The organism is Gemmobacter fulvus, assembly GCF_018798885.1.
GTDB classification, from domain to species: Bacteria; Pseudomonadota; Alphaproteobacteria; order Rhodobacterales; family Rhodobacteraceae; genus Gemmobacter; species Gemmobacter fulvus.
On the sequence record NZ_CP076361.1, the window covers coordinates 2,955,924 to 3,181,079 of the forward strand.

The 225,156-nt window shown below is 64.3% G+C and carries 217 protein-coding genes, 5 tRNA genes, 1 other RNA gene, 1 CRISPR repeat array and 1 other annotated feature (2 of these 225 running past the window's edge); of the genes, 115 read left to right on the top strand and 108 right to left on the bottom strand.

Annotation, left to right across the window (positions count from 1 at the left end):
- From KM031_RS14335 to KM031_RS14355, 5 genes are all read right to left on the bottom strand, one after another.
- Positions 1-297: the 5' portion of a tRNA-binding protein gene (locus KM031_RS14335; RefSeq protein WP_215506756.1), read on the bottom strand. The gene continues 39 nt to the left of window position 1, outside the view; 297 of the gene's 336 nt are visible here — the first part of the coding sequence; the start codon lies at positions 295-297; its stop codon lies off the left edge, out of view.
- Positions 294-1,106, bottom strand: a complete 813-nt coding sequence (gene proC, locus KM031_RS14340; RefSeq protein ID WP_215506754.1) for a pyrroline-5-carboxylate reductase — start codon at positions 1,104-1,106, stop codon at positions 294-296. The genes KM031_RS14335 and proC overlap by 4 nt, the downstream gene beginning before the upstream one ends.
- A 28-nt stretch (positions 1,107-1,134) precedes the next feature.
- A complete protein-coding gene (locus KM031_RS14345; protein ID WP_215506752.1) occupies positions 1,135-1,638 on the bottom strand; it encodes a type III secretion system chaperone family protein in 504 nt (167 codons plus the stop codon).
- A 611-nt stretch (positions 1,639-2,249) separates the two neighbouring features.
- The gene (locus KM031_RS14350) at positions 2,250-2,777 is read right to left on the bottom strand and encodes a hypothetical protein (RefSeq protein WP_215506750.1); all 528 of its coding nucleotides are present in this window, start codon (positions 2,775-2,777) and stop codon (positions 2,250-2,252) included.
- Positions 2,778-2,872: 95 nt separating this feature from the next.
- Entirely contained in the window at positions 2,873-3,298 is a 426-nt protein-coding gene (locus tag KM031_RS14355; protein ID WP_215506748.1) for a GFA family protein, read from the bottom strand.
- 140 nt (positions 3,299-3,438) lie between these two features.
- Here KM031_RS14355 and KM031_RS14360 point away from each other — a divergent pair.
- A protein-coding gene (locus KM031_RS14360; protein ID WP_260691981.1) for an IS3 family transposase occupies positions 3,439-4,628 on the top strand; the annotation gives its coding sequence in 2 pieces (ribosomal slippage) (positions 3,439-3,697 and positions 3,697-4,628; 1,191 coding nt in all).
- A 130-nt stretch (positions 4,629-4,758) separates the two neighbouring features.
- Here the strand turns inward: KM031_RS14360 and KM031_RS14365 are convergent.
- The 3 genes from KM031_RS14365 to KM031_RS14375 all read right to left on the bottom strand — a co-directional run bounded on the left by KM031_RS14365 (position 4,759) and on the right by KM031_RS14375 (position 7,842).
- Entirely contained in the window at positions 4,759-5,157 is a 399-nt protein-coding gene (locus tag KM031_RS14365; RefSeq protein ID WP_215507365.1) for a response regulator, read from the bottom strand.
- A 64-nt stretch (positions 5,158-5,221) separates the two neighbouring features.
- Positions 5,222-6,268: a sensor histidine kinase gene (locus KM031_RS14370; RefSeq protein ID WP_215507363.1), complete on the bottom strand. Its 1,047-nt coding sequence runs from the start codon at positions 6,266-6,268 to the stop codon at positions 5,222-5,224.
- Positions 6,269-6,486: 218 nt separating this feature from the next.
- A complete protein-coding gene (locus KM031_RS14375; RefSeq protein ID WP_215507361.1) occupies positions 6,487-7,842 on the bottom strand; it encodes a dicarboxylate/amino acid:cation symporter in 1,356 nt (451 codons plus the stop codon).
- Between the two features lie 354 nt (positions 7,843-8,196).
- On the opposite strand from KM031_RS14375, the gene KM031_RS14380 reads away from it, so the two are divergent.
- A complete protein-coding gene (locus tag KM031_RS14380) occupies positions 8,197-8,577 on the top strand; it encodes a DUF4177 domain-containing protein (RefSeq protein WP_215507358.1) in 381 nt (126 codons plus the stop codon).
- Between the two features lie 14 nt (positions 8,578-8,591).
- On the opposite strand, the gene KM031_RS14385 is transcribed toward KM031_RS14380, so the two are convergent.
- The 4 genes from KM031_RS14385 to KM031_RS14400 all read right to left on the bottom strand — a co-directional run bounded on the left by KM031_RS14385 (position 8,592) and on the right by KM031_RS14400 (position 14,128).
- The gene (locus KM031_RS14385; RefSeq protein ID WP_215507356.1) at positions 8,592-9,701 is read right to left on the bottom strand and encodes a pyridoxal phosphate-dependent aminotransferase; all 1,110 of its coding nucleotides are present in this window, start codon (positions 9,699-9,701) and stop codon (positions 8,592-8,594) included.
- 132 nt (positions 9,702-9,833) lie between these two features.
- The gene (locus tag KM031_RS14390) at positions 9,834-12,911 is read right to left on the bottom strand and encodes a valine--tRNA ligase (RefSeq protein ID WP_215507375.1); all 3,078 of its coding nucleotides are present in this window, start codon (positions 12,909-12,911) and stop codon (positions 9,834-9,836) included.
- An 87-nt stretch (positions 12,912-12,998) separates the two neighbouring features.
- The gene (locus KM031_RS14395) at positions 12,999-13,754 is read right to left on the bottom strand and encodes a VOC family protein (RefSeq protein WP_215507354.1); all 756 of its coding nucleotides are present in this window, start codon (positions 13,752-13,754) and stop codon (positions 12,999-13,001) included.
- Positions 13,754-14,128, bottom strand: a complete 375-nt coding sequence (locus KM031_RS14400; RefSeq protein ID WP_215507352.1) for a DUF1428 domain-containing protein — start codon at positions 14,126-14,128, stop codon at positions 13,754-13,756. Before KM031_RS14400 ends, KM031_RS14395 begins: the two co-directional genes overlap by 1 nt.
- A 47-nt stretch (positions 14,129-14,175) precedes the next feature.
- On the opposite strand from KM031_RS14400, the gene KM031_RS14405 reads away from it, so the two are divergent.
- Positions 14,176-14,847: a winged helix-turn-helix transcriptional regulator gene (locus KM031_RS14405; RefSeq protein ID WP_215507350.1), complete on the top strand. Its 672-nt coding sequence runs from the start codon at positions 14,176-14,178 to the stop codon at positions 14,845-14,847.
- Between the two features lie 13 nt (positions 14,848-14,860).
- Here KM031_RS14405 and KM031_RS14410 read toward each other — a convergent pair whose 3' ends face one another.
- The gene (locus KM031_RS14410) at positions 14,861-15,292 is read right to left on the bottom strand and encodes an Lrp/AsnC family transcriptional regulator (RefSeq protein WP_215507348.1); all 432 of its coding nucleotides are present in this window, start codon (positions 15,290-15,292) and stop codon (positions 14,861-14,863) included.
- Positions 15,293-15,506: 214 nt separating this feature from the next.
- Here KM031_RS14410 and KM031_RS14415 point away from each other — a divergent pair, with 214 nt between their 5' ends.
- Positions 15,507-16,652: a type III PLP-dependent enzyme gene (locus KM031_RS14415; protein ID WP_215507346.1), complete on the top strand. Its 1,146-nt coding sequence runs from the start codon at positions 15,507-15,509 to the stop codon at positions 16,650-16,652.
- Positions 16,653-16,798: 146 nt separating this feature from the next.
- Positions 16,799-17,872, top strand: coding sequence for a T6SS phospholipase effector Tle1-like catalytic domain-containing protein (locus tag KM031_RS14420; RefSeq protein ID WP_371879017.1), 1,074 nt, complete (start codon positions 16,799-16,801; stop codon positions 17,870-17,872).
- Between the two features lie 3 nt (positions 17,873-17,875).
- Here KM031_RS14420 and KM031_RS14425 read toward each other — a convergent pair whose 3' ends face one another.
- From KM031_RS14425 to gltX, 4 genes are all read right to left on the bottom strand, one after another.
- A complete protein-coding gene (locus tag KM031_RS14425) occupies positions 17,876-18,367 on the bottom strand; it encodes a PaaI family thioesterase (protein WP_215507344.1) in 492 nt (163 codons plus the stop codon).
- A gap of 57 nt (positions 18,368-18,424) precedes the next feature.
- Positions 18,425-19,153 (bottom strand): heparan-alpha-glucosaminide N-acetyltransferase, encoded by a 729-nt coding sequence (locus tag KM031_RS14430; RefSeq protein WP_215507342.1) that lies wholly within the window; start codon positions 19,151-19,153, stop codon positions 18,425-18,427.
- 106 nt (positions 19,154-19,259) lie between these two features.
- Complete coding sequence (gltA, locus tag KM031_RS14435) at positions 19,260-20,555, bottom strand: citrate synthase (protein WP_215507341.1); 1,296 nt, start codon at positions 20,553-20,555, stop codon at positions 19,260-19,262.
- A gap of 77 nt (positions 20,556-20,632) precedes the next feature.
- The gene (gltX, locus tag KM031_RS14440; RefSeq protein ID WP_215507339.1) at positions 20,633-22,036 is read right to left on the bottom strand and encodes a glutamate--tRNA ligase; all 1,404 of its coding nucleotides are present in this window, start codon (positions 22,034-22,036) and stop codon (positions 20,633-20,635) included.
- Positions 22,037-22,125: 89 nt separating this feature from the next.
- On the opposite strand from gltX, the gene KM031_RS14445 reads away from it, so the two are divergent.
- Entirely contained in the window at positions 22,126-24,243 is a 2,118-nt protein-coding gene (locus KM031_RS14445; protein ID WP_371879018.1) for a ComEC/Rec2 family competence protein, read from the top strand.
- Here the strand turns inward: KM031_RS14445 and lexA are convergent.
- The 7 genes from lexA to KM031_RS14480 form a co-directional block, all read right to left on the bottom strand.
- Positions 24,237-24,929: a transcriptional repressor LexA gene (gene lexA / locus KM031_RS14450; protein WP_215507337.1), complete on the bottom strand. Its 693-nt coding sequence runs from the start codon at positions 24,927-24,929 to the stop codon at positions 24,237-24,239. The genes KM031_RS14445 and lexA overlap by 7 nt on opposite strands.
- Before the next feature lie 80 nt (positions 24,930-25,009).
- Positions 25,010-26,182, bottom strand: coding sequence for a molybdopterin molybdotransferase MoeA (locus KM031_RS14455; protein ID WP_215507335.1), 1,173 nt, complete (start codon positions 26,180-26,182; stop codon positions 25,010-25,012).
- Complete coding sequence (gene moaC / locus KM031_RS14460; protein WP_215507333.1) at positions 26,179-26,658, bottom strand: cyclic pyranopterin monophosphate synthase MoaC; 480 nt, start codon at positions 26,656-26,658, stop codon at positions 26,179-26,181. Before moaC ends, KM031_RS14455 begins: the two co-directional genes overlap by 4 nt.
- Positions 26,658-27,473: an indole-3-glycerol phosphate synthase TrpC gene (trpC, locus tag KM031_RS14465; protein WP_215507330.1), complete on the bottom strand. Its 816-nt coding sequence runs from the start codon at positions 27,471-27,473 to the stop codon at positions 26,658-26,660. Before trpC ends, moaC begins: the two co-directional genes overlap by 1 nt.
- A gap of 73 nt (positions 27,474-27,546) precedes the next feature.
- Positions 27,547-28,191 carry a uracil-DNA glycosylase gene (locus KM031_RS14470; RefSeq protein ID WP_215507328.1) on the bottom strand — a complete coding sequence of 215 codons (645 nt, stop codon included), beginning with the start codon at positions 28,189-28,191 and terminating at the stop codon, positions 27,547-27,549.
- Positions 28,192-28,195: 4 nt separating this feature from the next.
- Entirely contained in the window at positions 28,196-29,209 is a 1,014-nt protein-coding gene (trpD, locus tag KM031_RS14475; protein WP_215507326.1) for an anthranilate phosphoribosyltransferase, read from the bottom strand.
- Entirely contained in the window at positions 29,206-29,787 is a 582-nt protein-coding gene (locus KM031_RS14480) for an anthranilate synthase component II (RefSeq protein WP_215507324.1), read from the bottom strand. The genes trpD and KM031_RS14480 overlap by 4 nt, the downstream gene beginning before the upstream one ends.
- A gap of 161 nt (positions 29,788-29,948) precedes the next feature.
- Here KM031_RS14480 and KM031_RS14485 point away from each other — a divergent pair, with 161 nt between their 5' ends.
- Positions 29,949-31,352, top strand: coding sequence for a divergent polysaccharide deacetylase family protein (locus tag KM031_RS14485; protein ID WP_215507322.1), 1,404 nt, complete (start codon positions 29,949-29,951; stop codon positions 31,350-31,352).
- Positions 31,353-31,370: 18 nt separating this feature from the next.
- On the opposite strand, the gene KM031_RS14490 is transcribed toward KM031_RS14485, so the two are convergent.
- The 8 genes from KM031_RS14490 to KM031_RS14525 all read right to left on the bottom strand — a co-directional run bounded on the left by KM031_RS14490 (position 31,371) and on the right by KM031_RS14525 (position 39,129).
- Positions 31,371-31,772: a Na+/H+ antiporter subunit G gene (locus KM031_RS14490; RefSeq protein ID WP_215507320.1), complete on the bottom strand. Its 402-nt coding sequence runs from the start codon at positions 31,770-31,772 to the stop codon at positions 31,371-31,373.
- A gap of 9 nt (positions 31,773-31,781) precedes the next feature.
- On the bottom strand, positions 31,782-32,051 hold the full coding sequence (locus KM031_RS14495) for a K+/H+ antiporter subunit F (protein ID WP_215507318.1): 270 nt from the start codon (positions 32,049-32,051) through the stop codon (positions 31,782-31,784).
- Positions 32,048-32,539 carry a Na+/H+ antiporter subunit E gene (locus tag KM031_RS14500; RefSeq protein WP_215507316.1) on the bottom strand — a complete coding sequence of 164 codons (492 nt, stop codon included), beginning with the start codon at positions 32,537-32,539 and terminating at the stop codon, positions 32,048-32,050. The genes KM031_RS14495 and KM031_RS14500 overlap by 4 nt, the downstream gene beginning before the upstream one ends.
- Positions 32,540-34,045 (bottom strand): monovalent cation/H+ antiporter subunit D, encoded by a 1,506-nt coding sequence (locus tag KM031_RS14505; protein WP_215507369.1) that lies wholly within the window; start codon positions 34,043-34,045, stop codon positions 32,540-32,542.
- Complete coding sequence (locus KM031_RS14510; protein WP_215507314.1) at positions 34,045-34,377, bottom strand: Na+/H+ antiporter subunit C; 333 nt, start codon at positions 34,375-34,377, stop codon at positions 34,045-34,047. Before KM031_RS14510 ends, KM031_RS14505 begins: the two co-directional genes overlap by 1 nt.
- 1 nt (position 34,378) lies before the next feature.
- Entirely contained in the window at positions 34,379-37,225 is a 2,847-nt protein-coding gene (locus KM031_RS14515) for a monovalent cation/H+ antiporter subunit A (protein ID WP_215507312.1), read from the bottom strand.
- Between the two features lie 144 nt (positions 37,226-37,369).
- Positions 37,370-38,593 (bottom strand): ROK family transcriptional regulator, encoded by a 1,224-nt coding sequence (locus tag KM031_RS14520; protein WP_246567321.1) that lies wholly within the window; start codon positions 38,591-38,593, stop codon positions 37,370-37,372.
- 83 nt (positions 38,594-38,676) lie between these two features.
- The gene (locus KM031_RS14525; RefSeq protein WP_215507310.1) at positions 38,677-39,129 is read right to left on the bottom strand and encodes an RbsD/FucU family protein; all 453 of its coding nucleotides are present in this window, start codon (positions 39,127-39,129) and stop codon (positions 38,677-38,679) included.
- Between the two features lie 234 nt (positions 39,130-39,363).
- Between KM031_RS14525 and KM031_RS14530 the strand changes: the two genes are divergently transcribed.
- The 14 genes from KM031_RS14530 to KM031_RS14595 all read left to right on the top strand — a co-directional run bounded on the left by KM031_RS14530 (position 39,364) and on the right by KM031_RS14595 (position 53,150).
- Positions 39,364-40,386: a sugar ABC transporter substrate-binding protein gene (locus tag KM031_RS14530; RefSeq protein WP_215507308.1), complete on the top strand. Its 1,023-nt coding sequence runs from the start codon at positions 39,364-39,366 to the stop codon at positions 40,384-40,386.
- A gap of 131 nt (positions 40,387-40,517) precedes the next feature.
- The gene (locus KM031_RS14535) at positions 40,518-41,591 is read left to right on the top strand and encodes an ABC transporter permease (RefSeq protein WP_215507306.1); all 1,074 of its coding nucleotides are present in this window, start codon (positions 40,518-40,520) and stop codon (positions 41,589-41,591) included.
- Entirely contained in the window at positions 41,588-42,370 is a 783-nt protein-coding gene (locus tag KM031_RS14540; protein WP_215507304.1) for an ATP-binding cassette domain-containing protein, read from the top strand. Before KM031_RS14535 ends, KM031_RS14540 begins: the two co-directional genes overlap by 4 nt.
- On the top strand, positions 42,367-42,984 hold the full coding sequence (locus KM031_RS14545; protein WP_215507302.1) for a nucleoside/nucleotide kinase family protein: 618 nt from the start codon (positions 42,367-42,369) through the stop codon (positions 42,982-42,984). Before KM031_RS14540 ends, KM031_RS14545 begins: the two co-directional genes overlap by 4 nt.
- A gap of 130 nt (positions 42,985-43,114) precedes the next feature.
- A complete protein-coding gene (gene dut, locus KM031_RS14550) occupies positions 43,115-43,582 on the top strand; it encodes a dUTP diphosphatase (protein WP_215507300.1) in 468 nt (155 codons plus the stop codon).
- On the top strand, positions 43,582-44,619 hold the full coding sequence (locus KM031_RS14555) for a HesA/MoeB/ThiF family protein (RefSeq protein WP_215507298.1): 1,038 nt from the start codon (positions 43,582-43,584) through the stop codon (positions 44,617-44,619). The genes dut and KM031_RS14555 overlap by 1 nt, the downstream gene beginning before the upstream one ends.
- A gap of 275 nt (positions 44,620-44,894) precedes the next feature.
- Positions 44,895-46,151 (top strand): site-specific integrase, encoded by a 1,257-nt coding sequence (locus KM031_RS14560; protein WP_215507296.1) that lies wholly within the window; start codon positions 44,895-44,897, stop codon positions 46,149-46,151.
- 63 nt (positions 46,152-46,214) lie between these two features.
- Complete coding sequence (locus tag KM031_RS14565) at positions 46,215-46,529, top strand: H-NS histone family protein (protein WP_215507294.1); 315 nt, start codon at positions 46,215-46,217, stop codon at positions 46,527-46,529.
- A 256-nt stretch (positions 46,530-46,785) separates the two neighbouring features.
- The gene (locus KM031_RS14570; protein WP_215507292.1) at positions 46,786-46,995 is read left to right on the top strand and encodes a hypothetical protein; all 210 of its coding nucleotides are present in this window, start codon (positions 46,786-46,788) and stop codon (positions 46,993-46,995) included.
- A gap of 285 nt (positions 46,996-47,280) precedes the next feature.
- A protein-coding gene (locus tag KM031_RS14575; protein ID WP_260691898.1) for an IS5 family transposase occupies positions 47,281-48,068 on the top strand; the annotation gives its coding sequence in 2 pieces (ribosomal slippage) (positions 47,281-47,620 and positions 47,620-48,068; 789 coding nt in all).
- Positions 48,069-48,749: 681 nt separating this feature from the next.
- Entirely contained in the window at positions 48,750-49,010 is a 261-nt protein-coding gene (locus KM031_RS14580) for a hypothetical protein (RefSeq protein WP_215506730.1), read from the top strand.
- Between the two features lie 416 nt (positions 49,011-49,426).
- Complete coding sequence (locus tag KM031_RS14585) at positions 49,427-50,212, top strand: transporter substrate-binding domain-containing protein (RefSeq protein WP_215506728.1); 786 nt, start codon at positions 49,427-49,429, stop codon at positions 50,210-50,212.
- A gap of 48 nt (positions 50,213-50,260) precedes the next feature.
- Positions 50,261-51,061 (top strand): amino acid ABC transporter permease, encoded by an 801-nt coding sequence (locus KM031_RS14590; protein WP_215506726.1) that lies wholly within the window; start codon positions 50,261-50,263, stop codon positions 51,059-51,061.
- Between the two features lie 70 nt (positions 51,062-51,131).
- Positions 51,132-53,150: a M3 family metallopeptidase gene (locus KM031_RS14595; RefSeq protein WP_215506724.1), complete on the top strand. Its 2,019-nt coding sequence runs from the start codon at positions 51,132-51,134 to the stop codon at positions 53,148-53,150.
- Positions 53,151-53,302: 152 nt separating this feature from the next.
- Here the strand turns inward: KM031_RS14595 and KM031_RS14600 are convergent.
- Positions 53,303-53,392 (bottom strand) — tRNA-Ser (locus tag KM031_RS14600).
- Positions 53,393-53,674: 282 nt separating this feature from the next.
- Between KM031_RS14600 and KM031_RS14605 the strand changes: the two genes are divergently transcribed.
- The 8 genes from KM031_RS14605 (at position 53,675) to KM031_RS14640 (ending at position 60,819) form a co-directional block, all read left to right on the top strand.
- Entirely contained in the window at positions 53,675-54,571 is an 897-nt protein-coding gene (locus tag KM031_RS14605; protein ID WP_215506722.1) for a DUF2059 domain-containing protein, read from the top strand.
- A gap of 207 nt (positions 54,572-54,778) precedes the next feature.
- Positions 54,779-55,234 carry a 50S ribosomal protein L21 gene (gene rplU / locus KM031_RS14610; RefSeq protein ID WP_215506720.1) on the top strand — a complete coding sequence of 152 codons (456 nt, stop codon included), beginning with the start codon at positions 54,779-54,781 and terminating at the stop codon, positions 55,232-55,234.
- Positions 55,235-55,247: 13 nt separating this feature from the next.
- Positions 55,248-55,517, top strand: a complete 270-nt coding sequence (rpmA, locus tag KM031_RS14615; RefSeq protein WP_215506718.1) for a 50S ribosomal protein L27 — start codon at positions 55,248-55,250, stop codon at positions 55,515-55,517.
- Positions 55,518-56,082: 565 nt separating this feature from the next.
- The gene (locus KM031_RS14620) at positions 56,083-56,685 is read left to right on the top strand and encodes a GNAT family N-acetyltransferase (protein ID WP_370879046.1); all 603 of its coding nucleotides are present in this window, start codon (positions 56,083-56,085) and stop codon (positions 56,683-56,685) included.
- A gap of 60 nt (positions 56,686-56,745) precedes the next feature.
- Positions 56,746-57,252, top strand: coding sequence for a GNAT family N-acetyltransferase (locus KM031_RS14625; RefSeq protein ID WP_215506716.1), 507 nt, complete (start codon positions 56,746-56,748; stop codon positions 57,250-57,252).
- 100 nt (positions 57,253-57,352) lie between these two features.
- Positions 57,353-58,384 carry a GTPase ObgE gene (gene obgE / locus KM031_RS14630; protein WP_215506714.1) on the top strand — a complete coding sequence of 344 codons (1,032 nt, stop codon included), beginning with the start codon at positions 57,353-57,355 and terminating at the stop codon, positions 58,382-58,384.
- Positions 58,384-59,499, top strand: a complete 1,116-nt coding sequence (gene proB / locus KM031_RS14635) for a glutamate 5-kinase (RefSeq protein WP_215506743.1) — start codon at positions 58,384-58,386, stop codon at positions 59,497-59,499. The genes obgE and proB overlap by 1 nt, the downstream gene beginning before the upstream one ends.
- Before the next feature lie 63 nt (positions 59,500-59,562).
- Entirely contained in the window at positions 59,563-60,819 is a 1,257-nt protein-coding gene (locus KM031_RS14640; protein WP_371878995.1) for a glutamate-5-semialdehyde dehydrogenase, read from the top strand.
- 61 nt (positions 60,820-60,880) lie between these two features.
- Here the strand turns inward: KM031_RS14640 and KM031_RS14645 are convergent, their stop codons facing one another.
- Positions 60,881-61,477, bottom strand: a complete 597-nt coding sequence (locus KM031_RS14645; RefSeq protein ID WP_215506709.1) for a histidine phosphotransferase family protein — start codon at positions 61,475-61,477, stop codon at positions 60,881-60,883.
- 45 nt (positions 61,478-61,522) lie between these two features.
- Between KM031_RS14645 and KM031_RS14650 the strand changes: the two genes are divergently transcribed.
- From KM031_RS14650 to mog, 12 genes are all read left to right on the top strand, one after another.
- On the top strand, positions 61,523-61,708 hold the full coding sequence (locus tag KM031_RS14650; RefSeq protein WP_215506707.1) for a DUF3553 domain-containing protein: 186 nt from the start codon (positions 61,523-61,525) through the stop codon (positions 61,706-61,708).
- Between the two features lie 148 nt (positions 61,709-61,856).
- Positions 61,857-62,642, top strand: a complete 786-nt coding sequence (gene olsB / locus KM031_RS14655; RefSeq protein WP_215506705.1) for an L-ornithine N(alpha)-acyltransferase — start codon at positions 61,857-61,859, stop codon at positions 62,640-62,642.
- The gene (olsA, locus tag KM031_RS14660; RefSeq protein ID WP_215506703.1) at positions 62,639-63,466 is read left to right on the top strand and encodes a lyso-ornithine lipid O-acyltransferase; all 828 of its coding nucleotides are present in this window, start codon (positions 62,639-62,641) and stop codon (positions 63,464-63,466) included. Before olsB ends, olsA begins: the two co-directional genes overlap by 4 nt.
- 126 nt (positions 63,467-63,592) lie before the next feature.
- Positions 63,593-64,273 carry a GntR family transcriptional regulator gene (locus KM031_RS14665; protein WP_215506701.1) on the top strand — a complete coding sequence of 227 codons (681 nt, stop codon included), beginning with the start codon at positions 63,593-63,595 and terminating at the stop codon, positions 64,271-64,273.
- Complete coding sequence (locus tag KM031_RS14670; protein ID WP_215506699.1) at positions 64,270-64,842, top strand: hypothetical protein; 573 nt, start codon at positions 64,270-64,272, stop codon at positions 64,840-64,842. The genes KM031_RS14665 and KM031_RS14670 overlap by 4 nt, the downstream gene beginning before the upstream one ends.
- Before the next feature lie 136 nt (positions 64,843-64,978).
- The gene (locus KM031_RS14675; protein WP_215506697.1) at positions 64,979-66,376 is read left to right on the top strand and encodes an aspartate aminotransferase family protein; all 1,398 of its coding nucleotides are present in this window, start codon (positions 64,979-64,981) and stop codon (positions 66,374-66,376) included.
- Positions 66,377-66,671: 295 nt separating this feature from the next.
- Positions 66,672-67,775 (top strand): ABC transporter substrate-binding protein, encoded by a 1,104-nt coding sequence (locus KM031_RS14680; RefSeq protein ID WP_215506695.1) that lies wholly within the window; start codon positions 66,672-66,674, stop codon positions 67,773-67,775.
- 91 nt (positions 67,776-67,866) lie between these two features.
- Entirely contained in the window at positions 67,867-68,757 is an 891-nt protein-coding gene (locus KM031_RS14685) for an ABC transporter permease (RefSeq protein ID WP_215506693.1), read from the top strand.
- Positions 68,754-69,545, top strand: a complete 792-nt coding sequence (locus tag KM031_RS14690; protein ID WP_215506691.1) for an ABC transporter permease — start codon at positions 68,754-68,756, stop codon at positions 69,543-69,545. The genes KM031_RS14685 and KM031_RS14690 overlap by 4 nt, the downstream gene beginning before the upstream one ends.
- Entirely contained in the window at positions 69,545-70,594 is a 1,050-nt protein-coding gene (locus tag KM031_RS14695) for an ABC transporter ATP-binding protein (protein ID WP_215506689.1), read from the top strand. Before KM031_RS14690 ends, KM031_RS14695 begins: the two co-directional genes overlap by 1 nt.
- Before the next feature lie 64 nt (positions 70,595-70,658).
- On the top strand, positions 70,659-71,162 hold the full coding sequence (locus KM031_RS14700; RefSeq protein WP_215506687.1) for a DUF2478 domain-containing protein: 504 nt from the start codon (positions 70,659-70,661) through the stop codon (positions 71,160-71,162).
- Complete coding sequence (mog, locus tag KM031_RS14705; protein WP_215506686.1) at positions 71,159-71,686, top strand: molybdopterin adenylyltransferase; 528 nt, start codon at positions 71,159-71,161, stop codon at positions 71,684-71,686. The genes KM031_RS14700 and mog overlap by 4 nt, the downstream gene beginning before the upstream one ends.
- A 21-nt stretch (positions 71,687-71,707) precedes the next feature.
- Here mog and KM031_RS14710 read toward each other — a convergent pair whose 3' ends face one another.
- Positions 71,708-72,403, bottom strand: coding sequence for a CbiX/SirB N-terminal domain-containing protein (locus tag KM031_RS14710; protein WP_215506684.1), 696 nt, complete (start codon positions 72,401-72,403; stop codon positions 71,708-71,710).
- 211 nt (positions 72,404-72,614) lie between these two features.
- On the opposite strand from KM031_RS14710, the gene KM031_RS14715 reads away from it, so the two are divergent.
- The 8 genes from KM031_RS14715 (at position 72,615) to tdh (ending at position 80,277) form a co-directional block, all read left to right on the top strand.
- Positions 72,615-73,385 (top strand): SDR family NAD(P)-dependent oxidoreductase, encoded by a 771-nt coding sequence (locus tag KM031_RS14715; RefSeq protein ID WP_215506682.1) that lies wholly within the window; start codon positions 72,615-72,617, stop codon positions 73,383-73,385.
- Entirely contained in the window at positions 73,382-74,308 is a 927-nt protein-coding gene (locus tag KM031_RS14720) for a 2-dehydro-3-deoxygalactonokinase (RefSeq protein WP_215506680.1), read from the top strand. Before KM031_RS14715 ends, KM031_RS14720 begins: the two co-directional genes overlap by 4 nt.
- Positions 74,305-74,910, top strand: coding sequence for a 2-dehydro-3-deoxy-6-phosphogalactonate aldolase (locus KM031_RS14725; protein ID WP_215506678.1), 606 nt, complete (start codon positions 74,305-74,307; stop codon positions 74,908-74,910). The genes KM031_RS14720 and KM031_RS14725 overlap by 4 nt, the downstream gene beginning before the upstream one ends.
- On the top strand, positions 74,907-75,758 hold the full coding sequence (locus tag KM031_RS14730; RefSeq protein WP_215506676.1) for an SMP-30/gluconolactonase/LRE family protein: 852 nt from the start codon (positions 74,907-74,909) through the stop codon (positions 75,756-75,758). The genes KM031_RS14725 and KM031_RS14730 overlap by 4 nt, the downstream gene beginning before the upstream one ends.
- A gap of 82 nt (positions 75,759-75,840) precedes the next feature.
- A complete protein-coding gene (locus tag KM031_RS14735) occupies positions 75,841-77,289 on the top strand; it encodes a protein adenylyltransferase SelO (protein WP_215506674.1) in 1,449 nt (482 codons plus the stop codon).
- A gap of 44 nt (positions 77,290-77,333) precedes the next feature.
- Complete coding sequence (locus KM031_RS14740) at positions 77,334-77,891, top strand: helix-turn-helix domain-containing protein (protein ID WP_215506672.1); 558 nt, start codon at positions 77,334-77,336, stop codon at positions 77,889-77,891.
- Positions 77,892-78,052: 161 nt separating this feature from the next.
- Entirely contained in the window at positions 78,053-79,240 is a 1,188-nt protein-coding gene (locus KM031_RS14745) for a glycine C-acetyltransferase (protein WP_246567267.1), read from the top strand.
- Positions 79,241-79,251: 11 nt separating this feature from the next.
- The gene (gene tdh / locus KM031_RS14750) at positions 79,252-80,277 is read left to right on the top strand and encodes an L-threonine 3-dehydrogenase (RefSeq protein ID WP_215506741.1); all 1,026 of its coding nucleotides are present in this window, start codon (positions 79,252-79,254) and stop codon (positions 80,275-80,277) included.
- Positions 80,278-80,283: 6 nt separating this feature from the next.
- On the opposite strand, the gene modC is transcribed toward tdh, so the two are convergent.
- The 4 genes from modC to KM031_RS14770 form a co-directional block, all read right to left on the bottom strand.
- Entirely contained in the window at positions 80,284-81,372 is a 1,089-nt protein-coding gene (modC, locus tag KM031_RS14755) for a molybdenum ABC transporter ATP-binding protein (RefSeq protein WP_215506668.1), read from the bottom strand.
- On the bottom strand, positions 81,369-82,067 hold the full coding sequence (gene modB, locus KM031_RS14760) for a molybdate ABC transporter permease subunit (RefSeq protein WP_215506666.1): 699 nt from the start codon (positions 82,065-82,067) through the stop codon (positions 81,369-81,371). The genes modC and modB overlap by 4 nt, the downstream gene beginning before the upstream one ends.
- A gap of 7 nt (positions 82,068-82,074) precedes the next feature.
- Positions 82,075-82,845 (bottom strand): molybdate ABC transporter substrate-binding protein, encoded by a 771-nt coding sequence (gene modA / locus KM031_RS14765; RefSeq protein WP_215506664.1) that lies wholly within the window; start codon positions 82,843-82,845, stop codon positions 82,075-82,077.
- Positions 82,846-82,906: 61 nt separating this feature from the next.
- On the bottom strand, positions 82,907-83,317 hold the full coding sequence (locus tag KM031_RS14770; RefSeq protein WP_215506662.1) for a winged helix-turn-helix domain-containing protein: 411 nt from the start codon (positions 83,315-83,317) through the stop codon (positions 82,907-82,909).
- 126 nt (positions 83,318-83,443) lie between these two features.
- On the opposite strand from KM031_RS14770, the gene KM031_RS14775 reads away from it, so the two are divergent.
- Both KM031_RS14775 and adh read left to right on the top strand, forming a co-directional pair.
- Positions 83,444-84,394 (top strand): GAF domain-containing protein, encoded by a 951-nt coding sequence (locus KM031_RS14775; protein WP_246567250.1) that lies wholly within the window; start codon positions 83,444-83,446, stop codon positions 84,392-84,394.
- Positions 84,395-84,533: 139 nt separating this feature from the next.
- Positions 84,534-86,051 carry an aldehyde dehydrogenase gene (gene adh, locus KM031_RS14780; protein ID WP_215506660.1) on the top strand — a complete coding sequence of 506 codons (1,518 nt, stop codon included), beginning with the start codon at positions 84,534-84,536 and terminating at the stop codon, positions 86,049-86,051.
- A 149-nt stretch (positions 86,052-86,200) separates the two neighbouring features.
- On the opposite strand, the gene KM031_RS14785 is transcribed toward adh, so the two are convergent.
- Entirely contained in the window at positions 86,201-86,989 is a 789-nt protein-coding gene (locus KM031_RS14785; protein ID WP_215506658.1) for an inositol monophosphatase family protein, read from the bottom strand.
- 165 nt (positions 86,990-87,154) lie between these two features.
- On the opposite strand from KM031_RS14785, the gene ppk2 (KM031_RS14790) reads away from it, so the two are divergent.
- Positions 87,155-88,072, top strand: a complete 918-nt coding sequence (gene ppk2, locus KM031_RS14790) for a polyphosphate kinase 2 (RefSeq protein WP_215506656.1) — start codon at positions 87,155-87,157, stop codon at positions 88,070-88,072.
- A 54-nt stretch (positions 88,073-88,126) separates the two neighbouring features.
- On the opposite strand, the gene KM031_RS14795 is transcribed toward ppk2 (KM031_RS14790), so the two are convergent.
- Together KM031_RS14795 and KM031_RS14800 are read right to left on the bottom strand one after the other, a co-directional pair.
- Entirely contained in the window at positions 88,127-89,068 is a 942-nt protein-coding gene (locus KM031_RS14795) for a calcium-binding protein (RefSeq protein ID WP_215506654.1), read from the bottom strand.
- Between the two features lie 76 nt (positions 89,069-89,144).
- Positions 89,145-90,050, bottom strand: a complete 906-nt coding sequence (locus KM031_RS14800; RefSeq protein WP_215506652.1) for a LysR family transcriptional regulator — start codon at positions 90,048-90,050, stop codon at positions 89,145-89,147.
- 88 nt (positions 90,051-90,138) lie between these two features.
- Between KM031_RS14800 and metF the strand changes: the two genes are divergently transcribed.
- Positions 90,139-91,005 (top strand): methylenetetrahydrofolate reductase [NAD(P)H], encoded by an 867-nt coding sequence (gene metF / locus KM031_RS14805; protein WP_215506650.1) that lies wholly within the window; start codon positions 90,139-90,141, stop codon positions 91,003-91,005.
- A 66-nt stretch (positions 91,006-91,071) separates the two neighbouring features.
- Here metF and KM031_RS14810 read toward each other — a convergent pair whose 3' ends face one another.
- On the bottom strand, positions 91,072-92,550 hold the full coding sequence (locus KM031_RS14810; protein WP_215506648.1) for a SulP family inorganic anion transporter: 1,479 nt from the start codon (positions 92,548-92,550) through the stop codon (positions 91,072-91,074).
- Positions 92,551-92,595: 45 nt separating this feature from the next.
- Positions 92,596-92,651: a sequence feature (sul1 is cis-regulatory element that is thought to sense ions involved in sulfur or methionine metabolism; They are found in Alphaproteobacteria), on the bottom strand.
- Between the two features lie 174 nt (positions 92,652-92,825).
- Here KM031_RS14810 and aroQ point away from each other — a divergent pair.
- From aroQ to KM031_RS14830, 4 genes are read left to right on the top strand one after another with little or no spacing between them, the layout of a single operon-like run.
- Positions 92,826-93,269, top strand: a complete 444-nt coding sequence (gene aroQ, locus KM031_RS14815; protein ID WP_215506646.1) for a type II 3-dehydroquinate dehydratase — start codon at positions 92,826-92,828, stop codon at positions 93,267-93,269.
- On the top strand, positions 93,266-94,030 hold the full coding sequence (locus KM031_RS14820; RefSeq protein ID WP_215506644.1) for an HpcH/HpaI aldolase family protein: 765 nt from the start codon (positions 93,266-93,268) through the stop codon (positions 94,028-94,030). Before aroQ ends, KM031_RS14820 begins: the two co-directional genes overlap by 4 nt.
- 8 nt (positions 94,031-94,038) lie before the next feature.
- Complete coding sequence (locus tag KM031_RS14825) at positions 94,039-95,208, top strand: AMP-binding protein (RefSeq protein ID WP_215506642.1); 1,170 nt, start codon at positions 94,039-94,041, stop codon at positions 95,206-95,208.
- A complete protein-coding gene (locus tag KM031_RS14830; RefSeq protein WP_215506640.1) occupies positions 95,205-96,287 on the top strand; it encodes a thiolase family protein in 1,083 nt (360 codons plus the stop codon). Before KM031_RS14825 ends, KM031_RS14830 begins: the two co-directional genes overlap by 4 nt.
- 49 nt (positions 96,288-96,336) lie before the next feature.
- On the opposite strand, the gene KM031_RS14835 is transcribed toward KM031_RS14830, so the two are convergent.
- The 6 genes from KM031_RS14835 to KM031_RS14860 form a co-directional block, all read right to left on the bottom strand.
- Positions 96,337-96,879, bottom strand: coding sequence for a biotin transporter BioY (locus tag KM031_RS14835; RefSeq protein ID WP_215506638.1), 543 nt, complete (start codon positions 96,877-96,879; stop codon positions 96,337-96,339).
- A gap of 9 nt (positions 96,880-96,888) precedes the next feature.
- Positions 96,889-97,485 carry an energy-coupling factor transporter transmembrane component T family protein gene (locus KM031_RS14840; protein ID WP_215506636.1) on the bottom strand — a complete coding sequence of 199 codons (597 nt, stop codon included), beginning with the start codon at positions 97,483-97,485 and terminating at the stop codon, positions 96,889-96,891.
- Positions 97,460-98,179, bottom strand: a complete 720-nt coding sequence (locus KM031_RS14845) for an energy-coupling factor ABC transporter ATP-binding protein (RefSeq protein WP_215506635.1) — start codon at positions 98,177-98,179, stop codon at positions 97,460-97,462. Before KM031_RS14845 ends, KM031_RS14840 begins: the two co-directional genes overlap by 26 nt.
- Positions 98,180-98,263: 84 nt before the next feature.
- A complete protein-coding gene (locus KM031_RS14850) occupies positions 98,264-99,460 on the bottom strand; it encodes a UbiH/UbiF family hydroxylase (RefSeq protein WP_215506633.1) in 1,197 nt (398 codons plus the stop codon).
- 77 nt (positions 99,461-99,537) lie between these two features.
- Positions 99,538-99,759 carry a hypothetical protein gene (locus KM031_RS14855; RefSeq protein WP_215506632.1) on the bottom strand — a complete coding sequence of 74 codons (222 nt, stop codon included), beginning with the start codon at positions 99,757-99,759 and terminating at the stop codon, positions 99,538-99,540.
- A 74-nt stretch (positions 99,760-99,833) separates the two neighbouring features.
- Positions 99,834-100,481 (bottom strand): pyrimidine 5'-nucleotidase, encoded by a 648-nt coding sequence (locus KM031_RS14860; protein ID WP_215506630.1) that lies wholly within the window; start codon positions 100,479-100,481, stop codon positions 99,834-99,836.
- Positions 100,482-100,591: 110 nt separating this feature from the next.
- Between KM031_RS14860 and KM031_RS14865 the strand changes: the two genes are divergently transcribed.
- Complete coding sequence (locus KM031_RS14865) at positions 100,592-101,227, top strand: GntR family transcriptional regulator (RefSeq protein WP_215506628.1); 636 nt, start codon at positions 100,592-100,594, stop codon at positions 101,225-101,227.
- Here the strand turns inward: KM031_RS14865 and KM031_RS14870 are convergent.
- Positions 101,193-103,124: a glycosyltransferase gene (locus tag KM031_RS14870; protein ID WP_215506626.1), complete on the bottom strand. Its 1,932-nt coding sequence runs from the start codon at positions 103,122-103,124 to the stop codon at positions 101,193-101,195. The two genes, KM031_RS14865 and KM031_RS14870, sit on opposite strands and share 35 nt — an antisense overlap.
- A 98-nt stretch (positions 103,125-103,222) precedes the next feature.
- On the bottom strand, positions 103,223-104,377 hold the full coding sequence (gene carA, locus KM031_RS14875; RefSeq protein WP_215506624.1) for a glutamine-hydrolyzing carbamoyl-phosphate synthase small subunit: 1,155 nt from the start codon (positions 104,375-104,377) through the stop codon (positions 103,223-103,225).
- 190 nt (positions 104,378-104,567) lie between these two features.
- Here carA and KM031_RS14880 point away from each other — a divergent pair, with 190 nt between their 5' ends.
- Positions 104,568-105,026, top strand: a complete 459-nt coding sequence (locus KM031_RS14880) for a GatB/YqeY domain-containing protein (protein WP_215506622.1) — start codon at positions 104,568-104,570, stop codon at positions 105,024-105,026.
- Positions 105,027-105,100: 74 nt separating this feature from the next.
- Here KM031_RS14880 and KM031_RS14885 read toward each other — a convergent pair whose 3' ends face one another.
- The 4 genes from KM031_RS14885 to lipB form a co-directional block, all read right to left on the bottom strand.
- Positions 105,101-105,586: a DUF2244 domain-containing protein gene (locus tag KM031_RS14885; protein WP_215506620.1), complete on the bottom strand. Its 486-nt coding sequence runs from the start codon at positions 105,584-105,586 to the stop codon at positions 105,101-105,103.
- A 114-nt stretch (positions 105,587-105,700) separates the two neighbouring features.
- Positions 105,701-107,371 carry a cytochrome c oxidase subunit I gene (ctaD, locus tag KM031_RS14890; protein WP_215506618.1) on the bottom strand — a complete coding sequence of 557 codons (1,671 nt, stop codon included), beginning with the start codon at positions 107,369-107,371 and terminating at the stop codon, positions 105,701-105,703.
- A gap of 149 nt (positions 107,372-107,520) precedes the next feature.
- Positions 107,521-107,958 carry a c-type cytochrome gene (locus KM031_RS14895; protein ID WP_215506617.1) on the bottom strand — a complete coding sequence of 146 codons (438 nt, stop codon included), beginning with the start codon at positions 107,956-107,958 and terminating at the stop codon, positions 107,521-107,523.
- Positions 107,959-108,086: 128 nt separating this feature from the next.
- Positions 108,087-108,839 (bottom strand): lipoyl(octanoyl) transferase LipB, encoded by a 753-nt coding sequence (gene lipB, locus KM031_RS14900; protein WP_260691989.1) that lies wholly within the window; start codon positions 108,837-108,839, stop codon positions 108,087-108,089.
- Positions 108,840-108,860: 21 nt separating this feature from the next.
- Here lipB and KM031_RS14905 point away from each other — a divergent pair, with 21 nt between their 5' ends.
- Both KM031_RS14905 and KM031_RS14910 read left to right on the top strand, forming a co-directional pair.
- The gene (locus tag KM031_RS14905; RefSeq protein WP_215506613.1) at positions 108,861-110,315 is read left to right on the top strand and encodes a peptidoglycan-binding domain-containing protein; all 1,455 of its coding nucleotides are present in this window, start codon (positions 108,861-108,863) and stop codon (positions 110,313-110,315) included.
- 146 nt (positions 110,316-110,461) lie between these two features.
- A tRNA-Leu gene (locus tag KM031_RS14910) sits at positions 110,462-110,548 on the top strand.
- A gap of 181 nt (positions 110,549-110,729) precedes the next feature.
- Here the strand turns inward: KM031_RS14910 and KM031_RS14915 are convergent.
- Both KM031_RS14915 and KM031_RS14920 read right to left on the bottom strand, forming a co-directional pair.
- Entirely contained in the window at positions 110,730-112,007 is a 1,278-nt protein-coding gene (locus KM031_RS14915) for a 4-aminobutyrate--2-oxoglutarate transaminase (protein ID WP_215506611.1), read from the bottom strand.
- Between the two features lie 130 nt (positions 112,008-112,137).
- The gene (locus KM031_RS14920) at positions 112,138-113,160 is read right to left on the bottom strand and encodes a GlxA family transcriptional regulator (RefSeq protein ID WP_215506609.1); all 1,023 of its coding nucleotides are present in this window, start codon (positions 113,158-113,160) and stop codon (positions 112,138-112,140) included.
- 127 nt (positions 113,161-113,287) lie between these two features.
- Here KM031_RS14920 and dprA point away from each other — a divergent pair, with 127 nt between their 5' ends.
- Positions 113,288-114,433: a DNA-processing protein DprA gene (gene dprA, locus KM031_RS14925; protein ID WP_215506607.1), complete on the top strand. Its 1,146-nt coding sequence runs from the start codon at positions 113,288-113,290 to the stop codon at positions 114,431-114,433.
- Here the strand turns inward: dprA and KM031_RS14930 are convergent.
- Positions 114,430-114,858, bottom strand: a complete 429-nt coding sequence (locus KM031_RS14930; protein WP_215506605.1) for a hypothetical protein — start codon at positions 114,856-114,858, stop codon at positions 114,430-114,432. The two genes, dprA and KM031_RS14930, sit on opposite strands and share 4 nt — an antisense overlap.
- Positions 114,859-115,021: 163 nt before the next feature.
- On the opposite strand from KM031_RS14930, the gene topA reads away from it, so the two are divergent.
- Positions 115,022-117,700: a type I DNA topoisomerase gene (gene topA / locus KM031_RS14935; RefSeq protein WP_215506603.1), complete on the top strand. Its 2,679-nt coding sequence runs from the start codon at positions 115,022-115,024 to the stop codon at positions 117,698-117,700.
- Positions 117,701-117,743: 43 nt separating this feature from the next.
- On the opposite strand, the gene choV is transcribed toward topA, so the two are convergent.
- The 3 genes from choV to KM031_RS14950 all read right to left on the bottom strand — a co-directional run bounded on the left by choV (position 117,744) and on the right by KM031_RS14950 (position 120,613).
- Positions 117,744-118,766, bottom strand: a complete 1,023-nt coding sequence (gene choV, locus KM031_RS14940) for a choline ABC transporter ATP-binding protein (RefSeq protein WP_215506601.1) — start codon at positions 118,764-118,766, stop codon at positions 117,744-117,746.
- Positions 118,763-119,599, bottom strand: a complete 837-nt coding sequence (gene choW / locus KM031_RS14945; protein WP_215506599.1) for a choline ABC transporter permease subunit — start codon at positions 119,597-119,599, stop codon at positions 118,763-118,765. The genes choV and choW overlap by 4 nt, the downstream gene beginning before the upstream one ends.
- A gap of 78 nt (positions 119,600-119,677) precedes the next feature.
- Positions 119,678-120,613, bottom strand: coding sequence for a choline ABC transporter substrate-binding protein (locus tag KM031_RS14950; protein WP_215506597.1), 936 nt, complete (start codon positions 120,611-120,613; stop codon positions 119,678-119,680).
- Between the two features lie 102 nt (positions 120,614-120,715).
- Here KM031_RS14950 and betI point away from each other — a divergent pair, with 102 nt between their 5' ends.
- The 4 genes from betI to KM031_RS14970 all read left to right on the top strand — a co-directional run bounded on the left by betI (position 120,716) and on the right by KM031_RS14970 (position 124,768).
- Positions 120,716-121,297 (top strand): choline-binding transcriptional repressor BetI, encoded by a 582-nt coding sequence (gene betI / locus KM031_RS14955; RefSeq protein WP_371878996.1) that lies wholly within the window; start codon positions 120,716-120,718, stop codon positions 121,295-121,297.
- A complete protein-coding gene (gene betB / locus KM031_RS14960; RefSeq protein ID WP_215506595.1) occupies positions 121,297-122,751 on the top strand; it encodes a betaine-aldehyde dehydrogenase in 1,455 nt (484 codons plus the stop codon). Before betI ends, betB begins: the two co-directional genes overlap by 1 nt.
- Before the next feature lie 12 nt (positions 122,752-122,763).
- Positions 122,764-124,416 carry a choline dehydrogenase gene (gene betA / locus KM031_RS14965; protein ID WP_215506593.1) on the top strand — a complete coding sequence of 551 codons (1,653 nt, stop codon included), beginning with the start codon at positions 122,764-122,766 and terminating at the stop codon, positions 124,414-124,416.
- Between the two features lie 115 nt (positions 124,417-124,531).
- Positions 124,532-124,768 carry an HP1242/YdcH family protein gene (locus KM031_RS14970; RefSeq protein ID WP_215506591.1) on the top strand — a complete coding sequence of 79 codons (237 nt, stop codon included), beginning with the start codon at positions 124,532-124,534 and terminating at the stop codon, positions 124,766-124,768.
- A gap of 12 nt (positions 124,769-124,780) precedes the next feature.
- Here KM031_RS14970 and KM031_RS14975 read toward each other — a convergent pair whose 3' ends face one another.
- The 3 genes from KM031_RS14975 to KM031_RS14985 form a co-directional block, all read right to left on the bottom strand.
- Complete coding sequence (locus KM031_RS14975) at positions 124,781-126,178, bottom strand: helix-turn-helix domain-containing protein (RefSeq protein ID WP_215506590.1); 1,398 nt, start codon at positions 126,176-126,178, stop codon at positions 124,781-124,783.
- A 64-nt stretch (positions 126,179-126,242) separates the two neighbouring features.
- Positions 126,243-127,460, bottom strand: coding sequence for a multidrug effflux MFS transporter (locus tag KM031_RS14980; protein ID WP_215506588.1), 1,218 nt, complete (start codon positions 127,458-127,460; stop codon positions 126,243-126,245).
- A 62-nt stretch (positions 127,461-127,522) separates the two neighbouring features.
- Positions 127,523-127,873: a DMT family protein gene (locus tag KM031_RS14985; RefSeq protein WP_215506586.1), complete on the bottom strand. Its 351-nt coding sequence runs from the start codon at positions 127,871-127,873 to the stop codon at positions 127,523-127,525.
- A gap of 176 nt (positions 127,874-128,049) precedes the next feature.
- Between KM031_RS14985 and KM031_RS14990 the strand changes: the two genes are divergently transcribed.
- The 8 genes from KM031_RS14990 (at position 128,050) to KM031_RS15025 (ending at position 135,695) form a co-directional block, all read left to right on the top strand.
- A complete protein-coding gene (locus KM031_RS14990; RefSeq protein ID WP_215506584.1) occupies positions 128,050-129,582 on the top strand; it encodes an acyl-CoA carboxylase subunit beta in 1,533 nt (510 codons plus the stop codon).
- Between the two features lie 32 nt (positions 129,583-129,614).
- Positions 129,615-130,373: a class I SAM-dependent methyltransferase gene (locus tag KM031_RS14995; RefSeq protein ID WP_215506582.1), complete on the top strand. Its 759-nt coding sequence runs from the start codon at positions 129,615-129,617 to the stop codon at positions 130,371-130,373.
- A complete protein-coding gene (locus KM031_RS15000; protein WP_246567246.1) occupies positions 130,370-130,777 on the top strand; it encodes a DUF6497 family protein in 408 nt (135 codons plus the stop codon). Before KM031_RS14995 ends, KM031_RS15000 begins: the two co-directional genes overlap by 4 nt.
- Before the next feature lie 226 nt (positions 130,778-131,003).
- Positions 131,004-131,132, top strand: coding sequence for a hypothetical protein (locus KM031_RS15005; protein ID WP_260692151.1), 129 nt, complete (start codon positions 131,004-131,006; stop codon positions 131,130-131,132).
- 75 nt (positions 131,133-131,207) lie between these two features.
- Positions 131,208-131,606: a hypothetical protein gene (locus tag KM031_RS15010; RefSeq protein WP_215506580.1), complete on the top strand. Its 399-nt coding sequence runs from the start codon at positions 131,208-131,210 to the stop codon at positions 131,604-131,606.
- 343 nt (positions 131,607-131,949) lie between these two features.
- Positions 131,950-132,198, top strand: a complete 249-nt coding sequence (locus KM031_RS15015; protein ID WP_215506578.1) for a hypothetical protein — start codon at positions 131,950-131,952, stop codon at positions 132,196-132,198.
- A gap of 159 nt (positions 132,199-132,357) precedes the next feature.
- Positions 132,358-134,361 carry an acetyl-CoA carboxylase biotin carboxylase subunit gene (locus KM031_RS15020; RefSeq protein WP_215506576.1) on the top strand — a complete coding sequence of 668 codons (2,004 nt, stop codon included), beginning with the start codon at positions 132,358-132,360 and terminating at the stop codon, positions 134,359-134,361.
- Positions 134,362-134,462: 101 nt separating this feature from the next.
- Positions 134,463-135,695, top strand: a complete 1,233-nt coding sequence (locus KM031_RS15025; protein ID WP_215506574.1) for a Y-family DNA polymerase — start codon at positions 134,463-134,465, stop codon at positions 135,693-135,695.
- 5 nt (positions 135,696-135,700) lie between these two features.
- Here KM031_RS15025 and KM031_RS15030 read toward each other — a convergent pair whose 3' ends face one another.
- A complete protein-coding gene (locus KM031_RS15030; protein ID WP_215506572.1) occupies positions 135,701-136,129 on the bottom strand; it encodes a DUF4174 domain-containing protein in 429 nt (142 codons plus the stop codon).
- Positions 136,130-136,219: 90 nt separating this feature from the next.
- Here KM031_RS15030 and scpA point away from each other — a divergent pair, with 90 nt between their 5' ends.
- Positions 136,220-138,349, top strand: coding sequence for a methylmalonyl-CoA mutase (gene scpA / locus KM031_RS15035; RefSeq protein ID WP_215506570.1), 2,130 nt, complete (start codon positions 136,220-136,222; stop codon positions 138,347-138,349).
- Positions 138,350-138,386: 37 nt separating this feature from the next.
- Here scpA and KM031_RS15040 read toward each other — a convergent pair whose 3' ends face one another.
- The 9 genes from KM031_RS15040 to KM031_RS15080 form a co-directional block, all read right to left on the bottom strand.
- Positions 138,387-138,764 (bottom strand): AAA+ family ATPase, encoded by a 378-nt coding sequence (locus KM031_RS15040; RefSeq protein ID WP_215506568.1) that lies wholly within the window; start codon positions 138,762-138,764, stop codon positions 138,387-138,389.
- A 30-nt stretch (positions 138,765-138,794) separates the two neighbouring features.
- Entirely contained in the window at positions 138,795-139,814 is a 1,020-nt protein-coding gene (locus KM031_RS15045) for an endonuclease/exonuclease/phosphatase family protein (protein ID WP_215506566.1), read from the bottom strand.
- On the bottom strand, positions 139,814-140,509 hold the full coding sequence (locus tag KM031_RS15050) for a molecular chaperone DjiA (RefSeq protein WP_215506564.1): 696 nt from the start codon (positions 140,507-140,509) through the stop codon (positions 139,814-139,816). The genes KM031_RS15045 and KM031_RS15050 overlap by 1 nt, the downstream gene beginning before the upstream one ends.
- A 31-nt stretch (positions 140,510-140,540) precedes the next feature.
- Positions 140,541-141,029, bottom strand: coding sequence for a GNAT family N-acetyltransferase (locus tag KM031_RS15055; protein WP_215506562.1), 489 nt, complete (start codon positions 141,027-141,029; stop codon positions 140,541-140,543).
- Positions 141,026-141,640 (bottom strand): VOC family protein, encoded by a 615-nt coding sequence (locus KM031_RS15060; RefSeq protein ID WP_215506560.1) that lies wholly within the window; start codon positions 141,638-141,640, stop codon positions 141,026-141,028. Before KM031_RS15060 ends, KM031_RS15055 begins: the two co-directional genes overlap by 4 nt.
- Positions 141,627-143,192: a Ppx/GppA family phosphatase gene (locus KM031_RS15065; protein WP_215506558.1), complete on the bottom strand. Its 1,566-nt coding sequence runs from the start codon at positions 143,190-143,192 to the stop codon at positions 141,627-141,629. Before KM031_RS15065 ends, KM031_RS15060 begins: the two co-directional genes overlap by 14 nt.
- A gap of 72 nt (positions 143,193-143,264) precedes the next feature.
- A complete protein-coding gene (locus tag KM031_RS15070; RefSeq protein ID WP_215506556.1) occupies positions 143,265-145,451 on the bottom strand; it encodes an RNA degradosome polyphosphate kinase in 2,187 nt (728 codons plus the stop codon).
- Positions 145,452-145,505: 54 nt separating this feature from the next.
- On the bottom strand, positions 145,506-146,171 hold the full coding sequence (locus KM031_RS15075; RefSeq protein ID WP_215506555.1) for a P-loop NTPase family protein: 666 nt from the start codon (positions 146,169-146,171) through the stop codon (positions 145,506-145,508).
- Positions 146,168-147,250, bottom strand: coding sequence for an AI-2E family transporter (locus KM031_RS15080; protein ID WP_215506553.1), 1,083 nt, complete (start codon positions 147,248-147,250; stop codon positions 146,168-146,170). The genes KM031_RS15075 and KM031_RS15080 overlap by 4 nt, the downstream gene beginning before the upstream one ends.
- A 196-nt stretch (positions 147,251-147,446) precedes the next feature.
- Between KM031_RS15080 and proS the strand changes: the two genes are divergently transcribed.
- From proS to KM031_RS15105, 5 genes are all read left to right on the top strand, one after another.
- Positions 147,447-148,784, top strand: a complete 1,338-nt coding sequence (gene proS, locus KM031_RS15085; protein WP_215506551.1) for a proline--tRNA ligase — start codon at positions 147,447-147,449, stop codon at positions 148,782-148,784.
- 232 nt (positions 148,785-149,016) lie between these two features.
- A complete protein-coding gene (locus tag KM031_RS15090) occupies positions 149,017-150,303 on the top strand; it encodes a lipoprotein-releasing ABC transporter permease subunit (RefSeq protein WP_215506549.1) in 1,287 nt (428 codons plus the stop codon).
- Complete coding sequence (locus tag KM031_RS15095; RefSeq protein WP_215506547.1) at positions 150,296-150,973, top strand: ABC transporter ATP-binding protein; 678 nt, start codon at positions 150,296-150,298, stop codon at positions 150,971-150,973. The genes KM031_RS15090 and KM031_RS15095 overlap by 8 nt, the downstream gene beginning before the upstream one ends.
- Before the next feature lie 123 nt (positions 150,974-151,096).
- On the top strand, positions 151,097-151,501 hold the full coding sequence (locus KM031_RS15100; protein WP_215506545.1) for a c-type cytochrome: 405 nt from the start codon (positions 151,097-151,099) through the stop codon (positions 151,499-151,501).
- 3 nt (positions 151,502-151,504) lie between these two features.
- Positions 151,505-152,128 (top strand): DUF1345 domain-containing protein, encoded by a 624-nt coding sequence (locus KM031_RS15105; protein ID WP_215506543.1) that lies wholly within the window; start codon positions 151,505-151,507, stop codon positions 152,126-152,128.
- Positions 152,129-152,131: 3 nt separating this feature from the next.
- Here KM031_RS15105 and KM031_RS15110 read toward each other — a convergent pair whose 3' ends face one another.
- From KM031_RS15110 to KM031_RS15120, 3 genes are all read right to left on the bottom strand, one after another.
- Positions 152,132-152,581 carry a DMT family transporter gene (locus tag KM031_RS15110; protein ID WP_215506541.1) on the bottom strand — a complete coding sequence of 150 codons (450 nt, stop codon included), beginning with the start codon at positions 152,579-152,581 and terminating at the stop codon, positions 152,132-152,134.
- 26 nt (positions 152,582-152,607) lie between these two features.
- Positions 152,608-154,566 carry a DNA topoisomerase IV subunit B gene (gene parE / locus KM031_RS15115; protein WP_215506539.1) on the bottom strand — a complete coding sequence of 653 codons (1,959 nt, stop codon included), beginning with the start codon at positions 154,564-154,566 and terminating at the stop codon, positions 152,608-152,610.
- Positions 154,567-154,740: 174 nt separating this feature from the next.
- A complete protein-coding gene (locus tag KM031_RS15120) occupies positions 154,741-155,385 on the bottom strand; it encodes a glutathione S-transferase family protein (protein ID WP_215506537.1) in 645 nt (214 codons plus the stop codon).
- Positions 155,386-155,508: 123 nt separating this feature from the next.
- Between KM031_RS15120 and KM031_RS15125 the strand changes: the two genes are divergently transcribed.
- The 5 genes from KM031_RS15125 (at position 155,509) to KM031_RS15145 (ending at position 161,545) form a co-directional block, all read left to right on the top strand.
- Positions 155,509-157,263 (top strand): bifunctional helix-turn-helix transcriptional regulator/alpha/beta hydrolase, encoded by a 1,755-nt coding sequence (locus KM031_RS15125; protein ID WP_215506535.1) that lies wholly within the window; start codon positions 155,509-155,511, stop codon positions 157,261-157,263.
- A 266-nt stretch (positions 157,264-157,529) separates the two neighbouring features.
- Positions 157,530-158,507 carry a polyphosphate kinase 2 gene (ppk2, locus tag KM031_RS15130; protein ID WP_215506533.1) on the top strand — a complete coding sequence of 326 codons (978 nt, stop codon included), beginning with the start codon at positions 157,530-157,532 and terminating at the stop codon, positions 158,505-158,507.
- Positions 158,508-158,580: 73 nt separating this feature from the next.
- Complete coding sequence (locus KM031_RS15135; protein WP_215506531.1) at positions 158,581-159,228, top strand: DUF1007 family protein; 648 nt, start codon at positions 158,581-158,583, stop codon at positions 159,226-159,228.
- Positions 159,216-160,148 (top strand): nickel/cobalt transporter, encoded by a 933-nt coding sequence (locus KM031_RS15140; RefSeq protein ID WP_215506529.1) that lies wholly within the window; start codon positions 159,216-159,218, stop codon positions 160,146-160,148. The genes KM031_RS15135 and KM031_RS15140 overlap by 13 nt, the downstream gene beginning before the upstream one ends.
- Before the next feature lie 44 nt (positions 160,149-160,192).
- Positions 160,193-161,545, top strand: a complete 1,353-nt coding sequence (locus tag KM031_RS15145) for an MATE family efflux transporter (RefSeq protein ID WP_215506527.1) — start codon at positions 160,193-160,195, stop codon at positions 161,543-161,545.
- Here the strand turns inward: KM031_RS15145 and KM031_RS15150 are convergent, their stop codons facing one another.
- Both KM031_RS15150 and KM031_RS15155 read right to left on the bottom strand, forming a co-directional pair.
- Complete coding sequence (locus KM031_RS15150) at positions 161,546-161,962, bottom strand: hypothetical protein (protein WP_215506525.1); 417 nt, start codon at positions 161,960-161,962, stop codon at positions 161,546-161,548.
- Between the two features lie 9 nt (positions 161,963-161,971).
- On the bottom strand, positions 161,972-163,174 hold the full coding sequence (locus KM031_RS15155; protein WP_215506523.1) for a pyridoxal phosphate-dependent aminotransferase: 1,203 nt from the start codon (positions 163,172-163,174) through the stop codon (positions 161,972-161,974).
- Between the two features lie 88 nt (positions 163,175-163,262).
- Between KM031_RS15155 and KM031_RS15160 the strand changes: the two genes are divergently transcribed.
- Together KM031_RS15160 and KM031_RS15165 are read left to right on the top strand one after the other, a co-directional pair.
- On the top strand, positions 163,263-163,538 hold the full coding sequence (locus KM031_RS15160) for an FAD assembly factor SdhE (RefSeq protein ID WP_215506521.1): 276 nt from the start codon (positions 163,263-163,265) through the stop codon (positions 163,536-163,538).
- Between the two features lie 119 nt (positions 163,539-163,657).
- Complete coding sequence (locus KM031_RS15165) at positions 163,658-164,155, top strand: MarR family winged helix-turn-helix transcriptional regulator (protein ID WP_215506519.1); 498 nt, start codon at positions 163,658-163,660, stop codon at positions 164,153-164,155.
- Here the strand turns inward: KM031_RS15165 and KM031_RS15170 are convergent.
- From KM031_RS15170 to KM031_RS15180, 3 genes are all read right to left on the bottom strand, one after another.
- Positions 164,149-166,206 carry a capsule polysaccharide biogenesis protein gene (locus KM031_RS15170; protein WP_215506518.1) on the bottom strand — a complete coding sequence of 686 codons (2,058 nt, stop codon included), beginning with the start codon at positions 166,204-166,206 and terminating at the stop codon, positions 164,149-164,151. The genes KM031_RS15165 and KM031_RS15170 overlap by 7 nt on opposite strands.
- Positions 166,207-166,213: 7 nt before the next feature.
- On the bottom strand, positions 166,214-167,356 hold the full coding sequence (locus KM031_RS15175) for a polysaccharide biosynthesis/export family protein (RefSeq protein WP_215506516.1): 1,143 nt from the start codon (positions 167,354-167,356) through the stop codon (positions 166,214-166,216).
- An 89-nt stretch (positions 167,357-167,445) separates the two neighbouring features.
- The gene (locus tag KM031_RS15180) at positions 167,446-168,762 is read right to left on the bottom strand and encodes a capsule polysaccharide biogenesis protein (protein WP_215506514.1); all 1,317 of its coding nucleotides are present in this window, start codon (positions 168,760-168,762) and stop codon (positions 167,446-167,448) included.
- Positions 168,763-168,987: 225 nt separating this feature from the next.
- On the opposite strand from KM031_RS15180, the gene KM031_RS15185 reads away from it, so the two are divergent.
- Both KM031_RS15185 and KM031_RS15190 read left to right on the top strand, forming a co-directional pair.
- Positions 168,988-169,584, top strand: coding sequence for a riboflavin synthase (locus KM031_RS15185; RefSeq protein WP_215506512.1), 597 nt, complete (start codon positions 168,988-168,990; stop codon positions 169,582-169,584).
- A gap of 3 nt (positions 169,585-169,587) precedes the next feature.
- Complete coding sequence (locus tag KM031_RS15190; protein WP_215506510.1) at positions 169,588-170,124, top strand: hypothetical protein; 537 nt, start codon at positions 169,588-169,590, stop codon at positions 170,122-170,124.
- Here the strand turns inward: KM031_RS15190 and KM031_RS15195 are convergent.
- Complete coding sequence (locus tag KM031_RS15195; protein ID WP_215506507.1) at positions 170,114-171,280, bottom strand: BCCT family transporter; 1,167 nt, start codon at positions 171,278-171,280, stop codon at positions 170,114-170,116. The two genes, KM031_RS15190 and KM031_RS15195, sit on opposite strands and share 11 nt — an antisense overlap.
- A gap of 254 nt (positions 171,281-171,534) precedes the next feature.
- Here KM031_RS15195 and ribB point away from each other — a divergent pair, with 254 nt between their 5' ends.
- The 6 genes from ribB to KM031_RS15225 all read left to right on the top strand — a co-directional run bounded on the left by ribB (position 171,535) and on the right by KM031_RS15225 (position 175,633).
- Entirely contained in the window at positions 171,535-172,638 is a 1,104-nt protein-coding gene (ribB, locus tag KM031_RS15200; RefSeq protein WP_215506505.1) for a 3,4-dihydroxy-2-butanone-4-phosphate synthase, read from the top strand.
- 3 nt (positions 172,639-172,641) lie between these two features.
- Positions 172,642-173,160, top strand: coding sequence for a 6,7-dimethyl-8-ribityllumazine synthase (locus KM031_RS15205; RefSeq protein WP_215506503.1), 519 nt, complete (start codon positions 172,642-172,644; stop codon positions 173,158-173,160).
- Positions 173,157-173,627, top strand: a complete 471-nt coding sequence (gene nusB, locus KM031_RS15210) for a transcription antitermination factor NusB (RefSeq protein ID WP_246567244.1) — start codon at positions 173,157-173,159, stop codon at positions 173,625-173,627. Before KM031_RS15205 ends, nusB begins: the two co-directional genes overlap by 4 nt.
- Positions 173,628-173,699: 72 nt before the next feature.
- Positions 173,700-174,095: an META domain-containing protein gene (locus KM031_RS15215; protein ID WP_215506501.1), complete on the top strand. Its 396-nt coding sequence runs from the start codon at positions 173,700-173,702 to the stop codon at positions 174,093-174,095.
- Between the two features lie 87 nt (positions 174,096-174,182).
- Positions 174,183-174,509, top strand: coding sequence for a hypothetical protein (locus tag KM031_RS15220; RefSeq protein WP_215506499.1), 327 nt, complete (start codon positions 174,183-174,185; stop codon positions 174,507-174,509).
- A gap of 290 nt (positions 174,510-174,799) precedes the next feature.
- Positions 174,800-175,633 (top strand): DUF481 domain-containing protein, encoded by an 834-nt coding sequence (locus KM031_RS15225; protein WP_215506497.1) that lies wholly within the window; start codon positions 174,800-174,802, stop codon positions 175,631-175,633.
- Positions 175,634-175,717: 84 nt separating this feature from the next.
- Here KM031_RS15225 and ssrS read toward each other — a convergent pair.
- Positions 175,718-175,875, bottom strand: a non-coding RNA gene (gene ssrS / locus KM031_RS22745) — 6S RNA.
- Between the two features lie 111 nt (positions 175,876-175,986).
- On the opposite strand from ssrS, the gene KM031_RS15230 reads away from it, so the two are divergent.
- Positions 175,987-176,448 carry an MmcB family DNA repair protein gene (locus tag KM031_RS15230; RefSeq protein ID WP_215506495.1) on the top strand — a complete coding sequence of 154 codons (462 nt, stop codon included), beginning with the start codon at positions 175,987-175,989 and terminating at the stop codon, positions 176,446-176,448.
- On the opposite strand, the gene KM031_RS15235 is transcribed toward KM031_RS15230, so the two are convergent.
- On the bottom strand, positions 176,432-176,644 hold the full coding sequence (locus tag KM031_RS15235) for a DUF6324 family protein (protein ID WP_215506492.1): 213 nt from the start codon (positions 176,642-176,644) through the stop codon (positions 176,432-176,434). The genes KM031_RS15230 and KM031_RS15235 overlap by 17 nt on opposite strands.
- A gap of 107 nt (positions 176,645-176,751) precedes the next feature.
- On the opposite strand from KM031_RS15235, the gene KM031_RS15240 reads away from it, so the two are divergent.
- Both KM031_RS15240 and KM031_RS15245 read left to right on the top strand, forming a co-directional pair.
- Positions 176,752-176,828 (top strand) — tRNA-His (locus tag KM031_RS15240).
- Positions 176,829-176,943: 115 nt separating this feature from the next.
- On the top strand, positions 176,944-179,271 hold the full coding sequence (locus KM031_RS15245) for a Tex family protein (protein ID WP_215506490.1): 2,328 nt from the start codon (positions 176,944-176,946) through the stop codon (positions 179,269-179,271).
- Positions 179,272-179,302: 31 nt separating this feature from the next.
- On the opposite strand, the gene KM031_RS15250 is transcribed toward KM031_RS15245, so the two are convergent.
- The 6 genes from KM031_RS15250 to dddP form a co-directional block, all read right to left on the bottom strand.
- Complete coding sequence (locus tag KM031_RS15250; RefSeq protein ID WP_215506489.1) at positions 179,303-180,373, bottom strand: flagellar motor switch protein FliG; 1,071 nt, start codon at positions 180,371-180,373, stop codon at positions 179,303-179,305.
- Positions 180,374-180,429: 56 nt separating this feature from the next.
- Positions 180,430-180,579 (bottom strand): hypothetical protein, encoded by a 150-nt coding sequence (locus KM031_RS15255; RefSeq protein ID WP_215506487.1) that lies wholly within the window; start codon positions 180,577-180,579, stop codon positions 180,430-180,432.
- A gap of 18 nt (positions 180,580-180,597) precedes the next feature.
- A complete protein-coding gene (locus KM031_RS15260; protein ID WP_215506485.1) occupies positions 180,598-181,131 on the bottom strand; it encodes a tetratricopeptide repeat protein in 534 nt (177 codons plus the stop codon).
- A gap of 166 nt (positions 181,132-181,297) precedes the next feature.
- The gene (gene purB, locus KM031_RS15265; RefSeq protein WP_215506484.1) at positions 181,298-182,602 is read right to left on the bottom strand and encodes an adenylosuccinate lyase; all 1,305 of its coding nucleotides are present in this window, start codon (positions 182,600-182,602) and stop codon (positions 181,298-181,300) included.
- A gap of 220 nt (positions 182,603-182,822) precedes the next feature.
- Positions 182,823-183,077, bottom strand: coding sequence for a putative hemolysin (locus KM031_RS15270; protein ID WP_215506482.1), 255 nt, complete (start codon positions 183,075-183,077; stop codon positions 182,823-182,825).
- A 14-nt stretch (positions 183,078-183,091) separates the two neighbouring features.
- Positions 183,092-184,444: a dimethylsulfonioproprionate lyase DddP gene (gene dddP / locus KM031_RS15275; RefSeq protein ID WP_215506480.1), complete on the bottom strand. Its 1,353-nt coding sequence runs from the start codon at positions 184,442-184,444 to the stop codon at positions 183,092-183,094.
- A 118-nt stretch (positions 184,445-184,562) separates the two neighbouring features.
- Between dddP and KM031_RS15280 the strand changes: the two genes are divergently transcribed.
- The 3 genes from KM031_RS15280 to KM031_RS15290 all read left to right on the top strand — a co-directional run bounded on the left by KM031_RS15280 (position 184,563) and on the right by KM031_RS15290 (position 187,270).
- Positions 184,563-185,345 carry a heme-dependent oxidative N-demethylase family protein gene (locus KM031_RS15280; protein ID WP_246567234.1) on the top strand — a complete coding sequence of 261 codons (783 nt, stop codon included), beginning with the start codon at positions 184,563-184,565 and terminating at the stop codon, positions 185,343-185,345.
- A 3-nt stretch (positions 185,346-185,348) separates the two neighbouring features.
- Entirely contained in the window at positions 185,349-185,963 is a 615-nt protein-coding gene (locus KM031_RS15285) for an NAD(P)H-dependent oxidoreductase (RefSeq protein WP_215506478.1), read from the top strand.
- Positions 185,964-186,046: 83 nt separating this feature from the next.
- Positions 186,047-187,270, top strand: coding sequence for a calcium-binding protein (locus KM031_RS15290; RefSeq protein ID WP_215506476.1), 1,224 nt, complete (start codon positions 186,047-186,049; stop codon positions 187,268-187,270).
- Positions 187,271-187,326: 56 nt separating this feature from the next.
- Here the strand turns inward: KM031_RS15290 and KM031_RS15295 are convergent, their stop codons facing one another.
- From KM031_RS15295 to KM031_RS15315, 5 genes are all read right to left on the bottom strand, one after another.
- On the bottom strand, positions 187,327-187,752 hold the full coding sequence (locus tag KM031_RS15295) for a glyoxalase superfamily protein (protein ID WP_215506474.1): 426 nt from the start codon (positions 187,750-187,752) through the stop codon (positions 187,327-187,329).
- A gap of 210 nt (positions 187,753-187,962) precedes the next feature.
- Entirely contained in the window at positions 187,963-189,597 is a 1,635-nt protein-coding gene (locus KM031_RS15300) for a phosphoethanolamine transferase (RefSeq protein WP_215506472.1), read from the bottom strand.
- 146 nt (positions 189,598-189,743) lie between these two features.
- Complete coding sequence (locus KM031_RS15305) at positions 189,744-190,565, bottom strand: hypothetical protein (protein WP_215506470.1); 822 nt, start codon at positions 190,563-190,565, stop codon at positions 189,744-189,746.
- A 235-nt stretch (positions 190,566-190,800) separates the two neighbouring features.
- Positions 190,801-192,210, bottom strand: coding sequence for a type I glutamate--ammonia ligase (gene glnA / locus KM031_RS15310; protein WP_281417312.1), 1,410 nt, complete (start codon positions 192,208-192,210; stop codon positions 190,801-190,803).
- A 72-nt stretch (positions 192,211-192,282) separates the two neighbouring features.
- A complete protein-coding gene (locus KM031_RS15315) occupies positions 192,283-192,621 on the bottom strand; it encodes a P-II family nitrogen regulator (protein WP_215506466.1) in 339 nt (112 codons plus the stop codon).
- Positions 192,622-192,796: 175 nt separating this feature from the next.
- Here KM031_RS15315 and KM031_RS15320 point away from each other — a divergent pair, with 175 nt between their 5' ends.
- Positions 192,797-194,329 carry an NAD(P)H-hydrate dehydratase gene (locus KM031_RS15320; protein ID WP_215506464.1) on the top strand — a complete coding sequence of 511 codons (1,533 nt, stop codon included), beginning with the start codon at positions 192,797-192,799 and terminating at the stop codon, positions 194,327-194,329.
- An 85-nt stretch (positions 194,330-194,414) separates the two neighbouring features.
- Here KM031_RS15320 and KM031_RS15325 read toward each other — a convergent pair whose 3' ends face one another.
- Positions 194,415-194,900, bottom strand: coding sequence for a Hint domain-containing protein (locus KM031_RS15325; RefSeq protein WP_215506462.1), 486 nt, complete (start codon positions 194,898-194,900; stop codon positions 194,415-194,417).
- Between the two features lie 245 nt (positions 194,901-195,145).
- On the opposite strand from KM031_RS15325, the gene KM031_RS15330 reads away from it, so the two are divergent.
- Together KM031_RS15330 and tig are read left to right on the top strand one after the other, a co-directional pair.
- A tRNA-Leu gene (locus KM031_RS15330) sits at positions 195,146-195,230 on the top strand.
- A 26-nt stretch (positions 195,231-195,256) separates the two neighbouring features.
- A complete protein-coding gene (tig, locus tag KM031_RS15335) occupies positions 195,257-196,591 on the top strand; it encodes a trigger factor (protein WP_215506460.1) in 1,335 nt (444 codons plus the stop codon).
- 68 nt (positions 196,592-196,659) lie between these two features.
- On the opposite strand, the gene KM031_RS15340 is transcribed toward tig, so the two are convergent.
- The 5 genes from KM031_RS15340 to KM031_RS15360 form a co-directional block, all read right to left on the bottom strand.
- The gene (locus tag KM031_RS15340; protein ID WP_215506457.1) at positions 196,660-197,607 is read right to left on the bottom strand and encodes a DMT family transporter; all 948 of its coding nucleotides are present in this window, start codon (positions 197,605-197,607) and stop codon (positions 196,660-196,662) included.
- Between the two features lie 87 nt (positions 197,608-197,694).
- Positions 197,695-198,066 carry a glyoxalase superfamily protein gene (locus KM031_RS15345; RefSeq protein WP_215506455.1) on the bottom strand — a complete coding sequence of 124 codons (372 nt, stop codon included), beginning with the start codon at positions 198,064-198,066 and terminating at the stop codon, positions 197,695-197,697.
- Between the two features lie 130 nt (positions 198,067-198,196).
- Positions 198,197-199,522, bottom strand: a complete 1,326-nt coding sequence (locus KM031_RS15350) for a TRAP transporter large permease (RefSeq protein ID WP_215506453.1) — start codon at positions 199,520-199,522, stop codon at positions 198,197-198,199.
- The gene (locus KM031_RS15355) at positions 199,519-200,151 is read right to left on the bottom strand and encodes a TRAP transporter small permease (protein ID WP_215506451.1); all 633 of its coding nucleotides are present in this window, start codon (positions 200,149-200,151) and stop codon (positions 199,519-199,521) included. The genes KM031_RS15350 and KM031_RS15355 overlap by 4 nt, the downstream gene beginning before the upstream one ends.
- Positions 200,152-200,223: 72 nt before the next feature.
- On the bottom strand, positions 200,224-201,231 hold the full coding sequence (locus KM031_RS15360; protein WP_215506449.1) for a TRAP transporter substrate-binding protein: 1,008 nt from the start codon (positions 201,229-201,231) through the stop codon (positions 200,224-200,226).
- A gap of 219 nt (positions 201,232-201,450) precedes the next feature.
- Between KM031_RS15360 and KM031_RS15365 the strand changes: the two genes are divergently transcribed.
- The gene (locus tag KM031_RS15365) at positions 201,451-203,427 is read left to right on the top strand and encodes a two-component system sensor histidine kinase NtrB (RefSeq protein WP_215506447.1); all 1,977 of its coding nucleotides are present in this window, start codon (positions 201,451-201,453) and stop codon (positions 203,425-203,427) included.
- Entirely contained in the window at positions 203,424-204,044 is a 621-nt protein-coding gene (locus tag KM031_RS15370; RefSeq protein ID WP_215506445.1) for a response regulator transcription factor, read from the top strand. Before KM031_RS15365 ends, KM031_RS15370 begins: the two co-directional genes overlap by 4 nt.
- A gap of 51 nt (positions 204,045-204,095) precedes the next feature.
- On the opposite strand, the gene efp is transcribed toward KM031_RS15370, so the two are convergent.
- Positions 204,096-204,662: an elongation factor P gene (gene efp / locus KM031_RS15375; protein ID WP_215506442.1), complete on the bottom strand. Its 567-nt coding sequence runs from the start codon at positions 204,660-204,662 to the stop codon at positions 204,096-204,098.
- Positions 204,663-204,779: 117 nt separating this feature from the next.
- Here efp and epmA point away from each other — a divergent pair, with 117 nt between their 5' ends.
- From epmA to KM031_RS15390, 3 genes are all read left to right on the top strand, one after another.
- Entirely contained in the window at positions 204,780-205,826 is a 1,047-nt protein-coding gene (gene epmA / locus KM031_RS15380; RefSeq protein WP_215506440.1) for an EF-P lysine aminoacylase EpmA, read from the top strand.
- A gap of 110 nt (positions 205,827-205,936) precedes the next feature.
- Positions 205,937-207,214 (top strand): hemolysin family protein, encoded by a 1,278-nt coding sequence (locus tag KM031_RS15385; protein ID WP_215506438.1) that lies wholly within the window; start codon positions 205,937-205,939, stop codon positions 207,212-207,214.
- Positions 207,215-207,471: 257 nt separating this feature from the next.
- Positions 207,472-208,578 (top strand): TRAP transporter substrate-binding protein, encoded by a 1,107-nt coding sequence (locus KM031_RS15390; RefSeq protein ID WP_215506436.1) that lies wholly within the window; start codon positions 207,472-207,474, stop codon positions 208,576-208,578.
- 133 nt (positions 208,579-208,711) lie between these two features.
- Here the strand turns inward: KM031_RS15390 and KM031_RS15395 are convergent, their stop codons facing one another.
- Positions 208,712-210,490: a TRAP transporter large permease gene (locus KM031_RS15395; RefSeq protein WP_215506434.1), complete on the bottom strand. Its 1,779-nt coding sequence runs from the start codon at positions 210,488-210,490 to the stop codon at positions 208,712-208,714.
- Positions 210,487-211,071 (bottom strand): TRAP transporter small permease subunit, encoded by a 585-nt coding sequence (locus tag KM031_RS15400; RefSeq protein WP_215506432.1) that lies wholly within the window; start codon positions 211,069-211,071, stop codon positions 210,487-210,489. Before KM031_RS15400 ends, KM031_RS15395 begins: the two co-directional genes overlap by 4 nt.
- A gap of 255 nt (positions 211,072-211,326) precedes the next feature.
- Between KM031_RS15400 and KM031_RS15405 the strand changes: the two genes are divergently transcribed.
- Genes KM031_RS15405 through KM031_RS15415 form a run of 3 tightly spaced genes read left to right on the top strand, consistent with a single transcriptional unit; the run spans position 211,327 to position 215,830 of the window.
- Positions 211,327-212,361: a cysteine synthase A gene (locus KM031_RS15405; RefSeq protein WP_215506430.1), complete on the top strand. Its 1,035-nt coding sequence runs from the start codon at positions 211,327-211,329 to the stop codon at positions 212,359-212,361.
- Positions 212,361-215,102: a DUF3772 domain-containing protein gene (locus tag KM031_RS15410; protein ID WP_215506428.1), complete on the top strand. Its 2,742-nt coding sequence runs from the start codon at positions 212,361-212,363 to the stop codon at positions 215,100-215,102. Before KM031_RS15405 ends, KM031_RS15410 begins: the two co-directional genes overlap by 1 nt.
- Positions 215,099-215,830 (top strand): alanyl-tRNA editing protein, encoded by a 732-nt coding sequence (locus KM031_RS15415; RefSeq protein ID WP_215506426.1) that lies wholly within the window; start codon positions 215,099-215,101, stop codon positions 215,828-215,830. The genes KM031_RS15410 and KM031_RS15415 overlap by 4 nt, the downstream gene beginning before the upstream one ends.
- Before the next feature lie 12 nt (positions 215,831-215,842).
- Here KM031_RS15415 and KM031_RS15420 read toward each other — a convergent pair whose 3' ends face one another.
- Positions 215,843-216,643, bottom strand: a complete 801-nt coding sequence (locus tag KM031_RS15420) for a helix-turn-helix domain-containing protein (RefSeq protein WP_215506425.1) — start codon at positions 216,641-216,643, stop codon at positions 215,843-215,845.
- Between the two features lie 194 nt (positions 216,644-216,837).
- On the opposite strand from KM031_RS15420, the gene KM031_RS15425 reads away from it, so the two are divergent.
- Together KM031_RS15425 and KM031_RS15430 are read left to right on the top strand one after the other, a co-directional pair.
- The gene (locus tag KM031_RS15425) at positions 216,838-217,101 is read left to right on the top strand and encodes a hypothetical protein (protein ID WP_215506424.1); all 264 of its coding nucleotides are present in this window, start codon (positions 216,838-216,840) and stop codon (positions 217,099-217,101) included.
- Between the two features lie 92 nt (positions 217,102-217,193).
- Positions 217,194-217,283 (top strand) — tRNA-Ser (locus tag KM031_RS15430).
- A gap of 225 nt (positions 217,284-217,508) precedes the next feature.
- On the opposite strand, the gene KM031_RS15435 is transcribed toward KM031_RS15430, so the two are convergent.
- Positions 217,509-217,739 carry a hypothetical protein gene (locus KM031_RS15435; protein ID WP_215506423.1) on the bottom strand — a complete coding sequence of 77 codons (231 nt, stop codon included), beginning with the start codon at positions 217,737-217,739 and terminating at the stop codon, positions 217,509-217,511.
- 342 nt (positions 217,740-218,081) lie between these two features.
- A protein-coding gene (locus tag KM031_RS15440) for an IS3 family transposase (RefSeq protein ID WP_260691981.1) occupies positions 218,082-219,271 on the bottom strand; the annotation gives its coding sequence in 2 pieces (ribosomal slippage) (positions 218,082-219,013 and positions 219,013-219,271; 1,191 coding nt in all).
- 142 nt (positions 219,272-219,413) lie between these two features.
- Positions 219,414-225,156: direct repeats of the CRISPR family, unit length 31 nt; unit sequence GTTTCGATCCACGCCCCCGGGTGGGGGCGAC; it runs 2,447 nt beyond the window's last position.

The following is a 225,156-nucleotide window of genomic DNA, read 5'->3' on the forward strand; positions in this document are numbered from 1 at the left end:
CCCGATCAGCACGACCTCGCCCGCCGCATCCGGCACGCCCAGCACCAGTACTTCGGACAAGACCTTGCCAATCTGGCGCGGCGGGAAGTTGACCACGGCCAGCACCTGCCGACCGATCAGGCCCTCGGGGGTGTAATGGGCGGTGATCTGCGCCGAGGAGCGTTTTTCGCCAAGCTCGCCGCCGAAATCAACCCAGAGCTTGTAGGCCGGTTTGCGCGCCTCGGGGAAGGGTTCGGCCCGGGTGATGCGGCCGACGCGGATATCGACCTTGGCGAAATCATCGTAAGAGATGCTCACTTGCCCAGCTCCCGTCCGCGATCCGCCGCCGCCTTGACCGCACGGCGCAGCAGCGGGGGAAAGCCGGTTTCGGCATCCATCAGCACGGCCAGCGCCGCGGCCGTCGTGCCGCCGGGGGAGGTGACGTTGATGCGCAGTTGCGCCGCCGCCTCGGGCGCCCTATGCGCCAGTTCCCCGGCGCCGGTGACGGTGGCGCGGGCGAGTTGCATCGCCAGCGGCGCAGGCAGGCCTTCCGCCTCGCCCGCCGCTGCCAGCGCCTCGATCAGGTGGAACACATAGGCCGGGCCCGAGCCGGACACTGCCGTGACCGCATCCATCTGATGTTCACCCTCCAGCCGCACCACCTGACCCACAGCACGCAGCAGCGCCTCGGCCAGACGCAGATCCGACTCGCTGGCCTTGGCATTGCCGCAAATGGCGCTGATGCCACGCCCGACCGCTGCCGGGGTGTTGGGCATCGCCCGGATGATCGGTGTGGCCGCGCCGAACGTCGCCTCGAAACTGGCGATCGTGGTGCCTGCGGCGATCGACAGGAACAGTGTCTTGCCGCCGCCCAGCGCCACCACCTGTGGCAGTGCCGCCCCCATCATCTGCGGCTTGACTGCCAGCAGCACGATGGCCGGCGCGGTGGGCAGATCCACATTCAGATGCACGCCGGTGCCGCGTAGCCAGTCTGAGGGAGAGGGTTCGATCACCCAGACAGCACCAGGCTTCACCCCTTGGGCCAGCCAGCCTTCCAGCATCGCCGAGCCCATCTTGCCACAGCCCAGCAGCACCAGCCCGCGGTCGTTCACCGTATCCAATGTCATGCCTATCCCCTGTTGGTCCGCAGGGAGGTTAGGCGCGCCCGTAGGCCTCTGCAATGGCAACCTTCATCGAGTCGGCCGGAGAGTGTTCGCCCCAGCTGACCAGCTGAAATGCCGGGTAATAGCGTTCGCAGGAGGTGATGGCCGATGAGATCATGTGGTTCAGCTGCTCGGCCCCGGCATATTGCCCGCCCGCCAGCGACAGGCCATATCGCCAGACCATCAGCTTCTGCTCGGCCCAATAGGTGAAGCCGCCGGTCCAGACCTGATCATTGCAGCGGTTCAGCACATCGAAAAGCTCGGGCAGGCGATGTTCGGGCGGCTCCATCTCGAAGGTGCAGATCAGGCGCAGGGTTTCATCCTGCGGCGACCACGCCAGCGTGACCGAATAGGTGCGCCACAGCCCCTCGACCGCCATGGCGATCTGATTTTCCGTGACCCGGTCAAACTCCCACTGATGATCCGCGGCCAGCGTTTCCACGAGGTCGATAGGGTGCAGATCGTCTCCGATCAGGAAATCTTCAGCAAGCGACATGGCCCGGCCTCTTCATAAGGCCTCTGAGGGAAAGTTACCCACAAGAGGCTGGGGTTCGGGCAACCTACAGCGGAAGCCCGTTCGCCCCCTTACTAGATATGGTGTGGCCAAAGCGGAAGCCTGTAAAGGAAATTCTGCGCAAATCTTCTGTGCATAAGTGTGTGGGTGTAGCTGTTGTAGCGTGACATCAAAACCTGCAGAGTTTGACAGCAGAACCTGCAGCAGAACGATTTTCCGAAAACAGTGATCCTCAGAGGGCTTAGGGCAGGGTGCTACCCTTCGCACGGCCCGCGCCTGGCGGCCAGCAGCTCGCCGTGGTTACCCACAGGAATCTGCGCGGGAGGGGCGGAAGGCGTTTAAATCGGATGTATCGGGTGCGCGTTAAACGCGTCTTGAAGGGGTGGTGAAGGCGTTCTTGGCATGTTCGGCCCTCTTCTGCCATTCAGCTCCTTCAAGGTGCTAATCCGTAGCGGTCATTCATCCTTGCCGCAGCGAATGCGGCGGGGCAGTGTCGGCGATGCGGACAAAGTGAGCTATCGCTGCAGGCACTCGAACAGCCGCTTTTCGAAACTGTTGTCCTAATCCAGAGCAATCGTCGGATTTGTTTTGGGCTATTCGCAATTTGCTTTGAGAGAGCGTTGCATTGTCCGAAGTTGTTTGCGGACGCGATTTTGCTGGGGCAATCGTTCGATTGCCTGCATGTTGTTCGTCCCATTGTACCAAGAATCGAACAACAAAGATTTCACGTCCTCATCCAGGACAGCATCCGCAACGCGGTAAGTGCAAAGACAATCGCTCTGCGACAACCCACCACCACGCGCCTCGGAGATCATCTTCTTGCATATTTGGTTCCCGGATGGGGCGGCCACAGCCGGAACTCCCGTCATTGAGAAGAGAGCGCACACTGGTATGATAAGTGCGAAGATGGATTTCATGGATTGGCCTTCAACGAAGTCTGATTGATGGATTTTTTCCATTGCAATTGGAACGATTGCAAGCGGAAAGCCGCTATTGGCGCATTGCGCGGCATCTGACAGTATGGGCTCGGAGCGGTCATGCGGCGTCGCGGCAAGCTCTTCTTGAGGCCCGCGCCACCGTATTGACCCGGTCGGCCCTCTTCTGCCATTCAGCTCCTTCAAGGTGCTACTCCGTAGCGGTCATTCATCCTTGCCGCAGCGAATGCGGCAGGGCAGTGTCGGCTATGCGGGACGAAGCTGCCGGTCGCCGCTTGCAACTATTCAGCAGGACTGAACCGCAGAAACTCTGCAACTTTAGGGCCACCAGTGGCATCAGAAGGATGAGAAATACCGTCCATCACCAGCACTTCATGGAAATCGAATGGGCTAACGCCATCAATACACGCGACGTTGACACCAAACTGGCTTGGGTTGGAGCGGCGTTGGTGATGCGTGTAGATCCCGCAGTTCTTGCAAAAATAATGCTTCGCCGTTCCAGTATTAAATTGATAAAGCGTTAAATTATCTTCACCTTCAACGAACGCTATATCTGAGAGTTGTGCAGAAACGGCGATGGCTCCCCGCATCCGGCAGTAAGAACATGAACACCTCCGAACTGTATTGAACTCGTCCGTTAGGCGAACCTTGAATCGCACGGAACCGCAATGGCACGCCGCGCGGTGCTCTTGTCGTAGATTGTTCATCGACGGTCTCCTCCTTGCATAGCGGCAAGACTAAATGCCGCCCCCGACAACCTCAATGACCGTAAAGGGCTCCGAGTGACGTTTCCCCCTCCGCCTAATCCAGTTTGAGGTAGACTCTGGCCCAACTGAAAGGACCAGAGATGAAGCGCAGCAGGTTCACCGAAGATCAGATCATCGGCATTCTGAAGGAGCACGAGGCCGTGATTTCCGTCGCCGATCTGTGCCGCAAGCATGGCGTCAGTGATGCGACGGTCTACAAGTGGAAAGCCAAGTATGGCGGTATGGATGTGATCGAGGCCAAGCGGCTGAAGGGTCTCGAGGACGAAAACGCCCGGCTGAAGCGGTTGCTGGCGGATGCGATGCTCGACAATGCCGCGCTGAAGGATCTCCTGGGAAAAAAGTGGTGACGCCCGCCGCAAAGCGACAAGCGGTCGCGCATCTGGTGGCAGATCACGGGATGAGCGAGCGGCGGGCGTGTCGGGTGATCGGTTGTTGCCGGATGACCATGCGCTACGAGGCGATCCGTCAGGATGACCCGGTGCTGCGTGAGCGGCTGAAAGAACTGGCGCGGGTGCGCCGCCGGTTCGGCTATCGGCGGCTGCATGTGTTCTTGCGGCGCGAGGGGCATGAGGTGAACCACAAGCGTCTGTTCCGCATCTACCGCGAGGAGCGGCTGCACGTGCGTCGCCGCGGTGGGCGCAAGCGGGCGATAGGGACGCGAGCCCCAATGACGCTGCCGCTGATGCCGAACCAGCGCTGGTCGCTCGACCTCGTCTCCGACCAACTGACCGACGGCCGCCGCTTCCGCGTGCTGACCGTTGTGGATGACTGCACGCGGGAGTGCCTTGCCCTGATCGCCGACACGTCTTTATCTGGCGCAAGGGTAGCGCGGGAGTTGGCGACCCTGTTCGAGGCCCGCGGCAAGCCGATCACGGTGGTCAGCGACAACGGGACCGAGTTTACGTCGAACGCCATCCTGACCTTCGCTGACAACCGCAAGATCGACTGGCACTACATCGCGCCCGGCAAGCCGACCCAGAACGCCTTCATCGAGAGCTTCAACGGTCGCCTGAGAGACGAGCTTTTGAACGAGACCCTGTTCCCGTCCCTGAACCACGCCCGCGCCATGCTCGCCGTCTGGCGCAAGGACTACAACACCGAACGCCCGCATTCACGCCTTGGCTGGCAGACGCCTGCCGAGTTCGCCCAAACCTTCACCCCGCAACGGGGCCAGACGCTGCGCAACCCGCAAAGCTCCGCGCCAGCCCCCGTTGCCCAACCCGACCAAAACAGCCAAACTCAAACTCGGAGTCTCGCTCACGCTGGATAAAAGTCGGGGGCAACGTCAGTGTCCACCGCCGTCAGGGTGATCGCGCCGCCGTGCGGGATAACTCTATGCTTGCTCAGATCCGCAAACTGGGCGGTGGTCCAGATCCAAAGGCGCGGCTTGTGCGGATGGGTCAGCCGGGCTGACTTGGAGGTTGCGGCGTGGTTTCTGACAGCATCTGGGCCATCATGTCTGCGATCGCATGATCGCTATAGGGTTTTGCGAAGAAGCGGCTTCCCTCGGGCAGGCTGCTTTCTTCGAGAATGTTCATACCCGACGCCAGCATGATCCGCACCGGGGGCCAGCGGTCACGGATGTAATGCGACAGTCTGATCCCGTCCATGTTGCCCGGCATCTGGACATCGGTAAACACCAGATCAATGTCAGCGCGCGACTCCAGAAGCCGGATCGCTTCGTCGGCGTTCCGTGCCTCAAGCGCCTCATATCCGGCTGAACGCACCAGTTCGATGGCGCCCAGACGGATGATCGGGCTGTCTTCGATGATCAGGACGACTGTCTTGCCGTTGTTCATATCTCACGCGTATCCGGGGTCAGAGGTATCCGCCCCGCATCGGAACGGCAGGGAGGTGGCCAGGTCAGGCGGCCGGGGCCAGATCGGCGTCGCGCCCGGTGTCGGCCCTGTGGCGGATGGTGACGGATGTGCCGGGCGCGGCATCGCTCACCTCGATTTCGGCCAGAAGGTTTTTGGCGAGCGCCTCCACAATGCCGGTGCCCAGCCCGGCCTTGGGCGCATCGCGCCCGGTGGGTAGGCCAATGCCGTCATCACGCACAGACAGGGTCCAGTCGCTGCCATCCGAATGATAGTCGATCGTGATCGTGCCGCTGGGCTGATCCGGGAAGGCATGTTTGAGGGCGTTGATCACCAGTTCCGTGACGATGAGCCCGAGGCTCACCGAGACATCGGCCTCCACCACGCTGTCATCGACCGCCACCGTGATGCAGAGCCGGTCCTTGTCTGCGATCATCGAGGCGCCAAGGCTGTCGCAGAGTTGCTGCAGATAGGCGCGCAGTGCCACCGTGCCCCCTTCCGAAGCCGCCAGCTGCTTTTGCACGGCGGCGATGGACATGACCCGGTGATGGGCGTTGTGCAGATGACCGCGCGCTTCATCCGATTGCACCCGGCGCGCGCTCTGCATCAGCACGCTCGCAATGATCTGCAAGCTGTTGGCGACGCGGTGCTGAACCTCTTGCAGCAGAATGGCTTTTTCGCGCACCAGATCGTCCTTGTGCCGCGCCTCGGCCCGCGCCTCGGTGACATCGGTGATCGCCAGCAGAAGCCGGATGTTGTCGATCTGACCATCGGCCAGGATCTGCGCATTCACGACGAGTAGCCGGGTTTTCTGATTGGGGCGCTTGAGGTCGATTTCATAGGCCTCGACCAAGGCGCTGCCCGAGGCGGTGGCGTTGAGCAGCGAGGCAAGTCTGGGCATCGCCCATTCGCCGCCGCCAAGCGCGCCAAGATGTTTTCCGGCAATTGTCAGCGGGTCGATGTCAAAGGCGCGGCAGAATGACGTGCTGGCAGCAATGATCTTCAGATCTGCCGACAGGAACAGAAGCGGTTCGTTGGACAAGGCGACCACGGCAAGCGTGCTTGCGGCCTCGGCAATAGCGGGTTTTGGCATGAAATGGCCCTCAGGGGCCGAAAACTTGCGAAGCAAGCCATCACTCGGCAGGAGCGCAGTCGGGCGGGAGCCTTCATACGGGCGCTCTGAGGTATCCTACCACGCCCACGCGCTGTTGACCCCATACTTAATGTCGCAGGCTTTGACGGTGTGCCGCGCAGGGGCAGAGTGGAGGCCGACGCCCCCTCGGAGGAAGGGGCGTCGGATCTGTGGTGTGGTCAGTCGGCGGCCAGCACATCATCCTTGAAGGCGGGCGGCAGATCGGGCTGCGTGCTGGGGTGGGCCAGATCGCGCGGGTGGCCGTTCAGCGCGGCCTGCAGCGCCTCCATGTCCAGCTCGTTTTCCCAGCGGGCCACCACCAGCGTCGCCACGGCATTGCCGATGAAATTGGTCAGCGCGCGCACCTCGGACATGAAGCGATCCACGCCAAGGATCAGCGCCATGCCCGCCACCGGCACCGTCGGCACCACCGACAGCGTGGCGGCCAGCGTGATGAACCCGGCTCCGGTGATGCCCGCCGCCCCTTTGGAAGACAGCATCGCCACGGCGAGCAGCAGGATTTCCTGCCCCAGCGTCAGCTCGGTATTGGTGGCCTGTGCGATGAACAGTGCCGCCATGGTCATGTAGATATTGGTGCCATCCAGATTGAAGCTGTAGCCCGTCGGCACCACCAGTCCCACGACCGAGCGGGAGGCCCCGGCGCGTTCCATCTTTTGCAAGAGCGATGGCAGAGCCGCTTCGGAGGACGAGGTGCCCAGCACCAGCAGCAGTTCCTCTTTCAGATAGCGGATCAGCTTGAACACCGAAAAGCCGTTATACCGCGCCACCGCACCAAGGATCACCGCCACGAACAGAAAGGCGGTCAGATAAAAACACAACACAAGGAAGGCGAGGTTGACGACCGATTCAATGCCGTATTTGCCGATGGTGAAGGCCATTGCGCCAAAGGCACCGACCGGGGCAGCCTTCATCAGAATCGCCACCAGTTTGAAGATCGGATAGGTCAGCCCCTGCATGAAGTCGAGGATCGGCTGGCCGCGCTCGCCCGTGGTGGCCAGCGCTATGCCGAACAGCACCGAGATGAACAGCACCTGCAGGATGTCGCCTTCGGCAAAGGCCCCGACCAGCGTTTTCGGGATGATGTTGATCAGGAAGCCGACAATCGTGCTGTCATGCGCCTTGGCCGCGTAATCGGCCACTGCCGCGCTGTCCAGCGTCGCCGGGTCGATGTTCATGCCGGAGCCGGGCTGCACCACATTGGCGACGACCAGACCCACCACCAGCGCAAGCGTGGAGAAGGTGAGGAAATAGAGCATGGCCTTGCCCGCCACACGGCCGACCTTCTTCATGTCGCTCATCCCGGCGATGCCGGTGGCCACGGTCAGAAAGATCACCGGGGCGATGATCATCTTCACCAGCCGCACGAAAGCATCGCCCAGCGGTTTCAGCGAGGCGCCGAGATCGGGATAAAAATGGCCCAGCGCGATGCCGAGGATGATGGCGGTCAGCACCTGCACGTAAAGATGCGCGTAAAACGGCTTTGGCCCGCTGGGGGCTGGCGTGTCGATAATCATTGGGGCTCCTCCCTCGAAGATACCCACAGTTGGCGCGGGTTTCTGTGGGCTACAGCGATGCGTCTTCACGCAACAGTTGTGGCTTTCCGCATGGGGGTGGGGTGGAAAGCGCCTGAAAATTTGTGAAAATGCCAAGGGTCCGGCAGGCTTCTGCCGATTGCGGGCGCTGCGGCAGGGCACGCGGAAACGTGCGTTGCGCTTTGGCGGGGGGGCTTTTATCACGCGTGAAAGCGCCCGAAAGCCTGTGCCCGAAATGCCGCGCGTCTTGCGCACCTGCGCAAACTGGCGGTTCCATTTCGTGAAGTGCCGCTAGACTGCGCCTGAAACAGATGGCCGATTCGCCCGGAGATCCCGATGCTGCACTATGAATACAAGGTTGTTCCCGCCCCCAAACGTGGCGAGAAGCAGCGCGGGCTGAAAACGACAGAGGATCGTTTTGCCCACACGCTCACCCAGCTGATGAACACGCTGGGCAGCGAGGGCTGGGAATATCTGCGGGCCGAGGCGCTGCCCTGTGAAGAGCGGGTGGGGTTCACCGGCAAATCGACCAGCTATCAGAACCTGCTGATCTTCCGCCGCGCGCTGATCGCGGCACCGGCTGAGGTGGCACCTCAGGCCGCCGCCCCGGTGGCAGCAGCCGCAGACCCCGCAGCGCCCCGCCTTGGCGCGGCGCAGACCGAGCCGGGGGCGGCCCCCGCCGTTGGCCCGGTGCGCCCGGAACTGGCGGCCGAGTGATCGCGGGCCGCTGATCAGCCGCGCGCGGCTGCCAGCGCCTCTGGCAGGGCTGCGGCAAAGGCCGCGCAGGCTGCCGCATCGCCACAGCTGACCCGGATGCAGCGGTCATGCGGCGCCACGAAGGGCATCCGCACAAAGATGCCACGCGCCACCAGCCCGGTCAGCACGGCCCGTGCAAAGGCACCATCGCCGCCACAATCCACGGTCAGGAAATTGGTGGCCGAGGGCAGGGGGCGCAGACCGTTTGCCGTGGCAATCGCGGCCAGACTGGCCCGCGCCTCGGCCACGCGGGCGCGCACCTGTGCAAGCCACGCCTGATCCTGCAAGGCCGCCAAGGCCCCGGCCTGCGCAATCCGCCCCATGCCGAAATGATTGCGCACCTTGTTGAAGGCCGAAATCAGGCCGGGAGCGGCAATGGCATAGCCGACGCGCAGCCCGGCCATGCCATAGCCCTTTGAAAAGGTGCGAAAGCGGATCACGCGCGGATCATCGGCGTCGATCTGCACCGCCGTGCCCTCGGGTGCCAGGTCGATATAGGCCTCGTCCAGCACCAGCAGCGTGCCTTGCGGCAGGCGGTCGATCATCGCGGCGAGAGTGGTCGCCGGGTGATGCGAGCCCATCGGATTGTCGGGATTGGCAAGATAGACCAGCTTGGCCTGCACCTCGGCGGCGCGGGCCAGCAGCGCATCAGGCGATTCAAGATCACCGGCATAGGGCACCTTGTGCAAGGCGCCACCAAAGCCCGTCACGTGAAAGTTGAAGGTCGGATAAGCGCCGTCCGAGGTGACCACCGGATCCCCCGGCCCGATCAGCAGGCGCACCAGATAACCCAGCAACCCGTCAATGCCTTCGCCCACCACGATATTGTCGGGGCGCACGCCATGATGCGCGGCCAGCGCCTGCCGCAGATCGTGGTTTTCGGGGTCGCCATACATCCAGACTTCGCGCGCGGCCCGTTCCATCGCCGTGATGGCCTGCGGCGAGGGGCCGAACAGGCTTTCATTCGCGCCGAGCCGCGCGGTGAAGGGACGGCCAAGGCTGCGTTCCTGCGTTTCCGGCCCGACGAAGGGCACAGAGGCGGGCAGCGCGGCGGCGAGCGGGGTATAGCGGGGTGCGTCGGTCATGGCCGCATATCAGCGCGAAGTGCAGCAAAAGAAAAGGGGGCAGTCTGCCCCCTCTTGGCCTTTGGCCAATTCACCCCCGAGGATAGTTTTGCCAAGATGAAAGCGGCAAAGCGGGGGCCTGGTCTTGGTGCGTCAGCCGATTTCAGCGAGGCGGGTCAGGGCGGCGGTGAGTTTGCCGGCCTCGTCCTGTCGCGCCTCCAGATTGGCGCGGGCCTCGTCGACCACACCTTCCTTGGCGCTTTCGATGAATTTCGGATTGTCGAGGCGGCTTTGCAGTCCCGCGATTTCCTTGCCGAGTTTCTCCAGCGCTTTGGCGAGGCGGGACTTTTCGGCCGCGATGTCGATGATGCCCTCCAGCGGGATGGCATAGCTTGCGCCCTCTGCCGCGATGGTGATCGCGCCTTTCGGGGCGCTGGCGGCATCGGTCAGGCTTTCAATCCTGGCCAGGCGTTTGATCAGCGTCTCGTTCCGGCTCCAGGCGGTGCGGGCAGCCGGGTCGGCGGCGGTGCAGAGCATGTCGAGCTTGAGCCCGACCGGCACATGCATCTGGGCGCGGGCCGAGCGGATGTCGTCGATCAGGGTGGTGACCCAGGTCATCTCGCGGTCGGCGGCCGGGTCGATCAGCGATGTGCCGTATTCGGGCCAATCGGTATGCACCAGCAGTTTGGCGCGGCTGCCGGTGGTGGACCACAGCTCTTCGGTGACGAAGGGCATGATCGGATGCAGCAGGATCATGCTCTGATCCAGCACCCAGGCCATGGTCTTGCGCGTCTCGTCGGCCTGATCGCCATCGAACAGCGGTTTGGCAAATTCGACATACCAGTCGCAGACCTTGCCCCAGACAAAGACATAAAGCGCATTCGCGGCCTGATCGAAGCGGTAATCGGCCAGCGCGGCATTCACATCGGCCAGCGCCTTGGCGGTTTCGCCGATGATCCAGCGGTTGGCGGTTGCGGTGGCCTGCGGCGCTTCGGTCTGGGTGGCATGGCCGTCCCAGACGCCGTTCATTTCGGCAAAGCGGCAGGCGTTCCACAGCTTGGTGCCGAAGTTGCGGTAACCGGCGATGCGTTGCGTGTCGAGTTTCAGCACGCCGCCCAGCGAGGCCATGGCCGCATTGGCAAAGCGCAGCGCATCGGCGCCATATTCGTCGATCAGTTCCAGCGGATCGACGACATTGCCCAGCGATTTGGACATTTTCTTGCCTTTGGCGTCGCGCACGAGGCCATGCAGATAGACGGTGTGGAAGGGGATATCCTCCACCACGGCCAACTGCATCATCATCATGCGCGCGACCCAGAAGAACAGGATGTCCTGGCCGGTGACCAGCACCGAGGTCGGGAAATAGCGTTGCAGTTCCGCGGTCTGTTCCGGCCAGCCCAGCGTGCCGATCGGCCAGAGACCGGAGGAGAACCAGGTGTCGAGCACATCTTCGTCGCGCCAGATCGGATAGACCAGATGGGTGGGATCCTGGGTCAGGTTGTAATCGGCGAGCGATTTCGCCAGCATCTCTACCGCGTCGGCGCGGGTCTCCACGCTGACAATCCGGGCATGGTTCAGCGGTGCGGGCAGGGCGGCCAGCGCATCCTTGAAGCGTTCGCTCACGGCTTCGACATCGGCGGCACAGTGATAGATCGGGTCGGCAAGGCCAAAGGTGCCCTCGGCCAGCAGGCGGAACAGCTCTGTTTCGTCCAGCGCATTGTCGCCTTCGTCATCGGTGAAGCCGGTCGGCCAGATGTTCAGCCCATACCACACCGGGATCTGGTGTCCCCACCAGAGCTGGCGCGAGATGCACCAGGGTTCGATGTTTTCCAGCCAGTGATAATAGGTTTTCTCGCCCGATTCCGGCATGATCCTGACGGTGCCGCTGCGCACGGCCTCCAGTGCCGGGCCGACGATCTTGGCGGTATCGACGAACCACTGATCGGTCAGCATCGGTTCGATCACGACCTTGGAGCGGTCTCCGAACGGCTGCATGATCGGTTTGGAGTCGACTACCGGCACCTTGCGCAGATGTTCGGAGCCGGTTTCCGGGTCGATGGATTTCTCCAGCGTGGTCACCGCAAGGCCGATGGCATTGATGTCGGCGATGACCTGTTTGCGGGCCTCGAACCGGTCCAGCCCGCGATATTTTTCGGGCACCAGATTGAGGCTGTCCACCTCGGCCTCGGTGGTGGGCGAGCCGGCGGCGATTTCGCGGGCGCGGGCCACGGCCTCGGCATAGGGCGCTCCATCGGCCCGCATCTGGGCGCGGGTGTCCATGAGGCGGTAGCAGGGCAGGCCTGCGCGTTTGGCCACCTGGTAGTCGTTGAAATCATGCGCCCCGGTGATCTTGACCGCGCCCGAGCCGAAAGTGGGGTCTGGGTACTCATCGGTAATGATCGGGATCAGGCGGTCACAGAGCGGCAGATGCACCATCTTGCCGACAATCGGCGCATAACGCGCATCTGAAGGATGCACGGCAACCGCGCCGTCGCCCAGCATGGTTTCCGGCCGCGTGGTGGCGATGGAGATGTAATCGCGCATCTCGCGCAGCGTCACCGCGCCATCGGCATCCTTTTCGACATATTCATAGGTTTCGCCCCCGGCGAGGCGATATTTGAAATGCCACATATGGCCCGCGACTTCGAGGTTTTCGACCTCGAGATCGGAGATGGCGGTTTCAAAATGCGGATCCCAGTTGACCAGCCGCTTGCCGCGATAGATCAGCCCCTTGGCATACATGTCGACAAAGACCTTGAGCACCGCTTCGGGGAAATTGCCCGACATGGTAAAGGCTTCGCGGTCCCAGTCGCAGGTGGCGCCAAGACGTTTGAGCTGGTTGATGATGGTGCCGCCGGATTTGTCTTTCCATTCCCAGACCTTGTCCAGAAATGCCTCGCGGCCCATGTCGCGGCGCGAGGGCTGTTGCGTCCGGGCCAGTTCGCGTTCCACCACCATCTGCGTGGCGATGCCTGCGTGATCGGTGCCGGGCTGCCACAGCGTGTCAAAGCCGCGCATCCGGTGCCAGCGTATCAGGATGTCCTGCAGGGTGTTGTTGAAGGCATGGCCCATATGCAGGCTGCCCGTCACATTCGGCGGCGGGATCATGATGGAAAACGCCTCGGCGCCCGGTCGGGCATTTGCCCCGGCACGCCCGACCTTCTGGTCCAGCCATTGCGCGGTAATGCGGGCCTCGGCCTCGGCGGCGTTGAAGGTCTTTTCCATCGGCATCATGCTTCCCCGTCTTGAACGGCCGATGTGTAGCCAAAGCACGCGGCAAGGGGAAGGCTTTCGCGTGCTTTGGCGGGGGTTTTGGGCTTAGGCCGGGCCGACCACGGCAAAATGCGCGCCTTGCGGGTCACGGGCCATGGCAATGAAGGCCCCGCCCGGCACCTCTTGCGGGCCATGCAGCACCGTGCCGCCCTTTTCGGTGATGGTGGCAATGGCGCGGGCAATGCTGTCTGTGCCGAAATAGGGCAGCCAATAGGGGGGCATGTCGGGCATCGGCGATTTCATCATGCCGCCAATATCGGCCCCGGCCTGCCGGAACAGCTGATAGATGCCGATCTCGGGCATGGGCATGGCGGTCGAGGCCTGCCAGCCGAACAGACCGGCATAGAAGGCAAGCCCTGCCTCGGGATCGGTTGTCGCCAGTTCGTGCCAATTGCCATGGCCGGTTTTCTGCTGGTCAAACGCGCTGCCCATATCGCCGTTCAGCGGTTGCAGGATGCCGAAGGCCGCCCCCTGCGGATCCGCCAGAATCGCGAAACGCCCGGTATCGGGAATATCTCCGGCCGGTTGCAGCACCGCACCGCCCGCCGCTTCGGTGGCGGCAACGGTGGCATCGGCATTGGTGGAGGCGAAATAGATCAGCCAGTTCGGCGGCACGCCTGCAAACGGCTCCATCATCCCCGCCACCATGGCCTCACCTTGCGAGGCCAGATGGTAGGTGAACCCCTCCATGCCCGCATCGCGCATCGTCCAGCCCAGCAGCGCGCCATAGAACTCTGCCGCGCCGACCAGATCCGGCGTGGACAGCTCATACCAGACCGGGTTGCCGTGTTCTGTGGCCATCATGCGGCTCCTTCGGTGGTGTCGACGCTGAAGATCGGGGTGAAGCCGCCATAGATCATGCGTTTGCCGTCAAAGGGCATGGCGCCCATGCTTTCGGCAAAATCGGGATCATTCATCATCGCGGCCATGGCGGCATCGCGCGTGGCCTTGTCGGGCCAGATGATCCAGCTGAACACCACCGTTTCGCCCGGCTGCGCATCCACTGCACGGCGGAAATCGGTCAGCTTGCCATCGGGCACATCATCGCCCCAGGCCTCCATGGTCGACAGCGCGCCATAAGACTGAAATTTCGGCCACCAGCTTTTGGCATAGGCGGCATATCCGTCGCGGGTGTCGCTGGGAACGGGAACAACAAATCCGTCAATATAGGGCATTTTGGGCCTCCGCACTGGTTGATGCGGCAAGGGTGCCCGTGTAGGTTATGAAAAGCAACCATAAGTTAGGAATAATAACCATATTGGCGCGCACCGGCTATCAGGAAGGCTGCATCGCGGCCCATGCGCTGGATCTGATCGGGGATCGCTGGGCGCTTCTGGTGGTGCGTGAGCTGATGCTCGGGCCGCGCCGGTTCGGGGCCCTGCGCGCCGGGTTGCCGGGGCTCAGCGCCAATGTGCTGACCCAAAGGCTGGGTGATCTGGAGGCGGCGGCGCTGCTGACGCGCAGGCTCTTGCCCGATCCGGCGCGGGTGCAGGTCTATGCGCTGACCGAGGCCGGGTTGGCGCTGTGGCCAGTGCTGCGCGCGCTGTGCCTGTGGGGGGCGCGGCAGCCGGGCCATGATCCGACGCTGTTTATCAGCTCGACCGCGCTCATGCTGTCGATGCGGGCGATGTGCGCGCGCGACCGGGCCGCAGCGCATCTGGTCGAGATGCGGCTGGGCGACGATCTGTTCACCATCCGCACCGCGCCGGGGCAGTTTGTGGTGGTCCGGGGCGCGGCAGAGGCCGGGGCGCTGCGGTTTTCCGGCGGCACCAATGCCATGGCGGCGGCGGTCTATGGCCCGTCACCCCTGCGCGACACGGCGCGCGGGTTGATCGGGTTCGAGGGCGATCTGGCAGAGGGGCAGGCCTTCATCGACCTGTTCGCCCTGCGCTGATCGCCGCGCCCGATCAGACCGCCCGGTCGAACTTGGTGCTGAGATGGATCAGGCTTTCCGAGCTGACGACCCCGGTTAGCGCGCCGATCTGATCCAGCACCTGATCCAGCACCTGCGTGTTCGGTGCTGCAATCTGCAACAGCAGATCATAGCGGCCCGAGGTGGTGAACACCTTCTCGATCTCGGCGATCGACTTCAGCCGGGTCAGAATCGCTGCCTGCGCGCGCGGTTCGATCGTCAGCAGCACCGAGGCGCGCAATCGTCCTTGACGCGCCCCTTCGCCCAGCTTCAGGGTGTATCCGGCTATCACGCCGGTGGTCTCCAGCCGCTCCAGCCGCGCCTGCACGGTGGAGCGCGCGACCTTCATCCGCCGCGCCAGAGTGGCCACCGACATGCGCGCATCGGCCCCCAGCAGCCCCAATATGTTGCGATCCAGTTCATCCATACAATTTGCCTGCCTTTTTCGTCATTCTGTCATCTCTACACTATATTTTTGTAGTTTTCATCGGTGAAGATGTGCCCCATATGCGCATTCCACGTTTTCAGGAAAAGGGCGGCTCATACGCACCTGGCCTGGTTGTAATGACCGCGCAGGTGCCGAACCCCCGTTTTGCGGGCAGGGGTCGCTTGCGTCTTGTTGGCAGAGAAGGAACACGCCGATGGGACTTTCCAAAACGATCTGGACCAATCCGTCCGAATTCATCCGCACCGTGCGCCCGGAAAATCCGGTACTGTTCTTTTCGCCTGCGGTGTTGCAGGCGGCGGCGCGGCGGTTCATCGACGGTTTCCCCGGCATGGTCACCTATGCGGTGAAAACCAACCCCTCCGACGTGGTGATCGAAAACCTGTCGGCGGCGGGGGTGCGCGGCTTTGACGTGGCCAGCCCGAACGAGATGCGCCTGATCCGCCGCATCGCGCCGGATGCTGCCATGCACTACAACAACCCGGTCCGTGCACGCGCCGAGATTGCCGTGGCGGTGGAACTGGGTGTGAAATCCTATTCCGTCGATTCGGCCTCGGAACTTGCCAAGCTGATCGAAATGGTGCCCGCCGAGAATTGCGAAATCTCGGTGCGTTTCAAGCTGCCGGTGGCCGGTGCGGCCTATAACTTTGGCGCGAAATTCGGCGCGACGGTCGAACTGTCGGCCGAGCTGCTGAAAACCGTGGCCGAGGCCGGGTTCATCCCCTCGCTCACCTTCCACCCCGGCACGCAATGCACCGATCCGGCCGCCTGGGATGCCTATATCCGCGCGGCTGCCGAAATCACCCAATTGGCAGGCGTGACGATTGCCCGGCTGAACGTCGGCGGCGGCTTCCCGAACCACCGCCTGCATGGCGTGGTGCCGCAGATCGAAGAAACCTTCGCGCTGATCGACCGCGTGGCGACCGAAGCCTTTGGCGACCAGCGCCCGCTGCTGGTCTGCGAGCCGGGCCGGGCGCTGTGTGGGGATGCCTTCACGCATATCGCCAAGGTCAAGGCGGTGCGCGACGATCTGCACATCTTCCTGAATGACGGCGTGTATGGCGCGCTGGCCGAATTGCCGCTGGTCGGCGTGATCGACCGGATCGAGGTGGTCGATGGTCTGGGCACAAAGCGCAATGGCGAGCTGTCCTCGCGCATCGTGTTCGGCCCGACCTGTGATTCGGTGGACCGTCTGCCGGGGGAACTGATGCTGGCCGAGGATATTGCCGAAGGCGATTATCTGGTGATCCATGGCATGGGCGCCTATTCGGTGGCCACCAACACCCGGTTCAACGGCTTTGGCGAACTGACCATTGCCACGGTGCTCTCGCTGAAAGTCTGAGCACGCCTTTGTGCGGATCGAACGCCCGGCTGGACTTGTTCCGCCGGGCGTTTACCATTCATGCCCAAGGATCAAGGGCATGGGGGTGCAGATGGCAGGGCAGGCGGTGACTGGGGCTGTGCCGCCCCCACGGCAGGAGCGTTACCCTGCGCCTGTTTGATCGCCTCAGCCAGTGGTTGCGCCGCCGCCCGGTGGTCAAGACCGACCCCGCCGATGCCCCGCCGCCCGGGCGGGTACGGGGCGCGGTGGATCATATCGTGGTGCTGGATGGCACGCTGGCCTCCTTGCAGCCGGGGCATGAAAGCAATGCGGGGCGCGCGTTCCAATTGCTGCGCGAAACCCATCCGGGCAGCCCGCGCCGCAGCCTCTATTACGAGCCGGGCCTGCAATGGGAGGGCTGGCACAATACGATGGATGTGATGCAGGGGCGCGGCATCAACCGCCAGATCCGCCGCGCCTATGGCTATCTCGCCAGCCACTACCGCGCGGGCGACCGCATCTATCTGCTAGGCTATTCGCGCGGGGCCTATGCGGTGCGCAGTCTGGCGGGGGTGATCGACCGGGTGGGCCTGCTGCGCCATGATGCGGCGACCGAACGCAATGTGCGTCTGGCCTACCGCCATTACGAGCGTGATCCTGACAGCCGGGTGGCCCGGGTGTTCGCGCGGGAATTCTGCCATCTGGAAGCGCCGATCCAGATGATCGGCGTCTGGGATACCGTCAAGGCGCTGGGCCTGCGCCTGCCGCTGTTGTGGATGCTGACCGAAGGCCGACACGCCTTTCACAACCATCATCTCGGCAGTTCGATCCGGCACGGTTTTCAGGCGCTGGCCCTGCATGAAACGCGCGAGGTGTTCGACCCGGTGCTGTGGGATTGCCCGCCGGGATGGGAGGGCAATGTGGAGCAGGTCTGGTTCCGGGGCGCGCATGGCGATGTGGGTGGCCAGTTGGGCGCGTTCGAGGCCGCGCGCCCGCTGGCAAATATTCCGCTGGTCTGGATGCTGGAGCGGGCAGAGGCCTGTGGCCTTGCGCTGCCCCCGGGCTGGCGGACGCGCTTTCCCTGCGATGCGCAGGCGCCGATGGTCGGCACATGGCGCGGCTGGGGGGCGGCGTTCCTGCTGCGCAAGGCGCGCATCATCGGGCGTGACCGCTCCGAACGGCTGCACCCGACCGCCCTGGCCTCGGCGCCGAGGCGGGGTAGTTTCTGGCCCGGAGGCTGAGGTTCAGCCCTCACCCATGATGATGCAGGTGGTGCTGCCGGTGGCATAGACACGGCCATCCGCGCGGCCCCGTATCGTGGCATGGGCCACGGCGGTAGAGCGTCCGGCATGATCGAGCAGCCCCTCTGCCTCGATCTCCATGCCAAGGGGCAGGGCGCGGGTGATGTTCACCTTGTATTCCAGCGTGGTATACCAGCGGCCCTGCGGCACGGCGGTCATTACCGTGCAGCCAAGCGCGGTATCCAGAACCGTGCCATACCATCCGCCGTGCACCGCCCCGAACGGGTTGGTATGGCCGAAATCCGCCGCGCCGGTCAGCGTTACGCGCCCCGGCGCCACGTGGGTCAGACGATAGCCCATCAGCCCGGCAATGGTGGGATGTGGGATCTGCCCGGCCAGCATGGCCTGCATGAATTCAAGACCTGACATTGCCAGCAGCTGCGTACGGCTTGGCAGGTCGGCGGGGGATCGGGCAATCAGCACAGGGTCGCTCATGCCTCTTTGTGGCAAGGGCGTCGCCGACTGTCGAGAGGGGATCTGGTCAACGCCACGTCACAGGCCCCGCAGGCTGACCCAGAGCCAGACCAGCCCCATCAGCACCGGCTGGTGCAGCAGATAGATCGCCAGACTGTGCCGCCCCGGCCAGCACAGCGTCCGCAGCAGCCGGTTGCGCGGGGCCGGGCGGGCGGCCAGACGCGGCCAGACCGGGTGCAGCGCCTTGGCCACGCCAAGGCCCAGCAGGAACGGCCCGAACCACGGCACCAGCGGTTCAAAATCCACCGAAGGTGTCGGCACCGTGTGCAGGCCCAGCCAGCGCAGAGCGGGGGTATTGAGCTGCACCAACTCTGGCAGCCAATAAGACGCAGCCATCACCGCCGCCCCCGACGCACAGATCACCAGCCACGGCAGGCGCAGAAACAGCAGGCCCAGCAGGCTGGCCGCCGCGATGCAATGCAGGATACCGAAAAATACGAACCAGTCGGGCATGGCGATATAGGTGGCAACCGTTACCAGAGCCGCCGCCCCCAGGATCCGCGCCAGCCGCGCCGCAAAGGCGTGCCAGCGGATGCCCTGCCCATGGCCCAGCCACAGCGCCAGCCCGGCCAGAAATAGAAAACTGCCCGCCACGATCCGCGCATGCCAGTAGAACACGCCGCTGGTCGAGGTGCCGGGCGGCACCAGCCCGAAAAATTGCAGATCAAACACCAGATGAAAGGCGGCCATGCCCAACAGCGCGAGGCTGCGGGCCATGTCGATCTGCCAGATGCGTCCGTGTGTCATGTTGCCGCCCTTGCCGTTTTGGCCCTTTGTCGCCGCTGTGGGGGAGGGGCGCAAGGCAAAGGGCGGCCCACCTGCGCGGGCCGCCCTTTGCTGGTCTGTCTGCCGCTCAGCGGTGGCGCACATCCACATAGTCGCGGAAAGTCTCGCCGGTATAAAGCTGGCGCGGGCGGCCGATTTTCTGGGTCGGGTCGCCGATCATCTCTTTCCACTGCGCGATCCAGCCGACGGTGCGCGACAGCGCAAAGATCGGCGTGAACATCGAGGTGGGGAAGCCCATCGCATCCAGAATGATGCCCGAATAGAAATCGACATTCGGGTAGAGCTTCTTGGAGACGAAATAATCGTCCTCCAGCGCGATCCGCTCCAGTTCCTTGGCGACTTGCAGCGTCGGGTTGTTTTCCACACCCAGCAGCGCCAGCACCTCGTCTGCGGATTCCTTCATCACCTTGGCGCGCGGGTCGAAGTTCTTGTAGACCCGGTGCCCGAAGCCCATCAGGCGGAACGGATCGTCCTTGTCCTTGGCCTTCTTGATGTATTCCGGGATGCGGTCGACGCTGCCGATCTCGCGCAGCATCTCGAGGCAGGCCTGGTTCGCACCGCCATGGGCAGGCCCCCAGAGGCAGGCGATACCCGCCGCGATACAGGCAAACGGGTTGGCCCCCGACGAACCCGCCAGACGCACGGTCGAGGTGGAGGCATTCTGTTCGTGATCGGCGTGCAGCATCATGATGCGGTCCATGGCCTTGGCCAGAACCGGGTTCACCACATAGTCCTCGCATGGCACGGCAAAGCACATATGCAGGAAATTGGCTGCATAATCATGGCTGTTCTTCGGATAGACGAAGGGCTGGCCAATCGAATACTTGTAGGCCATCGCGGCAATCGTCGGCAGTTTCGCAATCAGCCGGATCGCCGCCACTTCGCGCTGCCACGGGTCATTGATATCGGTGCTGTCGTGATAGAAGGCCGACATCGCGCCGACCACACCCACCATGGTCGCCATCGGGTGGCTGTCGCGGCGGAACCCGCGGAAGAAGTTGTGCATCTGTTCATGCACCATGGTGTGACGGGTCACACGCTGTTCAAAATCCTTCATCTGCGCCGTGTTCGGCAGCTCACCATAGAGCAGCAGATAGCAGACTTCGAGGTAATGCGATTGTTCGGCCAGCTGGTCGATCGGATAGCCGCGATGCAGCAGTTCGCCCTTGTCGCCGTCGATGAAGGTGATCGCGCTGTCACAGGCGGCGGTCGAGGTGAAGCCGGGGTCGTAGGTGAACACGTCGCCTTGCGCATAAAGCTTGCGGATATCCAGGACATCGGGACCAAGCGTGCCCGAATGGATCGGCAATTCGATCACCTTGTCATCGAAACTCAGCGTCGCGGTCTTGGTCGGTTCTGCCATCTTCAATCCCTCTGCATTGGCGTGCAGCGCCGGGTGGCGGCGCTGCGGCGGTCATGGGGCCGGCAGGCTTGCGGCGCTCAGGCCGCAGCTTCCTCCAGCCGCGCAATCGTTTCATCCTGACCGATGACAAGCATCATGTCATAGACGCTGGGGCTTACCGTGCGCCCGGCCAAAGCTGCGCGCAAGGGGGCGGCCAGTTTGCCGAAGCCGATGCCCGCATCTGCGGCAGCCCCGGTGAGAATGGCCTCAAGATCTTCCTTCGTCCAGCTAGCATTTCGCAGCTGCGGCGTCAATGATTGCAGTATACCACGGGATACCGCATCCAGCGCCTTCTCGGCGGCTTCGTCGCGCAGAATGGGCCGGGACGTCAGAATATAACGTGCCTTTTCAATCAGTTCCGGAAATGTCTTTGCACGATCCTTCAGGCTGGGCATCCCGGCCAGCATCAGCCCGCGCTGCGCCTCTGTCAGGGCTGGCGCGCCAGTGACGGCCAGAAACGCCTCCAATTCATGCAGCAGCGCAGCATCATCCCCCGCCGCAATGTGCTGACCGCAGAGATTCTCTAGCTTCTTGAAGTCGAGCCGCGCCGGAGCCCGCCCGATTCCCTTCAGGTCGAACCAGTCCTTGGCCTGTGCGCTGGTAAAGAACTCGGCGTCGCCATGTGCCCAGCCCAGTCGCGTCAGGTAGTTGCGCATCCCGGCGGCGGGATAGCCCATGGCCTGATATTCCTCGACCCCCAGCGCGCCATGCCGCTTTGACAGCTTCTTGCCATCCGGCCCGTGAATCAGCGGGATATGCGCCCAGACCGGGATCTTCCAGCCCATGGCGTCATAGATCATCTGCTGGCGGGCGGCGTTGTTCAGATGGTCATCCCCCCGGATCACATGGGTCACGCCCATGTCATGGTCATCGACCACCACGGCGAGCATATAGGTGGGCGTAGCATCCGAGCGTAAACAGATCATGTCATCCAGCGTGGCATTCTGGATCACCACACGGCCCTGCACCTGATCCTCGATCACGGTTTCACCGCTGCGCGGCGCGCGCATGCGGATCACATAGGGCGCATCCGGATGGGTGGCAGGATCGGCGTCGCGCCAGGGGCTTTGAAACACCGCATAGCTGCCGCGCGCTTCGGCCTCGGCCCGGAAGGCCGCGATTTCTTCCTGCGTGGAAAAGCACTTGTAGGCGGTTCCGCGCGCCAGCATTTCATGCGCCACTTCGGCGTGGCGGTCCTTGCGTTCGAACTGGCTGACCACATCGCCGTCCCAGTCCAGCCCCAGCCAGGTCAGGCCCCGCAGGATCGCCGCCGTCGCCTCGGGGGTAGAGCGTTCGCGGTCGGTATCCTCGATCCGCAGCAGAAACTTGCCGCCGCGCCCCCGGGCATACAGCCAGTTGAACAGGGCCGTCCGCCCGCCGCCGATATGCAGATAGCCGGTGGGCGAGGGGGCAAAACGGGTGACGACGGGCGTGTCGGACATGGCGGTATTAACCTTTCGGAAACCGGACGGATGTTAACTTTGGCGCTGTGATAGGCGAGCGGAGGGCTGGAAACAAGGTGCGGGGCGTGGTGGCGGGTCTGCGGCACGGGTTGCTCTGGCCACTCGGCGCATTGGCAGAGGCACGGGGGATCCTGTTCCCCTGGGTGCCGGTCTGCATGGGGCTTGGCATTGGCGGCTGGTTCAGCCTGGCGAACGAACCGGGGGCCACGGTCTATCTTGCGGCGGCAGCGGTGCTCCTCTGCGCCGCGCTGCTGTGGTGGCTGGGGCCGGAGGTGGCGCATCCGCTCTGGGTGGCCACGGGCTGCGTGGCGCTGGGGCTGCTACTGGCCGGCGCGCGCGCGCATAGCGTGGCGGCCCCGGTGCTGTCATTCCGCTATTACGGCCCGGTTCAGGGCCGGGTGATCGACATTGACCGTTCGCAATCCGATGCGCTGCGGCTGACACTGGATCAGGTGGTGCTGGAGGCGGTGCCGCCCGACCGGACGCCGCAGAAGGTGCGGGTGGCGCTGCACGCGCCGCAACCGCATCTGCGCCCCGAACCGGGGCAGGTGGTACAACTGACCGGGCATCTGGCGGCCCCGGAAGGTCCGCCCGAACCCGGCGGCTTCGATTTTCAGCGCATGGCGTGGTTTCAGCGGCTGGGGGCCGTCGGTTATAGCCGCACCCCTGTGCTGCTGCTGGACGAGCCGCTGCCGAATGCGCAGCGGGTGAACCGCCTGCGCGCGCGCCTGTCGGCCGGCGTTCAGGCGGCGATCCCGGGCGATGCAGGGGCCTTTGCCTCGGGCGTGATGACCGGCGACCGCTCGGGGCTGAGCTTGCAGGCGGTGCAGGATCTGCGGGCCTCCAGTCTCGCGCATCTGCTGGCGATTTCGGGCATGAACATGGCCTTTCTGGTCGGCTTCGTCTTTGCGCTGTGCCGCACCGGCCTGGCGCTGGTGCCGCCGCTGGCGCTGCGGGTGAATGCCAAAAAGATCGCGGCGGTGATCTCGTTTGGCGTGGCGTGGTTTTATCTGCTGCTCTCGGGCGCGAATGTGGCCACGGAACGCGCCTTCATCATGGTGGCGGTCATGCTCGGCGCGGTGCTGCTGGACCGGCGGGCCTTGTCACTGCGGTCGGTGGCGATTTCGGCGGTGATCCTGCTGGCGCTGCGGCCCGAATCCCTGCTGGATCCGGGGTTCCAGATGTCTTTCGCGGCTACCACGGCGCTCATTGCGGGGTTCGGCGCGCTGGAGGGCGGCGTGATGCGTGGGCGGGTGCCGCGCTGGGCTCTGCCGGTGTTTACCCTAATCCTGTCCTCGGCGCTTGCCGGGGTGGCGACGGCGCCCTATGGGGCTGCGCATTTCAACCGGATCGCGGATTTCGGCTTTGTCGCCAATCTGTTGACGGTGCCGGTGATGGGGGCGGTGGTGATGCCTGCGGGCGCGCTGGCCGCCTTGCTGGCCCCGTTCGGGTTGGCAGCCCTGCCGCTCTGGCTCATGGGGCTGGGCTGCGACTGGATCCTGTTCGTGGCGCATGTTGTGGCCGGGTGGGAAGGGGCGGTGACCGCGGTGCCGACACCGGGGCCATGGGTGCTGCCGCTGGTCACGCTCGGCGGCATTTGGCTTGCGGTCTGGCGCGGCTATGGGCGGCTTGTGGGCGTGGCACCGATTCTGATTGCGCTCGGCCTCTGGACGCAGGCAACACGCCCCGACCTGCTGGTGGCCCCCGACGCGGCGCTGATCGGGCTGGCGACGGAGGCGGGCCGGGTGCTTTCGGCCCCGAAGGGCGCGGGGTTCGCGGCACAAAGCTGGCTGGAGAATGATGGTGATCTGGCGGATCAGCCCACGGCTGCCGCGCGCAGCGGCATGGCAGGCACCGTCGGCAACCAGACTTTCCGTATCGGGGCCTGGCAGGTGGTCTATCTGAAAGGCAAGGCAGCAACCGAGCGGCTACCCGCAGCCTGCGCCAACGCCGATCTGGTGATCATCGCCGCTGACGGCGAAGCAGCCCCCAAGGGCTGCCAAGTGATCGACCCGGCCTTCCTGAAACAGACCGGCGGGCTGGCGCTGTGGCAGATCAAGGGCAGCACAGCCTTGCGGCTGGATCCGGTGCGCCAGGGCCATCGGCTTTGGCAGGGCAGGGCCCGGCCCATCCTGCAATCTGTGCAGTTGGACAAGACGCCGCGGGTGCTGGCCGCCGCTCAGTAGCTGCGGATCAGCCCGACCAGCCGCCCCTGCACCTTGACCAGATGATCGGGCAGAACGCGGGTTTCATAGGCCGGGTTGGCCGCCTCAAGCGCGATCATGTTGCCTTTGCGCCGGAACCGCTTCAGCGTGGCTTCGCTGTCTTCCACCAGCGCCACCACGATATCGCCATTCTCGGCCGTGCTCTGTTCACGGATGACAACGATGTCGCCATCATTGATCCCGGCCTCGATCATGGAATCGCCCTTCACCTCCAGCGCGTAATGCTGCCCCGATCCCGACAGCATGGAGCCGGGCACCGCGATGTGATGCGAGATTTCAGAAATCGCCTCGATCGGCACCCCCGCCGCGATGCGGCCCATCACCGGCAATTCCAGCGCATAAATGCCTTCCAGCGCCATGGCGCCGCGCGGTGGCGGCGCGGCAGGTTTGTCGCCCTCGATCACCCGCGGCGAAAAGCCGGGCCGCTCCATCGCTTCGGGCAGTTTGACGATTTCGATGGCGCGGGCGCGATGCGCCAGCCGCCGGATGAAACCGCGCTCTTCCAGCGCGGTGATCAGCCGGTGAATCCCGGATTTGGACCGCAGATCCAACGCTTCTTTCATTTCGTCGAACGAAGGCGGAACGCCGTCCCTGTCCATGCGGGTGCGGATGAAATCCAGCAATTCCAGTTGCTTACGCGTCAGCATCAGGCAGACCTCTTGGACAAAACGGCGGATGTTGACTTAATGTTCTGCCCGTGTTCCCGGTTTGTGTCAAGACCTCAGGCTCAGATCGGCAAGAATTCCGCCGCCTCGCCTGCCCGGCGCGGGCCATCGCCCAGCGGGCGGATCAACAGGGCATTGGCGGCGCACAGCACCGTCAGCAAGGCCGAATCCTGCTGATCGAACGGGGTGATGACGGGGTGGTCAGCACCGCTGACCTGCGCGCGCATGTAATGGGTGCGCGGGCCGGTTGCCGCCACATCCACGCCCAAGGTGGCGCGCAGGGTCGCAGGGGCCGGGGCAGGATCGCCCAGCATGGCGCGGATCAGCGGCAGCAGGAACAGATGCGCGCAGACGATGGCCGACACCGGATTACCCGGCAGGCCCAGCATCGGCACACCGCGCAGCCGTCCGGCCATCAGCGGTTTGCCCGGGCGCATGGCGATCTTGTAGAACGCCCGCTCCATGCCCAGCGTTTCGGCCACCCGCGCCACCAGATCGTGATCACCCACCGATGCGCCGCCGATGGTCACCACCAGATCGGCCCCTTGGGCCAGATCGAACACGGCGCGCAGGGCGGGTTCGGTATCGCGGGCAATTGGCAACAGGCGCGCCTCTGCCCCGGAAGCCTCGGCCAAGGCCTTGATCGCAAAGGAGTTCGACGCGATGATCTGATCCGGTCCCGGTGTGTCGCCCAGCATCATCAGCTCATCCCCCGTGGCGATGATCGCCAGCACGGGCCGCCGCCGGACCGCCAACTGCGGCACATTCATCGCGGCCAGCAGCGCCAGATCATTGGGCGACAGCCGCTTGGGGTCGACGCGCTGGCCGATATGGAAATCGCTGCCCTGCGGGCGGATATTGGCATTGTGCGAGGTGGCCTGCACGGTGATGCGGTCGCCTGCGCGGGCCACATCTTCCTGCAGCACGATCTGCGTTGCCCCGGCGGGCACCGGCGCGCCGGTAAAGATGCGCAGCGCCTGACCGGCACCGATGGTCCCGGCATAGCCGTGGCCTGCACCGGCCTCGCCGATCACGGTGAATTCGGCACCCTGTGCAGCGGGGCCGACAACCGCATAGCCATCCATGGCGGAGGCCGCGAAGGGCGGCTGATCGCGCCGCGCCACGGCCGGTTCGGCCAGCCAGCGCCCTGCCGCCTGCGCCAGCGGCACGGTTTCCACCGGCATGGCGCGGGCCAGTGCCAGCACGCGCGACAGTGCTTCTTCGACCGGGATCATGTCTCGGCCTCATAACGGCCGGATTTGCCGCCGTCTTTCAGCACCAGTCGGATCCCCTCGATCTGCATGGATTTTTCCACCGCTTTCACCATGTCATAAATGGTCAGGCAGGCGACGGAGACAGCAGTCAGCGCCTCCATCTCCACCCCGGTCTGCCCGCCGGTTTTCACCGTCGCCTCGACCACCACGCCCGGCAGCGTCGGGTCTGCCATCAGATCCAGCGCGACCTTGGTGATCGGCAGCGGATGGCACAGCGGGATCAGATCGGCGGTTTTCTTGGCCGCCATGATGCCTGCCAGCCGCGCCACGGCCAGCACATCGCCCTTTTTCGCCCGGCCTTCGGTGATCATCGCCAGGGTCTCGGCGCTCATGCGCACGGCACCACGCGCCACGGCGATGCGCGCCGTCACCGGCTTGTCTGACACATCGACCATATGGGCATGGCCGCCCTCATCGAAATGGGTCAGACCTGCCATCACGCACCGCCCTGCGCGGTCAGCGGCTGCGCGAGGATGGCGCGCGTAGCCGCCGTCACATCCTCTTGCCGCATCAGGCTTTCGCCGATCAGGAAGCAGCGCGCGCCATATTGCGCGACATCGGCCAGATCTGCCGGGGTAAACAGCCCGCTTTCCGAGATGATCAGCCGATCCTCCGGCACCCGCCGCGCCAGATCGCGGGTGACATCAAGCGACACCTCGAACGTATGCAGATTGCGGTTGTTGATGCCGATCAGCGGCGATTTCAACGCGGCGGCCCGTTCCAGTTCGGTGCGGTCATGCACTTCGATCAGCACATCCATGCCCAGATCGAAGGCGGCCTGTTCCAGATCGACGGCCTGCGCATCGTCGAGCGAGGCCATAATCAGCAGGATGCAATCGGCATGCAGCGCGCGGGCCTCGGTGATCTGGTAGGCATCATAGATGAAATCCTTGCGCAGGCAGGGCAGGGTGGTCGCCTCATGCGCCTGTGTCAGATAGGCGTCGTCGCCCTGAAACGACGGGCCGTCGGTCAAAACGGACAGGCAGGTCGCGCCCCCGGCCTCATAGGCCTTGGCCAGCGCGGGCGGATCGAAATCGGCGCGGATCAGGCCTTTGGACGGGCTGGCCTTCTTGATTTCGGCAATCAGCCCATAGCCCGAGGCGGCGGCGGTGCGCAGCGCCTTGGCAAAGCCGCGTGGGGCAGGGGCGGCGGATGCGGCGGCGTCCACTTCGGCCTGCGGGCGCGCGGCCTTGCGGGCAGCCACCTCTTCGAGCTTGTAGGCCTTGATACGGTCGAGAATGGTGCTGCTCATATCGGTCTCCTTGGGTCTTTGGTAACGCGGCAGGAACCGGAAGGAAACCCGGCCCGTGCCCCGCAAGGCGGGCTCAGGCGCGCCAGTCGATCGGGGGCTGGCCCTGTGTGCAAAGCCAGTCATTCACCTGCGAAAAGGGTTTCGAGCCGAAGAAGCCGCGATAGGCCGACAGGGGCGACGGATGGGCGCTTTGCACGAACAGGTGGCGCTCGCGCGGCAGGGTGGCACAGAGCTTCTGCGCCGGCCCCCCCCAGAGCAGGAAGGCGCGCGGGCCATCGGCGGCCACGGCCTGCAACACCTGCGCCACCAGTCGCTCCCACCCCCAGCCTTTGTGGCCATGGGCTGCACCCAGCGGCACGGTCAGCACGGTATTGAGCAGCAGCACCCCTTGCCGCGCCCAGCCATCCAGACAGCCATCGCGGCGCGCGACGCCCAGATCGGCCTCAAGTTCGGTCAGGATATTGTGCAGCGAATGTTTCGGGGCCGCGCCGGGCGGAAAGGAAAAGGCCAGTCCCGTCGCCCGCCCCGGCGTGTGATAGGGATCCTGCCCCAGAACCACCACGCGCACCTGATCGCGCGGGGTCAGCTCCAGCGCACGGAACATGGCCTGCGGCTGCCACGGGTCTTGGGCCGCTTGCAGACGGGCCGACAGCGCAGGCCAGTCGTCGTGAAAGAAGGGCAGGTCGCGCCAGCTGGCAGGGGGCGGCGGGATCGGCATCGGCTCAGGCGTTGGTCAGCGCGACCAGCGCCTCGACCTTGGCCAGCGCCCGGCCCGCATCAATCGACTCGCGCGCCATTTCCACGCCTTCGGGCAGGCTGGCCGCCTTGTCGGCCACCACAAGGGCGGCGGCAGAGTTGAGCAGAACCGCGTCGCGATAGGCCCCCGCCTCGCCTTCCAGCAGGCGGCGGAAGGCCGCGCCGTTTTCGGCAGGCGAGCCGCCCAGAATCGCCTCGAACGGATGGACCGGCAGGCCCGCATCCTCGGGATGCACGCTGAATTCGCGGATGGTGCCGCCCTCCAGGGCCGCAACCTTGCTGGGGGCGGCAATCGACAGCTCGTCCGTGCCATCGCCGCCATGCACCAGCCAGGCCTTCTCGGCCCCGAGCGCGAGCAGCGTTTCGGCCATCGGCCGGATCAGCGCATCGGAAAACGTGCCGGTCAATTGCCGCGTCACCCCTGCCGGATTGGTCAGCGGGCCAAGGATGTTGAAGATCGTGCGGGTGCCCAGCTCGGCCCGCACCGGGCCGACATGGCGCATCGCCGGATGGTGCATCGGCGCCATCATGAAGCCGATCCCGGCCTCGGCCAGACAGCGCTCCACCACTTCGGGGCCGATCATCACGTTCAGCCCCATTTCGGTCAGCGCATCCGCCGCCCCGGATTTGGAGCTGAGGTTGCGGTTGCCGTGTTTTGCGACCACCGCACCCGCGCCCGCCGTCACAAAGGCCGTCGCGGTCGAGATGTTCAGCGTGCCCTTGCCATCACCGCCGGTGCCCACAATGTCGATGGCCCCGGCAGGCGCGCGCACCTTGTGGCATTTTGCCCGCATCACCGTGGCAGCGGCGGCATATTCATCCACCGTTTCGCCGCGCGTGCGCAGCGCCATCAGAAACCCGCCCATCTGTGCGGGCGTCGCCTCGCCGTCAAACAGCACGGTGAAGGCCTGTTCAGCCTCGGCGCGGCTCAGCGGGCGGGTGGCGGCGATGCCGATCAGCGGCTTCAGCCCGTCACTCATGCCGACACCCGTGCCATATCGAGGAAATTGCGCAGGATCTGATGACCATGTTCCGACGCGATGCTTTCGGGATGGAACTGCACCCCTTCAATCGGCAGCGTCTTGTGGCGCAGCCCCATGATGGTGCCATCCTCCAGCCATGCCGTCACCTCAAGGCAATCGGGCAGGCTGTCGCGTTCGACAACGAGGCTGTGATAGCGGGTGGCGAGGAAGGGCGAGGGCAGGCCGCTGAACACGCCCTGGCCGGAATGGTGCATCGTGCCCATCTTGCCATGCACGATCTCATGGCAGCGCACGACACGGCCGCCAAAGGCCTCGCCAATCGTCTGATGTCCAAGGCAGACGCCCAGCAGCGGAATTTTTGCCTCGGCGGCGGCCATGGTCAGCGGCAGGCAGATGCCCGCCTGCGCCGGATCACAGGGGCCGGGCGACAGCACAATGGCCTCGGGGCGCAGCGCCATCACGGCCTGCACGTCCAGCGCATCATTGCGCCTGACCACGACATCGGCCCCCAGCTCGCCCAGATAATGAACGAGATTATAGGTGAAACTGTCATAATTGTCGATCAGCAGCAGCATCGGGCAGGCCTTGCGAGAGAAGTGATGGTTTGGGGGTGAACCCCGTGCATCGTCGCGCTATACATGGTCAGAGCCGCCGGGGGAGGTCAAGTCAAACCCTCCCGCGAGATGTGGCCAAAAGGCAAGGGCGGGCGAACCGTTCGGGTGTGTTGGAGGCAGCAATGCGTGGATTTCTGTCGGGTGTGATCTGGGGCGGCGTTGTCGCGACGCTGGGTCTTGGGGTCTTGTCGCAACTGGCCCCGGCGCCGCAATCTGCGGTGCGCAGCGCCAATGTGGATGCGCCCCCCGTGGTGACGCCAGAGCCTGCGCCGATGCCCGAAGCGGCCCCTGACGTCGCCGCCGCCCCGGTGGAAGCCGAGCCTGCCGCGCCGGAGGCGGTGGCACCGGCGCCCGCACCGACCGCGCCCGAGGCGGCGGTACCGCCTGTGGCCGCTGTCACCCCACCCGCGCTTGGGGTGGTGCCGTCGCCTGCCGCGCCCCCGGCCATGATGCCCGCCGAAACCGCCGCTGCCCCCGCCACCAGTGAGCCGGGCCGCCCCGAGGCCGGGGCCGATGCGGATGACGCGCCGCGGCTGGTCGAGCCGCCGCCGGTGCCGCCGCTGACCGCAGAAGAGCAGGCCCTGCTGGAGCAGCCCTTGCCTGCGGAAATCCCGGCAGATTCGCCGCTGGCCCCCGACACTACGGTTGAAGCGCCCGCCGCAGAACCCGCACCGCCCCCGCCCGAAGCCCCGGCAGAGCCGTTGCTGGATCGCCCGGAACCCGGCCTTGGTGGCGCTGTGGAGGGCGTGACGACGGGCCGCCTGCCGGTGATTGACGCGGCACCAGAGGCGCTTCCCGAGGCCAGCACCCCGGAGGCTTCGGCTGTTCCTGAGCTGGTGCTGGAGGATGATCCGCGCCCGCTGGTCCGCTTTGCCGCAAGCTTTGACAATCCGCAGAACAAACCGCTCTATACCATCGTGCTGATTGATACCGGCAGCCCCGATCTGGATCGCACGGCGCTGGCCAATCTGCCCTTGCCCGTCACCATCGCGCTGGATCCGACGGTTGCAGGCGTGGCCGCGCAGGCGGCCGCCTATCGCGCAGCAGGCAAAGAGGTAGCGATGCTGGCGGCGGCGATCCCCAAGGGCGCAACCCCTGCCGATCTGCAAGTGACATTCGAGGCCCATGCCAAGGCGCTGCCCGAAGCGGTGGCCGTGGTCGATCTGCCGCAAGGCGGGTTTCAGAATGACCGCCCGCTCGCCTCGGATCTGGTGCCGGTGATCAAGGATCAGGGGCGCGGGCTTGTCACCTTCGACCGTGGCCTGAATGCCGGCGATCAGGTGGCGCGGCGCGAGGCGGTGCCCTCGGCGCTGATCTTCCGCCAGATTGATGCCGAAGGCGAAAGCATTCCGGTGATGCGGCGCTATCTGGACCGCGCGGCCTTCAAGGCGGCGCAGGATGGCCAGGTTGCGGTGCTGGGCACCGCCACACCCGACACCCTCGCCGCCCTGCTGGAATGGGCCGCCGAGGGTCGGGCCGGATCGGTGGCGCTGGCCCCGCTGTCGGCGATCCTCAGCGCCCCGTGACCGGGATCAGGACGGGGATCAGGAGGGGCGACCGGGCTTGCCCGGCGGCGTAAGCTCGGGCTGCACCGGCTCTTCCGACAGATCCAGCGTCGCCCAAGTCCGCCCCGTGCCGGTGGCGGGCAGATCCAGCTTGGGCATGCTGCGCGCGATATGTGCCTTGGCGATGAAATTCGCGGTGATCGGCGCGGTCAGGAACAGGAACAGCGTGATCAGCAATTCGTGCCAGCTCAGGCTGCCGCTGGTCAGCGCCGCATAACCCATCGACGCGATCAGCACCCCACCCACACCCAGCGTGCTGGCCTTGGTGGGCGCGTGCAGCCGCGTCATCAGATCGGGCAGTTTCAGCAGGCCAAAGCTGCCGATCAGCGCAAACAGGCCCGCGATGACCAGCAGGGCCGAGATCAGGAGTTCTGCAATCATAACTGCCCCTTATTCAATGATATCGCCACGCAGGATGAATTTCGCATAGGCGACCGAGGACACAAACCCGGTCATTGCGAACAGCATCGCTGCCTCGAAATACAGACCGCTGCGGGTGGCCATGCCATAAAGCACGATCAGCGCGATCATGTTCACCACCATCGTATCCAGCGCCAGAACCCGGTCGGGAATACTGGGGCTGATCACGACGCGCCACAGGTTCATCAGCAGCGCCAGACCAAAACAGCCAAAGGCAAAGGTGAGGGCCATGTCGATCATGCGAAGATCCTTTGCAGCCGGGTTTCGTAGCGGGCCTTGATGTCATCGCGCACGCCGTCCGGGTCGGGGGCGTGCAGGCAATGCACCAGCAGCGCCCGGCCATCCGCCGACATGTCGGCGGTGACGGTGCCCGGTGTCATGGTGATGGTGCCCGCCAGCACGGTGATCGCCTCGGGGCTGCGCAGGTCCAGCGGCACCGAGATCCAGGCCGGTTGCAGTGCCGCGCGTGATTTGAACAGCACGATCAGCGCCACGGTGACATTGGATTTCACGATGTCCCACAGCACGATGGCGATGAATTCCGCCACGGCGTGCCAGTTGCGGATCTTCGGGCGGTCCGGCCAATAGGGGGCTGTCAGCAGCGGGATCAGCACGCCCAGCATCGCGGCAAAGACGAGGCTGCCCCATTTGAACTCGTTCACCAGCATCAGCCAGGTCACGATCAACAGCAGGGTTAGCCCCGGATGCGGAAACAGTTTGCGCAGCATTTACAGGCCCTCCAGCCGGTTGGCGGCAATATAGGCCTGCGGATCATGCAACTCGGCCGCCGTCAGCGTCAGCCACTCCATCACCGGCCCCGCTGCCACCGTCAGCCCGGCCAAGGCGATCAGCAGCGCAAACACCGCCACAAAGGCCAGCGGCTGTGCGGCATGGGGCGGGCAGGTGCCGGGCGTGGCATGGGTTTTCCAGAACAGGGTCGAGCCTGCACGCGCAAGCCCGAGGATCATCACCAGCGAGCTGCCGAGGATCGCACTCCAGATCAGTGCCATTTGCGCGCCGCGTGTGGCATCAAGGATCATCAGCTTGCCCAGAAACCCCGACAGCGGCGGCATCCCGGCCATGGCGATGGCCGCCACCATGAACAGCGCGGCAATCAGCCCATGCTGGGGCAGGGGCGGGCGGATCTGATCCAGGCTGCCGGTGGCACGGCGCGACAGCACCAGATCGGCAATCAGGAACATCGCGCCCGCCGCCAGCGTGGAATGCAGCATGTAATAGAGCGCGGCCCCGGTGGCCTGCGGCGTGAACTGCGCAATCGCCACGAACAGCGTGCCCATCGAGGTGATGGCCCCGAAGGCCACCAGCCGTTGCAGGCTGCTGGCCCCGAGCATCCCCAAGGCACCGACCGCCAGCGTGACAATCGCGGCGGGCAGCAACAGATCGGCAAACAGCGCGCCGGTCGCGGGCAGGGTATCGGGGAAGATCAGGGTGTAACAGCGGATCACCGCATAGGCACCGACCTTGGTCATCACCGCAAACAGCGCCGAAACCGGCCCCGGCGCCTGCGCATAGGTGGCAGGCAGCCAGAAATGCAGCGGCACCAGCGCGCCCTTGATGGCGAAGACCATCAGCAGCATCACCCCCGCCGTGCGGATCAGCGCGAAATCTCCCGCCGGCAGATCGGGAAGCTTTACCGCCAGATCGGCCATGTTCAGCGTGCCGGTCACGGAATAGATCGTGGCCAGCGCAAACAGGAACAGGGTGGAGCCGACAAGATTGAAGGCCACATATTGCACGCCCGCCTTCAGCCGGTCACGCCCGCCCGCATGGATCATCAGCCCGTATGAGGCGATCAGCAGCACTTCAAAGAACACGAACAGGTTGAAGGCGTCGCCGGTCAGAAACGCACCGCAGACGCCCATCAGCTGAAACTGCCAGAGCGCGTGGAAATGTTTGCCGCGCGCATCCCAGCCGCTGCCGATGGCATAAAGCTGCACCACAAGCGCCAGCAGCGCCGTCAGCATCAGCATCAGCGCCGACAGGCGGTCCAGCACCAGCACGATGCCAAAGGGCGCAGGCCAGTTGCCGAGGAAATAGACCTCAGGCCCGTTGACCGAGGCCGCATGCAGCAGCAGCCCCGTGATCGCCAGCAGCAGGGCGGTGGCGGCGGTCGAGAAGATCCGGCTGAGGCCAAGGTCATTGCGCAGCAGCAGAACGCTAAAGGCGCCCATCACGGCAGGCAGCACCACCGGGGTGATGATCCAATGGCCCATCATTCGGCGTCTCCTTCCAGGTCGATGCGGTCATCGCCCGCTTCCAGAAACGCGCCAAGCGCCATCATCACGATCACCGCCGTCATGCCGAACGAGATCACGATGGCCGTCAGCACCAGCGCCTGTGGCAGCGGATCGGTGTAGCCCGCCGCGTCGGGCGACAGGATCGGCGGCAGGCCTGCCACGATCCGGCCCGAGGCAAAGATGAACACGTTGCAGGCATAAGACAGCATCGCCAGCCCCACGATCACCGGGAAGGTGCGCAGGCGCAGGATCAGGTAAATCCCCACCGCCGTCATCAGGCCGACGGCCATTGCCACGAGGAGTTCCATGTTATTTCTCCTCCATGAGATCGGGGGTCAGATCGGGGCGCACGTCATAGGCCTCGGTGTTCACGGTCTGCCCGGCGCGGTTGGCCAGCCGCGACAGCGACGACAGCGCCAGCATCACCGCGCCCAGCACCGTCAGGAACACGCCCAGATCGAACAGGGCGGCGGTGGCCAGCTCAAACTTCTCCAGCGGCCAGATCTCGAAATAGCCGTAGTTGGAGGTCATGAAGGGGCGGCCCGCGAACCAGGATCCGATGCCGGTGGCGGCGGCAATCAGCACGCCTGCGCCGATCAGCCCGTGATAGTCGATCTTCTGCCGTGCCGCCGTCCAGCCAAAGCCGGAGGCCATGTATTGCATGACCAGCGCGATAGAGACGACCAGCCCGGACACAAAGCCGCCGCCGGGCACGTTATGGCCGCGCAGGAAGATATAGATCCCCACCATCAGCGCGATGGGCAGCATCATCCGGGTGGCCACCACCATCATCAGCGGGTGGCGGTCGCCTGCGTCGGGCGTATCGCTGACCCAGTTGCGCAGCCGGTCATTCGCCGGGCCGGGCCGCAGGATGGATTCGGCCAGCGCATAGATCAGAATGGCCGCGATCCCCAGAACGGTGATCTCGCCGAAAGTATCATAGCCGCGGAAGTCGACGAGGATCACGTTCACCACATTGGTGCCGCCGCCCAGAGTTTTGGAATTGGCCAGATGGTAGTCGGCAATCGTCGGAAAGGCGAAATCGCGGGTCAGCAGCGCATAGATCAGCCCGCCGACCGCCAGCCCGCCAAAGCCCGCCAGTGCTGCATCGCGCAGCTTGCGGGCGGGGCGGCTTTCGACGGGCGTGGTTTTCGGCAGGAAGTTCAGCGCCAGCAGCAGCAGGATCACCGTCGCCACCTCGACCGAGATCTGTGTGAGCGCCAGATCCGGGGCCGACAGATAGGCAAAACCGACACTGACGATCAGCCCGATCACCCCGACCAGCACCAGCACCAGCAGGCGCTGGCGATGCAGCACGGCGACCGCCAGCGAGGCCACGACCAGCAGCAGCCAGCCGATGGCGGCCACCGGCTCGATCTCGGTCAGGGCGCGGCTGCCCGCCGCATGGCTGCCGGTGCGGAAGGCGAAGTAGCCAGCGGCGACGATGGCCGCCGTGCTGATCCACAGATAGCGCCCCATGGATCCGGTATGCAGTGCCTCGGTGATGCCGCGCGCAAGGCGGGCGAAAGGTTCCATAACGCCATCGAAGATCTGCTTTGCCTCGGGGCGCGGCGCGGCCAGCCACAGCGCCTCCAGCCGCCGGTGCAGACCCAGCACGGCCAGACCCCCGCCAATGGCCGCCAGCGACATCCACAGCGCCGGGCTGTGCAGCCCGTGCCAATGCGCGATCTTTGCCTGCACCGCCGCGCCGGTCACGGCACTTGCCGCCGCATCGACCAGCCAGCCCGCAAAGGTCATCGGCATCAGCCCGATCAGAACGACCAGCGCCGCCAGCAGGGCAGGGGCCACCCAGAGGCCAAAGCCCGGATCATGCGGCTTGTGCGGGTAATCGTCGCGCTGCGGTCCCAGAAAGGCGTGGTCGACCAGACGGAAGCTGTAGGCCACCGAAAACAGCGCGCCGATGGTGGCCAGCACGCCAATCACCCAAGGCGCGGTATGGGCGGCCTCTTCCAGCATCATTTCCTTGGACAGGAAGCCGTTGAACGGCGGCAGGCCCGCCATCGACAGCGCGGCAATCGTGACGATGGCAAAGGTGATCGGCATCAGGTGGCGCAGGCCGCCCAGCCGCTTGATGTCGCGGGTATGGGTCTCGTGATCCACGATGCCTGCCGCCATGAACAATGCGGCCTTGAAGGTGGCGTGATTGACAATGTGAAACACCGCCACCGTCGCCGCCGCCTTGGTGCCAAAGCCCAGCAGCATGGTGATCAGCCCCAGATGCGACACGGTGGAAAACGCCAGAAGCGCCTTGAGGTCATCCTTGAACAGCGCGATCTTGGCGGCCATCACCATGGTGATCAGCCCGGCGGAGGTGACGATCCAGAACCACTCCGGGGTGCCTGCCAGCACCGGCCACAGCCGCGCCATCAGGAAAATGCCCGCCTTCACCATGGTCGCCGAATGCAGATAGGCCGAAACCGGGGTGGGGGCGGCCATCGCATGCGGCAGCCAGAAATGGAACGGGAACTGCGCCGATTTGGTAAAGGCCCCCAGCAGGATCAGGATCAGTGCGGGCAGATACCAGTCGCTGGCCTGAATCGCGGCCTTGTTCGTCAGGATCACGCTCAGATCATAGCTGCCGCTGATCTGGCCCAGGATCAACATGCCCGCGATCATCGCAAGCCCGCCCGCCCCGGTGACCGCCAGCGCCATCCGGGCCCCCTGCCGCCCTTCGGGCAGGTGTTTCCAATAGCCGATCAGCAGGAAGGAGGACAGCGAGGTCAGCTCCCAGAACACCAGCAGAAGCAGGATGTTGTCGGACAGGACAATCCCGACCATCGCGCCCTGGAACAGCATCAGATAGGTGTAGAATTGCCCCATCGGGTCGCGGTCGCTCAGATAAAAGCGCGCATAGAGGATGATGAGCAAGCCGATCCCGAGGATCAGCCCGGCAAACAGCAGGCCCAGCCCGTCCAGAAAGAAATTCGCGTTCAGCCCCAGCGCGGGCAACCACTCGATCCGGGTCTGGATCACATCGCCGCGCAGCACAGCCGGGATATGCAGACCCAGCCCGATCAGGGCAAGCAGGGTGACGGACCCTGTGACAAGGGCACAGGCGTTGCGTCCGGCGCGGATCATAAGGCCGGGCAGTAGCGCACCCAGAAAGGGCAGCGCAGCAATCAGGGCAAGGGACATACCGGGGGCGTTTCCGTTTTTTGGGCCGTTCTCGGGCGTGTCGGGGTGTGTCGTGTCTGTTGGATGGGTCCTATATGGGCCTTCCCCTTAGTCCGACAAGACTTTACCCCCTGTCAACCCGACCGGCGCAAAACTTGGGCCTCCTCAGCCTTCCGTCAGCACAGACCCCTGTTCGAGCAGGTAGCGCTGCGACAGCGGAATGGCGGCGGCCCCCATCGACCTTGCGCTGGATCCCACCGTGCCTTCGCGGATCAGCGGCGGGTCCACCCCAGCCAGATCCAGCCGGTGAAAGGCGTCATGGGTGCGGCGTGTCAGTTCGGCGCGGTATTCCACCGGCATCCAGCCGTCGATCAGCACCGCCCCCAGTTCCAGCAATGAGGTGGCACCGAGGATTGCGGCGGCCAGCCCTTCGGCGGCCTCATCCATCCAGCGGCTGACGACGCGCGGGCTCACGGTCCATGGCTCGGGCGATTCCCACAGCCCATCGGACGGCTCGCCCGCCGCATCCATCGCCTGTGCCAGCACCGACAGAGAGGCCACGGTCAGCAAACGCCGCATCCGCCCATCCGGGCCGGGCACCAGCATCGGCCCGACCCCTGCGGCATTGCCGCTGCGCCCGGTGAACAGCTGGCCATTCAGCACCAGCCCGCCACCGATGAAATATCCGAAGTAGAAATACAGGAAATCCTTGGGTTTTTCGCCGCTGCCAAACACCAGCTCGGCACCGCAGGCGGCGGTTGCGTCATTCTGCACGGTGACGGGCATCCCCGCCACGGCGCTGAGTTCGGCCTGAATGTCGCGCACGCGCCAGGCATCCATCTCGGCCTGCGGGGCGCCGATATATTGCACCCAGCTCCACAGTTGGAACGGCATGGCGACGCCCATGCCGCCGATGCGCTCTTGCAGGGCCTCGGGCAGGGTGGCGGTCATCGCGGGCAGGGCTTCGGCCACGAAAGACAGCACGGCATCGGGCGTGGGATAGCGATACACGCGGCGGCGGGTGGCGCGCACCGTGCCGGTAAAATCCACCAGCGTCAGATCGGTGGAGCGCCGCCCGATCTTCAGGCCGAAGAAAAACGCCCCATCCGCCGCCAGTGACATCGGCACCGAAGGCTGGCCGATCCGACCGCGCACTGGCTTGCCACGCAGCAGCAGCCCATCCTGTTCCAGCGCGCGCATGATCACCGAGACGGTCTGCGCCGACAGGCCGGTCATCCGGGCAATATCCGATTTGGCCAAGGCTTCGTGCTGGCGCACCAGACTGAGAACAAGCCGTTCATTATGGGCACGCATCCCGGATTGGTTGGAGCCGCGCAGACCACCGCCCTGCGCCCCCGCCGGGTCGCCGCTGCTTCGGTCCAAGGCCATGTCCCCTCCGTTGCGCACTGGTCCACTCTCCTCCGTCAATGCCCCGCCGCTGCTTTGGCCCCATGTCCGGCGGGGTTCAATAGTCATTCCCGCTGCACGTCTCCGTCCTGAGGCCGGATCACGCCTTTGCGCAGGATCACATTGCCGAACAGCGCAGGCTCGCTGGTGGCGATGATCGTATGGGCGGCGCGGATGCGCGGATAGAGCGCCTCGCCCGACAGCGGCTGCACCCGGTAGCCGGGCACACGCGCCGCACAAAGCGCATCGATTCGCACATGAATCGGCCCCGATTGCGCCGGATCATTGTTCAGCGCGGCCCGGAAGATCGCGGCGGGCGTGTCGGTGTCCAAGGGCATTACCTGCAGTATGGCCTCCAGCAGGGCGGGCACGCCATGTCCATCCGCCCGCACAAGGCGCTGGGCATGGGCCTGCGCCGGGTAGTTGCCATCCACGAGCGCAATTTCGTCGCCATGGCCCATCGCCCGCAAAGTAAACAACATTTCGGGTCCAAGGATGGCGGGCAAACCGATCAGCATGATCTTTGACTTTCCAAAAGCGTCCTTGCCTGCATTTCGGGCGAAATGTGAAGGCGGTTGCAGGCAGAGTGCGGCGGGGCGGGGAGTCTGTCAATATTAAATCAGACTGATTTATTTATCTTGACGGAACGTCGGGAATCAGGCTTCTTATCGTCATCGCAGCGAGAGAGGGCGCTGTGGTGTCTCGGAACAGATAACGGGCCTAGGCCCTTGATTTCCTTGGGAGGAAACAAGATGAAATTCAAAGCGAAAGCCCTTGTGGGCGTGGCGGCGCTTGCACTCATGTCAGCTGCCCCTGCACTGGCTGAGGGCGTGAGCGCCTGCCTGATCACCAAGACCGACACCAACCCCTTCTTCGTGAAGATGAAAGAAGGGGCCGAGGCCAAGGCGACCGAACTCGGCATGACGCTGAAAGCCTATGCCGGCAAGATCGACGGCGACCATGAAAGCCAGGTCGCGGCCATCGAGGCTTGCGTGGCCGATGGCGCCAAGGGCATCCTGCTGACCGCCTCGGACACCAAGGCCATCGTGGATGCGGTGAAATCGGCCCGTGACGCCGGTGTTCTGGTGATTGCGCTCGACACCCCGCTGGACCCGATCGACGCGGCTGACGCCACCTTTGCCACCGACAACTTCCAGGCCGGTCTGCTGATCGGGCAATGGGCGAAATCGGCCATGGGCGATGCGGCGGCCACCGCCAAGATTGCCCTGCTTGACCTGTCGATTGCACAGCCGTCGGTGGATGTGATGCGCGATCAGGGCTTCCTGCAAGGCTTTGGCGTGGATCTGGCCGATGCCAACAAATGGGGCGACGAAACCGATCCGCGCATCGTGGGCAACGAAGTCACCTCGGGCAACGAAGAGGGCGGGCTGAAGGCGATGGAAGCGCTGCTGGCGAAAGACCCGGAAATCAACGTGGTCTATACCATCAACGAACCTTCGGCTGCCGGGGCCTATGAGGCGCTGAAAGCCATCGGTCGCGAAAAAGACGTGCTGATCGTGTCGGTTGACGGCGGCTGCCCCGGCGTGGCGGACGTGAAAGACGGCGTGATCGGGGCCACCTCGCAGCAATACCCGCTGCAAATGGCGGCTCTGGGTGTAGAGGCGATTGCGAAATTCGCCGCCGACGGCACCAAACCGGCCCCGACCGAAGGCAAGGACTTCTTTGACACCGGCGTGGCCCTGATCACCGACAAGCCGGTGGACGGTGTGGAGTCGATCGACACCACCAAGGGCGCCGAACTCTGCTGGGGCTGAGCCCCGGCTTTCAAGCCCATTGATCCGAAGCAAAGCTTCATAAAGACTGAACCCAAGGGCGGCCATCGCGCCGCCCTTGTCACAAGCTGCGCACCCATTTTGGGCGAAGCGAGCATAGGGGGAATGTGACTATGGCATCTGATGCAAAAGGGGCGACGAGTTTTGAGGAAGGCCTGAAGGGCGCTTCGGAAAAAGTTGCCGAATTCCACGAAGACAAGAGCGCATTGAAGCGCCTGCAAAGCTGGCTTCACCAGACACCCTCGGCCGTGCCGATGATCGTTCTGGTGGTGGCCATCGTGATTTTCGGGCTGCTGTCCGAAAACTTCTTCAAGGCAACAACGCTGTCGACCATCCTGCAACAGATCGCGATTGTCGGTATTCTGGGCTGTGCGCAATCCGTCGTGGTGCTGACGGCGGGGATTGACCTGTCGGTCGGGGCCATCGCGGTGTTCTCGTCGGTGCTGATGGGGCAGATGAGCTTTCGTTATGGCATCCCGGCCCCCGCGGCCATTGGCATCGGACTTGTGCTGGGCACGGCGATGGGCGCGATCAACGGTTATCTTGTGGCCAAGATCAAACTGCCGCCCTTCATCGTGACGCTGGGCACCTGGCAGATTCTGCTCGCCTCGAACTTCATCTATTCGGCCAATGAAACCATCCGTTCGTCCGATATCCAGGAGCAGGCGCCTGCCTTGCAGTTCTGGGGCGGCTCGATCCAGCCGGGCGGGGTGAAGATCCTCTATGCCGTGTTCCTGATGATCGCGCTGGTCGCCATCATGTCCTATGTGCTGCGCCAGACGGCCTGGGGGCGGCATGTCTATGCGGTGGGTGACGATGCGGAATCCGCCGAGCTGGCCGGGGTGCAGACCAAGAAGATCCTCATCCAGGTCTATGCGCTGGCCGGGTTTTTCTGCGCCATCGCCGGCTGGGTGATGATCGGGCGGTTCGGATCGGTTTCGCCCACCGCCTCCACCGGGCAATTGGGCAACATCCAGTCCATCACGGCTGTGGTGATCGGGGGGATCTCGCTCTTTGGCGGCCGTGGCTCCATTGTCGGGATGTTCTTCGGGGCGCTGATCGTGGGCGTGTTTGAAATGGGCCTGCGCCTTGTTGGCACCGACCCGCAATGGACCTTCTTCCTCATCGGCGTGCTGATCATCTTTGCCGTCGCCGTGGACCAGTGGATCAGAAAGGCAGCAGCATGACACAAGAACCCATCCTGAAAGGCCGTGGTCTGGTAAAGCGCTATGGCAAGGTCACTGCGCTCGACCATTGCGACTTCGATCTCTATCCGGGCGAGATTCTGGCGGTGATCGGCGATAACGGGGCCGGAAAATCCTCGTTGATCAAGGCTTTGTCTGGCGCCGTTGTGCCAGACGAGGGCGAGATCACGCTGGAAGGCCAGAAGATCAACTTCACCTCGCCCATCGACGCCCGGGCGGCTGGTATCGAATGTGTCTATCAGACGCTTGCCATGTCGCCTGCGCTGTCGATTGCCGACAACATGTTCATGGGGCGCGAATTGCGCAAACCGGGGATCATGGGCAGCCTGTTCCGCAAGCTGGACAAACCCGCGATGGAGAAATTCGCGCGGGCCAAGCTGAACGAACTGGGGTTGATGACGATCCAGAACATCAATCAGGCGGTGGAAACCCTGTCGGGCGGCCAGCGGCAGGGGGTGGCTGTGGCACGGGCGGCGGCCTTCGGATCGAAGGTCGTGATCCTCGATGAACCGACGGCAGCGCTGGGCGTGAAGGAAAGCCGCCGGGTGCTGGAGCTGATCCGCGATGTGCGCTCGCGCGGGATTCCGATCATCCTGATCAGCCACAACATGCCGCATGTGTTTGAAGTGGCAGACAGAATCCACATTCACCGTCTTGGCAAGCGGCTGTGTGTGATCAAACCGTCGGACTACACCATGTCGGATGCCGTGGCCTTCATGACCGGGGCGAAACTGCCCGAAGGCGTGACGGAAGCGGCATGACACCCGCCGCGATTGCCGCCCTGATCCGTCAGAGGGCTGCCGAAGCGATCACAGGGCAGGGGCGGTTCATCACCGCCCTTGCCGGCCCGCCCGGCGCGGGCAAATCGACCCTGGCAGAAAGCCTGCGGGCCGAGTTGGGTGCTGGTGCGCGCGTGGTGCCGATGGACGGCTTTCACCTCGACAATCCGGTGCTGGCGGCGCGCGGGCTTCTGGCCCGCAAGGGCAGCCCGGAAAGCTTTGATGCGCAAGGATTCGTGCATCTGGTGCAGCGGCTGACGGTGGAGCCCGAAGTGGCGATCCCGGTCTTCGACCGCAAGCTGGATCTGGCACGGGCGGGCGGTGATCTGGTGCGGGCCGAAGACCGGCTTCTGATCATCGAGGGCAATTACCTGTTGCTGGAGGCGGAGCCCTGGTCGGCGGCCCGGCCTTTCTATGGGCTGACGCTGATGCTCGAGGTGCCCGAGGCCGAGTTGGAGCGCCGTCTGATCCAGCGCTGGATCGACCACGACCACACGCCCGAGGCGGCGCGGGCGCGGGCCCTGTCGAATGACATCCCCAATGCGCGGCGGGTGCAGCGCGAGAGTGCCGCCGCCGATTTGATGATCCGGCAGTAGGGGGCGCTCGCGCCCCCTCTTGGCCTCTGGCCAATTCACCCCCTGAGGATATTTTTGCCAAGATGAAAGGCGCAGGCCGCTCTTGTATCAGGGGGCGGAGCGCCGCATGAAGGGGCAAACGGGGGATGGAATGACACCGGACGTGCGGATTCTGTGGGAAGACTGGGCCGATCGCAGCCTGCCTATGCCGGGCTATGAGACACCGGGGGCGGCGGGGGCGGATCTGCGGGCCAATCTGCCGCCCGAGCAGCGGGCGGCGGGCATCACCCTGGCGCCGATGCAGCGGGTGATCGTGGCCACCGGGATCCGGGTGGAAATTCCCGTGGGATATGAGATGCAGATCCGGCCCCGCTCGGGCCTGGCGACGAAACATGGTCTGACGCTGCCCAATACGCCCGGCACCATTGACAGTGATTATCGCGGGCCTTTGGGCGTGGCTTTGATCAATCTGGGCGGTGAGGCCTACACGGTGCAGCATGGCGACCGGATCGCGCAGATCGTGGTGGCCCCGGTCGTGCAGGTGCGTTTTTCGGTGGTTGCGGAGCTGAGCGAGACCGAGCGTGGCGCGGGTGGCTTCGGGTCGACGGGGCGGCGCTGATGCTGCTGGTGGCAAGTCTGTTGGTGGTGATCTGGGGCGGCGGTGCGTTGCTGCGTCTGTCGGCACAGCGGCGGGTCGCGGCGATGGCGGCGGTCTGGGCGCTGGTGGTGCTGACCCATCTGATCCTGCCGCCAGAGGCCGGGCTGCGGCTGGCGACCGGCGGCGATGCCCGGGGCTGGCTGGTACTGGGCGGCGTGGTTGCTGTGGTGGGGCTGTACCGGCTGGTGATCCGCGCGCTGAAGGCGCGGGTGCCGCCACCTGCGCCGGTGGCCGATCCCGCCAGCTTTGGCGCGGTGGAGCTGGACCGCTATGCTCGCCACATCATCCTGCGCGAAATTGGCGGGCCGGGGCAGAAGCGGCTGAAGGCGGCGAAGGTTCTGGTGGTGGGTGCGGGGGGATTGGGCAGCCCGGCGCTGCTGTATCTGGCGGCAAGCGGCGTGGGCACAATCGGGGTGATCGACGCCGATCTGGTCGACAATTCCAATCTGCAACGCCAGATCATCCATGCCGATGCGCGGATCGGCATGGCCAAGGTGCAATCGGCACTGGTGGCGATGCGGGCGCTCAATCCCTTTGTCAGCCTGCGCCCCTATCAGCGCCGCCTGACGGAGGACATCGCGGCGGATCTGCTGGCCGACTATGATCTGATCCTGGATGGCACCGACAATTTTGACACCCGCTATCTGGTGAACCGCAGTGCGGTGGCGGCGGGCAAGCCGTTGATTTCGGGAGCGATTACGCAATGGGAGGGGCAGCTGTCGCTGTTTGATCCGGGGCAGGGCGGGCCGTGTTATGCCTGTGTGTTCCCGACGCGGCCCGCCCCCGGCATGGTGCCCTCCTGTGCCGAGGCGGGGGTGGCCGCCCCCCTGCCGGGCATCATCGGTTCGATGATGGCGATGGAGGCGGTGAAACATCTGACCGGGGCGGGAGAGACGCTGCGTGGTCGGCTGATGATCCATGATGCGCTTTATGCCGAAACGCGGGTGATTGCCGTCAAGCGGCGGTCGGACTGCCCGGTCTGTGGCGGCACCGCGTAAACCGCGCAGTGGCTAGCTTTTGCCCGGGTTTCAGCGCATCCCTTGCATGGGGCGGTGCGGGGCGTCATAGTCCGGCCATCACTCTGTGACAGGGAGGCGTCGGTGATATTTTGGCAACACTTAAGGCCATGATAACACTGCAAATGATACCTGTAAGTAATTGAAAATAAGCAAATAAATGATCCGATGCCGGATTTTTCGCTGGCAGTGTATGGACTTGCGGCTATTAAGACACAGATATAAAAGTGGGCCAAATTATGGGCCAAGGGTGAGCCATGAAGCGACAACTAAGCAAACTGTCAGCCAAGGACGTAGCAGACGCGATGTCAGGCAAGCTGGAAACAGGCAGACTGTCAGACGGCGGTGGGTTGTATCTGCGAGTTAGAACAGGCGGATCGTGCCAGTGGGCTTTCGTGTCAGGCAAGGGTTCGGAAAAGCGATCTGAGGTCAGCCTAGGAGCGGTGGCGACACTGGCAGACCTGTCAGGGTCACTTGACCCACAGAAGCGCGCTAGGAGGTCACTGGAAGAGGCCAGACAGAAGGCAGCGGGTCTGAGACAGAAACTTGCGCAAGGACAGCTTCCTGCGGCTCTGGTGAAGCGTGGCAGGGCTGAGGCCAAAGTGCCAAACCTGCGGGATGTTATGGACAAATATATAACACTGAATGGCTTGGAAGAAGGCAGTAAGGCCAAAATTGAGGCCGAAAGGGTCTATAAATCCTTTTATAACAACGTGTTAGAGTGGACAAAATCAGATAAACTGAACAAAATCAGCAGACACAACGCAGACGCTTGGGCAACTGAGAGGCTTGAGCAAGTATCGCGGGCCAGTGTTATGAGAGAAATCACAGTCTGGAAGGCAGCATTCAACAAGTGGATCAAAGCGAAAGATTCAAATATGAAAAATCCTTTTGACAATCTGGAATTACCAAAAAAAAAATCATTTGAAAGTGAGATCGACAAAAGAAGTCCGATGGAAAAGGACATGATTAATAAATTGATTGATAACATGAGCGATAATGAACGCCTGCGGGAACTGAAAGATTTGTTTGTGGTGTTGACCTATACAGGCGCAAGGGTAAGTGAGATCACTGGATTGAGAGTGGTTGACGTTAACCTGAATGACGACGTTTCGTTCATTTCGATCATCCCACATGCAGGCAGAAGACTCAAAACAGAGGAAAGCAAAAGAAGCATTCCAATTTTTGAACCTATCAGGGATATATTTGAAAGAAGAACTAAAACTAATAATGAATACATATTTGAAAGCTACGCTCGTTCAGAAGTGAAGGCTTCACAGGCTATCATGCGTCAAATTAGGAAGGTGACAAAAGATAAAAAGATAGTCGCTCATAGCCTGAGACATGCCATGTCAGATTATTTGAGAATTAATGGAGTAACGAAGGACGCTGAGGATTTGATGCTTGGTCACAAAGTAGACAGTATTGCCATGCGCTCCTATGGATCGGCAAAGGGCAGAGTCGAATTCTTGAATAAATCTTTGTCAGGGGTGATTGATCATTATTTGAAATGATTTGACATTTTGGTCAATGTGGTAAAGCGTAGCAAGCAGAATCGTATCTAAGGGAATGCAGAAATGGAAAAAAAATCTAAGATTGAAAGCTTTGCGAAATCAATAGAGGATAGGATTGAGCGCATAAGGGCGGAAGTGTTGGAGATATCGAAATTAATCGGAATTTCCGTTTTCGAAGCGGCTGGTTTGGAGAAGGAGCTTGAAGCTGAACTAATGGAGGGTAAAAATACCAAAAATAAAACGGGCAAAGGTATTCCGAAATACGAGAACCCAGATAATAAAGGTGAAACTTGGTCGGGGAAAGGCAGGCAGCCAAATTGGATAAAAAATAAGCGGAAAGACGGGGTTGAACTGGGGGATATGTTGATTAAGCAATGACATTTAAATGCAATACCAGCAAAGGGCGCTTTAACTGGTGCCCTTTTTTTTATTTGCGTTGATGTTGAGCCGATTTTGAAGTAGAATGATGCTATTAGCGTTGCGAAGTATTATAAATAAAGATAGCAGAAATGCTAATAAGAAATAAGATTTGAACATAGGAGAATTGTATGAAGAAAATCAATGGCAGGTTGCCACATGAGAAAATCGAAACATTGAATAAGATCAATGCATTGGCAGGCGAAGGATACCCGTTATGGTATATCGCAAACGAATTAGGGGTTCACAGATCAACCCTTTACAGGTTTCAGAAAAATATGAAGAAAAAGGAGTTTTGAAAATGTTGTATTCATCGGATTTTGACAAAGCAGACTACGAATTTGAAGTAATGCAAAAACTTAAAGAGCAAGAGGCCAGAGCGCAAGGCGAACTGAAATACACAGCAATAGCTATAGAGTGGCGGTAAGATCGAGGAAGCGGAAAAATATCTTAGGGCTAAAATGGAGTTCGAGATCAAAAAAATGAAAGAGGAATGGTTGCTGTCTGATAAAGATTTGTATCAAGCAAAGCTGAACTTCGGTCGATCAATAAACGAATTTTAATGAAGAGAGGGTAAGCCAAAAGGCTTACCCCTAACTTAAATTATAATCTATTAGCGCAAAGGTATTTATAAAGATGAAAGAGGCATTAGGCCGTGTTGACAAAAGGGATTCACGGGGCGCTCTGAACGTGATTCAAGCTGGTATCTGCGATGGAGACCAGCTTGGCACGAGACCTGATGTCGGACGATGAATGGGCGTTTCACGAACGCTTCATCCTGGCCGTCCGCGCACCGAACGGGCGCAAACCTATGAACCATCGTCTTGTTCTGGATGGGATTTTCTGGATAGCGCGCACAGGTTCTCCGTGGCGTGACCTGCCGGAGGAGTTCGGCAAGTGGTCGTCTGTCTACCGCCAGTTCCGGCGCTGGACCCTGGCTGGGCTGTGGGAAGGGATACTGGAGGCCTTGAACGAGAGCGGGGTGGTTCCTGCGGCCTTGCAGATGATCGACAGCACCGTGGTCCGCGCCCATCATCAGGCAGCGGGCGCTAAAGGGGGACTCCGCGACAAGGTTTTGGCCGTTCGCGAGGTGGCTTCACGACCAAGATCCACCTCCGCGTCAATGGCGCAGGCCTGCCCATGAGGTCGGACATCACGCCGGGCCAGACATCGGACTATCTGGGCTTCAACCTCATCATGGACGACAACCTGCCCGAGCCGAGCGTCCTGCTGGCAGATCGCGGCTATGACTCTGACAAGCTTCGAGAAACCATGGAGGGACGCAACGTCGTGCCAGTGATCCCCATGCGCAAGTCCCGCAAGCTGCGCGTGGCCGTGGACCGCACCCTCTATCGGCTGCGCAACCTCGTCGAGCGCTGTTTCAACAAGCTGAAGAACGCCCGCCGCGTCGCCACCCGCTACGACAAAACCGCAGAGAGCTTCTTGGGCTTCATCGACATCACCTCGATCCGCCTCTGGCTCCGCCATTTGTCAACATGACCTAGATGTTAAGGTGGTAAGTGATCTGGATAATAAGAGGGTCATTTATCAAGGGGAGCTAAATAAAAAAATTAAACATGAGGTCAAAGAGGTAAATTTAAATACGAAGGATATAGTATTTGGTTGTGAATTTGAGGATTTGTTGATTAGACCATCAAATGGAAAGCATGTGCACGATCTGGCGACTAGTCTAAAAAACGACAACATAAATGACAAATTCAAAATGCTAGACGTGTGGAGTAAGGATGGGCAATACATTTGTTTAGATCGGAAATCATAGGCTGCAAGTGTATATTGATAAAGAAGAAGTATCAGTTCCGTGCAGAGTTCATACTTGCAATACAAAGATAGCAATAACGATTGCACATCGTGAAAACGCTGCGCCTCAAGCAAGTTTGACTGCAAAAGAGAAGAGTCAAATTGCTTGGAAACTAATTCTCAAAGATTACAATTCAGCGTCTAATTCATTTGTCGGTTCAAAGGAATATTCGTGGAAAACAAAGGACTTGTCAAACGCTACAAGAGTTAGTGATAGGCAGATTGAATTTATGAGGCGGAGTAATCAGAAAACTAATCAATGCAAATGAAACGGTGCCTGATACTTGGAGTGAAGCGATAAGGTGGCACACAACAGGTAACATGACATTAGACGAATTAAATGATATAGAGGAAAGAAGGAACATGAATTATCAAAAGTATATTGAATGGAAAAAGTTAAGTAATGATCCAATGGCAAGCGATGATTTTGGATTGATCGAGCGAATATTGAAAAACAAGGATGAAAAGGATGTAACTAATTTCTTCAATAAGTTCTTTTCGATCAAGGATGGCGATTTAGTTCAAAAAAAGGACTTTGCAGAAGGGGCGCGAACCCACATTTGCGGATCGGAAGCAGGATCAATCGACAATAAAGATGACGATGACAAGTTTGATTTTATTTAATTGGAAATGGGAATTGGGATATGAGGTCAACCCGCATATGCGGGTTGATTGCTGCGCAAATGACTGATTTTGAACCCACATAGTAGGGGGAGGGGATGCGGATCACCCTTAATAAGGCCTCTCTCGGGTGAGGGTTCAACACAACCGAACAGCTTTTCTGACAGCTTTAGTTCAAGCTATTAGTTGACTGTTTTTGTATGTTATTTGGGGTTTTGTGTGGCTGTGTAGAAAGGAATGATCATACATCGGTTTTCTTTCGCCGCGTTGACTGATCGTGCTCCCCCCCCTATCAAATGGGATCGGTCTATGTATGAAAGTGGGCCAAGAAGTTGACCAAGGCCAAGTCAGACATGAAATATTGTTGTTATATCAATGTCTTGGATGATTTGTGCTACTCTGTGACAGGGAGTTCACATATGAAATTTGCCGCCCTTGCCGGATTTGCGCTGGCGTTTTCTTCCACCTTTGCCATGGCGCAGGCCTTGCCTGATCTGGGCGGGCGCGCCGTGGTTGTGGTGACGGAAAACGCCTATCCGCCGCTGCAATTCCTGGATGCCGCGGGCGCGGCTGTCGGCTGGGAATATGATGCGGTGGCCGAGATTGCCAAGCGGCTGAACCTCACCGTCACCTATGAGAATACCAGCTGGGATGCGATGATCCCTGCTGTCTCGGGCGGGCAGTATGACATGGGCATGACCGGCATCACCATCCGTGACGACCGCAAGGAGCAGGTGGATTTTTCCGATCCCTATATGCGGTCGGAAATGGTCATGCTGGTGCGGGGCGACGAGGCGCGCTTCACCGATGCCAAGAGCTTTGGGGCCAATGCCGATCTGCTGATGGCGGCGCAGCCGGGTACCACGCCTTTCTACGTCGGGGTCTATGAGGTGCTGGATGGCAATGAGGCCAATCCGCGCATCAAGATGTTTGAAACCTTCGGGGCCGGGGTCGAGGCGCTGCGCAGCGGTGATGTCGATCTGGTGCTGACCGATGGCACGGCGGCGAATGGCTATGTGGCGGCCTCGGAAGGGGCGCTGAAGATCGTGGGCGAAAAGCTTGGGGCCGAGGATTTCGGCTTCATCTTCCCGAAAGGCTCGGATCTGGTGGCGCCGGTCAATGCGGCGATTGCGGCGATGACGGCGGATGGCACCATGACGGCGCTGAACACCAAATGGTTCCTCGAATACAAGATGGGTCAGTAAGCGCTGAACAGGAGGCGCGGGGCTGCGGCCCCGCCCTTGCACCCCGACATGCCCCCTCCCGCCTCTTCCCCCGACAAGGATTTCCCCTGGTGGCTGGTCGTGCTGGCCGCGATCGGGCTCTGGCTGTTTTACGAGGTCTGGGCCAGCCCGATCTATGCCAAGGTGATGGCCACGCTGGCCAAGGGCATCTGGATCACGCTGCTGGTGACCTTTGTCGCGTTTTTTGCGGCGGCGGTCATGGGCCTGGGGCTGGCGGTGGCCGGGCAGTCGCGCTTCCTTGTGCTGCGGCAGGCGGCGCGCTTTTACATTGAGGTGGTGCGCGGTGTGCCGATCATCGTGCTGCTGCTGTATGTCGCCTTTGCGGCGGTGCCTGCGGCGGTGATCGGCTGGAACTGGCTGGCCGAGCCGCTGGGGTTGACGCTGGCCAAGGCGCGCGATGTGCCGCTGCTGTGGCGGGCGGTGATTGCGCTGACCATCGCCTATTCCGCCTTTCTGGCCGAGGTGTTCCGGGCCGGGCTGGCGTCGGTGCATCACGGGCAGATCGAGGCGGCGCAGGCGCTGGGTCTCACGGGCTGGCACCGCTTTCGCTTCATCGTGTTCCCGCAGGCCTTCCGCACCATTCTGCCGCCTTTGGGCAATGACTTCGTGGCGATGGTGAAAGACAGCTCGCTGGTGTCCGTTCTGGGCGTTGCCGATGTCACGCAGCTTGGCAAAGTTACGGCGGCGGGAAATTTTCGGTATTTCGAGACTTATAATACTGTTGCACTGATCTATCTGACCATGACCGTGACCTTGTCCCTGCTGCTGCGGCGGTTAGAGGCGCGGTTGCGGGCCAAGGATGCGCGATAACCGGCGTCCGGGGAAGGTGTTGGGTTTTTGTGGGGCCGCGCGCGGGCGTGTGCCTGAAGGAGTTGTATTGATGACGAATCCGCTGCTGACTGCATGGGTCACGCCCTTTGGTTTGCCACCGTTTCAGGCCATCCGCGATGCGGATTTTGCTCCGGCCTTCGAGGCGGGTCTGGCCGAAGCGCGGGCGGCCATCGCCGCCATCGCCGACAGCAGTGCGCCGCCCAGTTTTGCCAATACGATTGATGCGCTGGAACTGGCGGAAGCCACGCTCGACCGGGTGTCGGGGGTGTTCTACAATCTGGCGGGGGCCGACAGCACCGAGGCGCGCGAGGCGCTGATGCGCGATCTGGCCCCGAAGCTGAGCGCGTTTTCGTCCGAGGTGACGAACAACAAGGCCCTGTTTGCGCGGATCGACGCGCTCTGGCAGGGGCGCAAGGCGCTGCGGCTGACGCCGGAACAGGCGCGGGTGCTCGATCTCTATCGCCAGATGTTCGTGCGCGCGGGTGCGCAACTGGAGGGCGATGCAGCGGCGCGGCTGACCGAGGTCAAATCGCGTCTGGCGGTTCTGGGCACCACTTTCAGCCAGAATATTCTGGCCGAAGAGCGTGATTGGTTCATGGAACTGAGCGAGGCTGATCTGGCGGGCCTGCCGGAGTTTGTGGTGGATACGGCGCGGGCGGCGGGGGCAGAAAAGGGGGCGGCGGGTCCGGTGGTCACGCTGAATCGCTCGCTGATCGTGCCCTTCCTGCAATTCTCACCCAACCGCGAGTTGCGCCGCCGCGCCTATGAGGCCTGGGTGGCGCGCGGGGCCAATGGCAATGCGCAGGACAATCGCGGTGTGGCGGCAGAAATCCTGGCGCTGCGGGCCGAACGCGCGACGCTGCTGGGCTATGGCAGCTTTGCCGATTACAAGCTGGAGCCGGAGATGGCGAAAACGCCAGCCGCCGTGCGCAACCTGCTGATGCGGGTCTGGCAGCCCGCGCGCGCCAAGGCGATGGCCGATGCGGGCGTGCTGGAGCGGATGATGGAGGCCGAGGGCATCGCCGGGCCGCTGGAGCCCTGGGACTGGCGCTATTACTCCGAAAAGCGCCGTCATGCCGAACATGATCTGGATGAGGCGGCGCTGAAACCCTATCTGAGCCTCGACGCGATGATCGCGGCGCAATTCGACTGTGCTGCCCGGCTGTTCCATCTGCAATTCACCCCGCTGGATGCACCGATGTATCACCCGGATGTGCGCGCCTGGGAGGTCAGCCGCGACGGCGAACATATTGCGGTGTTCATCGGCGATTACTTTGCGCGCGGCTCCAAACGCTCGGGCGCGTGGTGTTCTGCGATGCGGTCGCAGCGCAAGCTGGGTGGGGTGGTGACCCCGGTTGTGGTCAATGTCTGCAATTTCGCCAAAGGCACGCCCGCGCTGTTGTCTTATGACGATGCGCGCACGCTGTTTCACGAATTCGGCCATGCCCTGCATCAGATGCTGTCGGATGTGACCTATGGTTTCATCAGCGGCACATCGGTTGCGCGCGATTTCGTGGAACTGCCCAGCCAGCTTTATGAACACTGGCTGGAAGTGCCCGAGGTGTTGCAGACCCATGCGCGCCACTGGAAAAGCGCCGAGCCGATGCCCGCCGAAATGCTTCAGCGGCTGTTGGCGGCAGGCACCTATGATCAGGGCTTTGCCACGGTGGAATTCATTGCCTCGGCCATGGTGGATCTGGCCTTCCACGAAGGGCCGCCCCCCGCCGATCCGATGCAGAAACAGGCCGAGGTGCTGGAGGCGCTGGGGATGCCTCATGCCATCCGCATGCGCCACGCGACACCGCATTTTGCCCATGTGTTTTCGGGCGATGGCTATAGCTCGGGCTATTACAGCTATATGTGGTCCGAGGTCATGGATGCCGATGCTTTTGCAGCCTTCGAAGAGGCAGGCGATGCTTTCGATCCGGTCACGGCGGTCAAGCTGGAGCGGTTCATCCTCTCGGCAGGCGGCAGCCAGCCTGCGGAAGACCTCTATGTGCAATTCCGCGGCAAGATGCCGGGCGTGGACGCGCTTCTGAAAGGGCGCGGCCTGCTGGACCCGGTATAAGCGCCACGCCAAAGACATGAGCCTGCCCCGGCACGTCTGGGGCGGGCTGGTACCGGTCGTCGTGTGACGGATAGGGCCTATTTTAGGCCAGCAGAGTGAATAGGTCAGCTCATCGCTTCAGCATGGGTCTTGCTGTCATCACTGGGGGATAATGGCGGAGAGACAGGGATTCGAACCCTGGGTCGGCGCAAACCGACAACGGTTTTCGAGACCGCCGCATTCGACCACTCTGCCACCTCTCCGCGTCAGGGGTCTTCGTGAGGCGGGGATTTAGCGAAGCTTCGCGGGGCTTGCAAGCCCATTCGGCGGTTTCTTTTTACAGATCTGATAGAAAGGCGAATATCAGGGTGACGGGCTGTGGCGTGGGGGGACGGAGCGGGCGACGACATGCCGGTTTTGTGTCCCTCTGACAGCGTCAACGCAGCGTGGCACACGAAAAATTTTACCGGCCAAAGCTGGCGCGGCCTGACGCGAGGGGTTAGCTCTGGGCAAACCGCTGCGGGCGGGTGTTGCCGGAGGATATCATGGGTCACGGGTCTTTTCTGCGTCTGTCTGTGCTGGCAGCGATGCTGGCGGCCTCTGCCCTGACCCCGGTGGCGGGGGCGCGTGCTGAAGGGGTGGTGCCGCCCGCGTCGCAATCCGCCCCGGCGGATGCCCGTGCCGCGATTCTGCATCTGTCAGAGGTGATGCAGATGGGCGGTGTGGTCGAGGTGATGCGCGCCGAAGGCATGGATTATGGCACGCTGCTGCGGGACGAGATGTTTCCGGGCAAGGGCGGTTCGGAATGGGCGGCGACGGTGGCGTTGACCTATGATCCCGCGCGGATGCGGGCGGAGTTCGAGGACAAGCTGGTGGCCGAATTGCTGGCCTCGCCCGAAACGGTGCAGGTGGGGCTGGCGTTCTTTGGCGATGCGCGCGGCCAGAAGATCCTGTCGCTGGAGCTGGAGGCGCGCCGCGCGCTGATGGATGACGCGGCGGAGGCGGCGGCCAAGGCGGCTGTGGCCGATATGGAGGCCGAAGGCTCGCCACGGCTCGACGCGCTGCGCCGCTTTGCTGCGGCGAATGATCTGGTGGAAATGAATGTGATGGGGGCGCTGAACGCCAATCTGGCGTTCTACAAGGGTCTGTCGGCGGGTGGCGCCTTCGGGTCGGCGATGACCGAAGAGGATATGCTGGCCGATGTCTGGGGCCAGGAGGCCGATGTCCGGGCCGAAACGGAAGAATGGCTGTGGTCCTATCTGTCGCTGGCCTATCAGCCGCTGTCGGACGAGGAATTGCAGGCCTATCACGATTTTTCCGAAACGCCGGAAGGGCAGAAGCTGAATGCGGCGGTGTTCGCAGCCTTTGATGTCAGCTTTGTGCGGATCAGCGAAGATCTGGGCCGGGCGGCGGCGCGGGCGATGCAGGGCGAGGATATCTGAGGGCCGGGCGCCGCGCGCCAGAACTGTTCTTGACAGCGCGGCCCCGATCCCTGATAAGCCCGCATCCCGGAGAGGCGCGAGTCTGTCTGGGGTATTTCTTTTGTAACGTCCCGATGCGGGGCGCGCTGTCCGAGGCGGGGAAACCCACAAACTTGATCCGGCAACGGGGCAGGCCACAGGATGCGGAAACCTTGGAAGGAAAGACCCATGTTCGCGGTCCTCAAGACAGGCGGCAAGCAATACAAAGTGCAGGCTGGTGACATCCTGCGCGTTGAAAAGCTCGCTGCAAATGCTGGCGACAAAGTCCAGTTCAATGAAATTCTGATGGTTGGCGGCGAAACCGTCACGCTCGGCGTGCCGACCGTGGCCGGTGCTGCGGTGCAGGCCGAAGTGATCGCCCAGATCAAGGGCGAGAAGGTCATCCATTTCGTCAAGCGTCGCCGCAAGCACAGCTCGCAGCGCACCAAAGGCCACCGTCAGCAGCTGACCCTGCTGCGCGTGACCGACGTCCTGGCCACCGGCGCAGATGCCACCGGCGTTCTGGCTGCCACCGGCACCGCCGATGCACGCCGCGCCGCCCACAACGCTTCGGCTGCTCCGGCGGCAGAGGCACCCGCAAAGCCGAAGCGCGCCCGCAAGGCCGCTGACGCCGCAGCCGAATAAGGAGGAGCACCCCATGGCACATAAAAAGGCAGGCGGTTCGTCCCGCAACGGTCGTGACTCGGCTGGTCGTCGTCTTGGCGTGAAGCTCTATGGCGGCCAGGCTGCCATTCCGGGCAACATCATCGTGCGTCAGCGCGGCACCACCTTCTTCCCGGGCAACGGCGTCGGCATGGGTGTGGATCACACCATTTTCGCCACCGTCGAAGGCAAGGTGAACTTCAAGAAGGGCCTCAAGGGCCGCACCTTCATTTCGGTTCTCCCAGTTGCGGAGGCGGCCGAATAAGCCGAACCTTTACAGGTTGACTTGTAAACGGGGGATCGGCTGCAAAGCCGGTCCCTTTTCCATTTCCGGGGTCTTTGTCCGGGGCGGGGGATCGGCGCAGGCGGTGGGGCAAACCCGCCGCATCACGCGGATGTCAGGATCAGACCCATGTTTTTTGCGATCACTGTCGGCACGGATTTTCCGGCACCTGGCCTAGCGCCGGGGGCAGTTTTGCACGGTTTCGGGATGGCGTATTCCGCCCCATCCCCCTTGCCGCTGTCGGCTGGGCATCCCACCTCTGACCTGATGCTGCCGGATGCGGCGGTGGTTGTGCGGGCGAAGGTGGCGGGCTATGCACGCGCAAAAGTTGTGATGCGCCGATGCGCCCGTGACTCCATTCATGCGACAAAGGCGGTGACATGACGGCCCGCGCCATGCTTTCGCCAGACGCGAAAGGAAATCGTCATTGTTCTGCCTCAGGACTATGGCAGGACGGAAGTGAATTCCCATTTAACAAGATGGGATTGAAAGGTGACAGGGGGCGGGCCGCAGGCACGCTCTCCATGCGCTTCGAAGGAGGGAAGCCATGACGTTGGACGTGACAGGTATGGATCGGATTGCAGCAGAGGCCGGGGTCATCGGCTTTGGCCAGACCCATGAGGGGCAGATCGGGGCGGGCCGTTTCGTGCTGCGCCCGGTGCGCAAATCCGATGCCGGTCTGTTTGCCATGTATGCGGGCGACCGCCGCGTGGCCGAGGCGACCCGCTCCATCCCGCATCCGCTGCCGCCCGGTGCGGCAGAAGCGTTTGTGACACGGGCCACCTCGGGCAAGGGGGCCGAGGATGTCTGGGTTCTGGACGGGTCTGCCACCGGGCTTGCCGAAGTGCTGGGCGTCATCAGCCTCAAGCGGATGGACGAGACGAAATATGATCGCGGCCAGAGCGAGATCGGCTATTGGGTCGCCCCGGCGTTCTGGAACACTGGCTTTGCCTCCGAGGCGGTGCGGGCGCTGGTGATGGCCAATCCGCAGGGCAACCGCACGATCTTTGCCGAGGTGTTTCAGGACAACCCGGGCTCGGCGCGGGTGCTGACCAATGCGGGCTTCCAGTATCTGGGCGATGCCGAGACCTTCAGCGTGGCGCGCAACAACCGCGTGCCCACTTGGACCTATCTGCGCAAGCTGGATTGACCGTGACCGAAGGGGCAGGCTCTGCCTGCCCCCGCGATGCCGCAACAGGCAGGAGAGACCATGCAGATCCGTGAGGCCTGCGCCGAAGATGCCGGGGGACTGGCCGCGATTTACAATGACGCCGTGCGCCACACCACTGCCATCCTGATGGAGGGCGAGGTGGATGCGGCGAACCGCATCGCCTGGATGCAGGCGCGGCAGGCCATGGGCTATCCTGTGCTGGTGGCGGCAGAGGCCGGGCAGGTGCTGGGCTATGCCAGCTTTGGCGACTGGCGGCCCTTTGACGGCTTTCGGGGCACGGTGGAAAACTCGGTCTATGTGCATCCCGAGGCGCGGGGCCGGGGGGTGGCGGCGGCGCTGATGCCCGCGCTGATCGCGGCGGCGCGGGGCTGCGGCAAACACATGATCGTGGCCGCGATCACCTCGGAAAACGCGGCCTCGCTGGCGCTGCACCACCGGCACGGCTTTGTGCAATCGGCGCATATGCGGCAGGTCGGGCAGAAGTTCGGGCGCTGGCTGGACCTGATCTTCATGGAATTGCGGCTGGACGACCGACCACAGCCCTGAGAAAAGGCCTGTTTCCTCAGGCCGCAGCCATCGCTGCGCTTGAACCCGGCGCTTTCCGGGGCTATCGCCATTGCCAATCGTTTTCCAAAGGGCTGATGCCATGAAATTCCTCGACCTCTGCAAAGTCTATATCCGCTCGGGCGGCGGCGGTGGCGGGTGCGTGTCGTTCCGGCGCGAGAAATTCATCGAATTCGGCGGGCCGGATGGCGGCGATGGTGGCAATGGCGGCTCGGTCTGGGCCGAGGCGGTCGACGGGCTGAACACGCTGATCGACTTCCGCTATCAGCAGCATTTCTTTGCCAAATCGGGCCAGCCCGGCATGGGCAGCCAGCGCACCGGCAAGACCGGCGATGACATCGTGCTGCGGGTGCCGGTGGGCACCGAAATCATCGACGAGGACGAAGAAACCGTCCTCGCCGATCTGACCGTGGTGGGGCAGCGGGTGCTGCTGGCCAAGGGCGGCAATGGTGGCTGGGGCAACCTTGCGTTCAAATCCTCGACCAACCGCAGCCCGAGCCGCGCCAATCCGGGGCAGGAGGGGGTGGAGCGCACCATCTGGCTGCGGCTGAAGCTGATCGCGGATGCCGGGCTGCTGGGCCTGCCCAATGCCGGCAAATCCACCTTCCTCGCCTCGGTCTCCAATGCCCGGCCGAAGATTGCCGATTACCCCTTTACCACCCTCGTGCCCAATCTGGGCGTGGTGGGCGTGGATGGCCATGAATTCGTGATGGCCGATATTCCGGGGCTGATCGAGGGCGCTTCCGAAGGGCGGGGCCTTGGCACGCAGTTTCTGGCGCATGTGGAGCGCTGTTCGGTGCTGCTGCATCTGGTCGATGGCACCTCCAGCACCATCACCAAGGATTACCGGACCATCGTGCAGGAGCTTGAGAATTACGCCGAGGAGCTGGCCGACAAGCCGCGCGTTCTGGCGATGAACAAGATCGACGCGCTGGACAAGAAGACGATTTCCACCCGCAAGAAGGCGCTGGAAAAGGCCTCGGGCGGGCCGGTGCATCTGATTTCCGGCGTGTCGCGCGAAGGGCTGATGGATGTGCTGCGGGTACTGCACGCCGAAATTCTGGCAGATCGCAAGGCACAACAACCCCAGGAGACGACGCCTTGGCAACCCTGATGACGCATCCCGCGCCCGATGTGCGCATGGCGCGGCGTCTGGTGATCAAGATCGGCTCGGCCCTGCTGGTGGACCGCAAAACGGGCCTGCGGCAGGGCTGGTTGTCGGCGCTGGCCATGGATGTGGCCGAAGCGAAGGTGCGCGGCGCCGATGTGGTGCTGGTCTCGTCCGGCTCCATCGCGCTGGGGCGGATCGTGCTGGGCCTGCCTGCCGGGCCGCTGACTCTGGAACAAAGCCAGGCGGCGGCGGCGGTCGGGCAGATCCGGCTGGCCCGCGCCTATGAAGAGGTTCTGGCGCCGCATGGCATCACCACCGGGCAGGTGCTGGTGACGCTGGAAGATACCGAGGACCGGCGGCGGTATCTGAACAGCCGCGCCACGATGGAAACCCTGCTGGGTCTGGGCGTGGTGCCGATCGTCAACGAGAATGACACCGTGGCCACCGATGAGATCCGCTTTGGCGACAATGACCGTCTGGCGGCGCAGATCGCAGTGACCGCGGGGGCGGATCAGCTGATCCTGCTGTCGGATGTGGATGGCTTCTATTCGGCCAATCCGAAGGAGGATCCGACCGCGGTGCGCTTTGATCTGGTCGAGGCCATCACCCCCGAGATCGAGGCAATGGCGGGCGATCCGATTTCCGGCCTGTCGAAGGGCGGCATGAAGACCAAGCTGATGGCGGCCAAGACCGCCGTGGCCGGCGGCTGTGCCATGGCGATCATGGAAGGCTCGGTGCTGCGGCCATTGAAGGCGCTGGCCGAGGGCGCGAACCGCACCTGGTTCGTGGCGCAGGCCGACCCGCAGCTGGCGCGCAAGCGCTGGATCAATGCGATGAAGGAAAAGGGCCGGATCCGGGTGGATGCCGGGGCCGTTGCCGCGTTGCGGTCGGGCAAGAGCCTGCTGCCGGCGGGCGTGGTCGAGGTGCAGGGCAGCTTTGGCCGGGGCGAGCCGGTGGGCATCCTTGGCCCCTCGGGCGAGGCTTTGGGCAAGGGGCTGATCCGCTATACGTCCGATGAGGCGCGGGCGATTGCCGGGCATCGGTCGGGCGATATTGCCGGGATCCTCGGCTATCAGGGGCGGGCCGCGCTGATCCACCGGGATGACATGGTGTTCTAGCGCGACCGGGGGTTTCACACCGGACCCCCGTGGGATATTTTTGCCAAGATGAAAGGGCAGGCGATGGAAGACGTAGGCAAGCTGATGCGCGAGATCGGGGTCAAGGCCCGCGAGGCGGCGGCGGAGCTTGCGTTTGCGCCAGCCGAGGCCAAGGCGGCGGCGCTGGAGGCGGCAGCCGAGGCCGTCTGGGCGGGGCGCGCCACGATCATCGCGGCCAATGAGCGGGATCTGCAGTTCGGGCGCGACAAGGGCCTGTCGGCGGCGATGATGGACCGACTGATGCTGGACGAGGCGCGGATCGGCGGCATTGTGGCGGCGCTGCGCGCGGTGGCAGCCCAGCCGGATCCGGTTGGCCGGGTGCTGGCCGAATGGGACCGCCCGACCGGCCTGCATATTCAGCGCGTGGCGACACCTTTGGGGGTGGTCGGCGTCATCTATGAAAGCCGTCCGAATGTGACGGCGGATGCGGGGGCGCTCTGCCTCAAGGCCGGCAATGCGGTGATCCTGCGCGGTGGCAGCGAAAGTTTCCATTCTTCGGCGGCGATCCATGCGTGCATGGTGGCTGGGTTGCGCGCGGCGGGCCTGCCTGAGGCGGCGGTGCAGCTGGTGCCCACGCGCGACCGCGCCGCCGTGACTGCGATGTTGCAGGCGGTGGAATTCATTGACGTGATCGTGCCGCGTGGCGGCAAGGGGCTGGTTGGTCTGGTCCAGCGCGAGGCGCGGGTGCCGGTCTTTGCGCATCTGGAGGGCATCTGTCATGTCTATGCCGATGGCGGTGCCGATCTGGAAAAGGCGCGCCGTGTGGTGCTGAATGCCAAGACCCGCCGCACCGGGATTTGCGGATCGGCGGAATGTCTGCTGATCGACCGCGCGTTTTATGCGCAACACGGGGCCGTGCTGATCGAGGATCTGCTGGTGGCGGGGGTCGAGGTGCGGGCCGAGGGCGAGCTGGCGGCGCTGCCGGGGGTCACCGCAGCGCAGCCGGGCGATTTCGGCTGTGAGTTCCTTGACATGATCATCGCGGTCAAGCTGGTGGATGGGGTGGATGGCGCGATTGCGCATATCCGCCACTATGGATCGAACCATACCGAAAGCATCCTGACCGAGGATGATGCGGTGGCGGCGCGGTTTTTCCAGCGTCTCGATTCCGCGATCCTGATGCGTAATGCCTCCACCCAGTTTGCTGATGGCGGCGAGTTTGGCATGGGCGGCGAGATCGGCATTGCTACCGGCAAGATGCACGCGCGCGGGCCGGTCGGGGCGGAGCAACTGACCTCGTTCAAATATCTTGTAACCGGCGATGGCACGGTGCGCGCCTGAGGCACCGCGCCCCCCGCAGGCAGCTGCGGGGGGGGCCTGTTCCGTCAGGGGTTGGCGGCGATCAGAAGCTCAGCCGGATTTCACCGTCGCGAATTTCGACCAGCAGGCTGCGGCCAAGGCGGCTAAGCTCTTCTGGCAGCAGGGCAAAATGAACCTGGGCCGCACTGACCTCGAACCGGGCGGCGGGGTTGGACAGCACCTCCCACAGATCGGGGTCGATTTTCATGCGGGGCGCGGTGCCGGTCAGCACGCAGCGGGTTTCGCTGCGTTCGATGCTGATGCGCCCGCCATAGGCCATCGCGGTTTCAAGGCACATGAACAGCAGGAAGGCGATCTTGACTTCGTGTCGGGGCAGGTCTGTCGGGCCGGACCAATCGACCGACAGCCGCCCGCCGCGGGTCAGATCTGCCAGAATGGCCTGCACCTCGGGGCGGCCGATCCGCTGATCGGCGGAGGAAGCGCCAAAGCCGATGCGGAAGAAGCGGATGCGCGCGCTGGCATTGGCCACGCTTTCGGCAATCAGTGCAATTTCGGGGCCTTTGGTCGCGCCATCCATGATCAGCAACTCCACCCCATTGCCGATGGCCCCGATGGGGCTGATAAGATCATGGCAGATTCGGGAGCCGAGAAGGGCGTTCAGGTCGGTGCGGTCTGACATTCTGGCTCCGGTAGCGCGGCGCGCGGGCACGAGGGATGAAAACGGATGGATCAGGGACTCAACGCATTACTGGAGCCGGGCATGATGGTCCGTCATCCGATCGAGGCGGATTGGGGACTGGGCCAGGTGCAATCGAACATAGGCACGCGGATCACTGTCAATTTTGAACATCGCGGCAAGGTCGTAATTGACGGTCGGCAGGTGGCCTTGGTCCGCGTGTTCGATTACTGACCGCAGCATAGGACAGGGGGCGGGGCGTTTTCAACCCCGGATTGCATGACCTGATCCGGGCAGGCGCGTTCGGGGGAGTGCCTTGCATTGGCGCGGGCCTGCCCCTAAGACCGGACCGGAACCAAAACAGCGCGGAGGCACGGCAGGCATGACGGAGGAGACACCATCCTTCGCGCTGCGATTGGCGGCCGATGCCCGCGATCTGCGCGCGGCGCAACGCCTGCGCTATGAGGTGTTCGTGGGCGAGATGGGCAGTGACGGCCCGATGGTGGATCATGCGGCGCGGCTGGAATGTGATGAGTTCGATGCGCTGTGTGACCATCTGTTGCTGATCGACCCGCGGCGCGATGCGCAGGCCTTGCAGGATGTGGTTGGTGTCTACCGGCTGTTGCCGGGCGACCGTCTGGTGCCGGGGCAGGAATTCTATTCGGAACAGGAATATGACCTGACGGCGCTGCGCGGCAGCGGGCGGCGTCTGCTGGAACTGGGCCGGTCCTGCGTGCATCCAGATTATCGCGGCGGGGCGGCGATGATGCTGATGTGGAACCATCTGGCCGAATATGTGCTGGAGCGCGGGGTGGAGCTGATGTTCGGCACGGCGTCGTTTCCGGGCACGGATGTGGCGGCGCTGGCGCAGCCGCTGGGCTATCTGTGGCACAACCATCTGGCTCCCGAAAGCCTGCGCGCCGAGGCCCGTGCGCCGCATCGCGTGGCGATGGGCGATCTGCCGCCCGAGGCGATTGACCGCCGTGCTGCCATGCAGGCCACCCCGGCGCTGATCAAGGCCTATCTGCGGTTGGGCGGTTTTGTCGGGGATGGGGCCTGGGTCGACCATGCCTTCAACACCACGGATGTTCTGCTGGTGATGGATACGGCGCGCATGTCCCTGAAACACCGCGACTATTACACCCGCCGGCAAGGAGAGGGCGCATGAGCGACTGGACCCAATCGCGCATGGAGGTGCCGCGCGTCGGCCCCTTGGGCTGGCTGCTGGTGGCGCTGCGTGGCACGGCGCTTGCGCTTGTCACCTATGGCTGCCTGCTGCTGTTCCTGCTGGTGCGGCTGCTGGAGCGCCCCTTGTTCGGGCTGGCGCGCCCCTGGACCCCCTATATCACCCAAGGCGTCTGCCGCAGCGCGCTGTTCATCATGGGCTTTGGTTACAGCGTGCGGGGGCGGCCGATGGCCGAGCGCGGCGCGATTGTCGCCAATCATGTGGGCTGGATGGATATCTTCACGCTCAACGCCGCCGACCGGGTGTATTTCGTGTCGAAGGATGATGTGGCGGATTGGCCGGGTATCGGCATTCTGGCGCGCGTCACCGGCACCATGTTCATCGCCCGCAAAAGCACCGAGGCGAAGGTGCAGCAGCAGATGATGGAGGACCGGCTGCGCGCCGGGCATCGGTTGCTGTTTTTCCCCGAGGGCACCTCGACCGATTCCATCCGGGTTCTGCCGTTCAAGACGCCGTTGTTTCAGGCGTTTTTCACCCATGGGCTGGACCGGGTGATGTATATTCAGCCGGTGACCGTGGTTTATCACGCGCCGCTGGGCCGCGATCCGCGTTATTACGGCTGGTGGTCGGACATGAGCTTTGCTGCGCATCTGCTGATGGTGCTGGCCACGCCACGACAGGGCCGGGTGGAGGTGCTGTTTCACCCGCCGGTGCCGGTGGACGGGTTCGAGAACCGCAAGCAGCTGGCGGCCTATTGCGAAACGGTGATCCGCACTGCGCATCCGCTGGCAGGCCCGCGTGGGTAGGCGGGCGCAGTCGGCCTCTGGCGCAATATGCGACGAAATTGCGACGCGGGCGGCAGCGCCGCTGCGGATGACTTGATCAAATCCATGCTCGCCCCATATGGTGCGGCCAGATGCGGAGGGGTGTTCATGGATGATGTGACGGCAGGGCAGGCAGAGGCGGCGCGCAAGGTGCCGACCCATGAGGTGACCTATGGCCGTCTGCGCGACATGGTGCTGTTCGGTGCTTTGGCACCGGGGCAGGCCGTGACCATTCAGGGCCTGATCCGCGATCTGGACGCCGGCATGACCCCGGTGCGCGAGGCGATCCGGCGCCTCACCGCCGAAGGGGCGCTGGTGTTGCAGGGCAACCGCCGGGTCAGCGTGCCAAAAATGACCCTGGCCTTGCTGGACCAGTTAGGCTATGCGCGCCTTGCCATCGAGCCGAAACTGGCCGAACTGGCCTGTGCGCGGCTGACGCCCGAACGTATCGCGCGGCTGGTGGCGATTGATGCGCTGATCGAACCGGCCATTCATGCGGGTGATGTGCAGGCCTATCTGGCCCAGAACCACGCCTTCCACTTCACACTGTATGAAGCAGCCGAGGCGGCGGCGCTGGAAGATATTGCGCGCTCGCTGTGGCTGCGCTTCGGCCCGTCGCTGCGGGTGGTTTGCGGGCGCTATATCAGCTCCGGCCTGCCGGACCGCCATGCCGAGGCGCTGGCCGCCATGCAGGCGGGCGATGCCGCAGCGCTGGTGCGCGCCATGCAGGAAGATATTGCGCAGGGTCTGGAACAGGTCCGCGCGGCGCTGGCGGCGGGTGAGTTTTGAACCGGGCGCGGGCAGGGCTTCTGGGGGTTGCGGTCTGCATCGCCGGACCGGCGCAGGCCGACGCGGTGCTGCAAGGGCAGGCGGCGTGGCGGGTTCTGCCCGCACTCTATGCGCAATGCGCCCAGCACGCATCGCGCTACAGAACCCCGACGGGGGAGGGGCTGCCGTCGTGCTTTGCAACCTATCTCACCTCTCATGACGAAACCGAGCTGTGCGGCATCCCCTTGTCGCTGCAGGCAATCTACACGGATCGTGAAAGCGGCGCAGAGACGCTGGCGGCCTGCCTGCCCAAGATCCTGTTCGGGGATATGCCGGTGCGGGTTGAACGGGTCAGACTTCAGCCCAAGCCTGCTGCGGCAAGAGAGGCGGATGGGCCTTGGCAGTTTTCCTTTACCTTCGAGGTGCAGGATGACTGTGCGCAAGCGGCCAGACTGAAAGTGGTGCTGAACGCGACCGAGGATGAGAGTTCGGTTCTGGTGGTGGGCCGGGTGCCGTGGGACTGCGTGGTGCAGGGGCATCTGGCCTTGGCAGAGATGCGTCCGACCGATGCCCTGCCAGTGCCTGACTAAGCTGCGTCAGGCCCGAAATACGTTGACGTATTAATTTGATCAAATTGTTGCGCCGCCCTGCGGAACCGCCTATGCTGTCCGGGTAACGTGGTGTCGAATCCCTTGCGGGGTCCACCGGAACCCGAACGAGGCTGACATGAACAAGATCACCAATCACCTGCCCACGGCCGAGCTTCAGGCGCTGGATGCGGCCCACCATATGCACCCGTTCACCTCGGACGGCGAACTGGCCAAGAAGGGCGTGCGGGTGATCACCGGGGCCAAGGGGGTCTGGCTGAAGGATAGCGAAGGCAACCGGATCATCGACGGCATGGCCGGGCTGTGGTGTGTGAATGTCGGGTATGGCCGTCACGAACTGGCGCAGGCTGCCGCGCGTCAGATCGAAGAGCTGAGCTATTACAACACCTTCTTCATGACAACGCATGTGCCCGCCATCGCGCTGGCCGCCAAGCTGGCCGAACTGGCCCCCGGCGATCTGAACCATGTGTTCTTCGCTTCTTCGGGGTCCGAGGCCAATGATACCAATATCCGCCTCGTGCGCCGCTATTGGGAAATCAAGGGCCAGCCGGAAAAGCGTGTGATCATCGCCCGCAAGAACGGCTACCACGGCTCCACCATGGGCGGCGGTTCGCTGGGCGGCATGACCTATATCCATGCGGCGGGTGGCAAGATCGACGGGATCGAACATATCGGCCAGCCGCATTGGTGGGCCGAGGGCGGCGACATGACGCCCGAAGACCTCGGCCTGCTGCGCGCGCGCGAGCTGGAAGAGAAGATCCTTGAACTGGGCGTGGACAAGGTTGCCGCCTTCATCGGCGAGGCGGTGCAGGGGGCCGGCGGCGTGATCATTCCGCCCAGCACCTATTGGCCGGAAATCCAGCGCATCTGTGACAAATACGGCATCCTGCTGATCGTGGACGAGGTGATCACCGGATTTGGCCGCACCGGAAACTGGTTCGGCAGCCAGACCTATGGCATCAAGCCGCATATCATGACCATCGCCAAGGGCCTGTCCTCCGGCTATCAGCCGATCGGCGGCTCGATCGTCTGTGACGAGATCGCGCATGTGATCGGCAATGCCGAGGATGACTTCAACCACGGCTATACCTATTCCGGGCATCCGGTGGCGGCAGCGGTAGCGCTGGAGAATCTGCGGATCATCGAGGAAGAGAACATCATCGGCCATGTGCGCGATGTGGCGCATCCCTATCTGGCCGAACGCTGGCACGCGCTGGCCGATCATCCGATGGTGGGGCAGACCAATCTTGTCGGCCTGATGGGCTCGCTGGTGCTGACGCCGAACAAGGCGACCCGTGCGCGCTTTGCGGGCAAGCAGGGCACCATCGGCTTCCGGGTGCGCGAGCGTTGCTTCAAGAACAATCTGATCATGCGCCATGTCTATGACCGCATGATCATCTCGCCGCCGCTGACCATCACGCCGGAAGAGATCGACGTGCTGATCGAACGGGCAAAACTGTCGCTGGACGAAGCCTATAAAGCGGTCAAGGATGAAGGTCTGTTCGTGGCCGAATGAGGCTGCGGCAATAGCACAGTGATTCGGGGATTCGCGCGTAAGCGAACCCTTCCGGGGCCGATCAACGGGCGCGATCTTTCGCGCCCGTTTCCTTTTGCGGCGCTTTGCGCCTGTAAAGGATCGTTCCGCGCGAAAAATCATGAAGAAAATGTAACAGCCATGTAACCGACTCGTTGCGCGGTGGAATTTTCCGCGCTTAGATCAGTGGGGCGGGCAGTTCCATCAAACTGTCACACGACAAGAATAAGACGGAAAAGTCACGAAACCGGGCATCCTGTGCCCAAGGGAGATGAAGATGACGCTCACGAAATCCACCGCCGCGCTGACGCTGGCGGCTCTGCTGGCCTCCACCGGGTTGGTCAGCGCACAAAGCCTTGCCGAGATCGAAGCTGCGGCGAAGGCCGAAGGGATGCTGACCACCATCGCGCTGCCGCACAGCTGGTGTGGCTATGGCGAAGTCATCGCCGGCTTCAAGGCGAAATACCCCGAAATTCAGGTGAACGAACTGAACCCGGATGCGGGTTCGGCTGACGAAGTGGAAGCGGTGAAGGCCAACAAGGACAACAAGGGCCCGCAAGCGCCGGACGTTGTCGATGTGGGTCTGTCGTTCGGGCCGTCGATGAAGGCCGAAGGCCTGCTTCAGCCCTACAAGGTCTCCACCTGGGACGAGATCCCCGACAGCATCAAGGATGCCGAAGGCTATTGGTATGGCGACTATTACGGCGTCATGTCCTTCCTCGTGAACAAGGATCTGGTGGCCAATACCCCGGCGGACTGGGCGGATCTGCTCAAGCCGGAATATGCAGGGCAGGTGGCGCTTGCCGGTGACCCGCGCGCCTCGAACCAGGCGATCCTCGCCGTTCTGGCCGCTGGCCTGTCGAAAGGGGCAGCCCCGGGCGAAGCCGCTGGCAAGGCCGGTCTGGAATACTTTGCCGAGGTCAACAAGGCAGGCAACTTCGTTCCGGTCATCGCCAAGGCAGGCACCGTGGCCCAGGGCGCAACCCCGATTGCCGTGATGTGGGACTATAACGCGCTGGCCGCCAAGGACGAACTGGCAGGCAACCCGCCGGTCGAAATCGTGGTTCCGGCGACGGGCGTTCTGGCCGGTGTCTATGTGCAGGGCATTTCGGCCTATGCACCGCATCCGAATGCCGCGAAACTCTGGATGGAATACCTCTATTCGGATGAAGGTCAGAACCTCTGGCTGAAGGGCTACTGCCACCCGGCGCGCTTCAACGCGATGGTCAAGGCTGGCAAGGTTCCGCAAGAGCTGATCGACGCGCTGCCGCCGGCCGCCGCCTATGAAGCCGCCGTCTTCCCGACGCTGGAAGAGGTGGATGGCAACAAGGCTGCCGTCACCGGCGGCTGGGATGCCGTTGTGGGCGCGAACGTCCAGTAACCGGACCTGATACCCCGGATGCCACCCCGGCCCGATCCGTTCGGGCCGGGGTGTGCGATATAATGATCCTCCAACAGGACAGCCTGACCGGATGACAACACCCCATGCCCCGCCGCCCCGCCGCCCGCTGCTGCACCGATTGCCGCTGACATGGCTGGGCATTCTGCCCTTCCTCATCTTTGTCACCCTGTTTCTGATCCTGCCGACGATGCATATCGTGATCGGCGCGTTTCAGACGCGGGAGGGCGGGTTCACCCTGCAGAACCTGCGGGATCTGAACACAGGCACCATTCCCTCGTCCTACTGGGTTTCGATCAAGATCAGCGCGGCCTCTGCCGCCCTGGGCTGTCTGATCGGCTTTGGCATGGCCGCCGCCGTGACCTTTGGCGCGGTGCCGCGCTGGATCAAGGCACCGCTGATGACGTTCTCGGGCGTTGCGTCGAATTTTGCCGGGGTGCCGCTGGCTTTTGCCTTTCTGGCGACCTTCGGGCCGGTGGGTCTGGTCACGCTGTTTTTGCGCAATAACTTCGGCATCGTGCTGAGCCGCGATCTGGGGTTCAACATCCTCAGCTTCTGGGGGCTGACCATCACCTATCTGTTCTTCCAGATCCCGCTGATGATCCTGATCATCACCCCGGCGCTGGAGGGGCTGAAACGGGAATGGCGCGAGGCGGCAGAGGTTCTGGGGGCCACCGGCGCGCAATACTGGCGCATGGTGGCGCTGCCGATCCTGTTTCCGTCATTGCTGGGCACCTTTGCGCTGCTGTTCGCCAATGCCTTCGGTGCGGTGGCAACCGCCATCGCGCTGACCGGATCGGGGCTGAACATTGTGCCGATCCAGCTGTTTGCGCAGATCCGCGGCGACGTGCTGGGCAACCCGAACCTCGGGTATGCCATGGCCTTCGGCATGATCGTGATCACCGGCATCGCCAATGTCCTTTATATCTGGCTGCGGATGCGCGCCGAAAGGTGGATGAAATGAGCCTTTGGGCGCGTCTCACAGGCTGGATCGTGGTGATCTTCGGCCTGATGTATTTCCTGATCCCGCTGATGGGGCTGACGGAGTTTTCGCTGAAAGCGCGGCGGGGCGTCTATTCGCTGGATGCCTATGCCAAGGTGATCGGCGACCCCGAGTTTCAGGCGACCTTCGGGTATTCGGTGTTCATGGCGCTGGTGACTATCGTGCTGGGCGTGCTGATCGTGGTTCCGACCGCCTTCTGGGTGCGGCTGAAGATGCCCTGGGCCCGGCCTTATGTCGAATTCATCACGCTGATGCCGCTGGTCATTCCGGCCATCGTCATCGTGTTCGGGTACATCCGGCTTTACAACACCTCGAGCTGGCTGCCGCTGACCGGATCGGCAATGGGCACCAATCTGCTGCTGGCCTTTGGCTATACCACGCTGGCGCTGCCCTATATGTATCGCGCGGTGGATACCGGGTTGCGCACGATTGACGTGGCAACGCTGACCGAGGCGGCGCAAAGCCTTGGTGCAGGCTGGGCCACCATTCTGGGCCGGGTGATCCTGCCCAATGTGCTGGTCGCGGTGCTGTCGGGCGCGTTTCTGACCTTCGCCATCGTGATCGGCGAATTCACCTTGGCCGCACTGCTCGACCGCCCGGCGTTCGGGCCATATCTGCAACGGATCGGGGCGAACAAACCGTATGAGCCTTTCGCGCTGGCGGTGATTTCCTTTGGTATCACCTGGGCCTGCATGGGGCTGATCCAGCTTGTCACCCGCTTCTCCAAACATACGAAAGCGCAACGCTGATGGCCTTTCTTGAGATTTCGCATCTGGAAAAATCCTTTGGTTCCAATCGGGTGGTGAAGGATTTCAACCTCGACGTGGAGAAGGGCGAGTTCATCTCGCTGCTCGGCCCTTCGGGCTGCGGCAAGACGACGGTGCTGCGCATGGTGGCGGGGTTTGAACATCCGTCGACCGGGGTGATCCGCATTGGCGGGGCCGATGTGGTGGGCAAACGCCCAAACCAGCGCAATATCGGCATGGTGTTTCAGGCCTATGCGCTGTTTCCCAATCTGACCGTGGCGCAGAATGTGGGCTTCGGACTGAAGATCAAGGGAATGGCCAAGGCGGCGATTGATGCCCGCGTGGCCGAGATGCTGGCGCTGATCGGCCTGCCCGATCTTGGCGCGCGCTATCCGTTCCAGCTGTCGGGCGGGCAACAACAGCGCGTCGCCCTGGCGCGGGCTTTGGCACCCAAGCCGCAGGTCTTGCTGCTGGACGAACCGCTGAGCGCGCTGGATGCCAAGGTCCGCGTGTCCTTGCGGACCGAGATCCGGGCGATTCAGCGCGATCTGGGCATCACCACGATCTTCGTGACCCATGATCAGGAAGAGGCGCTGTCGATTTCGGACCGGATCGTGGTGATGAATGGCGGCATTGCCGATCAGGTCGGATCCCCCTTCGAGATCTACAATCGTCCGACCACAAGATTCGTTGCGAATTTCGTCGGCCAGATCAATGCGTTCGAGGCCGAAGTTGATGTCGCCTCCGAAGGGCGCGTGCGCATGGCAGGGGTGCCGGTGCAACTGGCCGGGCCGGTGTCCGGCAGCCGCGTCACGCTGGCGACCCGCCCCGAGGCCCTGCATCTGGGCCGCACGGCGGGCAAGGATGTCGTCTTGCCTGCCACGGTGACAGAGGTGCATTTTCTGGGGTCGGTGATCCGGCTGCGCGCCGATGTGGCCGGGGTGTCGGTGGCGCTGGACACATTCAACCGTGCCGACCAGCCGCCGCCCGCCATCGGCGCGCCGGTAGAGCTGAGCCTTTCGTCGCGCGATCTGATCGTCTTGGGGGCCTGAGGCAGAAACACGGGTTGCGCCGGCAGGGCCGAATTGTCATGTCTATGGCAATGGGGGGCTGCTGATGCGGATCGGATATGTATTCTTGCCAGAGCGCGGCGCCACCGACCGCTTGCTGAGCGATCTTGCGCTGCGGCTTCTGGCCGAGGGCGTGGCGCTCGCCGGGGCGGTGCAAAGCAACAGCAGCTGCGATCTGCATTGCGACATGGATCTGCGGGTCTTGCCCGATGGGCCGGTGGTGCGGATCAGCCAGCGGCTTGGCACGGCCTCGCAGGGCTGTCGGCTGGATGCAGGCGCGCTGGAGGCGGCGGTGATGGAAGTGGCGGCGCGGCTGGACGGGGCGCAGGTGCTGATCGTGAACAAATTCGGCAAACACGAATCCGAAGGCCGTGGCTTCCGGCAGATGCTGGCCGATGTGGCGGCGGCGGGCATGCCGGTGCTGATCGGCATCAATAGTATGAACCGGCAGGCCTTCTTCGATTTCGCGGGCGATCTGGCCGAAGCGGTGGAGGCCACGCCCGAGGCGGTTCTGGCCTGGTCGCGCTCTGTTCTGGCGGAGGCGGCATGAGCGCGCGCATCGCGGTTCTGACCGTCTCTGACCGGGCCTTTGCCGGCACCTATGAGGACAAGGGCGGCCCGGCGATCGAGGCCTGGCTGCGGCGGGCCATCACCTCGCCGGTGGAGATTTGCCGCGAAATCGTGCCCGACGGGCGCGCGGTGGTGGCGGAGGCCTTTCGCCGCTGGGCGGATGAGAAGGGGGCCGATCTGATCCTTGCCACCGGCGGCACTGGGCCCAGCCCGCGCGATCTGACGCCCGAGGCCATGGCCGATGTGGTCGAACGCGACTTTCCCGGCTTTGGCGAATTGATGCGCGCGGTCAGCCTGCGCGAAGTGCCGACCGCCATCCTGTCGCGGCAGGGGGCGGGCACGCGGGGCCGCTGTCTGATCATCACGCTGCCCGGCAAGCCTTCGGCCATCGGCACTTGTCTGGATGCGGTTTTTCCGGCGGTGCCCTATTGTCTGGATCTGATGGAGGCCGGGCGGATCGAGACGGATCCCGCCATCTGCGCCGCCTTCCGCCCCAAGGTCTGACGGCCAAAGTCTGACGGCCCCTCAGCCCGCGCGGCGGCGCAGGCTGTCGGCGATCAGGGCGGCCACATCCGCATGTTCCCCGATGGCGGGCAGCAGCGTCCCGGCAAAGCCTGCTTCGGCCAAAGCCTCGGGCAGATCTTCGGCCACATGGCCCGCGCGGGTGGCAAACAGCGGCAGGCACAGGGCCGGGCCGTCGATCCGGGCGGCATCGCGCAGAAACGGTTCTTCTTCGACATAGCCGGTGATGACGGAGCGGAACCGGGTCTGCTGGCGCAGGGTCGCTGCATGGGCTTCGGTGATGCTGGCCGAGGCGCGCGACACCCGCGATCCATGCGCCGCCAGCAGCAGGCTTGTCTCTGCCTCGGCCAGACCCCGCGCCGCGGCGGCCTGTTGCGCGGTGCGGGCCAGCAGGGCAGGCATCTGCGGCTCATGGCCAAAGGCGGGCACTTGCTGCGGTTGCGCCATGCCTGCGGCGGCCAGCCGTTTCGGCAGTTGCTGCCGGGTGAACCAGCCTTCGGCCATGAAGAACGGATAGATCCAGGCGTCGGGTAGCGCGGCAACAGCCGCCTCCAGCGCGCCGGGCAGGGCCAGCGTCGTGCCACGGATGCGCCAGCCGGGCAGCCACAGCGCCACGCGCACCGCCAGCGCCTGCATCGCCGCCTCTTGCGGCAGCGGATCGGCGGGGGAGCCATGGGCAATGATCAGGGCATCGGGCATGAGATCTGGTCCAGAGGGAGGGGCAGAGGATAGGCGGCAGGCGGCGCTTGTCCAGTGGCCGCGCGGCGCAGATTTGCGGGGCCACAGGCATCGCCGGTGTCGGCTGCGGCTTTTCAGCGGCGATGCTGCCGGGTTATAGAGAAGGCGCGCGGGCCGCCCCGGTGCCGCGGCCCGCTGTCTGACGCTCTGCCATTCCCAGAAAGTGATTGCCATGCAAGATCTGCCGCTCTTCCCCGATCTGTCCGGTGCTTCGGTGTTCATCACCGGCGGCGGCTCCGGTATCGGGGCCTTCCTGACCGAAGGTTTCCTGCGGCAGGGGGCGAAAGTGGCCTTCGTGCAGCGGTCGGATGCGACCGGCTTTTGTGACGAGATGGAAGCGGCCACCGGGCAGCGACCGCTGTTCCTGCCCTGTGACATCACCGATACGCCCGCCTTGCAGGCGGCCATCGCGGCGGCGGCGGCGGCACATGGGCCGGTGACGGTGCTGGTGAACAATGCCGCCAATGACAAACGCCATGCCACGCTGGAGGTGACCGAAGAGTTCTGGGACTGGTCGCAGGCGATCAACCTCAAGAGCTATTTCTTTGCGGCGCAGGCGGTCATTCCCGGCATGGTGGCGGCGGGCGGCGGCTCCATCGTGAATTTCACCTCCATCAGCTATATGATGGGCAATGCGGGCTACCCCGCCTATACGACGGCAAATTCCGCGATCAACGGCATGACGCGCAGCCTTGCGCGCGAATTCGGGCCGTCGCGCATCCGCGTCAATGCGCTGGCCCCGGGATGGGTGCTGACGCAGAAGCAGAAAGACCTCTGGGTCACGCCCGAAGGCCTGCAGGCGCATCTGGATCGCCAATGCCTGTCCGATCCGCTGGAGCCTGCCGATATCGTCGGCGGGGTGCTGTTCCTGGCCTCGCGCGCATCGAAGATGATGACGGGGCAGGCGCTGGTGATCGACGGCGGCGTGGTGGTCACCGGATGAGCGGCGACGGCGGATCGCGGGGCGGCCTGCCGGATCTGCACTGGATCGCGGTGGATTGGGGCAGCACGCATCTGCGGGCCACCGCATTGGGGCCAGAGGGCGTGCTGGCCGAGGCCGGGTCCGAGGATGGCATGGCGCGGCTGGCCACGCCCAAGGCGTTTGAACCTGCGCTGCTGGCGCTGATCGGTGACTGGCTGCCGCAGGGTCGGCAGGTGCCGGTGCTGGCCTGCGGCATGGTGGGCGCGCGGCAGGGCTGGCGCGAGGCCCCCTATCGCGCAACCCCCTGCGCGCCGCTGGATCCGGCGGCGCTGATGGCGGTGCCCTGCCACGATCCGCGCCTGTCCCTGCGCATCGTGCCGGGGCTGATGCAGGCCCGGCCTGCCGATGTGATGCGCGGCGAAGAGGTGCAGATTGCCGGTGCGCTGGCGGTGCGGCCCGGCTTTGACGGGGTGATCTGCCTGCCCGGCACCCATAGCAAATGGGTGCATGTCAGTGCGGGCGAGGTGGTCAGTTTCCAGACCTTCCTGACCGGCGAGATGTTTGCGCTGCTGTCGCAGGTGTCGGTGCTGCGCCATGGCATCGCCGCCGAGGGCTGGGATGCCGCCGCCTTTGCCGAGGCCCTGTCAGAAGCCCAGTCGCGCCCCGAGCGGCTGGCGGCGCGGCTGTTCAGCCTGCGCGCCGAGGCGCTGCTGGAGGGCCTGTCGCCGGTGACCGCGCGGGCGCGGCTGTCGGGCCTGCTGATCGGGGCAGAGCTGGCGGCGGCGCGGCCCTATTGGCTGGGGCAGCCGGTGCTGCTGATCGGCGCCGAAGCGGTTGCGGCCCCCTATGCGCAGGCTCTGGCGGCGCAGGGGATCACGGCAGAACATCTGCCGGGGGCAGCGTGCAGTCTGGCCGGGCTGTCGCGCCTCTGGGCCTGCCTGTGAGCCTGCCGATCATCGCCATCCTGCGCGGCATCACCCCGGCAGAGGTTGTCGCGGTGGCCGAGGCGCTGATGGCCGCTGGCATCACGCAGATCGAGGTGCCGCTCAATTCCCCCGATGCGTTGCGTTCGATGGCGGCGCTGGTCGCGGCCTGTGGCGACCGGGCGCTGATCGGGGCGGGCACGGTGCTGACAGTGAATGATGTGATGCAGGTGGCCGCATTGGGCGGGCGGCTGATCGTGTCGCCCAATTGCGATGCGGCGGTGATCCGCGCCACCCGCGCGCAAGGCCTGCTGAGCTGGCCCGGCGTGATGACCCCGACCGAGGCCTTTCAGGCGATTGCCGCCGGAGCCTCGGGGCTGAAGCTGTTTCCGGCGACGCTGGTTGGCCCGGCGGGGCTGGCGGCGATGCGGGCGGTCCTGCCCGATACGGTGCCCGTCTATGCCGTGGGCGGGGCCGGACCTGAAACCTTTGCCGCCTGGCTGCGGGCCGGGGCGGATGGCTTTGGCATCGGCACGGCCCTTTACAGCCCCGGTCGCGCGCCGGATGATGTGGCCGCCCGCGCGGTGCGGCTTGTGACTGCCTATCGAGAGGCCCTGACATGATCTTTGACCCCCGCCCCTGTGATCTTGGCGAAGGCCCGCTGTGGCACCCGCTTCGCGGCCAGCTGTTCTGGTTCGACATCACCGGCCAGCGCATGTTGTCGCAGCACCGGGGCGAGGCGCTGCAATGGCGCTTTCCCGAAATGGTATCGGCGGCGGGCTGGGTCAGCCGCGATGTGCTGCTGATTGCGGGCGAGCGTGATCTGTTCCTGTTCGATGTCGAAACCGAAGAAACCGAAAGCCTGATCGAGCTGGAGGCCGACAACCGGCTGACCCGGTCCAATGATGGCCGCGCCGATCCGCTGGGCGGGTTCTGGATCGGCACGATGGGCAAGAGCGCCGAAGCGGGCGCGGGCGCCATCTATCGCTATTACCGGGGCGAGTTGCGCTGCCTGTTCAAGGGCATCTCGATCACCAATGCGATCTGTTTCAGCCCCGATGGCCGGGTGGCGCATTTCACCGATACCAAGACCAGCCGGGTGATGCGGGTGGCGCTGGATGCGGCGGGCTGGCCACAGGGCACGCCCGAGCTGTATCTGGATCTGACCGCTGATCCCTCGGGGCCGGATGGGGCGGTGATCGACGCGGCGGGGCTCATGTGGCTGGCGCAATGGGGCGCGGGGCGGGTCAGCGCCTTTGCGCCCGATGGCACATTGGTGCGGCAGGTCGAATTTGCCTCGCCGCATACCTCTTGCCCGGCCTTTGGCGGGCCGGGGCTGACCACGCTGTTCTGCACCACCGCATTGCAGGGCATGGATGCGGCGGCGCGGGCGGCCTATCCGCAGGCGGGCGGCACTTTCGCGCTGGCGGATGTGGCACAGGGGCAGGCCGAGCATCAGGTCTTGCTGTAAGCCGCGCCGCTTGCTGCCGACACGCGGCCAGCCCATATAGGGGGCACCGCCCTCGGGATGCCGGGTGGGGCAGGGCATGGGGATGACAATGGCCGATTTCAGCTTTGACAACAGCTATGCCCGCGATCTGGCGGGTATGTATGTGGCGCAGCGCCCCGCCGCCGTGGCCGCCCCCCGGCTGCTGCGGCTGAATACCGCGCTGGCCGAAGAGCTGGGGCTGGACCCGGTGGCGCTGGCCCCGGTTGCCGCCGAGGTGTTTTCCGGCGCGCACCTGCCCGAAGGGGCCGAACCGATTGCACAGGCCTATGCCGGGCATCAGTTCGGCGGCTTTTCCACGCAACTGGGCGATGGGCGGGCGCTGCTGCTGGGCGAGGTGATCGACAGTCACGGTGCCCGGCGCGACATTGCCCTGAAAGGCTCGGGCCGCACGCCGTTTTCGCGGGGCGGCGACGGGCTGGCGGCGGTGGGGCCGGTCTTGCGCGAATATCTGATCGGCGAGGCGATGGCGGCGCTGGGCGTGCCGACAACGCGGGCGCTGGCGGCGGTGGCCACGGGCGGGCAGGTCTGGCGCGACAGCGGTGCCTTGCCGGGGGCGGTGCTGACCCGTGTGGCGTCCAGCCATCTGCGGGTGGGCACGTTCCAGTTCTTTGCCGCACGCGGGCAGGCCGATATGGTGCAGCGGCTGGCCGATTACGCCATGGCCCGGCATGACCCTGAACTGCGGGGGGCAGAGCGGCCTTATCTGGCGTTTTTCGATGCGGTTGTGGCGCGGCAGGCGCGGCTGATTGCGCAATGGATGGGGCTTGGCTTCATCCATGGGGTGATGAACACCGACAATATGACGATCTCGGGCGAGACGATTGATTACGGCCCCTGCGCCTTCATGGAGGCCTATGCCCCCGGCACGGTGTTTTCCTCGATCGACCGGCAGGGCCGTTATGCCTATGGCAACCAGCCCGCGATTCTGGGGTGGAACCTTGCCCGGCTGGCCGAGACGCTGTTGCCGCTGTTTGATGCCGATGAGAAAACCGCCGTCGATCTGGCCAATGCCCGGCTGGAGGGCATCGCGGCGCTGTATCAGGCCGAATGGCTGGCGGTGATGCGCGGCAAGCTGGGGCTGGCAGGGGAAGATGCGGGCGATGCGGCGCTGGCCGAAGGGTTTCTGGCGGCGCTGACCGGCACGGATTTCACCCGCGGCTTCGGGGCGCTGGCCGATGCGGTCCGCGATCCGGGCCGGTTGCACGGGCTGTTCGGCGACCGCGCGGCGCTGGAACGCTGGCTGCCACAGTGGCAGGCGCGGCTGGCTCCCGATGCCCCGGCTCGCATCCGTGCCGCCAATCCGATCTACATTCCCCGCAATCAGCGGGTGGAAGAGGCGCTGAGCGCCGCCGAGGCCGGGGATATGGCGCCGTTTGAACGGCTGCTGGCGGTAATCACCGATCCTTATACCGAACGGCCGGGGCTGGAGGCCTATGCCCTGCCTGCCCCCGAGGCCTTTGCCGACACGTTCCGCACCTTCTGCGGCACATGAATGTGCGATTGACCGGGCTTGCGTCTCGCGGCAATCATGGCGCCATGAACAGCCGCTCTGACATCCATGACCGTTTGGCGGCCAGCCTGCGCGAAGCGCGCAAGGCGCGCGGGCTGAGCCTTGATGCCGTGGCCAAACTGTCAGGCGTCAGCCGCTCGATGGTGAGCCAGATCGAACGCGGCGAAAGCTCTCCCACGGTGGCGACGCTGTGGAACCTGACACAGGCGCTTCAGGTCGATTTTGCCGGGCTGCTGGAGGGCAAACCTTCGGGCGGGATCGAGGTGACGCGGGCCTCGGCGGCGCCGGTGATTGCCGGGCGCGGCACCGGCGTGCGCATCCGCATCCTGTCGCCCGCCGAGGCGGTGGGCGAGCATGAGGTCTATGAGCTGAATTTCGCGCCCGGCGGCGCGCTGGTGTCGGATCCGCACAGCCCCGGCTGCCGCGAACATCTGACGGTGATCGAAGGCAGTCTGCGCGTGACCAGCGGCGAGGACATGCAGGATCTGGGGATGGGCGATACCGCGCGCTATGCGGCGGACCGCGATCACGCAATCCGGGCAGAGGGTGCTGCCCGCGCCATTCTGATCGTGCAGGACAGTTGATCCGGCGGAGCGGGGGGCTGTCTGCCCCCCGCACCCCCCGAGGATATTTGGACCAAAGTGAATGTAATCCGTTTTAGCGGATTACATTCCGCTATCTTGACGTGATCACGGTTTTGCGGCAAATGTTCCGATATAACGGATGGGGTTCTGTAATGACGGATATGGATCGGGCGGCGTTTCTGGCGCATCTGGGCGGGGTATTGGCAGGGATCGACGCGGAGGGGTTGATGAAACGCGAGCGGCTGATCCACGGGCCGCAGGGCGCGCATGTCGAGGTGGCGGGGCGCAAGCTGTTGAACCTTTGCGCCAACAATTACCTCGGGCTCGCGGATGATCCGCGGCTGGTGGCGGCGGCGCAGGCGGCGATGGCGGAGCAGGGTTATGGCATGGCCTCGGTGCGCTTCATCTGCGGCACGCAGGATCTGCACCGGGCGCTGGAGACGCGGATCGCGCAGTTTCTGGGGCAGGAGGACAGCATCCTGTTCGCGGCCTGTTTCGATGCCAATGGCGGGCTGTTCGAGCCGCTGCTGGGGCCGGAGGATGCGGTGATTTCCGACAGTCTGAACCATGCCAGCATCATTGACGGCATCCGGCTGTGCAAGGCCAGGCGCTATCGTTACGCCAATTCCGATATGGCGGATCTGGAGGCACAGTTGCAGGCCGCGCGGGCCGAGGGTGCGCGCTTCATCCTGATTGCAACCGATGGTGTGTTCTCGATGGACGGGTATCTGGCGAAACTGGGCGAGATCAAGGGTTTGGCTGACCGCTATGGCGCCATGGTTATGGTGGATGATTGCCATGCCACCGGATTCATGGGGCCGCAGGGGCGCGGCACGCCCGCACTTGCGGGGGTGCAGGTGGATATTCTGACCGGCACTTTGGGCAAGGCGCTGGGCGGCGCTTTGGGCGGCTATATTGCCGGGCCGCAGCCGGTGATTGATCTGCTGCGGCAAAGGGCGCGGCCCTATCTGTTCTCCAACGCCTTGCCACCTGCGGTGGTGGCGGCGGGGCTGGCAGCGCTGGATATTGTCGAGGCGGCGGATGATCTGCGGGGGCAGTTGTTTGAAAACGCGGCCTATTGGCGGGCAGGTTTGACAGATGCGGGGTTCCGGCTGTTGCCGGGTGAGCATCCGATCATTCCAGTGATGCTGGGCGATGCCAAGCTCGCGCAGGCCATGGCGGCGGCGTTGTATGACCGGGGCGTTTATGTGGCCGGGTTCTTCTTCCCGGTGGTGCCGAAGGGGCAGGCGCGCATCCGCACGCAGATGAATGCGCGGCTGAGCAGGGACGATCTGGATTTTGCGCTCGATGCCTTCCGGGCGGCGGGCAAGGCCGTGGGGGCGATCTGATGAGCAATGAAATGAAGGCTTTGGCCAAGACCAGACCCGAGGTTGGTTTGTGGCAGGTGACGCGTCCGGTGCCCGAGATCGGGCCGGATGATGTGCTGATCCGCATCCGCAAGACCGGGATCTGCGGCACCGACATCCATATCTGGAACTGGGATGACTGGGCGGCGCGCACCGTGCCGCTGGACCTTGTGACGGGTCATGAGTTTGCGGGCGAGATTGTGGAACTGGGCCGCAATGTGACGGATCTGGCGATTGGTCAGCGCTGTTCGGGAGAGGGGCATCTGATCGGGCGGCACTCGCGCCAGTCCCGCGCGGGCAAGTTCCATCTGGACCCGGAGACGCGGGGCATTGGCGTGAACGAGCAGGGAGCTTTCGCGCAGTACCTGCGGCTGCCCGCCTTCAATGTGGTGCCACTGCCGGATGCGATTGATGACGAGATCGGCGCGATCCTTGATCCCTTGGGCAATGCGGTGCATACGGCGCTGAGCTTTGATCTGGTGGGCGAGGATGTGCTGATCACCGGGGCAGGCCCCATTGGCATCATGGCGGCGGCGGTGGCGCGGCATGTCGGCGCGCGCCATGTGGTGATCACCGATGTGAACCCGGCGCGGCTGGAGCTGGCGGCGCAAGTTGCCGATGTGGTGCCGGTGAATGTGGCCACCGAGGATTTGCGCGATGTGCAGGCCCGGCTGAAGATGACCCAGGGCTTTGACGTAGGCATGGAAATGAGCGGCAATCAGCGCGCACTGGACCAGATGGTCGAGGCGCTGGTGATGGGCGGGCGCATCGCCATTCTGGGCATCCCGCCGGGGAAAAGCCCGGTGGACTGGAGCCGCATCGTGTTCAAGGCCATCACCATCAAGGGCGTCTATGGCCGCGAGATCTTCGAGACCTGGTACAAGATGATCGCCATGCTGGAAAACGGGCTGGATATCCGCAAGGTGATCACCCATCGCTTCAAGGCCGGTGATTTCGTGGACGGGTTCGAGGTGATGCGCTCGGGCCAGTCTGGCAAGGTGGTGCTGGACTGGGGCTGAGCCGCCTCAGCGCCCGCCGATATCATCGGGGGCGACCGACACGGCCTTGATCACGGCAAAGACCTGATCCCCGGCGGCGAGGTTCAGCATGGTGACAGAGCGGCGGGTCAGGCGCGCGAGCAACCGCGTGCCGCCCGCATCCATCTGCACCATCGCGCCGGGGCCATCGCCAAGGCGGATGTCGTGCAGCGTGACCGGCAGGATGTTCAGCGCCGACAGGCCCACCGGGCGTTGGCGGGCCAGCATCACATCCTGCGCAAGGATGCGCAACCGCAGCGGGCTACCGATGGCGGACGGCACATGCGGCAGCCAGAGCGGACCTGCCGGGCTGTCGAGCCGGGTCAGACCGTCGGCCTCATGCGCGGCGACCGTTGCCGCCAGCAGCGCCCCCGCCGCGCGGATCCCCAGCGCGGGCGCAGTGGCCGGATCTGACAGAACCTCGGTTGCCGGGCCGCAATGGCGCACCCGTCCGGCCTCGATCAGCACAACCGTGGTGGCCAGCCGCGCCACCTCGGCCACCGAATGGCTGACATAGAGCATCGGCAGGCCCATCTCGTCGCGCAGACGTTCCAGATAGGGCAGGATTTCGGCCTTGCGTGCCTCATCCAGCGCGGCAAGCGGTTCGTCCAGCAACAGCAGGCGCGGGTTGGACAGGATCGCGCGCCCGATGGCAACACGCTGCGTTTCGCCGCCCGAGAGCAGGGCAGGGCGGCGGGACAGCAAGGCAGAGAGGCCCAGCAGATCGACCACCCGCTCAAGACTTGCGCCGCTGCCGTTGCGCGGGGCGAACCAGCGGCCATAGAGCAGGTTCTGCCGCACCGTCAGATGCGGAAACAGCCGCGCGTCCTGAAACACATACCCGATGCGGCGGCGATGCGGCGGCAGCATCCGACCGCTGCCGGTATCCAGCAGAACCTGACCGTCGAGCGTGATGCGGCCCGTATCGGGGCGCAGCAGCCCGGCGACGGCGTTGACAATGGTGGTCTTTCCCGCGCCGGAGCGTCCGAACAGGGTGGTGATGCCCGGCGGCGCGTCAAAGGCCACATCGAGGGTGAAGCCGGGCAGCGCATGGCGCAGGTGTAGCGATAGGCTCATCGTCCGGCCACCCGGCGGGCCATGGCACGGGCCAGCCATTCCGAGGCGAGCAGCGCCGTCATCGCCACCGCCACCGCAATCGCCACCAGCCGCAGCGCCGGGGCCTCGCCCCCCGGCACTTGCAGAAAGGCATAGATGGCCGAGGGCAGGGTCTGGGTCTGGCCGGGGATATTGGAGACGAAGGTGATCGTCGCGCCGAATTCACCCATCGCCTTGGCGAAGGCGAGGATGGCCCCGGCGATGATGCCCGGCAGGATCAGCGGCAGGGTGACGGTGACAAAGACCCAAGGGCGGGGCGCGCCCAAGGTGGCGGCGGCCTGTTCCAGCTTCGGGTCCACCGCCTCGATTGCCAGCCGGATTGCCCGCACCATCAGCGGAAAGGCCATGACGGCGGCGGCCAGAACCGCCCCGGTCCAGCGAAAGGCCAGCACGATGCCGAACCATTGGTCCAGCACCTGCCCCACCGCGCCCTTGCGCCCGAAGGTCAGCAGCAGCAGATAGCCGGTGACGACCGGCGGCAGGATCAGCGGCAGATGCACCAGACCGTTCAGCAGTTGTTTGCCCGGAAAGCGCCCACGCGCCAGCGCATAGGCGATGGCAATGCCGAAGGGCAGGCTGAGCAGCGTCGACCACACCGCCACGCGCAGCGACAAGGCCACCGCCTGCCATTCTTCGGGGGAAAGCCAGTCGGCCATGGCGCCTTTACTTCAACACAGTGAATCCCTGTTCTTCAAACACGGCCTGTGCCCCCGGTGTCGAGAGGAAATCGAGAAAATCCTGTGCTTCCGGTGTGCCGGGGGCGATCACGGCGGCGGGATAGGTGATCGGGGCATGGCTGTCGGCGGGGAAGGTGCCGATGACCGAAACCTGATTGTCGGCCGCATCATCGGCAATCGCATCCGAGGCATAAACGATCCCCAGCGGCGCCTCGCCGGTGGACACCAGCGCCAGTGCCGAGCGCACGTTTTCGGCCTGCGCCACATCGGCCTCCACGCTGGCCCAGAGTCCGAGCTGTTCCAGCGCGGCCTTGCCATACTGGCCCGCAGGCACGGAATCGACCATCGCCATCGCCAGTTTGCCGCCGCCAAGCATTGCCTTCAGATCCAGCGCTGCGTCGATCTCTACCGGGGGGACGGCATCGCCATGCGCCACCAAAACCAGCGTATTGCCCAGCAGGTCGCGGCGGCTGTCCTGCACGATCAGGCCATCGGCTTGCAGCGTGTCCATCCAGTTCACCGCCGCCGAGACGAACAGATCAGCCGGGGCCCCGGCCTGAATCTGTTTCGCCAGTTTCGAGGATCCTTCATAGGAAATCGTGGCACTATGCCCGGTTTGCGCGGCCCAGTCGGCGGCAATCGGGTCCAGCGCGTTTTTCAGTGATGCGGCGGCGAAGACCGTGATCTCGGCGGCCTGGGCACCGAGGGGCAGTGCGAGGCAAAGCGCGAGGCCGAGGGCGGACGGGATGCGGGACATGAAACCTCCTGACGATATGTTTCGTCGGATATAACACTTGCCGATGCCGGGAAGGCAAGGGTTATTTCCCGTCAGACATATCGTTCGGACTGTCGGCAGCCGGGGGAGGTCTCAGCAGGGCCGACAGCGCGGCCAGATCGGCGGCCCCGGCCTGCGCCGCCGCCGCGGTGATCGCATGGTAATGGCGCAGCACCGCCGAACCTGTCGCGGTCAGCTTTGCGCCTCCGCCGCCCGGCCCGCCGCGCGCGCTGTCCACCAGCGGGGCGGCAAAGGCGGCATTCATCTCTTCGACCAGCATCCAGGCGCGTTTGTAGCTCATGCCCATCTGCCGCCCGGCGGCAGAAATGGAGCCGCTGTCGTGGATCCGTTCCAGCAACTCGGCCTTGCCCGGCCCCAGCATTGCGCCCGGACCAAGGACGATGCGCAGGCGCAGGCGGGGGGCGGGCGGGGTGGAGGCGGGATCAGGACTCATGCGGGGATGTTCCCAAGCGGTGCCGCGCGATGCAAGGCCCGAACGCGCGCTGCACTACGACGAATGGCGTATGTCGCGCGGTCAGCGGGGGCGCTAAGCCAAAAGGGGGCTGCGAGGAGGCGGAAGATGCTGGCAAAGGAGATGCGGGCGCATCATGTGGCGGTCGAGGCGGCGCTGGCGGCGGGCGAGGCGGCCCGGTCGGCCATTGTCGCGTCATGGAACCGCTCGGTCCGGGTGCATGGCCTGGACCCGGCGCTACGCCGCCCGTCGGAACGCCTGACCCAGTCGGAATTCGCCGAAGTGACCGAGGCGATGGCCCCGGTGCTGCACGCCGCCCGCCCCAGCCTTGACCGGCTGTTTCAGGTGGTGGGCGGGCTGGGGGCCTGTGTGATCCTGGCCGACCGGCATGGCGTGCCGGTGGACCGGCGCGGCCACCCTTCGGAAGATCTGGATTTTGCGGGTTTTGGCCTGTGGACCGGCACCCGCTGGTCCGAGGCAGAGGCGGGCACCAATGGCATCGGCACCTGTCTGGCCGAAGGTCGGGCGGTGACGATCTGCCGCGACCAGCATTTCCTGTCGGCCAATATCGGCCTCACCTGCATGAGCGCGCCGCTGCATGATGCCGATGGTCGGCTGGTGGCGGTGCTGGATGTCTCGTCGGCCAAACCCGATCTCTCCGAGGCGGTGGCGGGGCTGATCAGCCATGCGGTGCTGGAGGCCGCGCGCAGGATCGAAGCCGATCTGTTCCGCGCCGCCTTTCCCGAAGCGCGGCTGCTGCTGGCACCGGGGCTGGACCGGGGGGCGGGGGCCTTGCTCGCGGTGGATGCCGAAGAGCTGGTGATCGGCGCGACCCGCGCCGCCCGCGCCCATTTCGGCCTGAAGGGCGATCTGACCCGCCGCCCGGTGCCTGCCGCCGATCTGCTGGGCGTGGCCTCGGCCAATACGCTGGAGGCGGGCGAGCGCGCGGTGATGGCACGGGCGCTGGCGCGGGTGGGCGGCAATGTTTCGGCGGCGGCGCGGGATCTGGGCATCAGCCGCGCCACCTTTCACCGCAAACTGGGCAACCGGCTGCGGTGAACATCCGCCGCGCCATCTGTCGCAGATCTGAGACAGATGGCCGATGCGACAGACCGGCCCCCCCGTGACCGACTCGCGCCAAGGGGCCACCTTTCAATCATCGGCCGCGAGGAGGCGGCCCACAGAGGAGGAGAAGAACATGACCAAGGTCGAAACATTCGAGATCAAGGGCTCGCCGTTCCAGTCGCGCTATGACAATTTCATCGGCGGCAAATGGGTGGCCCCCAAATCCGGGCGCTATATGGAAAACCTGTCGCCCGTGACCGGGCAGGTGCTGTGCGAAGTGGCCCGTTCGGACGCCAGTGACATCGAAGCGGCGCTGGATGCCGCCCATGCCGCCCGCCGCGCCTGGGGGCAGACCTCCAGCACGCAGCGTTCGAACATGCTGCTGAAAATCGCGGACCGGCTGGAGCAGAACCTCGACGCCATCGCGCTGGCCGAAACGCTGGACAATGGCAAACCGCTGCGCGAGACCATGGCCGCCGATATTCCGCTGGCGATTGACCATTTCCGGTATTTCGCCGGGGCGATCCGCGCGCAGGAAGGCTCCATCGGCCAGATCGACGATGATACCGTGGCCTATCACTTCCACGAGCCGCTGGGCGTTGTCGGCCAGATCATTCCGTGGAACTTCCCGATCCTGATGGCGGCCTGGAAACTGGCCCCGGCGCTGGCCGCAGGCAATTGCGTGGTGCTGAAACCGGCAGAACAGACCCCGGCGTCGATCCTGTTCCTGCTGGGCCTTATCGAGGATCTGCTGCCTGCGGGCGTGCTGAACGTCGTCAACGGCACCGGCATGGAGGCGGGCGCACCGCTGGCCGCCAGCCCGCGCATCGCCAAGATCGCCTTCACCGGCTCTACCCCGGTCGGCAAGGCGATCATGAAGGCCGCCGCCGACAATCTGACCAACATCACGCTGGAACTGGGTGGCAAATCGCCCAACATCTTCTTTGCCGATGTGATGAACGAAGACGACGATTACTTCGACAAGGCGCTGGAAGGCTTCACGCTGTTTGCGCTCAACCAGGGCGAGGTCTGCACCTGCCCGTCGCGCGCGCTGATCCAGGAATCGATCTATGACCGTTTCATGGAACGGGCGCTGAAACGGGTCGAGGCGATCCAGGCGGGTGATCCGCGCGCCGCAGGCACGATGATCGGCGCACAGGCCAGCCAGCAGCAGTATGAAAAGATCCTGCGCTATATGGAAATCGGCCAGAACGAAGGCGCGAAAGTGCTGACGGGCGGGGCGGCAAACCATTTCGGCGGCGATCTGGCCAATGGCTATTACATCAAGCCGACGGTGTTCGAGGGCACCAACAACATGCGGGTGTTCCAGGAAGAGATCTTTGGCCCTGTCGTGTCGGTGACCACCTTCAAGACCCCGGAAGAAGCCATCGAAATCGCCAATGACACGGTGTTCGGGCTGGGTGCCGGGGTCTGGAGCCGCGACATGAACACCGCCTACCGCGCCGGGCGCGGGATCGAGGCGGGCCGGGTCTGGACCAACTGCTATCATGCCTATCCGGCGGGGGCGGCCTTTGGCGGTTACAAACAGTCGGGCATCGGGCGCGAAACCCACAAGATGATGCTGGACCACTATCAGGAAACCAAGAACCTGCTGGTGAGCTACAACCCGAAGAAACTCGGCTTCTTCTGATCACAGGCCGGATCTGACGACAGGGCCGGGGGGCATGTGCCTCCCGGCCCTTTTGCCATGCGGTTCTGTGGTGTGATCGGGCGCGCAAAACAAAAGGGGCAAGGTCTGGCCTTGCCCCTTTTGCGGGATGTCGGATGTGGAGGGCGGGATTATTCGCCGCGGATGATCTTGCGGAAGGGTTCGAACAGCGGTTCGTTGGCGCAGATCACAGCGCCTTTCTCCAGCGGCTGATCGCCTTCGCGGATGGCCGACACCATGCCGCCCGCCTCTTTGACCAGCAGCAGGCCCGCGGCCATGTCCCAGGCGTTCAGGCCGCGCTCCCAGAAGCCGTCATAGCGGCCCGCCGCCACATAGGCGAGATCGAGCGAGGCCGCGCCCCAGCGGCGCACCCCCGAACAGACCGGCATCAGGCGGGCAAGGTCTTGCAGCGTCGCGGGCAGGGTGCCCCGGCCCCCGAAGGGCACGCCGGTGGCAAACACCGCGTCGATCATCTGCCGCCGCCCCGAGACGCGCATCCGCGCTTCGTTCATCCAAGCCCCGGCGCCTTTTTCAGCCCAGTACATTTCGTCCTTCGCGGCATCGAACACCACGGCCGAGACAATCTCGCCCTTGTGTTCCAGCGCGATCGACACGGCCCAATGCGGCAGGCCGTGCAGGAAGTTGGTGGTGCCATCCAGCGGATCGACGATCCAGCGGCGGGTCGGATCCTGCCCGGCGGTCTCGCCGGTTTCTTCGCCCAGAAAGCCGTAGGTCGGGCGCGCACCCATCAGCTCGTCGCGGATGATGCGCTCGGCCTCGCGGTCGGCCTTGGTGACGAAATCGCCGGGGCCCTTGGCAGAGACCTGAAGGTTCTCGACCTCGCGGAAGTCTTTCACAAGGCTGCGCCCGGCCTTGCGGGCCGCCTTGATCATTACGTTCAGGTTGGCGCTGCCTTGCATGGGCGGACTCCTTGGGCGGGGACGGCGATTATCGGATTTCAAGTGTTCAAGCGGCGGCTTCTACACGGCTGTGCCCCCTTTGTGAAGGCCCCAAGGCGGCAGTAGGGCCTGTCGTAAAAGGGTCATGTGCCTGTGGTTGGGTGCGCGCGACCGCAGGAGATGCAGATGACTGAAAGCCAAGACCTTCCGGGCCGCGACTGGCTGGCCGCCGAACTCGCCGATGCGCTGGACGAGGAATACGAACTCGAACTGGAAGATGCCGTCGTTTCGGAAGAAATCGCCCGGATCTACAAGCAGAACCACCCCGATGCACTGGACCGTGCCACTTATATGCACGCGCTGATCCGGCTTCAGTCCGAGCTGATCAAGTTGCAGGACTGGGTGGTGCATCACAAAGAAAAGGTCGTTGTGATTTTCGAAGGCCGCGATTCCGCCGGCAAGGGCGGCGTGATCAAGCGCATCTCGCAGCGCCTCAACCCGCGCGTGGTGCGCACGGTGGCGCTGCCGGCGCCGTCGGACCGGGAAAAGAGCCAGTGGTATTTCCAGCGCTATGTGCCGCATCTGCCCGCCGGGGGCGAAATCGTGCTGTTCGACCGCAGCTGGTACAACCGTGCCGGGGTCGAACGGGTGATGGGCTTTGCCGAGGACGCGCAGGTCGAGCAGTTCTTCCATGACGTGCCCGAGTTCGAGCGCATGTTGGTGCGGTCGGGAATCCGGGTGGTGAAATACTGGTTCTCGATCACCGATGAAGAACAGCAGATGCGCTTTCTGATGCGGATCCATGATCCGATGAAACAGTGGAAACTGTCACCGATGGATCTGCAAAGCCGGGTCCGCTGGGAGATCTATACCAAGGCCAAGGAAGAGATGATGGCGCGCACCAACATCCCCGAAGCGCCGTGGTATATCGTCGAGGGCAATGACAAGAAGCGCGCCCGGCTGAACTGCATCGACCATCTTTTGGGCCTGTTCCCTTATGAACCCGTCCCGCATGAAGAGATCACGCTGCCCGAGCGGATCTTCAATCCCGACTACGAACGGGCCGTCCTGCCGCCCGAGCTTTATGTGCCGCGCAAATATTGATTGCCCCAATCCGCCTCTCCCCGTTTGCCCGAACGGGGGGAGGTCGCCTTGCACTCAGAGCAGCAAGTCAGCGGCGGCAAGGGCGCTGACATCCAGCAGCCCGATGCGGAAATCCGCGATGCCATCGCCGTTCACATCGCCCGACAGGATCTGATCCGCAAAGCGCAGCTGCCCGGCGCGGCCGCTGAACGCATCATCCTCGATAAAGCGGAAGGCCTGATTGCCTGCCCGCCCCGCCACCGCATCCATGCCGCGCAGATCGAGCCGGTCGCCCTGCGCGGTGCTGAAATCCTGCACAAGGTCGATGGCATCTTCGGCCATGGCGGCCTCACTGACGCTGCGCCACACAAAGACATCGGCCCCGCCGCGCCCGGCCAGCTGATCCAGCCCCATGCCGCCGGTCAGGCGGTTGGTCCCCGCTGTGCCGAACAGCGCATCATCCGCGCCCGAGCCGATCACATCCTCGATCCCGATCAGGGTTTCAAAGCGGTTGGCCCCGGTCTGCGCCTGTCGCGCGCCCAGATCGACGGTGACGCCGCTGCCGCCCTGCGTGTTGTCGAAATCGCGCTCGGCATAGCTGATGCTGTCGCGGCCCGCGCCGCCCTCATAGCGGTTCTGCCAACCGACGGTCAGAAACCGGTCATTGCCTGTGCCGCCCTTGTAGAGGCTGGCAAAGGTGGTGACGGCGATGAAATCATTGCCCGCGCCACCCAGAACCGTGTCGGAACGGTCTGTGGCAAAGCTGCCGAAGCCGCCGCCCGCATAGGTGTCATTGCCGCTGCCCAGCCGGATCAGGCTGCCGTTTTCGGCCAGATTGATCACCACATCCGCGCCCGCGCCGGCATCCACCACTGTGCCGCCGCCGAAATCATCATTGCGGGTCAGCTCTACCCGGTCATTGCCGCCCAACATGCGCAGGGTGATGCCGATGTTCTGGGCGCTGCCGCCCTGGGTGAAGGTGTCGGCGCCATTGGTGAAGGTCAGGGTGCGGGGCATCGGAGTCTCCTGTGATGGGGTGTCCCCTGATCGCATGGGGGGAGGGCGTTGGCTGTTCCCTTGGAAACAGCAGGGGTCAGCCGCGCTGCAACTTCACCGCCTCGGTGCGGATCAGGCGCAGGAAATGCGCCATATAGGGCTGGGTCGCATCCTCGCTGCGGGTGGCGGCATACATGCGTTTGGTCACATCGCCGGGGGCCAGCGGGCGCAGGGCGTAATCCGGGTGATCCTTGACGCTGCGCAGCACCCAGTCGGGCAGCACGGCCACGCCGCGATTCGACCCCACCAGCATCAGGATCACCGCGGTCAGTTCGGCCTGCCTCAGCCCGCGCGGCTCCACCCGGGCCGGGGTCAGCAATTCGGTGAACACATCCAGACGGTCGCGGTTCACCGGATAGGTGATCAGGATCTGGTCGCGCAGATCCTCGGCGGCGATCATCGGCAGGGCGGCAATCGGATTGCTGGCCGCCGCAACCAGCGTCGGGTGATAATCGAACAGCGGATTGAAGATGATGCCGGGCAGATCGACCGGGTTGGACGAAATCACCAGATCCACCTCTTCGCGGTCCAGCGCGGGCAGGGCGTCAAAGGCCAGCCCCGCGCGGATATCCACATCGACATCGGGCCAGGCGTGGCGGAATTTCTCCAGCACCGGGAACAGCCAGTCGAAACAGGCGTGACATTCCAGCGTGATGTGCAGCCGCCCGGTCTTGCCCGACAGCAGGGCGCGGAACTCTTCCTCCAGTGCCTCCACCTCGGGCAGCACCCGTTCGGCCAGCCGCAGCATCCGCTGCCCCGCCGCAGACAGCTTCAATGGCTTGGAGCGGCGCACGAACAGCTCCACGCCCGCCTGATCCTCCAGCCCCTTCACCTGATGGCTGAGCGCGCTTTGCGTCATGTTCAGCAGATCGGCGGCGCGGGCCAGCCCGCCACATTCATGGATCGCGCGGATGGTGCGCAGGTGGCGCAGCTCGAAGTACATGAGTAAACCTCATATTGATCTTGAGTATTATGAATTTGTCTCACATCCACTTTTCCGGCACAAGAGAGCCATCAAACAGGAGCCGAAAATGCCCACGCCCCGTATCTCTTTCGAGTTTTTCCCGCCGCAGACGCTCGATGCGTCGTTCAAGCTGTGGGAAACGGTGCAGATGCTCGCGCCCCTGAAACCCACCTTCGCCAGCGTCACCTATGGCGCAGGCGGCACCACCCGCAAGCTGACCCATGAGGCGGTGACGACCATCGGCCGCACCTCGGGTCTGAATGTCGCGGCGCATCTGACCTGTGTGGATGCCACCAAGGCCGAAACGCTGGAAATCGCGCAGGCCTATGCCGATGCCGGGGTGCGTGAAATCGTGGCGCTGCGTGGCGATGCGCCGAAAGGGGCCGTGCGTTTTACGCCGCATCCCGAAGGCTTTGCCAATTCGGTGGAGCTGATCGAGGCGCTGGCAGCCACCGGCAATTTTACCCTGCGCGTCGGGGCCTATCCCGAACCGCATCCCGATGCCGCCGACACGCTGGCCGATGTGCGCTGGCTGAAGCGCAAGCTGGATGCGGGTGCCTCTTCGGCGATCACGCAATTCTTCTTTGAGGCCGAAACCTTCCTGCGCTTCCGCGATCTCTGCGTGAAGGAAGGCATCACCGCGCCGATCCTGCCGGGCATCCTGCCGATCGAGAATTTTGCAGGCGTCAAGAAATTCTCGGCTCGCTGCGGTGCGCATGTGCCGCAATGGCTCGACGAGGCCTATACGGTGGCGAAACGCGATGGCCGCGAGGAATTGCTGTCGGTCGCGCTCTGCACCGAACTCTGTGACACGCTTCTGTCGGAAGGGGTGGAAGATCTGCATTTCTACACCCTGAACCGTCCGCATCTGACCCGTGATGTCTGCCACGCGCTGGGCATCACCCCCGAGGTGGCGCTGGAAAAGGTGGCCTGACAGGCATTTCCAGCATACCTGCGCCCGGACCCTCAGGAGGGGCCGGGCGTTTTTTTTATGCCCGGATCAATGCGCGGCCAGCCCGGCCTCGCCGCCGTCCTTGTCATGCTGGCCCAGCTTGTCGACAAGGCTTCGGGTGGCCGCGTTCATGCCGGTGACAGTCACCTCGGTACCGCCCCGGCGCAGGCGGAACACCGTCTGATCCAGCGCCGCGACCGAAGAAATATCCCAGATATGCGCCTCTGACAGATCAATCACCACGCGGGCCGGGCGTTCGTGAAAATCGAAGGCCTGCATGAAGGTTTCCGCCGAGGCGAAGAACAGCTGCCCCTCCAGCCGGTAGATCCGCACGCCGTCTTCCAGCGTGCTGGTGACGCGGAACAGATGGGCGATTTTCCAGGCAAAGAACACGCCCGACAGCAAGACCCCCGCCAGCACCCCCAGCGCGAGGTTGTGGGTCCAGACCACGATCACCACCGTGACCAGCATCACGATGGAGGAACTGGCCGGATGGCGGCGCAGATCGCGCAGCGAGCCCCAGCTGAATGTGCCGATGGAGACCATGACCATGATGGCAACCAGCGCCGCCATCGGGATCCGCGCCACCCAATCGCCCAGAAACACGCAAAAGATCAGCAGCATCACGCCGGCAAAGCCGCAAGACAGCCGGGTGCGCCCCCCGGATTTCACGTTGATGATGGATTGCCCGATCATCGCACAGCCGGCCATGCCGCCGATGAAGCCGGTGACGGTATTGGCCAGACCCTGCCCGAGACATTCGCGATTCTTGTCCGAGGTGGTTTCGGTCATCTCGTCGACGATGTTCTGGGTCATCAGGGATTCCAGCAGGCCCACCGCCGCCACCGCCACCGCATAGGGCAGGATGATCTGCAAGGTTTCCAGCGTCAGCGGAATGTCCGGCAGCAGGAAGACCGGCAGGGTATCGGGCAGTGCGCCCATGTCACCGACCGTGCGCAGATCCAGCCCGAAGCCCAGCGTGATCGCTGTCAGCACAAGGATACAAACCAGCGGCGAGGGGATGGCCGTGGTCAGGCGCGGAAACAGATAGATGATCGCAAGCCCGGCGGCGACCATGACATAGGTCAGCGGCGGCACGCCGATCAGCTCGGGCAGTTGCGCCAGAAAGATCAGGATGGCCAGCGCGTTGACAAAGCCGGTCATCACCGACCGCGACACGAAGCGCATCACCTGACCCAGCTTCAGCAGCCCGGCAAGGATCTGGATCAGCCCGGCCAGAATGGTGGTGGCCAGCAGATATTGCAGCCCGTGGTCGCGCACCAGCGTCACCATCAGAACGGCGGTGGCCGCCGTTGCCGCCGAAATCATCGCGGGCCGCCCGCCCGCAATCGCCGTCACCACGGCAATGGAGAACGAGGCATAGAGGCCGATCTTCGGATCGACGCCCGCAATCAGTGAAAAGGCGATGGCTTCGGGAATCAGCGCCAGCGCCACCACAAGGCCCGACAGCAAATCGCCACGGATATTGCCCGTCCACTGACGGGCATAGGAAATGGAGGGGATCATGTAAGGGTCCGGTCTTCCGCCGCGCCTGTGCGCGATGCGGTCTTCGGTTGTCCGGCGGATCGGCGGCCGGAAGAGCCACCCGGAATTGCACCGGGTCCAGTCTGCTGCGGGCCGCATAACAAAGCTTTGGCGCAGAGACAAGTTTTGCGGCTGCGGCGGGCCATTGGGGGGCCGTGTTTATGAGGGCGCTGTTTCCGGCGGTGGCGCGGCGCACAGGCTTGCCCCCGTCTGCCAAGCCGCTATCCTGCACGCCTCATTACCCCAAAGGCAGCCGCATGAAGCCCGTCCACATCCTCAACGGTCCGAACCTCAACCTGCTGGGTCTGCGCCAGCCCGAGATTTACGGGCATGAAACGCTGGCCGATGTGGCGGCGCGCTGTGCGGCGCTGGCGGCAGAGCTGGGTCACACCACGCAATTCCTGCAATCCAACCACGAGGGGCAGCTGGTCGACTGGATCCACGCGGCGCGGGCCGAGGCTTCGGCCATCATCATCAATCCGGCGGCCTATACCCATACATCGGTGGCGATCCTCGATGCGCTGCACACCTTTGAAGGGCCGGTGATCGAGGTGCATATCTCCAACGTGCACAAGCGCGAAAGCTTCCGCCATCATTCCTATGTGTCGCTGCGGGCCGAGGGCGTGATCGCGGGCTGCGGCACCGAAGGCTATCTTCTGGCGCTGCGCCGTGTGGCCAGCCTGCTGGGGGCGGGTGCATGACCCTGCCGGTGAATGCATTCAAACGCGCGCTGGCCGAGGGGCGGCAACAGATCGGCCTGTGGAACTCCATCCCCGGCTCGCTGACGGCGGAATTGCTGGCGGGCTGCGGTTTTGACTGGATCGTGATCGACACCGAACATGCGCTGACCGATATTCCCGACACGCTGGCGATGATGCAGTCAATGGCGGCCTATCCCGTCAGCGCGGTGGTGCGCCCGGCCAGCAATGACGCGGTGCTGATCAAGCGCGTGCTGGATCTGGGGGCGCAGACCCTGATGATTCCCTATGTGCAGACCGAGGCCGAAGCCCGCGCCGCCGTTGCCGCGATGCGCTATGCGCCGCGCGGCATCCGGGGTGTGGCGGGGCTGACCCGCGCCTCGCGGTTTGGGCAGGTGGCCGATTACGCGCAGCGCGCCGAAGACGAGCTGTGCCTGATCGTGCAGGTGGAAACCGCGAGCGCTTTGGACGAGATTGAGGCGATTGCCGCGGTGGACGGGGTGCATGGCATCTTTATCGGCCCCGCCGATCTGGCGGCCTCGATGGGCTATCCGGGGCAGGCGGCGCATCCCGAGGTGGTGGCGGCCATCGAGCTTGCGATCAAGCGCATTGTGACGGCGGGCAAACCTGCGGGCATCCTGACCCTATCGCCCGATTTCGCGGTGACCTGCATGGGCTGGGGCACGCGGTTCACGGCGGTCGGCATGGATCTGTCGCTGCTGGCGCAGGCGGCGCGCGGCCTTGCCCGGCAGTTCACACCCTGAGCGCGGGGATGGCGCAGTTTCGCTGGCACCCCGCCGCGCAGGCATCGGAGGGCGGCGAACAGGTGCAGGCCGGTGACGCGCGCCCCATCGGGCAGGCGCTTGTGCTGCCGGACCGGCCCGCCCTGCGCGCCTTGCAGGCGGCGCTTGGCGCTCAGGTGTTCCGCATCGGGGCCGAGGATGCACCGCCGCCCGATCCCGGCGCTGTGCCGCTGTTTGAAACGCTGTCGGGCGGCACATCCGGCGCGCCGAAGCGGATCCGCCGCACGCAGGCCTCGTGGATTGCCAGCTTTGCGGTGAATGCCCGGCTTTTCGGCCTTGGCCCTGGCTGTGCGGCGGCGGTGCTGGGGCGGCTGGTGCATTCGCTGGCGCTCTATGGCGCGATCGAGACGCTGCATCTGGGCGGCAGGTTGCACCTGCTGGATCGTCAGCGCCCGGATCGGCAGCGCGCGGCACTGGCACAGCACCGGGTTCAGGTGCTTTACGCGACGCCCGCACAATTGCGGCTGATGACCGAGGCGGGCGGGGCCGCCTTGCCCGATCTGCGGCTGATCCTTGTGGGCGGATCGAAGCTGGATCAGGCCCTGCGCGCCAGCCTTGTGGCGATGACCCCGGCGCGGGTGGTGGAGTTTTACGGCGCGGCGGAAACCAGCTTTATCACGCTGGCCGATGACACCACGCCGCCAGACAGCGTGGGCCGCCCCTATCCGGGGGTGGAGATCGCGGTGCAGGACGGCGAGATCCGGGTGCGGTCGCCCTATCTGGCGCTGGGCTATGGCGATGCAGACAGCGATATCTGGCACGACGGCTGGGTCTCGGTCGGCGAACATGGGCGCATGGCCGAGGGGTTGCTTTATCTGGCCGGGCGGGCCTCGCGCATGGTGAAGATCGCCGATCAGGCGGTCTATCCCGAAGAGATCGAGGCGCTGTTGCTTGCCCTGCCGGGCATCTGCCGCGCCGCCTGTCTGCCCGCAGCCGATCCGCTGCGCGGTCATGTGCTGGTGGCGGTGCTGATGGGCGATGGCGCGCAGGCGGGGGATATTCTGGCGCAGCTGCGCGCCCGGCTGGGGCCGCTGAAGGCCCCGCGCCGCTTGATCTGGCGCAGCAACTGGCCGGTGCTGCCCTCGGGTAAGACCGATCTTGCCGCGCTTGCGGCGGATCTTGCCGGAGCGGGGGCATGAGCGCCCATATCATCGCGGCGCGTCGCTCGCCGGTCATGCCGCGCGGCGGGGCGTTTCGCGCGCTGCTGCCGCATGAACTGGCCGCCCCGGTGATCCGCGCCACGCTGGCGGATGCCGGGCTGGCTGTGGATCAGGTGGATGAGCTGATCCTGTCGAATGCGCTGGGGGCGGGTGGCAATCCGGCGCGGTTGGCGGCGCTTGCAGCGGGCCTGCCAGAGCGGGTGGCGGGGCTGACGATTGATCGGCAATGTGCCGGGGGGCTGGATGCGATCCGGCTGGCGGCGGCGATGGTCGTGGCCGGGCAGGCCGAAGTGGTGCTGGCGGGCGGGGCGGAAAGCTATTCGCGCCGTCCGCTGCGTTTCGCCACAGCACCGGGGCAGGACCCGCAGCCCTATAACCAGCCGCCCTTCACCCCATGGCCGGAGCGGGACCCCGACATGACGGCTGCCGCTGCCGCGCTTGCCACCCGGCTGGGTATCTCGCGCGCGCGGCAAGAGGCCTGGGCGATGCGCAGCCATCAGCGGGCGCTGGACGCCGATCTGCCCGAACTGCTGGCCTTTGCCGAAGCCGCACGGGACGGGTTTCCACGCCAGCTGACCCCGGCGTTGCTGGCGCGGGCGAGGCTGCTGGCGGGCGGGATCACCAGCGCCACTACGGCGGTGGCCGCCGATGCCAGCGCCTTTGTGCTGGTGGTCTCCGCCCGGCTGGCGGCGCAGGCGGCGCGGGCGGTGCAGATCCGCGCCAGTGCCACGCTGGGGGCGGCCCCGGACGAGCCGGGCCTGTCGCCCGTGCCCGCGATCCGGGCGGTGCTGGCCAAGGCCGGGCTGGAGGCTCGCGATCTGGCGCAGGTGGAGCTGATGGAGGCCTATGCGGTGCAGGCGCTGGCCTGCATGGATGCCTGCGGCCTGCCCGAGGATCGGGTGAACCTGAACGGCGGCGCGCTGGCCCGTGGCCATCCCATCGGGGCCTCGGGCACCATCTTGGCGACGCGCCTGTTCCATGATCTGCGGCAGGGCCATGGGCTTGCCGCGATTGCGGCGGCGGGGGGCATCGGGTCTGCACTGATCCTCAGCGCATGAAAAAGGGCGGCCCTGCGGCCGCCCCCAAAGTTGACTGCGGGCGCTGATCTCAGGCGCGCGACAGCACGGCCGCCGGGCGCACCTTGGCCAAGCCTTGAGTGATGGCCGCCGCGATCCCGGCTTTCAGCACGTCGCCAGCCAGGAAGGGCGCAGCCAGCAGGGCGGCTTCCGGCAGGGTCTTGCCCAGCACAACCGCCATGCCGATGGTGCCCAGAACCGACATGATCACGATGCCGCCCAGCACGGCGCCGGCAAAGCTTGCCACCCCGATCGGCGCCGACCAGCGTTCGACAACCCAGCCCGCGACGAAGGCCGAAATCGGGAAGGCGATCAGATAACCGACCGACGGCCCGGCAAAGACACCAAGCCCACCCCGGCCCCCGGACAGCAGCGGCAGACCCACCGCGACCAGCGCCAGAAACAGCAGCACGGCCAGCGCGCCGCGCTTGGACCCCAGCACGGTGCCGCAAAGCATGATGCCCAAAGACTGGGCGGTGATCGGCACGCCCGAGATGAGGTCGATCTTGGGCACAAGGCCCAGAACGGCGATCAGTGCCGCAAACAGGGCGATATGGGTGAGGTTGCGTTCCATTCGAGTCTCCTAAAGGCCGCCGCGCGCGCGCAGGGCTTCGGCCACATGGTCTGCATCATCCAGCGCCAGCAGAACCACCGGCAGAACGATGCGCGCACCCACCCGTTTCGGGCTGCGCGCGCGCCATGCCTGCATCAGTTGCGACATCTTGTCCAGCAAAACCGGCGTAAAGCGGATGACCATGGCCATGGCGAGCGCAACCATGCGCGGGTTGACCCCGATGTGGCGCAGCGGTTGCAACAGCCGCTCCACCAACGCCAGCATGGCATCCAGACGGGTTGTCATCGTCACCAGATTGGCCAGCGCCACGGCAAAACCCATGCGCCCGGCGATGATCAGGCCGCGCGCAATCTCGTCCTGCCACAGATGCCACAGCGCGAGGATGAGAAAGAACGGCCAGAGCGGGCGCAGCATTGCCAGCCCGTGCCGTGCAAAGCGCAACCCCAAGGCGAGATAGAGCGCCAGCAGCGCCAGCAGCGCCGCGCCCATCACCCATGGGCTCTGCACCGGAAACACCAGCGCCGTTCCCAGCGCCATCAGCCCCAGCTTGACCCCCACCGGCCAGCGGTGCAGCCATGTCTCAATCGGTGAGGTCAGCGTCAGCATCATCCGCCCCCAAACGCGCCATTTCGGCCCGGAACGCGGCCAGAACCTCTGCCGCCGCACCATCGCGGGCCACGCGGCCCGCCTCCAGCCAGATCACCCGGTCACAGGCCGCCACCGCATCGGGATCATGGCTGATTACCACCAGCCGTTGCGGCAAGGCGGCCAGCCGCCGGGTCAGCCGCATCTGCATCGGCAGGTCCAGCGCGGCGAAAGGTTCGTCCAGCAGGATGGTTTCGGGGGCCATCAGCAGCACCGACAGCAGGCACAGATATTGCCGCTGCCCCTGGCTCAGCGTCTGGACCGAGCGCGCGGCCCAATCGGCGCGGCCCTCGGCGGACAGAGCCGCCTGCACCCGCGCCATCGCCTCGGCGGTGGACAGGCCCATCTGGCGCAGGCCGAAGGCCAGCTCTTCCTCGACCGTCGGAAAGATGATCTGGTGGTCCGGGTTCTGGAACAGGATGCCGATGCGCGACAGCACGCCGCGCCGATCCTGCGCCGGATCCATGTCCCCCAGCCGCACCTGCCCCGAACTCGGCGCGATCAGCCCGGCGATCAGCCGCAGCAAGGTGGTCTTGCCTGATCCGTTGCGCCCGATGATGCCGATCCGCGCCTCGGTCAGATGCAGGGAAATGCCGTGCAGGATCGGTTTGCCCGCAACGGCATATGCCACATCCTGCACCGAAATCCCGTTCATGCGCCCTCCGCCTTTGCGCCGGAATAGCCGCCATGCCGCAGCCGCACAATGCCAAATGCCTGCGGCGAGCGGGTGCCTTGCGGCTCAGCGCACGCCGATCCCGGCCCGCATCAGGGTGCGGCGCAGCGGGGCGATGGAATAGAACGCATCCAGCGCCCCCGCCCGCAGGTCGCGCAGCGGCTGTGCGCCCAGCATCGAGGCACGGTTCAGCAGGTCAATGCCGCTGACGCGCGCCTGCACATCCAGATGGCGCTTGCGGTGATAGGCATCGAGCATCGCCACCGACCCCAGCGAAGCGCGATCTGCCAGCGCAAGATCCAGCAGGACGGTCAGATCGGCCAGGCTCATGTTCAGGCCCTGCGCGCCGATGGGCGGCATCACATGCGCGGCCTCGGCCATCAGCGCACTGCGCTCGCCCGCCATGCGCGCGGCGATCTGGGCAATGATTGGCCATTGCGTCAGGCGGCTGATCAGGCGCAGCGGGCCAAGCAGGCCGCAGGACCGCTCCATCATCTCGGCCTCGAAATCCGCCACCGGAAGGGCGGCGCGCCGGTCGATCTCGGCGGCGTGATCCATCCAGACCACGGCAGAGCAGGGCTGGCCGTCGCGGTCGGGCAGCGGCACGAAGGTGAAGGGGCCGCCCGCGCGGTGGATCTCGGTCGAGATGTTCTGGTGCGGGATCGGATGCCGCACGGCGAAGGCCAGCGCCTTCTGCCCATAGCGCAGGGTCTTGACCGGGATGCCAAGCGCTGTGCGCACCAGACTGTCGCGGCCATCCGCACCGATCAGAAGCCGCGCCGACAGCCGCTGCCCATCCGACAGCGTGACCAGCGCCGCCGATTCGCGGGTCAGCACAGCGGCGGTTGAGAGGCCGGGCAGAAAGCGCACGTTCGGCAATTCGGCCAGCCGCGCCACCATTTCCCGCCGGAGCAACCAGTTCGGCAGGTTCCAGCCAAAGGGCTGATCCGACAGATCGGCGGCGTTGAAATCCTTGACCACCCGCGGTTCGGCCACCGGCCCGCCCGCATCGACGATACGCATGATCTGAAGCGCAGCAGCATGGGGTGCCAGCCGCGCCCAGAGGCCCGCCGTCTCCAGCACCGGGATCGAGGGGTGCAGGAAGGCGGTGCTGCGCAGATCCGATCCGGCGGCGTCCGCCTCGGTCACCGGCGGGTTCGGCTCCACGCAGACCACCTGAAACCCGGCAGAGCCAAAGGCGCAGGCGGCGGCCAACCCGGCAACGCCGCCGCCGGAAATCAGGATATCGGTCTCGTCACGCATCGCCAGCTCCTCTGCATTGGGTCTGGATACGGCAGAAGCGGCGGGGCGTCCACGCGACACCGCGCCCTGGGGCCGCGTCAGGCGCGCGTGATGGCGATCAGGATCACGAACATCACCGCCACCATGACCAGCGCCACCATGGTCAGCGCCACCAGACCCCAGGTCTTGACCGCCAGCACGACCAGCGTGACGGCGATGGTCAGCAGATAGAAGATCACATTCACATCACGGGCGATGTCGCGCGCAATGAAGCCGATCAGGGGCAGGCGGCTGAAGCTGATGGCGGGCAGGGCGGTCATGGCAGTCTCCGGATTGCTGTGCGGCCACTATGCCGCCTCCGAAAATCTGCATCCAGAATACACCTTGTCGCAGGTCACGCCAGAAGCTGCGACAGAAAGCCGCTGAGGTCTGCCGTATGGTGCTGGATATGCGGGGCCGTCACCGGCGCGGGGGCCACATGCACGGTGCGCATCCCCAGCGCATGCGGCACGGCAAGGTTGCGCGGATCATCCTCGAACATCGCGGCGCGCGGCGGATCAACGCCATCCTGCGCAAAGACTGCCTCAAAGGCGGCACGGTCGGGCTTGGGGCGGAAACCGGCATGTTCCACACCGTAAATCGCATCAAACACCCCGGCCAAGCCCCGCGCCGCCAAGACTTTTTCGGCATAGGGGGCCGAGCCGTTGGTATAGACGATGCGCCGCCCGGGCAGTGCCCGGATTTGGGCAGCCAGATGCGGATCGGGGATCAGCGCGTCAAAGCTGATGTCATGTACCGCGTGCAGATAGCCGTCGGGCGGCATTTCATGTTCTGCCATCAGCCCGGCCAGAGTGGTGCCGTAAAGCTGCCAGTAATGCTGGCGCAGGCGGTTCGCCTCGGGTTTGTCCACACCCAGCGTGTGCATCACCCAATCGGTCATCTTCACTTCGATCTGGTCGAAAAGCCGGGCTTCGGGCGGATAAAGCGTGTTGTCGAGGTCAAAGACCCAGTGGCGGACATGAGAGAACTGCTGCGCGATCATGCCCCCAGTCTACCGCAGAGTGGCATTGCGGGCAAGGTTGCGGCAAATGCCGGTTGAAACGCAGCGCGGCCCCGGCATAGTGTCGCGCCACTGTTACGAAAGGGCCCGCCGTGCAGAAAGACGCCTATACGCTGATCCTCGAAGCCATCGAAGCGGGGGTCTACAAACCCGGCGACCGGCTGGTGGAATCAGAACTGGCCGAGCGGCTGGGCGTGTCGCGCACCCCGGTGCGCGAGGCGTTGCAGCGGCTGGAAACCCAATCCATGCTGACGCGTGACGGGCGCAGCCTGATCGTCGCCACGCTGGATCACAACCAGCTGGCAGAGCTTTACGCGGTGCGGACCGAGCTGGAAGGGCTGGCCGCGCGGCTGGCGGCCCGTCATGCGACAGATGAAGAGATCAGCGTGCTGAAATCCATGGTCGAGGAGGACCGGCAGTTGCTGGGCGGTGATCCGCGCAATCTGAGCCGGGCCAACAAGCGGTTTCACAAGCAGATCCACCTCGCCTCGCACAACCGCTTTCTGGTGCAGCAGCTTGATCTGGTGCATCGGTCGATGGCGTTGATGGCCAATACCTCTTTCGCCGCCGAAGGCCGCGACGAGGTGGCGATGGCGGAACATGACGACATCGTGCGCGCCATTGCCGCACGCGATGGTGATGCGGCCTATGCAGCGCTGCGGGCGCATATCTCCAAGGCGTTTGAAACCCGGCTCAGGGTGGATGCGGGTGAGCTGAAGCTGCGCTAGGTGCGGGCATCTCTGGCGGGGCGAAATGGCCGTGGCTGGTCTTGTCCCACCAGAAGGGTTTGGTGACCAGTTCCCACGCGGCCTTGTAGGAGGCCAGCGAGCCGAGCGGGAAATAGAGATGCAGCACCGGCGCCCAGAGAGGATGGATCCGGTTCGGCGTCATCCGCAACGACACCAGCGTCACCGCCAGCAACATCACCTCGGTAAAGAGGAAGATCGTGGCGATACTGTCATAAAGCAGCGGCGGCAGACTATCGACCAGCGGATGCGGCAGCCCCAGCGGCACGGCCCAGAACGTCCAGAGCAGCGGCGCCAGCAGGAACTGTGACAGGGTGGTCAGGAAAAACACCTGAAAGCCGATGAACTTCCACCAGCCCAGCTGCCGCAGCAGCAAGGCGGGCTGCCGCATATGCACGGCATAGGTCATCATATAACCTTTCAGCCAGCGCGACCGCTGCCGGACCCAGGGCAGGACGCGGCAATTGGCCTCTTCAAAGGTGGTGGTGGCGATCAGCTCGGTCCTAAAGCCGTGGCGGGCCAGCCGCATCCCCAGATCGGCATCTTCGGTGACGTTGAACGCATCCCAGCCGCCCAGCTGCTCCAGCGCCGCGCGGCGGAAAAACAGCGTGGTGCCGCCCAAAGGAATGGCAAGGCCCAGACGCTCCAGCCCCGGCAGGATGATGCGGAACCAGGTGGCATATTCCATGGTAAAACAGCGGCTGAGCCAGTTGGTATGCGGATTGTAGAAATCCAGCACGCCTTGCAGGCAGGCGACCTCGGCCCCGCGGTGATGAAACCTGTCGACCACGCGGCGGATCTGGTCGGGCTCGGGCGCGTCTTCGGCGTCATAGACGCCGATGATGCTGCCGCGACAGGCATCCAGCGCATAGTTCAGCGCGCGGGGTTTGGTTTTCAGCCGCCCATCGGGCACCACCACAACCCGCATCCAGGGCGGCAGGCAGGCGCGCTGCAAGGCGGCGCGGGTCAGGCTGTCCTCCTCCTCGACCACCAGCAGGATATCGAGCAATTCGCGCGGATAGTCCAACAGCCCCAGCCGCTGCACCAGACGCGGTGCAATCGTGCCCTCGCGATACAGCGCCACCATGACCGACACGATGGGCAGGCGCTGGATATGCACCGGCGGCCCTTCCGGTGGCGGGCGGCGCAGGGCGGCAAAGATGGCGGCGGTTTTCAACAGGGTGGCCAGCAGCAGCGTCAGCATGGCCCAGAAGGTCGCGGCACAGAGCAGCGAAAACGGTGCCAGCACCGCCCAGGACGCCAGCAGGATCACGCCACAGCGCGCCCAGAGCCCCTGTGTCTGGCCCCCCCAGTCGCGGCAGCTTTCGGCGGCGGCGACGCGCCGCTGCGCCGCGTGATCCAGCTGCGGGCCGCGCGCCAGCAGGATGGCCGCCTCGATCCGGTTGGCGGGCAGGACCGCCAGCGCGATCTTGCCAAAGGTGGCGTGCAGGCGCGGCTGGTTGCGGGCGAAGTCTTCGGGATGCGCGGTGGCGATCACGGTCACATCGCCCAGCCGCCGCCACGGCAGCAGGCTTTCGCGCAGGCAGGTCGCGGCCCCCAGCGCATCAATCAGCCGGGGATCGGGCGGGCAGGCCTGCACATCGGCCAGATCGGCGCCCCAATGCTGCGCCATGGCGCGATAGAGCGCCGTCTCGGAGATCATGCCGCGCGACAGCAGGATGTCGGCCAATCGCCCGCGCCGCTGGCGGTGCAGCGTCAGCGCCTGCACCATGTCATGCGGCGCGACCAGCCCGGCCCGCAGCAAGACCACGGCCAGCGTTTCGGCCGAGGGGGCCGCCTCCCGCGCCTGCCAACCCGGCAGAGCCACCGCAGCGGAGGTCACCGGATCGGGCAGAAGCTGAAGACGCGGAATGGCCATGCGAACCCTGTGCGATATGGCGCAAGGCTTCTCCAGAAATGGTTAAGGCCGCGTTAAAACACGCGGCCTTTCGTTCACTACAGGCTTCGGGGCGGGCCTTATGCGGCGCGGCGGGCGCGCATCGCTTCGGCAAACCGCTCGAACAGATAGAAGCTGTCCTGCGGGCCGGGGCTGGCCTCGGGGTGGTGCTGCACCGAGAACACCGGCTTGCCATCGACGCGGAGGCCGCAATTGGTGCCGTCGAACAGCGAGATATGGGTTTCGATCACCCCGGCGGGCAGGGTCTGGCTGTCCACAGTGAAACCGTGGTTCATCGAAGTGATTTCCACCTTGCCGGTGTCCTGATCCTTCACCGGATGGTTGGCGCCATGGTGGCCATGACCCATCTTCACGGTCTGCGCGCCCAAGGCCAGCGCCAGCATCTGATGGCCAAGGCAGATGCCGAACACCGGCAGATCCGCCGCCAGCACGCCCTTGATCATCGGCACGGCATAGCTGCCGGTGGCCGCCGGATCGCCCGGACCGTTGGAGAGAAACACGCCTTCCGGGTTCAGCGCCAGCACATCCTCGGCGGTGGCGCTGGCCGGCAGCACCGTCACTTCGCAGCCCGCCGAAGCGAGGCAGCGCAGAATATTGCGCTTGGCACCATAGTCGATCGCCACCACGCGCAGGCCCGCGCCTTCGCGTTTGCTATAGCCTTCAGGCCAGGCCCACCGCATCTCATCCCAGCGGTAGGATTGCGCGCAGGTCACGTCCTTGGCCAGATCCAGCCCGACAAGGCCCTTCCAGGCGCGCGCCTTGGCCACCAGCGCCTCGATGTCGAAATTGCCATCGGGGTCATGCGCCAGTGCCACATGCGGCGCGCCTTGCTGGCGGATCGCACGGGTCAGGCGGCGGGTATCAAGCCCGCCGATGCCGATGCGGCCCTTCGACACCATCCAGGTCTGAAGATCGGCGGTGGCGCGCCAGTTCGACGGCGCCGTGGGATCCCATTTCACCACCATGCCTGCCGCCACCGGCTCGGCGGTTTCGTCATCTTCCACCGTCACGCCGGTATTGCCGATATGCGGGAAGGTGAAGGTGACGATCTGGCTGGCATAGGAGGGATCGGTCATGATCTCCTGGTAACCGGTCATTGCGGTGTTGAACACCAGCTCTGCCACCGTTTCGCCTGTAGCGCCAAAGCCCTTGCCGTAAAAGATCGTACCGTCTGCGAGGGCAAGGCAGGCAGTTGGGACAGCGGTGCTGGGCATGATGCGACTCTCCGGGTAAACCGGGGGGAACCTAAGGGGAGGGCGGCTTTGGGTCAACCCCAATGCAGCCGCAGAAACCGTAAAAGTCTTGTGTAATGATTTCAATGACTTGGCATAAATTGGCCCGGTTGTGTTACAGGCCGTGACCGGGTAGAGTCGCAATCTGTTGAAACCTGGGGATGGGTATCGGATGAGCTTGCGCGACCAGCTGCAAACAGCACTGAAAGAGGCGATGAAGGCGAAAGAGGCGGATCGTCTGTCGACGCTGCGCCTGATCAATGCCGCCATCAAGGACCGGGAGATCGCGCTGCGCGGTGAAAGCGAAGCGGCGGTGGTCGATGATGCCGCCATTCTTGCCATTCTGGGCCGCATGGTGAAACAGCGCCAGGAAAGCGCGCGCGCCTATGAAGAAGGCGGGCGGCTGGAACTGGCGGAAAAGGAACTGTCTGAAATCACGGTCATTTCGGAATTTCTGCCGCGCCAGCTGGACGGGGCCGAGGTCGGATCCGCCATTGATGCGGCGATTGCCGAGGCGGGGGCGACCAGCATCCGCGACATGGGCAAGGTGATGGCGGTGCTGAAGGGTAAATATACCGGCCAGATGGATTTCGGCGCGGTGGGCCCGATGGTCAAGGACAAGCTGGCCTGAGGGCCAAGCCGGATCGCTGTGGGAAGGGGGCCGGTTCGGCCCCTTTTTTGTTGTGTGCTTGCTTGTCGAAGCGGTTAGCGCAGCGCCCTGAGCCGGGCCGACAGATCCTGCGCCAGGGCGAGTCGTTCGTCCTCTGACAGAAACGCGCCGATCTCTACCTCGCGTGGGCCGCCATGCAGCGTCAGATACTGCGGCACCGGCCCGCCCGTTTCGTGCCGGATCACCCGCACCCAATGCGGATTGGCCTGCCAGTCCTTGCGCATCCCGCGCGGGCCACGGCGGATCAGGTTGATCCGGTCGGGGCCAAGGGTCAAATCCTCGACAATCTCGCCATCGCGATACGAGCGTTCCAGCGCCCACCAGATCGCGGCGATGGTCAGCAGCAGAAATGGCAGCAAGCCCCAGAGCACGGGCGAGCCGAGGACCGACAGCAAGGGCAGGCCGATCAGCAGGGCGGTGCCGCCGACAAACCAGACAAAGCCACGCCGCGGCAAGGACCGATGCGGCCAGAGCCGCAGCCGGTCGCCATCGGGGGTGGGGGGAAGCCATTCATAGGGCATGGGCGGCGGACTCGGATATTGATCTGGGAGCGGTATATCAGGCGCGGCCGGGGTGCCGCCATCCCAATGCAAAAGGCCCCGGATCGCTCCGGGGCCTTTGTGTTTGATCAGGACTTAGTGTGCGTGGCCCTTGTCCCAGTCCTCACGCTTCGGCAGTTGCTCGAAGGTGTGTTCCGGCGGCGGGCAGGGCAGGGTCCATTCCAGCGTGTCGGCATATTCGTTCCAGTAGTTGTTCTCGGTGACGCGTTTGCCGAAGAACAGCGTGTAGAACACGATGCCGATGAAGAACACGAAGGACACGAACGACAGGAAGGCACCGTAGCTGGAGAGTTTGTTGAAGTAGGCAAACGCCTCCGGGTAGTCGATGTAACGGCGCGGCATGCCCTGACGGCCCAGGAAGTGCTGGGGGAAGAAGGTCAGGTTGGAGCCGATGAACATGAGCCAGAAGTGCACCTTGCCTGCCCATTCCGGGTAGTGGCGGCCCGACATCTTGCCCATCCAGAAATAGATGCCGGCAAAGATCCCGAACACGGCGCCGAGGCTCATCACATAGTGGAAGTGTGCCACGACGTAATAGGTGTCGTGATAGGCGCGGTCGACCGAGGCCTGGCTCAGCACGATGCCGGTCACGCCGCCCACGGTGAACAGGAACAGGAAACCCTGTGCGAACAGCATCGGGGTTTTGAACTCGAGCGAGCCGCCCCACATGGTGGCAATCCACGAGAAGATCTTGATGCCGGTCGGCACGGCGATCACCATGGTGGCCATCATGAAGTAGCTTTGCTGCGTCAGCGACATGCCGACGGTGTACATGTGGTGCGCCCAGACGACAAAGCCCAGCACACCGATGCCGACCATCGCATAGACCATCGGCAGATAACCGAAGATCGGCTTGCGCGAGAAGGTGGCGATGACCTGGCTGATGATGCCGAAGGCGGGGAGTACGATGATATACACTTCGGGGTGGCCGAAGAACCACAGGATGTGCTGATACAGGATCGGGTCACCGCCGCCCGAGGGCTGGAAGAAGGTGGTGCCGAAGTTCCGGTCGGTCAGCAGCATGGTGATGGCACCGGCCAGCACCGGCAGCGCCAGCAGGATCAGCCAGGCGGTCACGAAGATCGACCAGGCGAACAGCGGCACCTTGTGCATGGTCATGCCGGGGGCACGCATGTTGAGGAAGGTGGTGATGATGTTGATGGCGCCCAGGATCGACGAGGCCCCCGACAGGTGGACCGCGAAGATCGCGAGGTCCATCGAATAGCCGCCTTCGTTGGTCGACAGCGGCGGGTAGAGCACCCAGCCCACGCCCGAACCCAGCTGGTCATTGCCGCCCGGCGAGAACACCGAGGCCACGGCGAGCGAGGTGCCCGCCACATAGAGCCAGTAGCTGAGGTTGTTCATGCGCGGGAAGGCCATGTCCGGCGCACCGATCTGCAGCGGCATGAAATAGTTGCCGAAACCGCCGAACAGCGCCGGAATGACGACGAAGAACATCATCAGGATGCCGTGGGCGGTGACCGTGACGTTCCACAGGTGGCCGTTGGGCGTGCAGGTCTGCGCGGCATCTGCCACGAAGCGCGTGCCTTCCATGCACATGTACTGAACGCCCGGCTCCATCAGCTCGTAGCGCATGAAGACGGTGAACAGCACCGAAATCAGGCCGACGATACCGCCGGAGAAGAGATACAGGATCCCGATGTCTTTGTGGTTTGTCGACATGAACCAGCGGGTAAAGAACCCGCGGGTGTCATGGTCGTGGCCATGAATGGCTGCGTCGGCCATTGGCGCCTCCCGTTGCGTTGCTCGAAATGGGCGACCGGGAAGGAATCCCGCCGCCTGATGGCGCTATTTCTAGAGCGGGGATCAGGCGGCGGCAATTGCAGAGTTTGATGCAGATCAAAAAACCTGCGCGTCAGAGGTGCTTAGCTGCGTCAGTTCGCCGCAGGTTTGACCGAAGCCAGATAGGCGGCCATGTCTTCGCCGCCCTTGGCCAGCTTGAAGGTCATCTTGGATTTCGCCGAGGCGTCGCCCGTCTGCTCTTTCAGCCATTTGGCCGGATCGGCCACATAGGCGGCCAACAGCGCCTCGTCCCAGACGACGCCCTTGGCACCGACGGCGACAATCGACTCGCCGTATTTGTAATCGGCGACAGAGCCGACAGCACGGCCCACCACGCCATAAAGGTTCGGCCCGGTCTTGCCGCCCTTCTGGATCTCGGTGCCGTCATCAGCCACGATCATGTGGCAGGCCTTGCATTTCTTGAAATCGGCCTCGCCCTTGGCGGCGTCACCTGCGGCAAGGGCCGGGGTGGCGAGGGCAAGGGGCAGGGCGGTCAGGGCCGCGAGCGCGGCAGCAGTCATCAGGTTCATGCGGTTTCCTCCAGTTGGCGAGCGGTCGCTAGCGGCAAACAGTTCGCAGGATGGCGCGAATGTTCAAGAGAGACGTAAGTCCAGCCTGTCTGCCTGGCCATGGGGCAGGGTGTCGCTGTTCTGGGCCTTCAGCCCGGTGGGGTGGGGCAGGTGGCGTGCATGGCGCTGTCGAAGGTGGCCATCAGGGCGGCGTCCAGATCAGCCATGGTGACCGGCAGGCCAAGGTCGACCAGACTGGTCACCCCATGCTCGCGGATGCCGCAGGGCACGATGCCGCTGAAATGGCTCAGGTCCGGTTCCACATTGATCGAGATGCCGTGAAAGCTGACCCAGCGGCGCAGCTTGATCCCAAGCGCCGCGATCTTGTCTTCGCGCGGGCTGCCATCCGGTCCGCGCGGCAGATCGGGGCGCTGCACCCAGACGCCGACGCGACCGGGGCGGATTTCGCCGGTCACGTTGAACTCGGCCAGTGCCGCGATCACCCAGTTTTCCAGCGCCCGCACGAAACAGCGCACATCCGCGCCACGCTGTTTCACATCTAGCATCACATAGACAATGCGCTGCCCCGGCCCGTGATAGGTATATTGCCCGCCGCGCCCGACCGCATGAACGGGAAAGCGGTCCGGTTCGACCAGATCGGCGGCCTTGGCCGAGGTGCCTGCGGTATAAAGCGGCGGGTGTTCCAGCAGCCAGATTGCCTCGGCGGCCTCGCCCCGGGCAATCGCCTCGGCGCGGGCCTCCATCGCGGCCAGCGTCTCGGTATAGGGGCTGAGCCCCGGCAGATGGCTCCACTCGACCATGGCACTCCTTTGCGGCGGCGCCGCCGCGCTTTTCCTTCTCGCGCAATGGCGGGGCCGTGTTAGGCTGTCACAATTGAACAAGACGATTTAGGGAGACTTGCAATGAAACTTAAGACAGTTGCAACCACATGTGTGGTGGCCGCGCTTGCGCTGGGTCAGGCCGAGCCGGTGCGCGCGGATGCAGGCGACGCGATTGCCGGGGCGATCATCGGGGGCCTGATCGGCGGGGCCATCGTGAAGGACCAGCAGCGGCGCAAGGCCGCCAGCAAACCGCGCAGTTCCTCGAAATCCGCCGCCCCCAAAAGCACGATGTCCACCGCGCAGCGCGAATCCAACCGCGAGGTGCAGACCGCGCTCAATCACTTTGGCTTTCCGGTGGGCACGCCCGATGGCTCCATCGGGCCGAAAAGCCGCGCGGCCATCTCCAGCTATCAGGCGCTGCTCGGGTATCCGCCCACCGGCCAGCTGACGGATTACGAACGCACCCTGCTGGTGACATCCTATCACCGTGCCATTGCCGGCGGGCCGGTGATTGCGCAGACGGCGGCCACGCATCCGATGGGCATGAAGGGCCTGCTGCTGGTGCAGCGCGATGAAATGGCCGGGGTGCCCGCCGCCGTGCCGCAGGGCACGCTGGCCGCCGTGGCCCCGCCTGTGGCTGCCGCGGCAGCGCTGCCTGCGCTGGTGGCCGAACCTGCGCCGACGCCCGCGCCTGCCGCACCGGCCCTGCCCAGCTTCATGGGGGCGACGATGGTGTCGCTCAGCTCGCATTGCAACACGGTCGCGCTCAAGACCAACAGCAATGGCGGCTATGTCACGGTCGCCAGCCTGACCGATCCGGTGCAGGCCCTGTCAGAGCAGTTCTGCCTGAGCCGGGCTATCGCGATCCAGCAGGGCGAAGAGATGGCGCGCACTGTGGCGGGCGTGACACCGGTGCAGATTGCCGATCAGTGCAAGGCCTTCGGGCCGGTCCTGAAGGATCATGTGACGGCGGTGTCGCTGAAATCCGCGACGGATGTCCTGTCGGGCGTGGCCAATTTCGTGGCCGGCAGTGGTATGTCGCCCGCGCAGTTGTCGGGCACCTCCAAGATCTGTCTGGGCGTTGGCTATGCGCAAGATGACATGGAGGTGGCGCTTGGCTCGGCGCTGGTGCTGACCGCCCTGGGCGAGGCAGGCTATGCCGAACTGCCGGGGCACCATCTGGCCGAAGGGATCGGCGCGACGCGGCGGCCCGATCTGGCACAGGGCTGGTATGAAATGGCGCTGGGGGCCGCCGGGCAGGGCATGGCCCCGCTGGCCCCGGCCAGCGCCGAACGGCAGGATCTGATCCGCAAGGCGGTGTTCATGCTGGGGGGCCGCAGCGAGGCCCCCGCAGCCGCCGCCCCCGCGCTGCCGGTGCTGGTGGCCCCCGCCGCGCCCGAGGTCGTGGTGCAGGCCGCTCCCGCGCCGGTGCTGGCCCCGCCAACCCCCGCTGCCGCCCCCGCGTCGGCGCCGATGTCTGCCGCAAAGGCGGTGTCCTTTGCCACGGCGCTGCCCCGGTTGATGATGGGGCAGTGATCCGCTGATCCGGCTGGGGGCGCGCGGCCAGTCTTGCGCGCCCTTTCAGGCGCTTGGGCGTGGCACAAATATTTCGGGGCTTGCGTGAAATCCCCCTTTTCTTCCGCGTGGGGCTTCGCTAAACACCGCGCACCAAGTCAGATCGTGCGGATGTGGCGGAATTGGTAGACGCGCAGCGTTGAGGTCGCTGTGGGGTAACACCCGTGAAGGTTCGAGTCCTTTCATCCGCACCATTTTTCCTTCGCCATGAGTGGCTTGAGTGGAAAATGCCCTCCCAAACGTTTCGCACTGCTCAGATGCTCAGCCTTGACGGCTGCAGGACAAAACCCGCGTAGCGACGTGTTTTCCCGCCTCTACGCGTGGTTCGATCGTCCCGAGATGGGGGCGGGGGCAGTGTCATGCCCCCGCGGTCTGTCAGGCGGTCCGCGCCGCCGCCACAGCTTCTTCCAGAATGGCCATCGCCTCGGCAAAATGCGCATCAGGAATGGTGATCGGGGCCAGGAAGCGGATCACGTTGCCATATACACCGCAGGTCAGCAGCAGCAGGCCGCGCTTCAGCGCCTCCAGCCGCACGCGGCCGGTGAAACCGGCGTCCGGCTCCTTGTTGGCGGGGTTGGCAAATTCCACCGCCACCATGAAGCCGGGGCCCCGGATGTCGCTGATTTCCGGCGTCACGGCGCGGATCGCCTCAAGTTTCTGCTTCAGGCGGCTGCCCAACTCGTTCGCGCGGCCACAGAGGTCTTCCTCCTCGATCACATCCAGCACGGCATGGGCGGCGGCAATGCCCAGCGGGTTGCCGCCATAGGTGCCGCCCAGCCCGCCCGGATGGGCCGCATCCATGATCTCGGCCCGGCCCGTCACCGCCGCCAGCGGCAGGCCGCCGGCCAGACCCTTGGCCATGGTGGTGATGTCGGCGGCCACGTCATAGCCGTGCATCGCAAACAGCGTGCCGGTGCGGGCAAAGCCGGTCTGCACCTCGTCGGCGATCATCACGATGCCATGCTCGTCGCAGAGCTTGCGGATGGCGCGCATCAGATCGGCGGGCGCGGGGTAGAAGCCGCCTTCGCCCTGCACGGGTTCAAAGATGATCGCAGCAACGCGGGCCGGATCGAGATCAGCCTTGAACAGCTTGGTGATTCCCGCCATCGCATCGGCGGTGGAAATGCCATGCACATCCTGCGGGAAGGGAACGTGGAACACATCCGGCATCATCGCGCCGAAACCCTTCTTGTAGGGCTCCACCTTGCCGGTCAGCGTCATGCCCATGAAGGTCCGGCCATGGAAGGCCCCACCAAAGGCAATCACCGCATTGCGGCCGGTATGGATGCGCGCGATTTTCACCGCATTTTCCACGGCCTCGGCCCCGGTGGTCACAAACACGGTCTTCTTGGCAAAATCGCCGGGTACAGCGGCATTGAGCCGTTCTGCCAGACGGATGTAGTTTTCATAGGGCAGAACCTGATGGCAGGTATGGGTGAATTTCTGCATCTGTGCTGCGACTGCCGCCATCACCCGCGGGTGGCAATGGCCGGTATTCACCACGGCGATGCCCGCCGCGAAGTCGATATAGCGGTTGCCCTCGATATCCCAGACCTCGGAGTTCAGTGCGCGTTCGGCATAAATCTGCGTCTGCATTCCGACACCGCGCGAAATGGCATCGTCACGGCGCTTGGCGACTTCGGTATTCAGCATGGTCTGTTCCTCTCGGGCCCGGAGTATCGGATCGGTATGGGGCGTTTCGCGCATCATTTTGATCAAAATTCTGCGGCGTTCAACCGGATTTGCGACATGCGATCCGGCGCAAAGCGGCAAGGCCGCCCACTCAGCTGCCGAAATGCGAGAAACGATAGGGCGAGACGCCGTATTTCTTGCGGAAGCTCTTTGAGAAATGCGAACTGGAGGCATAACCGCAGGCCACGCTGACCTCGGTCACGCTCATGTCGGTTTCGGCCAGCAGCGCGCGGCCATGTTGCAGCCGCAGGTCATTCATGTAACGGACCGGCGTGACGCCAAGATAGCGGTTGAACAGCCGTTCGATCTGGCGGCGCGATACGCCCAGATGCGTGGCGCAGGCATCCAGATCGAATTCATCCTCGATCCGCGCTTCCAGAAAGGCTACGGCCTTGATCAGCTTTTCGTTGCGCGTGCCCAGGCGGGCCGCCAGCGAGGTGATCTGTTCATCCTCTTCGGTGCGCCGCTGGGTCAGCAGGCACATGTTCATCACCTCCTGGCTCAGCTGCGCGCCATAGCGGTCATGGATCAGCTTGAGCATCAGGTCGGCGGCGGCCACACCCCCGGCACAGGTGACAATGCGTTCGTCGATGCAGAACACCTGCCGGGCGGGTTCCAGATCGGGGAAGGTTTCGGTGAAGCCCGAGATGTTTTCCCAATGCAGGGTGAAGCGCCGCCCCTTGAGGATGCCCGCCCGCGCCAGCGCATAGGCGCCGGTGCAGAGCCCGCCCACGGTGCGGCCCCGCCGCCACTGGCCGCGCACCCAGTCGCCCAGCGAATCGGTGATCTCCACTTCGGGCTGCACCCCGCCGCAGACCAGCACATGGCCCTGCGGCAGCGCCTCGGACAGCGGGCCGTCCGGCAGAACCGGCACGCCGTTGGAGCAGGCGACGGGTTTGCCATCCTCGGAATAGGTGCGCCAGCGGAACAGAATCTGCCCGGTCAGCTGATTGGCCACCCGCAGCGGCTCGATCGCGGCGGTAAAGGCCAGCATGGTAAAGCGCGGCACCAGAACAAAGGTCACCGAAAGGGGTTCGGTCACCTTGGGCAGCGTCACATGCGCAACGCCGCGCGCCACATATTTCCGGGCGTCAGTCTGGTCTGTCTCTGCCATAGGCGCTGCCCTATCGCGCTGTGTGCGACTGCGCAAGCATAGCAATTTTCCGCAGGGGTGGGGCAGATCTTTACGGGCCATTAACCACCGCTCCGCGATGCTGCCTGCATCTTAAAGGAGCAGAGCGATGGCGGCGCGGCTGAACTGTGATCCGATCCCCCCGGCAGCGGTGCTGAGCGCGGAAGACCGGCTGGCGCGGCTGCGCCTGATCCGGTCGCGCCGCATCGGGGCGGTGACCTATCACCGCCTGCTGGCGGAACATGGCACCGCCGGGGCGGCGCTGGACGCCTTGCCCGAAATTGCCCGCGCGGCAGGGGTAGAGAATTACGCGGCCTGCCCGCCCGAGGTGGCTTTGCATGAAATGCGGGCGGCGCGTCTGGCCGGGGCAAGGATGCTGTGCCATGGCGAGGCGCTTTATCCCGCCGCCCTGGCCGAACTGCCGGATCCGCCGCCGGTGCTGTGGCTGCGCGGCGATGCGGCGCTGCTGTCGCGCCCGATGGTGGCGCTGGTGGGGGCGCGCAACGCCTCCAGCCTTGGCCTGCGCATGGCCCGGAGACTGGCCGAGACGCTGAGCGAGGCAGGGTTTGTGGTCGTGTCGGGGCTGGCACGCGGCATTGATGGCGAAGCCCATGCTGCGGCGCTGGCAGGCGGCACGGTGGCGGTGCTGGCAGGCGGCGTGGATGTGATCTATCCGGTCGAAAACGCGGCGCTGGCCGACGGGATCGCCACGCAGGGCTGTCTGATCAGCGAACAGCCGCCGGGGCTGGAGCCGCAGGCGCGGCATTTTCCGCTGCGCAACCGCATCATTTCGGGCCTGTCGCGCGCGGTGGTGGTGGTTGAGGCGGCAGCGCGCTCCGGCTCTCTGATCACCGCGAAAGAGGCCGCCGATCAGGGCCGCGATGTTCTCGCGGTGCCGGGCCATCCGTTCGATGCCCGCGCGGCGGGCTGCAATCAGCTGATCCGCGAGGGGGCGGTGTTGGTGCGCTCTGCCGCCGATGTGATCGAGGCGCTGGGGGCCGTGCCCAAACCGCAGGCGCAGCCGCATCTGGCGTTGCCCGAACCGGCCAGAGCCGCGCCACCACGCCGCCCGCTGCGCGATATTGCGGCGCTGCACAGCCTGATCCTCAACCGGCTTGGCCCCAGCCCGGTGGCCGAAGACCAGCTGATCCGCGATCTGGCGGTGCCGGTGGCCGAGGTGGCCCCCCAATTGCTGACGCTGGAGCTTGAGGGCAAGCTGATCCGCCAGCCGGGCGGGCTGCTGTCGCGGGCTTAACAGACTTCGGGAATGACGCCGCCCCATTTGCCGCAATATTGCGGATCGGCCCACCAGACATCGGTGGCCCCGATGGCCCAATGCACCACCACCCAGGTCTTGCCCTGCCGGGTCAGCAGGGCCTGCATATCGGTGCCGTCCATATGGTCAGGGTCGGCCCCATCGCGCAGCACCATCGGTGTGCGCGCCAGATTGATCGCACCGCCGCCGGGGCGTTGCGGCGAGACCATCGCCATGCCGCTGTTGCCCTGCACCCGCAATTCACCCACCACGAATTCGACCGGCGCATCCAGCAGCCATTCGGCATGGGGGCGCAGCGCATCCATCATGGCGCGGCGTTCGGCGCTGCCGCGCGCCGGTTCGCTCCAGGCATGGGCCAGCTGCGGCAGGAGGGTGAAAGCAAGCAGAAGTCCGGCGCGGCTCATGGGCAATTCCACCATCTGAAAGGGCATCCCTGCGGCACAATGCGCCGACCCGCGATAGGCGTCAAACCCCGCCAAGGCTTGACGCAGCCAAGCGAGCTTGACATGGGAGCAGGCACAACCACATCTTTCCGCGCCGCCGCAAGGGTTGGCGCAAGAGGTATTCATGGCAGTCGTCGTCGTCGAGTCTCCGGCCAAGGCCAAGACAATCAACAAATATCTTGGCTCCGATTATACGGTGCTGGCCTCGTATGGCCATGTGCGCGATCTGCCAGCGAAGGATGGCTCGGTCGATACCGAACATGATTTCGACATGAAGTGGGAGGTCGCCGCCGATAGCAAGAAACACATTCGCGCGATTGTCGAGGCGCTCAAGACCGATGATGAGCTGATCCTTGCCACCGACCCTGACCGCGAGGGCGAAGCGATTTCGTGGCACCTGCAAGAGGCGCTGGCCTCCAGCCTGAAGAAGGGCAAGAAGGTCAGCCGGGTGACGTTCAACGCGATCACCAAGGCGGCCGTGACCGAGGCGATGAAAAATCCGCGTCAGGTGGATACGCCGCTGGTCGAGGCCTATCTGGCCCGCCGCGCGCTGGATTATCTGGTGGGCTTCACGCTGTCTCCGGTGCTGTGGCGCAAATTGCCGGGGGCAAAATCGGCGGGGCGAGTGCAATCGGTCTGCCTGCGCCTGATCGTTGAACGCGAAATGGAGATCGAGGCGTTCCGCGCCCGCGAATACTGGTCGGTGACGGCGGTGCTGGTCACCCCGCGCGGACAGGAGTTCGAGGCGAAGCTGACCATTCTGGGCGGCAAGAAGCTCGACAAGTTCGATATTCCGACGGCAGAGGCGGCAGAGCTGGCGGTTCATGCGGTTTCGGCCCGGGCGCTGAGCGTGGCCTCGGTCGAATCGAAACCGGCCAGCCGCAACCCCTATGCGCCCTTCATGACTTCGACCCTGCAACAAGAGGCCAGCCGCAAGTTCGGCATGGGGGCCAAGGCCTGCATGTCGGCGGCGCAGCGGCTCTATGAGGCGGGTTACATCACCTATATGCGGACTGACGGCATCGACATGGCACCCGAGGCGGTGATGTCGGCGCGGGCCGAGATCAAGGACCGCTTTGGCCCGGCCTATGTGCCCGACAGCCCGCGCATGTACAAGAACAAGGCGAAAAATGCGCAGGAAGCGCATGAATGTATTCGCCCGACCGATATGTCTGCCGCGCCCGAAAAGCTGCGCCTGACCGAGGCGGATCAGCGCAAGCTGTATGACCTGATCTGGAAACGCACGATTGCCAGCCAGATGTCGGCGGCGCGGATGGAGCGCACGACCGTCGATATCGCCTCGCCCGACGGGCAGGTGGGGCTGCGCGCCACCGGGCAGGTGATGATGTTCGACGGCTTTCTGAAGGTCTATGACGAGGGCCGCGACGACGATGCCGATGACGAGGGCCGCCTGCCGCAGATCATGCAGAATGAGGTCGCCGAGAAGCGCAGCGTGACCCCCGACCAGCATTTCACCCAGCCGCCCGCGCGCTATACCGAGGCGACGCTGGTGAAGCGGATGGAAGAGCTGGGCATTGGCCGCCCCTCCACCTATGCCTCGATCCTGACCACGATTCAGGACCGCGAATATGTGCGCCGCGACAAGAACCGGCTGATCCCCGAAGACAAGGGTCGGCTCGTAACCGCTTTCCTCACCAACTATTTCCGCAAATATGTGGAATATGATTTCACCGCCGATCTGGAAGGCCAGCTCGATGATGTGTCGGCGGGCGAGCGCGATTACAAAGAGGTTCTGGCGCGGTTCTGGCGGGATTTCTCGGCGGCCGTCGCCGAAACCGCCGATCTGCGCATCAGCGAAGTGTTGGACAAGATCGACGAGTTTCTGGGGCCGCATCTTTATCCGGCCCGGGCCGATGGCTCGGATCCCCGGTCTTGCCCGACCTGCGGATCGGGGCGGCTGCATCTGAAAACCGCGCGCTCTGGCGGCGCGTTCATCGGCTGCGGTAATTACCCCGAGTGCCGGTATACCCGCCCGATTTCAGTCGGCGATGATTCGGGGGCCTTGACGCCGGATGGCAAGATTCTCGGCCAGGATGAGGATGGCCAGCCGATCAGCCTGCGCGCCGGGCGGTTTGGCCCCTATGTGCAAAAGGGCGAGGTGACTGCCGAGGCGCCGAAACCGCCGCGCGCCAGCCTGCCGAAAGGCTGGTCTCCGGAAAGCGTGACGCTGGAACGCGCGATCACCCTGCTGAACCTGCCGCGCCCGATTGGCCCGCATCCCGAGGACGGCGTGCTGGTCGAGGCCGGGATTGGCCGCTTTGGCCCCTATATCAAACATGGCAGCACCTATGCGAACATCCCCGATGTCGAAGAGGTGTTTATCATCGGCATGAACCGCGCAGTCGAGGTTCTGGCGCAGAAAGCGACGCGCGGGCGCGGTGCCTCGGCACCGGCAGCCCCGATCAAGGAACTGGGTCAGCACCCCGATGGCGGGCTGATTTCGGTGATGCCGGGGCGCTATGGCCCCTATGTGAAATGGGAAAAGGTCAATGCGACCCTGCCGAAAGACGTGACGCCCGAGGCGATCACGCTGGACGAGGCGATGGCGTTGATTGTCGAAAAGGCGGGCAAGGGCAAGAAACCGGCGAAGAAAGCCGCCAAACCCAAGGCCGAAGCGGCGGCCAAGCCCAAGGCAGCAGCCAAACCGAAAGCCGCAGCAAAACCGAAGGCTGAGCCGAAAGCAAAGGCCGCGGTGAAGCCGAAGGCCGAGGCCAAGCCGAAAGCGGCGGCAAAGCCCAAGGCGGCCGCGAAACCGAAAGCGGCAGCTGCGGAAACCGAATAAGCCGGTTGCGGCCAGCCCGGGATCTCCGGGCTGGCCGCACGGATCAGCCGCGCGGGTTGACCAGCCGCGCCATCACATCGGCGGCCCGGATGGTGCCCAGACCCTGCGCGCCATCAGTCACCGCCACTTCCTCGATCCCGTCGCGGATCAGCATCATCACCTCTTTCACCGGCGTTTCCGCATCCACCGCATGTGTGGCGGCAGAGGGGCCGGGGCGCATCACATCGCGGGCGGTCAGCACCGACAGCGGGTTCATATGCGCCACAAAATCGGCGACATAATCGCTGACCGGATTGGCGATGATCTCGCGGGCGGTGCCGCATTGCACGATGCGCCCGCCCTCCATCAGCGCGATGCGGTTGCCGATCTTGAAGGCCTCATCGAGATCATGGCTGACAAAGACGATGGTGCGCTTCAGCCGCGCTTGCAGGTCCAGCAATTCATCCTGCAATTTTGCCCGGATCAGCGGATCAAGCGCCGAAAACGGTTCGTCCATCAACAGGATCGGCGCTTGCGTCACGAAGGCCCGCGCCAGCCCGACCCGCTGCTGCATCCCACCCGACAGATCGCCCACCTTTCGGTCGGCCCATTGGCTCAGGTTCACCAGCGCCAGTTGCTCTTCGACCGGCTTCTTGCGCGCCTCGATGGGCATGCCCGCCAGTTCCAGCCCCAGCCCGACATTCTCGCGCACCGTGCGCCAGGGCAGCAAGCCGAACTGCTGGAACACCATGGCGATGCGCGACAGGCGCAGGCGGCGCAGCGTGTCGGGATCGGCCTTGGTGACAGAGACCATCTTGCCGCCATCCGACACCCGCACCTCCCCGCGCACCACCGGGTTCAAGGCATTGACCCCGCGCAGCAGCGTGGATTTGCCCGAGCCGGACAGGCCCATCAGCACAAGGATTTCGCCCTCTGCCACGCTGAGAGAACAGTCATGCACCCCCAGAATCTGCCCGGTGGCCTGCTGCACTTCGGCGCGGCTCATGCCGCGATCCATCAAGGGCAGGGCGCGGTCGGGGTTGTCGCCAAACACGATGGAGACACGATCAAATTCGACAGCACTCATTTGCGTGTCACCCTCAGGATACGGTCAAGCATGATGGCCACCACGACGATGATGAAGCCGGATTCAAAGCCGAGCGCGGTATTGACCGAGTTCAGCGCCCGCACCACCGGCACGCCCAGCCCGTTGGCACCGACCAGTGCCGCGATCACCACCATCGACAGCGACAGCATGATGGTCTGGTTCAGGCCGACCATGATCTGCGGAAAGGCATAGGGCAGTTCCACCTTCCACAGCACCTGCCGGGGCGTCGCGCCAAAGGCGGTTGCGGCCTCCAGCAAGGGCATTGGCGTGGAGGATACGCCCAGATGGGTCATGCGGATCGGGGCCGGCAGCACGAAAATCACCGTGGCAATCAGGCCGGGCACCATGCCGATGCCAAAAAACACAATGGCGGGAATAAGATAGACGAAGGTTGGCAGGGTCTGCATCAGATCCAGCACCGGGGTCATCGCCGCATAGACCTTGGGCCGATGCGCCGCCCAGATGCCGATCGGCACGCCCAGCCCCAGACAGACCACGCAGCTTGACAGCACGAGGGTCAGGCTTTCGGTCGTTTCCTCCCAATAGCCCTGATTGAGGATGAACAGGAAGCCGAGGGCGACGAAGACGAGGATTTTCCAGCTGCGTTGCAGATACCAGGTCAGCCCGAGGAAGGCCGCGATGATGACCAGCGGATGCGGCGTTTGCAGCACCCAGAGGATCGCGTCGATCAGCGCTTCCATCACCATGCCCATGGCATCGAACAGCGGCGACAGATTGGCCTTCATCCAGTCGAAGGCGGTTTTGGAAATCTTTCCAAGCGGCAGTTTGTTGTCAGTGAGCCAGTCGAGCATCCGGCAGGCATCCTTTGCGATGAGGAGGCAGATCGAAAAAACCCTCCCCCGGTGGGGGGAGGGCATGTGCCGGTCGGATCAGAGGCCGAGTGCGGTCTTGACCGCCGCCAGACCATCGCCGCCATCCTTGGCGGTGACGCCCGCAAGCCAGGGCTCGATCGTGGCCGGGTTGGCCTTCAGCCAGGTGGTGGCCGCTTCGGCCGGATCGGTGCCGTCATTCAGGATCGCACCCATGATCTCGTTTTCCATCTGAAGCGAGAACGCAAGGTTTTCCAGCAGCTTGCCGGTATTCGGGCATTCCGCTACATAGCCTTTGCGCACATTGGTCGCCACCACGGCCCCGCCCAGATTGGGGCCGAAGAAATCATCGCCGCCGGTCAGATAGGTCATTTTGAAATTGGCGTTCATCGGGTGGGGTTCCCAGCCGAGGAAGATGATCGGCTTGGCATCGCCGGTGCTGCGTGCCACTTCGGCCAGCATCCCCTGTTCAGAGCTTTCGACGACCTCGAAGCCTTTCAGACCGAAGGCATCCTTTTCGATGATGTCGAGGATCAGGCGGTTGCCGTCATTGCCCGGCTCGATCCCGTAGATCCTGCCTTCGAGCGCGTCCTTGTTGGCGGCAATATCGGCAAAATCCTTGATGCCAAGCGCGGCCCCGGCCTCGTTGGTGGCCAGCGTGTATTTCGCGCCTTCCAGATTGGTGCGCACGGTTTCCACCGACCCGGCCTCGCGGTAGGGGGCGATGTCGGCTTCCATCGTCGGCATCCAGTTGCCGAGGAACACATCCACATCGCCTTCGGCCAGCGCGGTATAAGTTACCGGCACCGACAGGAGTTTGGTCTCGGTCTCATAGCCCAGGGCCTCCAGCAGCACACTGGCTGCGGCGGTGGTGGCGGTGATATCGGTCCAGCCAACATCCGAGAATGTCACCTTGTCGCAGCCCTCGGCATGGGCGGTGCCAACAAAGGCAAAAGCCACGGCGGTGGCAAGAAGCGCAGATTTAACTTTGGTCATGTCGTCTCCCTGGGGTTTGCGCTCATGCGCTTTTTGTTGATTGACGAGTCAATAAACTTCACGTTAGCTCAGTTTGGCAAGCATTTTATTGAGGAAGCCGCCGTGCCCAAGCTTGGAATGGAGCCTATCCGAAAGGCCGCGCTGGTCAAAGCGACGATCTTTGAGATCGGGCGTGCCGGATCGCTGGATGTGACGGTCAGCCAGATCGCCAAACGGGCGGGCATGTCCTCGGCGCTGGCGCATCATTACTTCGGCTCCAAGGAAGAGATTTTCCTGGCCGCGATGCGCCATGTGTTGTCGCTTTATGGGGCCGAGGTGCGCGGCGCGCTGGCTGCGGTGGATGGGCCAGAGGCGCGGTTGCACGCGATTTTGCGCGCCTCGTTCAGCCCCGGCAACTTCCGGCGCGAGGCGGTGGGGGCCTGGCTCAACTTCTATGTGCTGGCCCAGACCGTGCCGGAGGCGCGACGCCTGCTGTCGGTCTATCAGCGGCGGCTGAAATCCAACCTGATGCACAGTCTGAAACCCTTGATCGGCGCGCGGGCGGGGCAGGTTGCCACCGGCCTCGGGGCGCTGATCGACGGTGTGTATCTGCGCGAAGCATTGAAGGAGGGGCCGCCTGATTCGGCCTCGGCAGTGGCCACGGTGCTGAACTTCGTGGCGGCGGAACTGAAAGGGCGCGACTGATGAAAGCACAACCGAAAGCCAGCCATTTTGTGAACGGCGCCTATGTCGAAGACAGCGCCGGGGCCGTGATCGAGGTGATCTACCCGGCCACCGGCGAAGTGATCGCGCGTCTGCGTGAGGCGACGCCTGCCGTGGTGGAGGCCGCGCTTGCCGCTGCCCATGCCGCGCAGAAGGCCTGGGGGCAGACCCGCCCGGTGGAACGCGCCCGTATCCTGCGCCGCGCGGCGGATCTGATCCGCGACCGCAACGCCGATCTGTCCTGGCTGGAAACACTGGATACCGGCAAGCCCTTGCAGGAAACCACGGTGGCCGACTGGCCTTCGGGGGCGGATGCGCTGGAGTTCTTTGCCGGGCTTGCGCCGTCGGTGACGGGGGAAACGGTGCCTCTGGGGCGCGATTTCGTCTATACGCTGCGCGAACCGCTGGGCGTTTGTGTCGGCATCGGCGCATGGAATTATCCCAGCCAGATCGCCTGCTGGAAAGCCGCGCCCGCACTGGCCATGGGCAATGCGATGGTGTTCAAACCCTCGGAAGTGACGCCGCTGGGGGCCTTGCAACTGGCGGAAATTCTGGTGGAGGCCGGGCTTCCGGCGGGGCTGTTCAACGTGGTGCAGGGGCGCGGGGCTGTGGGCGGGGCGCTCGTTACCGACCCGCGCGTGGCCAAGGTCTCGCTGACCGGATCGGTGCCGACCGGGCGGCGCGTCTATGCGGCGGCGGCAGACGGCGTGCGCCATGTGACGATGGAACTGGGCGGCAAGTCGCCGCTGATCATCTTTGATGATGCCGATCTGGAAAGTGCGGTCGGCGCGGCCATGCTGGGCAATTTCTATTCCGCCGGGCAGGTCTGCTCCAATGGCACGCGGGTGTTTGTGCAACGGGGCATCAAGGACCGTTTCCTCGCCCGTCTGGCCGAGCGGACGGCGGCGATCACGCTGGGCGATCCGCTGGACATGGCGACACAGATGGGCCCGCTGGTCAGCGCGGCACAGTGCGACAAGGTGATGGGTTATGTAGAAACCGCCAAGGCCGAAGGCGCGCGCCTGATCTGTGGCGGGGCCTTGGGCGCAGATCTGGCGGGCTGTTTTGTGCAGCCCACCGTCTTTGCCGATGTGACCGACACGATGACGCTGGCCCGCGAGGAGGTGTTCGGCCCGGTGATGGCCGTGCTGGATTTCGCGGATGAAGAAGAGGCAGTAACCCGCGCCAACGCCACGGAATTCGGCCTTGCCGCCGGTGTGTTCACCGCCGATCTGACCCGCGCGCATCGGGTTGTGGCGGCGCTGGAGGCGGGCACCTGCTGGATCAACGCCTATAACCTGACGCCGGTGGAAGGGCCGTTTGGCGGCTCCAAACTCTCGGGCGTCGGGCGCGAGAATGGCAAGGCTGCGGTCGAACATTACACGCAGATCAAGTCTGTCTATGTGGGCATGGGCCCCGTCGATTCCCCCTATTGACCGGAGCCGGGTATGAGCACTGAATTCGTCATCATCGGCGCGGGGTCTGCGGGCTGTGCCACGGCCTATCGTCTGGCCGAGGCGGGGCGGAGTGTGACCGTCATCGAACATGGCGGCACCGATGCCGGGCCGTTCATCCAGATGCCGGCCGCGCTCAGCTATCCGATGAACATGCGGCGCTATGACTGGGGCTTCCAGACCGAACCCGAACCGCATCTGGGCGGGCGGGTGCTGGCCACGCCGCGCGGCAAGGTGATCGGCGGATCGTCGTCGATCAACGGCATGGTTTATGTGCGCGGCCATGCCCGCGACTTTGACCATTGGGCCGAACAGGGCGCGCATGGCTGGTCTTATGCCGATGTGCTGCCGTATTTTCAGCGTATGGAACATTGGCACGGCGACAGCGGCGATGCGGCGTTTCGTGGCAATGACGGCCCCTTGCACATCACGCGCGGCCCGCGCGCCAATCCGCTGTTCAATGCCTTCATCGCTGCCGGGCAGCAGGCCGGCTATCCTGTGACAGCCGATTACAATGGCCAGCAGCAGGAAGGTTTCGGCGCCATGGAGGCGACGATTTGGAAGGGGCAGCGCTGGTCGGCGGCCAATGCCTATCTGAAACCGGCACAACGCACCGGGAAAGTGCGCCTGATCCGGGCCTTTGCCCGCCGCGTCGTGATCGAACAGGGCCGCGCTGTCGGGGTCGAGGTAGAGCGGGGCGGCAAGATCGAGGTGATCCGCGCCAGCCGCGAGGTGGTGGTGGCCGCATCCTCGATCAACACGCCGAAGATCCTGATGCTGTCAGGCATCGGCGCAGGCGCGCATCTGGCGCAGCATGGCATCAAGGTGGTGGCGGATCGTCCGGGGGTTGGGGCCAATTTGCAGGACCATCTGGAACTGTATCTGCAATTCGCCGCCAGCCAGCCGGTGACGCTTTACAAATACTGGAACCTCTGGGGCAAGGCAGCCATCGGCGCGCAATGGCTGTTCACCCGCAAGGGGCTGGGCGCCTCGAACCAGTTCGAGGCCTGCGCCTTCATCCGTTCAAAACCCGGCGTGGATTACCCGGATATCCAATACCACTTCCTGCCCATCGCCGTGCGTTATGATGGCAAGGCGTCGGCTGAAGGCCATGGGTTTCAGGCCCATGTCGGGCCGATGCGCTCAGTCTCGCGCGGGGCGGTCACGCTGCGGTCGGGGGATCCGGCGGTGGCCCCGAAAATCCAGTTCAACTATATGTCGGACCCCTCTGACTGGGACGATTTCCGCCGCTGCATCCGCCTGACCCGCGAGATCTTTGGTCAGGATGCGTTCAAACCCTTCATGAAACATGAAATTCAGCCGGGGTCTGCGGTGCAGAGCGATGCGGAACTGGATGATTTCATCCGTGCGCATGTGGAAAGCGCCTATCATCCCTGCGGCACGGCCCGGATGGGGCGGCGTGATGATCCGACGGCAGTGGTCGACCCGGAATGCCGGGTGATCGGGGTAGAGGGGCTGCGCGTGGCCGACAGCTCGATCTTCCCGCGGGTGACCAATGGCAACCTGAACGCGCCGTCGATCATGGTGGGCGAAAAGGCGGCGGATCACCTGCTTGGGCGCGCGCCACTGGCCCCCTCGAACCAGGAGCCGTGGATCAACCCGGCCTGGCAGGTCAATCAGCGCTGAACGCGCCCCTGTCGGCAGCGACAGGGGCGTCGATTTCGCACGCGTTTGATCCGGGTCAAGGTGGCGGGGCGCGGGCTTGGCTAGGCTTCTGTCAGACCACAAAAGGAGCAGGCAGATGTCGAACACCCCGCATGAACTGGCCGAAGAATTCCCCGCCGAGGCCGGAAAGATCTCGGCGCTGAAAGAAACCGATGCGCATTTTGCGCGGCTGGTGGAGGAATACCACACGGTGAACCGCAAGGTGCATCGGGCCGAAACGCTGGTGGAGCCGACCAGCGCGGATCACGAGGCCGAGTTGCGCAAGACCCGCGCGCTGTTGAAAGACACGATCTGGAAACGGCTCAGCGCCTGATTTGCGATCGGGTCACTCTGCAATCTCATAGGGCAGGATGCCGCGGCGGTCGGGGTCGACCCGCAGCCGCCGTTCCAGCGGCGGCACCGATCTCTGGTGGCAGTCGCGGCGCTCGCAGATCCGGCAGGATATGCCAATGGGTTCAAACTTGCCCCGCAGGTCCAGCCCATTGGCATAGACCAGCGCATCGGCATGCTGCACCTCGCAGCCCAGACAGATGGCGTAGCGGCGCACCGGCGCGTTGAACGAGCCGCCGGGCTTGCTCACATCACGGGCAAGGCACAGATACCGCACACCGTCCGGCGTTTCGGCCAGTTGGCGCAAGAATTGCCCCGGCGTTTCAAAGGCGCGATGCACGTTCCACAGCGGGCAGGCCCCGCCAAAACGCGCGAATTGCAGGCGGGTGGCCGAGTGGCGTTTGGTGATGGTGCCCGCCTGATCGACCCGCACGAAAAAGAACGGAATCCCCTTGGACCCCGGCCTTTGCAGCGTCGACAGGCGATGGGCGACCTGTTCGATCGAGGCCCCGAACAGATCTGCCAGACGTTCCAGATCATGCCGCGTCTCCATCGCGGCCTGTTGAAACGCGCGATAGGGCATCAGGGCGGCCCCGGCAAAGTAATTGGCCAGACCGATCTTGGCGATGTCGCGCGCTTCGGGCGTGGCAAAGCGGGCCAGATCCAGCGTGGCCTCCAGCAGATCATTCTGCGTGGCCAGCGCCACCTGATACAGCAGTTGAAACCGCTGCGTCGGGCTGGAGGCGCGGCCCGAAATCGCCAGCAGGCCTTCGCCAGCATTGAAGCTGCGCAACGTGGCATTGTCGGAAAATTGCAGGCTGATCCCGGCGCGGCTCAGGGTTTCGGTGGCGATCACCAGCGGGTCTTTGCGCACGCCGCCGGGCATCGCATAATGTTCCGCCGCCCGGTCAATCGCGTCCAGATAGTTGTCGCAATAGTGAAAGAAGTCGCGCACCTCTTCCCAGGGCGAGGGGCGCAGGCCCGCATCTTCGCGCCCCAGCGCCTCGTCCAGCGAGGCGAGCCGTTCATGCGTCTGGCGATAGGCGCGATGCAGATCAAGGAAGGCGCGCGCAAGGGCAGGGGCATTGGAGGCGGCCAGCCGCAGATCGGCCAGCGGTGGGGCGGCGGCCTGAAACACCGGATCGGCCAGCGCCTCGCGCATGTCCGACACGATCCGCTCGGCATCGCCGGTGGTCAGCTCGGTCACATCGAAGCCGAATTCCTGCACCAGCGCCAGCACGACCGAGGCCGAGACCGGCCGGTGGTTGTTTTCCATCTGGTTGAGATAGGGCAGCGAAATCGCCAGCTTGTCGGCAAAGGCCTTTTGCGTCAGGCCAAGGCGACCCCGCAGCTCGCGCAGTTTGACCCCGGCGTACAGCTTTTGCGTCGACATGGATGGCTCTCCTTTGCAAAGCGCATGTGGCCTTTGCAAACTGGGCCTGTCAAGCGGGCAGGGATCAGCCGGACAGGCCCAATTGTCGCGCCCGGCGGATCACCCACAGAATCGCCAGAACCGAGGCGACCGAGGAGGCCAGCATCAGCAGCACCAGCGGCATTTCAGTCGCCCCCGGTGGCAGCAGGGCCCCGGCCAGCGCAGCCAGCCCCGCGCCACCACCAATGATGAAGGCCCCGCCCAGACCCGAGGCGGTGCCCGCAAGCTCTGGCCGCACCGACAGGATCCCGGCATTGGCATTGGGCAGCGACATGCCGTTGCCAAGGCCCATCGACACGGTCAGGCCGAAAAACACCACGGCATTGGTCAGCCCCAGCAGCGACAGCAGGGTCAGCACCAGCAGACCCGCCGTTGTGACCAGCGTGCCCATCAGCACCATCCGGTTCATGCCGATGCGCACCGAATAACGCCCGGCCAGAAAATTGCCCGCCGCATAGCCCACGGCGGTCAGGGCGAACAACACGCCGATCTGGCTGGAGCTGAGGCCGAACACCACATTGCCGACATAGGGCGCGCCGCCCAGATAGGCGAAAAAGCAGCCCGAGGCGAAGGCCGCCGACAGGCAATAGCCCCAGAACCGCTGCGAGGTCAGCAGCCCCGGATATTGCCGCATCTGGGCGGCAAAGCTCATCTTTTGCAGGGTCGCCGTCTCGCCCAGATCGCGCCAGCACAGCACCAGCACCACAAGGCCAAGCACCAGCAGCAGCCCGAAATTCGCGTGCCAGCCAAAGGCTTCGTCCAGCACCCCGCCGATCACCGGGCCGATCATCGGCACGAGGCTCATGCCCATTGTGACATAACCGATCATCGAGGCGGCCTCGGCATCGCTGACCATATCGCGCACGATGGCCCGGCTGAGCACCATGCCCGCCGCAATCACCGCCTGCGCCATGCGGAACACCAGAAACACCGTGGCATTGGGCGCAAGCAGGGTGCCCACCGTCGCCAGCAGGAACAGGATCAGCGATCCCAGCACCACATGACGGCGGCCAAAGCGGTCTGAAATCGGGCCGATCACGATCTGCAACGCCGCCGACAGCGCCAGATACAGCGCGACCGACAACTGCATCAGCGCATAGGGCACATCAAAATGTTCCGCCATGCCGGGCAGGGAGGGCAGAAAGATATTCATCGTCAGCGCCGACACACCTGCAAGCAGGATCAGCGTCACGATTTTGGGCGGGGTTTCCGGGTCAAGGAAACGGGGGGCACGCAGGGTCATGCCACAGGGCTACGCTGCGGCTGCCGCCCTGTCCATTGCCGGAATGCACAGATCTCTGTGCATCACCATTTGTGAAAAATGAAGAATGCCCCGGCGGTGATGAAAGCAAAGCCGACAAGGTGGTTCCAGGTCAGCGGCTCTTTCAGGAAAAACACCGAAAACAGCGCAAATACCACCAGCGTGATCACTTCCTGAATGGTTTTCAGCTCTGCCGCCGAAAAATATCCATGCCCATAACGGTTCGCGGGCACCATCAGCATGTATTCAAACAGCGCGATGCCCCAGGAGATGAAGATGACCGTGACCAGGGGTGCGGTCTTGTATTTCAGATGGCCATACCAGGCGAAGGTCATGAAGATGTTGGAGGCGATGAGCAGGCCGATGGTCAGGATCGGCACGGGAATGGCAGGCATCGGGGCACCTATTGGGGATATTGCCAAGCTGTGCCGCGCCGACGCTGAAAATGCAATGTTTTGCGAATTTGCAATTTGCAGAATCAGCCTTGCCAATAATTTGCAAATTTTCTGAATTTTGCTTTGGGAAATCCGCGCTTGCGCCTAATGTCCGCTCGATTCCAAGGGGGACCGTAATGAAAGACATCCTGCAAGAGCTTGAAGATCGTCGCGCTGTGGCCCGCGCGGGCGGCGGCGAACGCCGGGTCGAGGCGCAACATGCCAAGGGCAAACTGACGGCGCGCGAACGGATCGAGCTGTTGCTGGACGAAGGCTCCTTTGAAGAGTTCGACATGTTTGTGCGGCATCGCTGCACCGATTTCGGCATGGAGCAGGACCGCCCGGCAGGCGACGGGGTCGTGACCGGCTGGGGCACGGTAAATGGCCGTATGGTCTATGTCTTTTCACAGGATTTCACGGTATTCGGCGGCTCGCTGTCAGAAACCCATGCCCAGAAGATCTGCAAGATCATGGATATGGCGATGCAGAACGGCGCGCCGGTGATCGGGCTGAACGATTCCGGCGGGGCCCGGATTCAAGAGGGCGTGGCCTCGCTGGCCGGATATGCCGAAGTGTTCCAGCGCAATGTGATGGCCAGCGGTGTGGTGCCGCAGATTTCGGTGATCATGGGCCCCTGCGCCGGTGGCGCGGTTTACAGCCCGGCCATGACCGACTTCATCTTCATGGTCAAAGACAGCTCTTACATGTTCGTCACCGGCCCTGATGTGGTGAAAACCGTGACGAACGAGGTGGTGACGGCCGAAGAGCTGGGTGGGGCCTCGACCCATACCAAGAAATCCTCGGTGGCCGATGGCGCGTTTGAAAACGACGTGGAGGCGATGGCCGAAACCCGCCGCCTGATCGACTTCCTGCCGCTCAACAACCGCGAACGTGCGCCGGTGCGGCCGTTCTTTGACGATCCGTCGCGGGTGGAGCACAGCCTTGATACGCTGATCCCCGACAACCCGAACCAGCCCTATGACATGAAAGAGCTGATCGGGAAAATCGCCGATGAGGGCGATTTCTTCGAGATTCAAAAGGATTACGCGGCGAACATCATCACCGGCTTTGTGCGGATCGAAGGCCAGTCGGTCGGCATCGTCGCCAATCAGCCGATGGTGCTGGCGGGCTGCCTCGACATTGACAGCTCGCGCAAGGCCGCGCGGTTCGTGCGCTTCTGCGATGCGTTTGAAATTCCGATCCTGACACTGGTGGATGTGCCGGGCTTCCTGCCGGGCACGAGCCAGGAATATGGTGGCGTCATCAAGCACGGCGCGAAACTGCTGTTCGCCTATGGCGAGGCGACGGTCCCGAAGGTGACGGTGATCACCCGCAAGGCTTACGGCGGTGCCTATGACGTGATGGCCTCGAAACACCTGCGCGGTGATTTCAACTATGCCTGGCCCACGGCGGAAATCGCGGTGATGGGGGCCAAGGGCGCGACAGAAATTCTCTATCGCAGCGAGCTGGGCGACAAGGACAAGATCGCGGCGCGGACCAAGGATTACGAGGACCGTTTCGCCAATCCCTTCGTGGCGGCAGAGCGGGGGTTCATCGACGAGGTGATCATGCCCCATTCGACCCGCCGCCGGGTGGCCCGCGCCTTTGCCTCGTTGCGTGGCAAGAAGCTGGCAAACCCCTGGAAGAAGCACGATAACATCCCCCTGTAACGCAGAACGCGAACCAAGGGGGTATCGTATCCATGCAGTTGGCTATCGACATCGGCGCAGAGGCGAAAGGACCTGCCATCAGGGCATTGGACTTTTCGGCTCTGGGGCCTGACGACTATCTGAACCTGATCCTGCAACGGTCGGAGGTCATGTTTGACCGCCCGAAATCCGGGCAGGTGATCCGGGCGTGGAATGCGGGGGATCTGGATCCCATTGCGCGGGTGATCGAGGATCTGGGCGAAGATATCGCGCGCCGGGCCGCCGGGGTCATTCAGGCGGAATACCGGGCGATGGCCCCCTTGCTGGCACAGCTTGCCCCCCGCAGGCTGGCCGATATCGGCTGCGGTTATGCGCTGTTCGATCTGTTCGCGGCGCAGGATCTGGGATGCGAGCTGCTGCTGATCGACCTTGAATCCAACGAACGCCGCCACTTCGGCTTTGCCGAAGAGGGGGCCGCCTATTCGAGCCTGTCCGTCGCGCGCAAGCTGCTGGAAGATAACGGCATTTCTGCGGATCGTATTGCCACGCTCAACCCGCGCGAAGTGGCGCCCGAGACGGCAGGGCCGGTTGATCTGGCGGTGTCGTTCCTGTCTTGCGGGTTCCATTACCCGGTCGACCTTTATCTGCCGTTTCTGGATCAGGCGCTGGCCCCGGGTGGGGCTGCGATCTTTGATCTGCGCGCCGCAACGGCGACGGAACAAGAGGCCAAGCTGGCGGCCTTTGGCAAGATCACCGATCTCGCGGCCCCGCCCAAGGCGCGGCGCGTGCTGTTGAACAAGGGGGGCGCATGACCGTGCCGTCTTCCGACATGATGACAAATCCGGCGGCGGGCAACGTCGTTCTGGTGGGCGATGGCGCGCCGATCCTGGTGCCGTCGGGCCAGCCGGTCACGCTTCAGGACGTGATCTGGAATGAAATGGGTCCGCATGGCCTGACCATGCGGTTCCGCTTCCTTGCGCCGCAGATCGCGCGGGCAGGGGGGGCGGTGGATTTTGATGCCGCTGTGCAGGATATGCAGGTGCTGTGCGAACAGTTCGCGCTGCCCCGCATCGCCGAATTCGGCCCGATGCCGCAGCAGATCATCATCAGCCTGTCTGACGTGGCGGTGCCGTTCGGCGAAACCGCCCCGGAGGCCACGCAATTCTTTGAAGCTTTTGCCCTGCAGGACGGCGCCTGCATCTGGGAGATTTACTGATGTCGGCACAATATGTTGCGATCCAAACCCCGGATCTTTGCTCACCTGATGTAGCCGAGTCACAGATGGCGGCTTTGCGCAGTTCGTCGTGTCAATCGGGCCGGAAAATGTCTATTGTTTCCGGGAGACGTTCCCAAGCGTTTCATACCTCGTGTCGGGGGCTGTGGGCCAATGCGTTGGTGCCGCTGACCCTCCAAGAAAACTTTAGAAGAGGATGTCGAACAGCATGCGTATCATTCTGTCGCTCTGCGCCGTTGCCTATCTGGCCGCTTGCGCTGCAAAAACCGAAGAAGTCGTCTACGTCGACGAGCCTGCGGTCACGACCGAGCCCGTCTACACCGGCAAATACAAATAATCCTTCGGGGCGGGCCAACAGGCCGCTGGCGGCCAGGCCCGCCCCGCTTCGCATCTCCGCAACCGGAGGTGCAACATGCTGAAACATCGTGGTTTTCCGGGCCGTATGACCGGAACCGACTTTCAGTTCGTGATTCGTCGCGCCAACAAGAAAGATGGCCCGACCAAGATCATCCGGCGGGAACGCTACAAGGATCGCAAAAACGTCGACCGGGCCGCAGATACCGCTTTCATGGCGGCGCTCTGGGCGCATTTCGGTGAAGACCCGTTCGAACGTGGTAATCTGGATGCCGGACGCCTGTCGTGGCTGTTCGGGCGCGAAGTCGTGCCGGCCGAAGATCCGTTCGATCCTTGCTCTTACGATGCGCTGCTCAGGGTCGATCTGAAGCGGGCGCAGGCCTCTTTCCCCGAAGTCTTTGCCGAAGATGCGCCGCCGGTGCTGTTCGACGATGATTGGGATGATGAGGACGAATGAGCATGTTTCCGCGCAACCCCTTGGTTTTCGGGCAAAAAGCCGCGCATCTCTTTCGTGTGTCGGCTTTTGTCTTTGCCCGTTCCGCGGGGCTGCGCCATGCTGTGGGCAAGGCCACACAGATCCCTGTGCGTTCCCTTTGCGGTTCCCTCCGCACCCCTTCCCCCTTCCTGAAGCCCGGCCCTGTTTGGGTCGGGCCCTTTTCGGGCGGCAAGGCTGGCGCCGGGTCTGATCTTTATCGGCAAGCCTTTGCCGAGACGTGCTGCGCACGGGAAATTGCCTTTTCACGGCAAATCAATCCGCTACACTTGGCCGACATAACATCCGCTCACGGAGGCCGAGCACAATGCGTCTTTCTTCCCTTCTTTTCGTCGTCGCCATGGCAGGCGCTGTTGCAGGCTGCACCCAATCGGGTGGTGGCTATGGCCAGCCGACCGGCCCGCTGCAAACCCAAGGCGGCCGTGCCGTCGCCGGTGCAGTTCTCGGGGCTGCGGCTGCCGATGCCATGGATGAAAACATGGTTGCCGGTGCAGCACTTGGTGCGCTTGCCGGTGGCGCGACCTGCGGCGTTCCGGGCATGGCGCCCTGCTACTGATCTGACAGAAACGGCTGCGGCCGCTGCATTCGCGGCGCGCCGGTCTGCCTTCTGTCTGCCAATCACCAAGGCCATTCGGGCATTCCGCCCGGATGGCCTTTTTCGTTTCGCATATGACTGCGCAGGCCGGCCCGCCTGCGGTTGAGGGAAGGAAGCCGAATGTTCAAGAAGATCCTGATTGCAAACCGGGGCGAAATCGCCTGCCGTGTGATCAAGACGGCCCGCAAGATGGGCATCAAGACGGTCGCTGTCTATTCGGACGCCGACCGCAATGCCCTGCATGTGAAAATGGCCGATGAGGCCTATCACATCGGCCCGCCGCCCGCGAACCAGTCCTATATCGTGATCGACAAGATCATGGAGGCGATCCGCGCCACCGGGGCCGAGGCGGTGCATCCGGGCTATGGCTTTCTGTCGGAAAACATGAATTTCGCCGCCGCGCTGGAGAAGGAGGGCGTGGTGTTCATCGGCCCGCCGTCCCCGGCCATCGAGGCGATGGGCGACAAGATCACCTCGAAAAAGCTGGCGATGGAGGCGGGGGTGTCCACCGTGCCCGGTTATATGGGGCTGATCGCGGATGGCGACGAGGCGGTGAAAATCTCGGGTCAGATCGGCTATCCGGTGATGATCAAGGCCTCTGCCGGCGGCGGCGGCAAGGGGATGCGCATCGCGTGGAGTGAATCCGAGGTCAAGGAAGGCTTTGAATCCTCGAAGAACGAGGCCGCCAACAGCTTTGGCGATGACCGCATCTTCATCGAGAAATTCGTGACGCAACCGCGCCATATCGAAATTCAGGTGCTGGCCGACAAACACGGCAATACCGTCTACCTGCACGAGCGGGAATGTTCGATCCAGCGCCGGAACCAGAAGGTGATCGAAGAGGCCCCGTCGCCCTTCCTGGATGAGGCGACCCGCAAGGCGATGGGCGAACAGGCCTGCGCGCTGGCCCGGGCGGTGGGCTATACCAGCGCCGGGACGGTGGAATTCATCGTCGATGGCAACCGCAACTTCTATTTCCTGGAAATGAACACCCGGCTTCAGGTGGAACATCCGGTGACCGAACTGATCACCGGCGTCGATCTGGTGGAGCAGATGATCCGCGTCGCGGCAGGTGAGCCGCTGCCGTTCAAGCAGGAAGATCTGAAGATCAATGGCTGGGCGATGGAAAGCCGCCTTTATGCCGAAGATCCCTATCGCAACTTCCTGCCCTCGATTGGCCGCCTGACCCGCTACCGTCCGCCGGTGGAAGGGCCGACCGCGCGCGGCGGTGTGGTGCGCAATGATACCGGCGTCTTTGAGGGCGGCGAGATCAGCATGTATTACGACCCGATGATCGCCAAGCTCTGCACCTGGGGGCCGACGCGGGCCGAGGCGATTGAAGAAATGCGCCTCGCGCTGGATACGTTCGAGGTGGAAGGCATCGGCCATAACCTGCCGTTCTGTTCGGCGGTGATGGAACATCCGCGCTTCACCTCGGGCAATATCACCACGGCCTTCATCGCCGAGGAATATCCCGATGGGTTCAGCGGTGTGCAGCTTGACGCGGCGACGCTGCGCCGGGTGGCGGCGGCAACCGCTGCGATGAACCGTGTGGCCGAGATCCGCCGCACCCGCATTTCCGGCACGATGGACAATCACGAACGCAAGGTCGGGGATGATTGGGTGGTGTCGGCGCAGGGGCAGGATCTGGCAGTGACCATCGCCGCCGACAAGGACGGATCGACCGTCACCTTTGCCGATGGCACCCGCCTGCGCGTCACCTCTGACTGGACGCCGGGGCAGGCACTGGCGCGGGTGATGGTGGATGGCACCCCGGTGGTGATGAAGGTCGGCAAGATCCCGATGGGCTTCCGCATCCGGCTGCGCGGCGCGGATCTGAAGGTGCATGTGCGCACGCCCCGCGCGGCAGAGCTGGCCAAGCTGATGCCGGAAAAACTGCCGCCAGACACGTCGAAATTCCTGCTCTGCCCGATGCCCGGTCTGATCGTGAAGATCAACGTGGCTGAAGGCGACGAGGTGCAGGAAGGGCAGGCGCTGGCCACGGTCGAGGCGATGAAGATGGAAAACATCCTCAAGGCCGAACGCAAGGGCGTGGTCAAAAAGGTCAATGCCACGGCGGGCGCCTCGCTCAAGGTGGATGATGTGATCCTGGAGTTTGAATAAGGTGACCCGGCACGGCGCGTCATGGCTGCCACTTCGGACTGGCGATTTGTTCCCATTTTGTTCTATGATGGGGCCTTCGCCATTCGCCGAGTCGCATGCCCATGTCGCGCCGTGTCTCCACCCTGTTCTTCGATATGAACAGCTTCTACGCCTCGGTCGCACAGGCCGAGGAACCGGCGCTGATGGGCAGGCCCGTTGGCGTGTTGACGACGGATGCGCCCAACGCGGCTTGTATCGCTGCCAGCGCCGAGGCCAAGCGGCGTGGCGTCCGGATGGGCACCCGGCAGAACGAGGCGCGGCAGCTGTGCCCCGGCATCGTGTTTCGCCCGGTGCAGCACGATGTCTGCGTGCGCTATCACCATGCCATCCTGCGGGCGGTGGATACGATTCTGCCGGTGGACCGGGTCTGGTCGATCGACGAATGTTCCTGTCTGCTGACCGGATCGCAGCAGGATCTGCCCCGCGCGCTGGAGATTGGTCAGGCCTTGCAGCAGGCGGTGCTGCATCTGGTGCATCCGGCTCTGCGCTGTTCGGTGGGGCTGGCGCCGACGCGGCTGCTGGCAAAGCTGGCGGCAGGGTTGGAAAAGCCGGGTGGCCTGCACTGGTTGCTGCCGGAGATCCTGCCCGAGCGGATCGCGCATCTGGCGCTGGACGATCTGCCCGGCATTTCCTGGCGGATGAAGGCCCGGCTGGAGGCGGCAGGGATTGCGGATGTGCGGGCGCTCTATCACCTCGATCCAAAGCGGGCGCGGGCGATCTGGGGCAATGTTGCGGGCGAACGTTTCATCCGCGAATTGCGCGGCGAAACCGTGGTCTGGCCTGCCACCAAACGCGGCATGATCGGCCATGGGCAGGTGCTGACGGCGGGCAATACCTCGGCAGAGGGCGCACGTCTGGTGGCGCGGCGGCTGCTGGTCAAGGCGGCGGCCCGGCTGCGGCGCGAGGGGTTCTATACCCGCAGCCTGCATGTCGGGGTGAAATGCGCGCGGGCGGGGCATATCGGGCAGGGCGGCACCATCCGCTGCACGCAGGATACGGGTTTTCTGCTGGAAACCTTCGACCGCTACTGGGGGCAATTGCCGCAGCACAAACCGCTGGCGGTGAATGTCACCCTGGGCAGCCTGCTGGCCGAGGCGGAGTTTGTGCCCGACCTGTTTGCTTCGCCCGAACCTGTGGCGCGCAACAGTCGGCTGAATGCGGTGGTCGATGCGCTGAACCAGCGCTTCGGGCAGGATACCATCCGCTACGGGCAGTTGCCGCCGCATCACGTGCCCTATACCGGGGCGAAAATTGCCTTCGGGCGCATCCCTTCGGCCGAGGATTTCCGCGAATAGTGGCGTCAGCGCCCCGGATGGCGCTCCAGCATTTCCTGCCGCCGCAGCGGAAACTTGTCGATGGCGCGGGTGATTTCGCGCAGATCCCAGGGCAGCGGCTTGCGCAGGATCGGTTTCAGATCCTTGTCCAGCAACACAAGGCTGAAGCCACGCGGTCTGAGCTTTTGCCGCAACTCGGACGGGGTGGCGGGATCGGTGTCGGTGATCAGCACCACGTCACGCTCTGCCAGCTCGCCGGTATCGCGCGCCAGCAGCGCCATCTGCCGCAGGAAGGCCGGATCCTCCGGGCTGTCGGCGAACACCACCACCGGGCGTTGATGATAGATCAGCGCCTCCCATTGCACGCTGGTCGCGGGCTGGGGGGCAAGGGGCCCCTCGGCCTGCGCCGCAAAGGGCAGGAATGTCAGAAAAACAAGACTGAACAGGGGTTTCATGGGATCTCCTCCCCTCTGATATAGGGGGTTGCGCCGTGAAACCAAATACCGATTGCCGGAGCCCACCCGGCCCGATCCAAGGAACAACCGATGACCGACAAACTTGAGAGCTGGCGCAAACTTGCAGAGAAAGAACTGAAAGGCCGCACGCCGGACAGCCTGACCTGGAACACGCTGGAGGGCATCGCGGTCAAGCCGCTGTATACCGAGGCCGATACCGCCAATCTGCCGCATATGGGCACGGTGCCCGGCCTTGCCCCGTTCACGCGCGGCGTGCGCGCCACGATGTATGCGGGCCGCCCCTGGACGATCCGGCAATATGCGGGCTTTTCCACCGCCGAGGAAAGCAATGCCTTCTATCGCAAGGCGCTGGCCGCCGGGCAGCAGGGCGTGTCGGTGGCCTTCGATCTGGCGACGCACCGGGGCTATGACAGCGACCATCCGCGCGTGGTGGGCGATGTCGGCAAGGCGGGCGTGGCCATCGACAGCGTCGAGGACATGAAGATCCTGTTCGACGGCATCCCGCTGGAAAAGATCAGCGTGTCGATGACGATGAACGGGGCGGTGATCCCGATTCTGGCGAATTTCATCGTCACCGGCGAAGAACAGGGCGTGGACCGCAAGCTGCTGTCGGGCACCATTCAGAATGACATTCTGAAGGAATTCATGGTGCGCAACACCTATGTCTATCCGCCCGAACCTTCGATGCGGATCATCGCGGACATCATCGAATATACCAGCGCCGAGATGCCCAAGTTCAACTCCATCTCGATCTCCGGCTATCACATGCAGGAGGCGGGCGCGAATCTGGTGCAGGAACTGGCCTATACGCTGGCCGACGGGCGTGAATATGTGCGCGCAGCGCTGGCGCGGGGCATGGATGTGGATGCCTTTGCCGGCCGCCTGTCGTTCTTCTTTGCCATCGGCATGAATTTCTTCATGGAGGCGGCAAAGCTGCGCGCGGCGCGTCTGCTGTGGCACCGCATCATGTCGGAGTTCAACCCGAAGAAAACCGAATCCCTGATGCTGCGCACCCATTGCCAGACCAGCGGCGTGTCGTTGCAGGAGCAGGATCCCTATAACAACGTCGTGCGCACCGCCTATGAGGCGATGGCGGCGGCACTTGGCGGCACCCAGAGCCTGCACACCAACGCGCTGGACGAGGCGATTGCGCTGCCCACCGAGTTTTCGGCCCGGATTGCCCGCAACACCCAGTTGATCCTGCAGGAAGAAACCGGCGTGACCAAGGTGGTCGATCCGCTGGCAGGCTCCTACTATGTCGAAAGCCTGACGGCGCAGCTGGCCGAAGATGCGTGGAAGCTGATCGAAGAGGTCGAGGCGATGGGCGGCATGACCAAGGCCGTCGCCACCGGCATGCCCAAGCTGCGCATCGAGGAATCCGCCGCCCGGCGGCAGGCGATGATCGACCGGGGCGAAGAGGTGATTGTCGGGGTCAACAAATACAAGCTGGCCAAGCAGGATCCGATCGACATTCTGGACATCGACAATGTGGCCGTGCGCGAAAGCCAGATCACCCGCCTGAACAGCATGCGCGCCAACCGCGACGAGGCGGCCTGTCAGGGGGCGCTGACCGAGCTTGGCCGCCGCGCAGCCGAGGGCGGCAATCTTCTGGCGGCGGCGGTCGATGCCGCCCGCGCCCGTGCATCCGTTGGGGAGATCAGTGACGCCATGGAGAAAATCTTCGGCCGCCACCGCGCAGAAGTGAAAACCCTCGCCGGGGTCTATGGCGCGGCCTATGAGGGTGACGACGGCTTTGCTCAGATCCAGAAGGATGTCGAAGCCTTTGCCGAACATGAAGGCCGCCGCCCGCGCATGCTGGTGGTGAAGATGGGGCAGGATGGCCATGACCGGGGGGCCAAGGTGATCGCCACCGCCTTTGCCGATATCGGTTTTGACGTTGATGTCGGCCCGCTGTTCCAGACGCCGGAAGAGGCGGCGCAGGATGCGGTGGACAATGATGTGCATGTGATCGGCATTTCGTCGCAGGCGGCGGGGCACAAGACGCTGGCGCCCAAGCTGGTGCAGGCGCTGCAAGCGGCGGGAGCAGGCGATATTCTGGTGATCTGCGGTGGCGTGATCCCGCAGCAGGATTACGAGTTCCTCTACAAGAATGGCGTGAAGGCCATCTTTGGCCCCGGCACGAACATCCCGGATGCCGCCCGCGACATTCTGCGCCTGATCCGCGAGGCGCGCGGATAAAACGACATCGGGGGGGCGTCTGTCGCCCCCCGATTGCCTAGAGTTCGGTTTCGCCTTCGGGCAAGACCTCTGGCCTCACGGGCGGCAGATCGGGTTTGCGCCGGATGATGATATCGCCATTCGGCAGCTTTTCCGGGGCCTGATAGTTTTTCAGATCACCCATCATCGCGGCCAGATCGCGCAGCGCAGGCTCCATCTCGCGCAGGGCGCCTTCCATGTCGCGCAAACCCGGCTCGACCTCTTCGATCAGGCCACGCAACAGCATCTCGGCCCCGCGTTCGATCAGGCTGAAGCCGTCATCAGCCTCGGCCTGCGGCGCGTCACTGTCCGGCGCAGGTGTGTCCTGCGCCCAGACCGGGGTCTGCATCGGGCCAAGCGTCAGGGCGATCAGCAGGGGGGCGAGCCAATGTTTCATCCTACCAATATAGGCAGGCCGGGGCGCATCTCAAAGGGGCAGATCCAGAACCACTGGAAAATGATCCGATCCGGTCAGCAAGGCATCGCGCAGTTCCGGCACTTTCCAGCAGCCCGGCTCGTTCAACGGATGCCAGATCCGCCAGCGGGGCCGCCGTGCGGCCAGATCGGGCGACAGCATGATGAAATCCAGCAGCGCCTCGAAAAACTGTTCCTGTGCCGTGTTGTAAAAGCGGGCAGAGCTGGGTTGAAGGCCGATGCGGCTTTCCAGCGCCATCAGCGCGTGCGGATCATAGAGCTGCATCGCCGCTTCGGCCCCGGTGCCCAGCACGATCTCAACCCCGGAATGGCCAAACAGCTTTTCGTATTCATCCAGCCCTGGACCATCGTTGAAATCACCCATCACGATCAGGCTGTCCCCGGCGATCAGGTGCATGGCCACACGGTTGCGCAGCCAGACACATTCGGCCAGTTGCTTGCGCCGGTTCTCGATGGCGATGCGGGTGGCCTCGACCGGGGTGCGCGCGCCATGCGGGGCCTTGGATTTGGCATGAACCCCGATCAGACGCATCGGCCTGGCCGATCCCGCCACCGTCACGGCCAGCTCCAGCGGCGGTTTGGAAAAGCGGATCGTCTCGGGCGTGGCATCGGCATCCAGATCGTGTCGGAAGACACCGTCGAAATGCGGCTCGCCCTGCGGATCGTGCCGGGCGGTCAGGCGGTCGGGGTCATAAAGAAAGCTGATTTCCTGTTCGGTTTCCGACCGGAAGCCGCTGACCGCCCGCCGCGCCCGCAGCCCGTATTTGGCGGCAAAACGTTCCAGCGCCCGCACCGACTGGCGTTTGCCATTGCTGTCGGGGGCCTCGATCACCATCACGCCATCGGCGTCCATGGCGTTGAACACGATTCCCAGTGCCGTCAATTGTTCGGCGCGGCTGATCTGATACCGGGCCGAAGGGGCCGCATCCTCCAACAGCCGTCCGGCATCATCAAACAGCGCATTGAACCATTCGACATTATAGGTGGCCAGCCGCAGCCGCTCCGGCGGCATCACGCGGCTTCCCGGGCAGAGATTTCTTCCCAGGCGGCATTGACCGCAATCAACCGCCGCTCGGCCAGTTTCACCGCCTCTTCGGGCACGCCGCGCGCCATCAGCCGGTCGGGGTGGGTGTCGCGCACCGCCGCCTTCCAGGCCGCGCGCGCCTCGTCGATAGAGGCGCTGTGGGTGATGCCCAGCACATCATAGGGGTCGCGCGGTGCATCCTGCACATAGCGGGCGCGGATCGCCCGAAAGCACCCTTCGCCCACGCCGAAAATCCGCGCCACCTCGGCCAGAAAGGCATCTTCGCGCGGGTGATAATGGCCATCCGCGACCGACACATGGAACAGCCCTTCCAGCAGATCGACAAGAACCCGGCTGTCGCCCTGAAACATCGCGCGGATCTTGCGGGCATAGGCATCAAAGCCCGCCACGTCCTGCCGCGCCAGATTGAACACCTGTGCGGCATGGGCCTCGTCGCCCGGCGGCACGGCAAACACCTGCCGGAAGGCCGAAACCTCGTCGCGCGTCACCTCGCCGTCGGCCTTGGCCATTTTGGCCCCCAGCGCGATCACCGCGATGGTGAAGGCCACCGTTCGCTCCGGGCAAGCCTCTGGCGGGCTGCGCAATTTTTCAAAGACAGCCGACAGCCCTTCACCCTTGGCGAGGGCGGCGATGGCTTCGGCAATACGGGTCCAGATCGACATGTGGTCAGAATAGCGCCTAAAATTCGCCCTGTCAGGTCAGGATTTTTTGAAGAAGCCACAGATCCCAGTAGCGCCCGAATTTCCAGCCAACCTCGGGCACGGTGCCTGCAAGCTGATAGCCAATGGATTCGTGGAAGGCCCGGCCTTCGGGATTTCCGCCCGAAACGCCCGCCATCATCACATGATGCCCGGCGCGGCGGGCGTGATCCTCGACTGCGATCATCAACGCCCGGCCCAGCCCGCGTCCGCGTGCACCCGACCCCAAAATCACCGTATGTTCCATGCTGCGCGCATAGCCGTTGCCGCCACGGAACTGGCCATAGGTGGCAAAGCCCACGGGAACCCCACCTGCCAGCGCGGTGAAAAATCCATGGCCCGCGGCGCAGCGGCTGGCGTGATACTCGGCCATGGCGCTGGCGGTTTTTTCCTCGGAGGAAAACGTAACCAGCGTGTCGCTGATCAGCGGATTCCACAACGCCCGCAGCGGTTCCAGATCTTCGGTGCGGGTCGGGCGGATCATGTCAGTGCCCGCCGCCCGTGCGGGGTGTCAAATTCCGCGCGCATCGCCCGCGTCGGCCCCGGCACGATCTGCACGCGTGGATCGGCAAACCGGTCGGCCAGCGCAGCGCGCAGGGCCTCGGCCTGCGGATGGGCAATCTCGAACCAGCGCAGCCGCACCCCGGTATCGGGCAGGCGCGGGGCAGGGTGCGCCGGGCCTTGCCACTGGATCAGCGCCGGAAAGCAGCTGTCGAAGGGCAGGATGCCGTCGGCAGGCACCGCCATGCGCCAGCGGAACTCTCCGCGCGACAGGGCGACGGGCTGCCCCGCGCCGGGCGGGCTGGCCTGCAGCGCCGCATCAAGATCGTCGCAGCCGCAGATCCATGTGGTCAGCCGGGGCGGGCCGGTGAAACGATCCAGATCGAACCAGCGCGGATGAGCCGGGCGGGGGGCGTCGGGATCGGCAGCGATCACCTCAAGATAGAGATCCCCCAGCCCGAGCAGGCGGTTATGCGTGGCCATCAGCGGATGCTGACCGCCGCCTGCCAGCGCAACTCCCAGCGCCTGTTCCACATAGGCCACGCCGTCTGCCAGAGTTTCCGCCGAGACCGCCAGATGATCAAACCGCAGCATGATCCCCCAGCGTGATCTTGGGCGTGGCTTTCAAGGACAGGACCAGCGCGTTGAAGCGCGATTGCGCCACCTCGCCCATCAGCCCGACCCCCCGTTCCGTCAGCCGCAGTTCCAGCACACGCTTTTTCGGCGACCAGTGCAGGCTGCCGGCTTCTTCCGGGTGGTCGATGGAGAACATGGCGCCAAAGCGCATCGCCTTGCCCAGCACCTCGGCCTCTTGCAACTCATCCTCGGTCAGCAGGCGGAACAGCGGCTCCATCCGGCTGCCCGCACGGCTGTTCTTGTAGCGGTGCAGCAAGGACAGGCCCAGAAACACCCGGCCCGGATGATCGAGGCCACCCAGATTGGCGCGGGTCGCATTGTCGAAACAGGCTTCGGCGCGGTAATCGGGATGCGCGCGCCAGGTGGTGTCATGCAACAGACAGGCCGCCTTGATCAGCCGCAGTTTTTCGGGCGGCACACCTTTGAACAGCGGCTCAAGGAAGGTGAACAGCTTCTTGCCAAAGCCGGGCAGGCGGGCCTGTGCCGCCTCGGAGGCGCGGGCCGCCTCGATCAGCGGGTCGCGGGCGCGCAGCTTTTCGGGCATCTGTTCAAACAGCAATCCCTCGCGGATGCCATAGGACGAAATGTCGATCTCCGAAGGTTTGAAAATCGCGATCAGCTCGCGCAGAACCTCGCAGGCCAGCGGCACCAGTTCCATGCGTTCTGCGCCGGTGCCGGTGCGGGCACGCAGCATCGTCAGGTCTGACGCGGCGATCCAGTCCAGCGTGTCCAGAACGGATTTCGGGGTCATGCGGTATTCATGCAGCACGGTCAGCGGATAATTGCGCCGCTCCATATCCAGCCGCGCGATCACCCGCCAGGATCCGCCCACCAGATAAATACGTTCACCCGATGATTTAAGATCCGACTGCAAGTCTTTGAGAATCTTGTCGATATGCTGCTGCCGCTTCTTTGGCCCGCCCTCGACCTGTTGCAGCCGGAACGGCCCCAGCGGCGAGGTGGCGCGTTTGCCGACCTTGCCGCCACCGATCCGCGCCAGCTCCATCGAGTTGCCGCCGATGTCGCAGACGATGCCCTTGGCCTCGGGCCAGCCTAGAAGCACCCCCTGCGCCGAAAGGCGGGCTTCTTCATCGCCGTCGATCACCCAGATCTTCAAGCCGGTTTCGCGTAGCACCTGCTCCTGAAAGGCGGGGCCATCCTCGGCTTCGCGCACCGCCGCTGTGGCAACCACGGTCAGGGGGGCGATGCCCATGCCCTCGGCCAGCAGGGCAAAGCGTTTCAGCGCAGACAGCGCCCGCTTTGCGCCCTCGGGGTTCAGGCGGCCGGTTTCGGCCAATCCCTTGCCCAGACCCGCCATGACCTTTTCGTTGTAGAAATAGGCGGGCGAGCGGGCCGCGCCATCGAATACCACCATCCGCACCGAGTTTGATCCGACATCGACCACCCCCACCCGGCTGAGCGCGCGGGCCGACGGGTCTTCAAACAGGGGGCGGCCAAACAGACTGCCATCCTCCTGCGCGGCCTCGAATGTGTCGGCGGGATCGGACATTGGCAGTTCCTTTTCGGCTTCGTGCGGACCTTGCCGCCAATCGGGCGGCAGGGTCAACGATTCACATGGGCATCAGGCAGGCGTTTCGTCACGGGGCCGCGCCAGCCGGGGCACGTCTTTCGCGCCTGCGGTGCCACGCCCCGACAGCGACGGGTTTTCCATGAAAAAGCGATGGCAGCTGAACAGGTTGCCATCCGGCGCGGCCAGCTGGCGTTCGTAATGGCCATTCGGGTTCAACACCCAGCTTTGCGCCTCGTCCGCCAGATTGGCGGCCATGATCTGCCCCATGATCTGGCTCTTGACCGTGGGGTTATGCGCCTCAACCAGCGTTTCCACCCGGCGGCTCAGGTTGCGGCCCATCCAGTCTGCCGACGAAAAGAATACCCGCGCCTTCTTGGCAGGCAGGCCATGGCCATTGCCGAAACAGACGATGCGCGAATGTTCCAGAAAACGCCCGACCACCGATTTGACGCGGATATTCTCGGACAGGCCCTTGATGCCGGGGCGCAGGCCGCAGATGCCGCGCACCACAAGGCTGATCTTCACCCCGGCGTTGGAGGCGGCATAGAGCGCGTCGATCACCTCCGGCTCGATCAGGCTGTTCAGCTTGATCCAGATTTCGGCAGGGCGGCCTTCGCGGGCGTGATCGGCCTCGGCGGCGATCAGTTCCAGCAGGCGCGGCTTGAGCGTGGTCGGCGCGATGGCGAGGTTTTCCAGCCCCTGTGGCTGCACATAGCCCGACAGGTAATTGAACACCTTGGTCGCATCGCGCCCCAGCGCCGGGTCGCAGGTGAAAAAGCTGAGATCGGTATAAATGCGCGCGGTGATCGGGTGATAGTTGCCGGTGCCGTAGTGGGTATAGGTGACCAGATTGTCGCCTTCGCGCCGCACCACCGTGCTGATTTTTGCGTGTGTTTTCAGATGCATGAACCCGTAAACCACATGCGCGCCCGACCGTTCCAGCCGACGCGACTGGCGGATATTGGCGGCCTCGTCGAAGCGCGCCTTCAATTCGACCAAGGCCGTCACCGATTTGCCCGCTTCAGCCGCCTCGCACAGCGCCGAGACGATCGGGCTGTCCCAGGAGGTGCGATAGAGCGTCTGCTTGATCGCCAGCACATTGGGATCGCGCGCCGCCTGTTCCAGAAAGCGGATCACAAGGTCGAAGGTTTCATAGGGGTGATGCAGCAGGATGTCTTTCTGCCGGATCGCGGCGAACATGTCACCATCGTGATCCTGCACCCGTTCCGGCACACGCGGCGCGAAGGGCGGCCACAGCAGATCGGGGCGTGACGACAGCACCAGTTCCTTCAGATCGGCCACGCCCAGCAGGCCGCGCACCTCGACCACCTCATCGGGCGAGGCGCCCAACTCGTCCATGATCAGCGCACGCAGATCGGGGGGCGCCCCCGCCGAAATCTTCATGCGGATCACTTCGCCCCGACGGCGGCGTTTCAGCGCGGTTTCAAATTCGCGCACCAGATCCTCGGCCTCGTCCTCGACCTCCAGATCGCTGTCGCGCAACACTCGGAAGCTGCAATGCCCGCGGTCGACATAGCCGGGGAACAGCATGTCCAGATGCAGCAGCAGCAGCTCTTCCAGCGGCAGGAAGCGGTGTTCACCGGGTTTGGCGGGCAGGGCGACAAAACGGGCCACCTGTTGCGGGATCGGCAGCAGGGCCTTCAGCGTGCGGTGATCGGTTTCCCGCTCCAACTCAAGCGCCAGACAGAATCCGGTATTGGGAATGAAGGGGAAGGGGTGCGCCGGGTCTATGGCCAGCGGCGACAGCACCGGAAACACCTTATGCAGGAAATGTTCTTCAAGGTGTTTCAGGTCGCGCGCCGTCAGCTTGGACCGGGTGAGCAGTTCGATCCCCTTGGCCTCCATCTCGCGCTTCAGCTTCTTGAACACGATCTGCTGCATCTTCATCAGACGGCGCGCATCATCATGGATCAGCACAAGCTGTTCGGTCGGGCTGCAGCCATCCTCCGAAGGGGTCGCGGTGCCATTGCGGACCAGCGCGCGCAGCCCCGCCACCCGGACGGTAAAGAATTCGTCCAGATTGGTGGCCGAGATCGACAGGAAGCGCAGCCGTTCCAGCAGGGGCACCGCCGGATTGCTCGCCTCCTCCAGCACACGCCAGTTGAAGGCGAGCCAGCTGAGCTCGCGGTTGAAATAGCGCCGGGGCCCGGTGATATCCACATCGGGAAGGTCGACCGGGGGGGCGAAGGGGGCCTTGAGAAAATCTGCCTGTGTCATGATTTTGCTTTTGTTTGATTTTTGTAACGCCAGAATGACAGTATCAACCGCGTCTCACAGGCTGTCCATAACCTCTGCGGCCAGTTGCCGCGAGACGGGGCCACCGCGCGCCAGAGCGGCGGCATCCAGCCGCGCCACCAGCGCGCGGGCGGCGGCAAGGCTGCGGTCCATCCGGGCGACCAGAAACGGGATCAGCGCCGGGGCGACCGTCACCTGCCGGTCGGTGAACTGTTTGATCAGCACCGCCGACAGCAGCGCATCATCGGGCGCGTCGATGCGGGTCACGGCGCTGCCCTGCATCCGGCTCAGCAGATCGGGCAGCCGCAGGCCCCAGTCGCGCGGCGGGGTGGCAGCGGTCAGCAGCAGCGGCAGCCGGCGTTCGGCAAGGCGGTTGTGCAGGTGGAACAGCGCCGCCTCGGCCCGCGCATCGCCCGCCACCGCCTCGGCATCCTCGACCGCAACCGGGGTCCGGCTGCGCGCCTCGATATCCGCCGATCCCAGCGAGGCCCCGGCCATCAGCGCCGCCCCGCTCTGCGCGGCCCAGATATGCGCCAGATGGGTTTTCCCGGCCCCTGACGGGCCGATCAGCAGCATCTTGCCCAGCGGCCAGCCGCCCGCCTCAAGCGTGGCCAAGGCCAGCGCATTGGCGGGCGAGACGAAAAAATCCGCGCGTCGCAGCGCCGCAGGGCTGGGCAGATCGAAGGCCAGCTGTGCCGTCACGCGGCATCCTCATCCTTGTGCCGCGGCCCTTCAAAGCCGGTATACAGGCGGCTGCCCTTGTACTGTTCGATGGCAAAACGCGCCAGAACACCAAGGGCGGCGGCCACAGGAACCGCGATCAACATGCCAAGGAAGCCGAACAGCGACCCGAAGGCCGACAGCGCGAACAGCAGCCAGACCGGGTGCAGCCCGACCGAACTGCCCACCAGTTTCGGCGTGATCACATTGCCTTCCAGAAACTGCCCCAGCGCAAAGATCCCGGCAATGATTCCGATGGAGAGCCAGTCGCCCCAGAACTGGAACAGCGCAAGCCCGATGGCAAGCGCCCCGCCGATCAGCGCGCCGACATAGGGAATGAAGGTGATCGCCCCGGCAATCGCGCCGACGATCAGCCCGTAGTTCAGCCCCGCCGCCATCAGCGACACTGCATAGAATGTGCCCAGAACCAGACAGACCGACAGTTGCCCGCGCACAAAGGCCGCCAGCACCACGTTGATTTCGCTGGCCAGACGGCGAATGGTGGGGGCGTGGTCGCGCGGCAGGATGTCATCGACCCGCGCAATCATGTTGTCCCAGTCCAGCAGCAGGTAAAACGCCACCACCGGCACGACCACGATGAACACCACCGCGCCGATCACGCTCATGGCGGAACCGATCAGCGAATTGGCCAGCTCGCCCCCCTTGGACTGGATCACCGTGCCGATGTTTTCCAGCGTCTGCCGCATGGTCGAGGTTTCATCGGTCAGATCGGGAAAGCGTTCGACCATGAAGGCCTGCAAGCGGCGGAACATTTCCGGCGCTTCGTTGATCAGCTGGGTCAGCTGGTTGAACAGCAGCGGCAGCACCGCAAGGATCAGCAGGATGGTGATCAGCAGGGCCACTATGGAAATGGTGCCGGTGGCGGCAATCCGGCTCAGCCCCGCGCGCTCCAGCCGGTCGGCGACCGGATCCATGAAATAGGCGATGGCGCCGCCGACGATGAAGGGCAGGATCACATCGCCCAACAGCCACAAAAGGGCAAGAATGACCACTGTGGCGATGCCCCAGTATTTCGCCTGCTGTTGAACCGGAAGAACCATGAGACACCCTTTGCTTTGCCCCTTCAAATTGCCCATCAGGGGACGGGTTTCAAGGGGCGTGGCGGGCCGGGTGGCCGTGGCCCGCCGGTTTTGCCCGTTTCGCAGCGCTTTCGCCCCGCAAATGACCCGAGCGCCGCGCTTGCCTGCACAGGGGGGAGGCGTTAGGAACGCTCAAACGCTTTCCATGAGGCCAAAGATGCGTCTGACCCGCTACTTCCTGCCCGTTCTGAAGGAAAACCCCGCCGAGGCGCAGATCGTCTCGCATCGCTACATGCTGCGCGCCGGCATGATCAAGCAGCAGGCGGCAGGGATCTATTCCTGGTTGCCGATGGGCTTCAAGGTGCTGAAGCGCATCGAGCAGATCGTGCATGAAGAGCAGATCCGCGCAGGCCATATTCCGCTGCTGATGCCGACGTTGCAACCCGCCGATCTGTGGCGGGAAAGCGGGCGCTATGATGATTACGGCCAGGAAATGCTGCGCATCAAGGACCGGCATGACCGCGACATGCTTTATGGCCCGACCAACGAGGAAATGATCACCGATATTTTCCGCAGCCACGTCGGGTCTTACAAGGATCTGCCGCTGACGCTGTATCATATTCAGTGGAAGTTCCGCGATGAGGTCCGGCCGCGCTTCGGCGTGATGCGCGGGCGCGAATTCCTGATGAAGGATGGCTACAACTTCGATGTAGACAAGGCGGCGGCGCTGCATGCCTACAACCGCCATATGGTCAGCTATCTGCGCACCTATGAACGCATGGGTCTGACGGCGATTCCGATGCGGGCGGCCTCGGGGCCGATCGGCGGCGACAATACGCACGAGTTTCTGGTGCTGGCCGCAACCGGCGAGTCGGAAGTCTTCTACGATTCGGCGGTGACAGATCTGAAACTGGGCCAGCGCGAGGTCGATTTCGACGACCGCGATCAGGTGAAGGCGATCTGCGACGAGTTCACCACGCTTTATGCCCGCACCGATGAGACCCATGACGCGGCGCTGTTTGACGCCGTGCCCGAGGAGCGCCGCAAGGTGGGCCGGGGCATCGAGGTCGGCCAGATCTTCTATTTCGGCACCAAATATTCCGAAGCGATGGGCGCGAATGTCGTGACCGCCGACGGCAGCCGCGTTCCGGTGGAAATGGGCAGCCATGGCATCGGTGTCAGCCGGTTGCTGGGCGCGATCATCGAGGCCAGCCATGATGACAAGGGCATCATCTGGCCCGAGGGTGTGACCCCGTTCCACGCCGGGATCGTGAACCTGAAACAGGGCGATACCGCCACCGACGCCGCCTGCGACGCGATCTACAAGGCGCTGAAGGCCAAGGGGCTGGATCCGCTTTATGACGACCGCGACGAGCGCGCCGGGGCGAAATTCGCCACGATGGATCTGATCGGCCTGCCGTGGCGGGTGACTGTGGGGCCGCGCGGCCTTGCCAATGGCGTGGTGGAACTGACCTCGCGCCGCACCGGTGTGTCGGAAGAGCTGACGGCAGAGGCCGCCGTTGCGCGTCTGGCCGAGATCTACGCCGACTGGTGATCTGACTGGCCCCCCCATGCGGGGGCGGAACTGCGACAGGCCGGGGTGCGGGAAACGCGCCCCGGCTTTTTTGTAGCCGGCTTTTTTTTGTGGTTGTGGCCAACCAAGGGTCGGCAAGTCCTTGCCACCGGGCACAGGTCAGGCGGCGTTCTGCCGGTCGCGGCGCGTGAATTCTGTGTGAAGGCTGGGGGGATGGCTTGACGGCAGGCGCAAAGGGCGGAAGAACCCCAGCATGAGCACACGCACCCCCCCCTTTGCCCCGTTTGAATGGATGATTGCCTGGCGTTATCTGCGCGCCCGACGGGCCGAGGGCGGCGTGTCGGTGATGACCTGGATCAGCCTGATCGGCATCACGCTCGCGGTGTTTGCACTGATTGCCACGCTGGCCGTGCGGGCGGGCTTCCGGGCAGAGTTCGTCGACACCATTCTGGGTGCGAATGCCCATGTCACCGTCTATGCCAGCGCCTATGAGGGCGAGGGCGGCCAGATGCAGCGCGGCTTCGAGGATTACGATGCCGTGGCCGCGCGTCTGCGGCAGGTAGAGGGTGTCACTCGCGCCGCGCCGCTGATCAAGGGGCAGGTGATGGCCACCGCCCATGGGGTGAACATGGGGGCCGAGGTGTTCGGCATCCGCACCGAAGACATCCGCACCATTCCGCGCGTCGGTGACGGTGCCGATGCCGAGGGCGATCTGGCGCGCTTCGATCAGGGCATCGCCATCGGATCGGGCCTTGCGCGCGAACTGAACCTTGGGCTGGGCGACCGGCTGCGCCTGATCTCGCCCGATGGGGTCAAGACCGCCTTCGGCACCAGCCCGCGCGTCAATGCCTATGAGGTGGTCTATATCTTTACCGCCGGGCGCTATGACATCGACCGCACCCGCGTCTATCTGCCCTTCACCGAGGCGCAGGCCTATTTCAACCGCGAAGACCGTGCCGACGAGATCGAGGTGATGGTGCGCAACCCCGAAGCGGTGGACAGCTATGAGTTGGCGCTGATGCAGGCGGGCGGCGAGCGCACGATGCTGTGGACATGGCGCGACAGTGCCGGGGCCTTTCTGCGCGCGCTGGATATCGAGGACAATGTGATGTTCATCATCCTGTCGATCCTTGTGCTGATCGCGGCGATGAACATCATTTCCGGCCTGATCATGCTGGTGAAGAACAAGGGCCGCGACATCGGCATCCTGCGCACCATGGGGCTGACCGAAGGCTCGATCCTGCGGGTTTTCTTCATCTGCGGTGCCTCGACCGGCCTGATCGGCACGCTGTGCGGTGTGGTGCTGGGCTGCCTGTTCGCCATCTATATCGACCCGATCTTTTCGTTCGTGAACTATGTGGCGGGCGGCGGGATCTGGGATCCGTCGGTGCGCGGCATCTACAATCTGCCGGCCAAGTTGCAGGTGGGCGATGTGCTGTCGGCAGTGGGGCTGAGCCTTGGCCTGTCGTTCATCGTCACGATCTTTCCGGCGCGGCGGGCGGCGCGGATGAACCCGGTGGAGGCGCTGCGCTATGAGTGAGATGCTGGCACTGGAGGGGCTGACCAAGGCCTATAATCGCGGCAAACCCGCTGAGGTGACGGTGCTGCGCGGTGCCAGCCTGACGGTGGCGCGCGGCGAGGTGGTGGCGCTGGTGGCACCCTCGGGGGCGGGCAAATCGACGCTGCTGCATATTGCGGGCCTGCTGGATACGCCCGATGCGGGCGTGGTGCGGCTTGCGGGGCGCGACATGGCAGGGCTTGGCGACCGGGCCCGCACCGAGGCGCGGCGCGGCGATGTGGGCTTCATCTACCAGTTCCACCATCTGCTGCCGGAGTTCACCGCATTGGAAAACATCGTGCTGCCGCAACTCGCCAATGGTGTGGCCGCCCGGACCGCCACGGACCTCGCCATGGCGCTGCTGGACCGGGTGGGTGTGGCGGCACGCGCCGATCACCGCCCGGCGGCCCTGTCGGGCGGCGAGCAGCAGCGCGTGGCCTTCTGCCGGGCGCTGGCCAATGGGCCGAAGCTGCTGCTGGCGGACGAGCCGACCGGCAATCTCGATCCCGGCACCTCGGATCAGGTGTTTGGCGCGCTGATGGAACTGGTGCGCGAAACCGGCCTCTCGGCGCTGATCGCCACCCATAACATGGAACTGGCAGCGCGGATGGACCGGATCGTGCGGCTGGATCAGGGCCGGGTGGTGATCTGAGCCAGCTTGCCTGACGGTGCGGGGTCGCGGCGCAACGGCTATTCGCGGGGCCGCGGGCGCAGGTGCCTTGTGCCGCGCAGCGCCGCGTGGTCTTGTGGCGGGAAATGTGACCCGGAGGCCCCCATGCAGCCCGCAAAGCTCTTCTTGCTCGCCAGCCTGTTTCCCCTTGCCGCCTGTCTGCCAATGCAGAAAAAGGTGCCCAGCGGTGCCGAGGATTTCGCCACCTATTGCGCGGCCTGCCATGGGGACGGGGCCAAGGGTGACGGGCCGATGGCCAGCACGCTGGACAGCACACCCGCCGATCTGACCAGGCTTGCCGCCCGCAACAAGGGCGTTTTCCCGGCGACGGCGGTGATGAGCAAGATCTGGGGTTATACCGAAGGCCCGGATGGCGAGATGATGCCGCAATTCGCGCCCTTGCTGGACGGTGAAAACATGGTGCTGTTCGATGGCGGCGACGGGATCGCCACGCCCACGCCGCTGCGTCTGGTGCAACTGGCCGAATATCTGAAGAGCATCCAGAGGTAAGGGATGTTCGCCCGCCACCACCGCTTTCTGAGCGCCTTTGCCGCCGGGGTCGGCCTTGGCCTCATCGGCCTGTGGGCCGCGCCCGCCGCCCCGGTGCAGGCGGTTCTGATTGCGGCCAACGGCTTTTTCGCCATCTATCTGTTGCTGATGCTGCATTTCGCGCGGCATGTCAGTGTCGAGGATCTGCGCCGTCATGCCGAGCTTTCGGACGAAGGGGTGCCGCTGATCGTGGCGCTGGCGGCAGGGGCGGTGGGGCTGAGCCTGACCGCAATCGCGCTGTCATTGCAGGATGGCAGCCGGGTGCAGGCGGCGCTGGCCGTCGCCTCGGTGCCGCTGGGCTGGGCCATGCTGCATATGCTGGCGGGGTTTCATTATGGCTGCCTGTTCTACGCCGCAGGCAAGGGGGGCGACCAGCGCGGTCTGGTATTTCCGGGGGCCGAGACGCCCGGGGCCTGGGACTTTTTCTATTTCGCCTTTGTCATCGGCATGACGGCGCAGGTGTCGGATGTGACGACCGACAGCCCGGCGATGCGCCGGGTTGTGCTGGCCCACTCGGTGGTCGCGTTTTTCTACAACACCGTCATTCTGGCGCTGGCGATCAATGCCGCCGTGGCGCTGGGGCAATAGCGCTCAGCCGCGCTGGATCAGCCCAAGCCCGGACATCATCAGCGCAATGCCCCCGGCACGGCCCAGGGTCATCGGTTTGATCGCAGCTCCGAACAGGCCGAAGTGATCAATGGTCGCGGCCGAGATCATCTGGCCGACTAGCACCACGAACACCGCATTGCCGACGCCGAACTTCGGTGCAACCCAAGTGATTGAAATCACATAAAAGGCCACCAGAAGCCCGCCCAGAAACAGGTGTTTGGGCTGCGCTGCCGCCAAGGCCAGCCCCGCCGTGCCGCCAGTGCTGACCATCACCAGTGCCGCGCCGCAAAAGGCCACCACGAACAGGATGGAGGCTGCCGCCGTAGGCGACCCGATCCGGTGCCCGAGCTGGGCATTGAGCGCGGCCAGCACCGGGATGCCGATGCCCGCGGCCAGCATGATGGCGGCATAACGCAAGGTGTCACTGCTCATGCAGGCGTGCTCCGTATCGCGCGGGATCAGACATCCAGCTCTTCGACGAACCGCGCGTTTTCCTGAATATACTGGAAGCGCAGTTCAGGTTTCTTGCCCATCAGCCGCTCCACCAGATCCGAGGTTTCGCCCGGCTCATCCTCGTCGATCGACACACGGATCAGCGTGCGGGTTTCGGGGTTCATCGTGGTGTCTTTCAGGTCTTTGGCGTCCATCTCGCCCAGACCCTTGAACCGCTGCACGTCAATCTTGCCCTTGCCGCCCAGGCCCTTGGCCAGCCAGATCTCTTTTTCGGCATCATTGGCGACGTAAAGGCGCTTGGCACCCTGCGTCAGCCGGTACAGCGGCGGGCAGGCCAGATACAGATGGCCCTTGTCGATCATCGGCCGCATCTGGGTAAAAAAGAACGTCATCAGCAAGGATGCGATATGCGCGCCGTCCACATCGGCGTCGGTCATGATGATGATCTTTTCATAACGCAGATCATCGACCTTGAACTTGGTGCCCATCTGCACGCCCAGAGCCTCGCAGATGTCGCGGATTTCCGAGTTGTCGTTGAGCTTGTTGGAGGCGGCCCCCAGCACGTTCAGGATCTTGCCCTTGAGCGGCAGCAGCGCCTGCGTTTCTCGCGACCGCGCGCCTTTGGCCGAGCCACCGGCCGAGTCGCCCTCGACGATGAACAGTTCGGTGCCTTCGCGGGTCTTGCTGGAACAATCGGTCAGCTTGCCGGGCAGGCGCAGGCGTTTGGTCGCGGTCTTGCGCGCGGTTTCCTTTTCCTGCCGCCGCCGCAGCCGTTCTTCAGCGCGCAGCACCAGAAAATCAAGAATGGCCCCCGCGGATTTGGTATCCGCCGCCAGCCAGTTGTCGAAATGGTCGCGCACCGCCCCTTCGACATAACGCGAGGCCTCGTCTGTCGACAGGCGGTCCTTGGTCTGGCCCACGAATTGCGGCTCGCGGATAAAGACGGAAATCAGCGCACAGCCCCCCGCCAGCATGTCATCACGCGAAATCAGCTCGGCCTTGCGGTTTTTCACCAGATCGCCGTAGGCGCGGATGCCTTTCAGGATCGCAGACCAGAAGCCGGTCTCATGGGTGCCGCCTTCCGGGGTGGGCACGGTATTGCAGTAAGACTGGATGAACCCATCGCGCGACGGGGTCCAGTTGATCGCCCATTCCACCGATCCGGGCACGCCGAACTTTTCCTGAAAGCCCACCTTCCCGGCAAAGGGCTTGTCGGCATAGGTGGTGGCCTTTTCCAGCTGGTCGCTCAGATAATCGCCCAGACCGCCGGGGAAGTGAAACGTTGCCTCCAGCGGGGTTTCGCCATCATTGACGGCGGTTTTCCAGCGGATTTCAACGCCCGAGAACAGATAGGCCTTCGACCGCACCATTTTCAGCAGCCGCGCGGGTTTCATCTGCAACGAGCCGAAAATCTCGGCATCGGGATGGAAGGTCACGGTGGTGCCGCGCCGGTTCGGGGCAGGGCCGACCTTGACCACCGGGCCTTGCGGGATGCCGCGCGAAAAGGACTGGCGGAACAGTTCCTTGTTGCGCGCCACTTCGACCACCATCAGATCCGACAGCGCATTGACGACCGAGGCGCCGACGCCATGCAGACCGCCCGAGGTTTCATAGGCCTTGCCGGAAAACTTGCCGCCCGCGTGCAGGGTGCAGAGGATCACCTCAAGCGCGGATTTGCCGGGGAATTTCGGGTGCGGGTCAATCGGGATGCCCCGGCCATTGTCGCGGATGGTGACCGAATGATCGGCATGCAGTTCCACCTCGATGCGGTTGGCATGGCCGGCCACCGCTTCGTCCATCGAATTGTCCAGCACCTCGGCGACAAGATGGTGCAGTGCGCGCTCATCGGTGCCGCCGATATACATGCCGGGGCGTTTGCGCACCGGCTCCAGCCCTTCCAGCACCTCGATGGAAGAGGCGTTGTAATCGTCCTGCGCCTGGGCGGCAAACATATCGGAGGGCATGGGATGCTCGATTCTTATGGAGGTCTTTGAGACCGGATTAGACCATCCGGGCGGCCTTGGCGCAAGGGAGGCATCCGCAAGGGATTGCGGTTGAAGATGCCGCCACCGCAGCCCATGGGCAAGTGGCGGCAATTCCGGCCCGGTCAGGGCGGGTCGGGGATCGCGCGCGCCCGCTCAGGCGGGTTCGGCCAGACGGGCGGCCCACATCGCCTTGAAGGCCGGGCGCGACTGGCAGCGGCTCATCCAGGCGGCAATGGCCGGATGCGATTGCATCAGCGGCGCATGACCCTGCGCATAGCGCACGATCTCGGCCACCATGATGTCGGCCACGGTGAACCGGTCCAGCAGCCAGGCCCGCCCGGTCAGGTGATCGTCCAGCCGTTCAAACGGACGCAGCAGCTTTTCGGCCTCCATCTCGATCACTTCGGCGCCTTCGGGGGTGGCCGGATCGGCATAGAGGATGGCCAGCGCTGCGGCCTCGATCCCGGTGGCAGCAAACAGCGCCCATTGATCGGTCAGCGCCTGTTCGGCCAACCCGTGCGGGGCAAGCGTGCCGCCATGGGCGCGGGCGATGTGCAGGCAGATCGCAAGGCTTTCGGTCAGCACCAGATCGCCCTCGGTCATCGCCGGAATCTGCCCCTGCGGATTGATCGCCAGAAAGCTGTCCGAGGCGGTGTGCAGCGGCGCATCCTTCGCCATGGGGTCGGGCAGGCGATAGGCCTGGATCACCGGCACATGGGTGAAGGCCATGCCGATTTCATGAAGCAGCCAGATCGGGCGCGACGCGCGCGAGCGGTGGCAGCCATACAGCGTAAGCATCGGGTGTCCTCCATGGGTGTTGCGTGACTATGCGGGGGGCGCGGGCATGAGGCAAGATGCCGCGCGGGCCTTTCTGGCATGCGAATCCTTGCCGCCATGGGGGCATTGCGGCAGGCACGGCCCATGAAAGAGCGTGTCCCCCTGACCGAGACCGCGCAATTCGCAGAGCGCGACCAGAAGGCCGAGATTGTCGACCGTCTGTATGAGGTTGCGCTGGATCCGATCCGGCTGGAGGAATTGCTGGAGGTCTGGGAAGGGCGCGTGGCACAGCTGCGGGTCGGGGCGCTGGAAGGCGCGATTGCGCTGGATGACCCGGAGATCGACGCCCACGTCAGCCGCGCGCGGGTGTTTCTGGACCGGTTCGAGGCGACGCGCGAAGATGGCGGCTATCGCTCCATTCTGGACGACATCCCCCGCTATGCCGCCTTCGTCTCGGATGGCGGGGCGCGGATCATTGCGTGCAACCGCGCGGCAGGTCTGGCCTTCGGGTTGGCCGAGGCCGGGCCGCTCACCACCCTGCCATTCGAGCCGGAGGATGTGGAGACCTTGCGCGGCGTGATCCACAAGGTCGCCTCGGGGCGGGCCGAAAAGGTGGTGACGTTGCGCATCCGATCGCGCGTGACGGGCAGCCCGGTGATCCTGCGGGTCAGCGCGCTGGAGGCCGATGCGCCCAAACCCTTGGCACTTGTGCTGTCCACCGAACTGTTCTGGCCCGATGATTTCAGCGAAACCGTGCAAGAGGCCTTTGGCCTCACCCCCGCCGAGGTGGAGATCGTGCGCGGCATCACGCTGGGCCTGCCGCTGAAGGATATCGCGGAACAGCGCGGGCGGTCGGTCGAAACGGTGCGCACGCAGGCGCGCTCGATCCTCGCGAAAACCGAAACGCACAGCCAGTCAGAGCTGGTGCGCGTGGTGCTGGGCCTGATGGATGTGGCGCTGATCCCGACGGCAGGGGCCGAGCCGCTGCCCGACACCGGCGGCCTTGCGCCGGTGGTGTTCCGGCAGATGCGGGGGCCGGGCGGGCGGCGGCTGGACTGGACCGAATTCGGCGATGCCAAAGGCGTGCCCGTCCTGTTCATGCATCTGGATTACGGGCTGATCCGCTGGCCCGCCGCCGCCGAACTGGCCGCAAGGCAGCAGGGGCTGCGGGTGATCGTGCCGGTGCGCGCAGGCTATGGCCGCAGCGATCTGCACGGCAAGGGCACCGATCACATCACCGGCTGCACCGAGGATTACGCCGCCGTTCTGGAACATCTGGGGGTGGCGCAGGCGGCGGTGATCTGTCTGGGCGCGGATCTGCGCTTCGCGCTGAACCTTGCGATCACGCGGCCCGGCCTGATCAGCGGTATTCTGGGATGTGCCGCGCAACTGCCGCTGCGCACCGCCGCACAATATGAACGCATGGACAAATGGCAGCGCTTCATTCTGGCCAATGCCCGTTATGCGCCCAAGGTGCTGCCATTTCTGGTGCAGGCGGGGTTCAGTCTGGCGCGGCGTCTGGGCAAGGAAAAGTTCTTTGCGCAGGTCAATGGCGGCTCGCCCGCGGATATGGAAACTTTCGCCCGTCCCGAGGTGCGCGAGGCGATGCTGGCCGGATCCGAGGTCTGCCTTGGCGCAAGGCTCTCGGCGCATGAGGCGTTTACCCGTGAATGTATCAGTTCGGAGCGCGACTGGTCGGCGCTGGTGACGGCCTGCCATGTGCCGGTGCTGCTGCTGCAAGGTGATCAGGATCCGCAGACGCCGGTGCAGACGATCCGCGAATTGATGGGTGAATTCGCGCAGCTGCGCGTGGAATTCGTGCCACAGGCGGGGCAGCTTTTGTTCTTCAAGGAATGGCCACAGGTGCTGGCGCGGCTGGCGGAATTTTTGCCGCGCTGATGCGGTTTACCTCAAATGGGGTATGCGGTCATCTGATGGCGCGGCTAGGGTCGCAGCATGACGCAAGCATAGAACGGCACGTTTTCAAGGACGATTTTGTTTTGCCCCCGAGCAGGGCGGTGGATCGAGGGATCCGCCGCCCTGTCTCTGTTCCGGGGGCGCTCTGGTCACAGCGGATGGATTTCTGGCGCGGTTTGACCCGGATCAAGGTGCCGCGCCGCCAAAATGTGAAGGCTCTGCCCCGTGATGTAACAGGGAGACGCCGCATGGAAGACATTGCCCCGCTGGTCACGGCCACGACCCCGGCCACAATCGCCAGAACCTTGCCCGATGACGAAGCTTTTGTGAGCCCCGGCCCCAAGGCCTTTCCCAAAACCAACCCGGATGCGATCCGGCAGGCTTTTGAAACCGGCCGCTATCCCTATGCCCGCCCGATGGCCACCAAGGTTTATGAGGCCGAAAAGGCGCGGCTTCAGGCCGAATTGCTGAAGGTGCAGATCTGGGCGCAGGAAACCGGGCAGAAATTCGTCATCCTGATGGAAGGCCGGGATGCGGCAGGCAAGGGCGGCACGATCAAGCGCTTCATGGAACATCTCAATCCGCGGTATGCGCGGGTGGTGGCGCTGACCAAGCCGGGCGAGAAGGAAAAGGGCGAATGGTTCTTTCAGCGCTATATCCAGCACCTGCCCACGGCCGGCGAGATCGTGTTCTTCGACCGCAGTTGGTATAATCGCGCCGGTGTGGAACGGGTGATGGGGTTTTGCAGCCCGTCGGAATATCTGGAATTCATGCGCCAGGTGCCCGAACTGGAGCGGATGCTGGTCCGCTCGGGGATCCGGCTGTGCAAATACTGGTTTTCGGTCACCCGCGATGAACAGCGGCGGCGCTTTCTGGCGCGCGAAACCGATCCGCTGAAAATGTGGAAGCTGTCGCCCATCGACAAGGCCTCGCTGGACAAATGGGATGACTATACCGAAGCCAAGGAGGCGATGTTCTTCTACACCGATACCGCCGATGCGCCCTGGACCATCGTCAAGTCGAATGACAAGAAACGCGCCCGGCTGAACTGCATGCGCCACTTCCTGTCGCAGTTGGACTATCCGGGCAAGGATGCGGCACTTGTGGGTCTGCCCGATCCGCTGATCGTGGGGCGCGCCAGTCAGGTGATCGGCGGGGCAGGGCATATCCTTGACACCGCCTTGCCGCCCGACTTCCGCAAGGGGCAACAAACCGCCCGGGGCTGATCGCGCCGCTTGCAGCGAGAAGCGCAGCGCTTTACCTCAGCACGGCAATCCGGCTGGGCGGAAGGGGCGGGCGATGCGCAGACATCTGGCAGCAATGCTTTTGGCGGCGGTTCCCGCAGCGGCGGCGGCGCATCCGCATATCTATGTGGATACCGGGATCGAAGTGATCTTTGATGCGCAGGGCAAGGCCGAGGCGCTGCGCATCACCTGGGTCTATGACGAATTCTATTCGCTGCTGCTGGTCGAGGAACGTGGTCTGGATGCCGATCACGATGGCACGGCCACGCCGGAAGAAACGGCGCAATTGCAAGGCTTTGACATGAAATGGGAGCCGGGATTTCCGGGCGATACCTATCTTTTGTCGGGCGATGTGGAGCACAAGCTCTCCGGCCCCTCGGACTGGACGGCCAGTTATCAGGGCGGGCGGCTGACCTCGACGCATCTGCGCAGGATCGCGCCGGCGCTGGGCCTTGATGCGCCGCTGAAGGTGCAGGTCTATGATCCGGGGTTCTACACCGCCTATACGATTGCCTTTGATCCGGTGCTGACCGGCCTGCCTGCGGGTTGTGCCGCGCAGGTGTTCACCCCGGACCGCGACGCGGCAGATGAACGGCTGCTGGCGGCGCTGGCGGAATATGGTGCGGATGAGGATGTGGAGATGGACTTTCCGGCCATCGGCGCTGCTTTCTCGGAAGAGGTGCGCATCACATGCGGCGGCTGATCCTGAGCGCGGGGCTGCTGGTGGCGCTGGTGCTGGCGCTGCTATGGCTGACCGGGGGCCTTGTCAGCCTGCGGCTCTGGGCCGAGGCCGCGCAGCGCGATGTGCAACGCGATATGGCGGCAGCGGTGCGGGCGATTGCCGGGCGCGTGCCGGGGGCGGTGTTCGGCCTGCTGGCGGTCAGCTTTGCCTATGGCTTCTTTCATGCGGTGGGGCCGGGGCATGGCAAGATGCTGATTGGCGGCTATGGCATGGCGCGGCGGGTGCGGCTGGGGCGGCTGGCGGTGCTGGCGCTTGTCTCCAGCCTGGCGCAATCCAGCGTGGCGGTGGCGCTGGTCTATGCGTTCATCCTGGGCCTTGGCTGGGCGCGTGACCGGGTTCAGGGCCTGTCGGATGCGGTTCTGCTGCCACTGAGCCATGCGGCGATTGCCGGGATCGGCATCTGGCTGGTGTGGCGGGGGATCCGTGGGCTGCGGGCGCGGGCGGCTGCCGGCCAGCCGGATCATGCCGCCGGGCACCACCACCACCATCACGATCATCATCACCACGATCATCACGACACCTGCGGCTGCGGCCACGCCCATGGCCCGACGCTGGCCGAGGCCGAGGCGGTGACGGGCTGGCGCGACGGGCTGGCGCTGATTGCGGGCGTGGCGCTGCGGCCCTGTTCCGGCGCGCTGTTCCTGCTGATCGTCAGCTGGCAGATGGGGATTGCGCTGGCCGGGATTGCCGGGGTCTATGCGATGGGGCTGGGCACGGCGCTGGTGACGGTGGCGGTGGCGGCGCTGGCGGTCTGGGCGCGCGAAGGCACGCTGACCCATCTGCCGGGTGCGGGGCTGGCGCGGGCACTGCCCCTGTTGGAGCTTGTGGTCGGGGCGCTGATTGCCTTGATTGCCGGACAAATGTTTCTGCAAAGCCTATAAATGCGGCAGCTTGCCGCGCGTTTGATCAAACGCTATGAGGGAGCATGACCCAAATGCTTTCCCGTTCCGCCCATGCGCGCGCTTTGCTCGCGCTCGGCCTGCCGCTTGTCGGTAGCCATCTTGCGCAGATGTTGCTGCATGTCACCGATACCGTGATCGTTGGCTGGTATGGCGTCACCGATCTTGCTGCCGTGGTGCTGGGCAGTTCCAGCTTCTTTGTGGTGTTCATTCTGGGCTCGGGCTTTGCGCAGGCGGTGATGCCGATGGTCGCGCAGGCGCTGGGCCGGGGTGATGAAACCGAGGTGCGCCGCGCCGCCCGCATGGGGCTTTGGCTGTCGATCGCCTTTGCGCTGCTGTCTTATCCGCTGTTCTGGTGGGCCGGGCCGATTCTGCTGGCGATGGGGCAGAAGCCCGAAGTGGCACAGCTTGGGCAGGATTTCCTGCGTATTGCCGGGCTGGGCATGATGCCTGCCTTGCTGGTGATGGTGCTGAAAAGCTATCTCGCCGCGCTGGAGCGGACACAGGTCGTGCTGTGGGTGACGGTGGCTGCGGTGTTTTTCAACGCCTTTTTCTGCTATGCGCTGGTATTCGGCCATTGGGGCGCGCCGGAACTGGGCGTGCGCGGCGCTGCGATTGCGTCTTTTGTGGTGCAGACGCTGACCTGTGTCATTCTGGCGGTCTATGCCGCCTGGCTGCGCGAGCTGCGGCGCTTTCACCTGTTCCAGCGCTTCTGGCGGCCGGATTGGCACGCGATGGGCATGGTTCTGCGGCTGGGCATGCCGATCGGGTTGACCAGCCTTGCCGAAAGCGGGCTGTTTCAGGCCACCGCCGTCATGATGGGCTGGATCGGCACGGTGGAGCTTGCAGCGCATGGCATCACGCTTCAGGTGGCGGCGATGACCTTCATGGTGCATGTCGGCTTGTCCAATGCGACGACCGTGCGCACCGGGCGCTTTGCCGGGGCGGCGGAATGGGACAATCTGCGTGAAGGGGCCAAAGTCGCCATCGCGCTGTCGATGCTGTTCGGCATGACCACCGTTGCGCTGTTTCTGGCCATCCCCGAGACGATCATCGGCCTGTTCATCGACCAGAGCGGCGCACAGGCCGGGCAGATCATCGCCTTTGGCACGATGCTGATGGCACTCGCGGCGGCGTTCCAGATGGTGGATGCGGCGCAGGTCATGGCGCTGGGCCTGCTGCGCGGCGTGCATGACACGCGGGTGCCGATGTGGATTGCCGCGTTTTCCTATTGGGTGATCGGTATGCCCACCTCGTATCTGCTGGCCTTCAAGGTGGGTTTGGGCGGGGCGGGGCTGTGGATCGGCCTTGTGGTTGGCCTGACCCTTGCCGCGATTGCGCTGATGGCGCGGTTCTGGCTGCGGGTGCCGAAGGGCTGATCAGTCCTCGGCCCCTGCGGCTTTCATCAGCCGTTCTGCCTTCTTGCGCACCAGAACCGCCCGCAGATCGTGCATGGCCAGCAGCAGGGCGTCGGTCACCTCTTCCATCTGCGCCTCGGTCGCCTTGGACTGCACCCATTGCGTCGTGGTGTTGAGGTAATCGACGGCGCGGTGAATATCATCCACGTCGCGCCGCGCCAGCACGGCCACACGCTCGGCCATCCAGGCGCGGATCTCGGCCAGATCGGCCTCGCTCAGCGCGGTTTCGCCATGCGGTTTGATATTACCGTTCTTGATGTTGATGGTGGCGATTTCTTCCATGTCGATACGCCGCTGCCGGTTCTCGGTATCGACCCGGAACACGACAGCGCCATTCTCGCGGATGCGAAAGTAATAATTCGGTAAATCGCCCGCCATCGGGCCCCCTTATGTCAATTGCTCACAAAACTGCTGGATGCGGCTGCACGCCTCGCGCAATGCGTCATCTGACGTAGCGTAGCTGACACGGAAGTTGGGTGAAAGACCGAAGGCAGCGCCAAACACCACCGCAACCCCGGTTTCTTCCAGCAGGGCCGTGGCAAATGCCTCGTCATCCACGATTTTCGTGCCGGCGGCAGAGGTCTTGCCGATACAGCCTGAAATGTCGGGATAGACATAAAACGCCCCTTCGGGCGTCGGGCAGGTGATGCCCTTGGCCTGATTGAGCATGCCCACCACCAGATCGCGGCGGCGCTGGAACAGGGCCTTGTTGTGGGTCAGAAACTCTTGCGGGCCTGTCAGGCCTTCAAGCGCCGCATATTGGCTGACCGAGCAGGGGTTGGAGGTGGATTGCGACTGGATCGTGCCCATCGCCTTGATCAGATGCACCGGGCCTGCGGCATAGCCGATGCGCCAGCCGGTCATCGCATAGGATTTGGAGACGCCATTGCAGGTCAGCGTGCGGTCATAGAGGCCGGGTTCCACCTGGGCGGGGGTGGTGAATTCGAAATCGTCGAACACCAGATGTTCATACATGTCATCCGTCATGATCCAGACCTGCGGATGGCGCATCAGCACATCGCACAGCGCCCGCAGCTCGGCGCGGGTATAGCCTGCGCCGGTCGGGTTGGACGGGCTGTTGAAAATGAACCACTTGGTTTTCGGCGTGATCGCCGCTTCCAGTTGCGCCGGGGTCAGCTTGAACTGCGTTTCAATCCCGGCGGCGACGGTGACGGGGGTGCCCCCCGCCAGCAGCACCATATCGGGATAGGACACCCAGTAGGGCGCCGGGATGATCACCTCATCGCCCGGATTGCAGGTGGCCATCAGCGCATTGTAAAGGATCTGCTTGCCGCCGGTGCCGACGGTGATCTGGTTCGGCGCATAGGTCAGGCCGTTTTCGCGCAGGAACTTGGCGCAGATCGCCTTTTTCAGCTCGGGGATGCCATCGACGGCGGTGTATTTGGTCTTGCCCTGATCAATGGCGCGTTTGGCCGCGTCCTTGATGTTTTGCGGCGTGTCGAAATCCGGCTCGCCCGCGCCAAGGCCGATCACGTCCTTGCCTGCCGCTTTCAGTTCGGCCGCCTTGGTGGTGACCGCGATGGTGGGCGAGGGTTTGACACGGGCAAGGGTATCGGACAGGAAGGCCATGGAAAGCTCCGGCAGGCTTGGGGTTCGCCGAACTTCTAGGCGCGGGCGCGGCTTTGGGCAAGTGGAATGGACGCAGGGGAAAACAGGCATGGTTGAAACGGCAGAAGCCCGGCTGAAGCGGATGGCAATGCGGTCCTGGCGGCGCGGCACCAAGGAGATGGATCTGGTGCTTGGCCCCTATGCCGAGGCGCATCTGGCTGGCATGACGGAAGACCGGCTGGCGCTCTATGACCTGCTGTTGGCCGAAAATGACCAGGATCTGCTGCCCTGGGTCTTGGGTCAGCAAGAAGCGCCGCCGCAATATATGGTGTTGATTGCCGAAATCGGGGCCTTTGCGCGGGCGCGGTTGCAGGCGGGGCGCTGATCGGCGCTGCCCCCGTTCGGAGAAAACATGCATCTTCGGCAAATAATTTATGAAAATTTACGAAATATTTCCTTTTTGAGTCGACCCTGACAGTTGATCGCGGTCAGTCGGAGAGGGGAATGTCTGTTCATCAAAAGGTTCTGGATGGCTCGCATAAGGCGTTCATGCTGGGTTATCTGGAAAATCTTTCACTGCTGGAGCGGCTGCACAGGCTGATGCTCGATGTGGTGAAAGACGAGTTCGAGCGTCTGGGCGTGTTGGAAATCAACCCGGTTCAGGCGCTTCTGCTGTTCAACATCGGTGAAAACGAAGTGACGGCGGGCGAGTTGAAGTCGCGTGGCTACTATCAGGGCAGCAATGTCAGCTATAACCTGAAAAAGCTGGTTGAGCTGGGCTATATGCACCATCAGCGGTCCGAAGTGGACCGGCGGTCGGTGCGGGTGCGGCTGACGGAAAAGGGCCGCCGCGTGCGCACTGTGCTGAATGATCTGTTCGTGCGTCAGGCCGAAACGCTGGACCAGCGCGGGGTGATCACCCCGGCGGGGCTGGAAGATGTCAATCAGGCGCTGAAACGCATCGAACGCTATTGGACCGAACAGATTCGGTACATTTACTGACGCCAGAGGTGGGCATAGCCCGCCATTGTGCCTTGCAGCTTCGCCAGAAGGCGATTTGCGGCCCCCGGATGCGGGATCGCACCCTGTGACAGCCGGTCCAGAACCACTTCGGGTGGGCAGGGGCGGCGGCTGACCGGATCATAATATCGCGGATAGGCAATCAGCGCCGCGTGGACAAGATGCAGAAGCGTCGGTCGCGGCAGCGGATGCCCATCCGCAGCATGGTGCCGCCGGGTGGGCACCGGCCCCAGATCACGGGTCAGACCCCAGCCCGCATAAAACGGCGCCCCCGTACAGGTGACAGCTTTGCCCCGGATCAGGGCCTCGAAGCCCAGAAGCGAGGTCATTGTCCAGACCTCATCGCAGGCAGCCATCAGCGCCAGCGGGTCGGCCTTGCGGGCGATGACATCGGCAAGACCCGCCGCATCTACCGCACCGGGGCGCAGGCCCGCTTCGACATCCGGGTGGGGTTTGTAGACGATCACGGCGTCTGGATGCGCCGCGCGCACGGCCTGCAACAGCGCCAGATTGGTCGCAATCGGGCCTGCGCCCAGCCGGATCGAGGCGTCATCCTCCACCTGTCCGGGCACAAGAATCCGATGGCCTGTGGGCAGATCGGCCAGCCCGCCGCCCAGATTGTATTTGGTCAGCCCGGCGGCAATCAGCCGCTCCAGCAGGCGCTCGGCCCGCTCTGCGCCGCCGGGGGGCAGGGGGGCGGTGATCAGCCGCTCCAACCGGCTTTCGCGCGACGGATCGTAATAGATGCCCAGATCATCGGTCACGAGGCTGAGCGGCGGCACCAGTTCCGCCCCCAACCCACGCGAGCGCAAAAAGCCATCCTCCACCCGGCGCACGCCCTGCGGCGCGGCCAGCGGCCCGGCCTCCTTGCCCGCCCAGACCAGCAGGCCCCGCCCCTCGGCACTGGCCTTTGCCTGCGCGCGCTGCGGATCGTCTGCAAAGCACAGCGGGCGGTCCTGCCCGAACACCGCTTGCAGCCGCCCGCGTTTCCACAGCCGCATCCCCAGCGCAACGTGGCCATGGCGATCCTCGCGGAAGCGGCGGGCCTCGGCCTCAAGCTGATCCACCGCCTGTTCGAACGAACACAGCCGGTCTCGGCACGGGTCATACCAGATCGGCGCGAGGATCATCGCGGCTGCGAACAACTGCGCCCGGGTCAGACGGCGGCAGCGGCGCGGCGGCGGGCTGTCATCCTCGGTCAGGCCCCAGCCTGCATAGAACGGCTGGGCAAAAACGCGGGGGCGGTGGCCCGCGCAAATCGCCTCGAACCCCAACTGCGACGAGACGGTATAGACCGCAATCGCCCCGGCGAGCAGGGCATGCGGCGACACGGGATCGGCCAGCAGGCGCACCCGGCTGGTTTCATCCTGCGGCCCGTAATGCCCGGTGCGCCCGCCGCCCGCCGTTTCGGGATGGGTCTTGATCCAGACCGGCGCGCCGGGATGATCGAGCTGGGCATGGATCAGCATTTCGCGGAAGGTCGCCTCGGTGGCACCCGCATGGTGGATCGAGGCATCGCCGCGCGTCTGATCCACCACCAGAACGTAGCCGGGCGGCGGCGGGGGCAGCGCGGGATCGTGAATGTTGTATTTTGATAGATCGAGCGCGCGCAGCCGCGCCATGCCTTCACGCGCACGGCGCAAAAGGTTTGAATCGTCCAAGCGGTGCGTGGCGAGCAGATGCTCCATGTCCGAGGGTGACGCGGCATCGAAATGCACGCCGCGCCGGTCCAGCAGCAGCCCGAGCGGGGCATCGCCGGCGCGCCCGGGGCGGATGGAGCGCAGGAAGGCATCCTCCAGCCGCAGCAGCGGCACCGCCCGCCGCTCCGCCACCGCTTCGCCGCGCGCGGCATAGGGCGAGCGGCCCCAGACCACCACGCCATCCTCGGGGCCGGGCAGGCCCAGCCGCAGATCATGCCCGGCCAAGGTCAGGATACGCCGCAGCCGGGGCTGGCGCAGAAAGCCCGCATTGTAAAAGAAAAGCCGCCGGGGAAGGCCCCCGGCGGCAGATCTGGGATAGGTCTCGACGGCCAAGGCCGCCTCAGCCGCCCGAAGAGCCGACGCTGGCCAGCGAATCCGCAGCGCCCGCGGTTCCGGTGATCGCGCCGATGGTCTTGGTCCATTGCACGAAGGGCGCTTCGGTCACATAAACCGTGTCGCCGTCGCGGATCAGGAAATCGCGCGCCTCGAACATGCCGGTGGGTTGCGTCAGGTCCAGCACATAGACCATGCGCTGATCGCCGCGCAGATCCTTGCGGCCCAGCACCGAATTGGCGATTTCCGCCGGTTCGTTGCGGAACACAAACACCCCGGTCGGATCGGCCAGTGAGGTCGCCAGACCACCGACCTGCGCAATCGCCTCGATGGCAGAGAGGGTCTGCGATTCAAACGGCACAAGGCTTTGCGCGCCTGTGGCCCCGAGGGCGGTAAAGGCGCGCTGGTCGCGTTCGACCACGATCTGATCGCCGCCGCGCAGGGCGATATCCAGCCCCGGATTTTCGTAAAGATCCTGCAACCATACCTTGCCGGTCTGGCCGCCGCGCGTCACCCGCACGATCGCCACGGCAGGCTCGATGGCGATGCCGCCCGATTTTGCCAGCATGGTCGACAGGGTGCGCGTGGGCCGTTCGATCGGATAGACGCCTTGCCCGGTGACAGCGCCCGAAACCGATACGGTTTGCCCATCGCCCGCAAGCCGCTGCACGGTGATCTGCGGGTCCGGGGTCTGGCTGTCGAGCTTCTTGGTCAGGATCTGGCGCAGCCCGTCGGGCGTCTGACCTGCAGCCTTCACCTTGCCGGCATAGGGCACGAAAATGTAGCCCTGCCCATCGACCTGCACCTGATCGAGCAAGGACACGCGCTGGCCGGTATTACCCAGCAGCGGATCGTCCTTCACGTTTTCGAACACGGTCAGTGCCAGAAGGTCACCGGCGTTGATGGTGTCAGAGCCGACAACCCCCGCATTGCGGAAGCTGGATCCGAACCCGAAGGCTGGCATGACAGCGGTGGCGCGGGTGACGCGACTGTTCACGGTGACAACGTAGGCATCGCCCTGTTTCAGCACCGAACCTGCAAAGATTTCCCGTTTGTTGGGGCCAGAGCGGGGCAAACCGCAGGCGCCAACCGTCGCAACAAGTGCAACAAGGACCAGTGCTCTGGCCCCTTTGGATGTCGTCAATTTCACTGCTCGGGCTCCTTTATTGGATTTTGCCTCAAGTTTTTTAAGCAAACCTACAGAAAGGTAGAAGAAAATGCCAGTCTGTCTTGCGTGGCTCAAGTGACGAGCCGCAACTGTTGCCGCGGTGCCGCGTTACCCGAGGTCAGCGCATCATAGGGATCCTCGGGGGCGAGCATCATATCGACCACCTGCCGCAGCAGCGCGCGCCGCCCGCGCGCCGAATAAAAGCCACCCGGAACCTGACTGGTTTCCAGCAGATAATGGCGGTAATCGCGATAGGCGCGGCTGTCGGGGCGGCTGGGCTGGCGAAAGAAATCCGGCAGGCTCTGGGTCGAGACGAATTCCGGTTTGGCATAGACCGCCGCGCCAAAGGTCTTGAGCGGCAGGCCGCGCCACAGCACCTGCTGGCCTGCGGTGGAATTGACGGTGACGGCGCTGCGGGCATGGTTGAGCAGGGGGGCAAGCTTGCCACCGCGCACGAAATGCACCCGATCAGCAATGCCATGCGCGCGGGCCATGCGGCGGATTTCCTGCGCGACGGGGATGCGGCCATCCTCCAGCGGATGCGCCTTGAACACCAGATGGTGATGCGGTGCGGCGCCCTTGGCAAAGCCTTCGATCACCACCGCCAGAAACTCGCGCATGGTGCTGAAGGGCGAGTGCATCTGGAAACTGCTGTCATGTTCCAGTTGCAGCAACACCAGATGATAGGGAAAGCCGCCATGGGTGATGCGGAAGGTGGCCAGCCGCCGTTCCAGCGCATGCAGCGGCAGCAGCGCCAGGCGTTTGCAATAAAGCCAGAATTCCTGCCCCACCGTGAGGGCGCGGTGCGGGCGATAGGCGCGGTAATCCCAGAACCCGGTCATCACGAACCAGTGGTAGAGCGCGCCATAGAACATATGTTCGCGCATGTCGCCCCAGCGCGCCGGGGCATCGGGCAGATCCATGTCCGATTGCGCCAGCGCCGCCTGCATCTCCGGCAGGCTCAGCGTCATCAGCCGCGAATGGCCATTGGATCCGCCGCGCTCATAAGTCACCCAATGGGGGCGCAGATAGCCCTCTTCGAACACATGCACGGTCAGGCCTGCGGCGCGGGCCAGCCGGATGGCATGGGCATGAACAGGGCGGGTATCGCCATACAGCACGATGTCAGTGACCTGCCGCGTCTGGATCAGCGCGGCAAAGGCCTCGGGCCAATGCTCCAGACTGCCGCGATAGGGGATATAGCTGGCGGCATCGGGCCAGAAGGCGCGATCACCCCGATTGAAACCCACCCGCCAGACCTGCGCGCCGGTTGCGGCCAACATGCGGCCCAGACGGCGGAACCATGGCCCATGCGGGCCTTGCAGGAACAGGAATGTGCGTCCTGCCCCTGTCAGTCCCGTGGTCGATGGTGCGGTGGTCGGCTGCATGCTCTGCCCAATATGCGCCCGCATGGATCATGCGGGCGTGTTTTCCCTTTGCCTATCACGTCTTACCCCGTCTTGAAGGGGAATTCTTGACGATCTGCCGCCAAATTAATCGGCAAGCGCGGCGCGAGTGTGGCACAGGCGTGGCGGTCATGGCCCCCTTGCGCTGGGTCTTGCGTGTGTCGCCGCCGGGGGCTAGGCATCTGGAAACGGCTCAGGAGTGTCTGAATGTTTACGGGGATCGTCACCGACATCGGCAAGGTGCTGGAACTGGAACAGGCGGGGGATCTGCGGGCGCGGATCGGCACCGCCTATGATGTGGCGGGCATTGATATCGGCGCCTCCATTGCCTGCGACGGGGTGTGCCTGACGGTGATCGCCCTTGGCCGCACGCCGCAGAACTGGTTCGATGTGCAGATCAGTGCCGAAAGCGTCGGCAAGACCAATATCGGCGCATGGGCTGTGGGCAAGCGCCTGAATCTGGAGCGCGCGCTGAAGGTGGGCGATGAGCTGGGCGGGCATATCGTGTCGGGGCATGTCGATGGCGTGGCCGAAGTGATGCGCATCACCCCCGAGGGCGACAGCCTGCGTGTGACTTTCCGCGCCCCGGAGTCCTTGGCGAAGTTCATCGCGCCGAAAGGCTCGGTCGCGCTGAATGGCACCTCGCTGACGGTGAACGAGGTGGAGGGTTGCGATTTCGGCATCAACTTCATCCCGCATACGCAAAGCGTGACTACCTGGGACGAGGTGGCGGCGGGCAATCGCGTCAATCTGGAGGTTGACACCATGGCCCGCTATGTGGCGCGCCTGCGCGACTGGGGTTGAGCCATGGCGGGCCTCGGACATAATCGCGGGCCCGCGCTGACCGGCACCTCATGGCGCAGGCATTGCTGGACCGAGGCGCGTGCCGCGCTGCTGCCGCATCTGCCGATCGAGGTGCTGCGCGGCCGGGTGCGCCGCGCGCAGGAGTTGGGTCTGGACTACAAGACCTATGCCAGCATCCGCGCCGCATCGGGGCATGATGTGGTGGCCTTCCTGTTTTCGTCCAATGCCCTGCGGCTGGCCGCACCGGCGGTGATCCGTCCGCGGCTGACGGCGGTGCAGGGCTGTGCGCGGATCGGTCTCGCCGTGGCGCCGCTGACACCCGAGGCGCTGGCCGAGGCGATGCCGCCGCTGCACCAAAGCCACCCGGCCCCGCGCCCCTATGGCCGTTTTGCCGAGGCCCGCACGGCGCTGCGCACCGCCCGCGGGGCATGGCCCGCCGATGGCGTGGTTCTGGTGGGGGATGCCCCGTTCGAGGCCGAATGGTGCGCCGCCGGAAAGCTTGCCTATTACCTGCCGGCGACGCGGGTCTTCACACCTTGATGGCCCGGCTGTCGCGCAGCGCGTCGCGCACATGGTGGCGGCGGGTGAAAATCGCGACATAGACCATGGCATAAAGCCCGATCACCACCACGCCCACCCATTCAATCTTGAACGGGGTGAACTGATAGGCCAGCACCAGCGCGCATTGCAGGCCGAAATGCAGCGGGAAGTATTTCTGCCAGCCCAGCTCTTTCACGCCCCAGCCCAGATTGGCGCTGTAAAGCCGGATCAGACTGTCGAGCGAGTTGACGACGAACACCACCCCCACCGAAATCATCGCCCAGTTCAGCCAGCCGGGAATGACGATCTGCTGTTCAAAATAGATGAACAGCACCGCAAACCACAGGCCCAGCGGGATGGTGGGCAGCACGACCATGGCAAAGGCCAGCCGCCAGCTTTTCATGCCGCCGACGAAATTCGCCACAAACTGCCCGATCATGATCGACCAGCTGAACCACCAGAACAGGTAGAATTCATGGTAATCGGTGATCGGCGTGGCAAAGCGGTGCAGATTGCTGAAATAGCCCCAGAGCTTGCCCACATTGCCCAGCAGCCCGGTCAGGCCGAGCCCGGTATAGACATAGGCCACGATCACCAGCGCCACGAACACCAGCACGCCAAACCCCCAGGTCGACAGGATGGCGAGCCATTTCATGAAATTCAGGTTGCCGCTGGAATAGACCGATACGCCGATCACCCCCAGCACCAGCGTCCAGACGGCCCAGGACGGCAGATCGGGCGCATAAGAGGGCAGGGCCGACATGAACAGATAGGCGGTGAAGGCGCAGGTGGCGATGATGGTCAGATTGTAAATCCATTTCACCGCCGGAATTTCAAACACCTTCAGCCGGGGTTCCAGCACCACGAAATAGAACGCGGCCAGAAAATACATCATCCAGACCATCGGCCCCCACATACCAAACTCAACGGCCAGCGGGTTGGTGAAGGCATAGGCGTCGTCCCCGGCATAGACGGGAAACTCGGTCAGGGGCAGCATCACAAGGCCCATATCAAGGCCCGCAGTGAACAGCAGGGCCACCAGTGTGAAGGTATTCACCGGCATCACGCCTTTGCAGGGCACATCGGCCCATCGCACGATCACGAATATCGCGCTGAGAAGCACGGTCACATAGGCCGCGCTGATGATCAGGGTCATTCCTCTCTCCTTGTTGGTGGATCCGGGGTTGGTGGCTCCGGGGATCGCGTCGGTTTATGGGCGGGGATCGTGGCAGATCTGCCCTGACTGCGGTTCTTCTGCCGCTGCGTCACTGTAACGTGCCGCGCATTTGGTTTTTGTTGATTAACCGATCAATCAAAATACGAAAGCGACATCCCGGCCATCCCTTTGATCCTCTGGCCTTTGGCGCGCAGGCGCGGTAAGGCTCCGGTAAATGCTGCGCGGAGCCTGCCATGAGCGAAAAGACGACTGATTACTCCGATGCGATTTCTTCTGTCGAGGAAATCATCGCGGATGCGCGCAACGGGCGCATGTTCATTCTGGTCGATCACGAGGACCGCGAGAATGAGGGCGATCTGGTGATCCCCGCCGAAATGTGTGACGCGGCGGCGGTGAATTTCATGGCCACCCACGGGCGCGGCCTGATCTGCCTGACGCTGCCGGGCGAGCGGATCGACGCGCTGGGGCTGCCGCTGATGGCCTCCAAGAACTCGTCGCGGCATGAAACCGCCTTCACCGTCTCCATCGAGGCGCGCGAAGGGGTTGAAACCGGCATTTCTGCTCGCGACCGGGCGCTGACGATTGCCGTCGCCATTGATGACAAGGCCGGGCCGCAGGACATTGCGACACCGGGTCATATCTTTCCGCTGCGGGCGCGCGAAGGCGGTGTGCTGGTGCGCGCGGGCCATACCGAAGCCGCGACCGATGTGGCGCGTCTCGCCGGTCTGAAACCCGCCGGCGTGATCTGCGAGATCATGAATGATGATGGCACCATGGCGCGTTTGCCCGATCTGGTCAGCTTTGCGCAGAAACACGGGCTGAAGATCGGCACGATTTCGGACCTGATCGCCTATCGCCGCCGCCATGACAATCTGGTCAAGGAACGCGCGGTGAAACGCGTCACCTCGGTGCATGGTGGCGAATGGGTGATGCGGATCTTCGGCGATCAGGCGCAAGGCGCTGAGCATGTGGTGCTTACCAAGGGCGACCTGTCCGCCCCCGGCCCGGTTCTGGTGCGGATGCACGCGCTGAACCCGCTGGAAGACGTGCTGGGCATCGGCAGCGTCGATCATGTGAACGAACTGCCGGGGGCCATGCGTCTGATTGCGGCGGAAGGGCGGGGCGTTGTGGTCCTGCTGCGCGATACCGCGATGAAACTGGTGGAAGAGGGCGAGGTTGCCCCGCAGACCCTGCGCCAATACGGGCTTGGCGCGCAGATCCTGTCGGCGCTGGGGCTGCATGACATCACGCTTGTCACCAATTCCAAAGCGCCGAAGGTGGTCGGGCTTGAGGCTTATGGCCTGTCGATCACCGGCACCCATCCGATTTCGGAGTGATCCATGGCCGCGTCTGAACAGCATTACACCCTGCCGCTGCCGAGCTTTGACAAGCCGGTGAAGCTCCTGATCGTGGTGGCGCCTTATTACAAGGACATCGCCGACAATCTGGTGGCGGGCGCGCAGGCCGTTGCCGCCGCCTGCGGTGCCGAGGCCGAGGTGATCGAGGTGCCCGGCGCGCTGGAGATCCCGTCCGCCATCGCCATGGCCGAACGCCTGTCCGCTTATGATGGTTATGTGGCGCTTGGCTGCGTGATTCGGGGCGAGACGACGCATTACGACACCGTCTGCAATGACAGCTCGCGCGCGATTACGCTGCTGGGGCTGCAAGGGGCCTGCATCGGCAATGGCATCCTGACGGTGGAAAACAAACCACAGGCCGATGTGCGGGCTGATCCGCAGGGCCAGAACAAAGGCGGGGGGGCTGCGGCCGCCGCGCTGCATCTGATCGCCCTCGCGCGCCGCTGGAGCGGGGAACGCAAGGGGATCGGTTTTCGCGCCAAGGGGGCGCCTCTCGCATGACGAAAGCTGACAAGCGCCAGATGAAATCCGCCGCCCGCCTGTTTGCGGTGCAGGCCCTGTTCCAGATGGAAAGCTCGGGCCAGACGGTGGAACGTGTGGTGCGCGAATTTGAAACGCATCGCTTTGGCGAGGTGCTGGATACCGGCGAGGAAATGGCGGAAGGCGATGCCAACCATTTCCGCACGCTCGTGGGCGAGGCGGTGAACTGGCAGGCCAAGATCGACCAGCTGACCGACCGCGCGCTGGTGGCCGCCTGGCCGATCGACCGGATCGACCCGGTGCTGCGCGCGCTGTTCCGCGCCGCCGGGGCAGAGCTTGTGGCCATGGCCACGCCGCCCAAGGTGGTCATCACGGAATTCGTGGATGTGGCCAAGGCGTTTTTCCCCGATGGGAAAGAGCCGAAATTCGTCAATGCCGTGCTGGATCATATGGCCCGCGAAGCCAAGCCCGAGGCTTTTTCGGTTTAATCCCGGTGCAGGGGCCAAGGATTGCCATGGCCCCTGCGTCTGATCCGGGATGAAGTCTTTACGGAGTGCCCGATGAACCGCCTTGCCGCCCTTGCCCTGATCTGTCTTGCCGCCTGCACGCCTGAAGACCCGCCGCAAAGCCTGACGGCAGAGGCTTTGGCAAAGGAGTGGCGGCTTGTGTCGCTGAATGGCAGTGCCTTCACCGCACAGGCCACGCTGGATCTGCGCGACCCGGAACAGGCCAGCGGGCAGGCCCCCTGCAATCGCTGGTTTGCGGCACGGGGTGGTGTGCTGCCCGCGCTGACCCTTGGTCCGGTGGGGGCAACACGCATGGCCTGCCCCGACCTGCAGGCCGAGACGGCCTATCTGACGGCGCTGAGCCAGGTGGCGGCGGTTGCCGTGGCCGATGACAATCTGGTGCTGACCGGGGCCGACGGGATGCGCATGGAATTTGCCGCCACCCCTTGATGCGCAAAAATGACGGTTCTGCGACGGTTTGGCGCTGGCCCCCGCGTGGGAGAGTGTTAGCATCCGGTTAACGCAGGAGGAATCGTCATGCCGAAACTGATCCGTCTTTACATCACCAATGTCGCCATCGGCTTTGGCCTTGCGGTCATTTTCGTGGCCATGCTGGTGGCCTTTGACATCGCAAATCTGCGCCATCTGGTGCTGGAGACCGAAATGGGCTGGCTGGCCGCGATGATGATGGTGCTGTTCAACGGCGTGGTCTTTGCCGGGGCGCAGTTTGCCATCGCGGTGATGCGCATGGCGGACGATGATACGCCGCCGCGTGGGGGCCGTCCGGCGCGACTGACGGACCTGGTCCCGGTGCGGGTGACGGCCGCGCAGCCCGCCCGCCGCCCCGGTGTGCCCCGCCGCTGAGCGGGGCCGCTGACAAGATTGTGCAGGCCCGGTGGTGACACCGGGCTTTTTTGTTGCCGTTTCAATCTGTTGCCCCCAATCCACGCCCGCCGCCTGACCTAGGGGAAGCGAAGGGAACCGGGGTCTTTTTGGCAAGGCTTCGCGCATCAAAACCCGCGTTTTCGGCGGTAAAGCGCACCTTTTCGCGCAAAATCACACCGGGCCTTGAAGCCGTGCCCCCCCTGACCACCTGTCACTCACCACCGCGGCAGATGCGCTGCGGGTGTGATGTGCAAGTGAAAGGACACGACATGACAATGACCCTTCGTATCGCCGGCGTTTCCACGCTCGCCCTGCTGCTGGCCGGTGCCCCGGTTTTCGCACAGGCGACGCTGACCGGCACCGAGGCGCTGAATGACCGCCTTGATGACATCAATGAAGCGGTGACCGATGATCTGGAGCGTGCCGAAGACAACGCCCGTTTCGGCAACCCCGAATTCCAGCAGGGTCTGTCGGGTTCGGCCTCGCTTGGGTATTCGGGCAAGACCGGCAACAATGAATCGCAGGAATTCTCGGCCGGTGCGCGGATGCGTTATGCGCAGGGCAACTGGGTGCAGACCGTTGGCATCGCGCTTGATTTCGCCGATGTCGAAGGCGTGAAGTCGAAAGAAGACGTGTTCGGTGTCTATGATGCCAACTACTACTTCAACGACAGCTTCTACGGCTTCGTGCTGGGCCGCGTTGAAAGCAACGGTCTGGCCGCGACCGCCTCTGATACGCAGACCGACGCCTTCCTCGGCTTTGGTCCGGGCTACCGCGTGGTCAACACCCCTGACATGACCTGGCGTGTGCAGGCCGGTATCGGTGTGCGTTACGAAAAAGACGGTGCCGACAACAGCGAAACGGATACCGGCTACATCGCGTCGTCGCGCTTCTTCTACAAGTTCAACGAGAACATCTTTGCGACCAACGACACCGACATCCTGAAATCGGACTCGTCGCTGGCGATCAACAACGACCTCGGCGTGAACTTCAAGATGACCGATGCCTTCTCGACCCGTGTCAGCTATCTGACCGAGTATAACGACAGCCGCGCCATCCGCACCGACAACAAGCTTGGCGTGTCGCTCGTGATGGGTTTCTAAGGCCCGTCATCCCGTTCTGAATCTTTTTCATCACACTGGGGCAGGGAAACCTGCCCCTTCTTTTTTGCGTGATCGGGGAAAAGTGGCGGGCCCGCAGCAACCGTGGAGACAGGGTTTTCCCGAGAGCCAGAGGTCTCAGGTGGGTGCCAGGTAGCAGGACCAGGATCCTGCCAGAGCCAGCCCCCGTTCGGTTGCTTATCGGCCACTGGAAAAGAAGCCTCACACGAGAGGAGCAGCACCCGCCACTGCGAAAGATAGGCGCTCTGCCGGGCCGGGGCAAGGGCCAGCATCGGGATGGGGCGGGACCGCGCATCCCACTTGATTTTGTTCCCGCATTGTTCGATTTTGCGGGGATGGATAGCAACATCTCCCGCCCCCTGCTGTTACAGCCCGGCCAGCGTCTTGCGCGTGGCGTCTGTCGGCATTTGCGCAGCCTTGATTTCGCGACGATCGAGGAATTCGTGCCAAGCCCCGGTCTGCGCGTTGATGTGCTGGCGCTGGGGCCGAAGGGCGAGATCTGGGTGATCGAATGCAAATCCAGCCGGGTGGATTTTCTGTCGGATCAGAAATGGCACCAGTATCTGCCCTGGTGCGACCGGTTTTTCTGGGCGGTCGATTCTGCGTTCCCGGCCGAGATCCTGCCAGAGGACAGCGGGCTGATCCTCGCCGATGATTATGATGCGGCCATTCTGCGGATGGGGCCGCAGACACCTCTTGCCCCGGCGCGGCGCAAGGGGATGACGCAGAAAATCGCGCGGCATGCGGCCTTCCGGCTGCACATGCTGCGCGATCCGGGGCTCAGCGTTTCGCTTTAGGCCGACCGTCGGCCATGGCGCGGGCGGCTTCGGCGGCGGCGCGCAGCTCTTCTGCGATTTCCTCGGCCTCATCGGGGTCAAAATCCAGCGGCAGTTCGATTCCGCCCTCTGCCTCGATATAGATTCGCACCATGCCCAGATCGGTCGGGCCGATCTGGATATTGGCGGCGATGTCACTCTGTTTGTCGATGCCCATGGCGGCCTCCTTCAATGGATGCTGAGGGCGTAGCGCCGAAAAACCGCCATGGCAAGCACGAGAGGGGACTTGCATTCCCCGGCGCGGGGGGCTACATCGCCGCCAGTGCCGACGTAGCTCAGTTGGTTAGAGCACCAGATTGTGGATCTGGGGGTCCCCCGTTCGAGCCGGGGCGTCGGTACCATCTCAAAAGGCTCCGTTCTGCGGGGCCTTTTTGATTTTGGCCGGGGTGTGCGCGGGTGCTTGCGTTTCAGGGCAGGGGGCTTATGGTCACGCTCCCCTAGCCAGACGGACCTGCCATGATTCAAGATCCCGCCCGCCGTATTCCCCTTGTCATCGCCCGCGAGATCGGCGCGCAGTCGGCACAGGTCAGCGCGGCCATCGAGCTGCTGGACGGGGGGGCGACAGTGCCCTTCGTCGCGCGCTATCGCAAAGAGGTGACGGGCGGGCTGGATGACACCCAGTTGCGCACGCTTGCCGAACGCCTGTCTTACCTGCGCGAGCTGGAGGCGCGGCGGGCGGCGATCTTGTCGTCGATCACCGATCAGGGCAAGCTGACCGAGGCGCTGGCGGCGGGGATCGCCAAGGCGGATACCAAGGCCGAGCTGGAAGACATCTATCTGCCCTACAAACCCAAACGGCGCACCCGGGCGATGATTGCGCGCGAAAATGGCCTCGGGCCGCTGGTGGATGCGATTCTGGCCGAACGTAGCGCCGATCCGCAGCAGCTGGCGGCGCGCTATCTGTCGGATGCCGTGCCCGATGCGAAAGCGGCGCTGGAAGGCGCGCGCGATATTCTGGCCGAAGGTCTGTCGGAAAATGCCGATCTGCTTGGGCGCTTGCGCAGCCACATGAAACAGTCCGCCGAACTGGTGGCCGGTGTCGTGGCAGGGAAAGAGGCGGAGGGCGCGAAGTTTTCGGATTACTTCGCTCATCGGGAACCCTGGGACAAGGCGCCGTCGCATCGGGTGCTGGCCATGCTGCGGGGCCGCAACGAAGGCGTGCTGAGCCTGGATCTGGAGCTGGAGGCCGATGCCCCGCGCGGTCAATCGACCGCCGAGCGGGCCTGTGGCGCGGCGTTGCAGGCGGGCAGTGCCGGGGCGGGCGACCAATGGCTGCGTGAGGCAGCAAGCTGGGCCTGGAGGGTGAAGCTGAAAACTTCGCTCACGCTTGATCTGATGGCCGATCTGCGCGACCGGGCCGAGGCCGAGGCAATCAATGTCTTTGCCCGCAACCTGAAAGACCTGTTGCTGGCAGCCCCAGCGGGGGGCAAGGCGACCATGGGTCTGGATCCGGGCATCCGCACCGGCGTCAAGGTGGCGGTGGTCGATGCGACCGGCAAGGTGCTGGACACCGCGACCGTCTATCCGTTCCAGCCGAAAAACGATCTGCGCGGCGCGCAGGTGGAACTGGCGCAGCTGATCCGCAAACATGGCGTGGCGCTGATCGCCATTGGCAATGGCACGGCCTCGCGCGAGACCGAAAAGCTGGTGGCCGATCTTCTGGCGGTTCTGCCGGGCACCGCGCCCAAACCCACCAAGGTGATCGTGAGCGAGGCGGGGGCTTCGGTCTATTCGGCGTCGGAACTTGCGGCGAAGGAATTTCCGGGCCTCGATGTTTCGTTGCGCGGAGCGGTGTCGATTGCCCGGCGGTTGCAGGATCCGCTGGCCGAACTGGTGAAGATCGAGCCGAAGTCGATCGGCGTGGGCCAGTATCAGCATGATGTGGACCAGAGCCGCCTTGGCCGCAGTCTGGAGGCGGTGGTGGAGGATGCGGTGAACGCGGTGGGGGTGGATCTGAACACCGCCTCTGCGCCGCTTCTGGCGCGCGTCTCGGGCCTTGGGCCGAGCCTCGCCGAAGCCATCGTGGCGCATCGGGATGCGAATGGGCCCTTTGCCAGCCGCAAGGCGCTGTTGAAGGTGGCGCGGCTGGGGCCGAAGGCCTTTGAACAAGCCGCAGGATTCCTGCGCATCACCGGCGGCAAGGAGCCGCTGGATGCCAGCAGCGTTCACCCTGAGGCCTATGATGTGGCGCGCAAGATCGTGGGGGCCTGCGGGCGCGACATCCGCAGCCTGATGGGCGATTCGGCGGTGCTGAAGGGGCTGAACCCGCGCGATTTCATGGATGATCGCTTTGGCCTGCCCACCGTGCAGGATATTCTGGCCGAACTGGAAAAGCCCGGTCGCGACCCTCGCCCCAGCTTCAGGACCGCGACCTTCACCGAAGGGGTCGAGGAAATCCGCGATCTGAAAGTGGGCATGATGCTGGAAGGCACCGTGACCAATGTCGCGGCCTTCGGCGCCTTTGTGGATATTGGCGTGCATCAGGACGGTCTGGTGCATGTGAGCCAACTGGCCGACCGTTTCGTGAAAGACCCGCATGAGGTGGTGAAGGCCGGGGATGTGGTGAAGGTGCGCGTGGTCGAGGTTGATGTGGCGCGCAAGCGCATTGCCCTGACGATGAAACGCGATTCGGCCGAAGCGCGCGATCAGGCGCGCGAACGGCAGGCCGAACGCGGGGCGTCCCCCCCGAAGGGCGGCAAGTCGGTGCCGCGCAGTGCGGCCCCTCAGGGCAATGGCGCGGGCAATGCCTTTGCCGATGCGCTGAAAGGCAAATTCGGGCGCTAAGGCGCCCTGTGACGGCAGGGTGACGAGGGGCTCACTCCTCGTCATCATGGCGCAGGGCCAGTTCGCGGTCCGCTTCCAGCGATCGGATGGCGGCGATGATGCTGTTCATTGCCGCCTCTGCCTCCTTGTCTTTCACCTTGCCGCGCGCGCCGATCTCCTCCCGCAGGGCCTGCGTCATGCGTTGTGACATATTGGCCAGAATGAACTCCGCCGCCGCCTCGCGCTCGGCATTGCCGCTGGCCCCGGCCAGCGCGGTCACCAGTGTCGGCTGATCGACAGCGCGGACCACCTTGGGCACATCGCGTGGGTTCAACCGGCGGGGCAGATGGGTAAAGGTGAAGATGGCCTTGCGCACCTGTTCGGCAAAGGCGGCATCCGCCTCGTCCAACCCTTGCAGAACCGCCTCGCGCGTCAGTTCGGGCGACACGTTCAGGATGGCGCCCACCCGTTCCACCGGCCCGGCCTCAAAGGCTTTGGGCGGCTGGCTGTCCAGCTGCCCCAGCAAGGACAACCCGATCCGCCGCACGGTGCCGGGATCCACATTGCCGGTGCGGGACATGGCAAAGGCCACGCGGCGGGCCTTGTCGCCGGGCAATTTGCCCAGCAGCGCCGCCGCCTTGGCCACGGGCATCTTCGACAGCATCACTGCCGCCACTTCGGTGCTTTCATCCTCCAGCGCAGGCAGCAGCGCCTCGGGCGGCAAGGCGGTCAGCCGGTCCCAGGGATCGGCATCGGGGCGCAGCCCGACCAGACGTCGCAGGCGGCTGGCGGTGCCGCTGGAGATATGGCCATCCATGATCGCCAAGGCCCCTTCCAGTCCGCCGGGGAAGGACAGGCCCACCTGTTCGAGCTCGCTCAGAAACTCGGCCACCACATGGTTGAGGGTATGCCGGTCGATCAGGCGCATCTGGCCGATCTGTTGCGCCAGTTCTGCCTGAAGCCCGTCCGGCAAGGACGACAAGGGCAAAGGCGAGCCTTCTGCCAGCATGAGGCGCACGATGATCGCGGCCTTCTGCCGACGTGACAACAGCGTGACCGCGCCCGAGGCCGGACGCGGCACGGCAATTTGCGCCGGTGTGATCTGAGCAAGGGCTCTTGCCATGCCGCCTCCTGATTCCGCTGGTCTCGTCAGCGTCGCAGGTGGCAGTTAACAGGGCCTTAGCTGGCGACCGGATCGCAGCGTTTTGTGTCGGCGTTCCACTGGCTGCCTTCGGCGCAGGTCATCGCGCTGTCGCTGCACCCGGCGGCAACCGCCACAATCGGCATCGTCAAGGCGAGCAACAGGGTCAGGTGAAAGGTCAGGCGCATCATCCTCTCCTTTTCAGGTCAGTAACTGGTGGTCTGTCCGGTCTGAATGGCCTGCGCCAGCGCCCGATGCGCCCAGCTTGCCCGGCCACCATAGTGGTCAATGGCCAGCAACTGCGCCGAGGCCATTTCATATTCCCCTTGTTCCACAAGGGCTTGCCCGTAATAGCTGCGGGCGAGGATATTGGCGGGATTGGCCGCAAGCGCAGCCTCATAGGCGGCAAGACCTTCCTCGATCCGGCCCGATTTGCGCAGGGCAAAGCCCTGATAGGTGCGCACGCGGTCGGTCTCGCCCTCGGTCATCGCCGCCAGCACTCGCAGCGCCTCCTCCGGGCGGCCTGCCCAGGCGAGCTCCCGCACGGCAGCAAAGCGGCTGTCATCGTCAAGCCGGGCGTCTTCGGGGTTCACACAACTCTTGCTGTCGGCATCCCAGACCTGACCCTCCGTGCAGTCGGTTGTGGTCTCGGTCGGTTTGGGCGGTTCGGTATCGTCAGACCCGGCGGCAAAGGCGGCAAAGGGCAGGGTCGCGACAAGCAGGGTAGCAAGCAGACGCATCGGTTTTGTCCTTCTGCAATTGAGGGAAGGGTAGCACGATTTGCGCAAGGTCAATGGTGCCAGTCCCCGGTTCCCGGTCGAATGCAGGGAGGCCCCCTTGCAAACGACAGGGGCGGGCCACTCCGGCCCGCCCCTGCATATTCCGCCACTCCGGCCCGCGCCGCTGTTACGCGGGGAACACTCGGTTGAAGATCGTGTCGACATGTTTCGTGTGATAGCCAAGATCGAATTTCTCTTCGATCTCGGCGGGGCTGAGCGCGGCCGTCACCTCGGCATCCGCCAGAAGCTCGGTCTTGAAATCCGCGCCTTTCTCCCAGACCTTCATCGCATTGCGCTGCACCAGACGATAGCTGTCCTCGCGCGACACACCCGCCTGCGTCAGTGCCAGAAGCACGCGCTGGCTCATCACCAGACCGCGGAACTGGTTCATGTTGCGCAGCATGTTTTCGGGATAGATCACCAGCTTTTCCACCAGCCCGGCCAGACGGTGCAGTGCGAAATCCAGCGTGATGGTGGTATCGGGGCCAATCGCCCGCTCGACCGAGCTGTGCGAGATGTCGCGCTCATGCCAGAGCGCCACATTTTCCAGCGCCGGGATCACCGACATGCGGACCAGACGTGCAAGGCCGGTCAGATTCTCCGACAGCACCGGATTGCGCTTGTGCGGCATGGCACTGCTGCCCTTCTGGCCGGGGCTGAAGAATTCTTCCGCCTCCAGCACTTCGGTGCGCTGCATGTGGCGGATCTCGATGGCGATGTTCTCGATGCTGGAGGCAATCACCGCCAGCACGGCAAAATACATGGCATGACGGTCGCGCGGGATCACCTGGGTCGAGATCGGCTCGGGCGTCAGGCCCAGCATCTTGCAGACATGCTCTTCGACCGCCGGGTCGATATTGGCGAAGGTGCCGACTGCACCCGAAATCGCGCCGGTGGCAATCTCGGCGCGTGCGGCCTCAAGCCGCGCCCGGCCCCGCGCCATCTCGGCGTAAAAGCGGGCAAAGGTCAGGCCCATCGTGGTCGGCTCGGCATGGATGCCATGGCTGCGCCCGATGCGCACGGTGTGTTTGTGTTCAAAGGCGCGGGCCTTCAGCGCGGCCAGCACCCGGTCCATGCCGGTCAGCAGCAGATCGGTCGCGCGCACCAGCTGCACATTCAGCGTGGTGTCCAGGACATCGGAGGAGGTCATGCCCTGATGCACGAACCGCGCATCATCCGATCCGATATGTTCGGCCAGATGCGTCAGAAAAGCGATCACGTCATGTTTGGTAACGGCCTCGATCTCGTCGATCCGCGCCACGTCAAAGGTCACATCCTTGGCGCGCCATACCGCTTCCGCATTGGCCTTGGGGATCACGCCCAGAGCGGCCTGCGCATCGCAGGCATGGGCTTCGATCTCGTACCAGATCTTGAATTTACTCTCGGGCGACCAGATGGCAACCATGTCGGGGCGGGAATAGCGCGGGATCATGCAGGATGGCCTTTCGTTGCGGCAGGGGCTGGCCGCGCCCGCATAGCCGCTGCACCCCGCCGCATCAAGCCTCGCAGGGGGCAAACCCGGCTTTCCCCTTTCACTTTGGCCCAAATATCCCCGCGCGGAGCGCATCGCGGCCCCCGGGCCGCCCCCTGCGCGCCGGGTGCAAGCCCGGATCGCAGGGAAAAGCGCTTGCGCGCTTGCGCGCACCGCAGGATCAGAGGCTGTTCTTGCCGCGATAAAGCTGCCATTCCTCGACGGTGCTGCCATCGGGCAGATGGCAATACCCGGCCTCACCGGCCGTCTCGCTGCGGATTTCCAGCCGGCCGCCCAGTTCGGCGCAATATCTGGACGCCGGATTGGCCATGCTGGCCCAGCGTCCTTCGGGGGCCTTGGCCCCGCCTGCGCCGCCCCCTCCGCCACAGGCAGCCAGCAGCAACAGGGTGGTCAGGGCGGCACAAACGCGCATCATGGCATCCTCGGGGATCAGCCTTTGCCCATCAGCGCCGGGTCAAAGGGGTATCGGGTCAGGTTCTCGTGGCCAGTTTCGGTGATCAGCACCTGATCTTCAAGCTTGATCGAGAAGTCGCCGCCCTCGGGGCTCACCAATGCCTCGACACAAAGCACCATGCCCGGTTCCAGGGCAACCTCAAACGCGCCGTCGACCCAGGCGTCGGGATAGGGCACAAAGGGCCATTCGTCACAGAGGCCGACGCCGTGCATCTTGCACGAATATTTCTGCGCCTGATATTCCGGGGCCAGCAGGTGCCCGCCATGGGTCAGCTCGCGGATGCTGACGCCGGGCCTGAGCATGGCCATATTGGTGTCGATATGGTCGCGCGCGTGGTGCATCGCGTCGATCATCGACTGCGGCGGGCGGCGGTCACCGATCCACCATGTGCGCGAGATGTCGATACAGATGCCATAGGCCCCGATCAGATCGGTGTCGAAAGCCACGATCTCGTTGTTTTGCACGATGCGCGGGCCACATTCCTGAAACCACGGATTGCTGCGCGGCCCCGAGGCGAGCAGGCGGGTTTCGATCCATTCGCCGCCGCGCCGGATATTGCCCTTGTGCAACTCGGCCCAGATGTCATCCTCGCTGATGCCACCCTTCGGCACCTCGCGGCGGGCAAAATCCTCCATCTCGGTAATCGCCGCCTCGCAGGCGTGATGGGCGCAGCGCATCGCCAGAATGTCATCCGGGCCCTTGATGGCGCGGCTGCGTTCGGTGATGACCTCGCCCTCCAGCACCTCGAACCCGGCGCGTTCCAGCGCCCGCAACCCATGGACCATGATCTTGTCGACCGCGAGCCTCCGGTTCGATCCGGCATGGGCCGCCATCACCTCGGTCACCTGGGCTGCAAAGGCGCGGGCGTCCTGTGCCGTCGCATCGCCGCAGACATTGTAGAAAAACGAAGCCCCGGAGCGCAGTTCCCTGACCAGCGGGTTGAAGGTCACAAGGAAGGGCGAGTTCTTGTATTCCCACATCACCATATGGCCATCGGCGCAGATCAGGCAGGCCCGGAACGGGTTGTGGCTGTTCCACAGCTGCATGTTGGTGGTGTCGGTGGCGTAACGGATGTTCAGCGGATCGAACATCAGCAGCCCGCCAATCTCCTGCGCCACCAGTGCCTGCACCAGCCGGTTCCAGCGGAAATGCCGCATCGCGTCGAGGTTGGGCGCGGTCAGCCCGGCCGCCTGCCATTCGGCAAAGGCCAGCGGCGTGGGGCCGATCTCCACCCGGTCATTGTCATTGGGGGTGCCGTCGGCCAGCAGGGCCCCTCGGTTCGGGTCGATCTTGCGGCGGGTTTCGGCATAGCTGCGGGGGGCTGTCATGGCGGATCTCCCTTTGCGCCAGCCTCGGGCCAAGGCGCGCGCCCCGCTTTGCCGGGGGCGACAGCGCGGCGTCGGGTTTGGGCTGGCAGCGGTGCGGGCGGGCGGCTAGCCTGCCGCCATGACAACGCCCGTATTGCAATCCCGCCTGCCGTTCGCCCCCTGGATGGACCCGCGCACCGCGCGCCTGCCCGGCATCCTGCCGGTGGAGGGCGACGACTGGCTGCGCGTGGACGATGCCTTTGCCGGCCAGATGGCCGAACGTGATGCACGGATCGCCACAGATGCCGCGCTGGTGCATGGCCTGCTGGAGAGCGCGCGCCCCGCAGCCGAGGAATTGCTGGAGACGGTGCTGGCCAAGCTGGCCCGGACCGAAGGGTACAGTCTGACAGCCGGGTCCGTGACGCGCCCCGATGGCATCACCGTGCCGCTGGACCGCACCGCGCCGTTGCGCACAGCAGGGCGGCTGGTGCAGGAGGATCTGTGCCTGTTGCAGCATGACGGGGCAGAACATGTGCTGACCGGCGCGATCCTGTGTTTTCCGGCCAGCTGGACCCTGTCCGAAAAGCTGGGCCGCCCGATGACGCGCATCCATGTGCCGGTCGATCATTATACCGACGATGTGGCGCGGCGGGTGCAGCGGCTGTTTGATGCGATCCGCCCGGAACAGCCGCTGTGGCGGATGAATGCGCTGGTCTATGATGATCCTGCGCTGTTCCAGCCCCGGCCCGAAGGTGCCAAGCGACCGCCGCCGGTTGAGCGCCTGTTCATGCGCTGCGAACGGCAATGCCTGGTGCGCCTGCCGGTCAGCCGGGCGGTGGTGTTTGCGATCCATACCTATCTGGTGAGGCTGGAGGATCTGGAGCCTGCGGCGCGGGATGGCCTTGCCGCCGCCGGGTTATAACCGATGTCGGTCCTGATCGTGTCCGCCCATCCGCGCGGTGACAGCCTGAACCGGCATCTGGCAGAGACACTAGCAGCACAGGCCCGCGCCAGCGGGGCCGATGTCACGCTGCTGGATCTTTATGCCACGGGCTTTGATCCGGTGTTGACCGCCGCCGAGCGTGGCAGCTTCTACGCCACCCCTTATGACGGGGCCGCAGTGGCGGCGCAGATGGCGCAGCTTTCGCGGGCCGAGGTGCTGGTGCTGGTGTTTCCGACCTGGTGGTTTGGCCTGCCTGCCATTCTGAAAGGCTGGATTGACCGGGTCTGGGTGCCGGGCCTTGCCTATGATCACGCCAGTGATCTTGGGCCGATCCGCGGGCGGCTGACCGGCTTGCGGCAGGTGGTGGTCGTGACCACGCTGGGCGCACCGGAATGGGTGGATTGGCTGGTGATGCGCCGTCCGGTGGCCCGTGTGCTGCGCTGGGGCGTGGTCAAGGTCTGCGCACCGCAGGCCCGGTTCCGCTATCTGGCGCTGCACCGGGTCGAGAATGTCAGCCCCGACCGCCTGCGCCGGTTCGAGCGGCGGATCACGGCGGCGCTGGCGGCGGCTTTGCGCCCAGCCGGGCCGGGAACCTGACAGCGGACTTGCGCGTTTTCTCTCTGCGGCAAATGCTTGTCGCAGACGTGCTGCCCGATCACGGGCGGGTTCAGGAGACGGTTATGACAAGTTTTGTTCTCACATCCCTCAGCAGTGCCGGGCGCAGCCTGTCCTCGGGGGAAACCGGAGTGATCGCGGCCTCGGCAACGCTTGCGCCGCCGTCGCAATCGGCTGTGGACATGTTCGGCAGCTCCAATCTACTTGTGGCCGGGGCGGTGGCACCGCTTGCCAGCTCTGCGGCCGGCGTGCGCACCTATGGCAGCGCGCAGATCACCGTGTCGGAAAGCGGCATCATACAGGGGCGGCAGGCCATCAGCACCAATGGCAATGGCGGGCTGCTGCTGGTGAATGACGGCTTCCTGATCGGCTCTGCCGGGGGGATTTCGGCCTATGGCAGCGGTGCGGTGCAGGTGCAGAACAGCGGCCATATCTGGGGCAGTGGTTCGACCGGGATCTATCTTGAGGATGCCAGCAGCGCCAATATCCGCAACAGCGGCGAGATTTCAGGCCTGAGCTATGGCATCTACAGCGATGATGCGGCCATCCGTATCCACAACACCGGCGAGATCAGCGGCGGTATCCAGTCGCTGCGGCTGGCTGATGGCGCAGATGTGGTGATCAACCGGGGCACGCTGTTCGGCGAGGTTGTGCTGAATGGCGGCAATGATCTGTTTCGCGGCGGGCTTGGCGTTCAAACCGATATTGTCGCCGGGTCTGGCAATGATACCGTCTGGGGGGGGCGCGATGCCGAAACCATTCTGGGCGAAGGCGGCAATGACCTGCTGGTCGGCGGTGGCGGCGAAAACGCGCTGTCCGGCGGTGCGGGGCGCGATACGCTGCGCGGGGGGGCCGAGAATGACAGCCTGACCGGCGGTACCGAGAATGACGTGCTGCGCGGCGCTGCGGGCGATGACACGCTGGATGGCAATGGCGGGGCCGATCTGATGTTCGGCGCAGAGGGCAATGACCTGCTGCGCGGCGGGTCGGGTGATGACACGCTGAACGGCGGGCTTGGAAATGACGAACTGTCGGGCGGCAGCGGGCGCGACGTGTTCGTGTTCCTGCCCGGCTCCGGGCAGGATGTGGACCGGGTTGCGGGTTTCTCCAACAATGTCGACAGGTTGGATTTGCGCGCTTTTGATCTGGACGGGATCGGCGATTTGCGCGCCTTGGCCAGCAATTCGTCGCAGGGGCTGCATATCGACCTGACAGAGCAGGGCGGCGGCATCCTGCTGGTGACCGGCCTCACATTGCGCCAGCTTGATGCCGGTGACGTTCTGCTGTGACGCGACATGCCGGGCAGGGGCCAAAGCCGCCTGCCCGGTGTGGTGAATGGTGCCGCTCAGGCGGTCAGTTGCAGGTGGGGCGTGCCGTCCGAGGTATGTTCCACCGTGCGGCCCTGCGGCGTCACCGTGGCGCTGACCCGGCGGCGCAGGTTGGAAAAATGCGGCGAGCGGACGGTATCGACCGGCGTATCAAAGCCAATGGTGATGCCGAAGCGCCCGGCGCTTTTGGCCTGCAACCCGAGAATCTGCCCGGTGAAGGGCTGGCCCAGATAGCTGCCGCTGACCTTCTGCCCAAGGCTCCAGTGCGGTGCGGCCTCGGCGGACAGCGCGGCGGCGGTGTTCCAGTCGCGCAGGCCGTGGCTTTGCGCCACCAGCTCCAACGCGGCGGAATGGCCCACTGGGCGGCCTTGCCCGGCCAGAGCGCTGCGCAGACGGCGGGCCTGCGCCTTGAGGGCGGTAGTGGTCGGAAGTGTCGGTGTCATGGTTAAAACCCTTTCGCATGGTCATGCACGGGCGATCAGCGGTCTCCGCATTGCCTCTGCCGGATGACCTGGCCTTTCGGGCACAAGAGATCGGATTCAAAGCAGACTTCAGGCTTCACAATGGGGTTGGCCCCCTGCGGATGGCGGGGGCCTGACCCCATGCCGCCTATATTGGGCGGCATGGGGACGGTTGCAAGGGGCAAAGCCGCGTCAGCCCGCCACGCAGCGCGTCAGATCAAGATCGGGCGCATGGACCGCCGTCTCCACCCCGGCAAGACTGAGCAGGGTTGGGAAGATCACGTCATGCGATTGCGGTTGCGTCGCCTTCTGCGCCAGACAGCCCGCCACGCCCGTCAGCCGCGCCTTGCTGTCGTCTGACAGCCACAGCAGCATCGGCACCTTGGTCTGCGTGTCCGGTGCCATGAAAGCGGGCGCGCCATGCAGCCACAGACCGCCTTCGCCCAGCGATTCCCCATGGTCCGAGGCATAGATCATGCTGGCCTCGACCCCGGTCTGGGCCGCCAGCAGGTCGATCATGCTGGCCAGAACCGTATCGGTATAGGCAATGGTATTGTCATAGGTGTTGACGATTTCCTCGGGCGTGCATTTGGCAAATTCCCCGGTCTGGCAGGTGGGCGAGAACCGGGCCGCCTCGGGCGGATAGCGTAGATAATAGGACGGGCCATGGCTGCCGATCATATGCATGATCACCACCGTGTCGCGGGTCAGCGTCGGCAGCAGGGTGGCCAGCCGTTCCACCATCAGCTCATCCGTGCATTCGCCGGTGGGGCAGCGCGACATGTCGGGCTGTCTGGTCATGTGATCCTCGCCGGTGCGGCGGGCCACGCCCTGCGAGCCGGTGTTCAGATCCCACCACAGCACATCCTGCCCGGCGTGGCGGAACACATCCAGCAGGTTTTCGCGGGCCTGCGCCTTGGTATAGCTGTAGCCCTCCTGACCCAGACCCGAGAAGATGCAGGGCACCGAAACGGCGGTCGAGGTGCCGCAGGCGGTGACATCGGGAAAGAAGGTGATGTCGCGCCGGGCCAGTTCGGGATTTGTGTCGCGGCCATAGCCCGCCAGCGACCAGTTCTGCACCCGCGCCGTTTCGCCCAGCATGAACACGGTCAGCCGCGGTTTTGCCCCGGCAATGCTGCGCGCATCGGTGCCATAGGGGGCGGCCACGACATTGGCGCTGCGCAGCATCATCTTGGCATAACGCACCGTGCCCGCAATCGGCGCGCCCGGCTGAAAGCTCGACATCAGCTCCTTCTGTTCCCGAAAGACGGCGGCAAAGCGGGCGTAATCCGACAGCAGCAAGCCGATGCACAGCGCGAAGCTCAGCACGATCAGGCCGCCATTGCGCAGGGTCTTGCCCAGAAACCGCTCGGGCCGGATCGGCACAAAGGCGACGATCACCGCAGGCAGCAGGCCAAAGGCCGCCATATGCCGCAGGAAGGGCCAGGTGAACAGATGCCCGGCCTCGGTCGGGGTGGTCAGAAACACGTTCTGGATCATCTCGCGGTCGATGACGATGCCCAGCCGGTTCTGAAACCAGCCCGAGGCCGCCGAGATCAGCAAGAGCAGGATCAGCGCCGGCCGCACCAGCCATTTCTGGCTGAACAGCATCACCAGCGCATAGGTCAGCAGAAAGATCGCCGCCCCCAGCGTGGCCAGCGCGCGCGGGCTGTCTGCAAAGATGCGCCGCGCATGATCCCAGAACACCGCATTGGCGGTGGCAAACAGGAACAGCACGACCAGAAAGGTCAGGGTGGCGGCGGTCTGGCCACGTTGGCCAAGGGCGCGGTGGGGGGCCACGGCCAGGATAGGCGAGGGAGACGGCATGAAACGGGGATCCTGTCAGCACCGCCGCAGAGCGCGGCTGTTCCCCGTGCCTCGCATGGTCGCGGGACACGGGGGAACTGCGCTCCGGGGGCAGGCCCGGCCATCTCATACCCGAGTTGCAGACCGTTTTCGGGCCGCAGGCGCGCTCAGATCAGCGCGCCGAGCTGCCCCCCGAGCCCGGATTGCCACAACCCGATCGCAGTGCCGGTCAGCGCCAGCGCCCGCGCGCTGAGCGTCAGATCCTCGCCGCGCAGCAGGCTGTAGGTCATCACCGCCGCACCGACCGGCAAGGACACCATCATCAGCGTGCAGTTGAACGCATGAGCGGCAAGGCGCAGCTGTTGCGAGGCGGGCGGCGGCGGGCTGGTGTCAGGGATATACAGCGCCTCGCGCACCCGGTGCAGGGCGGCCATATCCGGTGTTGGCAGATCGGGGTGATCGTTGACCGCCGCGCCCTCCGGGGCAGGCCGGGGCCGGGAGGCCGGATCGTGGCGCGGCCCTGCATGGCGCGGACCTGCCGTCAACCGCTCGATCTCGGCGCGGGGGGGCAGGGCCTCGACCAGCGCATCGGCCAGTTCGGCATCCAGCGGCGCTGTGCTGTTCTGCCACAGCACGGTGTCGGTGTAGTAATGCCGCAGCACCCCTTCCACCAGCAGGGCGCAGATTTTCTGCGGATTGCCGGTCATGCAGGGATCCGTCTTGGCGTGCCGCGCATAGGGCGCAGGCCCGCAGCCCATGGTCAGGCAGGCGGCATAGCCGATGGGCGGCGGTTCCGCCTTGGAGATCAGGATCCGTCGGCTGCCGATGTCAAAACAGGCGACATCCTCGCAATCCCAACTGAGCCGGTGTCCGTCTGCACAATGGCGGGCCAGGTGCAGGTCGATTTCACCCACGAGGCGGGCGAAGTTCAGGTAGGGGTCCGTGACATACAAAAGTTGGGCAATCGTACTGTGCGGTAATGCGCGCATGGCGATATCTCCGACAGGGTGCGTCTGGCGCAACCGTGGCGGGCAATTGTGCCCGGATCACGCGCCGAAGGTGGTTAATTTGGGGAATTGTTGCCCCCTCGCGCCGCGTTGCCGCCACAATGACAATCCTGCGTCCGCGCCGGGATTGGTGCGGCCTTCGGGCAGATCAATCCTGCCGCCAGAATGCAGAAAGGGCGCCCAAGGGCGCCCTTACCATCCGTGCTGTCCGTGCGGATCAGCAGGAATAATACATCTGGTATTCCACCGGGTGCGGCGTGTGTTCAAAGGCATAGACCTCTTCCCACTTCAGCGCGATGTAGCCATCCAGCTGATCCTTGGTGAACACGTCGCCTGCCAGCAGGAAGTCCATGTCCTTCTCCAGCTCTTCCAGCGCTTCGCGCAGCGAGCCGCAGACGGTCGGGATTTCGGCCAGTTCTTCCGGCGGCAGATCGTAGAGATCCTTGTCGGAGGCCGGGCCCGGATCAATCTTGTTCTTGATCCCGTCAAGGCCTGCCATCATCAGGGCCGCATAGCACAGATAGGGGTTGGCCGCCGGATCGGGGAAACGGGCTTCGACGCGCTTGGCTTTCGGCGATTCGGTCCACGGAATCCGCACGGCACCCGAGCGGTTGCGGGCCGAATAGGCCAGCAGAACCGGCGCTTCAAAGCCGGGGATCAGGCGCTTGTAGCTGTTGGTCGACGGGTTCGTCAGGGCGTTGAGCGCCTTGGCGTGTTTGATGATGCCGCCGATGAAATACAGCGCTTCCTGCGACAGATCCGCGTATTTGTCGCCTGCGAACAGCGGTTTGCCGTCCTTCCAGATCGACATGTTCACGTGCATCCCCGAGCCGTTGTCGCCCTTGATGGGCTTGGGCATGAAGGTTGCCGATTTGCCGTAAGCATGGGCCACATTGTGGATCACATACTTGTATTTCTGCATGTTGTCGGCCTGTTCAACAAGACCGCCGAAGATCATGCCAAGCTCGTGCTGGGTCGAGGCCACTTCGTGATGGTGCTTGTCGACCTTCATGCCCATGCGCTTCATGGTCGACAGCATCTCGCCACGCAGGTCTTGCGCGTCGTCAATCGGGTTGACCGGGAAATAGCCGCCCTTGACGCCCGGACGATGGCCCGAGTTGCCGCCTTCATACACCTTGTCGGTGTTCCAGCACGCGTCCACGGCGTCGACCTCGAACGAGACCTTGTTCATCGAGACTTGATACCGCACGTCGTCGAACAGGAAGAATTCAGCTTCCGGCCCGAAATAGGCGGTGTCACCGATGCCGGTCGATTTCAGATAGGCTTCGGCCTTCTTGGCGGTGCCGCGCGGATCGCGCGAATAGGGCTCGCCTGTGTCCGGCTCCACCACGTCGCAATGCACGCAGAGGGTTTTTTCGGCATAGAAGGGGTCGAGGTAGATCGACGAGGCGTCGGGGATCAGTTTCATGTCGGACTGATCAATCGACTTCCAGCCGGCGATGGACGAACCGTCGAACATGAAGCCTTCTTCAAAGAAGTCTTCGTCGACAAGATCGGACACCAGCGTCACGTGCTGGAGCTTGCCCTTCGGGTCGGTGAAGCGGATGTCGACATATTCGACTTCCTCGTCCTTGATCAGTTTCAGAGCTTTTGCAATCGCGCTCATCATGCTGCCTTTCGGTTTGTGTTGCTGAGCGGGGATCTGGACGGACCCCCGGTGTTGAGAGAAACGGATGGATCAGACCGCGTCGTCGCCGGTTTCGCCCGTGCGGATGCGGATGGCCTGTTCGACGGGAGAGATGAAGATCTTGCCATCGCCGATCTTGTCGGTGCGGGCCGCTGCGATGATCGCCTCGACAGCGGTGTCGACCATGTCGTCAGACAGCACGACCTCGATCTTCACCTTGGGCAGGAAATCCACCACATATTCGGCGCCACGATACAGTTCGGTATGGCCCTTCTGGCGCCCGAACCCCTTCACCTCGGTGACGGAGAGGCCTTGAATGCCGGCCTCCTGAAGCGCCTCTTTTACTTCATCCAGCTTGAACGGCTTGATGATCGCCTCGATCTTCTTCACGCCCGACTCCCCCGCTTGAATTGCGTCACGTTGGTCAGTGACCACTTCCCTGCGGGCGGGACAATTGGCTAGGGTTTGGGGACGGTGCCTGATCCGGGGAAAATCTGGGGAACGCATAAAATTTGTGCATATCGCCCGGAGGATGTGCAGTTTTGAAACACATTTGGATATAAAAATGACCGAACTCCTGACCTCTGCCCAAATGCGCGCCATTGAAAAAAGTGCAATCGACTCTGGCGCGGTGACGGGGCTGGTGTTGATGGAGCGGGCGGGTCAGGCGGTGGTGCGGGCCATTCAGCAGGCATGGCCGGATCATCCGCAGCGGGCGGTGGTGCTGTGCGGGCCGGGCAACAATGGCGGCGACGGATATGTGATCGCGCGGTTGTTGGCGCAGCAGGGCTGGTCGGTGCGCGTCTATGCGCTGGGGCCAAGCCGAACCGCCGATGCCGGGGAAATGCGGCAAGATTGGCTGGCGCTGGGGCCGGTGGCGACGATGGATCAGCTGGACTGGCCGGTGCTGGCCGACCGGCCGCTGGTGATTGATGCGATGTTCGGCACCGGGCTGATCCGTGATATTGCGCCGGGCGTCTGGGGCGCGCTGGACATGGCGGTCAGCAGCGGCTGCCACATCGTTGCGGTCGATATCCTGTCGGGCCTTTGCGCCGACAGCGGGCGGGTGCGCACCGAGGCGGGGTATCTGGATCGCGGCGCGGATCTGACGGTGACGTTTCAGGCCGCGAAATGCGGGCATCATCTGGCCGAGGCTCCGGCCTTGTCGGGGCGGTTGCAGGTGGTGTCCATCGGGCTTGAGGTGGAATTGGCGGCGCTGCTGCGTGAGGAGGGCGCGGCGCTGGTGGATCTGGTGGTGGGGCCTTCGGATGTCGACAAGCGCGGCGGGCACAAGTTCACCCATGGTCATGCGCTGGTCCTGTCGGGCCCGCCGGGGCAGGGCGGGGCGGCCCGTCTGGCGGCCCGCGCCGCGCTGCGCATTGGCGCGGGTCTGGTGACGCTGGGCAGTCCGCTTGCCGCCATGGCCGAACATGCGGCGCGGCTGGATGCGGTGATGCTGCGGCCCATATCCGATGGGCCGGATCTGACAACGGCGCTGGCCGATCCGCGCATCACCGCGCTGTGCCTGGGGCCGGGGCTCGGGCGGGAGGCGCGGGGTGCGGCCTTGCTGGCGGCGGCGCTGGTCTCGCAGATCGGGGCGCTGGTGCTGGATGCCGATGCGCTGAGCTTGCTGGCGCAGGACGCGGCGCTGTTTGCCGCGCTGCCCCGGCGCTGTGTGCTGACCCCGCATGGCGGCGAATTTGCCCGGCTGTTTCCCGATCTGGCTGCCCGGCTGGCGGCCCCGGCGGGGATCGGGGCGGCCTATTCGCGCCCCGAGGCGGCGCGGGCCGCGGCAGCGCGTGCGGGCTGTGTGCTGGTGCTGAAAGGCCCGGATACGGTGATTGCCGCCCCGGATGGCCGCTGTGCTATCCATTCGGCGCAATATGACCGCGCCGCGCCCTGGCTTGCGACGGCCGGGGCGGGCGATGTTCTGGCCGGGTTTGTCACCGGCCTGCTGGCGCGTGGTTTTCCTCCGTTCGACGCCGCCTGCACCGCCGTCTGGCTGCATGTGGAGTCGGCGCGCAGCTTTGGGCCGGGGCTGATTGCCGAGGATCTGCCGGAAGAGCTGCCCAAGGTGCTGCGCAGGCTGCTGACATGACACGCCTGACATGACATGACAAAGGCCGCCCCAGAGGTGGGCGGCCCGTGTCATCCCGTGTCGCGCAGGCGACCGAGGGTCTCTGTCAGGCTTCCACCAGAACGGGCGACAGCGCCAGTTCCAGACCACCGGCATAAATCACCACCGGCGTGTCGAAGTGCAGGCAATACATGGTCTGCCCCGCCGTCGCCTCGTGCCGGATATATTCGCCATCGACCAGCTTTGCCGCCGTCAGCACCGCCTGATCGCAGCCCTTCAGCGCGCGGGCGCGCCAGTCGCGGATCAGGATACGGGTTTCGGCGGTGATGATCATGTCATCTTCGGGCTGATCCACGCCAATGGCCGAAGCCGAGACGCGCACCATCCGCGCAGGCGCCGCCACAACCTGCACATCGCGCAGCGCGCGGGCGCCATCGCGGGTGACAATCCGGTCGCCGGGGGTCAGGTATTCAACCGGGATCGCACCTGCCAGTGTCAGGACGGTGGTGCCGGCGCTGAGCCCGCAAACCTGTCTGTCATGGCTGGACTGCGGGCCATGGCCCGTATCAAGCCCCAAGGTCATCTGTGACATGGGCGTTACCTGTGTTTTGTTATCTGCTCTTTTGCTGGCAGAATATGGCAGGAATGTGGTCTGTGCGAGGCCTTTTTACGGGAAGTCCGCCCGGCGCGGCCCGATCCGGCCCGCCAAACCTTGCCGCACTGCGGCGCGATTTTTCCCCTCGCATCCTGCGCGGGCCTTTGTTAGAAGGGCGCGGATTTTCAGGCCGCGTGCGGCCCTGACCCTATGGGTCGGGTTTTCGCGCGGGTTGAGAAAAAGCGGGTGTGGCGAAATTGGTAGACGCACCAGATTTAGGTTCTGGCGCCGCGAGGCGTGGGGGTTCAAGTCCCTCCACCCGCACCAGAGATATGAGAAGGACGGAACAATCCATGCAGGTCACCGAGACCCTGAACGACGGTCTGAAGCGCGGCTACACCATCACGGTGACGGCAGCGGAGCTGGACAAGAAAGTCCAGGAAAAGCTGGTCGAGGCGCAACCCGAGATCGAAATGAAGGGCTTCCGCAAGGGCAAGGTGCCGATGGCCATGCTGCGCAAGCAATTCGGCCCGCGCCTGATCGGCGAAGCCATGCAGGACGCCATTGACGGCGCGATGAAAGAGCATTTCGAAACATCCGGCGACCGCCCGGCGCTGCAGCCCGAAGTGAAGATGGTGGGCGGCGAAGAGTGGAAAGAAGGCCAGGACGTCGTGGTCGAAATGTCCTACGAAGCCCTGCCGCCGATCCCCGAGGTTGACGCCTCGAAAGTGACGCTGGACCGTCTGGTGGTGAAAGCCGAGGACAGCGCTGTCGAAGAAGCGCTGAAAAACCTGGCCGATACCGCGAAAGCCTTCGAGGACCGCAAGAAGGGTTCCAAGGCCAAGGACGGCGACCAGATCACCATCGACTTCAAGGGCTCGGTCGATGGCGAACTGTTCGAGGGCGGCACTGCGGAAGACTATCCGCTGGTTCTCGGCTCCGGCTCGTTCATTCCGGGCTTTGAAGAGCAACTGGTCGGCGCCAAGGAAGGCGACGAGGTTTCGGTCAACGTGTCCTTCCCCGAAAGCTATGGTGCCGCGCATCTGGCTGGCAAGGCCGCCGTGTTTGCCTGCACCGTGAAAGCGGTCAAGGCTCCGAAGGCTGCCGAGATCGACGACGAACTGGCCAAGAAGTTCGGCGCCGAAGATCTGGCCGGTCTGAAAGGCCAGATCGCCGAGCGTCTGGAAGCCGAATACAAAGGCGCATCGCGCGCCGTGATGAAGCGTGCACTGCTCGATCAACTGGACGCGATGGTCAAGTTCGACCTGCCGCCCGCTCTGGTCGAGGCCGAAGCCGCGCAGATCGCGCATCAGTTGTGGCACGAAGAAAACCCGGACGTGCATGACCACAACCATGGCCATGTCGAAACCACCGACGAGCACAAGAAACTGGCCGAACGCCGCGTGCGTCTGGGCCTGCTGCTGGCCGAAGTGGGCCGCAAGGCCGATGTGCAGGTGACGGATGCCGAAATGACCCAGGCTGTGCTGGCACAGGCGCGTCAATATCCGGGACAAGAGCGCGCGTTCTTTGAATTCGTGCAGAAGAACCCGCAGATGCAACAACAGCTGCGCGCGCCGATCTTTGAAGACAAGGTTGTCGATTTCATCGTGGCAGGCGCTTCGGTGACTGACAAGGAAGTCTCGAAGGACGATCTTCAGAAGGCCATCGAGGCGCTGGACGAAATGTGATCCCGACCTTCGGGTGACAGAAGACCAAAAGGGCCGCGCTGCAAGCGCGGCCCTTTTTGCATGCGCAGTTACATGGCCGGCGCCCGGCGGCGTTCCGTGGTTTCGCGCCACAGCACGAACAACCCCGCGCCGCAGATGATGGCGATGCCGGTCCAGGCGGTGCTGTCGGGCCAGTCTGACCAGAATACCCAGCCATAAAGCACGCCCCAGATCAGCCCGGTATATTCAAACGGTGCCACCGTGGCCGAGGCGGCAACGCGATAGGCCTGTGTCAGCAAGGTGAGGCCGATCGCCGCCACGCCGCCACACAGCGCCATGCGGCCAAGATCTGCGGCGGTGGGGGTGACCCAGCCGCGCGTCAGAAAGCCGAGGCTGGGATGCGTCTCGCCCGCGAAGGTGCCACTGCCGAACACCGCCGACAGGATCAGCGCGCAGATCAGGAACACCGCATTGCCATGAAAGGCCAGTGCGGCGGCGGTCTGGGTTGCCCCCTGTTGCCGGGCAAGGATCATCGACAGCGCATAGGTCAGACCCGACACCACCGGCAGCAGCGCGGCCCAGTCGAACAGATCGGATCCTGGCCGCACCATCACCACCACGCCGACAAAGCCCATGGCCACCGCCAGCCAGCGCGGCAGGCTGACCCGATCATGCAGCATCAGCACCGACAGCAGCGTGATCATCAACGGGGCCGAGAAATACAGCGCCACCGTGGTTGCCATCGGCAGGGCGGCCAGTGCGAGGTAATAGGCGGTATAGGCCACAAACATCACCAGCCCGCGCGCCACCATGCGCGGCCAGCCCGGCGTCACCAGCGTTTTCGGCCCGCCCGAGGCCAGCACCAGCAGATACAGCAGCGGCATCGCGGTCAGGCTGCGGATTACCATGGCCTGATGCAGCGGATAGGCCCCGGACAGCAGTTTCAGGATCAGATCCTGCACGGAAAACACCGCCACCCCGGCACAGAGGCAAAGGATACCAAGCGCGGAACGCCGCGGGGCAGGGGTTGGGGTCATGGCCGGACCTTTGCTGACAGGCCCCCAGCCTAGCCGAGCCTTCCGGCCCTGCTGGATCAGGCGCGACATCGCATGGCGCGAATGGGTCTAGGCCGTCATTTCACAAAAGCGCAGACGGTTGCCGAATGGGTCCGTGACCTGCATCTGCGTGCCCCAGGGCAGGGGTTCAAGACTAGGGCGCATATTGGGATTGGGGCGGGTGCACAGCTCGGCGTGGAAGGCGGCAATGCCCAGCGTCGGGATGAACACCGTCGCACCGGGCGTGGCATCGCCGTAATGGCCGGACAGATGCAGCACCAGACCGGCACGGCGGATCTGCATATACAGTGGGGCGGTCGCGTCAAAGCGATGTTCCCACTCGGCCACAAAGCCCAGCCAGTCCAGATAGAAGCCAAGCGCCAGTGCTTCATCGAAAATGCGCAGGATCGGCATGGTGGCGGTAAAGGTCGGGGGCGTCATCGGCAGGCTCCGCTTGGACTGGGGCCTTTGGACACAGGCCGCGCCCCGCATCCTATCCGCCGATGCGGCGGCTGCAAAACAAAACGGCCGGGCACTGGGGCCCGGCCGGTCTGCCTATCGGTTGTCTGCGTCAGTTCATGCCCAACATGCGGGGCAGGAACAAGGTGATCTCTGGAACATAGGTCACGATCCCGAGGAACACGAGCGCGGTAAGCAACCACGGCCCTGCGGCTTTTGTCACCTCGGTCAGCCCCAGCTTCGAGATCGCCGAGGCGACATAGAGGTTGAGCCCGACCGGCGGCGTACAGAGCCCGATCTCCATATTGACCACCAACATGATGCCGAAGTGAACCGGATCCACGCCCAGCTTGACGGCAACCGGATAGAGGATCGGCGCCATGATCAGCACGATGGCCGAAGGCTCCATTACCATGCCGATGAACAGCAGGATCACGTTCACCATCAGCAGGAAGCCGATCTTGCCCAGACCCAGATCGACGATCCAGCCCGAAAGCGCCTGCGGGATCTGTTCCGATGTCAGGATGAAGGCGAACATCACGGCATTGGTGATGATATAGAGCAGCATCGCAGACATGGCGGCAGAGTTCAGCAGCACCTTCGGCACATCGCGCAGCTTGATGTCCTTGTAGACCCAGACGGCGATGACAAAGGCATAGACGGCGCTGACAGCGGCGGCTTCAGTGGGGGTGAAGATACCGCCATAGATGCCGCCCATGATGATCACGATCAGCATCAGGCCCCAGACGCTTTCCCGGAACGCCTTCCAGCGGTCCGCGAACGGCGCACGCTCCATCCGCGGGTAGTTGTATTTCCACGCGCGGTAGGTGGTGGTGCCGCCCAGCATCATCGCCAGCATCAGGCCCGGAATGACGCCCGCCATGAACAGGGTGCCGATGGAGGCCGACATCACGGGTTCGCCATTCGGCCCGGTGACAACCATGCCCGAGGTGGCCACCGCATACATCACCATCACGATGGACGGCGGGATCAGGATGCCGAGGCCGCCTGCCGTGGCAACCGTGCCGACGCCGAATTGCGGCGGATAGCCCTGCTTGACCATGGCCGGGATCAGGATCGACCCCACCGCCATCACCGTGGCTGGCGACGAGCCGGAAATGGCCGCGAACAGCGCACAGGCCATCACCGCCGCCAGACCCATGCCGCCATACCAATGGCCGACCATCGAGGTGGCAAAGCGGATCATCCGCCGCGCCACACCGCCATGCGTCAGGAAGTTGCCGGCCAGAATGAAGAACGGGATCGCCATGATCTCGAACTTTTCGATGCCGGTGAACAGTTTCAGCGCGATACTGTCCATCGGAATGTCGGTAAAGCCGATCAGGAACGAAAACACCGTCAGGCCAAGCGCGATGGACACCGGCATCCCGGTGATCAGAAGGATCGCAAGGATCGCAAAAATGATGAGCGCGGTCATGCGTGGCCTCCTTTGGCGAGGTCTTCCGATTCCTCGTCAAGCCCGTCCACGGCGCCGTGGTCGTGATGGGCGATGAAGCCGGTGGTGATGAACAGATACAGGGCCTGGATGAAGCGGAAGCACATCAGCGCAGAGCCGAAGGGCACCGCCAGATAGATGATCCACATCTTCAGCTCCAGATCGGGCGAGGTCTGCCCGCCCTTGGCGACGTGATAGACAAAATCGGTGCCGATCCAGGTGATGACGGCGGTGAACAGCACGCCGCCCGACATGGCGATGATGGTGATCACCCGCCGTTTGGTGCCTTCAAGCTTTTCGACAAGGATGTCGACACCCACATGGATGCCGGTGCGCACGCCGTAGGCTGCGCCGAATTTGGCCATCCAGACGAACAGATAGATGCAGGCCTCTTGTGCCCAGGTCAGCTTGATCCCGTTGATTGCCTTGAAGGTGGCGCGGGCGGCGGCTTGCAGGGTGGGCATGTCATGCGCGCGGGCAAATCCCACGAGATCGGCGGCAAAGCCGATGGAAAAACGGTGAACGACCGCGACGAAGATCAGCGTCACGCCCAATGCCATGAGCAGGGTGATGAGGATTTCTTCAAACCGGTCGAGGAAACGCAGCAACATGGCGAACCTCATGTGTGAAAAGGGGGGCGCGCGGTGTCGCGCACCCCCCGGGTTGGGGTCAGCGGCGACAGATCAGTTGGTGGTGCCCAGAACGCCGTAGACTTGCTGGATCAGATCGGCGCCGATCCGGTCGGCCATTTCTTCATGCACGGGTTTCAGCACTTCGACCCATTCGGCGCGTTCCTCGTCGGTCAGATCGTGGAATTCGGTGGTGCCTGCGGCCTTCATCGCCTCCATCGCCTTGTCGTTTTCTTCCTTGGCGATCGAGTTGGCATAGCTGGTGGATTCGGCCATGGCCTTTGTCAGATTGCCGCGCACGTCCTCGGGCAACCCGTCCCAGAACGCCTTGTTTACGATGACCGCATAGCCCAGATAGCCATGGTTCGACACGGTGGCGTGTTTCTGAACCTCGTTCATCTTCTGGGTATACATGTTCGAAGGCGGGTTTTCGGTGCCGTCGACAACGCCGGTCTGCAAGGCCTGATAGACCTCCGAGAAGGCCATGACCTGCGGCACCGCGCCAAGCGCCTGCATCTGCGCCTCGAGGATCTTGGAGGACTGGATGCGCATCTTGAGGCCAAGGAAATCATCCGGCACATTCAGCGGGCTGTTGGCCGACATGACCTTGAAGCCGTTGTCCCAGAAGGCAAGGCCGGTGATGCCCTTCGGCTCCAGCCTGGCCAGCAGGCCCTGACCCACTTCACCATCGGTGATCTTGCGCAGGTCGTCATAGCCATTCATCAGGAACGGCAGGTCGAACAGTTCGAATTCCTGCACGCCCAGCGGGCCGAATTTCGCCAGCGACGGCGCGAGCATCTGCACCGCGCCCAGTTGCAGCGCCTCCAGTTCTTCTTTGTCCTTGTAAAGCTGGCTGTTGGGATAGACTTCGACCATCACCGCGCCTTCGGTGTATTTTTCGGCCAGTTCCTTGAACTTGTCGGCGGCCTTGCCCTTGGGCGTATCGGGGGCAACGACGTGGCTGAACTTGATGATGATCGGCTCTGCGAAAGCGGGCAGTGCGGTGGACAGCGCAAGGGCGGCAGCCCCGGCCAGCCGCGCGAATGTGCGACGTGTCAGCATGTGTTTCTCCTCCAGATGCCGCCCTCCCGGCGGACCTGTGCAATCCTTGCCAGTTGCAAGGCCCTGCGGCTATTGTGGGTTTCCGCAATCTGCGCGCTAACATTGCGCCGCAGGCATGTTGCGGGCAGAATTTGTCTGGCAGTCGGGGAGGACGGGCCGCTGAAGCACAGCAAAGACCAGTCGCCCCGCGCGGGCGGCGATCCATGGAGCGCGGAATCCATGGGCGGCGCGGTCGGCCGACGGCGCATTGATCTGCTGTCGCTGATCCCGCTGGTGGCGATTGTCGCGCTGGTGGTGATGGTCGGCGCGCTGGTCTGGGCCGTCAACCGCAGCGAGGCGGATCAGGCGCGCATCAAGCTGGCGACGGATGCGCTCTGGGTGGAACAGACGCTGCGGTTCCAGCTGTCGATTGACGAGGACATGCTGGCGCGGCTGGCGCTGGATGCGGCAGGGGGCACACCGCCACAGGCGCTGGATGCGCGCGCCCGGCTGCATATCGCCACCAATCCCGAAATGCTGTCGGTGGTCTGGTATGACGGCGCGGGCCGCCCGGCGCGCGCGATGCCCAGCCTTGCCGATTCCGGCAATGCGGCATTGCTGGCGCTGATGCAGGCCAGCCCCGCGCGCAGCGCCCGCCCGATCTATGGCGATCTGGACGGTGATGCGAATGTGGCGATGGGGCTGCGGCTGGGGGGCGATGCGGGCTTTGTCATCGCCACGATCTCGGTGCCGCTGATGCTGGAGCGGCATATCCCTTGGTGGATTGCCGAACAATATGCGGTGCAGATCGCCGATGCGGGCGGCGGCGTTCTGGTCTCGCGCGCCCGGCTGATCCCGGATCCGGCCAACCCGAGCCACGCCATCAGCTTTGATCCGCCCTTGCGCGGCACGGTGCTGCGCATCAGCGCCTATGATCCGGCGACGGATGTGGGGGCGATGCTGCTGTTTGCCGCCGTGGCGGCGCTGGCCGGGTTTGCCATCCTGGCCATGCTGGTGCTCTATCGCAGTGCCGAACGGCGGCGCAGCGCCGAGATGCGCCTGCGTGGAGAGACAGCGTTCCGCCGTTCGATGGAAGAAAGCCTGACGGTGGGCCTGCGTGCCAAGGATCATCAGGGCCGGGTGCTGTATGTGAATTCGGCCTTTTGCAAGCTGGTCGGCTGGCCGTCCGGGGAACTTGTGGGGCGTTCCCCGCCCATGCCCTATTGGGATCCTGAAAGCATTGGTGAGACCGTGGCGCGGCACAAGGCGCTGGCCGAAGGCGGGGCGGTGTCACAGGCTTTCGAGACCCGCTTTCGCCGCCGCGATGGCAGCGAGATCGACGTTCAGGTCTATGAAGCGCCGCTGATCGACGCCAAGGGCGCGCATCGCGGCTGGATGGGCTCGGTGATCGACATCACCGAAGCCAAGACCGCCGCCCGCATGGCGCGGGCACAGGATGAAACCATGGCGCGCACCGGGCGGCTGGTCACGCTGGGCGAAATGGCCTCGACGCTGGCGCATGAGCTGAACCAGCCGCTGTCGGCGATTGCCAGCTATGCCGCCGGGGTGATGAACCTGCTGGAACAGGGGCGCAGTGATCCGGCGCTGTTGCAGCCCGCGATGCAGAAACTGGCGCAGCAGGCCGGGCGGGCCGGGCTGATCATCCGGCGGATTCAGGATCTGGTGAAAAAGCGCGAACCGCATTTCACCGAAGTGGCGCTGGAAGAGGTGATTGCCGAAACCCTGGGCTTTCTGGCGGCGGATGCGCGCGAACATCGGGTGGCGCTGCGCAGCGATGTGCGCGCGGCCCCGCTGGTGCTGGCCGACCGCATCCTGCTGGAACAGGTGCTGATCAATCTGATCCGCAATGGCATGGAAGCGATGGGCGAGGGGCGGCGCAGCGGCGACAGCCTGTTGCTGACCCTGCGCGAGGATGATGGCCGCGCGGTGATCGAGGTGGCCGATCAGGGCGCGGGCATTGATCCTTCGGTGGATGGCCGCCTGTTTGATGCCTTCACCTCGACCAAGGCGCATGGCATGGGCATGGGCCTGAACATCTGCCGCTCGATCATCGAGCTGCATCGGGGCCAGCTGACCCACCGCCCGCAGCCGGGTGGCGGCACGGTGTTCAGCGTGGTTCTGCCGGGCGTTGCGACAGCCGACAGCGCCGCAGAGGATCAGACGACAGCGACCACGCAGGGGAGGGCGGCGGAATGACAGGCATGATTCACATCGTGGATGATGAAGAGGCGATCCGCGACAGTCTGGCATTTCTGCTGGTGTCGCGCGGGCTTGAGGCGATGGGCTGGGACTCGGGCGAGGCCTTTCTGGCCGCGCAGCCACTGGAGGATTGCGCCTGTGTCATCCTTGATGTGCGGATGGGCGATCTGTCGGGGCCCGAAGTCTTTGCGCGGCTGCGCGCCATGGGCAATGCGGTGCCGGTGATCTTTCTGACCGGCCATGCCGATGTGCCGGTGGCGGTGCAGACGCTGAAGGCCGGGGCGTTCGACTTTGTGGAAAAACCCTTCAACGACAATCAGATCGTCGATCTGGCGCTGAAGGCGATTGCGGCGCATGAGGCGCAGCAGGCCGAAGCGGCGGCCCGGCGCGACATCGACGCCCGCCTTGCCACGCTGTCGGCGCGCGAGGAGGAGGTGATGCGCCTGATGATGACCGGCAGCCTGAACAAGCAGATCGCCGATATGCTGGGCATCGCCATGCGCACAGTCGAGGTGCATCGCGGCCGCGTGCTGGCCAAGATGGGCGTGCGCAATGCCATCGAACTGGCGGCAGTGCTGGGCGCCATGCCCGCTGATCCGCCCGGCCCGAAATGAAAACGCCCGGCAACAGTGCCGGGCGTATGTCATTCTGAGGCGCATGGCAGATCAGTCCTTGGCACGCTCGACATAGGAATTGTCTTCGGTATTGATCACGATACGGGTGCCCGCGCCGATATGCGGCGGCACCAGCACGCGCAGCCCGTTGGAGCAGATCGCCGGTTTGTAGGAGGACGAGGCCGTCTGACCCTTGACCACCGGCTCGGTCTCGGTGATCTCGACCACCACTTTCTGCGGCAGCTCGATCGCGATGGCGATGCCTTCATGCGTGCGCAGATAGACCTTGATGCCTTCGGTCAGGAACACCTTGTCATCGCCCACCACATCGGCAGTGACGGTGATCTGTTCATAGGTGTTCGGCTCCATGAAGTGATAGCCTTCGCCATCCTCATAGAGGAAATCATATTCCCGCTCGTCCACCGTGGCCTTTTCGACCATCTCGGTCGTGCGCCAGCGTTCGGCAACCTTCACCCCGTCGGAAATGCGGCGCATGTCGACGCTGGTCGTGGGCGTGCCTTTGCCGGGGTGGAAGTTTTCGGCCTTGAGGACGGCATAAAGCTTGCCGTCCATCTCGACGACATTGCCTTTGCGAAGCGAGGATGCGATGACTTTCAAGTGGCGGTTCCTTGTGGTTGCGACGGCTGCGGCCTAAAAGGCGGCAGGCTTTGCGCCGCCTTTAGCGCATCCAGCCAGAAATCTCCACCCGGAAATCTTCAGGGAAAGCCTGCCGCCGTGCCCGACCTTTCACAACCCTGGTGGACCGCGCAGGTCCATGCCGACCGCCGCCCGCTTTTGCTGGCCCGCAACCGCATACAGGCCGGGCTGCGGATCTGGCTGGCCGATGAAGGCTTTACCGAGGTGGATCCGGTGGCGCTTCAGGTCAGCCCCGGCAATGAGGCGCATCTGCACGGCTTTGCCACCGAGGCCATCGGCGCGGATGGGCAGGGGCGGCGGATGTATCTGCATACCAGCCCGGAATTCGCCATGAAGAAACTGCTGGCGGCGGGAGAGACGCGGATTGCCGCCTTTGCGCATGTCTGGCGCAACCGCGAACGCGGGCCGCTGCACAGCCCGGAATTTACCATGCTGGAATGGTATCGCGTGGGGCAGGGCTATGAGGTGCTGATGGACGATTGCACCGCCTTCCTGCGTCTGGCGGCCAGGGTGGCGGGGGCGGATCTGCTGCGCTTCCGCGACCGCAGTTGCGATCCCTTTGCCGAACCGGAGCGGCTGAGTGTGGCCGAGGCCTTTGCGCGCCATGCCGGGATTGACCTTCTGGCCACCGTCGATGCCGCGGGCCTCCCCGATGGCGCGGCGCTGGCGGCGCAGATGCAGGCGCAGGGGATGCGGGTCGCCGCCGATGACACCTGGTCTGATCTGCTGAGCCGGGTTCTGGTGGCCAGGGTGGAGCCGCATCTGGGCCATGGCCGCATCACCATTCTGGACCGCTACCCGATTGCCGAAGCAGCGCTGGCCCGGCCCACGGCGGATGATCCGCGGGTGGCCGAACGGTTCGAAGTCTATGCCTGCGGCGTGGAACTGGCGAATGGCTTTGGCGAATTGACCAACCCCGCCGAACAGCGCCGCCGCTTTGCGCTGGAGATGGATGAAAAGGCGCGGGTTTACGGCGAACGCTATCCGCTGGACGAAGAGTTTCTGACAGCGCTGGCGCAGATGCCTGCCGCCTCGGGCATTGCGCTGGGCTTCGACCGGCTGGTGATGCTGGCGACCGGTGCCGCGCGGATCGACGATGTGATCTGGGTGCCCGTTGCATCGTGACGGGCGGGCGACCCCGGTTTTTTTCGGGGTGCCACTGGAATTGACGCCACGCCCTCGTTAAGTGTGGATGATCTTGCCGGGCCAGCCCGGTGTTTTGGGCTTTGCCGCAAATGTATCTGGAAATCGCGATCGTCTTTCTGCTCACGCTGGTGAACGGAGGATTGGCGATGTCTGAACTGGCCATTGTCTCGGCCCGCACCGCGCGGCTGAAGGTCATGGCGGATCGTGGATCGCGCGGGGCCACGGTTGCGATGCGACTGGCGGAACATCCGGGGCGTTTTCTGTCGTCCGTGCAGATCGGCATCACGCTGGTCGGGGTGTTGTCGGGGGCGTTTTCGGGCGCGACACTTGGCGCGCGCCTGTCCGGGGCGCTGCTGGAGGCGGGCATGTCGCCCGCGCTGGCGCAGCCGCTGGGCGTCGGCTCGGTCGTGGTGGCCATCACCTATCTGTCGCTGATCGTGGGCGAACTGGTTCCCAAACAGATCGCCCTGCGCGCGCCCGAGGCCGTGGCGGCACGGGTGGCACCGGTGATGCTGTGGATCGCGCGCATCGGCGCGCCGCTGGTCTGGCTTCTGGACCGTTCGGGGCGGCTGATCCTGCGGCTGCTGGGCCAGTCCGGCGTGTCGGACAGCACGATGAGCGATGAAGAGGTGAAGCTTGTCATCTCCGAGGCGGAAAGCGCCGGGGTGATGGACAAGGCCGAAACGGAAATGATCGCCGGGGTGATGCGCATCGCCGACCGCACCGCCCGGGGCCTGATGACGCCACGGCACGAGGTGGAAACCGTCGATGTCAGCGACAGCTCGCAAACCATCATCCGCCGCTTTCGCGAAGGGCGTCACTCGCGCCTTGCCGTGCGCGATGGCGAGCCGGACAATGTGATCGGTGTGCTGCATGCGCGCGATTTTCTGGGCAGTTCGGCGCAGCGCGGCGGCGTGGATGTGCGCAGCCATGTGATCGACGCGCCGGTTGTCCGCGACGGCATGGGCGCGCTGGATGTGATCGAGGCGCTGCGCAGTGCGGCGGCGCATATGGTGCTGGTCTTCGATGAATACGGCCATTTCGAGGGCATCATCACCCCGATGGACGTGCTGGAGGCCATAACCGGCGGCTTTGCCGATGCCACCGAGGATGAACCGAAGATGGTCGAGCGCGAGGACGGATCCTTCCTCGTGGCGGGCTGGATGCCGGTGGATGAATTCGCCGACCGTCTGGGCCTTGATCTGCGCCCCGACCGCGATTTTGAAACCGTGGCCGGGCTGGTGATCGACACGATGGGCGCGCTGCCCGCGACGGGCGAGCGGGTCATGCTTTCGGGCTGGCGGGTCGAGGTGATCGACCTTGATGGCCGCCGCATCGACAAACTGCTGGTGTCGCGCGCGCCGTGACAGGTGCCGGAATGGCCGCGCCATGACGGGGTGGCTGCGCCCAAATCCGTGGCAGCTGCCCATCGGCTAGGCAGGGCACAGGCGGGCGGTGGCTGGGCTTGCGGGGGGCCACAGTTTCCCTTGCGGCAGAAGTGCTTGCCCGGCGTTCGACACTGGACAGACAGGTTTTGCCATGCCAACGTCAGGCACCTGTCGGGAGGAGCGCGACAGACGCTTTGCCCCTGCATGAGACATATGACCACCACCGGGAGGAATTCATGGATCGTCGTTCATTCTTGACCAAGGCCGCCATTGGCGGCGCCGGGGCTGCGGCTGCCACCACGCTGGCTGCCCCCGTCATTGCGCAGACCGCACCGAAAGTGACCTGGCGCCTGACCTCGTCCTTCCCGAAATCGCTGGACACGATCTATGGCGCCGCAGAAGTGCTGTCAAAGCGTCTGGCCGAAGCGACCGACGGCAATTTCACCATTCAGGTGTTTGCGGCGGGCGAACTGGTGCCGGGCCTGCAAGCGGCGGATGAGGTGACGGCGGGCAATATCGAGGCCTGCCACACCGTTGGTTATTACTACTGGGGCAAAGACCCGAGCTGGGCTGTGGCGGCGGCTGTGCCGTTCTCGCTGTCGGCACGCGGCATCAACGCTTGGCACTACCATGGCGGCGGCATCGACCTCTATAACGAATTCCTCGCGCAGCATAACATCGTGGCGCTGCCGGGCGGCAATACCGGCGTGCAGATGGGTGGCTGGTTCCGCAAGGAAATCAACACCGTGGCCGATATGCAGGGCCTCAAGATGCGCGTGGGCGGCTTTGCCGGCAAAGTGATGGAAAAGCTGGGCGTCGTGCCGCAGCAGATCGCCGGCGGCGACATCTATCCGGCGCTGGAAAAGGGCACCATCGACGCGGCCGAATGGGTTGGCCCTTATGATGACGAAAAGCTCGGCTTCCAGAAGGTCGCGCCCTATTACTACTATCCCGGCTGGTGGGAAGGTGGCCCGACGGTTCACTTCATGTTCAACAAGGCCGCCTATGACGGCCTGCCGCCCGCCTATCAATCGCTGCTGCGGTCGATCTGCCAGGGTGTCGATGCCGACATGCTCCAGAAGTATGACTTCAAGAACCCGACCGCGATCAAGTCTCTGGTGGCCAATGGTGCGCAGCTGCGTCCGTTCAGCCCGGAAATCCTGAATGCCTGCTTCGATGCCGCCAATCAGGTCTATGCCGAAATGGAGGCAACCAACCCGGCCTTTGCCAAGCTCTGGGGCTCGATCAAGGCGTTCCGCACCGAGAATTACACCTGGGCGCAGATTGCCGAATACAACTATGACACGTTCATGATGATGCAGCAGAACGCAGGCAAGCTGTAAGCATCCGTCACGGCACGACAAGACCCCCGGCAGCCACGCTGCCGGGGGTTTTTGTTTGCCCCTGCCCGACATCGCCACAAAGAAAAACGGCGGCCCGGTGAGGGGCCGCCGTCGCATTTCTGAACAAGTGCTTTCAGTTGGCCGGAGCGGGTGTCACCGCGTCGGGCTGCTGCCCGATGGCCGGAGCGCCGAGAGAGGGGGCACCCAGCGAGGGCGCGCCCAATGTCGGTGCCCCGATCGCAGGCGCGGCACCGGGGACTGGTTGCCCCAGGCCTCCCCCCAGCCCGCCGCCGCCCAAGGTGGGCATCTGCGGCAGGGTGATCGTGACGTTGGATGTATCGACCGGCGTGCCCTTGTAGTGCATCACCAGTTGCGGGAAGGCGATCACCACGCCGACCATCACCACCTGGATCACCACGAAGGGCACCGCCCCCCAATAGATCTGCCCGGTGGTCACCGGATCGGTTTTCTTGCCCGTGACCTTGTCGAGATAGGGGATCCGCGGCGCGACCGAGCGCAGATAGAACAGCGCAAAGCCGAAGGGCGGGTGCATGAACGAGGTCTGCATGTTCACGCCCAGGATGATGCCGAGCCAGATCAGGTCGATGCCCAATGCCTCGGCCGGGGCGACAAGCAGCGGCACGATGATGAAGGCCAGCTCGAAAAAGTCGAGGAAGAAGGCCAGCAGGAACACCAAGATCGACACGAAGATCAGGAAGCCGGTTTCGCCGCCGGGCAGCGAGGTCAGCAGATGTTCGACCCAGATATGGCCGTTCACGCCATAGAAGGTCAGCGAGAACACGCGTGCGCCCAGCAGGATGAACATCACGAAGGCCGAAAGGCGCGTCGTGGCGGCCAGCGCCTGTGTAACCACGGCCATGGTCAGCCGCCCCTTCCCCGCCGCCAGCAGCAGTGCGCCGACAGCGCCCATCGCCCCGCCTTCGGTGGGGGTGGCGATGCCGAGGAAGATCGTGCCCAGCACCAGGAAGATCAGCGCCAGCGGCGGGATCAGCACGATGATGACCTGCTGTGCCAGCCGCGACATGATGCCGGTTTTCAGGCTCTTGTCGACGACGGCGGCCAGATAGATCGCCAGAATACCGACCACAGCCCCCAGAATGGTGGCATTGCTGCTGCCATCCTGATCGAAGTAGCGATGCGCGCCGTAAGAAATCGCCACTGCCGCCGCAAGGGCCACAAACAGCGAGGTCACACCATGGCCCAGCGTGCGCGCCTCAAGCGGCAGGGCAGGCATGGAGTTGGGCTTCAGGATCGACATGAGCAGCACATAGCCCATGTAGAACCCGGTCAGGATCAGGCCGGGCAGCATGGCGGCGGTATACATGTCGCCGACAGAGCGGCCCAATTGGTCTGCCAGAACGATCAGCACAAGGCTGGGCGGGATGATCTGCGCCAGCGTGCCCGAGGCGGCAATGACGCCCGAGGCGATGCGCCGGTCATAGCCATAGCGCAGCATGATCGGCAGCGAAATCAGGCCCATGGCGATCACCGAGGCCGCAACGACGCCGGTGGTCGCTGCCAGCAGCGCGCCGACGATGATCACCGCATAGGCGAGCCCGCCCCGGATCGGCCCGAACAATTGCCCGATGGTGTCCAGCAGGTCTTCGGCCATGCCGCTGCGTTCCAGCACGATCCCCATGAAGGTAAAGAAGGGGATGGCCAATAAGGTCTCGTTCGCCAGCACCCCCCAGAACCGGTTGGGCAAGGTGTTGAGCAGGGGCCAATCAAGCGTGATGTTGCCTGCGGACAGGGGCGCGAGTTCAACGCCGATGAAGAAGAAGAACAGCCCGTTTGCCGCCAGCGCGAACGCCACCGGATAGCCCAGCAGCAGAAAGATCACGAGGCTGGCGAACATGATCGGGGCCATGTTCAGCGCGATGAATTCCATCATTTCGTGATCTCCTCGACCAGCGCCTTGCCTTCCAGCTCGGCCGCCTCATGGGCAGAGACGAAGGGGGTCGGATCTTCCATGTCGCCGCGCATCACGGCGATCTTCTTGATGATCTCCGAGACGCCCTGAAAGGCCAGCAGGGTGAAGCCGATCAGCAGCAGCGCCTTGGCGGGCCAGATGATCAGACCACCCGAATTGGTCGACACCTCGCCCGAAGTGTAGGACCGCGCGACATAGGGCACGAAGTAATACAGCATCAGCAGCACGAAAGGCATCAGGAACACCACATGGCCGAACAGGTCGATCCAGTGCTGCACCCGGCGCGAGAACATGCCGTAAACGATGTCGATGCGGATATGTTCGTTCTGTTTCAACGTATAGGCTGCAGCCAGCAGGAAGGCTGCGCCGAAAAGATACCATTGCAATTCCAGCCAGGAGTTGGAGGAAACGCTGAATATTTTACGCACGATGGCGTTGGTTGCGCTGACGATCACCGCAATCAGGATCAGCCATGACACGGCTTTTCCGATGATTTCATTGATACGGTCGATCCCCGCGGATACCGCGAGCAGGCTTTTCATCTGTAAGACCCCCCTTCAGTTGGCGCTCTGGCGGCGCTCATATCTCATAATTTGGGAAAGTGGTAAGAAAAGTTGTCCAATTCCGCGAAACTTCTCCTCCTACTGCCGAGTTTCACGGATTTTTGCTCCAAAACCAAGGGGTAACGTGCGGGAAAGCGTTCCTGACTTGCCTGCTGCCTACAACTTGGGCACCGGGGTTCTTGAGTTCCGCCCCGGCTGACCCTAAACCTAGGGGGCAGAACAAAGGATGCTCTCATGCGTGTGTACAGCGATCTGGCCCAGTCGATCGGCAATACCCCTCTCATCCGGCTGAAGAAGGCGTCAGAGCTGACGGGATGCGAGATCCTGGGCAAGGCGGAGTTCATGAATCCGGGCCAGTCGGTCAAGGATCGGGCGGCGCTTTTCATCATCAAGGATGCGGTCGCCAAGGGCCTGCTGAAGCCCGGTGGCACGATTGTCGAAGGCACGGCGGGCAATACCGGCATCGGCCTTGCGCTGGTCGGCGCGTCGATGGGGTTCAAGACGGTGATCGTGATCCCGGAAACCCAGAGCCAGGAAAAGAAGGACATGCTGCGCCTTGCCGGGGCAGAGCTGGTTCAGGTGCCTGCCGCCGCCTACAAGAACCCCAACAATTATGTGCGCTATTCGGGCCGTCTGGCCGAGGCGCTGGCCAAGACCGAACCGAATGGCGCGATCTGGGCCAATCAGTTTGACAATGTGGCGAACCGCCAGTCGCATATCGAAACCACCGGGCCGGAAATCTGGGAACAGACTGATGGCAAGGTGGATGGCTTCATCTGCGCCGTCGGCTCGGGTGGCACGCTGGCCGGTGTGGGCATGGCCTTGCAGCCCAAGGGCGTGAAGATCGGTCTGGCCGACCCGGAAGGCGCATCGCTGCACAGTTTTTACACCGAAGGCACGCTGGACGCGCCCGGCAGTTCGATCACCGAAGGCATCGGGCAGGGGCGCATCACTGCCAATCTGGAAGGCTTCCGCCCCGATTTCAGCTATCGCATCCCCGATGCCGAGGCGCTGCCGATCGTGTTTGATCTGTTGCAGGACGAAGGGCTGTGCCTTGGCGGCTCGTCCGGCATCAATATTGCCGGCGCGATCCGCATGGCGCGCGAGATGGGTCCGGGGCACCGGATCGTCACCATCCTGTGCGATTACGGCACGCGCTATCAGTCCAAGCTGTTCAACCCGGCCTTCCTGAAAGAAAAGGGCCTGCCGGTGCCGGATTGGCTGGACCGGGCACCGCGCCCGATCCCGGAAGTTTATGCTGACGCATGATGGGCGGCCCTGCTGATCTGTTGCGCGCGCTGACGCTGGCGCTGTGTCTGGCGCTGCCTGGCGCTGTGGCCGCACAAACCACGCCCGCAACCCCGCCTGTGGCGACCGAAGAGCGCGCGGCAGAGACAGGCGAAGGCGCGGCCGCTGAGGGCGGTGGCGCGGCAGATCAGGTTCCGGCAGCCCCGGTTGCCGACGCGGCCCCGACGCCCCCCGCCAAGACCGGCGGGCTGAGCAAAAGCCAGACCGCCGGCAGCAACAACCGGGGCGGCAAGTCAATCTCGGTTCTGCCGTCGGATTCCAATGCTTTGGACTATGCGGCATGGGAACGGCTCGCCACCCGGGCCGAAACCGCGCTGGCCGACAGCACCACCTCGAACAACGGGCTGGAGCTGTTGCGCGGGCAGTTGGTGGATTGGCGCACCAAGCTGCAAGGGGCGCAGAACACCAATGCGACCCGCATCGCCACATCGCGCACCCAGATCACGGCCCTCGGGCCTGCGCCTGCGGATGGCGAAAGTGAAGCGCCGGAAATCGCCGAGCGCCGCAAGGCGCTGAACGAACAACTGGCGCGTTTGCAGGCCCCCGGCCTTGCCGCCGAAGAAGCCTATCGCCGCGCCAGCGGCCTTGTGTCCGAAATCGACCGGGTGCTGCGCGAACGGCAGGCGAACGAGCTGCTGAAACTGTGGCCCAACCCGCTCAACCCCGCCAACTGGGGCACAGCGGCGGCGGCGGTGCGCGACAGCCTGATGCCGATCTGGGCCGAGGCGGCGGTGAACTGGACCCGGCCCGACCGCCGCGCCTATCTGGTCGATAACCTGCCGGTGATCGGCGTGCTGTTGCTGCTGGCGATTGCGCTGATCTGGCGGGGCAGGGCGTGGATCGAGGGGTTTGCCCTCCGGCTGCAAACCTCGGCGGCATCGGCGCGCGGGCGCAGGCTCTGGGGTTTTCTGGCGTCGCTGGGGCAGATCATCGTGCCCACGGTTGGCGTGTTCCTGATTTCGGTCGCGCTGGCGCTGACCGAAATGGCGGGCAGTTCCGGCAAACAGCTGATTGCCTTGCTGCCCCCGGCGGGCTTTGCCCTGTTCGCGGCGCATTGGCTGGGCGGGCGCATCTTCCCCAAGGCCAATTGCGAGGACGGGCCGCTGTCGCTTGGCCCGGAACAATGCGCCGAGGGGCGGTTTCACGCCACTATGATCGGGCTTGTGCTGGCGCTTGAGACGCTGCGCGCCGGTCTTTTGCCCAATGCCCGCCTGCCCGAAGCGGCGGTGCCGGTGATCACCCTGCCGCTGATCCTGCTGATGGGGCTTATGCTGTGGCGCATCGGCCATCTGCTCAACCGCCATCTGGCGCGCAATGCCACCGATGGCGAAGCGGGCGGGTTTGCCAACCGCATCATCGGCATCTTGGCCAAGGTCACGATTGCGATTGCGGTGGCCGGGCCGTTGCTGGCGCTGATCGGCTATGCGTCGGCGGCGGCGGCACTGGTGTTCCCGGCGGCAGGCTCGCTGGGCCTGCTGGCGCTGCTGGTGGTGATCCTGCAACTGATCGGCGAGCTGTACAGCCTGATCCTGCGGCTGCCGCCCGAGGATGATGCGCAATCGCAGGGCCTGCTGCCGGTGCTGGTGGGGTTCCTGCTCACGCTGGCCTCTCTGCCTCTGTTCGCCCTGATCTGGGGCGCGCGCTTCGATGATCTGACAGAACTGTGGGCGCGCTTTACCCAAGGCTTCCAGATCGGCGAAACCCGGATATCGCCCTCGAACTTCCTGTATTTCGCGGTGCTGTTCGCCATCGGCCTTGCCCTGACCCGGCTGTTTCAGGGCGCGCTGAAAAGCTCCATCCTGCCCAAGACCAAACTGGATCAGGGCGGGCGCAATGCCATCGTCTCTGGCACCGGCTATCTGGGCATCTTCCTTGCCGGGCTGATCGCCATCAATTCGGCGGGGATTGACCTGTCGGGGCTGGCCATCGTCGCCGGTGCGCTGTCACTGGGCATCGGTTTCGGCCTTCAGAACATCGTGCAGAACTTCGTGTCCGGCATCATCCTGCTGATTGAACGCCCGGTCAGCGAGGGCGACTGGATCGAGGTCGGCACGGTCTCTGGCACGGTGAAGGCGATTTCGGTGCGGTCCACCCGCATCCAGACCTTTGATCGGTCGGATGTGATTGTGCCCAATGCCGATCTGGTGTCGCAGCGCGTCACGAACTGGACGCGCTACAACCTGTCGGGGCGGCTGATCGTGCCGGTGATGGTGATCCATGGCAGCGACCCGGATCAGGTGCTGCGGGTGCTGCGCGAGATTGCCGAGGCGCAGCCCATGGCCGTGCTGAACCCGCCGCCGGTGGTGGCGCTGGTGGGCTTTGCGCTGGATGGTATCCAGTTCGAAATCCGCGTGATCCTGCGCGATGTGAACTTCCAGCTGTCGGTGCGGTCGGCCATCAATCAGGACATCCTGCGCCGGTTCCGCGACGAAGGCATTGCACTGGCGCATACCGGGGCCGGGTCCAAACCGCTGCCCGAACCGGAGCCCGAGGAAGATGAGGCATCTGCCCCGCATTTCTTCCCGGCGGTGATCGTGTCGATGCCCGCCAGTGCCGATGCGGCCAAGGCGGCACAGGCCGCTGCAAAAGCCGTCACACGGCGCAAGGCGGGGGCCGCGCACCCCGGTCCGGCCAGTCTCGGCCGGGATGCTGATGACTCCGACGCCTTCCTCGATGGCATTGAAGACGAGACCGAACGATGAGCCTGCCTGCCACACGCCTGCTGTTCCGTGACGATGCCTATCTGCGCGAGGCCCCGGCGCGGGTGATCGGCCATACCGCCGAAGGGGGGATCCAGTTGGATGCGTCCATCTTCTATGCCACTTCGGGCGGGCAGCCGGGCGACAGCGGTCGGCTGGTCTGGCCGGGCGGGCAGTTGGCGATTGCCACGGCGGTCAAGGCCGATGGCGGCACCATCGCACTGGTCGCGGGCGAGCCTTTGCCGATGCCGCCAGTCGGAGCCGAGGTGATGCAGGTGTTGGATTGGGAGCGGCGCCACCGCCACATGCGGGTGCATACTGCGCTGCATCTGTTGTCGGTGGTGATCCCGCTGCCCGTCACCGGCGGGCAGATCGGCGCGGATCGCGGGCGGCTGGACTTCGACATGCCCGAGCCGCCGCAGGATGTGGCGGCGCTGAACGACGCGCTGAATGCGCTGATCGACCGCGATTTGCCGATCAGCGAGGAATGGATCAGCGATGCCGAATTGCAGGCCAATCCGGGGCTGGTGAAAACCATGTCGGTGATGCCGCCGATGGGGCAGGGCCGGGTACGGCTGGTGCGGATCGGGCGCGGCGCGTCGCAGGTGGATCTGCAACCCTGTGGCGGCACCCATGTGGCCCGCACCGGCGAGATTGGCCGGGTCGAGATCAGCAAGATCGAGAAAAAAGGCAAGCAGAACCGTCGCGTCAGCCTGACGCTGGTGGACTGACGCGAAACAGCGTCAGAGCCCGTCGGGGATCCGGTGCAGGGCGCGTTGCACGATGGGCGGGGCATAGCTGATGTCATGCATGGTTTCCTGCCGCACAATATTGCGCCACAGCGCCGGTTCGTTGGGCAGGCGCTCCAGCACCGCCGCCGTCATCCGGTTCATCCCGTCGATCCGCCGCCGCACCAGCAGCGAAAAGCCCGGATAGAAGCGCATGTTGCCCTCCAGCCCGAACTCGAAGAAGTTGATGTTGGACTGGTTCTGCCGGTCCTGACAATAGACCGACACCCCATCCAGATGCTGACGCACCAGCCCGAAATAGGCCAGCCGCGGAAAGCGCCGGGCATTGGGGTTTTCTTGCTGGGCGAGGATGTTTTCCTCAAACCCCTTGAACAGCGTCACCTCGTCGCGCGTCTTGACAAGGGCCACGTTGGTGACGATTTTTCCCTGAAACATGAAGGATTTACGCCAGAACCGATACATGGCATCCGGCAAGACATTCTGATCGACCGGGCGGGATTTGCCGATCAGCAGCTTGTCGCGCATTTCCATCAGGAAGCGGTCGGGCAGGGCGCTGCGCAGATCGTCCAGCGGCTCCAGCAGGATGCGGGCATCCACGCCGAAATGCGCACAGATCTTGGCCAGAATATCCGGGCGCGGAAAGGCCTCGCCCGCCAGATAACGGTTGAACTGGGTGCGGTTGATGCCGATCTGCTGGCAGATCGCAGTGACCGGCGGCCCGTCGTCGCACAATTGCCGCAGATTGCGGCCAAAGACCGAGCGGACCTCGGTGGGGGACATTGGGGTTTGGGGCATGGCTGACGCTCCCGTGCGGCGGGACTCTCTGGTTGTGACGCTAATCAGCGTCAGTCGTGAAACAAAATCGTTGGCATGTCCATCGTCTTGATGCGGAAAACCGAATGCAGCGTCATCGCGCCTGTGCATAAATAGCTGAGAAGGGACAAAATACCCTGCAATGACGCAAGTGGCGCAGAAACGGAGTGGCAAAGATGCTGGGTGTTGTGATCTGGAGCTGCCAACGCACGGGCCGGGCCATCATCTGGTGCGCGGACCATCGCGATCTGGCGCATTATGAACGGCCCGCAGTCTCTGCGACACGGATCAGCGTCGAAGCCGGCGATCTGGTCGAAGTGGTGCTGATGACCGAACGGTCCGTCCGGCGTTGTGTCAGCATGAAACTGGTCGAAGCGGCCTATATGCCCGAGGTCGCAGCCGAGCTGAAGGGCCGCAGACAGGCCATCGCCGCCGCCTGAGTCCGTGCCTGGCCGCCCCGCCAAGTCGGCCAGCAGAAACGTGAAACAGCCCCTTGCACCCGGTCAGGACTTCGGTTTAAACGACGTGCAACGGACAGGTGGCCGAGTGGTCGAAGGCGCACGCCTGGAAAGTGTGTAGGCGGGGAACCGTCTCGAGGGTTCGAATCCCTCTCTGTCCGCCATAAATATTCCCATAAGTCATTGTTAGGATTGAATAAAGCTCTGTGGCTTTCAGGCAGTTTTTCGGAAAGCCGGATTTTGCACCACATCTTGATACACAATCTGCCCACATCATGCTCTTGCGTGAAAGGTTCAGATGGTGTAGCCGGACAAAAATATGAGTACAAACGGACAAAAATATGAGCACATGAGCTATGCTAGCGGCGCATAGCTCGAGCGGCGATAGCCTACCCATCCGCACGCTGCTTGTGGTCATACAGGTCCGGGAACGGATAGCCCGGCACTACCCGGGCCAGCTCTTCCTTCGTCAGTGCGGCTTCCAGCACAACCATCGCCTCGTGCACCACACTGTGCCACATCGGGGCACCGCGCCATCGGGTATCCTCGGGCTGTCGGCGTAGCTGGCAAAGCGCACGGCAGGCCAGTTCCAGCGGAGGCTTTTCTCTTCGGGCTGCCATTGTCATTCCCCTATGAGATCAGAATTTGAACCGCAGATTTGCAAAGGGGGTAAGGATTCCCTTGCCCCCTCCACAGATCAGCCCACCGCCAGTAGAGCCGCCGTCAGATGCCGCCTGCATCATCTGCCCATCGACAATCTGTCGCGCGACAGCGCCCGCATGATTGCGACCTCGGCCAAGTCCAGCTCTGTGGTCTCGAATCTTATCCTTCGCTGCTTATTTCCATCAGCATGCTGTAAACAGAGTTGGCTTCTTCGTTCAGATCTGCCCGCGACAGGATGGCCGAACTGTCCAAGCTCAGAAGTCTTGGCGCGCGGGTGTCACTGACGTTGCCCCCGACTTTTATCCAGCGTGAGCGAGACTCCGAGTTTGAGTTTGGCTGTTTTGGTCGGGTTGGGCAACGGGGGCTGGCGCGGAGCTTTGCGGGTTGCGCAGCGTCTGGCCCCGTTGCGGGGTGAAGGTTTGGGCGAACTCGGCAGGCGTCTGCCAGCCAAGGCGTGAATGCGGGCGTTCGGTGTTGTAGTCCTTGCGCCAGACGGCGAGCATGGCGCGGGCGTGGTTCAGGGACGGGAACAGGGTCTCGTTCAAAAGCTCGTCTCTCAGGCGACCGTTGAAGCTCTCGATGAAGGCGTTCTGGGTCGGCTTGCCGGGCGCGATGTAGTGCCAGTCGATCTTGCGGTTGTCAGCGAAGGTCAGGATGGCGTTCGACGTAAACTCGGTCCCGTTGTCGCTGACCACCGTGATCGGCTTGCCGCGGGCCTCGAACAGGGTCGCCAACTCCCGCGCTACCCTTGCGCCAGATAAAGACGTGTCGGCGATCAGGGCAAGGCACTCCCGCGTGCAGTCATCCACAACGGTCAGCACGCGGAAGCGGCGGCCGTCGGTCAGTTGGTCGGAGACGAGGTCGAGCGACCAGCGCTGGTTCGGCATCAGCGGCAGCGTCATTGGGGCTCGCGTCCCTATCGCCCGCTTGCGCCCACCGCGGCGACGCACGTGCAGCCGCTCCTCGCGGTAGATGCGGAACAGACGCTTGTGGTTCACCTCATGCCCCTCGCGCCGCAAGAACACATGCAGCCGCCGATAGCCGAACCGGCGGCGCACCCGCGCCAGTTCTTTCAGCCGCTCACGCAGCACCGGGTCATCCTGACGGATCGCCTCGTAGCGCATGGTCATCCGGCAACAACCGATCACCCGACACGCCCGCCGCTCGCTCATCCCGTGATCTGCCACCAGATGCGCGACCGCTTGTCGCTTTGCGGCGGGCGTCACCACTTTTTTCCCAGGAGATCCTTCAGCGCGGCATTGTCGAGCATCGCATCCGCCAGCAACCGCTTCAGCCGGGCGTTTTCGTCCTCGAGACCCTTCAGCCGCTTGGCCTCGATCACATCCATACCGCCATACTTGGCTTTCCACTTGTAGACCGTCGCATCACTGACGCCATGCTTGCGGCACAGATCGGCGACGGAAATCACGGCCTCGTGCTCCTTCAGAATGCCGATGATCTGATCTTCGGTGAACCTGCTGCGCTTCATCTCTGGTCCTTTCAGTTGGGCCAGAGTCTACCTCAAACTGGATTAGGCGGAGGGGGAAACGTCAGCGCTGCGGGTAACGCCCCGCCGATGACGCTGCTTGAGACGATAGAAAGCACTGACGTATCGCCATGTTTGCTTCGCTCTTTCGATCCACGCCTCCGGGTGGAGGCGACGCCTCAAGATCGGCCGCGGCAACAGTATTCCGGTGGTTACGATCCACGCCCCCGGGTGGGGGCGACTGTCGATACGAATTTCTCGCGATACGTTACCGAGTGGTTGCGATCCACGCCCCCGGGTGGGTGCGACCCCAGATGCCGCAAAAGCGGATGGTCCACATCCGCGTTTCGATCCACGCCCCCGGGTGGGGGCGACCACCCACAAGGGCGGGTTGCGCATCGTGGGCGAGGTTTCGATCCACGCCCCCGGGTGGGGGCGACATCCAGCCGGTTTCGTGGCCGCAGTGGCCGCAGGCGTTTCGATCCACGCCCCCGGGTGGGGGCGACCTTGGGCTGGATGCCCGTGAGTTTGAGCAGGGGCTGTTTCGATCCACGCCCCCGGGTGGGGGCGACAACCCCTACCATGATCCAACTCCCGCCCTACGGGGTTTCGATCCACGCCCCCGGGTGGGGGCGACGCAGGATCAGGCTAAAAGCCAAGCGCAGGCGCTGGTTTCGATCCACGCCCCCGGGTGGGGGCGACTCCGACCTGCCCGGCCAGATCGGCGCGCATCATCGTTTCGATCCACGCCACCGGGTGGGGGCGACCGACGAATGTGCCGGTCAGAAACGATCCGGCGGTGTTTCGATCCACGCCCCCGGGTGGGGGCGACCACCGCGCGATTGCTCGGCAGGGGCCAGCGGCGCGTTTCGATCCACGCCCCCGGGTGGGGGCGACATCCAGCGATGTGAGCGTGATTTCCGACGCGCCGGGTTTCGATCCACGCCCCCGGGTGGGGGCGACGACGTCCGACAAATCGGGCCTGCTGCCCCTCCACTCGTTTCGATCCACGCCCCCGGGTGGGGGCGACCTGATTGCCGCACATCTGCCCGAGGCCCATCCGGCAGTTTCGATCCACGCCCCCGGGTGGGGGCGACCCCGAGATCGACGAGGGCGAGATCACCCTGACCGTTTCGATCCACGCCCCCGGGTGGGGGCGACCGCTGATTTGGCGTCGAGACGCTACGATGTCGCAAGTTTCGATCCACGCCCCCGGGTGGGGGCGACGGCCTGCAATTGTCGTTGCCATGCGGCCCTCTTAAGTTTCGATCCACGCCCCCGGGTGGGGGCGACGTAGGCCATGTATGCCCCTGCCCCGGCCACGCCCAGTTTCGATCCACGCCCCCGGGTGGGGGCGACCGCTGATTTGGCGTCGAGACGCTACGATGTCGCAAGTTTCGATCCACGCCCCCGGGTGGGGGCGACGGCCTGCAATTGTCGTTGCCATGCGGCCCTCTTAAGTTTCGATCCACGCCCCCGGGTGGGGGCGACGTAGGCCATGTATGCCCCTGCCCCGGCCACGCCCAGTTTCGATCCACGCCCCCGGGTGGGGGCGACGGCGCGATTTACCCCAGCATCGGCTATTCGGCGGAGGTTTCGATCCACGCCCCCGGGTGGGGGCGACTTCGCAAGGACCTTGTTTTGTTCGGCCTCAGTGCGGTTTCGATCCACGCCCCCGGGTGGGGGCGACTCGACCGGATGCCCGATGAAAGCGGGCAGGTGCTGGTTTCGATCCACGCCCCCGGGTGGGGGCGACGTCACAGAGGCATCAAGCGCCGTGTGATTGGTGGCGTTTCGATCCACGCCCCCGGGTGGGGGCGACCGCATGGCCATGTTACGGTCGATTGGAGCGCCAGCGTTTCGATCCACGCCCCCTGGTGGGGGCGACGGCGTGGACATGTAGAAGTCACCGCCGAGGCGGGTGTTTCGATCCACGCCCCCGGGTGGGGGCGACCGCCACCCCGACAATGCAGAGGATATGTCATGGCAGTTTCGATCCACGCCCCCGGGTGGGGGCGACGGGGTCCCCCGTTCGAGCCGGGGCGTCGGTACCATGTTTCGATCCACGCCCCCGGGTGGGGGCGACGGCCCCGAAAATCCCGGCCATCGCTGCCCGCGCGAATGTTTCGATCCACGCCCCCGGGTGGGGGCGACCGCCCTGGGGCGGGTGCGATATGGCCAGCATCAGGTTTCGATCCACGCCCCCGGGTGGGGGCGACGCGCTGATCCTGTTCCGGCAGGTCGGCAAACAGGCCGTTTCGATCCACGCCCCCGGGTGGGGGCGACATCAGAACACAGGTGTCTTTGCGCATGGAGCGGTTGTTTCGATCCACGCCCCCGGGTGGGGGCGACCCGGGGCCGACCTTGGTGCAGCCGATGTGCGGGTTGTTTCGATCCACGCCCCCGGGTGGGGGCGACGCCAGTTGCAGGGCCAAGCCCAATTCCCGCTCCTGTTTCGATCCACGCCCCCGGGTGGGGGCGACCGGATGCGCAAAAACCTTTGCGATGCAATTGGCGCTGTTTCGATCCACGCCCCCGGGTGGGGGCGACCGGCGCTTGGCACCCCAGACAAACTCGTCCTGAAAGTTTCGATCCACGCCCCCGGGTGGGGGCGACTCGCTGCGATGGTCGGGTTCGACAAAGCAATGGGAGTTTCGATCCACGCCCCCGGGTGGGGGCGACGGTCAGGCCGCTGGTGTGGGGTAAATGGGGAGAGGCGTTTCGATCCACGCCCCCGGGTGGGGGCGACCGCGCCAAAGGCTGGCGGATGCCCGACAACACCGTGTTTCGATCCACGCCCCCGGGTGGGGGCGACTCTGCATCCGCTCGGGCCGCTTGGTCAGCACCTGGTTTCGATCCACGCCCCCGGGTGGGGGCGACGGGTTGACCGCTACATAGTCTATAAATTAAGCATGTTTCGATCCACGCCCCCGGGTGGGGGCGACGCCCCGAAAATCCCGGCCATCGCCGCCCGCGCAAGGTTTCGATCCACGCCCCCGGGTGGGGGCGACCACCCGCAGGCTCTCCGCGTCTTTCTGGTGGTCACGTTTCGATCCACGCCCCCGGGTGGGGGCGACCAGAACTCGCGCACATCGCCAAACACCTGCAGCCAGTTTCGATCCACGCCCCCGGGTGGGGGCGACATCCGGAGTGGTGGCGCTGTATCCTCCGAAAGATGTTTCGATCCACGCCCCCGGGTGGGGGCGACGATAGCTGTCCATATCGCGACGGCAGCTTTCAAAGGTTTCGATCCACGCCCCCGGGTGGGGGCGACTGTTTCGGGGCCAAGGCGGTGCGGGCATGAGCGCGTTTCGATCCACGCCCCCGGGTGGGGGCGACGGCAAAATGACCACCGGCACCAATGACGACTGGCTGTTTCGATCCACGCCCCCGGGTGGGGGCGACACCGAAGGCGATTGAGCCGCCGCACGCGGTCAACAGTTTCGATCCACGCCCCCGGGTGGGGGCGACCGCGACCATCGCGGGCAGGCGCAGGCGCAGTTCGTGTTTCGATCCACGCCCCCGGGTGGGGGCGACCGGGCAGCCTTGCCCCGTCTGCAATGATCTGGCGGTTTCGATCCACGCCCCCGGGTGGGGGCGACTGTTCAGGCGGTTAACAAGTGGACCCGCGAGACGGTTTCGATCCACGCCCCCGGGTGGGGGCGACTTCTGTGCGATCACAAAATCATTCTGTGACAACACAGTTTCGATCCACGCCCCCGGGTGGGGGCGACGAAAGCTGACCTTGGGCAATGCGACTGCGCCAGAGTTTCGATCCACGCCCCCGGGTGGGGGCGACATCAGGATATGGTCAATGGCGAGACTGTAGTTGTGTTTCGATCCACGCCCCCGGGTGGGGGCGACCGGGTCACCGGGTTGGTCGTGTCATTGGCGAGGAGGTTTCGATCCACGCCCCCGGGTGGGGGCGACCGATGGCGTTTGAGGTGGCGGCGCAGGTATGTGATGTTTCGATCCACGCCCCCGGGTGGGGGCGACCTGGGCCGCTCGATCTGCACATATTCCAGATAGGGGTTTCGATCCACGCCCCCGGGTGGGGGCGACGCGCAGAGTTGTCATCATCCTCGCGCTGGCTGTCGAGTTTCGATCCACGCCCCCGGGTGGGGGCGACGCGATTGATGCCCGCGCCCTGCACCCAGATGGCCGTTTCGATCCACGCCCCCGGGTGGGGGCGACATACTACGGCACCGGCGACGGCGCGCGCACAGACGTTTCGATCCACGCCCCCGGGTGGGGGCGACTTGCGGTCACGCGGTGCGCCGCCCTTGGCCTTGGTTTCGATCCACGCCCCCGGGTGGGGGCGACGATGGCCCCAAGCGCCCCTGCGGCAGAATAGATGTTGTTTCGATCCACGCCCCCGGGTGGGGGCGACGATGTATTTCTGTCCGCCGGACTCGAAGAAATTGGAGTTTCGATCCACGCCCCCGGGTGGGGGCGACACGGCCATGCCGCCGCCGGTGACGGTGTGCCCGACGTTTCGATCCACGCCCCCGGGTGGGGGCGACCATGCGTCAGCCAATCCAAAAGGTGGTTTTATTGGTTTCGATCCACGCCCCCGGGTGGGGGCGACGATCTGCACCAGGACGAAGAAACCGGCGTGCGAATGTTTCGATCCACGCCCCCGGGTGGGGGCGACCGCGCAGCCGGAACAGTCGGCCTTGCTCTCGGGATGTTTCGATCCACGCCCCCGGGTGGGGGCGACCAAGGTGCCATCGAAAACCGAAGACAGCCTGGATGTTTCGATCCACGCCCCCGGGTGGGGGCGACATGCGGCGGTCGAGATGCCCCGCGCCGATCAAACGTTTCGATCCACGCCCCCGGGTGGGGGCGACCTCGGCAAGGATGAGGTTGTGACAACCAACGCCTATGTTTCGATCCACGCCCCCGGGTGGGGGCGACCCCCCGGCGCATAGCAAACGGAAATCGAGAGAGGGGTTTCGATCCACGCCCCCGGGTGGGGGCGACTGTCGATGCCATCGTGATTGAGGTCAACGGCGCGGCGTTTCGATCCACGCCCCCGGGTGGGGGCGACCGCAAGATGGATACGCGCGACGTGATGCGAGGGCTGTTTCGATCCACGCCCCCGGGTGGGGGCGACGGTGTTTTCGCAGAAACTCACCCATTGCCACTGGCGTTTCGATCCACGCCCCCGGGTGGGGGCGACCATCAACGAGAGATTGGTGAGCCATCTTCTCAATGTTTCGATCCACGCCCCCGGGTGGGGGCGACCGCTGGTCAGGGTTTCGGTGCCGGTGGCGGCCGCGGTTTCGATCCACGCCCCCGGGTGGGGGCGACGACCATCTCGCTGTCGCCGTGGGCCACGATATACCAGTTTCGATCCACGCCCCCGGGTGGGGGCGACCGCTGTGGGGCACCAGATGGCAGAGTGACCTCGCCGTTTCGATCCACGCCCCCGGGTGGGGGCGACCCATCAACGAGAGATTGGTGAGCCATCTTCTCAATGTTTCGATCCACGCCCCCGGGTGGGGGCGACATCAACCTGATGATCCGCCGAAATGGGCGCACCAAGTTTCGATCCACGCCCCCGGGTGGGGGCGACGACGCAACCATCATCGTGATCGAGGGCTGATCCATGTTTCGATCCACGCCCCCGGGTGGGGGCGACACCGCCCAAGCCAATGCATGCCACCACCATAAACGTTTCGATCCACGCCCCCGGGTGGGGGCGACCCGGTTGTCGCCCATTTCCGGCGGGCTGAACCGAATGTTTCGATCCACGCCCCCGGGTGGGGGCGACGCGACTTTCAAAATAAATAGACCCCCAAGGATATGTTTCGATCCACGCCCCCGGGTGGGGGCGACTGTCCATCTCATCAACGGCATCCCCGATCATCCGCAGTTTCGATCCA

Bases quoted from the DNA above. Each gene is read 5' to 3' on its own strand.
- proC (WP_215506754.1), bottom strand. From the start codon at position 1,106: ATGACATTGGATACGGTGAACGACCGCGGGCTGGTGCTGCTGGGCTGT.
- KM031_RS14345 (WP_215506752.1), bottom strand. From the start codon at position 1,638: ATGTCGCTTGCTGAAGATTTCCTGATCGGAGACGATCTGCACCCTATC.
- KM031_RS14355 (WP_215506748.1), bottom strand. From the start codon at position 3,298: ATGAACAATCTACGACAAGAGCACCGCGCGGCGTGCCATTGCGGTTCC.
- KM031_RS14365 (WP_215507365.1), bottom strand. From the start codon at position 5,157: ATGAACAACGGCAAGACAGTCGTCCTGATCATCGAAGACAGCCCGATC.
- KM031_RS14370 (WP_215507363.1), bottom strand. From the start codon at position 6,268: ATGCCAAAACCCGCTATTGCCGAGGCCGCAAGCACGCTTGCCGTGGTC.
- KM031_RS14375 (WP_215507361.1), bottom strand. From the start codon at position 7,842: ATGATTATCGACACGCCAGCCCCCAGCGGGCCAAAGCCGTTTTACGCG.
- KM031_RS14380 (WP_215507358.1), top strand. From the start codon at position 8,197: ATGCTGCACTATGAATACAAGGTTGTTCCCGCCCCCAAACGTGGCGAG.
- KM031_RS14385 (WP_215507356.1), bottom strand. From the start codon at position 9,701: ATGACCGACGCACCCCGCTATACCCCGCTCGCCGCCGCGCTGCCCGCC.
- KM031_RS14390 (WP_215507375.1), bottom strand. From the start codon at position 12,911: ATGCCGATGGAAAAGACCTTCAACGCCGCCGAGGCCGAGGCCCGCATT.
- KM031_RS14395 (WP_215507354.1), bottom strand. From the start codon at position 13,754: ATGGCCACAGAACACGGCAACCCGGTCTGGTATGAGCTGTCCACGCCG.
- KM031_RS14400 (WP_215507352.1), bottom strand. From the start codon at position 14,128: ATGCCCTATATTGACGGATTTGTTGTTCCCGTTCCCAGCGACACCCGC.
- KM031_RS14405 (WP_215507350.1), top strand. From the start codon at position 14,176: ATGAAAAGCAACCATAAGTTAGGAATAATAACCATATTGGCGCGCACC.
- KM031_RS14410 (WP_215507348.1), bottom strand. From the start codon at position 15,292: ATGGATGAACTGGATCGCAACATATTGGGGCTGCTGGGGGCCGATGCG.
- KM031_RS14415 (WP_215507346.1), top strand. From the start codon at position 15,507: ATGGGACTTTCCAAAACGATCTGGACCAATCCGTCCGAATTCATCCGC.
- KM031_RS14425 (WP_215507344.1), bottom strand. From the start codon at position 18,367: ATGAGCGACCCTGTGCTGATTGCCCGATCCCCCGCCGACCTGCCAAGC.
- KM031_RS14430 (WP_215507342.1), bottom strand. From the start codon at position 19,153: ATGACACACGGACGCATCTGGCAGATCGACATGGCCCGCAGCCTCGCG.
- gltA (WP_215507341.1), bottom strand. From the start codon at position 20,555: ATGGCAGAACCGACCAAGACCGCGACGCTGAGTTTCGATGACAAGGTG.
- gltX (WP_215507339.1), bottom strand. From the start codon at position 22,036: ATGTCCGACACGCCCGTCGTCACCCGTTTTGCCCCCTCGCCCACCGGC.
- lexA (WP_215507337.1), bottom strand. From the start codon at position 24,929: ATGCTGACGCGTAAGCAACTGGAATTGCTGGATTTCATCCGCACCCGC.
- KM031_RS14455 (WP_215507335.1), bottom strand. From the start codon at position 26,182: ATGATCCCGGTCGAAGAAGCACTGTCGCGCGTGCTGGCACTGGCCCGC.
- moaC (WP_215507333.1), bottom strand. From the start codon at position 26,658: ATGGCAGGTCTGACCCATTTCGATGAGGGCGGCCATGCCCATATGGTC.
- trpC (WP_215507330.1), bottom strand. From the start codon at position 27,473: ATGAGCAGCACCATTCTCGACCGTATCAAGGCCTACAAGCTCGAAGAG.
- KM031_RS14470 (WP_215507328.1), bottom strand. From the start codon at position 28,191: ATGCCGATCCCGCCGCCCCCTGCCAGCTGGCGCGACCTGCCCTTCTTT.
- trpD (WP_215507326.1), bottom strand. From the start codon at position 29,209: ATGAGTGACGGGCTGAAGCCGCTGATCGGCATCGCCGCCACCCGCCCG.
- KM031_RS14480 (WP_215507324.1), bottom strand. From the start codon at position 29,787: ATGCTGCTGCTGATCGACAATTATGACAGTTTCACCTATAATCTCGTT.
- KM031_RS14485 (WP_215507322.1), top strand. From the start codon at position 29,949: ATGCGTGGATTTCTGTCGGGTGTGATCTGGGGCGGCGTTGTCGCGACG.
- KM031_RS14490 (WP_215507320.1), bottom strand. From the start codon at position 31,772: ATGATTGCAGAACTCCTGATCTCGGCCCTGCTGGTCATCGCGGGCCTG.
- KM031_RS14495 (WP_215507318.1), bottom strand. From the start codon at position 32,051: ATGATCGACATGGCCCTCACCTTTGCCTTTGGCTGTTTTGGTCTGGCG.
- KM031_RS14500 (WP_215507316.1), bottom strand. From the start codon at position 32,539: ATGCTGCGCAAACTGTTTCCGCATCCGGGGCTAACCCTGCTGTTGATC.
- KM031_RS14505 (WP_215507369.1), bottom strand. From the start codon at position 34,045: ATGGGCCATTGGATCATCACCCCGGTGGTGCTGCCTGCCGTGATGGGC.
- KM031_RS14510 (WP_215507314.1), bottom strand. From the start codon at position 34,377: ATGGAACTCCTCGTGGCAATGGCCGTCGGCCTGATGACGGCGGTGGGG.
- KM031_RS14515 (WP_215507312.1), bottom strand. From the start codon at position 37,225: ATGTCCCTTGCCCTGATTGCTGCGCTGCCCTTTCTGGGTGCGCTACTG.
- KM031_RS14520 (WP_246567321.1), bottom strand. From the start codon at position 38,593: ATGGCCTTGGACCGAAGCAGCGGCGACCCGGCGGGGGCGCAGGGCGGT.
- KM031_RS14525 (WP_215507310.1), bottom strand. From the start codon at position 39,129: ATGCTGATCGGTTTGCCCGCCATCCTTGGACCCGAAATGTTGTTTACT.
- KM031_RS14530 (WP_215507308.1), top strand. From the start codon at position 39,364: ATGAAATTCAAAGCGAAAGCCCTTGTGGGCGTGGCGGCGCTTGCACTC.
- KM031_RS14535 (WP_215507306.1), top strand. From the start codon at position 40,518: ATGGCATCTGATGCAAAAGGGGCGACGAGTTTTGAGGAAGGCCTGAAG.
- KM031_RS14540 (WP_215507304.1), top strand. From the start codon at position 41,588: ATGACACAAGAACCCATCCTGAAAGGCCGTGGTCTGGTAAAGCGCTAT.
- KM031_RS14545 (WP_215507302.1), top strand. From the start codon at position 42,367: ATGACACCCGCCGCGATTGCCGCCCTGATCCGTCAGAGGGCTGCCGAA.
- dut (WP_215507300.1), top strand. From the start codon at position 43,115: ATGACACCGGACGTGCGGATTCTGTGGGAAGACTGGGCCGATCGCAGC.
- KM031_RS14555 (WP_215507298.1), top strand. From the start codon at position 43,582: ATGCTGCTGGTGGCAAGTCTGTTGGTGGTGATCTGGGGCGGCGGTGCG.
- KM031_RS14560 (WP_215507296.1), top strand. From the start codon at position 44,895: ATGAAGCGACAACTAAGCAAACTGTCAGCCAAGGACGTAGCAGACGCG.
- KM031_RS14565 (WP_215507294.1), top strand. From the start codon at position 46,215: ATGGAAAAAAAATCTAAGATTGAAAGCTTTGCGAAATCAATAGAGGAT.
- KM031_RS14570 (WP_215507292.1), top strand. From the start codon at position 46,786: ATGGTATATCGCAAACGAATTAGGGGTTCACAGATCAACCCTTTACAG.
- KM031_RS14580 (WP_215506730.1), top strand. From the start codon at position 48,750: ATGAATTATCAAAAGTATATTGAATGGAAAAAGTTAAGTAATGATCCA.
- KM031_RS14585 (WP_215506728.1), top strand. From the start codon at position 49,427: ATGAAATTTGCCGCCCTTGCCGGATTTGCGCTGGCGTTTTCTTCCACC.
- KM031_RS14590 (WP_215506726.1), top strand. From the start codon at position 50,261: ATGCCCCCTCCCGCCTCTTCCCCCGACAAGGATTTCCCCTGGTGGCTG.
- KM031_RS14595 (WP_215506724.1), top strand. From the start codon at position 51,132: ATGACGAATCCGCTGCTGACTGCATGGGTCACGCCCTTTGGTTTGCCA.
- KM031_RS14605 (WP_215506722.1), top strand. From the start codon at position 53,675: ATGGGTCACGGGTCTTTTCTGCGTCTGTCTGTGCTGGCAGCGATGCTG.
- rplU (WP_215506720.1), top strand. From the start codon at position 54,779: ATGTTCGCGGTCCTCAAGACAGGCGGCAAGCAATACAAAGTGCAGGCT.
- rpmA (WP_215506718.1), top strand. From the start codon at position 55,248: ATGGCACATAAAAAGGCAGGCGGTTCGTCCCGCAACGGTCGTGACTCG.
- KM031_RS14620 (WP_370879046.1), top strand. From the start codon at position 56,083: ATGACGTTGGACGTGACAGGTATGGATCGGATTGCAGCAGAGGCCGGG.
- KM031_RS14625 (WP_215506716.1), top strand. From the start codon at position 56,746: ATGCAGATCCGTGAGGCCTGCGCCGAAGATGCCGGGGGACTGGCCGCG.
- obgE (WP_215506714.1), top strand. From the start codon at position 57,353: ATGAAATTCCTCGACCTCTGCAAAGTCTATATCCGCTCGGGCGGCGGC.
- proB (WP_215506743.1), top strand. From the start codon at position 58,384: ATGACGCATCCCGCGCCCGATGTGCGCATGGCGCGGCGTCTGGTGATC.
- KM031_RS14640 (WP_371878995.1), top strand. From the start codon at position 59,563: ATGGAAGACGTAGGCAAGCTGATGCGCGAGATCGGGGTCAAGGCCCGC.
- KM031_RS14645 (WP_215506709.1), bottom strand. From the start codon at position 61,477: ATGTCAGACCGCACCGACCTGAACGCCCTTCTCGGCTCCCGAATCTGC.
- KM031_RS14650 (WP_215506707.1), top strand. From the start codon at position 61,523: ATGGATCAGGGACTCAACGCATTACTGGAGCCGGGCATGATGGTCCGT.
- olsB (WP_215506705.1), top strand. From the start codon at position 61,857: ATGACGGAGGAGACACCATCCTTCGCGCTGCGATTGGCGGCCGATGCC.
- olsA (WP_215506703.1), top strand. From the start codon at position 62,639: ATGAGCGACTGGACCCAATCGCGCATGGAGGTGCCGCGCGTCGGCCCC.
- KM031_RS14665 (WP_215506701.1), top strand. From the start codon at position 63,593: ATGGATGATGTGACGGCAGGGCAGGCAGAGGCGGCGCGCAAGGTGCCG.
- KM031_RS14675 (WP_215506697.1), top strand. From the start codon at position 64,979: ATGAACAAGATCACCAATCACCTGCCCACGGCCGAGCTTCAGGCGCTG.
- KM031_RS14680 (WP_215506695.1), top strand. From the start codon at position 66,672: ATGACGCTCACGAAATCCACCGCCGCGCTGACGCTGGCGGCTCTGCTG.
- KM031_RS14685 (WP_215506693.1), top strand. From the start codon at position 67,867: ATGACAACACCCCATGCCCCGCCGCCCCGCCGCCCGCTGCTGCACCGA.
- KM031_RS14690 (WP_215506691.1), top strand. From the start codon at position 68,754: ATGAGCCTTTGGGCGCGTCTCACAGGCTGGATCGTGGTGATCTTCGGC.
- KM031_RS14695 (WP_215506689.1), top strand. From the start codon at position 69,545: ATGGCCTTTCTTGAGATTTCGCATCTGGAAAAATCCTTTGGTTCCAAT.
- KM031_RS14700 (WP_215506687.1), top strand. From the start codon at position 70,659: ATGCGGATCGGATATGTATTCTTGCCAGAGCGCGGCGCCACCGACCGC.
- mog (WP_215506686.1), top strand. From the start codon at position 71,159: ATGAGCGCGCGCATCGCGGTTCTGACCGTCTCTGACCGGGCCTTTGCC.
- KM031_RS14710 (WP_215506684.1), bottom strand. From the start codon at position 72,403: ATGCCCGATGCCCTGATCATTGCCCATGGCTCCCCCGCCGATCCGCTG.
- KM031_RS14715 (WP_215506682.1), top strand. From the start codon at position 72,615: ATGCAAGATCTGCCGCTCTTCCCCGATCTGTCCGGTGCTTCGGTGTTC.
- KM031_RS14720 (WP_215506680.1), top strand. From the start codon at position 73,382: ATGAGCGGCGACGGCGGATCGCGGGGCGGCCTGCCGGATCTGCACTGG.
- KM031_RS14730 (WP_215506676.1), top strand. From the start codon at position 74,907: ATGATCTTTGACCCCCGCCCCTGTGATCTTGGCGAAGGCCCGCTGTGG.
- KM031_RS14735 (WP_215506674.1), top strand. From the start codon at position 75,841: ATGACAATGGCCGATTTCAGCTTTGACAACAGCTATGCCCGCGATCTG.
- KM031_RS14740 (WP_215506672.1), top strand. From the start codon at position 77,334: ATGAACAGCCGCTCTGACATCCATGACCGTTTGGCGGCCAGCCTGCGC.
- KM031_RS14745 (WP_246567267.1), top strand. From the start codon at position 78,053: ATGGATCGGGCGGCGTTTCTGGCGCATCTGGGCGGGGTATTGGCAGGG.
- tdh (WP_215506741.1), top strand. From the start codon at position 79,252: ATGAAGGCTTTGGCCAAGACCAGACCCGAGGTTGGTTTGTGGCAGGTG.
- modC (WP_215506668.1), bottom strand. From the start codon at position 81,372: ATGAGCCTATCGCTACACCTGCGCCATGCGCTGCCCGGCTTCACCCTC.
- modB (WP_215506666.1), bottom strand. From the start codon at position 82,067: ATGGCCGACTGGCTTTCCCCCGAAGAATGGCAGGCGGTGGCCTTGTCG.
- modA (WP_215506664.1), bottom strand. From the start codon at position 82,845: ATGTCCCGCATCCCGTCCGCCCTCGGCCTCGCGCTTTGCCTCGCACTG.
- KM031_RS14770 (WP_215506662.1), bottom strand. From the start codon at position 83,317: ATGAGTCCTGATCCCGCCTCCACCCCGCCCGCCCCCCGCCTGCGCCTG.
- KM031_RS14775 (WP_246567250.1), top strand. From the start codon at position 83,444: ATGCTGGCAAAGGAGATGCGGGCGCATCATGTGGCGGTCGAGGCGGCG.
- adh (WP_215506660.1), top strand. From the start codon at position 84,534: ATGACCAAGGTCGAAACATTCGAGATCAAGGGCTCGCCGTTCCAGTCG.
- KM031_RS14785 (WP_215506658.1), bottom strand. From the start codon at position 86,989: ATGCAAGGCAGCGCCAACCTGAACGTAATGATCAAGGCGGCCCGCAAG.
- ppk2 (WP_215506656.1), top strand. From the start codon at position 87,155: ATGACTGAAAGCCAAGACCTTCCGGGCCGCGACTGGCTGGCCGCCGAA.
- KM031_RS14795 (WP_215506654.1), bottom strand. From the start codon at position 89,068: ATGCCCCGCACCCTGACCTTCACCAATGGCGCCGACACCTTCACCCAG.
- KM031_RS14800 (WP_215506652.1), bottom strand. From the start codon at position 90,050: ATGTACTTCGAGCTGCGCCACCTGCGCACCATCCGCGCGATCCATGAA.
- metF (WP_215506650.1), top strand. From the start codon at position 90,139: ATGCCCACGCCCCGTATCTCTTTCGAGTTTTTCCCGCCGCAGACGCTC.
- KM031_RS14810 (WP_215506648.1), bottom strand. From the start codon at position 92,550: ATGATCCCCTCCATTTCCTATGCCCGTCAGTGGACGGGCAATATCCGT.
- aroQ (WP_215506646.1), top strand. From the start codon at position 92,826: ATGAAGCCCGTCCACATCCTCAACGGTCCGAACCTCAACCTGCTGGGT.
- KM031_RS14820 (WP_215506644.1), top strand. From the start codon at position 93,266: ATGACCCTGCCGGTGAATGCATTCAAACGCGCGCTGGCCGAGGGGCGG.
- KM031_RS14825 (WP_215506642.1), top strand. From the start codon at position 94,039: ATGGCGCAGTTTCGCTGGCACCCCGCCGCGCAGGCATCGGAGGGCGGC.
- KM031_RS14830 (WP_215506640.1), top strand. From the start codon at position 95,205: ATGAGCGCCCATATCATCGCGGCGCGTCGCTCGCCGGTCATGCCGCGC.
- KM031_RS14835 (WP_215506638.1), bottom strand. From the start codon at position 96,879: ATGGAACGCAACCTCACCCATATCGCCCTGTTTGCGGCACTGATCGCC.
- KM031_RS14840 (WP_215506636.1), bottom strand. From the start codon at position 97,485: ATGCTGACGCTGACCTCACCGATTGAGACATGGCTGCACCGCTGGCCG.
- KM031_RS14845 (WP_215506635.1), bottom strand. From the start codon at position 98,179: ATGAACGGGATTTCGGTGCAGGATGTGGCATATGCCGTTGCGGGCAAA.
- KM031_RS14850 (WP_215506633.1), bottom strand. From the start codon at position 99,460: ATGCGTGACGAGACCGATATCCTGATTTCCGGCGGCGGCGTTGCCGGG.
- KM031_RS14855 (WP_215506632.1), bottom strand. From the start codon at position 99,759: ATGACCGCCCTGCCCGCCATCAGCTTCAGCCGCCTGCCCCTGATCGGC.
- KM031_RS14860 (WP_215506630.1), bottom strand. From the start codon at position 100,481: ATGATCGCGCAGCAGTTCTCTCATGTCCGCCACTGGGTCTTTGACCTC.
- KM031_RS14870 (WP_215506626.1), bottom strand. From the start codon at position 103,124: ATGGCCATTCCGCGTCTTCAGCTTCTGCCCGATCCGGTGACCTCCGCT.
- carA (WP_215506624.1), bottom strand. From the start codon at position 104,377: ATGCCCAGCACCGCTGTCCCAACTGCCTGCCTTGCCCTCGCAGACGGT.
- KM031_RS14880 (WP_215506622.1), top strand. From the start codon at position 104,568: ATGAGCTTGCGCGACCAGCTGCAAACAGCACTGAAAGAGGCGATGAAG.
- KM031_RS14885 (WP_215506620.1), bottom strand. From the start codon at position 105,586: ATGCCCTATGAATGGCTTCCCCCCACCCCCGATGGCGACCGGCTGCGG.
- ctaD (WP_215506618.1), bottom strand. From the start codon at position 107,371: ATGGCCGACGCAGCCATTCATGGCCACGACCATGACACCCGCGGGTTC.
- KM031_RS14895 (WP_215506617.1), bottom strand. From the start codon at position 107,958: ATGAACCTGATGACTGCTGCCGCGCTCGCGGCCCTGACCGCCCTGCCC.
- KM031_RS14905 (WP_215506613.1), top strand. From the start codon at position 108,861: ATGAAACTTAAGACAGTTGCAACCACATGTGTGGTGGCCGCGCTTGCG.
- KM031_RS14915 (WP_215506611.1), bottom strand. From the start codon at position 112,007: ATGCTGAATACCGAAGTCGCCAAGCGCCGTGACGATGCCATTTCGCGC.
- KM031_RS14920 (WP_215506609.1), bottom strand. From the start codon at position 113,160: ATGGCAGAGACAGACCAGACTGACGCCCGGAAATATGTGGCGCGCGGC.
- dprA (WP_215506607.1), top strand. From the start codon at position 113,288: ATGGCGGCGCGGCTGAACTGTGATCCGATCCCCCCGGCAGCGGTGCTG.
- KM031_RS14930 (WP_215506605.1), bottom strand. From the start codon at position 114,858: ATGAGCCGCGCCGGACTTCTGCTTGCTTTCACCCTCCTGCCGCAGCTG.
- topA (WP_215506603.1), top strand. From the start codon at position 115,022: ATGGCAGTCGTCGTCGTCGAGTCTCCGGCCAAGGCCAAGACAATCAAC.
- choV (WP_215506601.1), bottom strand. From the start codon at position 118,766: ATGAGTGCTGTCGAATTTGATCGTGTCTCCATCGTGTTTGGCGACAAC.
- choW (WP_215506599.1), bottom strand. From the start codon at position 119,599: ATGCTCGACTGGCTCACTGACAACAAACTGCCGCTTGGAAAGATTTCC.
- KM031_RS14950 (WP_215506597.1), bottom strand. From the start codon at position 120,613: ATGACCAAAGTTAAATCTGCGCTTCTTGCCACCGCCGTGGCTTTTGCC.
- betB (WP_215506595.1), top strand. From the start codon at position 121,297: ATGAAAGCACAACCGAAAGCCAGCCATTTTGTGAACGGCGCCTATGTC.
- betA (WP_215506593.1), top strand. From the start codon at position 122,764: ATGAGCACTGAATTCGTCATCATCGGCGCGGGGTCTGCGGGCTGTGCC.
- KM031_RS14970 (WP_215506591.1), top strand. From the start codon at position 124,532: ATGTCGAACACCCCGCATGAACTGGCCGAAGAATTCCCCGCCGAGGCC.
- KM031_RS14975 (WP_215506590.1), bottom strand. From the start codon at position 126,178: ATGTCGACGCAAAAGCTGTACGCCGGGGTCAAACTGCGCGAGCTGCGG.
- KM031_RS14980 (WP_215506588.1), bottom strand. From the start codon at position 127,460: ATGACCCTGCGTGCCCCCCGTTTCCTTGACCCGGAAACCCCGCCCAAA.
- KM031_RS14985 (WP_215506586.1), bottom strand. From the start codon at position 127,873: ATGCCTGCCATTCCCGTGCCGATCCTGACCATCGGCCTGCTCATCGCC.
- KM031_RS14990 (WP_215506584.1), top strand. From the start codon at position 128,050: ATGAAAGACATCCTGCAAGAGCTTGAAGATCGTCGCGCTGTGGCCCGC.
- KM031_RS14995 (WP_215506582.1), top strand. From the start codon at position 129,615: ATGCAGTTGGCTATCGACATCGGCGCAGAGGCGAAAGGACCTGCCATC.
- KM031_RS15000 (WP_246567246.1), top strand. From the start codon at position 130,370: ATGACCGTGCCGTCTTCCGACATGATGACAAATCCGGCGGCGGGCAAC.
- KM031_RS15005 (WP_260692151.1), top strand. From the start codon at position 131,004: ATGCGTATCATTCTGTCGCTCTGCGCCGTTGCCTATCTGGCCGCTTGC.
- KM031_RS15010 (WP_215506580.1), top strand. From the start codon at position 131,208: ATGCTGAAACATCGTGGTTTTCCGGGCCGTATGACCGGAACCGACTTT.
- KM031_RS15015 (WP_215506578.1), top strand. From the start codon at position 131,950: ATGCGTCTTTCTTCCCTTCTTTTCGTCGTCGCCATGGCAGGCGCTGTT.
- KM031_RS15020 (WP_215506576.1), top strand. From the start codon at position 132,358: ATGTTCAAGAAGATCCTGATTGCAAACCGGGGCGAAATCGCCTGCCGT.
- KM031_RS15025 (WP_215506574.1), top strand. From the start codon at position 134,463: ATGTCGCGCCGTGTCTCCACCCTGTTCTTCGATATGAACAGCTTCTAC.
- KM031_RS15030 (WP_215506572.1), bottom strand. From the start codon at position 136,129: ATGAAACCCCTGTTCAGTCTTGTTTTTCTGACATTCCTGCCCTTTGCG.
- scpA (WP_215506570.1), top strand. From the start codon at position 136,220: ATGACCGACAAACTTGAGAGCTGGCGCAAACTTGCAGAGAAAGAACTG.
- KM031_RS15040 (WP_215506568.1), bottom strand. From the start codon at position 138,764: ATGAAACATTGGCTCGCCCCCCTGCTGATCGCCCTGACGCTTGGCCCG.
- KM031_RS15045 (WP_215506566.1), bottom strand. From the start codon at position 139,814: ATGCCGCCGGAGCGGCTGCGGCTGGCCACCTATAATGTCGAATGGTTC.
- KM031_RS15050 (WP_215506564.1), bottom strand. From the start codon at position 140,509: ATGTCGATCTGGACCCGTATTGCCGAAGCCATCGCCGCCCTCGCCAAG.
- KM031_RS15055 (WP_215506562.1), bottom strand. From the start codon at position 141,029: ATGATCCGCCCGACCCGCACCGAAGATCTGGAACCGCTGCGGGCGTTG.
- KM031_RS15060 (WP_215506560.1), bottom strand. From the start codon at position 141,640: ATGCTGCGGTTTGATCATCTGGCGGTCTCGGCGGAAACTCTGGCAGAC.
- KM031_RS15065 (WP_215506558.1), bottom strand. From the start codon at position 143,192: ATGTCCGATCCCGCCGACACATTCGAGGCCGCGCAGGAGGATGGCAGT.
- KM031_RS15070 (WP_215506556.1), bottom strand. From the start codon at position 145,451: ATGACACAGGCAGATTTTCTCAAGGCCCCCTTCGCCCCCCCGGTCGAC.
- KM031_RS15080 (WP_215506553.1), bottom strand. From the start codon at position 147,250: ATGGTTCTTCCGGTTCAACAGCAGGCGAAATACTGGGGCATCGCCACA.
- proS (WP_215506551.1), top strand. From the start codon at position 147,447: ATGCGTCTGACCCGCTACTTCCTGCCCGTTCTGAAGGAAAACCCCGCC.
- KM031_RS15090 (WP_215506549.1), top strand. From the start codon at position 149,017: ATGAGCACACGCACCCCCCCCTTTGCCCCGTTTGAATGGATGATTGCC.
- KM031_RS15095 (WP_215506547.1), top strand. From the start codon at position 150,296: ATGAGTGAGATGCTGGCACTGGAGGGGCTGACCAAGGCCTATAATCGC.
- KM031_RS15100 (WP_215506545.1), top strand. From the start codon at position 151,097: ATGCAGCCCGCAAAGCTCTTCTTGCTCGCCAGCCTGTTTCCCCTTGCC.
- KM031_RS15105 (WP_215506543.1), top strand. From the start codon at position 151,505: ATGTTCGCCCGCCACCACCGCTTTCTGAGCGCCTTTGCCGCCGGGGTC.
- KM031_RS15110 (WP_215506541.1), bottom strand. From the start codon at position 152,581: ATGAGCAGTGACACCTTGCGTTATGCCGCCATCATGCTGGCCGCGGGC.
- parE (WP_215506539.1), bottom strand. From the start codon at position 154,566: ATGCCCTCCGATATGTTTGCCGCCCAGGCGCAGGACGATTACAACGCC.
- KM031_RS15120 (WP_215506537.1), bottom strand. From the start codon at position 155,385: ATGCTTACGCTGTATGGCTGCCACCGCTCGCGCGCGTCGCGCCCGATC.
- KM031_RS15125 (WP_215506535.1), top strand. From the start codon at position 155,509: ATGAAAGAGCGTGTCCCCCTGACCGAGACCGCGCAATTCGCAGAGCGC.
- ppk2 (WP_215506533.1), top strand. From the start codon at position 157,530: ATGGAAGACATTGCCCCGCTGGTCACGGCCACGACCCCGGCCACAATC.
- KM031_RS15135 (WP_215506531.1), top strand. From the start codon at position 158,581: ATGCGCAGACATCTGGCAGCAATGCTTTTGGCGGCGGTTCCCGCAGCG.
- KM031_RS15140 (WP_215506529.1), top strand. From the start codon at position 159,216: ATGCGGCGGCTGATCCTGAGCGCGGGGCTGCTGGTGGCGCTGGTGCTG.
- KM031_RS15145 (WP_215506527.1), top strand. From the start codon at position 160,193: ATGACCCAAATGCTTTCCCGTTCCGCCCATGCGCGCGCTTTGCTCGCG.
- KM031_RS15150 (WP_215506525.1), bottom strand. From the start codon at position 161,962: ATGGCGGGCGATTTACCGAATTATTACTTTCGCATCCGCGAGAATGGC.
- KM031_RS15155 (WP_215506523.1), bottom strand. From the start codon at position 163,174: ATGGCCTTCCTGTCCGATACCCTTGCCCGTGTCAAACCCTCGCCCACC.
- KM031_RS15160 (WP_215506521.1), top strand. From the start codon at position 163,263: ATGGTTGAAACGGCAGAAGCCCGGCTGAAGCGGATGGCAATGCGGTCC.
- KM031_RS15165 (WP_215506519.1), top strand. From the start codon at position 163,658: ATGTCTGTTCATCAAAAGGTTCTGGATGGCTCGCATAAGGCGTTCATG.
- KM031_RS15180 (WP_215506514.1), bottom strand. From the start codon at position 168,762: ATGCAGCCGACCACCGCACCATCGACCACGGGACTGACAGGGGCAGGA.
- KM031_RS15185 (WP_215506512.1), top strand. From the start codon at position 168,988: ATGTTTACGGGGATCGTCACCGACATCGGCAAGGTGCTGGAACTGGAA.
- KM031_RS15190 (WP_215506510.1), top strand. From the start codon at position 169,588: ATGGCGGGCCTCGGACATAATCGCGGGCCCGCGCTGACCGGCACCTCA.
- KM031_RS15195 (WP_215506507.1), bottom strand. From the start codon at position 171,280: ATGACCCTGATCATCAGCGCGGCCTATGTGACCGTGCTTCTCAGCGCG.
- ribB (WP_215506505.1), top strand. From the start codon at position 171,535: ATGAGCGAAAAGACGACTGATTACTCCGATGCGATTTCTTCTGTCGAG.
- KM031_RS15205 (WP_215506503.1), top strand. From the start codon at position 172,642: ATGGCCGCGTCTGAACAGCATTACACCCTGCCGCTGCCGAGCTTTGAC.
- nusB (WP_246567244.1), top strand. From the start codon at position 173,157: ATGACGAAAGCTGACAAGCGCCAGATGAAATCCGCCGCCCGCCTGTTT.
- KM031_RS15215 (WP_215506501.1), top strand. From the start codon at position 173,700: ATGAACCGCCTTGCCGCCCTTGCCCTGATCTGTCTTGCCGCCTGCACG.
- KM031_RS15220 (WP_215506499.1), top strand. From the start codon at position 174,183: ATGCCGAAACTGATCCGTCTTTACATCACCAATGTCGCCATCGGCTTT.
- KM031_RS15225 (WP_215506497.1), top strand. From the start codon at position 174,800: ATGACAATGACCCTTCGTATCGCCGGCGTTTCCACGCTCGCCCTGCTG.
- KM031_RS15230 (WP_215506495.1), top strand. From the start codon at position 175,987: ATGGATAGCAACATCTCCCGCCCCCTGCTGTTACAGCCCGGCCAGCGT.
- KM031_RS15235 (WP_215506492.1), bottom strand. From the start codon at position 176,644: ATGGGCATCGACAAACAGAGTGACATCGCCGCCAATATCCAGATCGGC.
- KM031_RS15245 (WP_215506490.1), top strand. From the start codon at position 176,944: ATGATTCAAGATCCCGCCCGCCGTATTCCCCTTGTCATCGCCCGCGAG.
- KM031_RS15250 (WP_215506489.1), bottom strand. From the start codon at position 180,373: ATGGCAAGAGCCCTTGCTCAGATCACACCGGCGCAAATTGCCGTGCCG.
- KM031_RS15255 (WP_215506487.1), bottom strand. From the start codon at position 180,579: ATGCGCCTGACCTTTCACCTGACCCTGTTGCTCGCCTTGACGATGCCG.
- KM031_RS15260 (WP_215506485.1), bottom strand. From the start codon at position 181,131: ATGCGTCTGCTTGCTACCCTGCTTGTCGCGACCCTGCCCTTTGCCGCC.
- purB (WP_215506484.1), bottom strand. From the start codon at position 182,602: ATGATCCCGCGCTATTCCCGCCCCGACATGGTTGCCATCTGGTCGCCC.
- KM031_RS15270 (WP_215506482.1), bottom strand. From the start codon at position 183,077: ATGATGCGCGTTTGTGCCGCCCTGACCACCCTGTTGCTGCTGGCTGCC.
- dddP (WP_215506480.1), bottom strand. From the start codon at position 184,444: ATGACAGCCCCCCGCAGCTATGCCGAAACCCGCCGCAAGATCGACCCG.
- KM031_RS15280 (WP_246567234.1), top strand. From the start codon at position 184,563: ATGACAACGCCCGTATTGCAATCCCGCCTGCCGTTCGCCCCCTGGATG.
- KM031_RS15285 (WP_215506478.1), top strand. From the start codon at position 185,349: ATGTCGGTCCTGATCGTGTCCGCCCATCCGCGCGGTGACAGCCTGAAC.
- KM031_RS15290 (WP_215506476.1), top strand. From the start codon at position 186,047: ATGACAAGTTTTGTTCTCACATCCCTCAGCAGTGCCGGGCGCAGCCTG.
- KM031_RS15295 (WP_215506474.1), bottom strand. From the start codon at position 187,752: ATGACACCGACACTTCCGACCACTACCGCCCTCAAGGCGCAGGCCCGC.
- KM031_RS15300 (WP_215506472.1), bottom strand. From the start codon at position 189,597: ATGCCGTCTCCCTCGCCTATCCTGGCCGTGGCCCCCCACCGCGCCCTT.
- KM031_RS15305 (WP_215506470.1), bottom strand. From the start codon at position 190,565: ATGCGCGCATTACCGCACAGTACGATTGCCCAACTTTTGTATGTCACG.
- glnA (WP_281417312.1), bottom strand. From the start codon at position 192,210: ATGAGCGCGATTGCAAAAGCTCTGAAACTGATCAAGGACGAGGAAGTC.
- KM031_RS15320 (WP_215506464.1), top strand. From the start codon at position 192,797: ATGACCGAACTCCTGACCTCTGCCCAAATGCGCGCCATTGAAAAAAGT.
- KM031_RS15325 (WP_215506462.1), bottom strand. From the start codon at position 194,900: ATGTCACAGATGACCTTGGGGCTTGATACGGGCCATGGCCCGCAGTCC.
- tig (WP_215506460.1), top strand. From the start codon at position 195,257: ATGCAGGTCACCGAGACCCTGAACGACGGTCTGAAGCGCGGCTACACC.
- KM031_RS15340 (WP_215506457.1), bottom strand. From the start codon at position 197,607: ATGACCCCAACCCCTGCCCCGCGGCGTTCCGCGCTTGGTATCCTTTGC.
- KM031_RS15345 (WP_215506455.1), bottom strand. From the start codon at position 198,066: ATGACGCCCCCGACCTTTACCGCCACCATGCCGATCCTGCGCATTTTC.
- KM031_RS15350 (WP_215506453.1), bottom strand. From the start codon at position 199,522: ATGACCGCGCTCATCATTTTTGCGATCCTTGCGATCCTTCTGATCACC.
- KM031_RS15355 (WP_215506451.1), bottom strand. From the start codon at position 200,151: ATGTTGCTGCGTTTCCTCGACCGGTTTGAAGAAATCCTCATCACCCTG.
- KM031_RS15360 (WP_215506449.1), bottom strand. From the start codon at position 201,231: ATGCTGACACGTCGCACATTCGCGCGGCTGGCCGGGGCTGCCGCCCTT.
- KM031_RS15365 (WP_215506447.1), top strand. From the start codon at position 201,451: ATGGGCGGCGCGGTCGGCCGACGGCGCATTGATCTGCTGTCGCTGATC.
- KM031_RS15370 (WP_215506445.1), top strand. From the start codon at position 203,424: ATGACAGGCATGATTCACATCGTGGATGATGAAGAGGCGATCCGCGAC.
- KM031_RS15385 (WP_215506438.1), top strand. From the start codon at position 205,937: ATGTATCTGGAAATCGCGATCGTCTTTCTGCTCACGCTGGTGAACGGA.
- KM031_RS15390 (WP_215506436.1), top strand. From the start codon at position 207,472: ATGGATCGTCGTTCATTCTTGACCAAGGCCGCCATTGGCGGCGCCGGG.
- KM031_RS15395 (WP_215506434.1), bottom strand. From the start codon at position 210,490: ATGATGGAATTCATCGCGCTGAACATGGCCCCGATCATGTTCGCCAGC.
- KM031_RS15400 (WP_215506432.1), bottom strand. From the start codon at position 211,071: ATGAAAAGCCTGCTCGCGGTATCCGCGGGGATCGACCGTATCAATGAA.
- KM031_RS15405 (WP_215506430.1), top strand. From the start codon at position 211,327: ATGCGTGTGTACAGCGATCTGGCCCAGTCGATCGGCAATACCCCTCTC.
- KM031_RS15410 (WP_215506428.1), top strand. From the start codon at position 212,361: ATGGGCGGCCCTGCTGATCTGTTGCGCGCGCTGACGCTGGCGCTGTGT.
- KM031_RS15415 (WP_215506426.1), top strand. From the start codon at position 215,099: ATGAGCCTGCCTGCCACACGCCTGCTGTTCCGTGACGATGCCTATCTG.
- KM031_RS15420 (WP_215506425.1), bottom strand. From the start codon at position 216,643: ATGCCCCAAACCCCAATGTCCCCCACCGAGGTCCGCTCGGTCTTTGGC.
- KM031_RS15425 (WP_215506424.1), top strand. From the start codon at position 216,838: ATGCTGGGTGTTGTGATCTGGAGCTGCCAACGCACGGGCCGGGCCATC.
- KM031_RS15435 (WP_215506423.1), bottom strand. From the start codon at position 217,739: ATGGCAGCCCGAAGAGAAAAGCCTCCGCTGGAACTGGCCTGCCGTGCG.